This is a genomic window from Gorillibacterium terrae, assembly GCF_051594785.1.
GTDB lineage: Bacteria > Bacillota > Bacilli > Paenibacillales > NBRC-103111 > Gorillibacterium.
The window spans coordinates 285,454-516,139 of the sequence record NZ_JBPPGI010000003.1 but is presented as its reverse complement, the minus strand read 5'-3'; the positions used below and the strand labels follow the sequence as shown (position 1 = coordinate 516,139).

193 protein-coding genes, 1 pseudogene and 3 riboswitches (2 of these 197 running past the window's edge) are annotated in these 230,686 nt (G+C 60.6%); of the genes and pseudogenes, 88 read left to right on the top strand and 106 right to left on the bottom strand.

Features of this window, described 5'->3' with window-relative positions; genetic code table 11:
• Nucleotides 1–587, top strand: partial view of a S8 family peptidase gene (locus ACSEXS_RS14880; RefSeq protein ID WP_438434022.1) — the 3' portion only. Its footprint begins 418 nt before the window's first position; the window shows 587 of its 1,005 coding nt (coding positions 419–1,005); its start codon lies beyond the left edge, outside the window; the stop codon is at nt 585–587.
• Here ACSEXS_RS14880 and ACSEXS_RS14875 read toward each other — a convergent pair.
• Entirely contained in the window at nt 542–961 is a 420-nt protein-coding gene (locus ACSEXS_RS14875) for a YwiB family protein (protein ID WP_438434021.1), read from the bottom strand. The two genes, ACSEXS_RS14880 and ACSEXS_RS14875, sit on opposite strands and share 46 nt — an antisense overlap.
• Nucleotides 962–1,099: 138 nt before the next feature.
• On the bottom strand, nt 1,100–1,432 hold the full coding sequence (locus ACSEXS_RS14870) for a hypothetical protein (protein ID WP_438434020.1): 333 nt from the start codon (nt 1,430–1,432) through the stop codon (nt 1,100–1,102).
• Nucleotides 1,433–1,702: 270 nt separating this feature from the next.
• Between ACSEXS_RS14870 and ACSEXS_RS14865 the strand changes: the two genes are divergently transcribed.
• Complete coding sequence (locus ACSEXS_RS14865) at nt 1,703–3,757, top strand: transglycosylase domain-containing protein (protein WP_438434019.1); 2,055 nt, start codon at nt 1,703–1,705, stop codon at nt 3,755–3,757.
• 144 nt (nt 3,758–3,901) lie between these two features.
• On the opposite strand, the gene ACSEXS_RS14860 is transcribed toward ACSEXS_RS14865, so the two are convergent.
• The gene (locus ACSEXS_RS14860; RefSeq protein WP_438434018.1) at nt 3,902–4,402 is read right to left on the bottom strand and encodes a YwhD family protein; all 501 of its coding nucleotides are present in this window, start codon (nt 4,400–4,402) and stop codon (nt 3,902–3,904) included.
• 232 nt (nt 4,403–4,634) lie between these two features.
• Between ACSEXS_RS14860 and ACSEXS_RS14855 the strand changes: the two genes are divergently transcribed.
• The 3 genes from ACSEXS_RS14855 to ACSEXS_RS14845 all read left to right on the top strand — a co-directional run bounded on the left by ACSEXS_RS14855 (nt 4,635) and on the right by ACSEXS_RS14845 (nt 8,277).
• The gene (locus ACSEXS_RS14855; RefSeq protein WP_438434017.1) at nt 4,635–6,626 is read left to right on the top strand and encodes a M1 family metallopeptidase; all 1,992 of its coding nucleotides are present in this window, start codon (nt 4,635–4,637) and stop codon (nt 6,624–6,626) included.
• Nucleotides 6,627–6,636: 10 nt separating this feature from the next.
• Nucleotides 6,637–7,455 carry a hypothetical protein gene (locus ACSEXS_RS14850; protein WP_438434016.1) on the top strand — a complete coding sequence of 273 codons (819 nt, stop codon included), beginning with the start codon at nt 6,637–6,639 and terminating at the stop codon, nt 7,453–7,455.
• A 214-nt stretch (nt 7,456–7,669) separates the two neighbouring features.
• Nucleotides 7,670–7,803: riboswitch (cyclic di-AMP (ydaO/yuaA leader) on the top strand.
• 3 nt (nt 7,804–7,806) lie between these two features.
• A complete protein-coding gene (locus ACSEXS_RS14845) occupies nt 7,807–8,277 on the top strand; it encodes a C40 family peptidase (protein WP_438434015.1) in 471 nt (156 codons plus the stop codon).
• Between the two features lie 73 nt (nt 8,278–8,350).
• Here the strand turns inward: ACSEXS_RS14845 and ACSEXS_RS14840 are convergent, their stop codons facing one another.
• From ACSEXS_RS14840 to ACSEXS_RS14820, 5 genes are all read right to left on the bottom strand, one after another.
• Nucleotides 8,351–10,264 carry an ABC transporter ATP-binding protein gene (locus tag ACSEXS_RS14840; RefSeq protein ID WP_438434014.1) on the bottom strand — a complete coding sequence of 638 codons (1,914 nt, stop codon included), beginning with the start codon at nt 10,262–10,264 and terminating at the stop codon, nt 8,351–8,353.
• Nucleotides 10,261–12,102: an ABC transporter ATP-binding protein gene (locus ACSEXS_RS14835; RefSeq protein WP_438434013.1), complete on the bottom strand. Its 1,842-nt coding sequence runs from the start codon at nt 12,100–12,102 to the stop codon at nt 10,261–10,263. The genes ACSEXS_RS14840 and ACSEXS_RS14835 overlap by 4 nt, the downstream gene beginning before the upstream one ends.
• Nucleotides 12,103–12,158: 56 nt before the next feature.
• Nucleotides 12,159–13,259, bottom strand: a complete 1,101-nt coding sequence (locus tag ACSEXS_RS14830) for an ArsR/SmtB family transcription factor (RefSeq protein ID WP_438434012.1) — start codon at nt 13,257–13,259, stop codon at nt 12,159–12,161.
• A gap of 144 nt (nt 13,260–13,403) precedes the next feature.
• Nucleotides 13,404–13,973, bottom strand: a complete 570-nt coding sequence (locus ACSEXS_RS14825) for a C40 family peptidase (protein ID WP_438434011.1) — start codon at nt 13,971–13,973, stop codon at nt 13,404–13,406.
• A 170-nt stretch (nt 13,974–14,143) separates the two neighbouring features.
• The gene (locus ACSEXS_RS14820) at nt 14,144–15,061 is read right to left on the bottom strand and encodes a helix-turn-helix domain-containing protein (protein WP_438434010.1); all 918 of its coding nucleotides are present in this window, start codon (nt 15,059–15,061) and stop codon (nt 14,144–14,146) included.
• A 445-nt stretch (nt 15,062–15,506) separates the two neighbouring features.
• Here ACSEXS_RS14820 and ACSEXS_RS14815 point away from each other — a divergent pair, with 445 nt between their 5' ends.
• From ACSEXS_RS14815 to ACSEXS_RS14790, 6 genes are all read left to right on the top strand, one after another.
• Nucleotides 15,507–16,955, top strand: coding sequence for a sensor histidine kinase (locus tag ACSEXS_RS14815; RefSeq protein ID WP_438434009.1), 1,449 nt, complete (start codon nt 15,507–15,509; stop codon nt 16,953–16,955).
• Between the two features lie 171 nt (nt 16,956–17,126).
• A complete protein-coding gene (locus tag ACSEXS_RS14810) occupies nt 17,127–17,942 on the top strand; it encodes a Cof-type HAD-IIB family hydrolase (RefSeq protein WP_438434008.1) in 816 nt (271 codons plus the stop codon).
• A 4-nt stretch (nt 17,943–17,946) separates the two neighbouring features.
• A complete protein-coding gene (locus ACSEXS_RS14805) occupies nt 17,947–18,492 on the top strand; it encodes a glutathione peroxidase (protein ID WP_438434007.1) in 546 nt (181 codons plus the stop codon).
• Between the two features lie 3 nt (nt 18,493–18,495).
• Complete coding sequence (locus tag ACSEXS_RS14800) at nt 18,496–18,831, top strand: MGMT family protein (protein ID WP_438434006.1); 336 nt, start codon at nt 18,496–18,498, stop codon at nt 18,829–18,831.
• On the top strand, nt 18,831–19,133 hold the full coding sequence (locus tag ACSEXS_RS14795; protein ID WP_438434005.1) for a hypothetical protein: 303 nt from the start codon (nt 18,831–18,833) through the stop codon (nt 19,131–19,133). Before ACSEXS_RS14800 ends, ACSEXS_RS14795 begins: the two co-directional genes overlap by 1 nt.
• Nucleotides 19,134–19,652: 519 nt before the next feature.
• Nucleotides 19,653–20,492 carry a hypothetical protein gene (locus tag ACSEXS_RS14790; protein ID WP_438434004.1) on the top strand — a complete coding sequence of 280 codons (840 nt, stop codon included), beginning with the start codon at nt 19,653–19,655 and terminating at the stop codon, nt 20,490–20,492.
• Between the two features lie 194 nt (nt 20,493–20,686).
• Here ACSEXS_RS14790 and ACSEXS_RS14785 read toward each other — a convergent pair whose 3' ends face one another.
• Nucleotides 20,687–21,028: a spore coat protein gene (locus ACSEXS_RS14785; RefSeq protein WP_438434003.1), complete on the bottom strand. Its 342-nt coding sequence runs from the start codon at nt 21,026–21,028 to the stop codon at nt 20,687–20,689.
• Nucleotides 21,029–21,057: 29 nt separating this feature from the next.
• Complete coding sequence (locus tag ACSEXS_RS14780; RefSeq protein ID WP_438434050.1) at nt 21,058–21,300, bottom strand: hypothetical protein; 243 nt, start codon at nt 21,298–21,300, stop codon at nt 21,058–21,060.
• Nucleotides 21,301–21,438: 138 nt separating this feature from the next.
• On the opposite strand from ACSEXS_RS14780, the gene ACSEXS_RS14775 reads away from it, so the two are divergent.
• Nucleotides 21,439–22,671, top strand: a complete 1,233-nt coding sequence (locus ACSEXS_RS14775; RefSeq protein WP_438434002.1) for an NAD(P)/FAD-dependent oxidoreductase — start codon at nt 21,439–21,441, stop codon at nt 22,669–22,671.
• Nucleotides 22,672–22,822: 151 nt separating this feature from the next.
• On the opposite strand, the gene hydG is transcribed toward ACSEXS_RS14775, so the two are convergent.
• Nucleotides 22,823–24,241, bottom strand: a complete 1,419-nt coding sequence (gene hydG / locus ACSEXS_RS14770; protein WP_438434001.1) for a [FeFe] hydrogenase H-cluster radical SAM maturase HydG — start codon at nt 24,239–24,241, stop codon at nt 22,823–22,825.
• A gap of 55 nt (nt 24,242–24,296) precedes the next feature.
• Nucleotides 24,297–24,545, bottom strand: coding sequence for a TM1266 family iron-only hydrogenase system putative regulator (locus ACSEXS_RS14765; protein WP_438434000.1), 249 nt, complete (start codon nt 24,543–24,545; stop codon nt 24,297–24,299).
• A 359-nt stretch (nt 24,546–24,904) separates the two neighbouring features.
• On the opposite strand from ACSEXS_RS14765, the gene ACSEXS_RS14760 reads away from it, so the two are divergent.
• The 4 genes from ACSEXS_RS14760 (at nt 24,905) to ACSEXS_RS14745 (ending at nt 28,082) form a co-directional block, all read left to right on the top strand.
• The gene (locus ACSEXS_RS14760; protein WP_438433999.1) at nt 24,905–26,272 is read left to right on the top strand and encodes a dicarboxylate/amino acid:cation symporter; all 1,368 of its coding nucleotides are present in this window, start codon (nt 24,905–24,907) and stop codon (nt 26,270–26,272) included.
• Between the two features lie 145 nt (nt 26,273–26,417).
• A complete protein-coding gene (locus ACSEXS_RS14755; RefSeq protein WP_438433998.1) occupies nt 26,418–26,774 on the top strand; it encodes a hypothetical protein in 357 nt (118 codons plus the stop codon).
• Nucleotides 26,775–26,903: 129 nt separating this feature from the next.
• A complete protein-coding gene (locus ACSEXS_RS14750) occupies nt 26,904–27,140 on the top strand; it encodes a hypothetical protein (protein ID WP_438433997.1) in 237 nt (78 codons plus the stop codon).
• Nucleotides 27,141–27,293: 153 nt separating this feature from the next.
• Nucleotides 27,294–28,082 (top strand): exodeoxyribonuclease III, encoded by a 789-nt coding sequence (locus ACSEXS_RS14745; RefSeq protein ID WP_438433996.1) that lies wholly within the window; start codon nt 27,294–27,296, stop codon nt 28,080–28,082.
• 261 nt (nt 28,083–28,343) lie between these two features.
• Here the strand turns inward: ACSEXS_RS14745 and ACSEXS_RS14740 are convergent, their stop codons facing one another.
• Complete coding sequence (locus ACSEXS_RS14740) at nt 28,344–29,132, bottom strand: MerR family transcriptional regulator (protein WP_438433995.1); 789 nt, start codon at nt 29,130–29,132, stop codon at nt 28,344–28,346.
• Nucleotides 29,133–29,357: 225 nt separating this feature from the next.
• Here ACSEXS_RS14740 and ACSEXS_RS14735 point away from each other — a divergent pair, with 225 nt between their 5' ends.
• The 4 genes from ACSEXS_RS14735 to ACSEXS_RS14720 all read left to right on the top strand — a co-directional run bounded on the left by ACSEXS_RS14735 (nt 29,358) and on the right by ACSEXS_RS14720 (nt 32,606).
• Nucleotides 29,358–30,416, top strand: coding sequence for an NAD(P)/FAD-dependent oxidoreductase (locus ACSEXS_RS14735; RefSeq protein WP_438433994.1), 1,059 nt, complete (start codon nt 29,358–29,360; stop codon nt 30,414–30,416).
• 139 nt (nt 30,417–30,555) lie between these two features.
• Nucleotides 30,556–30,816 carry a hypothetical protein gene (locus ACSEXS_RS14730; protein WP_438433993.1) on the top strand — a complete coding sequence of 87 codons (261 nt, stop codon included), beginning with the start codon at nt 30,556–30,558 and terminating at the stop codon, nt 30,814–30,816.
• A 238-nt stretch (nt 30,817–31,054) separates the two neighbouring features.
• Nucleotides 31,055–31,642 carry a DUF1349 domain-containing protein gene (locus ACSEXS_RS14725; protein WP_438433992.1) on the top strand — a complete coding sequence of 196 codons (588 nt, stop codon included), beginning with the start codon at nt 31,055–31,057 and terminating at the stop codon, nt 31,640–31,642.
• A 106-nt stretch (nt 31,643–31,748) separates the two neighbouring features.
• On the top strand, nt 31,749–32,606 hold the full coding sequence (locus tag ACSEXS_RS14720) for an AraC family transcriptional regulator (RefSeq protein ID WP_438433991.1): 858 nt from the start codon (nt 31,749–31,751) through the stop codon (nt 32,604–32,606).
• 51 nt (nt 32,607–32,657) lie between these two features.
• Here ACSEXS_RS14720 and ACSEXS_RS14715 read toward each other — a convergent pair whose 3' ends face one another.
• A complete protein-coding gene (locus tag ACSEXS_RS14715; RefSeq protein ID WP_438433990.1) occupies nt 32,658–33,098 on the bottom strand; it encodes a GNAT family N-acetyltransferase in 441 nt (146 codons plus the stop codon).
• Between the two features lie 212 nt (nt 33,099–33,310).
• Here ACSEXS_RS14715 and ACSEXS_RS14710 point away from each other — a divergent pair, with 212 nt between their 5' ends.
• Together ACSEXS_RS14710 and ACSEXS_RS14705 are read left to right on the top strand one after the other, a co-directional pair.
• Nucleotides 33,311–34,615 (top strand): ArnT family glycosyltransferase, encoded by a 1,305-nt coding sequence (locus ACSEXS_RS14710; RefSeq protein ID WP_438433989.1) that lies wholly within the window; start codon nt 33,311–33,313, stop codon nt 34,613–34,615.
• A gap of 178 nt (nt 34,616–34,793) precedes the next feature.
• Nucleotides 34,794–35,393 (top strand): manganese efflux pump, encoded by a 600-nt coding sequence (locus ACSEXS_RS14705; RefSeq protein WP_438433988.1) that lies wholly within the window; start codon nt 34,794–34,796, stop codon nt 35,391–35,393.
• A gap of 3 nt (nt 35,394–35,396) precedes the next feature.
• Here ACSEXS_RS14705 and ACSEXS_RS14700 read toward each other — a convergent pair whose 3' ends face one another.
• Nucleotides 35,397–35,930, bottom strand: coding sequence for a DinB family protein (locus ACSEXS_RS14700; RefSeq protein WP_438433987.1), 534 nt, complete (start codon nt 35,928–35,930; stop codon nt 35,397–35,399).
• Nucleotides 35,931–36,307: 377 nt separating this feature from the next.
• On the opposite strand from ACSEXS_RS14700, the gene ACSEXS_RS14695 reads away from it, so the two are divergent.
• The gene (locus tag ACSEXS_RS14695; RefSeq protein WP_438434049.1) at nt 36,308–36,853 is read left to right on the top strand and encodes a GNAT family N-acetyltransferase; all 546 of its coding nucleotides are present in this window, start codon (nt 36,308–36,310) and stop codon (nt 36,851–36,853) included.
• Nucleotides 36,854–36,968: 115 nt separating this feature from the next.
• Here ACSEXS_RS14695 and ACSEXS_RS14690 read toward each other — a convergent pair whose 3' ends face one another.
• On the bottom strand, nt 36,969–37,841 hold the full coding sequence (locus ACSEXS_RS14690) for a sulfurtransferase (protein ID WP_438433986.1): 873 nt from the start codon (nt 37,839–37,841) through the stop codon (nt 36,969–36,971).
• A gap of 168 nt (nt 37,842–38,009) precedes the next feature.
• On the opposite strand from ACSEXS_RS14690, the gene ACSEXS_RS14685 reads away from it, so the two are divergent.
• Entirely contained in the window at nt 38,010–38,414 is a 405-nt protein-coding gene (locus tag ACSEXS_RS14685) for a bacteriohemerythrin (protein ID WP_438433985.1), read from the top strand.
• Between the two features lie 166 nt (nt 38,415–38,580).
• Here the strand turns inward: ACSEXS_RS14685 and ACSEXS_RS14680 are convergent, their stop codons facing one another.
• The gene (locus ACSEXS_RS14680; RefSeq protein ID WP_438433984.1) at nt 38,581–38,856 is read right to left on the bottom strand and encodes a KGG domain-containing protein; all 276 of its coding nucleotides are present in this window, start codon (nt 38,854–38,856) and stop codon (nt 38,581–38,583) included.
• 171 nt (nt 38,857–39,027) lie between these two features.
• Between ACSEXS_RS14680 and ACSEXS_RS14675 the strand changes: the two genes are divergently transcribed.
• The 5 genes from ACSEXS_RS14675 to ACSEXS_RS14655 all read left to right on the top strand — a co-directional run bounded on the left by ACSEXS_RS14675 (nt 39,028) and on the right by ACSEXS_RS14655 (nt 47,266).
• Complete coding sequence (locus tag ACSEXS_RS14675; RefSeq protein WP_438433983.1) at nt 39,028–39,519, top strand: GNAT family N-acetyltransferase; 492 nt, start codon at nt 39,028–39,030, stop codon at nt 39,517–39,519.
• 62 nt (nt 39,520–39,581) lie between these two features.
• A complete protein-coding gene (locus ACSEXS_RS14670) occupies nt 39,582–41,174 on the top strand; it encodes an SWIM zinc finger family protein (protein ID WP_438433982.1) in 1,593 nt (530 codons plus the stop codon).
• Nucleotides 41,171–44,047 carry a DEAD/DEAH box helicase gene (locus tag ACSEXS_RS14665; RefSeq protein WP_438433981.1) on the top strand — a complete coding sequence of 959 codons (2,877 nt, stop codon included), beginning with the start codon at nt 41,171–41,173 and terminating at the stop codon, nt 44,045–44,047. Before ACSEXS_RS14670 ends, ACSEXS_RS14665 begins: the two co-directional genes overlap by 4 nt.
• 104 nt (nt 44,048–44,151) lie before the next feature.
• On the top strand, nt 44,152–45,906 hold the full coding sequence (locus tag ACSEXS_RS14660; RefSeq protein WP_438433980.1) for a SulP family inorganic anion transporter: 1,755 nt from the start codon (nt 44,152–44,154) through the stop codon (nt 45,904–45,906).
• Between the two features lie 256 nt (nt 45,907–46,162).
• The gene (locus ACSEXS_RS14655; protein ID WP_438434048.1) at nt 46,163–47,266 is read left to right on the top strand and encodes a GGDEF domain-containing protein; all 1,104 of its coding nucleotides are present in this window, start codon (nt 46,163–46,165) and stop codon (nt 47,264–47,266) included.
• Here ACSEXS_RS14655 and rluF read toward each other — a convergent pair.
• Nucleotides 47,263–47,976 carry a 23S rRNA pseudouridine(2604) synthase RluF gene (gene rluF, locus ACSEXS_RS14650; protein ID WP_438433979.1) on the bottom strand — a complete coding sequence of 238 codons (714 nt, stop codon included), beginning with the start codon at nt 47,974–47,976 and terminating at the stop codon, nt 47,263–47,265. The genes ACSEXS_RS14655 and rluF overlap by 4 nt on opposite strands.
• A gap of 191 nt (nt 47,977–48,167) precedes the next feature.
• Between rluF and ACSEXS_RS14645 the strand changes: the two genes are divergently transcribed.
• From ACSEXS_RS14645 to ACSEXS_RS14625, 5 genes are all read left to right on the top strand, one after another.
• Complete coding sequence (locus ACSEXS_RS14645) at nt 48,168–48,338, top strand: DUF1328 family protein (RefSeq protein WP_438433978.1); 171 nt, start codon at nt 48,168–48,170, stop codon at nt 48,336–48,338.
• Between the two features lie 185 nt (nt 48,339–48,523).
• On the top strand, nt 48,524–49,402 hold the full coding sequence (locus ACSEXS_RS14640) for an SDR family oxidoreductase (protein WP_438433977.1): 879 nt from the start codon (nt 48,524–48,526) through the stop codon (nt 49,400–49,402).
• Between the two features lie 273 nt (nt 49,403–49,675).
• On the top strand, nt 49,676–50,731 hold the full coding sequence (locus tag ACSEXS_RS14635) for a fibronectin type III domain-containing protein (protein WP_438433976.1): 1,056 nt from the start codon (nt 49,676–49,678) through the stop codon (nt 50,729–50,731).
• A 44-nt stretch (nt 50,732–50,775) separates the two neighbouring features.
• A complete protein-coding gene (locus ACSEXS_RS14630; protein ID WP_438433975.1) occupies nt 50,776–56,742 on the top strand; it encodes a S8 family serine peptidase in 5,967 nt (1,988 codons plus the stop codon).
• A gap of 12 nt (nt 56,743–56,754) precedes the next feature.
• The gene (locus ACSEXS_RS14625; protein WP_438433974.1) at nt 56,755–57,153 is read left to right on the top strand and encodes a barstar family protein; all 399 of its coding nucleotides are present in this window, start codon (nt 56,755–56,757) and stop codon (nt 57,151–57,153) included.
• A 451-nt stretch (nt 57,154–57,604) separates the two neighbouring features.
• Here ACSEXS_RS14625 and ACSEXS_RS14620 read toward each other — a convergent pair whose 3' ends face one another.
• The gene (locus ACSEXS_RS14620; RefSeq protein WP_438433973.1) at nt 57,605–58,747 is read right to left on the bottom strand and encodes a GNAT family N-acetyltransferase; all 1,143 of its coding nucleotides are present in this window, start codon (nt 58,745–58,747) and stop codon (nt 57,605–57,607) included.
• Nucleotides 58,748–58,915: 168 nt separating this feature from the next.
• Between ACSEXS_RS14620 and ACSEXS_RS14615 the strand changes: the two genes are divergently transcribed.
• Together ACSEXS_RS14615 and ACSEXS_RS14610 are read left to right on the top strand one after the other, a co-directional pair.
• Nucleotides 58,916–61,399, top strand: a complete 2,484-nt coding sequence (locus tag ACSEXS_RS14615) for a S1C family serine protease (RefSeq protein WP_438433972.1) — start codon at nt 58,916–58,918, stop codon at nt 61,397–61,399.
• A gap of 143 nt (nt 61,400–61,542) precedes the next feature.
• Nucleotides 61,543–62,178: a rhomboid family intramembrane serine protease gene (locus ACSEXS_RS14610; RefSeq protein WP_438433971.1), complete on the top strand. Its 636-nt coding sequence runs from the start codon at nt 61,543–61,545 to the stop codon at nt 62,176–62,178.
• A gap of 115 nt (nt 62,179–62,293) precedes the next feature.
• Here ACSEXS_RS14610 and ACSEXS_RS14605 read toward each other — a convergent pair whose 3' ends face one another.
• The 5 genes from ACSEXS_RS14605 to ACSEXS_RS14585 all read right to left on the bottom strand — a co-directional run bounded on the left by ACSEXS_RS14605 (nt 62,294) and on the right by ACSEXS_RS14585 (nt 66,722).
• Nucleotides 62,294–63,106 (bottom strand): MBL fold metallo-hydrolase, encoded by an 813-nt coding sequence (locus ACSEXS_RS14605; RefSeq protein WP_438433970.1) that lies wholly within the window; start codon nt 63,104–63,106, stop codon nt 62,294–62,296.
• The gene (locus ACSEXS_RS14600; protein WP_438433969.1) at nt 63,106–64,110 is read right to left on the bottom strand and encodes a DUF4253 domain-containing protein; all 1,005 of its coding nucleotides are present in this window, start codon (nt 64,108–64,110) and stop codon (nt 63,106–63,108) included. Before ACSEXS_RS14600 ends, ACSEXS_RS14605 begins: the two co-directional genes overlap by 1 nt.
• A 144-nt stretch (nt 64,111–64,254) precedes the next feature.
• Nucleotides 64,255–64,437 carry a FeoB-associated Cys-rich membrane protein gene (locus ACSEXS_RS14595; protein ID WP_438433968.1) on the bottom strand — a complete coding sequence of 61 codons (183 nt, stop codon included), beginning with the start codon at nt 64,435–64,437 and terminating at the stop codon, nt 64,255–64,257.
• Between the two features lie 51 nt (nt 64,438–64,488).
• Complete coding sequence (gene feoB, locus ACSEXS_RS14590) at nt 64,489–66,498, bottom strand: ferrous iron transport protein B (RefSeq protein WP_438433967.1); 2,010 nt, start codon at nt 66,496–66,498, stop codon at nt 64,489–64,491.
• Nucleotides 66,495–66,722 carry a FeoA family protein gene (locus tag ACSEXS_RS14585; RefSeq protein ID WP_438433966.1) on the bottom strand — a complete coding sequence of 76 codons (228 nt, stop codon included), beginning with the start codon at nt 66,720–66,722 and terminating at the stop codon, nt 66,495–66,497. The genes feoB and ACSEXS_RS14585 overlap by 4 nt, the downstream gene beginning before the upstream one ends.
• 265 nt (nt 66,723–66,987) lie before the next feature.
• On the opposite strand from ACSEXS_RS14585, the gene ACSEXS_RS14580 reads away from it, so the two are divergent.
• Nucleotides 66,988–67,182 (top strand): hypothetical protein, encoded by a 195-nt coding sequence (locus ACSEXS_RS14580; protein ID WP_438433965.1) that lies wholly within the window; start codon nt 66,988–66,990, stop codon nt 67,180–67,182.
• A 188-nt stretch (nt 67,183–67,370) separates the two neighbouring features.
• Here ACSEXS_RS14580 and ACSEXS_RS14575 read toward each other — a convergent pair whose 3' ends face one another.
• The gene (locus ACSEXS_RS14575) at nt 67,371–68,411 is read right to left on the bottom strand and encodes an alpha/beta hydrolase (RefSeq protein ID WP_438433964.1); all 1,041 of its coding nucleotides are present in this window, start codon (nt 68,409–68,411) and stop codon (nt 67,371–67,373) included.
• Nucleotides 68,412–68,705: 294 nt separating this feature from the next.
• On the opposite strand from ACSEXS_RS14575, the gene wsfD reads away from it, so the two are divergent.
• Nucleotides 68,706–70,154, top strand: a complete 1,449-nt coding sequence (gene wsfD / locus ACSEXS_RS14570; RefSeq protein WP_438433963.1) for a glycan biosynthesis hexose transferase WsfD — start codon at nt 68,706–68,708, stop codon at nt 70,152–70,154.
• Nucleotides 70,155–70,288: 134 nt separating this feature from the next.
• On the opposite strand, the gene ACSEXS_RS14565 is transcribed toward wsfD, so the two are convergent.
• Nucleotides 70,289–70,510, bottom strand: a complete 222-nt coding sequence (locus ACSEXS_RS14565) for a hypothetical protein (RefSeq protein WP_438433962.1) — start codon at nt 70,508–70,510, stop codon at nt 70,289–70,291.
• 180 nt (nt 70,511–70,690) lie between these two features.
• Between ACSEXS_RS14565 and ACSEXS_RS14560 the strand changes: the two genes are divergently transcribed.
• The 3 genes from ACSEXS_RS14560 to ACSEXS_RS14550 all read left to right on the top strand — a co-directional run bounded on the left by ACSEXS_RS14560 (nt 70,691) and on the right by ACSEXS_RS14550 (nt 73,447).
• Nucleotides 70,691–71,929 (top strand): aminopeptidase, encoded by a 1,239-nt coding sequence (locus ACSEXS_RS14560; protein ID WP_438433961.1) that lies wholly within the window; start codon nt 70,691–70,693, stop codon nt 71,927–71,929.
• Nucleotides 71,930–72,018: 89 nt separating this feature from the next.
• Nucleotides 72,019–72,936: an AraC family transcriptional regulator gene (locus tag ACSEXS_RS14555; RefSeq protein ID WP_438433960.1), complete on the top strand. Its 918-nt coding sequence runs from the start codon at nt 72,019–72,021 to the stop codon at nt 72,934–72,936.
• Between the two features lie 196 nt (nt 72,937–73,132).
• The gene (locus ACSEXS_RS14550) at nt 73,133–73,447 is read left to right on the top strand and encodes a hypothetical protein (RefSeq protein ID WP_438433959.1); all 315 of its coding nucleotides are present in this window, start codon (nt 73,133–73,135) and stop codon (nt 73,445–73,447) included.
• 94 nt (nt 73,448–73,541) lie between these two features.
• Here ACSEXS_RS14550 and ACSEXS_RS14545 read toward each other — a convergent pair whose 3' ends face one another.
• From ACSEXS_RS14545 to pgmB, 7 genes are all read right to left on the bottom strand, one after another.
• Nucleotides 73,542–75,422, bottom strand: coding sequence for a glycoside hydrolase family 13 protein (locus ACSEXS_RS14545; protein WP_438433958.1), 1,881 nt, complete (start codon nt 75,420–75,422; stop codon nt 73,542–73,544).
• Between the two features lie 322 nt (nt 75,423–75,744).
• Nucleotides 75,745–76,665 carry a LacI family DNA-binding transcriptional regulator gene (locus tag ACSEXS_RS14540; RefSeq protein WP_438433957.1) on the bottom strand — a complete coding sequence of 307 codons (921 nt, stop codon included), beginning with the start codon at nt 76,663–76,665 and terminating at the stop codon, nt 75,745–75,747.
• 48 nt (nt 76,666–76,713) lie between these two features.
• Nucleotides 76,714–76,980, bottom strand: coding sequence for a hypothetical protein (locus ACSEXS_RS14535; protein ID WP_438433956.1), 267 nt, complete (start codon nt 76,978–76,980; stop codon nt 76,714–76,716).
• 70 nt (nt 76,981–77,050) lie between these two features.
• Entirely contained in the window at nt 77,051–78,778 is a 1,728-nt protein-coding gene (locus ACSEXS_RS14530) for a glutamine--tRNA ligase/YqeY domain fusion protein (protein ID WP_438433955.1), read from the bottom strand.
• A 132-nt stretch (nt 78,779–78,910) separates the two neighbouring features.
• Nucleotides 78,911–79,411 (bottom strand): LURP-one-related family protein, encoded by a 501-nt coding sequence (locus tag ACSEXS_RS14525; protein WP_438433954.1) that lies wholly within the window; start codon nt 79,409–79,411, stop codon nt 78,911–78,913.
• Between the two features lie 82 nt (nt 79,412–79,493).
• Nucleotides 79,494–79,649, bottom strand: a complete 156-nt coding sequence (locus tag ACSEXS_RS14520; protein ID WP_438433953.1) for a hypothetical protein — start codon at nt 79,647–79,649, stop codon at nt 79,494–79,496.
• Entirely contained in the window at nt 79,646–80,326 is a 681-nt protein-coding gene (gene pgmB / locus ACSEXS_RS14515; RefSeq protein ID WP_438433952.1) for a beta-phosphoglucomutase, read from the bottom strand. Before pgmB ends, ACSEXS_RS14520 begins: the two co-directional genes overlap by 4 nt.
• A gap of 140 nt (nt 80,327–80,466) precedes the next feature.
• Here pgmB and ACSEXS_RS14510 point away from each other — a divergent pair, with 140 nt between their 5' ends.
• Nucleotides 80,467–81,120, top strand: a complete 654-nt coding sequence (locus tag ACSEXS_RS14510; protein WP_438433951.1) for a pentapeptide repeat-containing protein — start codon at nt 80,467–80,469, stop codon at nt 81,118–81,120.
• A 95-nt stretch (nt 81,121–81,215) separates the two neighbouring features.
• Here the strand turns inward: ACSEXS_RS14510 and ACSEXS_RS14505 are convergent, their stop codons facing one another.
• Nucleotides 81,216–81,839, bottom strand: coding sequence for a hypothetical protein (locus tag ACSEXS_RS14505; protein ID WP_438433950.1), 624 nt, complete (start codon nt 81,837–81,839; stop codon nt 81,216–81,218).
• Between the two features lie 157 nt (nt 81,840–81,996).
• Entirely contained in the window at nt 81,997–83,067 is a 1,071-nt protein-coding gene (gene adhP / locus ACSEXS_RS14500) for an alcohol dehydrogenase AdhP (RefSeq protein ID WP_438433949.1), read from the bottom strand.
• Nucleotides 83,068–83,200: 133 nt separating this feature from the next.
• On the opposite strand from adhP, the gene ACSEXS_RS14495 reads away from it, so the two are divergent.
• Entirely contained in the window at nt 83,201–84,364 is a 1,164-nt protein-coding gene (locus tag ACSEXS_RS14495; RefSeq protein ID WP_438433948.1) for an iron-containing alcohol dehydrogenase, read from the top strand.
• A gap of 117 nt (nt 84,365–84,481) precedes the next feature.
• Here ACSEXS_RS14495 and ACSEXS_RS14490 read toward each other — a convergent pair whose 3' ends face one another.
• From ACSEXS_RS14490 to ACSEXS_RS14470, 5 genes are all read right to left on the bottom strand, one after another.
• Nucleotides 84,482–84,949: a hypothetical protein gene (locus ACSEXS_RS14490; protein WP_438433947.1), complete on the bottom strand. Its 468-nt coding sequence runs from the start codon at nt 84,947–84,949 to the stop codon at nt 84,482–84,484.
• A gap of 174 nt (nt 84,950–85,123) precedes the next feature.
• A complete protein-coding gene (locus ACSEXS_RS14485; RefSeq protein ID WP_438433946.1) occupies nt 85,124–85,705 on the bottom strand; it encodes an LOG family protein in 582 nt (193 codons plus the stop codon).
• Between the two features lie 156 nt (nt 85,706–85,861).
• Nucleotides 85,862–86,587 (bottom strand): hypothetical protein, encoded by a 726-nt coding sequence (locus ACSEXS_RS14480; protein ID WP_438433945.1) that lies wholly within the window; start codon nt 86,585–86,587, stop codon nt 85,862–85,864.
• Nucleotides 86,584–86,922, bottom strand: a complete 339-nt coding sequence (locus ACSEXS_RS14475) for a PadR family transcriptional regulator (RefSeq protein WP_438433944.1) — start codon at nt 86,920–86,922, stop codon at nt 86,584–86,586. Before ACSEXS_RS14475 ends, ACSEXS_RS14480 begins: the two co-directional genes overlap by 4 nt.
• Nucleotides 86,923–87,076: 154 nt before the next feature.
• Nucleotides 87,077–87,652, bottom strand: coding sequence for a putative ABC transporter permease (locus ACSEXS_RS14470; RefSeq protein ID WP_438433943.1), 576 nt, complete (start codon nt 87,650–87,652; stop codon nt 87,077–87,079).
• A gap of 163 nt (nt 87,653–87,815) precedes the next feature.
• On the opposite strand from ACSEXS_RS14470, the gene ACSEXS_RS14465 reads away from it, so the two are divergent.
• Nucleotides 87,816–88,985, top strand: coding sequence for a stalk domain-containing protein (locus ACSEXS_RS14465; RefSeq protein WP_438433942.1), 1,170 nt, complete (start codon nt 87,816–87,818; stop codon nt 88,983–88,985).
• Nucleotides 88,986–89,190: 205 nt separating this feature from the next.
• Here ACSEXS_RS14465 and ACSEXS_RS14460 read toward each other — a convergent pair whose 3' ends face one another.
• The 5 genes from ACSEXS_RS14460 to ACSEXS_RS14440 all read right to left on the bottom strand — a co-directional run bounded on the left by ACSEXS_RS14460 (nt 89,191) and on the right by ACSEXS_RS14440 (nt 95,403).
• Nucleotides 89,191–89,526, bottom strand: a complete 336-nt coding sequence (locus tag ACSEXS_RS14460; protein ID WP_438433941.1) for a DUF1801 domain-containing protein — start codon at nt 89,524–89,526, stop codon at nt 89,191–89,193.
• A 156-nt stretch (nt 89,527–89,682) separates the two neighbouring features.
• Nucleotides 89,683–91,563 (bottom strand): ABC transporter ATP-binding protein, encoded by a 1,881-nt coding sequence (locus ACSEXS_RS14455; RefSeq protein ID WP_438433940.1) that lies wholly within the window; start codon nt 91,561–91,563, stop codon nt 89,683–89,685.
• Nucleotides 91,560–93,287: an ABC transporter ATP-binding protein gene (locus ACSEXS_RS14450; RefSeq protein ID WP_438433939.1), complete on the bottom strand. Its 1,728-nt coding sequence runs from the start codon at nt 93,285–93,287 to the stop codon at nt 91,560–91,562. The genes ACSEXS_RS14455 and ACSEXS_RS14450 overlap by 4 nt, the downstream gene beginning before the upstream one ends.
• Complete coding sequence (locus ACSEXS_RS14445) at nt 93,281–93,748, bottom strand: MarR family winged helix-turn-helix transcriptional regulator (protein WP_438433938.1); 468 nt, start codon at nt 93,746–93,748, stop codon at nt 93,281–93,283. The genes ACSEXS_RS14450 and ACSEXS_RS14445 overlap by 7 nt, the downstream gene beginning before the upstream one ends.
• A gap of 362 nt (nt 93,749–94,110) precedes the next feature.
• A complete protein-coding gene (locus tag ACSEXS_RS14440) occupies nt 94,111–95,403 on the bottom strand; it encodes a homocysteine synthase (RefSeq protein ID WP_438433937.1) in 1,293 nt (430 codons plus the stop codon).
• A gap of 289 nt (nt 95,404–95,692) precedes the next feature.
• Here ACSEXS_RS14440 and ACSEXS_RS14435 point away from each other — a divergent pair, with 289 nt between their 5' ends.
• Entirely contained in the window at nt 95,693–98,395 is a 2,703-nt protein-coding gene (locus ACSEXS_RS14435) for a TPM domain-containing protein (RefSeq protein WP_438433936.1), read from the top strand.
• A gap of 88 nt (nt 98,396–98,483) precedes the next feature.
• On the opposite strand, the gene ACSEXS_RS14430 is transcribed toward ACSEXS_RS14435, so the two are convergent.
• Nucleotides 98,484–99,257: a GNAT family N-acetyltransferase gene (locus ACSEXS_RS14430; protein WP_438433935.1), complete on the bottom strand. Its 774-nt coding sequence runs from the start codon at nt 99,255–99,257 to the stop codon at nt 98,484–98,486.
• Between the two features lie 529 nt (nt 99,258–99,786).
• Between ACSEXS_RS14430 and ACSEXS_RS14425 the strand changes: the two genes are divergently transcribed.
• Complete coding sequence (locus ACSEXS_RS14425; RefSeq protein WP_438433934.1) at nt 99,787–102,003, top strand: endo-1,4-beta-xylanase; 2,217 nt, start codon at nt 99,787–99,789, stop codon at nt 102,001–102,003.
• Nucleotides 102,004–102,129: 126 nt separating this feature from the next.
• On the opposite strand, the gene ACSEXS_RS14420 is transcribed toward ACSEXS_RS14425, so the two are convergent.
• The 3 genes from ACSEXS_RS14420 to ACSEXS_RS14410 form a co-directional block, all read right to left on the bottom strand.
• Nucleotides 102,130–103,800: an ABC1 kinase family protein gene (locus ACSEXS_RS14420; RefSeq protein WP_438433933.1), complete on the bottom strand. Its 1,671-nt coding sequence runs from the start codon at nt 103,798–103,800 to the stop codon at nt 102,130–102,132.
• A 1-nt stretch (nt 103,801) separates the two neighbouring features.
• Nucleotides 103,802–104,254 carry a phasin family protein gene (locus ACSEXS_RS14415; protein WP_438433932.1) on the bottom strand — a complete coding sequence of 151 codons (453 nt, stop codon included), beginning with the start codon at nt 104,252–104,254 and terminating at the stop codon, nt 103,802–103,804.
• 88 nt (nt 104,255–104,342) lie between these two features.
• Nucleotides 104,343–104,807, bottom strand: a complete 465-nt coding sequence (locus tag ACSEXS_RS14410) for a hypothetical protein (RefSeq protein WP_438433931.1) — start codon at nt 104,805–104,807, stop codon at nt 104,343–104,345.
• Nucleotides 104,808–104,918: 111 nt separating this feature from the next.
• Between ACSEXS_RS14410 and ACSEXS_RS14405 the strand changes: the two genes are divergently transcribed.
• Complete coding sequence (locus ACSEXS_RS14405; protein WP_438433930.1) at nt 104,919–105,782, top strand: hypothetical protein; 864 nt, start codon at nt 104,919–104,921, stop codon at nt 105,780–105,782.
• On the opposite strand, the gene ACSEXS_RS14400 is transcribed toward ACSEXS_RS14405, so the two are convergent.
• Complete coding sequence (locus tag ACSEXS_RS14400; RefSeq protein ID WP_438433929.1) at nt 105,697–108,186, bottom strand: ATP-dependent DNA helicase; 2,490 nt, start codon at nt 108,184–108,186, stop codon at nt 105,697–105,699. The two genes, ACSEXS_RS14405 and ACSEXS_RS14400, sit on opposite strands and share 86 nt — an antisense overlap.
• 248 nt (nt 108,187–108,434) lie before the next feature.
• On the opposite strand from ACSEXS_RS14400, the gene ACSEXS_RS14395 reads away from it, so the two are divergent.
• Nucleotides 108,435–110,315, top strand: coding sequence for an LTA synthase family protein (locus ACSEXS_RS14395; RefSeq protein ID WP_438433928.1), 1,881 nt, complete (start codon nt 108,435–108,437; stop codon nt 110,313–110,315).
• A gap of 118 nt (nt 110,316–110,433) precedes the next feature.
• Here the strand turns inward: ACSEXS_RS14395 and ACSEXS_RS14390 are convergent, their stop codons facing one another.
• From ACSEXS_RS14390 to ACSEXS_RS14380, 3 genes are all read right to left on the bottom strand, one after another.
• Entirely contained in the window at nt 110,434–111,423 is a 990-nt protein-coding gene (locus ACSEXS_RS14390) for a cellulase family glycosylhydrolase (protein ID WP_438433927.1), read from the bottom strand.
• A 241-nt stretch (nt 111,424–111,664) separates the two neighbouring features.
• On the bottom strand, nt 111,665–114,799 hold the full coding sequence (locus ACSEXS_RS14385; RefSeq protein ID WP_438433926.1) for an efflux RND transporter permease subunit: 3,135 nt from the start codon (nt 114,797–114,799) through the stop codon (nt 111,665–111,667).
• 4 nt (nt 114,800–114,803) lie between these two features.
• Nucleotides 114,804–115,265: a MarR family winged helix-turn-helix transcriptional regulator gene (locus tag ACSEXS_RS14380; protein WP_438433925.1), complete on the bottom strand. Its 462-nt coding sequence runs from the start codon at nt 115,263–115,265 to the stop codon at nt 114,804–114,806.
• Nucleotides 115,266–115,432: 167 nt separating this feature from the next.
• Here ACSEXS_RS14380 and ACSEXS_RS14375 point away from each other — a divergent pair, with 167 nt between their 5' ends.
• Entirely contained in the window at nt 115,433–116,119 is a 687-nt protein-coding gene (locus tag ACSEXS_RS14375) for a hypothetical protein (RefSeq protein ID WP_438433924.1), read from the top strand.
• Nucleotides 116,120–116,404: 285 nt separating this feature from the next.
• On the opposite strand, the gene ACSEXS_RS14370 is transcribed toward ACSEXS_RS14375, so the two are convergent.
• Together ACSEXS_RS14370 and ACSEXS_RS14365 are read right to left on the bottom strand one after the other, a co-directional pair.
• Complete coding sequence (locus ACSEXS_RS14370) at nt 116,405–117,283, bottom strand: hypothetical protein (protein WP_438433923.1); 879 nt, start codon at nt 117,281–117,283, stop codon at nt 116,405–116,407.
• Between the two features lie 26 nt (nt 117,284–117,309).
• Nucleotides 117,310–120,054: a GH36-type glycosyl hydrolase domain-containing protein gene (locus ACSEXS_RS14365; protein ID WP_438433922.1), complete on the bottom strand. Its 2,745-nt coding sequence runs from the start codon at nt 120,052–120,054 to the stop codon at nt 117,310–117,312.
• Nucleotides 120,055–120,287: 233 nt separating this feature from the next.
• Between ACSEXS_RS14365 and ACSEXS_RS14360 the strand changes: the two genes are divergently transcribed.
• The 5 genes from ACSEXS_RS14360 (at nt 120,288) to lepB (ending at nt 124,198) form a co-directional block, all read left to right on the top strand.
• Nucleotides 120,288–121,307 (top strand): LacI family DNA-binding transcriptional regulator, encoded by a 1,020-nt coding sequence (locus tag ACSEXS_RS14360; RefSeq protein WP_438433921.1) that lies wholly within the window; start codon nt 120,288–120,290, stop codon nt 121,305–121,307.
• Nucleotides 121,308–121,659: 352 nt separating this feature from the next.
• Nucleotides 121,660–122,136, top strand: a complete 477-nt coding sequence (locus tag ACSEXS_RS14355) for a hypothetical protein (protein ID WP_438433920.1) — start codon at nt 121,660–121,662, stop codon at nt 122,134–122,136.
• A gap of 55 nt (nt 122,137–122,191) precedes the next feature.
• The gene (locus ACSEXS_RS14350) at nt 122,192–122,962 is read left to right on the top strand and encodes a hypothetical protein (protein ID WP_438433919.1); all 771 of its coding nucleotides are present in this window, start codon (nt 122,192–122,194) and stop codon (nt 122,960–122,962) included.
• Between the two features lie 91 nt (nt 122,963–123,053).
• Nucleotides 123,054–123,605 (top strand): hypothetical protein, encoded by a 552-nt coding sequence (locus ACSEXS_RS14345; protein ID WP_438433918.1) that lies wholly within the window; start codon nt 123,054–123,056, stop codon nt 123,603–123,605.
• Entirely contained in the window at nt 123,602–124,198 is a 597-nt protein-coding gene (gene lepB, locus ACSEXS_RS14340; protein ID WP_438433917.1) for a signal peptidase I, read from the top strand. Before ACSEXS_RS14345 ends, lepB begins: the two co-directional genes overlap by 4 nt.
• A 65-nt stretch (nt 124,199–124,263) precedes the next feature.
• On the opposite strand, the gene ACSEXS_RS14335 is transcribed toward lepB, so the two are convergent.
• Together ACSEXS_RS14335 and ACSEXS_RS14330 are read right to left on the bottom strand one after the other, a co-directional pair.
• The gene (locus ACSEXS_RS14335) at nt 124,264–124,905 is read right to left on the bottom strand and encodes a LuxR C-terminal-related transcriptional regulator (RefSeq protein ID WP_438433916.1); all 642 of its coding nucleotides are present in this window, start codon (nt 124,903–124,905) and stop codon (nt 124,264–124,266) included.
• A gap of 230 nt (nt 124,906–125,135) precedes the next feature.
• Entirely contained in the window at nt 125,136–126,113 is a 978-nt protein-coding gene (locus tag ACSEXS_RS14330) for an aldo/keto reductase (RefSeq protein WP_438433915.1), read from the bottom strand.
• A gap of 224 nt (nt 126,114–126,337) precedes the next feature.
• On the opposite strand from ACSEXS_RS14330, the gene ACSEXS_RS14325 reads away from it, so the two are divergent.
• Nucleotides 126,338–128,524 carry a YhgE/Pip domain-containing protein gene (locus ACSEXS_RS14325; protein WP_438433914.1) on the top strand — a complete coding sequence of 729 codons (2,187 nt, stop codon included), beginning with the start codon at nt 126,338–126,340 and terminating at the stop codon, nt 128,522–128,524.
• Between the two features lie 101 nt (nt 128,525–128,625).
• Nucleotides 128,626–129,600 carry a DUF4850 domain-containing protein gene (locus ACSEXS_RS14320; RefSeq protein WP_438433913.1) on the top strand — a complete coding sequence of 325 codons (975 nt, stop codon included), beginning with the start codon at nt 128,626–128,628 and terminating at the stop codon, nt 129,598–129,600.
• Nucleotides 129,601–129,776: 176 nt separating this feature from the next.
• Here the strand turns inward: ACSEXS_RS14320 and ACSEXS_RS14315 are convergent, their stop codons facing one another.
• The 5 genes from ACSEXS_RS14315 to ACSEXS_RS14295 form a co-directional block, all read right to left on the bottom strand.
• Nucleotides 129,777–134,615 carry a carbohydrate binding domain-containing protein gene (locus ACSEXS_RS14315; protein WP_438433912.1) on the bottom strand — a complete coding sequence of 1,613 codons (4,839 nt, stop codon included), beginning with the start codon at nt 134,613–134,615 and terminating at the stop codon, nt 129,777–129,779.
• A 219-nt stretch (nt 134,616–134,834) separates the two neighbouring features.
• Nucleotides 134,835–136,883: a GTP-binding protein gene (locus ACSEXS_RS14310; RefSeq protein WP_438433911.1), complete on the bottom strand. Its 2,049-nt coding sequence runs from the start codon at nt 136,881–136,883 to the stop codon at nt 134,835–134,837.
• 144 nt (nt 136,884–137,027) lie between these two features.
• On the bottom strand, nt 137,028–137,771 hold the full coding sequence (locus ACSEXS_RS14305; protein WP_438433910.1) for an ABC transporter permease: 744 nt from the start codon (nt 137,769–137,771) through the stop codon (nt 137,028–137,030).
• Between the two features lies 1 nt (nt 137,772).
• Entirely contained in the window at nt 137,773–138,507 is a 735-nt protein-coding gene (locus ACSEXS_RS14300) for an ABC transporter permease (RefSeq protein WP_438433909.1), read from the bottom strand.
• Nucleotides 138,504–139,418: an ABC transporter ATP-binding protein gene (locus ACSEXS_RS14295; RefSeq protein ID WP_438433908.1), complete on the bottom strand. Its 915-nt coding sequence runs from the start codon at nt 139,416–139,418 to the stop codon at nt 138,504–138,506. The genes ACSEXS_RS14300 and ACSEXS_RS14295 overlap by 4 nt, the downstream gene beginning before the upstream one ends.
• Nucleotides 139,419–139,675: 257 nt before the next feature.
• Between ACSEXS_RS14295 and ACSEXS_RS14290 the strand changes: the two genes are divergently transcribed.
• The 5 genes from ACSEXS_RS14290 to ACSEXS_RS14270 all read left to right on the top strand — a co-directional run bounded on the left by ACSEXS_RS14290 (nt 139,676) and on the right by ACSEXS_RS14270 (nt 142,023).
• Nucleotides 139,676–140,161, top strand: a complete 486-nt coding sequence (locus tag ACSEXS_RS14290) for a MerR family transcriptional regulator (RefSeq protein WP_438433907.1) — start codon at nt 139,676–139,678, stop codon at nt 140,159–140,161.
• On the top strand, nt 140,124–140,468 hold the full coding sequence (locus tag ACSEXS_RS14285) for a thioredoxin family protein (RefSeq protein ID WP_438433906.1): 345 nt from the start codon (nt 140,124–140,126) through the stop codon (nt 140,466–140,468). Before ACSEXS_RS14290 ends, ACSEXS_RS14285 begins: the two co-directional genes overlap by 38 nt.
• Nucleotides 140,469–140,706: 238 nt before the next feature.
• A complete protein-coding gene (locus ACSEXS_RS14280) occupies nt 140,707–141,009 on the top strand; it encodes an LSm family protein (protein WP_438433905.1) in 303 nt (100 codons plus the stop codon).
• Between the two features lie 38 nt (nt 141,010–141,047).
• Entirely contained in the window at nt 141,048–141,329 is a 282-nt protein-coding gene (locus ACSEXS_RS14275; protein ID WP_438434047.1) for a transporter, read from the top strand.
• Between the two features lie 97 nt (nt 141,330–141,426).
• On the top strand, nt 141,427–142,023 hold the full coding sequence (locus tag ACSEXS_RS14270; protein ID WP_438433904.1) for an acetylglutamate kinase: 597 nt from the start codon (nt 141,427–141,429) through the stop codon (nt 142,021–142,023).
• Here ACSEXS_RS14270 and ACSEXS_RS14265 read toward each other — a convergent pair.
• The 4 genes and pseudogenes from ACSEXS_RS14265 to ACSEXS_RS14250 form a co-directional block, all read right to left on the bottom strand.
• The gene (locus tag ACSEXS_RS14265) at nt 142,020–143,417 is read right to left on the bottom strand and encodes a sensor histidine kinase (RefSeq protein WP_438433903.1); all 1,398 of its coding nucleotides are present in this window, start codon (nt 143,415–143,417) and stop codon (nt 142,020–142,022) included. The two genes, ACSEXS_RS14270 and ACSEXS_RS14265, sit on opposite strands and share 4 nt — an antisense overlap.
• Nucleotides 143,414–144,118, bottom strand: coding sequence for a response regulator transcription factor (locus tag ACSEXS_RS14260; RefSeq protein WP_438433902.1), 705 nt, complete (start codon nt 144,116–144,118; stop codon nt 143,414–143,416). The genes ACSEXS_RS14265 and ACSEXS_RS14260 overlap by 4 nt, the downstream gene beginning before the upstream one ends.
• 21 nt (nt 144,119–144,139) lie before the next feature.
• On the bottom strand, nt 144,140–144,721 hold the full coding sequence (locus tag ACSEXS_RS14255) for a DUF3900 domain-containing protein (RefSeq protein WP_500796482.1): 582 nt from the start codon (nt 144,719–144,721) through the stop codon (nt 144,140–144,142).
• 147 nt (nt 144,722–144,868) lie between these two features.
• Nucleotides 144,869–145,594: pseudogene (locus ACSEXS_RS14250) on the bottom strand (DUF3900 domain-containing protein); the annotation flags it as partial.
• Nucleotides 145,595–145,707: 113 nt separating this feature from the next.
• On the opposite strand from ACSEXS_RS14250, the gene ACSEXS_RS14245 reads away from it, so the two are divergent.
• The 5 genes from ACSEXS_RS14245 (at nt 145,708) to ACSEXS_RS14225 (ending at nt 150,604) form a co-directional block, all read left to right on the top strand.
• Nucleotides 145,708–147,201 carry an MFS transporter gene (locus tag ACSEXS_RS14245; protein WP_438433901.1) on the top strand — a complete coding sequence of 498 codons (1,494 nt, stop codon included), beginning with the start codon at nt 145,708–145,710 and terminating at the stop codon, nt 147,199–147,201.
• Nucleotides 147,202–147,304: 103 nt separating this feature from the next.
• Entirely contained in the window at nt 147,305–147,820 is a 516-nt protein-coding gene (locus ACSEXS_RS14240) for a YcxB family protein (protein WP_438433900.1), read from the top strand.
• Nucleotides 147,821–147,980: 160 nt separating this feature from the next.
• On the top strand, nt 147,981–148,700 hold the full coding sequence (locus ACSEXS_RS14235; RefSeq protein WP_438434045.1) for a queuosine precursor transporter: 720 nt from the start codon (nt 147,981–147,983) through the stop codon (nt 148,698–148,700).
• Nucleotides 148,701–148,890: 190 nt separating this feature from the next.
• Nucleotides 148,891–149,418 carry an RNA polymerase sigma factor gene (locus ACSEXS_RS14230; RefSeq protein ID WP_438433899.1) on the top strand — a complete coding sequence of 176 codons (528 nt, stop codon included), beginning with the start codon at nt 148,891–148,893 and terminating at the stop codon, nt 149,416–149,418.
• A 103-nt stretch (nt 149,419–149,521) separates the two neighbouring features.
• Entirely contained in the window at nt 149,522–150,604 is a 1,083-nt protein-coding gene (locus ACSEXS_RS14225; RefSeq protein WP_438433898.1) for a hypothetical protein, read from the top strand.
• A 204-nt stretch (nt 150,605–150,808) separates the two neighbouring features.
• Here the strand turns inward: ACSEXS_RS14225 and ACSEXS_RS14220 are convergent, their stop codons facing one another.
• Nucleotides 150,809–152,713: an ABC transporter ATP-binding protein gene (locus ACSEXS_RS14220; RefSeq protein ID WP_438433897.1), complete on the bottom strand. Its 1,905-nt coding sequence runs from the start codon at nt 152,711–152,713 to the stop codon at nt 150,809–150,811.
• Nucleotides 152,697–154,451 carry an ABC transporter ATP-binding protein gene (locus ACSEXS_RS14215; protein ID WP_438433896.1) on the bottom strand — a complete coding sequence of 585 codons (1,755 nt, stop codon included), beginning with the start codon at nt 154,449–154,451 and terminating at the stop codon, nt 152,697–152,699. The genes ACSEXS_RS14220 and ACSEXS_RS14215 overlap by 17 nt, the downstream gene beginning before the upstream one ends.
• 175 nt (nt 154,452–154,626) lie before the next feature.
• On the opposite strand from ACSEXS_RS14215, the gene ACSEXS_RS14210 reads away from it, so the two are divergent.
• Nucleotides 154,627–155,466 carry an alpha/beta fold hydrolase gene (locus tag ACSEXS_RS14210; protein WP_438433895.1) on the top strand — a complete coding sequence of 280 codons (840 nt, stop codon included), beginning with the start codon at nt 154,627–154,629 and terminating at the stop codon, nt 155,464–155,466.
• Between the two features lie 175 nt (nt 155,467–155,641).
• Here the strand turns inward: ACSEXS_RS14210 and ACSEXS_RS14205 are convergent, their stop codons facing one another.
• Nucleotides 155,642–156,139 carry a pyridoxamine 5'-phosphate oxidase family protein gene (locus ACSEXS_RS14205; RefSeq protein ID WP_438433894.1) on the bottom strand — a complete coding sequence of 166 codons (498 nt, stop codon included), beginning with the start codon at nt 156,137–156,139 and terminating at the stop codon, nt 155,642–155,644.
• Nucleotides 156,140–156,600: 461 nt separating this feature from the next.
• On the opposite strand from ACSEXS_RS14205, the gene ACSEXS_RS14200 reads away from it, so the two are divergent.
• On the top strand, nt 156,601–157,209 hold the full coding sequence (locus ACSEXS_RS14200; protein ID WP_438433893.1) for a DUF1062 domain-containing protein: 609 nt from the start codon (nt 156,601–156,603) through the stop codon (nt 157,207–157,209).
• Nucleotides 157,210–157,348: 139 nt separating this feature from the next.
• On the opposite strand, the gene ACSEXS_RS14195 is transcribed toward ACSEXS_RS14200, so the two are convergent.
• Nucleotides 157,349–158,431: an FAD:protein FMN transferase gene (locus ACSEXS_RS14195; protein WP_438433892.1), complete on the bottom strand. Its 1,083-nt coding sequence runs from the start codon at nt 158,429–158,431 to the stop codon at nt 157,349–157,351.
• A 171-nt stretch (nt 158,432–158,602) separates the two neighbouring features.
• Between ACSEXS_RS14195 and ACSEXS_RS14190 the strand changes: the two genes are divergently transcribed.
• The 5 genes from ACSEXS_RS14190 (at nt 158,603) to ACSEXS_RS14170 (ending at nt 162,195) form a co-directional block, all read left to right on the top strand.
• The gene (locus ACSEXS_RS14190; protein WP_438433891.1) at nt 158,603–158,998 is read left to right on the top strand and encodes a NusG domain II-containing protein; all 396 of its coding nucleotides are present in this window, start codon (nt 158,603–158,605) and stop codon (nt 158,996–158,998) included.
• Nucleotides 158,982–159,533 (top strand): Gx transporter family protein, encoded by a 552-nt coding sequence (locus ACSEXS_RS14185; RefSeq protein WP_438433890.1) that lies wholly within the window; start codon nt 158,982–158,984, stop codon nt 159,531–159,533. The genes ACSEXS_RS14190 and ACSEXS_RS14185 overlap by 17 nt, the downstream gene beginning before the upstream one ends.
• A complete protein-coding gene (locus ACSEXS_RS14180) occupies nt 159,530–160,387 on the top strand; it encodes an ATP-binding cassette domain-containing protein (protein ID WP_438433889.1) in 858 nt (285 codons plus the stop codon). Before ACSEXS_RS14185 ends, ACSEXS_RS14180 begins: the two co-directional genes overlap by 4 nt.
• Nucleotides 160,363–161,241 (top strand): ATP-binding cassette domain-containing protein, encoded by an 879-nt coding sequence (locus ACSEXS_RS14175; RefSeq protein ID WP_438433888.1) that lies wholly within the window; start codon nt 160,363–160,365, stop codon nt 161,239–161,241. Before ACSEXS_RS14180 ends, ACSEXS_RS14175 begins: the two co-directional genes overlap by 25 nt.
• A gap of 162 nt (nt 161,242–161,403) precedes the next feature.
• Nucleotides 161,404–162,195, top strand: coding sequence for an energy-coupling factor transporter transmembrane component T family protein (locus ACSEXS_RS14170; RefSeq protein WP_438433887.1), 792 nt, complete (start codon nt 161,404–161,406; stop codon nt 162,193–162,195).
• 96 nt (nt 162,196–162,291) lie between these two features.
• Here the strand turns inward: ACSEXS_RS14170 and ACSEXS_RS14165 are convergent, their stop codons facing one another.
• From ACSEXS_RS14165 to ACSEXS_RS14145, 5 genes are all read right to left on the bottom strand, one after another.
• Complete coding sequence (locus tag ACSEXS_RS14165) at nt 162,292–163,980, bottom strand: 2-isopropylmalate synthase (protein WP_438433886.1); 1,689 nt, start codon at nt 163,978–163,980, stop codon at nt 162,292–162,294.
• 392 nt (nt 163,981–164,372) lie between these two features.
• Nucleotides 164,373–165,380 (bottom strand): polyprenyl synthetase family protein, encoded by a 1,008-nt coding sequence (locus tag ACSEXS_RS14160; RefSeq protein ID WP_438433885.1) that lies wholly within the window; start codon nt 165,378–165,380, stop codon nt 164,373–164,375.
• The gene (locus tag ACSEXS_RS14155; protein ID WP_438433884.1) at nt 165,377–165,838 is read right to left on the bottom strand and encodes a hypothetical protein; all 462 of its coding nucleotides are present in this window, start codon (nt 165,836–165,838) and stop codon (nt 165,377–165,379) included. The genes ACSEXS_RS14160 and ACSEXS_RS14155 overlap by 4 nt, the downstream gene beginning before the upstream one ends.
• Nucleotides 165,839–165,949: 111 nt before the next feature.
• Nucleotides 165,950–167,833 carry an FAD-dependent oxidoreductase gene (locus ACSEXS_RS14150; RefSeq protein WP_438433883.1) on the bottom strand — a complete coding sequence of 628 codons (1,884 nt, stop codon included), beginning with the start codon at nt 167,831–167,833 and terminating at the stop codon, nt 165,950–165,952.
• Between the two features lie 93 nt (nt 167,834–167,926).
• Entirely contained in the window at nt 167,927–168,829 is a 903-nt protein-coding gene (locus ACSEXS_RS14145; protein WP_438433882.1) for an FMN-binding protein, read from the bottom strand.
• Between the two features lie 439 nt (nt 168,830–169,268).
• Between ACSEXS_RS14145 and ACSEXS_RS14140 the strand changes: the two genes are divergently transcribed.
• Both ACSEXS_RS14140 and ACSEXS_RS14135 read left to right on the top strand, forming a co-directional pair.
• A complete protein-coding gene (locus tag ACSEXS_RS14140) occupies nt 169,269–170,228 on the top strand; it encodes a 1,4-dihydroxy-2-naphthoate polyprenyltransferase (protein ID WP_438433881.1) in 960 nt (319 codons plus the stop codon).
• A gap of 378 nt (nt 170,229–170,606) precedes the next feature.
• Nucleotides 170,607–171,137 carry a hypothetical protein gene (locus ACSEXS_RS14135; RefSeq protein WP_438433880.1) on the top strand — a complete coding sequence of 177 codons (531 nt, stop codon included), beginning with the start codon at nt 170,607–170,609 and terminating at the stop codon, nt 171,135–171,137.
• A gap of 112 nt (nt 171,138–171,249) precedes the next feature.
• Here the strand turns inward: ACSEXS_RS14135 and ACSEXS_RS14130 are convergent, their stop codons facing one another.
• The 4 genes from ACSEXS_RS14130 to ACSEXS_RS14115 form a co-directional block, all read right to left on the bottom strand.
• Nucleotides 171,250–171,450 (bottom strand): cold-shock protein, encoded by a 201-nt coding sequence (locus ACSEXS_RS14130; RefSeq protein ID WP_438433879.1) that lies wholly within the window; start codon nt 171,448–171,450, stop codon nt 171,250–171,252.
• A 201-nt stretch (nt 171,451–171,651) separates the two neighbouring features.
• Nucleotides 171,652–172,104 carry a threonine/serine exporter family protein gene (locus ACSEXS_RS14125; protein ID WP_438433878.1) on the bottom strand — a complete coding sequence of 151 codons (453 nt, stop codon included), beginning with the start codon at nt 172,102–172,104 and terminating at the stop codon, nt 171,652–171,654.
• Nucleotides 172,105–172,117: 13 nt separating this feature from the next.
• Entirely contained in the window at nt 172,118–172,810 is a 693-nt protein-coding gene (locus ACSEXS_RS14120; protein WP_438434044.1) for a threonine/serine exporter family protein, read from the bottom strand.
• Between the two features lie 324 nt (nt 172,811–173,134).
• The gene (locus ACSEXS_RS14115) at nt 173,135–174,130 is read right to left on the bottom strand and encodes an aldo/keto reductase (protein WP_438433877.1); all 996 of its coding nucleotides are present in this window, start codon (nt 174,128–174,130) and stop codon (nt 173,135–173,137) included.
• A 134-nt stretch (nt 174,131–174,264) separates the two neighbouring features.
• Between ACSEXS_RS14115 and ACSEXS_RS14110 the strand changes: the two genes are divergently transcribed.
• Nucleotides 174,265–175,116 carry an AraC family transcriptional regulator gene (locus ACSEXS_RS14110; RefSeq protein ID WP_438433876.1) on the top strand — a complete coding sequence of 284 codons (852 nt, stop codon included), beginning with the start codon at nt 174,265–174,267 and terminating at the stop codon, nt 175,114–175,116.
• A gap of 139 nt (nt 175,117–175,255) precedes the next feature.
• Here the strand turns inward: ACSEXS_RS14110 and ACSEXS_RS14105 are convergent, their stop codons facing one another.
• The 11 genes from ACSEXS_RS14105 to ACSEXS_RS14055 form a co-directional block, all read right to left on the bottom strand.
• Entirely contained in the window at nt 175,256–176,920 is a 1,665-nt protein-coding gene (locus ACSEXS_RS14105; RefSeq protein ID WP_438433875.1) for an extracellular solute-binding protein, read from the bottom strand.
• Entirely contained in the window at nt 176,917–178,329 is a 1,413-nt protein-coding gene (locus tag ACSEXS_RS14100) for a response regulator (protein WP_438433874.1), read from the bottom strand. The genes ACSEXS_RS14105 and ACSEXS_RS14100 overlap by 4 nt, the downstream gene beginning before the upstream one ends.
• Nucleotides 178,326–180,071: a sensor histidine kinase gene (locus ACSEXS_RS14095; protein WP_438433873.1), complete on the bottom strand. Its 1,746-nt coding sequence runs from the start codon at nt 180,069–180,071 to the stop codon at nt 178,326–178,328. The genes ACSEXS_RS14100 and ACSEXS_RS14095 overlap by 4 nt, the downstream gene beginning before the upstream one ends.
• Before the next feature lie 145 nt (nt 180,072–180,216).
• Nucleotides 180,217–182,046, bottom strand: coding sequence for a type 2 periplasmic-binding domain-containing protein (locus tag ACSEXS_RS14090; RefSeq protein ID WP_438433872.1), 1,830 nt, complete (start codon nt 182,044–182,046; stop codon nt 180,217–180,219).
• A gap of 200 nt (nt 182,047–182,246) precedes the next feature.
• The gene (locus ACSEXS_RS14085) at nt 182,247–183,140 is read right to left on the bottom strand and encodes a carbohydrate ABC transporter permease (RefSeq protein WP_438433871.1); all 894 of its coding nucleotides are present in this window, start codon (nt 183,138–183,140) and stop codon (nt 182,247–182,249) included.
• Between the two features lie 17 nt (nt 183,141–183,157).
• Nucleotides 183,158–184,117, bottom strand: coding sequence for an ABC transporter permease (locus ACSEXS_RS14080; RefSeq protein WP_438433870.1), 960 nt, complete (start codon nt 184,115–184,117; stop codon nt 183,158–183,160).
• Nucleotides 184,118–184,412: 295 nt separating this feature from the next.
• Nucleotides 184,413–185,225: a transglutaminase-like domain-containing protein gene (locus ACSEXS_RS14075; RefSeq protein ID WP_438433869.1), complete on the bottom strand. Its 813-nt coding sequence runs from the start codon at nt 185,223–185,225 to the stop codon at nt 184,413–184,415.
• A gap of 14 nt (nt 185,226–185,239) precedes the next feature.
• Nucleotides 185,240–185,325: riboswitch (cyclic di-GMP riboswitch) on the bottom strand.
• 189 nt (nt 185,326–185,514) lie between these two features.
• Nucleotides 185,515–186,468: an ABC transporter permease gene (locus ACSEXS_RS14070; RefSeq protein ID WP_438433868.1), complete on the bottom strand. Its 954-nt coding sequence runs from the start codon at nt 186,466–186,468 to the stop codon at nt 185,515–185,517.
• Between the two features lie 2 nt (nt 186,469–186,470).
• Entirely contained in the window at nt 186,471–187,595 is a 1,125-nt protein-coding gene (locus ACSEXS_RS14065; protein ID WP_438433867.1) for an ABC transporter permease, read from the bottom strand.
• The gene (locus ACSEXS_RS14060; protein WP_438433866.1) at nt 187,592–189,115 is read right to left on the bottom strand and encodes an ABC transporter ATP-binding protein; all 1,524 of its coding nucleotides are present in this window, start codon (nt 189,113–189,115) and stop codon (nt 187,592–187,594) included. The genes ACSEXS_RS14065 and ACSEXS_RS14060 overlap by 4 nt, the downstream gene beginning before the upstream one ends.
• Before the next feature lie 245 nt (nt 189,116–189,360).
• Complete coding sequence (locus ACSEXS_RS14055) at nt 189,361–190,464, bottom strand: BMP family lipoprotein (RefSeq protein ID WP_438433865.1); 1,104 nt, start codon at nt 190,462–190,464, stop codon at nt 189,361–189,363.
• 409 nt (nt 190,465–190,873) lie between these two features.
• On the opposite strand from ACSEXS_RS14055, the gene ACSEXS_RS14050 reads away from it, so the two are divergent.
• From ACSEXS_RS14050 to ACSEXS_RS14040, 3 genes are all read left to right on the top strand, one after another.
• On the top strand, nt 190,874–191,836 hold the full coding sequence (locus ACSEXS_RS14050) for an L-lactate dehydrogenase (RefSeq protein ID WP_438433864.1): 963 nt from the start codon (nt 190,874–190,876) through the stop codon (nt 191,834–191,836).
• A 246-nt stretch (nt 191,837–192,082) separates the two neighbouring features.
• On the top strand, nt 192,083–193,021 hold the full coding sequence (locus ACSEXS_RS14045) for a helix-turn-helix transcriptional regulator (RefSeq protein WP_438433863.1): 939 nt from the start codon (nt 192,083–192,085) through the stop codon (nt 193,019–193,021).
• Nucleotides 193,022–193,088: 67 nt separating this feature from the next.
• Nucleotides 193,089–193,655 (top strand): GNAT family N-acetyltransferase, encoded by a 567-nt coding sequence (locus ACSEXS_RS14040; RefSeq protein ID WP_438433862.1) that lies wholly within the window; start codon nt 193,089–193,091, stop codon nt 193,653–193,655.
• A 129-nt stretch (nt 193,656–193,784) separates the two neighbouring features.
• Here the strand turns inward: ACSEXS_RS14040 and ACSEXS_RS14035 are convergent, their stop codons facing one another.
• The 4 genes from ACSEXS_RS14035 to ACSEXS_RS14020 form a co-directional block, all read right to left on the bottom strand.
• The gene (locus ACSEXS_RS14035) at nt 193,785–194,288 is read right to left on the bottom strand and encodes a hypothetical protein (protein WP_438433861.1); all 504 of its coding nucleotides are present in this window, start codon (nt 194,286–194,288) and stop codon (nt 193,785–193,787) included.
• 77 nt (nt 194,289–194,365) lie between these two features.
• Nucleotides 194,366–195,160 (bottom strand): 4'-phosphopantetheinyl transferase superfamily protein, encoded by a 795-nt coding sequence (locus ACSEXS_RS14030; protein WP_438433860.1) that lies wholly within the window; start codon nt 195,158–195,160, stop codon nt 194,366–194,368.
• Between the two features lie 7 nt (nt 195,161–195,167).
• Nucleotides 195,168–198,881, bottom strand: a complete 3,714-nt coding sequence (locus tag ACSEXS_RS14025; protein ID WP_438433859.1) for a non-ribosomal peptide synthetase — start codon at nt 198,879–198,881, stop codon at nt 195,168–195,170.
• Nucleotides 198,882–198,938: 57 nt separating this feature from the next.
• The gene (locus ACSEXS_RS14020) at nt 198,939–200,720 is read right to left on the bottom strand and encodes a methyl-accepting chemotaxis protein (RefSeq protein ID WP_438433858.1); all 1,782 of its coding nucleotides are present in this window, start codon (nt 200,718–200,720) and stop codon (nt 198,939–198,941) included.
• A gap of 87 nt (nt 200,721–200,807) precedes the next feature.
• Nucleotides 200,808–200,893, bottom strand: a riboswitch (cyclic di-GMP riboswitch).
• A gap of 254 nt (nt 200,894–201,147) precedes the next feature.
• On the opposite strand from ACSEXS_RS14020, the gene ACSEXS_RS14015 reads away from it, so the two are divergent.
• Entirely contained in the window at nt 201,148–201,636 is a 489-nt protein-coding gene (locus tag ACSEXS_RS14015) for a glutathione peroxidase (RefSeq protein WP_438433857.1), read from the top strand.
• 91 nt (nt 201,637–201,727) lie between these two features.
• Here ACSEXS_RS14015 and ACSEXS_RS14010 read toward each other — a convergent pair whose 3' ends face one another.
• Nucleotides 201,728–202,678: a hypothetical protein gene (locus tag ACSEXS_RS14010; protein ID WP_438433856.1), complete on the bottom strand. Its 951-nt coding sequence runs from the start codon at nt 202,676–202,678 to the stop codon at nt 201,728–201,730.
• A 123-nt stretch (nt 202,679–202,801) separates the two neighbouring features.
• On the opposite strand from ACSEXS_RS14010, the gene ACSEXS_RS14005 reads away from it, so the two are divergent.
• Nucleotides 202,802–203,044 carry an NHLP leader peptide family RiPP precursor gene (locus ACSEXS_RS14005; RefSeq protein ID WP_438433855.1) on the top strand — a complete coding sequence of 81 codons (243 nt, stop codon included), beginning with the start codon at nt 202,802–202,804 and terminating at the stop codon, nt 203,042–203,044.
• Between the two features lie 8 nt (nt 203,045–203,052).
• Here ACSEXS_RS14005 and ACSEXS_RS14000 read toward each other — a convergent pair whose 3' ends face one another.
• The 3 genes from ACSEXS_RS14000 to ACSEXS_RS13990 all read right to left on the bottom strand — a co-directional run bounded on the left by ACSEXS_RS14000 (nt 203,053) and on the right by ACSEXS_RS13990 (nt 208,688).
• Entirely contained in the window at nt 203,053–204,996 is a 1,944-nt protein-coding gene (locus ACSEXS_RS14000; protein WP_438433854.1) for an ATP-binding protein, read from the bottom strand.
• 231 nt (nt 204,997–205,227) lie between these two features.
• Entirely contained in the window at nt 205,228–206,844 is a 1,617-nt protein-coding gene (locus ACSEXS_RS13995; RefSeq protein WP_438433853.1) for a response regulator, read from the bottom strand.
• Nucleotides 206,841–208,688, bottom strand: coding sequence for a cache domain-containing sensor histidine kinase (locus ACSEXS_RS13990; RefSeq protein ID WP_438433852.1), 1,848 nt, complete (start codon nt 208,686–208,688; stop codon nt 206,841–206,843). Before ACSEXS_RS13990 ends, ACSEXS_RS13995 begins: the two co-directional genes overlap by 4 nt.
• A gap of 136 nt (nt 208,689–208,824) precedes the next feature.
• Here ACSEXS_RS13990 and ACSEXS_RS13985 point away from each other — a divergent pair, with 136 nt between their 5' ends.
• The 3 genes from ACSEXS_RS13985 (at nt 208,825) to ACSEXS_RS13975 (ending at nt 211,973) form a co-directional block, all read left to right on the top strand.
• Nucleotides 208,825–209,712 carry a carbohydrate ABC transporter permease gene (locus tag ACSEXS_RS13985; RefSeq protein WP_438433851.1) on the top strand — a complete coding sequence of 296 codons (888 nt, stop codon included), beginning with the start codon at nt 208,825–208,827 and terminating at the stop codon, nt 209,710–209,712.
• Nucleotides 209,712–210,548 carry a carbohydrate ABC transporter permease gene (locus ACSEXS_RS13980; RefSeq protein WP_438433850.1) on the top strand — a complete coding sequence of 279 codons (837 nt, stop codon included), beginning with the start codon at nt 209,712–209,714 and terminating at the stop codon, nt 210,546–210,548. The genes ACSEXS_RS13985 and ACSEXS_RS13980 overlap by 1 nt, the downstream gene beginning before the upstream one ends.
• Before the next feature lie 114 nt (nt 210,549–210,662).
• Nucleotides 210,663–211,973 (top strand): ABC transporter substrate-binding protein, encoded by a 1,311-nt coding sequence (locus ACSEXS_RS13975; protein ID WP_438433849.1) that lies wholly within the window; start codon nt 210,663–210,665, stop codon nt 211,971–211,973.
• Nucleotides 211,974–212,314: 341 nt separating this feature from the next.
• On the opposite strand, the gene ACSEXS_RS13970 is transcribed toward ACSEXS_RS13975, so the two are convergent.
• The 6 genes from ACSEXS_RS13970 to ACSEXS_RS13945 form a co-directional block, all read right to left on the bottom strand.
• Nucleotides 212,315–214,801 (bottom strand): outer membrane protein assembly factor BamB family protein, encoded by a 2,487-nt coding sequence (locus ACSEXS_RS13970; protein WP_438433848.1) that lies wholly within the window; start codon nt 214,799–214,801, stop codon nt 212,315–212,317.
• A gap of 79 nt (nt 214,802–214,880) precedes the next feature.
• A complete protein-coding gene (locus ACSEXS_RS13965) occupies nt 214,881–215,792 on the bottom strand; it encodes a DMT family transporter (protein WP_438433847.1) in 912 nt (303 codons plus the stop codon).
• Nucleotides 215,793–215,912: 120 nt separating this feature from the next.
• Nucleotides 215,913–217,601 carry a sulfatase-like hydrolase/transferase gene (locus ACSEXS_RS13960; RefSeq protein WP_438433846.1) on the bottom strand — a complete coding sequence of 563 codons (1,689 nt, stop codon included), beginning with the start codon at nt 217,599–217,601 and terminating at the stop codon, nt 215,913–215,915.
• 152 nt (nt 217,602–217,753) lie between these two features.
• Nucleotides 217,754–217,948 (bottom strand): hypothetical protein, encoded by a 195-nt coding sequence (locus ACSEXS_RS13955; RefSeq protein ID WP_438433845.1) that lies wholly within the window; start codon nt 217,946–217,948, stop codon nt 217,754–217,756.
• A gap of 549 nt (nt 217,949–218,497) precedes the next feature.
• Nucleotides 218,498–219,382, bottom strand: a complete 885-nt coding sequence (gene aguB / locus ACSEXS_RS13950; protein ID WP_438433844.1) for an N-carbamoylputrescine amidase — start codon at nt 219,380–219,382, stop codon at nt 218,498–218,500.
• 172 nt (nt 219,383–219,554) lie between these two features.
• Complete coding sequence (locus ACSEXS_RS13945; protein WP_438433843.1) at nt 219,555–220,589, bottom strand: agmatine deiminase family protein; 1,035 nt, start codon at nt 220,587–220,589, stop codon at nt 219,555–219,557.
• A 478-nt stretch (nt 220,590–221,067) separates the two neighbouring features.
• Here ACSEXS_RS13945 and ACSEXS_RS13940 point away from each other — a divergent pair, with 478 nt between their 5' ends.
• The 4 genes from ACSEXS_RS13940 to ACSEXS_RS13925 all read left to right on the top strand — a co-directional run bounded on the left by ACSEXS_RS13940 (nt 221,068) and on the right by ACSEXS_RS13925 (nt 230,127).
• Entirely contained in the window at nt 221,068–222,561 is a 1,494-nt protein-coding gene (locus tag ACSEXS_RS13940) for an RHS repeat domain-containing protein (RefSeq protein ID WP_438433842.1), read from the top strand.
• 24 nt (nt 222,562–222,585) lie between these two features.
• A complete protein-coding gene (locus tag ACSEXS_RS13935; RefSeq protein WP_438433841.1) occupies nt 222,586–228,711 on the top strand; it encodes a polymorphic toxin-type HINT domain-containing protein in 6,126 nt (2,041 codons plus the stop codon).
• Nucleotides 228,683–229,009 (top strand): hypothetical protein, encoded by a 327-nt coding sequence (locus ACSEXS_RS13930; protein ID WP_438433840.1) that lies wholly within the window; start codon nt 228,683–228,685, stop codon nt 229,007–229,009. Before ACSEXS_RS13935 ends, ACSEXS_RS13930 begins: the two co-directional genes overlap by 29 nt.
• Before the next feature lie 371 nt (nt 229,010–229,380).
• Nucleotides 229,381–230,127, top strand: a complete 747-nt coding sequence (locus ACSEXS_RS13925) for a tetratricopeptide repeat protein (protein WP_438433839.1) — start codon at nt 229,381–229,383, stop codon at nt 230,125–230,127.
• A 218-nt stretch (nt 230,128–230,345) separates the two neighbouring features.
• Here the strand turns inward: ACSEXS_RS13925 and ACSEXS_RS13920 are convergent, their stop codons facing one another.
• On the bottom strand, nt 230,346–230,609 hold the full coding sequence (locus tag ACSEXS_RS13920) for a hypothetical protein (RefSeq protein WP_438433838.1): 264 nt from the start codon (nt 230,607–230,609) through the stop codon (nt 230,346–230,348).
• 67 nt (nt 230,610–230,676) lie between these two features.
• Nucleotides 230,677–230,686, bottom strand: partial view of a GNAT family N-acetyltransferase gene (locus tag ACSEXS_RS13915; RefSeq protein ID WP_438433837.1) — the 3' portion only. Its footprint extends 530 nt past the window's final position; the window shows 10 of its 540 coding nt (coding positions 531–540); its start codon lies beyond the right edge, outside the window — the gene reads right to left on this strand; it ends in the stop codon at nt 230,677–230,679.

Here is a 230,686-nt window from a genome sequence, read left to right as displayed (position 1 = left end):
GCATCGAATGGTGCATCCGCAACCAGATGGACATCATCAACATGAGCTTCGGCATGAAAACGCCTCACAAGGCGCTGGAAGAGGCCGTCAAGAACGCCCAGCGCAGCGGCATTGTGGTCGTCGCCTCTTCGGGCAACGAGGGGCGCATCGGCGACATCGATTACCCCGCCCGCTACCGCAGCACGATCGCCGTCGGCGCCACGACGCGGGGCGGCCGGATCGCCCCGTTCAGCAACCGCGGAAGGCAGATCGACATCTACGCGCCGGGAGACAAAGTGATCTCCACCTGGCTTGGAGGCGGCTACCGCGAGCTCAGCGGCACCTCGATGGCCACCTCCCACGTCACCGGCATCATCGCCCTCCTGCTCGCCGAATCGCCAGACTTGACTCCGGCCGCCATCAAGCGGCGGCTTATCCGCAGCACCACGGCGGTCAAGCGGGGCAGCGTCCGCCTCCGGGCCGGGCAAGCGAGCGCGCTGCTCTGTCTGAGGCCGACGGCGCCGCCCGAGCCTGCCGGGCCGAGAAGCGCGGGGACCCGGACTTATTCCGCTTCGTCCAGAAGCCGGATTTCCAAGGCCAGGCGATAATCGCCGGCCGGCTCACCGGCGAGTTGCAGCTCGTAATCCCATTCCACCGTGCCGATCCCTTCATGGAGCCGGACCGAGATGCGGCTCGTGCGCGTGGCAATGGACAGCAATCCCTGGTCGGTCCGGTAATAGCCGGTTCGCAGCTCGCCGACGGCGAAGGCTTGCTCGGATTCCATGTCTCCCTGGCGAACGATGCGAATCTCGTCCGGGCCGATCTTGAGCAGAGTCGAGGTGTTGCCCATGTCCTCCTGCTCCCGGTACCGGTAATATTGATTGCTTCCCTTGACGTAACGGTCGGCCGGATAGGAAAGCCGAATGGTCTCGTCCCCGGTGTCGTTCACCACCGTCAGCAGCACTCGTTGTTTGTTCTCCATGGGCCTCTCCTTCCGATGAGCCTCCGATGCCGGGGGCTTGTCTGTTATATGGGTGACCTTCAAAAAGAAACGGCTGTCCCGGGAGCGCGACCGACGCCGCCGCGGGACAGCCTTTCAAAGCTAGCTTCTCCGGCCGTCCTAGCGGAGATACGTCCTCCGGTTGGGTCCGCCGCTTCCCCGGTACGACGGAGTGCCCGCGCAGCTGATCAGCAGCACGACGGCCGTCGCCAAATGAAGCAGCATGCCGAGAAAGGGAATCCAGGCCAAGCAGGAGGTCACGATCCCGCAGACGCTGCCGAGGCCCCCGGTTCGCTCCTGGTTAGAGACGATCAGGGTGACAATGTGGAAAATCAACATGATTCCCAGGACCGACCAGCCCGAACTGAGCACGATCAGACCGCCCACTATGGGAATTCCCAGGACCAGCTCGATAAGCCCGGTCACGAGCTTCAGGGTTTTTGAAATGGGCATATACCCGCCTCCCGATTCCTCCGAAATCTTCCGGATTTTTCCCCTTCATCATACCATGAAACTTCTTGCCCCACTATAGACCTCCGGCGGGTATCTTCCCCGGCCGCAAGCCGGTCCCGGCGTCCGGTGCGAACGATTCAGCGGAAGAACGCCCGAGAGAATTTTGCGCTTTTCGCCTCTCTCCTGAATAGATGGGCCCAAGCTTTTCCATACTGGTAACAATGCCCACAGGAAGGCTCGGGCGAAAAAGCGGAAGGGAGGCGTAGGGCCATGCGAAGAGGAAAGCGCAAGCCGTTCGGAAATGAATCGGGCTGGTACCGCTGGGCCGTGCGGGTCAAGCGGCTCTTGGCCTTCGCCTTCTCGCTCGGAGCGGTGCTTGCGGCCTGCCTCTTCCTCGCGCTCTTGTACTTGCGCTCCCAGGCGCTTCCGGCCGTCTCCTTCCTTCAAACCTCCATTCTCTACGACGCGAACGGCGTGCCGCTGGATTCGCTGGTGTCGGGGCAGAACCGGCAGCCGGTCGCGCTGTCCGACATCTCGCCTTATCTGGTCAAGGCGACGGTCGACATCGAGGACCGGCGGTTCTTCTCCCATCCCGGCATCGATCCGCGCGGACTCGCCCGGGCCGTCTATACCGATTTGAAGACCATGTCCCGCGAGCAGGGAGCCAGCACCATCACCCAGCAGCTCGCCCGCAACCTCTACCTGAGCCACGACCGGACCTGGGCCCGCAAGGCGAAGGAGGCCGTCTACGCCGTTCAGATGGAGCTGCAGTACGACAAGAAGGAAATTCTCGGCCAATATTTGAATCAGATCTATTTCGGCCATTCCACCTACGGCGTCCAGGCGGCCGCGCGGATGTTCTTCGGCAAGGACGCCAAGGACCTGACTCTGGCGGAGGCCGCGCTCATGGCGGGCGTCCCCAAGGGGCCGCGCTACTACTCGCCTTATCTCAACATGGACAACGCCAAGAGCCGGCAAAAGCTGGTGCTCGCCGCGATGAAGGACGCCGGCGATATCACGGCGGCGGAAGCGGACGAAGCCTACCGCGAGCCGCTCGCCATCGTGCCCTTGGCCGAGGACCGTCAAGCCTCGGTCGCGCCGTATTTCCGCGACTATGTCCGCCGGGTAGTCGAGGACAAGCTGAAGATCAGCGAGCCGCTGTACGATTCCGGCGGCTTGCGGGTCTACACGACACTGGACCGGGCGGCCCAGGAAGCGGCGGAGACGGCAGTCGCCCGGCAGGTGGGGACGACCGGCGAGCTGCAGGCGGCGCTCGTCTCGCTCGACCCGCGCACCGGCTACATCAAGGCGATGGTCGGCGGCAAGAATTACGGCGAGAATCAATACAATCGGGTATTCACCGGCACTCGCCAGCCGGGGTCCTCCTTCAAGCCGGTGGTCTACCTGACGGCGCTTGCGAACGGCTTCTCGCCGCTGACCACCTACATGGACGAACCGACCGACTTCCCTTACGACGACGGCAAGCAGGTCTATCATCCGAACAATTATGACAGCCAGTATACGTACCAGCCGCTCGACATGCGGCAGGCGATCGCCAAGTCGAACAACATCTTCGCCGTCCACACGCTCGTGGACCTCGGTGCGGACAAGGTCATCGAGACGGCCCGCCGCATGGGCATCACGAGCCGGCTCGAGCCCCTGCCGTCGCTCGCGCTCGGCACCTTCCCGGTCAGCCCGTTCGAGATGGCCGCCGCCTTCGGCGCCATCGCCAACGGCGGCTTGCGGCTTGAACCGACCGCGATCCTGCGCATCGAGGACAGCGCCGGACGGGTGCTCTACCGCGCCGAGCCGCAGGAAACCCGGGTCGCCTCCGCCTCCCAGGCTTATGTGCTCACCAGCCTGATGGAAAGCGTCTTCGACGAAGGCGGCACCGGCTACCGGGTGTCCGATCTGATGAAGCGGCCGGCGGCCGGCAAGACCGGCACCACCAACGCCGACGCCTGGATGGTCGGCTTCACGCCGGAGCTGGCCACCGCCGTCTGGATCGGCTACGACAAGGGCCGGACGATCACCTCGGCGGAATCGCATAAGGCGGCCCCGATCTTCGCCGAATATACCGAGAAGGCGCTCGCCGCCGTGCCGCCGAAGCAGTTCGCCGTCCCGGACGGCGTGGTCAGCGTCTATGTCGATTCCAAGACCGGCAAGCTGGCCAACCAGGGCTGCGCCGATTCCCGGCTCGAGGTGTTCGTCAGCGGGACGGAACCGACCGAGTATTGCAGCGCGGCCCCGGGGCTGCCCGCCCCCTCCCCCTCACCGGGCAAGAGCTCCTGGTGGAGCGATTTCAAGCGCTGGTGGAACGATTGAGCATTTTTCCGCCGACACCGGCCTCGGCACGGCAACCCGCTCAACGAGCAAGACCCGGGAAATTCTCGGCTTCCGCCGCGAACCCCGGGTCTTTTTTTGGCGTATCCGCCCGCGGTTAAGCTCGGGCGATGGCCCGCCGTACGCTCAGTCGGCGAGCGCTTGCTTCACGTCCTCGCCGGTGCGCTCCCACCACTGCGGATTCGTGTCGACGAGCGTCCGCTTCAGGGCGGCCTTCTCCTCCCCGTTCAGGTTCTCGACGAGAACCTGCCGCTTCATGGCCCGGTCCATCCGGTTGACATGCTCCGCGAGCACCTTCCAGCCGCGGCGCGCTTCCGGGTCGACCGCCATCTCGCAGGCGGCAAGCCCCGCATAGCGGCCGCCGTCCTCGTCCCGGTCCACCGCCACCCAGACGATGAAGCAGCGGCGTCCGTTCGGCACCTCGCCGCGGTCCGCCACGAATTTGATGCCTTTCTCGACCCGGCTCTTGGCGTGGAGCGCCCCGTTGTCGACGTACGCCTCGCCGCCGTCGACGATCACGGCCGACACGTTGCTCAGATCGATCGAGCCCGCTCCGAAGCCTTTATGGGCGGCTTTGCCGCTCACGATATTGAGGGCCAGCTTTTTATTTGCATTCTGCTCGCTCATGCCATCTCTCCGTTCTAATCCAACCTGAGAATCATTCTCTATTGTAACGGAACCGTCCCGCCCTTTTCCACTCCGACTCCCTCCGTCGGTCCCTTCTCCCCTCTTCTCCGGCCCCATCTCCGGTCTCTTCCGCGCCGAGCGCCGAACTTTCCGCTTGCGAGAAATATTCCCCGCCCCGTCCACATATACATCCGGTATATGGCTGTCCGACGACTCGGGAGGGAAGAAACGAATGAAGCTCCGAATACCGAAACCGCCGCTTGGCAGGTGGCTGTCCGTTGCGCTTGTCCTGGCGCTTGCCGCGGCGCTCGTCTCCGCCTGGCCCCGCGGGGCCGAACCGCATTCCGCCGCCATTCAGGGAACGGCCGCCCGCATCGAACCGGCTCCGCTCGACGCAGGGCCCGCCTCCCCGCCGGTCTATACCGCGCTCAGCCGGCGCCTTGTCGAATACCACATCTCCGTGTCGCTTGAGCCGGAGAAGAAGGAGCTGCACGGCAACCAGACCCTCACCTGGGAGAACCCCGGGAAGAAGCCGGTCCGGGAGGTTTACCTTCACCTGTACCCGAACGCCTTCGAATCGGACAACTCCACCTTCAACAAGGAATCCGGAGGCAAGCTCCGCGAGGACGTGAAGAAGGCCGGAGGAACGGGGGGCATGACGCTTCTGTCCATCCAGACGGAGCAGGGCGACGACCTGTCCCGTCTCACCGAGTACGTTCGGCCGGACGACGGCAACGCAGGCGACCGGACTCTCCTCAAGGTGAGATTGCTGGAGCCGGTTCCGGCGGGCGGCAAGATCACGCTGCGGATGGAGTACAAGGTCAAGCTGCCCGAGGTCTACGCCCGAATGGGTTATTCCGGAGACTTCTATATGGCGGGACAATGGTTTCCCAAGGTGGCGGTGTACGAGCCCGCTGGCACCCGCGGCCGCACCGAGGAAGGGTGGAACCTGCACCAATACCACGGCAATTCGGAATTTTACGCCGACTTCGGCATTTATGACGTCAAGATCCGCGTGCCGGCCGGCTATACCGTCGCCGCCACCGGCTTCCCCACCCGGCCGGCCGCGGAGGACAAATCCGCCAAAACCTACCGTTTCTATGCCGACGACGTCCATGATTTCGCCTGGGCCGCCTCCCCCCGATTCGTCTATCAGGAAGAGAAGTTTTCCGCCCCCGGCGTTCCGGGCGTCAAGATCAAGCTGTACCTCGATCCGGCTCACAAGAACCTGAAGGCCCGCTATTTTCAAGCCGCCAAGAAGGCGCTCACCCGCTACAGCGAGTGGTACGGCGAATACCCGTACTCCACCCTCTCGATCGTCGTGCCGCCGGCGGGCGGCAACGGGGCGGGCGGCATGGAATACCCGACCCTGATCACCGCCTGGGGCGCGGATTCGGCCGACCCCGGGCTCAGCCTGGAGCGGGTCGTCGTTCATGAGGTCGGCCACCAATGGTGGTACGGCATGGTGGCGTCGAACGAATTCGAAGAAGCCTGGCTGGACGAGGGCTTTACCTCCTATGCCGAAGACAAGGTCATGGAGCGGGATTACGGCGAACAGCCGAACCTGGCGGCCGAAGCGACGTACGTGACCGGACCGGAGTCTCTCAGGCAGGCATCCTGGGACTACGGCTCCCATGACGGCTATTCGGACAACGTCTATATCCGCGGCAAGCTGGTTCTCACCGCCATTGAACGGCAGGCCGGCCAGGAAGCGATGAAGAAGGTGATGCGAACGTACTTCGACCGGTTCCGGTTCAAGCATCCCTCCACCGCCGATTTCCAGGCGGTCGTCGAGAGCGTAACGAAGAAGGACTGGTCCGATTTCTTCGAGGCGTACGTCTACGGCAAGCAGATGTCCGATTTCGCCGTGGAGTCCATTCGGGTGCGCGAGCTGAAGCCGGATTCTTCCGCCGGTTCCTTCGAGAGCGCCGTTCTGATCCGCAAGCTGGGCGGCCCCTGGCTCTCCGTTCCCGTGCGCATCCACTTCCGTGACGGCACGAGCCGCGACCTGGTCTGGAATGCCGAGGCCAGTGAGACGGAATACAAGCTGACGGCCGCTTCCCCCGTCGACTGGGTGCTGATCGATCCCGACCGCACGCTCGCTTTGGAGTCGCGGGTGATCAACAACTACCTGAAGGCGGAAGTCAACGCCAAACAGGGGCTCCGGTTCACCGTGAGCCTGCAAACATTAATCGAGGCCCTGATATCCGGGGTCGCCTGGTGAGGTGAGAGCCATGTTCCGACTGCTGAAAAAAGCCTGGTCCGACGCCTGGAGCCAGCCGTTTCTCCTGGTGGCGCTGTTTCTCTACCGGTTCGCCTGGGCGTTCGCCCTCTTCCGCATCGTCAAAAGCCACGTCCTTCCGGTGCTCGCCCGCTATCCCGATGCGGGCGGTCCCGCCGGTCAGTCGCAGCTCTTTGTCCTGGAAGCGCAGTTCCGCCTCGGCAAAACCGACCTGGCCGAAGATTACCTCTACGGCCTGCTGCTCCTTCTCGCCATCCGCATGCTGCTTACGCCGCTGCTCAACGCCGGCGTCTTCTACTCGCTGGTCCACACCCGGCTCAACACCGGCTACCGCTTTTTTAAAGGCATCAAGTCCATGGGGCCGGCCTTCTTCCTCTACTATGTTGCCCAGATGGCGCTCACCCTGGTTCCCCTCATCTGGCTGCTGCCGAAGGTCCACACGCTCGGCGAGCTGAACGCCGTTCTCTCCGATCCCAAAGCCTATCTGCTCTATGCGCTGGCTTACGCCGCCTACGGATATGCCGTTCATCTCCTGTTCCTGCATTTGCAGTTTGGCAAAACCGAAAACCGGCCGTTGCCCGAAACGCTCCTGCGCGCTTTCGCCTCGCTGCTTCCGGCGGCGGGTGCGGCGCTGGTGCTGCTGCTGCTCTCCGGACTGCTGTCCGCGGGCGTGCTGACGGTTACGCTCTGGGATGCCGGACTGTGGACCTTCCTTCTCTATCAGGCCTTTTCCTTCGTCCGCACCTTCCTGTCGCTCTGGGGACTCACCGCCCAGCACGGCGTGTTCCTCGGGCGTGCGGAGAGGGGCTGAGGCCCCTGAAAGCCAAGCTCTGTAAAATAAAAGCGAGACGCCGGAATCCCTTGCGGCGCCTCGCTTTTTTTGCGGGTTATCCCGAATTTTTACCCGTTGGGCAAAACCATGAAACATTTTTTTCGAAAAATAATAATATAGTTGGGAGGAAACAGGCGATTTAAGGCGAATAGATTTTTCTATTGATTTAATCCGGAGCGTCTGGCTGGGTTAAATCGGGAATAAGCCGAATTTCCGTCAAGGAAAACGGGGGAACCGTCTTGGGTGAATTGATCTTGCTTCAGAAGGATCATAGGGAACCTTCAACCGAACCCTTAGCTAACCTCGTAGGCATTGGAAGGGGAAGTTGTCTTGAAGAAGGCTGTTTTGGCATTGCTCGGTTTCGTGTTGTCGCTTGGTCTCTTGTCCGGAAACGCTTTCGCCGATGATTCCGCAAGCAAGCTGGAAGCAAAGGTCAACAAGCTGATCGGGATTGACTACGATTACGGCGGGACCACCACCAAAGGGTTCGATTGTTCCGGTTTCACGCAGTATGTCTTCAAAGCCTTCGATATCTCTCTGGACCGCAGCTCCAGGGACCAGGCGGGGCAAGGCAAAGCCGTGGACAAGGACGACCTGCGCGCCGGCGACCTGGTGTTCTTCAACACCTCCGGAAACGGAATCTCCCATGTCGGCATTTACCTCGGAGACGGAGTATTCGTTCATGCGTCCACCAACAACGGTGTGATCAAGAACAAGCTGAACGAATCGTACTATGCCAAGAGGTATGTCACCGCGCGTCGGATTCTGACGAATGACCAGTACCAGGACATCGCCAGATAAACGAATTCGAAGGCCGCGCTTCAGAGAGCTCCGGGAAAACGGGATGCCCCCCGTTCTCCCGGAGTTTTTCTCTTTACCCGGCCGCCTGCGGGCAGAGCCCGCCGTCCGGGACGGTCTCCGCCGAAGCGGACTCTCCTCCGGACCCGGCGAACTGCAGTGCATAGAGCCGGGCGTACAGCCCGCCCTGGGCGATCAGGGCCTCGTGCGTCCCGCTTTCGGCGATGCTTCCCCGGTCCAGCACGACGATTCGCGAGGCTCCGCGAACCGTCGACAGCCGGTGCGCGATGACCAGCGTCGAGCGGCCGCGCATGAGCGGCAGGAGCGATTCCTGCACCCACTCCTCGGATTCGTTGTCGAGCGCCGAGGTGGCTTCGTCCAGAATGAGCAGCGGCGCTTGCCGCAGGAAGGCGCGGGCGATAGCGAGCCGCTGCCGCTGGCCGCCGGATAGGTTCGAGCCGCTCTCGCTGAGCGGCGTCTCGTAGCCCTCCGGCAGCCGTTCGATGAACGCATCGGCGCCGGCCAGCCGGGCCGCCTCGCGGATGTCTTCGTCGGAGGCTTGCTCCGAGCCGAAGGCGATGTTGTCCCGCACGCTTCCCGTGAACAGATACGGGGATTGGGGCACATACGTCAGCTTGGAGCGAGCCTCCTCCCGCCGGGTCGCGAGCGGAATGCCCGCGACCTCCACCGTGCCGGCATCCGGTTCGTACAGACCGCAGGCGAGCCGGGCCAGCGTCGTCTTGCCGGAGCCGCTCGGTCCCACGACCGCGACGGTCTCCCCGGCGGCCACCGTGAGGTCGAGGCCCCGGAACAGCGGCTCGCCGTCCGCTCCCGGATGGCAGAGCTGCACCCCGCGGAGCGACAGGGCGGGCGGCGCCTCGTTCGGCTCCGGCTCCGGCCGACCCTCCCGCCCGAAGCCGGGGCCTGCCGCCGGGTTCATCCCCGGTTCCATCGGCATCTCCAGCACGCCGAAGACCCGATCAGTGGCCCCGAGCGATTCCTGGACGCTGCCCCAGGTGCGGGACATGTTGACGAAGGGCCACTGCACCCGCCCCATCAGCAGGATGAACGCGAGGAGTCCTCCGGCGGAGGCCTCTCCGCGGATGGCATACCAAGCCATCATGCCGCCGCAGCCGAGCATCACCGAGCCGTTCACCAGGGTGGAGGACTGCCAGAGCAGGCCGTTCATCACGGCGCGCCGCCGCAGCATGACGTTCAGCCGGTTCCGCTCCTGCACGTAGCGGTCGACCAGGGCGTCTTCCATGCCGAACACCCGAACCACCTGCACCCCCTGCAGGATTTCTTGAAGCAATCCCCGAACCTCGGCTTCCTTGCGCAGAATCTCCTGGGCCAGCTTGCGCAGGCGGCCGTCGAAGAATCGGCCGCAGAAGAAGACGAGCGGGCCGGCGAGGAGCGCCACCAGCGCCAGCCAGAAGTTCAGTCGGACGAGATAGACGAACGCCACCAGACACAGCAGCAGGTTGTAGCCCAAATCGAACAGGACGCTGCCGACCAGATTCACGGCGAGTCCGGTGTCCTTGCTGTTGCGGGACACGAGATCGCCGGAGTGCATCCGCTGGATGACTCCGAAGGGAAGCTTCCCGGTTTTGGCATAGAGCTCCCCGGCCAGCGCTCCCGTCATTCGGGTCGCCGCCAGGTTGCGGGCGTAATACTGAGCCATGAAGCCGGCGGTAAGCACCAGGCTGCCGATTCCGCAATACAGCGTCAACTGCCGCAGCGCAGCCATATTGGAGCCGTTGATCGTATCGATGAACCGCTCCTGAATAACGGCTACTCCCACGTCGAAGACCAGATTGCCCGTTAGCAACACAAGCGCAATGCCCAGCAGCAGCTTGCTGCCGCCGGCGTACCGGAGCAGCCGGCGGGCCGCCGCCAGCACCCCTCCCGCCGGCGATCCTGCCCGGCGCTCCTTCCCTGCGGCTGTCGCATCGGACAACCCCGCCGGTTCCGTTACCGCTTCTGCCGTCATTTCCCTACCGCCTCCGTTTCCCTGGCCCCCGAAGCCACGTCATTCCTCAATCCCCGCTCATAGAGCGCCCGATAACGGCCGTTCAAGGCGATCAGCTCCTCGTGGGTTCCCGCTTCCAGCATCCGGCCCTCTTCGATATAGCAGATTCGGTCGGCGTCGCGGATGGTCGACAGACGATGCGCGATCACGACCGTCATCCGGCCTTTCATCAGCCGGGCCAGCGCCGACTGGACCACCTCTTCGCTCTCGCTGTCGAGCGCCGAGGTCGGCTCGTCGAGCAGCAGAAGCCGCGGGTTGCGCACAAACGCGCGGGCGATGGACAGCCTTTGCCGCTCGCCCCCGGAGAGGGTCAGCCCGCGTTCGCCGATGGGCGTGTCGTATTGCTGAGGCGTCCGCATAATGAAGTCGTGGATCGCCGCCTGACGGGCCGCTTCCTCCACTTCCTCGCGGGTTGCCCCCGGCCGCCCCCAGGCGATATTGTCGTACAGCGTCCCGGAGAACAGGTACGGCTCCTGCGGCACGTAAGCCAGCGTCTGCCGCCATTCCTTGGCAGAGATGGACGCAAGCGGCCGGTCCCCCAGCCAGATTTCACCCTCGTCCGGCTCATACGCCCGGAGCAGCAGCTTCATCAGCGTGCTCTTGCCGCCGCCGCTCGGGCCGGCAAAGGCCGTCAGCTTCCCCTCCTCGATGAGGAGCGACACTTGATCGAGCGCCAGCCGGTCGGCCTGATAACGGAAGGAGACCCGCTCCAGCCTCAAGTCGCCTCCCGCCGTTGCCGCGGCCTGGTCCCGGTCCGCCGCTCCGTCTTCCTTCGCTGGGGACGGTTTGGCTGCGGAGCGGGCGGCATCCTCTTCTTCCAGATCGAGCAGCTCAAACATGCGGTTCGCCTGCCCGAGCGACCCCTGAAGCTCCGTCCAGAGGTTCGAAAGCTTCGAGAGCGGATTGGATATCTGCTCGAAGGAAACCAGGAAGGCCGCGAGCGCGCCGACGTCGAGCCGACCCTTGATGACGAGATAGCCTCCGAAGCCGAGCACATACAGAAGACCGACCACGATAACGACGATCGGCATCCGGTACCCCACCGCCTCCAGCTTTAGCACCCGCGCCTGCACCGCTAGGAACGCGTCAAACTTGGCGCGGAACCGCTGCTGCATCCGGTCGAACAGCCCGAAGCTCTTGACCAGCTCCGCCCCTTGAACCGAGTCCTGAACGAAGGCCTGCTGGGCGGCCGCCGCCTTGCCGCGGTCCTCGTACAGCCCTCTCAGCCTGCGGGAGAACGGCAGCATGACGAGCGGGGTGAACAGCGAGATCACCACCGAGCCGAGCGTGAGCGACCAGTCCATCGAGACGAGATACACCAGCACGAAGACGATCTGCAGCAGATTGACCAACAGATCGATCGCCTTGACGTTCAAGCCCTTCTGCGCCTCCGCCGCCGAATCGTTGATCCGGCTGATCAGATCGGCGGAGTGATACCCCTCCAAATCCCGGGTTCGCACCCGCAGCGTTTTGCGCAGTACCTGCGCCTGGAGCTTGGCTGTGGAATCGTATTCCAGACGGGCGGCCAGGTAGGTTCGAACGAAGTTCCCCCCCACATCCAGCACGATCGCCGAGATGCCGATGACGAACGCTCCTCCGAGCAGCGCCGCGCTGTGGCTGGTGGCCGCATTCACGATGCGCCGCAGGGCTTCCGCCAACACGACGGCGGACAGCGAGGTGCAGGCGGCGAACACCCCGAGGATGATGTAAAAGCCCAGATAAGGCCGGCTGAGCCGGAGCATCCGGTTAAGCGTTCCTGCACCGGTTTTTGCGGGCGGCGCGGAATTGGGGACTGCCATGCCGATTCCTCCTTCTTCATCGCACTTGCGGTTGACGGTTCAGACCGGCCGCAAGGTTATTCGTCCAGCAGCACCCGTTCCGCCGTTTGCAGCAGCTCCCTCATCTTGTCCTTGCGCAGGTGATAGTAGAGCCGGTGATCGGCCCGCTGCACTTCGATCAGATCCAAGAAGAACAGGAAGTTGGCATGGTAGGAGACCGCCGCGGAGGTGATGCCGAGGATCTCCGCGATTTCCATGCCGTAATGGGGCCGTTGCAGCAGGAGCGATACGAATTCCAGCCGCCGCTTGTCGGACAAGGCCTTGAAGAACAGTTCCGCCTTCTCCATGGACGCCTTGGTCCCGTAGACCTCCTCATTCCGCAGGCCAAACAGGAGCCAAGCGGTTTCGCAGCCGAAGCTGAGGAAATGGTTGCCGATCTGTTCGCAGAAGCTGACGTGAACCGCGGTCGCCGGTTCCTGCGCGTAAAAGTCGGGGCTCATCTTCTGATAACCCCGGATAAACTTGGCCGGATTGTCCTCGAACTGCTTCCGGAAACGCTCTACGCCGACCTCGGACCAAGTCCGGAAGCGGTCCTTCCAGGGATGAAAGGCCTCCCAATAGAACTGCTCCAGCAGGAGCAGCAGCCGCTGCTTGGCTTCCCGGGGATGAGCCAGGCATTCAAGCAGCGGTTCCCGGGCAGACGCCACGACCTCTTCCGGAGCGAGGCGGCTAACCCGAACCGTCAGATAGGCCAGATCTCCCGATTTGGCGGTCCAATCCGCCCCCTCCACCAGCTCGCTTAAGCGATCGGAATAAACGCCCATCACCATGGCGGAGACGAGCCGTTCCGCCTCCTCCTCCGCCAACGCTTCCAGCAGGTCGAGGGCGGACTCGATCTCCGGCTTGCGCGCCAAAAACTCATATCCGCACAGATCGAGGGACTTATGGAAAAAATCATGGCCGAAAAAGAAGCTTAATTCGCGCTGCGTATGCGGCGACAAACGTTCACGGGCAAAAGCAAAAAATTCAATCTGCAGCGAATCGAGCTGAAGCTTGTAATCCTCCGCCACCTTCCGCATGGTATCCTCGCAGGCCAGCATCCCCATGGCAATGAGCAACTCCAGGGCTTCATGGTACCGGAAGGTAATCTTCTCTTTCAGCATAGCGTTTAAATCCATCGTTGCCTCTCCCTTTGTTGCATTCGTTTAATATTAATAATTATTTATATAACTTTTAATGAATCCTTTATGTTAAAATAACCCACCGCCAGCCTTCTGTCAATGGGTTACTCCCCTCTATTTCCTCTATTTCCTCTATTCCCTTTACCCGGCATAGGCCCGAATCGGGACTCCGCGGGGGTGGGAAGCTTTCAGATACGCTTGGAGCTCCCCCTCATAGAGGGGCTTAAAGGTCCGCTCCCGAGCCAGGTCGACCGGCGTTACCTGACAAGCCGGCTTGTCGGCCACTTTGATTCCGCCCGCTTCCAGCATCCAGGCGACGAACTGGGAGCAAAAGAACGCATCCCGCCGCTCGACCTCCAGCTTGAGCGCCACCGCAAACAGGCCGATCAGGTTGTACTTATACCGGGATGCTTCCCGTTCCATCCGCTCGATCCGTTCCTTCATTTTTCCATAAACCTCGGAGTCTACCTCGCAGGCATAGAGGGAACAAGCCGCTTCCGCAAACAGCTCGCCCTGCAGGTTCTCCCGCACAAATCCTCCGTGAAAGGGATTCCGCGGCTTTTTCCGGCCAAAGCTATACACTTCGCGCAAGTCCGAATCGAAGGCGATCGAGGCATGGTTATGGGCCGCCTTGGTGTACCAGCGAATCATCCGGGTGAACCAGGTTCCTGTATCGGTCAATAAAATATAGACAGTCTTCGTTTGCTCCATGTCGCATCCCCCACTAATTCCTTCCTCTACTATAGGGAAACGGCGGGAAGCCTTGAACCATCCGCAGTCCGGTTTCCTGCTTAGACCAAAGTCGGGGGAATTCCGGCCTGAACGCAAACAAGCCGGCAGCGGCCAATGGCCAATGCCAGCTTGCTTATACGGTTCTTAGGCTAGTCCGTCCAGATTTCGGTCGTCCGGACGCCGAGCTCGGCCGCCACCAGCTCGGAGGTCAGCCGGCGGGGCGTTTGAATCTTGCCGTTGCGCAGCTTGGAGATGGTCGTCATGGACAACCCCGTCAGCCGGGACATTTCCGTCGCCGAAATGCCCTTTTCCATCATGAGCATCTTCAGCCTCACCGACGGGTCTTCCGGCTGCTCCAGGAAATCGAGCCGGTTCACCACGAAGGCGTAACGGACGAGCTTGCCGGAGCCGTTCAGGAACGGTGCGATGCAGCACCTCACCTTTTGAGCCCGGGCACGGAGCTTGCGCGTATGGAGGACCACTTCCTTGGGCTCCCCGGACCGTCCTCGCTTCTTCAAGGCTTCCAGCGTCTCCTGGAGCAGGCTCTGATCCGCAACCGGCAAAAAGTCGAGCACGGACAACCGCGCTTTCTTGCGCAGGGGAGAGGGAGCTTCCTCGGTATGGATGTCGAGGGTCTCGACCGTCAAGCTCGGCAGGAAAGTGCCGGAGGCGAGCACCTGCTCACAGCCTCGAAGCAGCTCGGTTTGCAGCCACTTGGCGTGGCTGGCGTCGCTTGCGAGCAGCAGCACCCGGCTCTCCGGTTCCTCCAAGAGGCTCAGGTGAATCTCGAGCTGAAGCGTTCCGCCCGCGCCAACCGGGAACGCGGTTTCGACGACGACGGGTTCCTTGGCTTTCAAGCGCTCCATCGTCTCCCGGGGGTCGCCGAGAAGATCGTCGAGCTGGAAGTCTCGCACTCCGCCCGGACGCAGCAGCTCATTGCGCTTGCAGCCGAGCAGCTCGGCCAAATAGCGGTTCGCTTGGACGAGTTCCCATTTATCGTTATTCACCCGGCACACGGCGGCAGGTTCCTTCAAGAGCGTGATGAGTTGTTTTGGATCAGACGGCACCGACATACCCCTTTGAACAACAGAATGGACCGACAAGTAATAGGAAGCTTGGCGCACAGGCGCGGCTTCGGCGGAGCTTGATACCGATATAGCTATAGATGTAATGAGTATATAAACAACCGGCCTCCGGCACAATTCGGCCCATGGAGGAAAACGGGAACAAAACCCGAACCGGGTTGCCTCTTGCTAGCCCTATCGATGCGGGAAGCAGGCAAGTTTAAATCGTTAAAGTTTTCCAGACTAACCGCAAAAAATCAGAGAAACCCGTTAAAAAGCATCGAATATAAATTTAGGTATGAAACCGGAAGAAAACGTTCGGAAAAACGAGGAAACATGGCTTTTATCTTACGAAACCGTCTGTCACCCGCATTTAATCAAGCTAATCGCTTCTTTATACTTAGTATAAAAAATAACTGTCTACGAGCAGGAGAAAGGATGTCATCCGGTGGGCTTCATCAAGCCGTTTCTGGTCAACATCAGCATGCTCCTCAGCGTTACATTTCTCGCCTTGCTTATTTATAAACAGGTTTTGCGCCGTTTGCCCCAAGCGGTGCTGAGCGGTTTGGCCGTTCTCTTCGCCGTAGGTCTCGGCTGGCTGTCCATGAAGTTCTCGTTCACGCTGCCATCCGGCTCGATGTTCGATCTGCGGTTTGTTCCGCTGATCGTGCTGACCTTTCTCTTGGCCGATGCTCCGCCGCTCTTGATCCTGGCGGGTGTGGGAATTGGGCTCATGCGCCTTACCTTCGGTCTTGATGTGCGGGCTTGGTCGGGGTTCGTCAACCTGACGATCCTGGGGCTGCTCTGCGCGGCGCTCAGCGTGTATCTGCCGAAGCTCCGCTGGCCCACTGCGGCGAAGTTCCTCGCCGTCATCGTCCTGGTCAATGCCTTCAACGTCCTGAACATCGTCATCTTCGGCGTGATCCCGGCCGATGTCTATCTTCGAACCATCGTTCCTTATCTCTTCCCGTTGAGCGTCGTCCTCAGCATGATCTTCGTGTTCTTGATCTATGTGACGAGGAAGGACCTCTACCATGAGCGCGAAATCTCCCGGACCAATGAAAAGCTGCTGCACACCACCGAGGAATTGCAGGCCATCAAGGAGGAACTGGAGGAGAAGGCCCGCCGCCTGCTCGTACTGTCTCAATACCGAGCCGAATTTCTCGCCGATCTGGCGGCGGAAATCCGCTCGCCGCTGAACAACATCATCATGATCGCCGAAATTCAAAAGAGCGGCGCCGAGGAAGATCAGACGCCCGAAGAGCGTCAGTCTCTCTTCGAGATCGTCTTCGACTCCGGCAAGGAAATCCTCGAGCTGCTCGGGGAAATCCAGGATCTGTCCCAGGTGGAATCAGGCCGCTTGTCGGTGGAGTGCGAGGAGGTCAACCTGACGGAGTTCCCGGAGATTCTGCTGCACAAGAACCTCCGCTTGGCCGAAGCACACGGGCTGGAGTTGAATTTTGCGCTCACCCAGCCGATCCCCCCCATCTTCTATTCCGATGGGATGCGCATGGAGCGGATTGCCGCCAGCCTGGTGTCCACGGCCATCCAGGCCGCTCCCTCCGGCGCGGTCCATGTCGACCTCAGACGGGCAAGAACCGGCGAGATTCCGTTCGAGCACAATCTGCACAATTATAAAGAATGGATCGCCATCGCCGTCAGCTTCGACCGCCCTCCGGCGCGGTGGGAGCCGGACCCGGCGGCAGGACGCCAATCGATCCGGCAGGAAACGCGGTTCGGGTTGACCGTCAGCAACGAGCTCGCCCATCTGCTCTCCGGATTCATTGCTATGGAAGAGTCCGGCGACCGAATCCGCTTCCTCTTCTACCTGCCTAACCGCAGCCGGGAAGCCGAGCTTCCCCTTGGATCGAGGGACAGCGATTCGGCGACGGGCTGACGCGCCTTTGCCCTCCTGGCTTGAGTCCGGCCCATCAAGTGCCTCTCTTCCCTGCGGAATATGCCTGCGGGGAGAGAGGCGCTTTTGGCGAGCGGGCGGCCGTTTCCTTGCGGAATATGCAAAGCTTGATACAATGGTAGGAACAGACGAGAAATGGAGAGAAGCCCGCACATGTACAAACTGATTGCCATCGATATCGACGACACGCTCATCAACGACGACAAGGAAGTGACTCCTGCCACTCAGGAAGCCTTGAAGCAAGCCGTGGAGCGGGGCGTGATCGTGACGCTCGCCACCGGCCGCGCCTACGCCTCCGCCAAGACCATCGCCCGGCAAACCGGCCTGAACGTGCCGATCATTACCTACCAAGGGGCGCTGATCAAGAACCTGATGGACGAACAGGTGCTTCTGGAACGGTTCGTGCCGCGCGAAGCCGCCCACAAGCTGCTGGACTACTGCCTGGAGCATAATCTGCATCTGCAAACCTACATCGACGACAAGCTGTATACCCGCGAGGACAACGACAAGATTCGCGGCTATGTCGAGCTGAACCGGACGCCCTATTACGTCGAGCCGAATTTCCGTTCGCTCATGGACAAGCCTACCCCGAAGCTGCTCATCATCGACGATCCGGCATTCCTCGACGAGCTCGCTCCCGTGCTGCGCGAGCTGCTCGGGCCGGAGGTGCATATCACCAAATCCAAGCCCCACTTCCTGGAGATCATGCACAAGGAGGGTACGAAGGGCCATGCGCTCGCCTTCCTCGCCGCCCACTTCGGCTGCGAGCTCTCCGAGACGATCGGCGTCGGCGATTCCTGGAACGACCGCGAGCTGCTGGAGACGGCCGGACTCGGCGTTGCCATGGGCAACTCGACACCCGCGCTCAAGGAGATTGCCGATTATGTGGCTCCCGGCAACAACGAGGACGGAGTCAAAGCCGTGATCGACCGCTTCATCCTGCACCCCACTACCCCAATGGAGGGATAAACTCATGAGCGTCTACGAATTCAGCGCCCGTAACATCCGCGGCGAAGAAGTAAAGTTGGACCGGTATGCCGGCAAGGTGCTGCTGATCGTCAATACGGCCAGCAAGTGCGGGTTTACTCCGCAGTACGCCGACCTGCAAAAGCTGTACGACCGGTACATGGACCGCGGCTTCGTCATTCTCGGCTTTCCCTGCAACCAGTTCGGCGAACAGGAGCCGGGGACGAACGAGGATGTCCACACCTTCTGCCAGCTCAACTATGGCGTGAGCTTCCCGCTGTTCGAGAAGATTGACGTGAACGGCGAGCGCCGCCATCCGCTGTTCGCTCATCTGACCTCGGCCGCCCCCTTCGAGGGCTTCGACGTCTCCACCCCCTCGGGCAAGATGCTGAATGCGCTGTTCGAGGAAAAGATGCCGGAGAAGCTGGCCGGAGACGACATCAAATGGAACTTCACCAAGTTCCTGATCGACCGCGAAGGCAAGGTTGTCCGCCGGTTTGAATCGCCGGTCGACCCGCTCGATCTGGAGCCGGCGATCGAGCCGCTCCTGTAAGGCATGACTCCGTTCACGCAGCGGGTCGTCGCCGTCATCCGCTCCATCCCGGCGGGCAAGGTCATGACCTATGGCCAAATCGCCGCGGCGGCGGGCAGCCCGCGGGGAGCGAGACAGGTGGTGCGAATCCTGCATTCGATGAGCGCCGCCCACCGGCTTCCCTGGCATCGGGTGGTGAATGCCGAAGGCCGCATCGCCCTGCCCGACCCGGACGCCGCGTATACCCAGGAGATGCTGCTCGCGCGCGACGGCGTGGAGGTCGGCCCGGGCGGCCGGGTCGACCTGGAAACCTACCGGCTGGAAACCGTGTTCCAGCCGGACGAAGGGAGGAACGGCTGATGGCGTTCGGCATTCGCCGGGACGAGCTTACCGCCTGGAAGGAGGCTGTCTCGCGCGGCGAGATCGCCTTCCTGACCCATTACTGGCTCGACCCGCGTTTCCCCGGCTGCAAGACGGTGACCAAGGTCGGCTGCGCCGACCTCTCCCGGCTCTCCGCTTGGTGCGTCAGCCACGGTCTGCCGCCGCGCTACATCCACAACCGGTCGCCGTTCCCGCACTTCGACCTGCTCGGTCCCCGCCAAGCGGAGATTCTCTTGGCGGAGGGCCAGGAGGAGCAGGCCCGGCGGTTCGGACTGGTTTAAAAGAATCCGAACAAGGATGGATAGTCTACCTTGTTCGGATTTTTTTACTGTTCATCCCTCCTATACGAATGCATTTAACTAAATGAATTCGCCCCAAACAGAATCCGTTCTATTCTCATCCTATTAACCGACTTGCATCCTAAATACGTTCACTTCACGAGAAGGAGGATATAACTTACTCCTCAAAAACCGTGACTTAACATTGGGAACCTTACACTTTGCCCTCTGTATCAAGACTCATCTGCCATTTTCAGTTTTCGAAAATTGAGTTTTTGAGTTACTTGAATCAAATTATTATTTTTTACACATCTATTTCAGAAAATTCCGCTTCCATTAAACGAACGATATTGTTAATCCTCCCACATATCCACATAAATAGAAAATTCATGTTAGACCAAGCTAGAGAATAGTAGTATTCTGTTTATTGAAATATATTACATATGAGGTTTTTTTATCTACTAGTAATAATGGAAGGCCCCCTTCAGTTTGGGGGCTTAACCCTTTATGGAGGGAGATATCATGAAGCGGTTGCGTTCCGTCTTTCTTCTCCTTACTCTCTTCCTATTACTCAGTTCGTGTTCAAGGGTTAACAAGAGTCTGACTATCCTGGATTTCTACCCCGGGAAGCCGGAGAGCATTACCTCCATTCAAATTGTCTCCAATCAAGAGAATCGACAAGTCATTCTACGGAAGCAAGATGAAATCAAGAAATGGATCGATGCGGCAAAGTCCATTCCGATTCAAAAAGGTCAGGTTGACGAAAAAACGAGTATGTCCGATCCCGATTACCGGGTGACGTTTCGGGAAGGGACCTCTTATTCAACTTGTTCTTTCAAGTTTAAACGCTCGCGCGGATTATACCAGAACATCACAGGAAGAGGGGGTGAAGATATTTGGTTTACCCCCGATAAAAGCATCTCCGATTTGCTCACGCCATACTTTTCAACGCCAGCTCCCGACCTTGCTCCGGTTGACCCTTCACGCCCGGATGCATCTGTGATTAATCGTTTTACTCAACTGTCGAATGAGAAAAAATTCGATGAAGCTGCGAAACTCCTTATGGGTGGGAAAGAGAATCCGAATTACCGAAGAGGGCCTACTCCAGACAGCTTGTTGAGGGGTAAAACTAACCTGCGAATGTGGGATAAGACGGAAAGCTCCGAAGGCCAATATCAAATGGATGAAAGTGTGCCTTATTGGGACTACCGGACGTTTCTCGTTGAGTATCAAGGAGATTGGAAAGAAAATCCGCGAGATGCCTTACCGATTGATGCTCCACGCTATGAAGTGTATACCCTTGTCCAGTTGACATCCGATCCTGATTCTCCCTGGTTGATCTATAACATTACCGGAGGCTAATCAAAGTGGGCAGACTCGAGTCCGGTACAGTAAGATGAGGCCGCTTCCGTTTGATGATTTCGTATAAATGTATGCACTCCCGCTCCCTTCCGGGGCATAAAAAAACGGGCAGGAGACTTCGCCGTCTCTTGCCCGTTCTTTTCGAATGCGACGCGGGGCGGTTGTCCCTCTGATTCGCGTTCCGGCTTTTTGATTTACATAAAAGCAGGGGGTTGCTGAGCGGCCTGCGAGCCCTGCATCTGAGCAAACTGGAACGCTTGCTGGCCGGATTGTTGGTACTGTTGGATCTGCTTCTGCAGCTCCTGGGCCGGAGCCGGCGAGGAGGCGCTGTACATATTTTGCTGCTGCATGAATTGATATAGCTTACCCTGCAGCGTCAGGGTGCTGTTGAGCAGTTGGGTGAATTCCTGGCGGACGGACTGACAGTTGGATTCCGTCGCGGCGGTCGCATATTCGCGCGTGTTGCGCTTCAGGTTGCACAGGATCGTGTCGAGCCAATCCTTATCTTCCAGGGTTCCCTTGGTTTGTTGTGCCATGTTTGGTTCCTCCTTTCACATAGTGTCGATCAGTGCTGCATTCCCGGCTGTTGGGGAGCGAGCTGCTGATGCTGCTGAAGCAGGTTCATCAGGTTGTTCAGGTGCTGTTCGTGAACCTTCAGCTCGCCCTCGCAAGCCTGTTTAATCGCTTGATTGGACGTGTTCGCGCAAGCTGCCGCGCATTGCTTGAGAAGCAGTTCCTCGTTCGACATGGAGTCGACGATGTATTCCATTTCTTTGCCGGTCAGGGGCTGCATGCCTTGCATGGATATCCCTCCTTTGCCGTAGGATCGCTCTTAAGGTTCCCGGAACGAACCGCATTATGTATGCCCTTCCTGACACTGAATGCCGCATCGCCCGAGGGCCCATACTACCCATACCGACCGATTGAGGCTGGGAGGCTGACGAATTTGAATTTGCACACGGAAAAATCCAATTGGCTCGATACCTTGCCCACACCGCGCGAGTACCCTCCTCTTGCAGAGGATCTGACCTGCGACGTACTCATCGTGGGCGGCGGCGTCTCCGGTTTGTTTGCCGCCATTGAACTGACCAACCGGGGAATGCGGGTGGCGGTCGTGGAGAAACGTAATATCGCCGCAGGAAGCTCGTCCGCCAACACCGGTCTCATCCAGTATGCGAGCGACAAATCTCTCGCGTCCTGCATCCATTCTTTCGGAGAGGAGGCCGGCGTCCGCTTCTATCGCCTGTGCCAGGAAGGCGTGTCGCAGATGAAGCGGATCTCCGATTCGCTGCCGATCGATGCGCAGTTCCGAATCCGCGACAGTCTCTATACCGCCAGCTGCCCGGAGGACGTCGGTCAGCTCCAAGAGGAATACGCCGCGCTCACCCGGTATGGCTTCCCCGTGGAATATCTGGACGAGACCGCAGTCTCCTCCCGCTATTCCTTCCGCAAACCCGCCGCATTGCTCTCCCACGGCGATGCGGAGGCCAACCCTTACCGGCTGGCGCATGGGATGGCCGAGCTGCTGGCGAACCGCGGCATCCGCTTGTTCGAACGGACGAGAATCCGCAGACACGAGGCGGAAAGGGATGCCATTCGCCTGTATACGGACGGGGGATTTCGGATCACCGCCCAGTACGCCATCTTCGCAACCGGCTATGAAACGCAGGAGGTAAGGCGCAATCCCAATGCCCAAATCGTCAGCTCCTATGCGATCGCCACCCAGCCGCTGGAGTCGTTTCCCGGCTGGCCGGGCCGCTGCCTGATCTGGGAGACCGCGCGGCCATACCTCTATCTGCGCACCACGTTCGATAACCGGATCGTCGTGGGAGGCATGGATGAACCGACCGAGAACGCTGAGGAGCGCGACCGGATGCTGCCGACCAAGAAGCAGCGGCTCGTGGCGGAGGTGCAGAAGCTGTTCCCCGAGTTGCCGCCGCTCCGGGCCGAATACGGCTGGGCCGCCGCCTTCGGCCAGACCCATGACGGCCTGCCGCTGATCGGTGCGCAGGAGGGCTTTCCCCGCTGCTTCTTCAGCATGGCCTATGGCGGCAACGGCAGCCTGTATGCGCTGATCGCCGCCCGCATCAACGCCGACCTGATCGAGGGCAAACCGAATCCGGATGCGGACTGGTTTCGCATCGACCGGCCGACGAAAAGCCCGCCGAAGGCGCAATAGGTCAGGGCCGGTGAGGCGAGCAAACCATCCAGCGTAGCTATCGAACGAAACCCAAAAAGCGGCACCTCCCGATAACTCGGGCGGTGCCGCTTTTTCTTGAATCGGATTGCTGTATCCCGAGAGTACCCGGCTGAGCCGGGGGCGTTATCACTTAGAAGCGGAAGTCCCTCTCGCCCGCGGCGATCTTGACCAGGCGCTCCTCGGCGATGCGCCGAACCTTCTCGTTCGGCACATGGCGCATTTCGTCGGCGATGACCTGCTCGCCCTTCGCCTTGGTCTCCGGAGCGGCGTAGTCCTCGAGGTATTCCTTGAGCGTCATCAGCGAGTTCGGTTGGCAGCAGTTGGCGATCTGCCCCGACTTGACCAGGGCCATGAACCGGTCGCCCGTCCGGCCCTCGCGGTAGCAGGCCGTGCAGAAGCTGGGAATGTAGCCGAGCTCGAGCAGCCAGCCCAGGATTTCGTCCAGGGTGCGCGTGTCGCTGACTTCAAATTGGGCGGAGTTGTCCTCTTCCCGTTCCCGTTCCACATAGCCGCCGACGCTGGTGCTCGACCCGCCGCTGATCTGGGAGACGCCGAGCTTCAGGACGCGTTCGCGGGACTTTTGCGATTCCCGGGTAGACACGATCATGCCCGTATACGGGACGGCGATCCGGATGACGGCGACGATCTTGGCGAAGATGTCGTCGGAGATGGCATTGCTGAAGTTGGCCGGGTCGATGTCGTCCGCCGGGCAAATCCGCGGAACGCTGATCGTATGCGGCCCGACGCCCTTCGCCGCCTCGAGGTGCTCGGCATGCATGAGCAGGCCGACAAAGTCGTAGCGGTACAGGTTCAGCCCGAACAGCACGCCGATGCCGACATCGTCGATGCCGCCGTCCATCGCCCGGTCCATGGCCTCCGTATGATAGGCGTAATCATGCTTCGGACCGGTGGGATGCAGCGCTTCGTAGTTCGCTTGGTTGTACGTTTCCTGAAACAGGATGTACGTGCCGATGCCCGCCTCGGCGAGCCTGCGGTAGTTCTCGACGGTGGTCGCCGCGATGTTGACGTTGACCCGGCGGATCGCGCCGTTCTTGTGCTTGATGCCATAGATCGTGTTGATGCTTTCGAGGATGTAGTCGATCGGATTGTTGACGGGGTCCTCCCCCGCTTCCAGCGCCAGCCGCTTGTGACCCATGTCCTGCAGGGCGATGACCTCGCGGGCGATTTCCTCCTGGGTCAGCTTCTTGCGGGCGATGGTTTTGTTCTTGTAGTGATAGGGGCAGTAGACGCAGCCGTTGACGCAGTAATTGGACAGATACAGCGGCGCGAACATGACGATGCGGTTGCCGTACAGCTTGTGCTTGATCTCGCTGGCAAGCGCATAGATCTGCTCGTTCAGGTCGTCCTGGTCGCAATCGAGAAGCACCGCCGCTTCGCGGTGCGACAATCCCTTGCCCTCCCGGGCCCGGTCGATCAGGGACTCAATCAGCGGCCGGTTGCTCTTGTTGGCCGCCGCATAGTCGAGCGTATCGAGGATTTCCCCGTCATGGATAAAATCGGCGGCGTGCTTGGATAAGACATCGTACATGCTGCATTCTCCCTTCCGAATGGACGCTAGCTTGAGGTTTGGGTTCTCCGAGGGGTCAGACGGTCTTGGCGAGGGCCGACTTTACCGTAACGTGGCGTATCTTGCCGATCTTGCCGGTCATGGCGCTGATCTGATCGTTGTCGCCGTCGACGATGAGCGAGATCACGGAGACGCCCCGCTCCCGGTACGGAATTCCCATCCGGCCTACGATCAAGCCGGCGTATTCGTGCAGAATCGCATTCAGCTCTCCCGCCGAAGCCAGGTCCTGGACGACGATGCCGATGACGCCGAGCCGTTTTTCCATCTCCCACCACACCCCCAACAAAATAAAAAGCGCCTTTTCCAGACGGAAAAAGACGCGGATTCTCGAAACGAACCAGCTCGCGGGCAACCGCCGCGCAGCCATTCAAGAAAGGGTCTCTTCCCGCTCAGAAGCTTCTTCACGGTCGGATTACTTGCTCGCAATATGTGAATTCAATCACATGATAGAACGCTTTCTCCCCTCAAACAAGGACATTTGTTACATTTTTATTCGATTCGCAAAAAAACGGAACGGCCCCGACCGGCCACTTACCTCTTTACTAAGGAATCGTACATAGTCGGTCAGCGATCTCCATACATTGTCTTAAACCCAGCAACAAAATGGGAAAGGGAGGGATTGTGGTGGAACAGCTTCACAACAACCTGCTCGACGCGATCCGCACGAACGGCATCAGCTTTATCGCGGCGCTCGCCGTGTTCGCCCTGCTGGCTTGGCTCGCCCGCAAAAGGATCGGTTTCGGCAGCCGTGTCCTGATCGGCCTCGGGCTCGGAGTCATCGCAGGCATCCTGCTGCAAACGGCCGATCTGGAGGCGGCCGGAATCAGCACCTTCGGCAGCATTTACGTCAGTCTGATCCGCATGCTGGTCATTCCGCTCGTCTTCATTCTGGTGCTCAACAGCATCTCCAAGCTGTCCAACCTTGACGCTCTCCGAACGATCGGGGTCAAAACGGTAGCCTGGTTCCTCGGCACCACCGGCGTCGCCTCCGTCATCGGTTTGCTCGTCGCGCTCCTCTTCAAGCCCGGTTCCGGGATCAGCCAATCGGCACCGCAGGGCTTCGAGGCGCGGGAGGTGCCGACCTTCTCCCAAGTCATTCTCGACCTGATCCCGTCCAATCCGGTCCAACAGGCCGCCGACGGCAAGGTCGTCCCGCTGCTGCTGTTCGCGCTGTTCCTCGCCGTCGCCATCGTCAAGCTCGGTTCCCGGCGGCCGGAGACCGTTCGGCCCGTCCGCGAGCTGGTCGAATCGCTCGCCCAGATCCTGCACCAGGTTGTGAAGTTTGTCATTCGCCTGACTCCCTACGGCGTATTCGCCCTCATTACCGGCGTGGCTGCCCGCTACGGCTGGGAGACACTCCGCGACCTCGGCAGCGTGATCGCCGCCTCCTACGTCGCGCTGCTCCTGCACTTCGTGCTCGTCTTCGGCGGCCTCGTCCTTCTGGTGGCGAAGGTCAATCCGCTGCGTTTCTTCCGCAAAATCTACCCGACCCTCGCCGTCGCCTTCACCACCCGCAGCAGCTACGCCACCCTGCCGGTCAACCTGGAGGTCATTACCAAGCGGCTGCATGTCTCCGACCGGGTCGCCAGCTTCGTCGCGCCGCTCGGCGCCTCGATTAACTTCAACGGCTGCGGCGGAGTGTGGCCGGCCATCGTCGCCGTCTTCACCGCCCAGGTCTACGGCGTCTCGCTCACGCTGACCGATTACGTGATCCTCGTGCTGGTCAGCATCGTGTCCTCCATCGGAGTCGCCGGTGTCCCTGGCCCGGCCACCATTTCGACCACCGTCGTCCTCACCGCCCTCGGGCTGCCGCTCGAAGGCATCGCCCTGGTCGCCGGGGTCGAGGCGCTCATCGACATGGGCCGAACCGCCGTCAATGCCACCGGCACCACGGTTACCTCCCTGCTTGTGGCGAATGCCGAAGGCGAATTCGACCGCGACGCGTTCAACGCGGATGAGGAGGAAGCCGACATCCTGGCCGGGCAGGCGTAAACCAACCGTCCGTTTTGAAGCTGGGTATCCCGCCTTACGCCGCGGGGTACCCGGTTTTTTTAGCGTATCCGCCGATTCGCCGATAAGATATACTAGGAGAAAGTGGGGCCATAAACCAATTCTATACAAATAGGAGAACCCTGACGTGAGCTATGAACTGCGCTTAACCTTGCTGTTGATTGCCCTGATTCTTCTCCTGGCCTGCAGCCTTTTTGCGGCAAGACTTCCCGTTTTCCTTCGTAAAGGAATGGCCCTCTTCAGTCTGCTAACCGCATTTATGCTTCTGGGCCGGGCCTATTCGGAAGGGGGCACCTGGCTGCAGATGAAGGAGCACTTGCGGAAGAACCCGGCCGTCGCGGCTTTGATCGGACAGGAGCCGCTGATCCAGGGCGAATCCCGCCAAGGGGAATGGGAAGGGCATCCCGTGACCGTCCAGAGCTTTTCCGTCGGTACGGATTGGTTTGCAGCAGTCGTGAACAAAACCCGTTCGCCCTATTATTAGATTCCCCGCTATCGGGTGAGAGCGGTCTTTCGCGATGAGGGCTTCCAGCTGGTGTTTGAAGCCGCCTTGCGCGAGATCGGCTCCATATCCGGACAATCGACATTTGATCCCCCACATATGGAGTGCAGCGTGACCCTGTCCATTGTCCCTTCCACACCATCAAGCGAGTATGAGGCTTTGCTCCACCGATTTGCGGACGGGATCGCAGCAGAGCCAAACGGTTCAGCGCTTGGGCTTCCTTATCGCATCGACTTCGAGCTGGAGGATCGAACGACGGACCGGCTTCTGGCGCAAGCCCGCAAGGAAACCGGCTCGACCGAGTTCACCTGGCTGAAGAGGGAGCAGCCCGCTCCTGCCGAACGCTGACCTTCAACGAGTTTACCCCTCCCTGCCCCCCTCCCGAGCCGGGACGGACGGTTGATTTTGCCTTCTCATCGGCGGGTACCTTTTAACGGGACCGGTATGGTACACTGATAGAGATTCTATTAATCTCGCAACCGGAAAAGGGGACATGCCGCCTTGAAATTCATATCCTGGAACGTCAACGGCCTGCGCGCCTGCGTCAATAAAGGCTTTCACGATTACTTTGAAGCGGTAGACGCCGATATCTTCTGCCTGCAGGAGACGAAGCTGCAGGACGGGCAGCAGTGCCTCAACCAGAACGGCGACTACCATGAATATTGGAACCACGCCGAGAAAAAGGGCTACTCCGGCACCGCCGTCTTCACCCGGATCAAGCCCCTGTCGGTCCGCTACGGCATCGAGGAAGACTACGAGCCGGAAGGCCGGACGCTGACCTTGGAGTTTCCCGGCTTCTACCTCGTCAACGTCTACACGCCGAACGCCAAACGCGATCTCGCCCGGCTGGAGTATCGGATGGAATGGGAAGACCGGTTCCGCGCCTATCTCCTGGAGCTGGACGCGAAGAAGCCGGTCGTCGTCTGCGGCGACCTGAACGTCGCCCATCAGGAGATCGACCTGAAGAATCCGAAGTCAAACCGCCAGAATGCTGGGTTTACCCCCGAAGAGCGGGGCAAAATGACCGAGCTGCTCGCAGCCGGCTTTACCGATTCCTTCCGCCATCTCTATCCCGACCTCGAAGGAGCCTATTCCTGGTGGTCGTACATGCCGAAGATGCGCGAGCGGAATGTCGGCTGGCGGATCGACTACTTCCTCGTCTCGAACCGCCTCGCCCCGAAGATTGCCGCCGCCGGAATCGACGCGGCGATCCTGGGCAGCGATCACTGCCCGGTCGTCCTCGAGCTGGAGGACGCCGCACTGGCGGAACAACTCCCTTCCTGCCCTTAAGAAAAGCCGGACGGAATTCGTTCGTCCAAGCCCTCCCGCCCTCCTTGCGCTCAAACGAATCGGGCGGGACACCAACCACACCGAAAAGGACCGCGTTTCGCCGCAAGCGAAAACGTGGTCCTTTTCTTCATCTGCGGCTGTTCGCGCTCCAGCTCGATGCCGAGCCCGCCGGGCGCATCGCGGATGAATCCGGCCGCTGCGACATTGCCCCTGGGTCGCCGGCTGCCCGACGGTCGTTCCCCTCGCCATCTACTCGATCGGTTAGCTTTCCCCGGATGAGCCCTCCACTTCAGCCGCCTGCTCCGCGTAAGCCTCGGCTACGGCCCGCAAATAATAAGCAAGCCCGGTCTGCTGGCTCTCCAGCATGCCGCGGTGAAAATCGTCGCGCAGGAAGAACGCCGTCTGCGCGGCAAAGTCCTGCGGGCGGGCCGGGTGCCCTTGCCGAGCCAGGAAGGCGAGATGCTCGCGGACCCGGACGAAGGTCGCTTCCTCGGCCGGTCCCCGGCCGTCGCGCAGCGCCTCGGCCATTCCCTGCAGGAAGCTCTGCGCCTCCCGGGCCTGCTCGTTCATCTCCTCCGGTACGACCGGCTCCTCGGCCAGGTCGAAACCGTAGGCAGCCAGCAGGTGCTCCCGCTGCTCGGCAAGGGCATGCCTCCAGGCTTCCTCGCTTTCGAATCCCTGGAACAATACGTCCTCCGGTTCGGAAATTCCCTGTTCTATCGCCTCCAGAGAGCGGTCCAGCACCGCCGCAATGCGCTCCAGCCGTTCCATGCGTTCCCGGAGCAGCTCCCGCTGCCCCGTCAGGATGTCCCGGCGGTCCGGCTCGCTGGCCAGCAGCTCCTTGATTTCCTCCAGGGGAAAATCCAGCTCCCGGTAGAACAGGATTTGCTGCAGCCGTTCCAGCTCCGCCCGGCCGTAGAGCCGGTAGCCCGCTTCGCTTCTCGCGCCGGGAACGAGCAGCCCGATCCGGTCGTAATGATGAAGCGCCTTGACCGTTACCGGAGCAAACTCGGTGACTTCTTTGACCGTGTAGGTGCGCTTGTCGTTCATTCTCGATTCCTCCTTGCAAATTAAATTACTCCGTCAGCGTACAGCCTCCTGCAAGGGGAGAGTCAAGCGTTTGAAATAGCCGAAAGCCACCCTCGGATGAAGATTTTTTAATGATAACGATTCTCATTATCATTTAACTGTGGTACAATCCCCTTGTTTCCACCGATTCAGAGGAGCCGCCGAGCCCCCTTTTTCCCTATCCCGCACACAAGGAGTGTTGCCTGCATGACAACGGTATTCGATGTGACCATTATCGGGGGCGGCCCGGCCGGGCTGTTCTCTGCCTTTTACAGCGGTCTTCGCGGGATGAGCACGAAGCTCATCGAGTTCCAGCCCTTCCTGGGCGGAAAGGTGAATGTTTACCCCGAGAAGGTGGTCTGGGATGTGGGCGGACTGCCGCCGGTGACGGGCGAGAAGCTGATCGAGCAGTTGATTCAGCAGGGGCTGACCTTCGACCCCGAGGTTGTGCTGGGCGAAAAGGTCACCTCGATCGCCAAGGGGGCCGGCGGCCATTTTGAGCTCCACACCTCCTCGGGACAGGTGCATCTCTCCCGTACGGTGATCCTCGCCATCGGCGGCGGCATCCTGAAGCCGACCCGACTGAATCTGGAAGGAGCCGATCGCTTCGAGGTATCCAACCTTCATTACACGGTCAAGTCGCTCGCCCGGTTCCGGGGTAAAACCGTGCTCATCTCCGGTGGGGGCAATTCCGCGATCGATTGGGCCCGCGAGCTGGAGCCGATCGCTTCCCAGGTCTACCTCGCTTACCGCAAGAAAGAGCTCAAAGGTCATGAAGCGGAAGTCGCCCGGCTTGCGGCAAGCACCGTTCACTGCTTGCTGAATACGGAGATCGAGCGGCTGATCGCCGGTGAAGAAGGCGACGCGATCCGCCGGGTCGCGCTTCGCAATCTGGACGACAACCGGCAGGCCGAGCTGGCCGTCGACGAGGTGGTCGTCTGCCACGGCTACGAGCGGGATAAGGATCTCCTCGCGAACAGCGAAATCCGCATCGCCATGAAGAACGAATACGCCGTGGACGGGACGGCTACGAGCGAGACCTCCGTGCCCGGCATTTTCGCGGCAGGAGACATACTCCATCACGAAGGCAAGCTGCACCTGATCGCCGGCGCCTTCCATGATGCCGCAGGCGCCATCAACCGGGCGAAGCTGTATATCGCCCCCGAAGCGGAGGCTTACGGGATGGTATCCTCGCACAACGAGGTGTTCGAGACGAGAAACCGCGAGCTGAAACGGCGTCTATTCCAAACCGCCGAGCCGATTTAGCGTAAGACGGCGCTTGAAGTACGCCTCTCCCGGGTAAGAAGAAGGTACATTGGCATTTCCCGCCTCTTCGGTTCGTTCGGACTCGTCCGTCCTTGCCGGAAACGCAGGCGGCGTGCCTTGCCAAGGGAGGCGAATCCGTGTGAACACCGTATCCGATTATTTATTCATGCTTTCTCTGCTGCTGATGATCGTCGCCCTGTTCATGAACGGCGTCGGCCGCCGTTCGGGAAACAAGGACTCCGAGATCGAGAATCCCTCGGGAAGCATCACCGACCTGCAATCCGACCGGGGCTACGATCCCGTCAAAGAGCAGGAAAGCAGCCTGTTCGGCAACCTGCGCACCTCTTATCTGTTCTGGCTTTCGCTCGTTGGCCTGTTTGTTTCCATTGCGCTCAGCTAGCGGCAGCCACCCGATCATTCATCCGCGCGGACGGCCGGGGCACCCGCTCCGTTTGTCCGCTTTTTGGCGTGCCTCGCCTCCCCCCCCTTCTCCTTCTCCAAGCCTTCCATTGAAACGCTCCATGGAATGGGTGAAACCTTCCCGGTTTTCCTGTATCTTTAACCCTAGCGGACTTTCCGTCCGGTTTCGCTTCCGTTCGATTCCCATTATCATCTGATAGAGCTTGGAGGAGAAGACTTTGAACTTTAAACCGACTGAGGCCGTTTGGTTGAACCCGCCGCAAACCTGCGTCATCGAAGAGGACCGGGCCACGATCACCACCGACCCCGAAACGGACTTTTGGCAGAGAACGTATTACGGCTTTCAACATGACAATGCCCACCTGCTCTATTGGGCGACGGACGAACCGTATTTTTCGTTCACGGTGAAAGCCGAATTCAACAGCTCGGCTTTGTTTGACCAATGCGGATTGGCGATCTACCAAGACAGCGATCATTGGGCAAAGGCCGGGATCGAATACCATGACCGCGATACCGCCTGGCTCGGCAGCGTGGTGACCAACCGCGGGTATTCCGATTGGGCCACGACGGACATTGGGGCCCGGGTGACGTGCATGTGGTATCGGTTAAGCCGGCGGGGAAGCGATTATTGCTTCGAGCATTCGGCGGACGGCTTACAGTTTAAGCAAATGAGGATCTTCCACTTGTTCGAAGCGGACCGTGAGGTCCGGTTCGGGCTCTTTGCCTGCTCGCCGAGCCGCCATTCGTTTCAGGCCGTCTTTACGGAATTGAGGATGACGGAATGCCTGTGGACAGCCCACCCATAAAGGCCTCCGCCCGGTCATGGCGAGGCCCTAGCCGAAACTGCACCGGTCCGGCAAGGCGGGGCTTCCCCGATCGAAGTATCCTGAAGGCGGGAAAGGAGGAGAGGCAATGGATTTCGTGACCCGAATGAACCAGGCGATCGCCTGCATCGAAGACCAGCTCTGCGGCGAAGTGGATCTGAGCGCAGCCGCCCGAAAAGCGGGCTGCTCGGTCTATCACCTGCAGCGGATGTTTCCCGCTCTGGCGGATGTCTCCTTAACCGAGTACATCCGGCGCAGAAGGCTGACGCTGGCTGCCTTCGAGCTGCAGAATGGCGGAGGGAAGGTCATCGACGTGGCGCTCGCTTACGGCTATGAATCGCCGGAGGCGTTTGCCCGAGCCTTCCAGCAGATGCACGGCACGACGCCGACGGCCGCCCGACGGCCCGGGACTCCGCTGAAGGCGTATCCGCCGATCTCCTTTCACCTTCAGGTTAAGGGAGCGGTTGAGATGAAATATCGGTTGGAGGAGCGCGGCGAGTTCGCCGTCGTGGGCGTCGAGGAAAAGGTAGCACAGGAGGAGGCCTTCTCCCGGGTGCCGGGAATGTGGTCCAACGCAGCGAAGCAGGGACTGTTCGAGCAGCTCTGGGAAATCCGGAGCGAGGAACCGGCCATCCCCGGCATTCTCGGCGTCTGTGCCGAGGGAGAATGGGGAAGTGCGGACGAATTCGCCTACGTGATGGGCATTGTCTCCGGAGAAGAACCGCCCGCCGGCATGGGTAAGCGGCAATTTACGGCCTCCAGCTGGGTCGTCTTTGAGGCCGATCGCGGCTCCGGCGGAATACCCGGCGTGTGGAATCGGTTCTACACCGAATGGCTCCCCGGAGCCGCTTACGGGCTGGCGGATCTGCCCGCGGTCGAATGCTACCTGCCTCCGGAGGAGGATCACGACGAGCTGTGGATTCCGGTCGTAAGCAAACGCGGGTAAGCCGGGATTAACCGGGTAGCCGGAGGGTCCGATTCGATCGGTTCCGGATCGTCAATTCGCTGATTCGACTCCGTCGTGCCCGAGTTCCTTGCGGAACAGCATCTCCAGCGCTTGGTCCGGCAGCAGGAGGCAGCCCGCTTCGCGGTACCCCAGCCGCCGGTAGAAATGCTGGGCATCTTCGTCGGCCTGCGTGGAGGTGAGCACCGACCGATGACCGGCGCGGCGCATCTCCTCCTCCCAGAAGAGGAGCAGGCGTCTGCCCTCGCCCTTACGGCGGTACTCTTCGTCCAGCCACATCATGTTCAGAAACGGCGTGTTGTCCCAAAAATAACCGAATCTCAGCCAGCCGGCGGGCTGGCTGTTTTCGTTGCGCACGATGAGAAATTCTCCGGCTTCCAGCTTGGGCGCGACGAGTTCCGGCAGCACATGCCGGTCTCTTTCCCGCAAGTAGCCGAGGTCGTCCGGACCGGCGTAGTCAAACTGAAGATTCATAGAGGCAGCTCCTTTTTCGCTTGGCATCGACTCCAGTGTAAAGCCGGTTGGACCTGCCTACAACGGAAAAGTCCTTTTTATCCAAACCGCCCCCCGGCTGCTTGGTATGTTGAAATGGGTGAAAATGAACCTTTCCAGCTTGTTTGGTCTCTTATCTTACGGGATAATAGAACGAATTGAGAGAATCGCTGAACGCGATAAGGAGGGTCTTCATGAATTTGCATCCGCCGCTATTCTCGCTTCGAGCGGAGACGAGACGCACCCGGCTGTTCCTGTTCGGGGTCTGCGCCTTCGTTTTCTTGCTGGGGGCCGCCGTCTGCCTGTATTACGGAGACGGGTTCCTGCTCGGAACGTATGCGCAGTTAAACAACGATGACGTCAAATACGTCCGCTCCGCCGAGCTGCTGCTGCAAAAGGGCGTGCTCGCCTATAACAGCGGCGAACAGCCCAGCGTGTTCATCATGCCGGGCCTCCCCCTGCTGCTGGCGCCGTTCCGGTATTTCCTGAACCGGACGGAGGCCGTTATGGCGTTCCGGCTGTTCCAATGCCTGATCCAAGCGGCCTCGGTCTATCTGCTCTTCCTGCTGGGCCGCCAGTTCTTCGGCAGCCGGAGCGGGAAGCTGGCCGCCTTGCTCGGCGCTCTGTACGTTCCCGGCTACTATTCCTCCGGCACCGTTCTGACCGAGACGGTGTTCACCTTCCTGCTGCTCCTGACCACGCTGTTCGCGGTCGGCGCAATCCGTACCAAGCGCATGCCGCTCTACGCAGCCGTGGCGGTGGGCTGGGCGGCGATGACGTACTTCAAGCCGCAGTGTGTGCTGTACCCGGCGATTATCGGGGTCCTGTGGCTGGTTTCCCGCTATTCCTGGCGGGAGATGCTCCGGTACGGCCTGCTCATGGCAACCGTCTTTTGCCTGTTGCTGTCGCCCTGGTGGATTCGCAACGCCGTCACCTTCGACAAGCCGATCCTGCTCACGCAGTCGAGCGGCAATCCGCTCCTGCTCGGCACCTTCATCTATTTCGGCGCGCCTTCGGCCGGCTTCTTCGAGCAGTATCCGCAGTACAAGGACAACCTCGTCAGCGATTTCGATGCCGTGAACAAGGAGACGGCCCTGCGCATCATCCGCTACGGCTTTACCCACCAGCCGCTGCGCTACCTGTCCTGGTATACGGTGGAGAAGACCTGGCTGCTCTTTAAGGAGCCGTTCTATTGGAAGGAAATCCTCGGCCTGCCCAAACTGGCCGTATCAATCGGGCATCAGCTCTACTTCTGGGCCGGTCTGGCCGGAATCGCGCTCGCGCTCGTTCGCCGCAGGGGAAAGGCGCTTCTGCCGCTCTTTCTCACGATCGGTTATTTCATCGGGGTATACCTGCCTTTCGTGACCTTTACCCGGTATGGGTTCCCGCTGATGCCGTTCCTGATTCTGTTCGCCGCCGGCTTCGTCGAAGCGGTCGTCTCCTTCCGGAAGAAAGCGAGAATAGCGGACCCCGCCACAAAGCGGACGACGGCCGCATAGACAAGTAGTCCGCTGGATCAGCGAGCCTAAACCGAACAAACCGCGGAAAGCCCGGCCTAACGGACCTTCCGCGGTTTTGTTTGGCATGTTGCTTGTTTGCAGTCCATCCAGAGCATCGGTCCGCCTGGGCGTTGTGCCGCATACAGTAGTATGACGACATCAGCTGGGGGCGATTCCCATGCATTGGTTTACCATCGCGTTTATCGGCATCGCGGCCAATCTCGACAACCTCGGCATCGGTGTTACCTTCGGGGCAAGATCGACGCGGGTGCCGCCGCTGTCCAACCTTCTGATTGCGCTGCTGTCCATGGCGTCCATCTATCTGGCCATGGCGGCGGGCGGAGCCCTGGCGGTCTACTTTCCCGCTCTCTGGGGCAATCTGCTGGGCGGCGGCATTCTCGTGCTGATCGGCGCGCTGGCGATCCGCTCGTCCCTTCCCGCGAAGGAGGGGCCAAGTCGGGAAAACGGCTTGCGGCAAGCCGATCTCGAAGCGGCGGCCCGAGCCGACAAGGACGGAAACCGGCAAATCTCCTGGAACGAATCGCTGTCGCTTGGGCTCGCTTTATCGGTCAATTGCCTGGCAAGCGGGTTCGGGGCAGGCTTCAGCGGAGCCTCTCCGCTGCTCTGTTCCCTCTCCGTGGGATTGTTCTCGTTCTTGTCCATTGATATCGGTATCCGGCTGGGCGCCCGGATTGCCCGTTCCTGGCTCGGACGCTATTCCGCCCTCATAGGCTGTGTCCTGCTCATCGTGATCGGGATCTACGAGATGATCGTATAATCATCAGTGGTACAGCCCGGAAATGTGCTCTTCGGTCACCGAGAGCAGCTTCGCGAGCAGCACGATCTCCCCGGCATGATAGGCATAATGGGAGGCGACCCGAACCAGGATGGCCCGGATGGTCCTTGTCTCCCCCGCTTGCGCCGGCGGAGTCTGTCCCGGTTTCATCCGGCTCCAATCCTCGGGCCGGTACGGCACCAGCACCTCCCGCTCAAGATCCTCTTCGGTCAGTGCAGCCAGAATCGACTGTGAGCGCTGGCGGACGTCCTTCAACTGCGCGAGCAGCTCCTCGCGGGTAAAGCCCCCGGTGGCGGAAAACTCGGCCGATCTCTCCCGGATCAGCGGCTCTCCGCCGATCGCCGTAACAAAGTGCTGCCGCTCGTTGCCCGCCAGATGCAGGCAGTAGTTGCCGACGCTGTTCACATTCGCGCCCAGCTTCCGCCAAATCTGCTCCGCCGTCAGGAGCGCCAGGCTCTTCTCCATGCTCGTCAAATGGCTGTTCATCACGTCGAGCGCATCCGCCGCCAGATCGATCATCGGAATCTCTCCTTTCGTTCTTCCCCAAGCATACCCCTATCGCGGTGGGTTGGCGACTATTTATGGAAGAAAGACGGGCGGACAATGACATAGTTCTGCATGTTCTGGATCGCGCCGTTATGACTTTCGAAGCCGTTCCGGCGGTTATCGGAATCTTAAAATTTTTAGTAAAGTTAATAAATCATCCTCAACGAGAGGTGCCCTGCTATGATTTGGTTCGTTCACAATTCTGTCAATACTAATTCCAATATTCCAATCGTTTTAATAGGAATTTGTTGAACTAAGCCGAAACCTATTTAAGAGCTTCTGTTAAAATGAGAGTAATGAAAATAATCCTGATTAACGAACGGGGCAGTAATGAAGGGGAAGGTGTCCAAATGAATAAGGCAGAAGAAATCGTAATTTTTCCACTAAAGGATGAATTAGTTGAGGACATCCATAAAACAAATGATTCTTTTAAAGTGTTTGGCAAAGTTGTGCCCCGTTTTCAATCCGGAAAATGGTCTTTTGAAGAGACTCTATTTGATGAAACGAAAGAAATTCGTTTCCCCGATGATACCCTTGATTGGAGCTGCTATATAAATCGGGAAGATAAAGCTTTATTTTTAGCTTATAAGAAAACGAATTGCATTGGGCAAATTAGAATAATCAAGGATTGGAATCGCTTCTGTTATATTGAAAATATCGCTGTCAAAAAAGAATTTAGAGGATCTGGAATCGGTAAGTTGCTCTTAACGGAAGCGGAAGAGTGGGCCAAACAAAGAAACCTGATCGGAATGTCTCTCGAGGCTCAAGATGATAATCTTGGAGCGTGCAGGTTTTATGTGAAACAAGGATTCCTACTGGGCGGAGTTGACACCCTGAAACAGTCCTATAACCCAAATATAGAAACCACGTTGTATTGGTATAAGTTATTTAAGTAACGCCAATTTCAAATCGCCTCCTGTTCCGCAGCCGCCAAGCGCTCCCGTTTCCGCAAAAAAGCCGCAGCGACCGCCCTTTCGGCAGCTCGCTGCGGCTTTCCTCATCCCCGTTCCGTCACGCGCCCGTTCCCTCCAGCTCGCCGTTCGGCTGCTCGCCGGTGGCGATCGGGCTGTCGTCGTACGAAATCCAATCGCTCCAGCTTCCCGGGTAGAGCTTCACATGAGGGAACCCGGCTTCCTTCAGCGCCATTACATTCGGGCAGGCCGTAACCCCCGAACCGCAATAGACGATGATCTCCCGGTCGAGCGGTATGCCAACAAACCGCTCCCGCTGTCCTGCCCGGTCCTTCCATCTTCCCGCAGCGTCCAAACCATCCTTCCAGTAATGGTTGACCGCTCCGGGAATATGGCCGGCAATCGGGTCAATCGGCTCCGTGAGCCCCATATAACGGTCCGGTTCGCGGGAATCGATCAGAACCGTTCCCGGCATCAGCCGCTTCGTCATCACCTCGTCGCGCTCGGCGATCCAGCCCGGCTGCAGGCGCGGCGTAAACTGCTGCGGCTCGCGTTCCGGAATGCGAGTATCCAGCTCATACCCCGCTTCGGCCCAAGCGCCGAATCCGCCGTCCATGACGACGACGTGGCGATGTCCGTAATAACGCAGGAGCCACCACATCCGGCTGGCCATGGCTCCGCCCTGGTCGTCGTACACCACGACGCGGGATTCCGGTCCGATGCCGGCCGCGCCAAACTTCTCTGCCAGCGTCTGCGGGTCGGGCAGCGGGTGGCGTCCTCCATGCCTGTGGGGGCTGATCGGCAGGGAAAGATCTTTCTCTAAATCAAAATAGACAGCCCCCGGCAAGTGTCCGGCTTCATACGCCGCACGACCCGCTTCAGGCTGTCCCATGAGAAACCGGCAATCGACCGGAATCAAATCTATGCACGTTATATGTTCCTTAACCCACTCTATACTGACGGTGGACGTCATAAAAATCCCTCTCTTTGTTCATTTATTCTTATTATAACGGGAAACCCGCTCCCCAGGGAATGGGCAATTTGCAGGACACGCAAAAACCGGCGTTTGTGATCTAACGCACTGCGCCTATCGCGGAAAAATGGCGATAATTGGAGCAACTTGGCAGAATGGCGGTGTGCAATGATCGCTTGGAGAGACGAACTCAATATCGGCGTCGAAACGGTGGACCGGCAGCATCAGGAGCTGGTGCGCAGCCTGAACGAATTTTTGGAAGCCTGCACGCAGCAGAAGGGCAAGGAAAAGGTCGAGGAGACGCTCGAATTCCTCATCGGCTATACCGTCCGGCACTTCCGCGACGAGGAGGAATTGATGAAGGAGTCCCGTTACCCAGTCTATGCCGACCACAAGCGGGAACATGACCAGTTCGTGCAAGAGATTGGCGAATTGCGGCAGCAAATCCGGGATAAGGGCCCTTCCGTTCTGACCACCATCAAACTGAACCGGACCTTGGTCGATTGGCTGATCCGCCATATCCAGAAAAACGACCAGCAATTCGGCGATTTCCTCCGTACCCAGAAGGCTTAACCGCAACATTGCCCCCGAACCCGTACCGACCCAGAGGCTTTCCCCGCGCCGCCCGGCGTCCCGGAAAGCCTCTTTTTTGGCGTGATGGCGCAGGTCCGCTCTTGTCGCCACGTCCGAATCCACCCCGATCGGGCAGCCCTATCTTATTCGCCTAAGCCTTGCCTGTCTAATTCTTGTCCGCCGAGCGGGAATCCGCCCTCGCCTTGCCGCCTTTGCGTCCGATCTCCTGATAATAGCTGCGGTCCCGGGAGTCGGCCGTGGCCTCCCCGCCCTTGCGGCCGATTTCCTGGTAAAAGTCCGTGTTGTGCGTTTCCGCCGTGGCTTCTCCGCCTTTGCGTCCGATTTTTCGGTAATAGCCTTTGCCGTGCAGTCGGGCGGTCGCTTCGCCGCCCAGCCGTCCCGCTTCCTCGCGGGTCATGCGTCTTCCGGGTGTTTGCGCCATTTCCGGTCCCTCCTTGGACGAGCAGGGTAGAGTTCACACCACTTCATACCCCTTTCGCACCCCGTTGAAACGGACCGGCGGTTCCCCTTCTCGCGTTTGACCGGCGAAGCCTCTCTTAGTAGGATGGGATAAGATCGCTCGCCCTATTCCTGCGATGAAGGAAGTGCTGGCATGAATAACTCTGTTTTTCACCTCGCGCCTCTTGGCGAGCGGCAGGCCGAAGAGCTGTGCCGCTGGCGCTATGAGCCGCCTTATGAGCTCTATAATTGGCCCGCTTGGACGGATATGCTGGCCCGCGAAGAAGAATTCGCCGATCCCGAGATTCGTACGTCCCAGTATCGGGCTGTCTTGAATGAAGCCGGGGAGCTCTCCGGGTTCGTTCAGTTCTTCCCGCTCGCAGGCGTGACCCGGCTCGGCCTGGGACTTCGCCCCGACTTGTGCGGCCAAGGTTACGGGGCCAACCTCGCCCGGCTGGCCGCCCGGGAAGCCCGCGCACAGATTCCGGGGAACGAGGTCGACCTGGAAGTGCGCGTCGACAATCCCCGGGCGCGCATAGCCTATGAACGGGCGGGCTTTCGCGTAACCGACCGGTACGAGCGGCCGACTCCCGCCGGAGCGGCTGAATTTTTTTGTATGGTGTTCGCCGGCGCAGGCGATGCGTGAGCAAAACCCTTCCGAATCTGATACAATAAAAGGAATGTCTTTCGCATGACGGAGGAACGTTCATGACACCCGTGAAAATCCCCATAAACCGGATCGAAGCCTTGATCAAAGCCATGGAGGCCCGGCTGGAGCCGGTCATTCTGGCCAGGGGATGGAACTACTACCACCGGGGCCGGGTCGGCGACCTGACTCTGCGCCTCGGCACCCAACTAACCGCAGACGTCCACGGAGCCGAATCCGAGCCCTATACGGTCACCTTCGACCTGGAAAAACCCGAGAACAGCTCCTGCACCTGCCCGTACAAGGGATGGTGCAAGCATATGGCCGCCGCTATCTTCAAGGCATACACGCCGCACGGCCGTCCGGAGCTGCTCTTCGTCAGCCTGCAAAAAGCGGCCGGCTCCAAGCTGAAGACCCGTCAGGCGTCGGATCGCCCCGCCAAACGGCCGCCGCTTGCGGCTCCGGTACCGGGAGGCCTTCCCTCGGACTGGCAGGACCAGTTTGAGCGCCGGTTCAGCGGGTACACGCTCAGCTACCAGCAATCGGTCGAAGGCTTCTACGAGCAGGCGAAGAAAACCCTGCTGCCGCTCGCAGAGGGCTGGGAGCCGGTTCCCGCCGCCTTCTTCCGGCTGCATGTGCTTCTGTTCGTGCTGCGCCGGCTGGACCGGTTTCATCAGGAGAACGGTTCGTCCTTCATGACGTATTATCACGAGACCGCCGCCCGCACCACCGCCGCTCGCTGCCGGTCTGCCTTGGCTGAAGCGGCGGCCCGAATGGAGGCCGCCGAGGCCAAGAAGCGATGCCTCCGACACTGGAACGAGACCATGGAGATGGCGAGGGACGCGCTCGCAGACGGAGAAACCGGCGTTTCCGATCCGCTCGACACCTACCGCATTCTCTGGTGGGAGCTCTTCAGCCGGGCCGAGGACACCGCGGAGGAAGAGCGCAAGCTCGCCGCCCTGCGGTCCGGCCGCGGCCTTTCCCGGCGAGTGCGGGACCTGCTGCTCTTGGCGGAATGCCAATTCCTCATCCTGCGGGGGCAAGATACCGAAGCGATGAATCGGCTGGACGGGCTGGAGGAACGCAGGCCGGGCGATTTCGAAGCGCTGCTCGCCGCCCTTTCCGGACGCCGCGACTGGAGCCGACTGCTCGGCTGGCTGCGCTGGCTGTTGCCCGCCCTCGCCCGGGCGCGCCAGGACGAATTCCATCGCATCTGCACCTTTTGGACGGAAGCGGCCAAGGAGCTGAACGCCCACGACGAATGGGTCGCGGCGATGCGCTCGCTCTTGCCGCGCAGCTATCCCTATTACACCGACTATTTGCTCCGCCACCGCCGTTACCGCGAATGGGTCGATCTGCAATTGACCGTGCGCGTTTCCGCCGAAAGCCTCTATGCGGCCGATTTCCGGCTCGTTCAGGAGTCGGCTCCCGAGCTTTTGCTGCCGCTGTATACCCAAGCGGTGGAGCGGGCGATCGCCGAGAAGAACCGGAACGCTTACAAGGAAGCGGTCCGGCTGCTGAAGCGGCTGCGGGGCTGCTACAAGGAAGCCGGTCAGCTTCACCGCTGGACCGCGTACATTGCGCGGCTGGCCGACAAGCACACCCGCCTGCGCGCTTTCCAGGAGGAGCTAGCGAAAGGAAGCCTGCTGCCATGAGCATCACGGGAAGCACCTATACGGTTTACGCCGAATGGCTGGAGGAGGGAGCCATGTTCCTGTACGGGGCCAACGGGCCGCGGTCCGTCGATCCGCTCGAGCTGAAGGATCATCTCTTCGCCTGGCATGAGCCCTCCTTCTATGGAACCTTCATCGAGACGGCGGAAGCGGGGCACCGCGAAGGCGTCAAGCTGTCCGCTCCCGACGCGCTCGATTTCTTCTGCCGGACGCCGGAGCTCGTCCACGCCGGTATCGTCTACGGCGGCGAAGCGGCCGACTTGAGGCGGCTCGCTCCGCATGCGGAGCAGGCGCTGGCGTCCGGCGCGTTCATGCCGGACTTCGAGCAATGGAAGCACGGGCGGCTCGGCTGGAAGCTGGAGCTGCCCGCCGAGCTGAGGCCGCTCGCCGCCGGCCCCGCCGTGCGCGCCTTCCTGGAGGCGCTGGCCGAGGAGCGGGCCGAGCGCGAGCCGGAGCTCCGCGCCGCGTTGCTGCGGCTCGCCAAGGAACCGGCGCTCGCCCAGGATGCGGCGGCGCTGTGGCTCGACGAGGAGGACTGGCTGACTGCGATCGGCTGGGTCCACGACCCCAGCCCCTTCCGCGTCTGCCTGCAGCTCGTCGAGCCGGACGAAGGCCGCGGCTGGCACCTCGCCGTGGCCCTTCAGGACCGGGAACGGCCGGACCGGCTCGTCCCGGTGAAGGCTTCCGGCGAGCCGGCGGACGGCGGCCCGCTGCCCGAAGCGTGGGCGGAGGCGCCGGAGCGCGTCTCCCGCGAGGTGGAGCGCTGGCTGCGGGTACTGCCGCTCCTTCGCCGGGAAGGCGAACCGGGGCAGCTTGCCCGCGACCTCGACGAAGACCAGGCGTGGGAGCTGCTGAGCCGCGGCGCGCTCCAACTGGCGGAGGCCGGAGCCGCCGTGCTGCTGCCCTCCTGGTGGGAGCGGGTGCGGCGCAACCGCCCGCGCCTGAAGGCGAAGGTGAAATCCTCGGTCGGAGCCGCTCCGGGCCAAGCGATGTTCGGGCTCGACCGCATCCTGAGCTTCGACTGGCGGCTCGCCATCGGCGGCGAGGAGCTGACCGAGGAGGAATTCCGCGGCCTGCTCGAGGAGAAGCGGCGGCTGATCCGGTTCCGCGGCCAGTGGATTCAGCTCGACCCGACCCAGCTCGCGCAGATCCGCGAGGCGATGAAACGGGCCAAGCGCCGCGGCGGCCTCAGCTTCCGCGAGGTGATGGAGATGCACCTGCTCGGGGAGGTTCCCGCCTCCGACCGGGCGCTGGAGCTGGATGACGAAGAGCGGATCATGATGGAGCTGGAGCTGGACGATACGCTCTCCCGGCTCTTCGGGCAGTTGGAGCAGCACGAGAGCATCCCCCTTCTGGAAGAGCCCGCCGGCTTTCACGGTACGCTGCGCCGCTACCAGAAGGAGGGAGTCTCCTGGCTGATGTTCCTGCGGCGGATCGGTCTGGGCGGCTGCCTCGCCGACGACATGGGGCTCGGCAAGACGATCCAGTGGATCTGTTATCTGCTCCGGGTCCAGGAGGAGCAGCTGGCCTTGACCGCAGAAGGCGAAGCGCCGGAAGCGGCGCCCTCCCTGCTCATCTGCCCCACCTCCGTGCTCGGCAATTGGCAGAAGGAGCTGGAGCGCTTCTCGCCGTCGCTCAAGGTGCATCTGCATTACGGCCCGGCGCGCCTGAAGGGCGAAGCCTTTGCGGAGGCGGCGCGGGATGCGGATCTCGTGCTCACCTCGTACACCCTGTCGCATCTGGACGAGGAGGACCTGCGCCGGCTGCATTGGGGGTCCATCTGCCTCGACGAGGCGCAAAACATCAAGAACGCCTACACCAAGCAGGCGTCCTCCATCCGCCGCCTGAGCGGCATGCACCGGATCGCCATGACGGGGACGCCGATCGAGAACCGCCTGACGGAGCTGTGGTCGATTTTCGATTTTCTCAATCCCGGCTATCTCGGCCCGTTGCGGGAATTCACCCACCGCTACGTGAACGCCATCGAGAGGACCGACAACGACGAGCCGCTCGACCGCGTGCAGCGATTGGTTCGTCCCTTCCTGCTGCGCCGGGAGAAGCGCGACCCCGCCATCCGGCTCGATCTGCCGGACAAGAACGAAGCGAAGGTCTATGTGCCGCTCAGCGCCGAGCAGGCCACCCTGTACGAGAATCATATTCAATCCATGTTCGAGCGGATCGAGAAGCTCTCCTCCATGGAGCGGAGGGGGCTCATTCTGTCCTCGCTCACCCGGCTTAAACAGATTTGCGATCACCCGATGCTGCTACCCGGCGAGAGCCACAGTAGCTGGCGGAATCGCTCCAACAAGCTGGACCGGCTCCTGGAGATGGTCCGCGAGCTTCGCTCCGAGGGCGACCGCTGCCTCATTTTCACCCAGTTCGTCGAAGCCGGGCATCTGCTCGAGCGCGCCGTCCGCGAAGGGCTCGGCGAGACCGCGCTGTTCCTGCACGGCGGAACGCCGCGGGCACAGCGCGACGCGATGATCGCCCGCTTCCAGGATGACGGCCTGCCGGAAGCGGAACGGCCGGGCGTGTTCATCCTGTCGCTGCGGGCGGGAGGCATCGGCCTCAACCTGACCGCCGCCAACCATGTGTTCCACTTCGACCGCTGGTGGAACCCGGCCGTTGAGAACCAGGCGACGGACCGGGCCTACCGGATCGGTCAGACCCGGCTCGTGCAGGTGCACAAGTTCGTCACCTTGGGCACGCTGGAGGAGCGAATCGACGAGATGATCGGCCGCAAGCTCGACCTGAGCAGCCGCATCGTCGGAGCGAGCGAGAACTGGATCACCGAGCTGTCCACCGACGACCTGCGCGACCTGTTCCGGCTGCGGCGGGAATGGATCGACGCTTAACCATTTTCATTTTGTATGACAACCGTCACAGTAACGGTCAGGCCCCCCCTTTACGATAAAGAGAATGCATGGCTCACCACACAAAGAACGGGGTCCTGAACCAAATGTTTACACGACCGGATTTGTCGCATTACCTGCATCATGAGCTTCGCAAGGATTTGATTTCCGGCCTGATCGTCGGAATTGTAGCCATTCCCCTGGGAATGGCTTTTGCCATTGCGTCCGGCGTCAAGCCGGAATACGGCATCATCACCACGATCATCGCCGGCATTCTCATCTCGCTTTTCGGCGGCTCGCGCTTCCAGATCGGCGGACCGACCGGCGCCTTCGTGCCGATCCTGCTCGGCATCGTCACCGTCTACGGCTACCGCAACCTGCTCACGGCAGGGCTGCTCGCCGGCCTGATCCTGCTCGCCATGGGCTTCCTCAAGCTGGGCTCGTTGATCCGCTACATCCCCCGGCCCGTAACGATCGGCTTTACCGCAGGCATTGCGGTGACGATCTTCAGCGGCCAAATCGGGAACTTTCTCGGCCTCGCCGGCGTCTCCCGGCACGAGCATTTCCTGCCGACCCTGGCCGACCTGGGCCGTCATCTCGGTACGGTGAACGGCTATTGCGTCCTGACCGCATCCATCTGCCTCGCCTGCCTCATCCTGCTGCCAAAAGGGAAGCGAACGGCGAAAATCCCGCCGTCGATCGTCGGGCTTCTCCTGGCGACGCTCGCCGCGACCTTCCTCTATCCCGGCCAGGTCGCCACCATCGGCTCCGCCTACGGCAGCATCCCGGCGCGGCTGCCTTCCCTGCAGCTCCCGGACCTGAGCTTATCGGCGATCCGCCAGATGATCGGTCCGGCGGTCGTCATCGCCCTGCTCGGTGCGATCGAATCGCTCTTGTCCGCCGTGGTGGCCGACGGAATGGCCGGAACCCGCCACGACAGCAACCGCGAGCTGATCGGCCAAGGCCTCGCCAACCTCGTCGTTCCGCTGTTCGGCGGCATTCCGGCCACCGGCGCCATCGCCCGGACCGCCACCAACATCAGGAGCGGAGCGGCCACCCGCCTATCCGGCGTGATTCACGGCCTGGTCGTGCTCGCCGTACTGCTGGTCCTGGCTCCCTTCGCCTCGCGCATCCCGCTCTCCGCCATGGCGCCGATCCTGATGGTCGTCGCCTGGAACATGAGCGAGCGCAAGGAAGTGGTCCGGGGACTGAAAGCGCGGACCGGCGACTCCCTGGTGCTCGGCGCGACATTCCTCCTTACCGTGTTCACCGACCTGACCACGGCGGTGGAGATCGGACTCGGCGTCGCCGTCCTGCTCTTCCTCAAGCAGATGCGCGACTCGCTGTCCGTCCGGCCCTCCCTTCCGGAGCAGAGCGGTCCCCGCAAGATGCGCAACCTGACGGACGACGACCGCCGTTGCCCGCGCGTGCATATCCTGAGCGTCGACGGGCCGCTCTTCTTCGGCACTGCCGAGGCGCTGGAGGACCCGTTCCGCCAAGCCGAACGGGAAGCCGCCGATTACCTGCTGCTGCGTCTGAACCGGATGACCGTGCTCGACGCCACCGGCGCGGCCAAGCTTGCCGCGCTGATCCGCCGGACGCGGGAAGCCGGACGCCGGGTGGTCGTGGCCGGCCTGCGCAGCCAGCCGGAAGAGGCGCTGGGCAAGACGGACCTGGGCTCGCTGCTGCCCGAGGAGCACCGCTTCTCCCAGACCGGACAGGCGCTGCGCTATATCTTCAACCAACCGGACGGAAGCCTCTGCCGGGGCTGCACGCTCGCTCTGTTCGAGGAATGCCCCTGCCGCCGGCAGGAGACTCCCCTCGGCGATTCCCTGCGCGTAGGCGGAGAGGCGGCTCTATAACGGACAAGCGCAAACAGGCCGGCGGCAGGCGGGAGTTCCCGTTTGCCGCCGGCTTGTTTTACGCTGGCCAACGTTTTTTACGTGAAGCGGTTTCATCCCCGTCTGCAGACGCATGCTCGAATCCAGAATCTTGTCGAAATAGTCAAGGATCTTTTTATTTTCGCAAGAATATTATTTTTAAATCTCAGCATTTTCTTGCTATAATAGGCATAAATGCCTATCCTTTCGACCGAGAGGGGTGCTTGGGGTGAGCGCCATGGATCGAGCGACGATGCGCAAGTGGAACCGCAAAATTCTGAGCGTATACGGGGCTGTCGTGCTGCTGTCGATGCTGTCCGCCTTGCTGCGGGCCTTCGTCTTTCCGCACGCCGACAATAGCTTCCCTTTGGCCAAGCTGCTGCCGTTCTTCCTCTGCGCTCTCCTGCTCGCAGGCACGGAATGGGCCTATCACCGCGGGAGGCATCTGCATCCCGTCCTCATCCTCGCCGTCGGCATCGCCGTTAGCCTGCTCATTATCCCGTTCGATGCCACCCCCGGCAATCCGATCTACTACGCGTACCTTCCCGTTCTGCTCTCGGTGTTCTATTTCCGCAAAACCTATACTCTACTGGCCGCGGGCGGCTCGTCGGTCGCCTTCTCCCTGCTCTATACCTTCCATCCCGCCCTGCGCGGACAGTACCATATCCAGAACCTGATCGGCAACCTGATCGCCTTCTTCGTCGGTCTGACGATCCTGCTGCTCCTGATCGACCGGGTCAAGCAGCTGCTGGAGGATCTGGCGGGCGCGCAGGAAGCCAAGCGGGAGCTGATGGTGCGCAGCATCCTGATGGACAAGCTGGTCAAGACGGACCCGCTCACCGGGCTCTACACCCACACCTCGTTTCACAACTACCTGGAAGAGCTGATCGGCCAGAACAAGCGCATTCCCTTCTCCATCCATCTCGCCGTGCTGGACGTGGACGATTTCAAGAAATTCAACGATACGTACGGCCACCGGCTCGGCGATATCGTGCTGACCGAGGTCTCTCGGCTCATCTTGAAGCGGATCGGCCCCGACGATTTCGCCGCCCGCTGCGGCGGCGAGGAGTTTGCCATCCTGTTCCTGGAGAAAAAACCGGAGCAGGTGCACGCCACCATCGAGAAGATCCGCAAGCGCATCTCGGAAATCTCCATCGCCGGCCATCCCGAGCTCAAAGTCTCGGTCAGCATCGGCCTGCAGGAATACGAGTCTTCGATGACCAAGGACCAATTCTTCAAGGAAGCGGACGATTCCATGTATTTGGCCAAGGAAGCGGGCAAGAACCGGATCGTCTGGCGCTGCCCGCGAAGGCCGGCCCCCTCGTCCCCTCCTGCGCCTTAACGGGCCGGGCCGCGGCGCTCCGCCCGGTATCCCGGCACAAGCCCCTCCACTTCGCCCGGGGTAAGCTGCCGCCACTGCCCCGTCTTGAGGTCGCCGAGCGGGATGTTGATGATCCGCACCCGCTTCAGCCGCCTCACCTGGAAGCCAAAATGAGCGCACATCCGTCGGATTTGCCGATTCAGCCCTTGCGTCAGGATGATCCGGAACGTCCGCTCTCCCGCTTGGGTTACCCGGCAAGGCAGGGTTACGGTTCCGAGGATCGGCACACCCCGGGACATGCCCCGCAGAAATTCGTCGGTGACCGGCTTGTCCACCGTAACGATATACTCCTTTTCATGCCCGTGCTCGACGCGCAGGATCTTGTTCACGATGTCCCCGTCGTTGGTGAGCAGGATGAGGCCCTCCGAGTCCTTGTCCAGCCGGCCGATCGGAAAGATCCGCTCCGGGTAGCCCACGAAGTCGACGATGTTCCCCTTGATGTGTCGCTCCGTTGTGCAGGTGATGCCAACCGGCTTGTTGAGTGCCAGATACACGGTATGCTTCTTCTCGCCGATCGGACGCCCGTCCACCCGAACGTCGTCTCCTGCCTCCGCCTGGCTGCCGAGCTCCGCCCGCTGGCCGTTGATCGTGATCCGGCCTTCCTCCACCCATTTGTCCGCCTCGCGCCGGGAGCAGATGCCCGTCTCGCTGATGAACTTGTTGATCCGCATGCGGTTTCTCCACGCCTTTCTGTTCGCATCCTTCTGTCCTCCTACGATAGCAGATTGTCTGGCCGAGGAAAAGCGGGTCGCCCGCGGGGCCTCCTGATTCAGGCCGATCCCGCCCGGGTAAAAAGGAACCATCACCGACCGGGCCGAGAGCCCGCACCCCAAGCGCCAAGCGCGCAGAAAGGCGGTCTACCATGTTGAAATATCCGCTGTTGTTCCTGATTATCGCGATCATCGCGGGGATTTTCGGATTCGCTGGCATCGTGCATGCCGCCGCCGGAATCGCCAAAGTGCTGTTCGTGCTGTTCCTGATCCTGTTCGTCGCTTCCTTCTTCATGGGACGACGGAGCAAATCGAACGTCTAACCCGCTTGCTGAAAAACCGCAAGCAGAATGAACGGCGAGCCGGGCTAATGGCCCAGGCTCGCTTTTTCTTATTCGACGTTCGCCCCTCTGCCCTCTGCCCTCTGGCAGGAAAGATTGTTTCAGTTCCGCCCCTATGGGCAAAGTAAAGGGTGGACATCCCATTTCCGAAAGGAGCCAATCACACCATGACATCCTCTTCCAGCTCTCAAGGACAAAAGCCGACCATGCCGCCCCAACATCAGGATCGGCAGCCCGGCATCGAAAGCGAAATGCATCCCGAACCGGTCGCGGTTGACCAAGGCTATAAAGGCAGCGGCAAGCTGAAAGGCAAGGTCGCGCTCATCACCGGCGGAGACAGCGGCATCGGCCGCGCCGCCGCCGTCGCCTTCGCCGCGGAAGGCGCCAAGGTCGCCATCTCCTACCTCAACGAGCACGGTGATGCCGAGGAAACGCAGCGGCTCGTGAAGGAACAAGGCGGCGAATGCTTTCTCTACCCCGGCGATATCGGCGACGAGGCCTTCTGCAAGAAGCTCGTGGACGACGTCGTGAAGCAGTTCGGCAGCCTGCATGTACTCGTCAACAACGCGGCGGAGCAGCATCCGCAGAAGAGCATCGCGGACATTACCGCCGAGCAGCTCGAGCGGACCTTCCGCACCAACATCTTCGCCATGTTCTATCTCGTCAAAGCCGCCTTGCCCCATCTGAACAAGGGGGCGTCGATTATCAATACCACCTCGGTCACCGCTTACCAGGGCAGCCCACAGTTGCTCGACTATTCGTCGACCAAGGGAGCCATTTCGGCCTTCACCTACTCCCTCTCCGGCAATCTGGTCGAGCAGGGCATCCGCGTGAACGCCGTTGCCCCGGGCCCGATCTGGACGCCGCTGATCCCGTCGACCTTCGACGAGAAGCGCACCTCGGAACACGGCGCAAGCGTGCCGATGAAGCGCCCCGGCCAGCCGGAAGAGCTGGCTCCCGCCTATGTGTTCCTGGCCTCGGAGGACTCCTCCTACATCACCGGCCAGGTGATCCACATCAACGGCGGCACCGTGGTACACGGGTAAGCCCCGCAAACCGCAGCCGCTTTGAATTTTGAGATGACAAGAACCCCCGCAGCCAAACGGCCGTCTAACTCCCTTAGGAGCGAAGCGATCGTTTGGGCTGGGGGGTTCTTTATTTTATCGGAGGTTGTTCTTTGGTCTGTAAAACTTTCACGCTTTTTAAACATCAAACGCCAATGTTCGACATTAACTCTTATGGACTATCCATTCATTTTTGGTATATGATTCAAGATAAACATTTTCATGTTATTTTATGTTTCATAGAGGAGGAGAAAGATGAAAAAGAGAGTCCTTTTATTCCTGCTATGCATCATGATGATTGCCCCATTCACGGTATCTGCTGCAACAAACTCAAAGACAACTTATACATACGATTCTTCGGGAAGATTAATTCGCCAGGTTATTACCAACCCAGATCAGATTGTACTCTATCGTTATGACAATAAAGGTCGCTTGTTATCGAAGAAGATAGACAGAGCATACCCCTCAACCCCTACCGCTTCCTTAACCAGTTTTGATGCCTACACCTTTAGCGTATCTTGGACCTCTTCATCCGATGATCGCGGCATAGAAGGGTACGAATATATCATAAACCCAAGCGGTAGAACCGGTCTGACATCCCCCAATCAAACCTCTCTCAAAATTGACGGCCTTAATGCCGATACGACCTACACGTTTCAGGTGAGGTCCAAGGATATTGCAGGACGCTACTCCCCCTATAGCACCCTATCGATTAAAACCTGGCCCGCAGACCCTGGAAAGCCCTCCACCCCCTCTTTGACGGTCGGAATTGACGGATCAACTGCCAATCTGTCTTGGACCGCCTCTACCGATACCTATGGAATTAAAGAATACAGCATCCTCCTTGACGGAGTTGAAATTGCTCGCACAGCGAATCGGACTTATTCGATCCCTAACCTTATATGGGAGAGAACCTATTCCGTCAAAGTCCTTGCGATCAATATCCGGGGAGCAGGTTCGGACCCTGCGGTTGGACAAATCTATGCAATTGAACCCGGCAAGATTCTCTATTCCACTAGCCAGACGCTTGTTACATGGAACTCGACCAATGCCCGTATTGTAAAGTATCACGTCAAACTGAGTTGGAGTGCTCCTGAGAACCATATTGGAGGCTATCAACCCTCAACATCCATAGATACCATGATTACAGATAAGTCTATAGAAGCCCCCACTCTTCCATACAACGAGCGTGGATACACGACTGTTAACGGATTAATTGAAGGTCTTGACAGCTCTGGCAACGTCATTGCAACAACAGGCAGCTTTTCCTTCAAGATATACAGTGCAGGAAGTCCAGGAGGCGTGTCCTAAAGTTGTACTTCTCATTTTTTAAATTTATAACAAAGGGTGATCCTATGAAAAAGATCATAAGCCTAATCATGATCCTGGTTCTGCTGACTACAGGATCCATATCCGGACTTGCCGAGTCAAACTCTTCAACCACAAATGGCCCTTCAGCCATAAACATAACCGGATCTGGTGATTCTTCTTCAACCTCTGCGAAGCGCGAGTACATCATCAAATACAAAGATATCACCAAGGGAAAAAGCAGGCTTCGACAGCAGCACATGACCATTCAGGCCAAAGCTGAACCACGGCATCTTCCGTTCGTTACGGTTCAAGCGACCTCTGATGAAGCGGCGGCCCTGGCCAAAGATAGTAATGTAGCGTATATCGAGGAAAACCATCCCATCTTCATGTCCTCGGATGGCATAAGCTATAACTTATCTCAACTCCATGTACCGGAGGCTCAACAAAGTGGAGCCCGAGGAACCGGCGTTAAAGTTGCTGTTTTTGATACCGGCGTGACCACCATATCCGGCCTTTCTATCGTTGGCGGAATTTCTTTTGTAGCCGACGAATCGGAACTTAGCGACCAAAACGGACATGGAACGGCTGTTGCCAGCATTATAGGCGCTCAGAATCCGGTTGATATGACTGGAGTTGCACCGGGAGTCGAATTGTACGCCGTAAAGGTGCTGAATAAGGAAGGACAAGGCAGTTACAGCCAAGTTATCTCCGCTCTTGACTGGGCCATCGACAATAAGATGGACATCATCTCCATGAGCTTTAGCGGGTCGGCTGATTCTCAGCTGCTGCGCGAGGCCGTTGATACCGCTGCTCAAGCGGGGATCCTGCTCGTTGCAGCTAGCGGCAACGGCGGTGGAGAAACTGGGTACCCAGCCAAATACGATTCCGTTCTGTCCGTCAGCGCTACCGATGAACAAAACCGAATCGCTGCTTTTTCCAATCGAGGCAAAATTGACGTGGCCGCACCAGGAAACAATATCCCGGTTCTCGCCTTGGACGGTTCTCTTATCTCGATGAGCGGAACGTCTATGGCGGCCCCTCATGCAGTTGGAATTGCCGCCTTGCTAAAAGAGCGCAATCCCGGTCTATCGGGCCAGGATATGAAGGCTTGGCTGAAGGACACCGCCATTCGTCTTGGGAGAGTGGACCAATACGGTTATGGGCTAGTTGACGCGCAACGTGTTCTTGCTCATGAAGTAGACCCTACGCCGCCAGCTCAAGCTTCCGCGGAGCAATGGTCTACAGCTGCAGCGTTCCTTACCGTTCCCGATGCAGTGTACAATACGGTTTACGACTCAGTATATGGGGCTGTATATGATTCTCCCGACACCCTCCTTTTCAAGATTGCCGGTCAGACACCGGACGCTCAGCAACTGAATGCAATCAAGAACAATAACTTAAAGGTGGATTCCGCCCCCTTTTCCATAGCGGAAAATCAGGAATCGGTGTCCACTTTATCCGGCGGCATCACCTTGCATGACAACGATCTTACCTTGCCGGGACGAAATGGGTTGTCCTTTACCTTGAGCCGTACCTATTGCAGTGACAGCTCTCAACTATACGATTCGGATGTGGAGCCGCTTCTCTTCGGAGCATGGGTGGTTAACTTCACTGCAACCATGTACGATGAACGATCCTTGGACAAACAGGAGGTTTACGTAAATCCTAACTCAATTATCACTGGAAACCTTCAGTATAACGTTCAGAACCTGCCTAATGGTGAATTGAACAACATGATGGATGCTACAAACTACGCAAATTATCTTAATGGACAGGCCGGAAAGACCTGGAGGCTGGGGTGGTCAGGTCCAGATGAATATGGATTCTACACGCGCAAGGTAATTGAATTTCCGCAAAGCATGAACGCTCAGCCCGTACCCGTAAATATCTCGGATTTGTACATGTGGAGAACTCGGGCCATGGATAAAACCGACGAGGAAAAACGTTTCCCCATCGGCAAAGGCTGGTCGTGGGATATTCCCTATATTAAAACCCAACGGGACAAGTCCTATTTAAGCCTTCCTGGCAAGGGAACCTATGAAATTCGCGGTAACAGCCTAGTCGGGTATCCGTGGAAGGACCTGGCTCTACGTTACGACAGTTCAGTAACAGTTGACGGGCGTCAATCCAATATCGCGGTCAACACCTTAACAGGGACGACCTACTACTTTTCATCTGGTAATCTGATCCAAATATCAGACGCCTATCAGAATGCAATCACCTTCCGATATAGCAATGTGGAGCCGTATGGAACGGTCCTTTCCTCCATCACCGATGCCATCAAAAATTCGATAACCATTACGTATTCGACAGATAAGGTTTCCTTGGTAAGCGGAGACCGCACGGTGACCTATTCCAAGTCGAAATATTCGAGAACCAACGGAGTTCCGCCCTACCAACAGCTTGATACGGACGTTCTGGACGCTGTAACGGATGCCCAAGGGCGGACGACCCGCTACTCCTATTCTGCCAAAGATGCCGAGGCCAATATTAAGGATTCCGGTTTTTTTGTTAAAGGAAAGAACCCTTATTTATTGCTGTATAATGTGTCTTATCCTACGCAGGCAAGCACCAGCTATGCTTACGAGCCCCAACCGGTAACCCGCGCTCTCGGTAACGGAGCCACCAACCAATTCTATCGGCTGAGCACTCGATACGACTATGCCAGCGGGCAATATAACCTAAAGCAGTACACCTATAAAGACCCCAATGGCAATGATACGGATATGGGAAAGGTCTATGAGAGCATCGATCACTTCTATGTGAACGTCAACGATAATTTAAAGACCACCGTCTACGATAATAAGAAAACGTTCATCGACGAGGATACTCCTGCAACCTATTACACGAATCAAGTCACAGAAAAGGCAGACAATATCCGAAAACAGACTGTCTATGTCTACGACATGGCCAGGCGTTTGCCGATTCCCAACGATGTAACAACCACCACCTTTGTCGGGGACACAACAGCCTCCACAGTAAGTACATCTACGCGATACGATGATTACGGCAATGTGATTAGCTATACTGACCCGCTTGGGACGTCCACTTATACGACGGACGCGAATCATTTCATTAACTCTGCTACAACACCAGTAAAAGGATTAACTACTCGCTACATGGATATTACCAGAGATAAGAGCGGTCGAGTTATCAAACAAACGACTCGAAAATTTAATGCAACCGGCGCAATCATGGCACAGGTTGAATACTCGAACCCGGACGACTATGGCAACTATAGAATTATCACTCAAAAGGATGACGGACGAGATAACATCCTTACGGTCGAATACGGATCGGAGTACCTAGGAGCTTTTCCAACGGTCCAGAGTATGCAGGTCACTGATGTAAATGGAGCAACTAGCACGATCCGACAAACGGCGAGTTATTACGCGACTTCAGGACTCTTGCGCAGCATTACGGATGCACGGGGACAGACCACGACATACAGCTATGACAAACTGGGCCGAATTACCGCCGCACAATTCCAAGATAATAATAGTCGAACTTGGACCTATCTCGATTCAGCTAACCTGATTTCGTCTAAAGACGAAGCCGGCTACGAAACTTATACCCGCTGGAATCCGCTCGGTTGGAAGATCGAGGAAGGATATAAGGGGATTGTTCCATCCGGAAATATCCTATCCATCAATGGAACGAACTACACTTGGATGAACCAATATGGCTACGACGCTTGGGGAAGAATGAGTTGGAGTCAGGATGCCTTGCAACAAAGGACGTCCTATCTGTACGACTCATGGGGAAGAATAAATACAACCACCACAAATGTAAATAATGCACAAACCAAGATTAGCTATGATGACTTGGCCCTCACTGTTACAACTCAGGATCCCGAGAAAAAGTATAGCCTCATTCAACAACTGGACCCGATGGGCCGGGTCATTGAAACCCGAGAGTCGGGAACCAGCACGAATGAGCGGCATACCTATAGCTATAATTCTCTGGGGAATGTTATTCAACAGATCGATTACCCCAGCACCGCAACCAGTAACAAGACCTTGTACGATTACGATGTGATGGGGCGGCTCATTAGCGTTACACAGCCTGCTATCCCAACAGAAACGACCAGTTATCAATATACTTTGGCAGGAAATTTGAAGAGTGTTTCTTATCCGGATGGGAAGAGCATTCAATATGCATATGATAAGGCCGGAAGGCAAATCAGCCGACAGCAGCCCGGCTCTCCACTGGAAAAATCCTTCTATGACGGCAACGGAAACTTGATTATGGCTATTGACAAAAATGGAACGGAAACCACGTACAATTATGATAACCGTGATCGACTATGGAAACGAATCAGTCCAGATGAAACGGTTACTTATCTGTATGACCCGGCAGGGCGTCGATCGTCCATGTCTGATAATACCGGAACCACCGGCTATGCTTATGTTCCCATTACCGGGCAGTTGATGAGTGTCACCTTCCCTGACCAGAAGAAGCTCAGCTACTCCTACAACAAGCTGGGCCTGAGGGAAAAGACAACTGATCCGTTCGGATATGTTCAGTATATTGGGTATGACAGCCGCAATCGGATAAGTGGAATCGGTCCTGCGTTGAATAATCCAGATATCACCTATTCCTATTATGACAACGACACATTAAGAACGATAAGCCGCCGAAACGGACTGAACAGCCTCTTAACCTATGATGGACCTAGACTTAATGCCTTGACTAATGGTGCAGTAGGTAACTATACGTATAATTACGACGGCAATAGCAATATCACCGGAATCAGCGAAAACGGAACATCGTCAAGCTACAGCTATGACGGGGTAAATCGCATCAAAGGCAGCTCGCTGAACGGCGAAACGTATTTTTATGACAATCGTGGCAACCGCTCCTCTTTGGATAGCAGCCTGGCATCGGCCATTAAGGGTGCCGACTATGAATATGATAGTCAGGATCGGCTTAAGAAGGCAGTTACCGAAGATGGTAAAACCGTCACGTACGCCTATAACGGGGACGGCCTACTCGTAAGCCGAACGGAGAATGGAGTAACCAAGCGTTACTATTACGATGGCAGCGTGATCGTAGCTGAAGGAAACGTAAGCGGAAGTACAGTGAGCTTTGGTGCCCGTTATTTGTATGGAGCTGAAGGGTTATCTATGATGCAAACAGCAGGCGGGGCTTCGTACTACTACCTGAAGAATGGCCATGGAGATGTCACGGCGTTAACGAATAGTGGCGGTACAGTGGTCAACAAGTATGCTTACGATCTCTGGGGTAACCCGCAGACGACGCAGGAGACCGTGGCGAACCCGTTCCGTTATTCGGGAGAATATTGGGATGCGAGTACCAATCTGCAGTATCTGCGGGCGCGTTGGTACGATCCGAGCATGGGAAGGTTTCTTTCTGAGGATACGTATGAAGGGCAAATTGATAATCCGCTGAGCTTGAATTTGTATACGTATGTGGAGAATAATCCGTTGACTCGGATTGATCCTAGTGGGCATCTGTTCATGGTTGATGATCAGTCGGGACACCAGAGCGAAGTGTTTATGCCAGAAGGAGGGGGCGGTGGAGGAGGATACAAAGCTCCTTCTACAACGGAACCTCCCGTTACAAGGTTTACCAAAATCACAAACTCTATAAGGGGCTTTTTTAATCGCATTTTCCGTGGTGCAAGTAGAGCTACTGAGGGCGCAGGTAATACTATAGCTTCAAGAAATCTAGGTGACTTGCCGAATAATGTAGAAGCCTCTTATAATCAATACAATAAATCCGGCTGGAAAGGAAATATCGCAGGGCAAACCAAAGGAACAAAGGCAGGAGGAACATATGAAAATAGTAACGGTGCTCTTCCGAAAACAGACTCGGCAGGAAATCCTATAACCTATAGGGAATTTGATGTAAATAACAAGGTGACGGGGCAAACCCGCGATGCAGAGAGATTTGTTGTTGGTTCAGATGGGTCAGTTTATTATACTGATAGTCACTACGGGGATATATCAAGTCCAACTGGTTTGCCGAGTTTCGTTAAACTAAAATAGGGGTACGTATCCATGGGAAACCAATTAATTTGTATTTCAAGCACTCAAATGGTCAATAAAAAAAAAGATTTATGTAATGATACTTCAATGTATGTCGCCGAGATAGACGGAAAAAAGGTTCAAGTGCTACATGACTATTTGAAAACCATGTCGGAAGTGTTTCATTTCCCATTTCCTTCGCGCAGCTTAGATAGTTACTATGATTGGATGAAGGATTTAGATTGGCTTGATAAGAATGGCTATGTGTTAATTGTAAATAATTTTAATTCATTTTTAAGTCAGGATTTAGCGACAAGGGAATTGGTTATTGAGGGTTTTGAAAAAATTATTCTTCCATTTTGGCAGGAAAACGTGATGAAAGAAGTTGTGGAAGGACAGGCCAAATTGTTTATTGTTTATTTGGTGGACTGATTCATACGCTCGTAACCTTGACTGGCTAAAAACCTTTCAAGGTTCCTTTTTTAGAGGGGATGACAAATTAACTAACTATTCGCCAATAATGCATCTAACCCATGTAATACCCGCATAAAGATTTCTCGAAATCGATTCTCTTTGGTCAAGGTTTTAATGAATCGGCCTATGACGAACTGCCGACTTCAATAATAAATACCTATCCTAGAAAATCGGCACCTTGATCCAAATCATCTTTCCGGATAAAAACATTCAAGTGGAATAGATATAAACCGCTTATGGATTTGATCACGGTCAGCACATTCCTCAAATATCAACAAACATGCAATTGGCTGATGTCAATCTTTTGCCGCGCCAACAAGCCGCCGGTGTGGGGGAATTTTCCCTCAGCGGCGGCTTGTACTTTCTTGGCATCTTGCTTCATCCGATCCTACCATTCGGAAGGTATCCTTTACACATAGTTCAACCCTTTCTCATAAGGCAACGGCACGGGCAGCAGTCCGGCCAGCTCGCGGCGGAAATCGGCGTCGAGCGAGGACATGCCGTCCGGGTCGAAGAACAGCGACACCAGCTCTTCGCCGCTGATCTCGGCCGTTCGGCCGCCCAGGTACAGGGTAGCTCCGCCCTCGGGCAGCCCTCTCAGGCTAAAGTCAATGGCATAGTGCGCCTGCGTCTCCATGAGGTACGGCATGAGCTGGCCGACGAGCCGCTCGGGGTTCAGGATCTTCACCGTGTGACGGTCCGCCTCCGGCTTCACCTCTTCCGACAGCGGCCGCAGCGCCGCCGCCAGCTCCCGGTCGTGCCACGGCAGCGGGACCGTCAGCCGGGCGAGGCCGAAGCGGCCCACGGATTCGGCGATGAGCATGCTAGCCGCGTCCGGATCGCCGCCCCATTCGATGAGGCGGGCCGGCTTAGCTCGGTCGGCGGGGTCATGCGGCACGCCGATCACGGCAAAGGCCAGCGGCAGCCCGCCGCGCTCGGCGAGCACCACCCGGTGGCTCAAACCGAGGATGCTCGCCCAGGCCTTCGCCTCAAGCAGCACCGCCAGCTCGGCGAGCGAGGCATCGTGCCGCACCCGCCGGGCCGAGGCCAACCGGTGGAGGTGAAACCAATCCTCCGCCGCCAGTTCCCGGCAGGCCGCGCCGTCCGGGCAGACGCCGCCTTCTCCGATGGAGGCGGGCGTCAGCTCGAACAGGTCGGAGCGGCCGTAAGGGTGACACCCCGCCCGGCGGTACAGGCCGCGCCCGCCGGAGACGAGCAGCAGCGCCGCGCCCGCCCGGTCGGCGTGGGCGATGACCTTCTCCAGCAGGGACGACGCATAGTTTCGTCCCCGGTATTCCTCGGCGGTGCAGACCGACCCAAGCTGCATGGCGTGGACGGACGCCGAGCCCAGCTTCACCACGGTGGGCACGAGGCCCATGAACGCCGCCAGCCGGCCGTCCTCGAATACGCCGTAGGACTGGCCGAGCTCCGGCGAGAAGACCTGCGGAAAGGCCGTCCCCATCGAGCTTTGCTCCGGGGACCGGAAGGTTCGGTTCGACAGGCGAACCGCCTCGTCCCGCTCTTCCCGGCCGATGATGCGAATTTCTGCCATGGAGCCTCACTCCCTTTTATCCGTCGTTTGCCGCTATTATAGCATGCCGAAGCAGGGCTTGGCCCGCTCTCCTCCCGGAAAGGGCGGAGTCCGGATCAATTGGGAAGGAATTCCTGTATTGGATGTGGAATAGATACGGATCGCTAATCAGAGAGGAAGTTTTCATCCATGTCCGTTGTCCGTTACCAGCTTCGCAAGCTGGCGCTCCTGCTGGCTTCCGCTGCGCTTCTCTTCGCTTTCCCTCTCTCCCCCGCGGCGTATGCCGATGCATCCGCTCCCTACGGGGTCTCGTCGAGCCTCGCGCCGGTGATCGGCAAAGTCTCGCCGTCCGTCGTGGCCATCATCGGCAAACCGTCCGTTACGGAGGACGGTGCGACCGCAAGCCGATACGACCTCATCCACGGCACCGGCGTTGTCGTCCGGCCAAACGGCTCCATCCTGACCAATGCGCATGTGGTCAAAGACATGAAGACCTTAACCGTTGTCACCTACGAAGGCAAATCCTATCCCGCGACGGTGACCCACTACGACGAGGAAAGCGATCTGGCGCTGGTCAAAATCAACGAAACCAACCTGACGGCGGCGGTTTTTGCCAATCCGGCGGATATCCACGTCGGCGACAGCGTCATCGCCATCGGCACGCCGATCAGCTTCGCCCTGCGGAATTCCGTGACCACCGGCATCGTCAGCGGCATGGACCGCACGGTCAATTCGAAGTATCAGCTCCTGCAGACCGACGCCGCGATCAATCCCGGCAACAGCGGCGGCCCCCTGCTCAACCTGAACGGGGAAGTCATCGGCATCAACACGCTCAAATACACGGACGTCGGGGTGGACAGCCTCGGCTTCGCCATTCCGGCGGATACCGTCCAATATGTGCTGAACCAGTTCTTCGCCTACGGCAAGGTCAAGCACCCGACGCTCGGACTCGAGCTGGAGGAAAGCTGGGAGGCGGTCGTCGGCCTGCCCACGCAGCAAGCCCTGACCGTCTCCTATGTGGAGCCGGACTCCTCCGCCGCCAAAGCCGGTATTGTCGAGGGAGACGGACTGCTCTCCCTGGACGGCAAACCGGCGGACACGCTCGTCGGCGTGAATGAGCTGCTCAAGCAGTACCTCCCCGGCCAAAGCGTTACGCTGCAGCTCCAACGGGGCAAAACGGTCAGCGAGAAGACCGTCACCCTGGGAGAAGACGACAACGGCACCTCCTGGAGCGCCGGAACGGACAGCCCCTCGCTCGATTCCGACGCCGGCAAGACCCGAATCGGCGACAGCCAGAACGGCTGGTCGATGAAGTACCCCTCCGGGCTCGTGCTGCTGAACGATTACCGGACCGACGACGGCGTTACCTTCAGCGATGCCAAAGGCGAGTACCTGATCGACATCAGCGTCGCCAAGCAGCAGAGCTCGGACATGTCGGAGGGCGCGCTGCTTCGCAAGCTGTCCTCGGCGTCGCAGTACGGAACCGTCTATGAGCGCAAGTACGTAGCGGATGCCGCCTATCCCTACGCCCTCCTCGTCGGCAAGCCGCTGGAAGGCGCCTACTACCAGGCCCGGGCTTATCGGAAGGAGGACAAAATCTATTTCGTCACCCTCTACGTGGATGCCGGAGATACGACGGCAAGCCGGACCAAGCTGGGCAGCTATGTCGAGCTGCTGGGCAGCTTCAAACCGGTCTTCGACCGCACCGATTCGGCCCTGAAGGACATCGGCAAAGCCGCCAAGACCCAGTTGGTCGCCAGCGATTACGGAATCTCCTTCGACATTCCCTCCGACTGGTCGGAAACGCCGCTCCCGGGCAAGCTCTATTATTCGAACAGCGACGACAGCAAAAGCCTGACCGTTACGGTCAGCTCTGCCGCTTCCGGAGATACGGCCGCAGCTTGGGCGAAACGCGAGGAGGACCGCTTCAAGCAAAGCTACGCCGCCAAGTATCGGACCGTGTCGGGCGTGACCGAGGCCAAGCTTGGGGGGAGTTCCGCTCTCGCCGAGACCTTTGCCTCGACCATGGGCGACAAGTGGACCGTGGACCAGCGCTACTACCTCCTGAAGGACAAATACAAGTACCTGCTCTCCTTCACCTACCCGAAGGAAGCCGCCACGGAAATGACTGCGCTGGTAAAAGACTTGGCCGCGACGGTGAAGGTAGACAAGGAGCTCATGAGCGCCTCCGTCGGCCAGATCCTGGACGAGGACGACCTGCTCGACCCGGCGCGTACCATGACCTATGCCAATACCAAGTACGGGTACAGCCTCAAGGTTCCGGAGCTGTGGTGGACCGACCTGTCCGGCAAGGCCAAGGATGCCAAGACCGTTCAGTTCTCCTTCACCGGCGGCGGCTTCCGCGTGGAAGCGCGGCCCGACACCAAGTGGGCCGACGCGGTCAAGACCGAGGACAGCGAGCAGCGCAAAGCGAAGAACGCGGATTCCGATTACGCATATGCGTCGTCCAAGATCACGCTGTTTGGGGCGGAGGCGCGGAAATACACCGCATCCGGTAAATCGAAGGGCATTCCTTACGGAATGACCGAATACGTCTTCGCCAAGCAGGGAACCGCCTTCGTGGTCAAGCTGACGATGAACGACGCCGTGCGCACGCCGGAGAACGAGAAGCGGCTGGCGGACCTCTTCGCCTCGCTCCGGCTTACCCGCTGACCCGGATATCTGGATTGCCGGAAAAGGATGCCAAGGAAGCAGGACCCCGCAGCAGTTTGACATCGCCCGCCAGAATCGGTACCTTGGAGATATCTTATGGTTAGCAAGGCCGCATCCCGACGCAGGCAAAGGAGTCCGAACCCATGCAATTCATCCGTTATGAAAGCTTCCGGCAGTACCTCAAGCTGTACCCGATCACTTCTCTCTTGATCGCGGCCAATGTGGTGATGTTCATCGTCCTGACCTTTTACGGCTCGTCCACCTCGGTGCCGACTCTGCTTCACTTCGGCGCGATGTACAAGCTGGACGCCGCTTCCGCCGCCTCGCTCGGCCTCCCGGCCGCACCGGCGATCTGGCGCTTCTTCGCCGCCGTCTTCCTGCACAGCGGACCGTATCACCTGCTGTTCAACATGTTCAACCTGCTCGTCTTCGCCCCGCCGCTGGAACGGACGATCGGGTCGCTCCGCTACCTGTTCTTCTATGTGCTGGCCGGGGTATGCGGCAACCTCGCCTCGTACCTGCTGCACGGGGACATCTTCTTCGGCGTCGGCGCATCGGGCGCCATCTACGGCATCTATGCCGCTTACCTGTACATGAGCTTCTTCGGCGCCCGCCGGCTCGACCCGAGCTCGAAGCAGACCGTCATCACGATTGTCGCCATCGGCGTGGTCTACTCCATCGCCGTTCCCGGCATCGACATCTACGCCCACCTGGGCGGCTTGATCGGCGGCTTCCTGCTCATGGCGCTGCTGGCGCGGCGGCCGCACCGGAATGCCTGAACTTAGCGTCCGCCTTATAGAAAAACCCTCCCGAGGCAACCGAAGTCACTGATAAAATCGCCGCTTTCATGCGGATCAGTGGTTTCGGTAACCGGGAGGGTTTTTCTGTTTGTCGTCAGGGTTCGGTCCGGGCGGCGGCAGCCTCGGCCCGAAGCGGGATTTGCATGCCCCTCTCCGTGAGCTGGACGTGCTCCGGCAGCGGGTACGCCTGCCGCACATCCACGCCGTGGGACATGTGGGTGAAATAAAGCCGGCGCGGCCGGATCTCCTCCGCCAGGGCAAGCGCCTCTGTCATGTCATAGACCGACCGCGTGTGAAAGTCGAATTCTTCCTTGTAATAGCTCGTCCCGATGACGAGGAGGTCCAGCTCGGTCATAAACGCCTTTTCCTCCGGCCCGAGGTTGATCGAATCGGGGCAGTAGACGAAGGCGAATCCGGGCTTGTCGAACCGGTAGGCGTAGGCGTATCCGTTCTTGCCGTGGCAAACCTTCTTCGTGCGGATGACCCATTCCCCGAATCGGACGCCATTATCCGCCTCCTGATACGTTAGCTGCCTTTCCAGCCAGGGATACCGGTCGCGGACCTGGACGAGCACCTCTTGAGGCGCGTACAAGAGCCCGCGCTCTCCGGTCCACCGGCAGCAGTCGGCCCATTCGGGCAAGCCGGCCATGTGGTCGAAGTGGGCATGCGTCAGGAGAGCGACGGGCATGCTCCGCTTGCCGAGCGCCTCCATCTGGGCCGCCCAGTCCGGGCCGATGTCGATCCACAGCCCGCCTGCCGCCGTCTCCAGATAAGCGGCCGAGCGTAAACGGCGGTTGCGTCCGGTATCCCGGGCCTCCGCGCAGACAGCGCACTCGCAGTAGACCCGCGGGACGCCCATGGAGTCCCCGTTGCCGAGAATGTGCAGGCGATCGGTCATGCCTTCCATCAGTCCCACCACAGATGAAGGTCGCGATGGTCCTTCAGGTAGTCGGTCAGATGCTCCAACGACCCGACGCCTTGATCGACGAGGTCGGGACAGAAGGCGTACAGCTCCTCCGCGAACGCCTGAACGTCGGACGGCTGCTTCTTCAGCTCAAAGCCGACCGAATCGGTCTGGGCGGCGTAGATGCGAAGGCCGTAGCGCCGGTCCAGCTCCTTCAGCTTGGTGACGATGTCTTCGGTCGACAGGTCGTAGTTGGCGGCATCCGTCTGGGCCAGGCGGAGGATATCGAAGGGCGTCTCGCCGCGGGCGATCACGACCTCGACGCCCTGGACTCCCTCCTCCTGGGACCGGGTTGTCCCGATAAACGCCACGAGCTCCCCGTCCAGCCGCTCCTGCAGCGCATCCACCCAGCCGCGGGCGGATTCCTCGTCGGCCAGCACCGATTGCGCTTGGGGGAACTTGCGCCGACCGAAGTCGAAGGTCATGTAGGGGCGAGGCGGCGTGCCGGCCAGCTTCTCCAGCGCCCTTCCCGCTTCCCACAGGGAATGAATGCGGTCCTGACCCAGCACTTCTTCCGGATTGACATAGACGGGAAGCGGAGACGGCGCATCCAGCTCCTCTTCGAACTCTTCGGCGCGCCCGGAGTCGATGCCCGCCTCGGAGGAGGCGGCCGCGACCGGCTCCGTCACAGGAGATTCCGCCGCTTGCGCTTCCGGCTCGAACGCCGGCTCAACCGGATCGGCCGCTTCGTCGGCAGCCGGTCCCTTCGGCTCCGGCTCCGCTCCGGCCTCGGGCACATACAGCTCCTTGCTTGCGCTGAGCCGGGCCATTTCCGATTCCTGGTCCGATTCCGCGCTCAGGTTCGGCGTCCACCGGACCGGAACGATCGGCTGCTTGCCCTGCGGCGCCGGAGGCGTTTTCTTTTTCTTCCTCGATTTTTTCTTGCGCGTCTGATTTGTGATGAGAATATACACCAAGGCCAGTGCCACTCCCAAGAGCAACCACATGCGTCATTCACTCCCCGTTTCTCGATAAGCCTGGTCGTTTGTTCACTTTTTCCATTATAGCATAGCCCCAAAAGCCAAACGACAAAAAAACCGCGCAGCGGGCCTCCCGGGGAAGGTCCGACACGCGGCAAAGCTTTGCTTCCATTACGGCTTAGAGGGGCGTAACGGGGTATGAGAAGAAGGCGTGCTGCAGCTGGATGCCGAGGGGCAGCTGTCGCCCAGCGAACAGCCGGAGCATTTGCCTTCCTTGCTCTTAATGACATGACGGCGAATCGTCCAGCCGGCATAGCCAAAGACGGCGACGCCAAATACGATGCTGAATACCATGAGGATTCCCTTCCTTTCCCGTCCGGCCCTTGAGCCGGAGCGGCTAACGAATCAACCTAACCCGAGCAGCTTGCCGCCCTGATAGATCACGAGCGAAATGAGGTATGCGGTGGCCAAGGGATAGAGGACGGAGAACCAGGTCCATTTGACGGAATTCACTTCTTTGCGAATGATGCCGACCGTAGCCATGCAGGGAATGTACAGCAGGATGAACGACATGAAGCTAAGCGCTTGAAGCGCGGTGAAATGGCCCATCAGCACACCGCCGAGTCCGGAATCGGATACGGAGTAGATGATCGTCATCGTGGAGACGACGACTTCCTTGGCGGCAAAGCCGGTGATGAGCGAGGCTCCCGATTGCCACGTGCCGAAACCGAGCGGATGGAACAAGGGAGCGATGACGCCGCCGATCATGGCGAGGAAGCTGTCGTCCATCGGGACGTCGATTCCGCCGGGGCCGGTGTACGAGAGCAGCCAGATCAGGATCGAGCCGGCGAAGATGAACGTACCGGCTTTGCGCAGGAAGCCCTTGCCCTTCTCCCAGGTGCTGCGGCCGAGCGTCTGCCACTGCGGAATCCGGTAAGGCGGCAGTTCGACAACGAACATCGAGCCGCCCTCCTGCTTGAGGATCGTCGACGAGAACACTTTGGCCAGGACGAGCGCCACGACGATGCCGAGCAGGTAAAGGGAGAAGATGACCAGGCTCTGCTGGCCGGCAAAGAACGCTCCGGCGAACAGCACATAGACCGGCAGACGGGCCGAGCAGGACATGAGCGGCGTGAGCAGAATGGTCAGGAGCCGCTCGTTCGGCCGCTCGATGGAGCGGGCCGCCATGACGCCGGGAACGTTGCAGCCGAAGCCGATGATCATCGGAATGAAGGCTTTGCCGTTCAGGCCGATGCCTTCCATCAGCTTATCCATGACCGTCGCAATCCGGGCCATATAGCCCGAATCCTCGACGAAGGAGATGATCAGGAACAGGATGAAGATCTGCGGAACGAAGACGATGACGCCGCCCACGCCGGCGATGATGCCGTCGAGAATGCAGGCCCGGATGAAGGCGGTGGCGTTCACCTGATCGAGGAAGGCCGTCGTCCAATCGGTCAGCGGTCCGGAGATAAAACCGTCCAGCAGGTCGGACAAGGGATTGCCCAGCCATTCGAAGGTCAGCCGGAAGGTCAGGAACATGAAGAACAGGAAGATCGGAATCCCCAGGAACTTGTTGGTGACGATCCGGTCGATCCGGTCGGAAAAGGTCAGCTCGCTCGTTTTGGTGCGGGTGACCGCCTGGTCGAGAATGCCCGCGATCACTTCGGCCCGGCGTTGCCGAATGGCTTGGGGCAATAATTGAATGCCGGTCTTTTGAGCCGAGCCCTGCTCGGTTTTGCGGTACAAGTCCTGGAGCCAGTCTTTATCGACGTACTTTTCCAGATACGCTTGCACGACTTCGTTGCCCTCGAAGAACTGAATGGCCAGCCAGCGTTTGTTGGCCTCGAGCCCCTCGGGCAGCTTATGCCCCAGAACGTCGATGGCGTCCTCGATTTTGTAACCGTAATCGATCTTGAACGGAAAGGCCGGTTCGCTGTCCTCGCCCATCACCCGGTGGAGCAGCTCCTCCACGCCTTTGCCTGTCCGGGCGACGACCGGCGAAACGGGAACGCCGAGCAGCGAGCCCAGCTTATTGATATCGATATTCATTCCCTGTTGACTGGCGACGTCGACCATATTCAGGCCGATCACCATCGGTTTGCCGAACTCCAGCAGCTGGATCGACAGGTTGAGGTTTCGTTCCAATTGGGAGGCGTCCACAACGTTCAGAATCAGGTTGAACGATTCATGAAGCAGGAAGTTGGCCGTGACTCCTTCGTCTTTGGACAGGGGGTTGACAGAATAAATGCCGGGGAGATCGATGAGGTAGCCCTGCTTGTTCTTGAGCAGGCCGACCTTCTTCTCGATGGTCACTCCGGTCCAGTTGCCGACATATTCGTAAGAGCCGGTCAGAATATTGAAGAGGGAGCTTTTCCCCGTATTCGGGTTCCCGGCGAGCGCAATCTGCATCATGCCGCTTCCACCCAAATCTGCGCCGCTTCTCTCTTGCGGATGGCGATTCGTTGACCGCAGGCTTCAATGGTATAAGGGCCTCCGAACGGCAGCGTCTTCTTGATCTGAACGACGGTGCCTTCCATTATTCCCAGGTCGATCAGCCGGCGGCGTACCAGACGGTTCATCTCGGAAAGGCTGGTAATACGGACTCTATCGCCCACGGAAATCTGAGTTAAGTTCATCGCCATCATCCTCTTTGCTGCAGAATGGGTATTGATAATGATTATCATTGGCCTAATTATATAACAGAAAATCCGGGTTTGAAACGATTTTTTTGCCTTTTTCTGTTACAATCGCATGGACAAATTGTGTTTTTTTCATGAAACCTTCATTAACTTGTGATTTAATTCACTTTCATTTCGGAAAAGCTCTCCATTCTCCCTGATTCAACCGCTTACAAAACGGGTAAATGGAAGTCTACGTCTATTTTGAGGAGGTACCGCGAAGATGGACAAGCCCTTTGAAGAGTTGTCGCGTCGGAAGCCAGCCACTCCGCAACCGGACGGCCGCTTGAGGAATTTCGTCGAGGAGGTCAGCGGCACGGCATCCAGCCGCCACGCCTTCCTGGAACCCCGAAGCGGCAAGAACCGCCTGATCGATGAACAGAACAAGCTGATCGACAAACAGAATTTGCGCAAATGAGCCGACCGTTCCGATGATAAAAGGAGCTGTCCCCGGGCATCCGAGATGACCCGAGGCAGCTCCTTTGCGTTATGGGCGGGAAGTACGGATTGCTCCATGCCAAACGTCCGGCGGATTGCCGCCCTATCCTCTCCCGCTATCCAAGACCCTATCTCCTGCCACTGGTCGCCATGGGCTTGCCCCGCGTCTTAGACCTCCAACAGCTTGGGCGCCCGCGCCTGATTGGTTTGATGGACGCTGTCATAGAGGAACTTGATCGCCCGGTTCATATATTCCTGCTGGTGATATTTATAGATGAACTCGTGCTGCCCGTCGGGAATGAGCCACAGCTCGGTGCCGGGATAACCCTTCTGCTCCTCATAGAAGGCCTCGACGCTTGCAACCGGGGCGACCTTGTCCTGCTCCCCGTGGACGAGGAAGAGCGGCATGGCGTACTTGGTGCTCCTCACCTGCTGGATGGGCACCTGCTTCAGGCTGTACCCCGTGTAGAGCGGCGACAGCAGGTTCAGCATGAACAGGGACGGCACCCGGGGCAGGCGGGTAATCCGCTGCTTGATATTCTGATAGACGGCGTTGGAATCGAGGATGAAGGTGCTGTCCAGGATCATTCCGTTGATATCGTCCGGGTCCTGCAAAGCCGTCTGCAGCGCCGTACCGGCTCCCATGGAGAAGCCCCAGATATAAATCTGATCGTCTCCCAGCTCCTTCGCCAAACGGACGGCGCCCCCCAGCTCGGAGGATTCCTGGATGCCTCCGGTCACGTAGTGCTCCGGGCGGACGAAGCTGTAATCGAACATGAGCACGTTAAAACCGTTCTGATGAAGCGCATTGGCGATCTGGTACAGCGGAATCCACGGCTCCTCGCGGTTGCCGCCGTATCCGTGCGAGAGGATCACGGTGTTCCGCGAAGCCCCCGGGATATACCAGCCGTCCACCCGAGTCTTGCCGTTGACGCTGGGAAATTCGACATCGCTGTAGGGGAGGCCGATGGCCTGCCAGGGGTTGGAGCTTAGACCCGGCACCGGCGGCTTCTGCAGCCGGTACAGAATGTAAGCATAGAAGCCGATCATCGCACCGGATGCGAGAATCGCGACGGTGAGCAGGAGAGAGAGCAGCAGCCTCCAACGCCGGAGCAGCCAAGTGGGGCGGCGAAGGGCGGGCGCCTCCATGAATGCGCTTCCATCCATCGGTGCCGGGAAAACGCTGAACGTGATTTCCGGTGTGCTCATGTCTCTCATCCTTTCTCTTGCCGGTCCCGTGTCTTCCCTGCTGCTCGCGCTATCCGGGACCTCGGTCGGACAAACCCGGGACGAATCGCCCGGTAAATTATCTGAATATTCTAAAGCTTACTTCCATTGTAGTAGGTTTTGTCGAATTTGTGGTTAACGCCGATTTACGATTCCATTACAATTCGATTACATGCCAAAAGGGCTCCGCCCGCATCCCGCGGGGTATAGATACGGCGGGATTGGGAAAAGTGGGAAGGGTACGGCCGAATTCACCGCCGAGAGAGGTTGCCGCCCATGAGACTTTTTTCCCGTTCCTTCCGGTTCTGCTCCGAGCATGCCGTCGCTCTCGCTGCGCTGGCGGCCTGTGCCCTCCTGCTCCTACCCGCGCCCGTGATTGGGATTGCCGACAACGGCGATTTCGCCCGTGTCATGGGTGCGGGGGGCCTGGAATACGCCGACCGGGCCGAGCCTTGGAACGACCGCTATTTCCGCTACAGCCACCATCAATACGCCTACGGCCGCTTCGGTACGGGCGGCTACGGCTCGTCGCAGCTGCCCCTCCTGTTCGCGGCCGGAAGCCTGTCCCGGCTGTTTGCCGGACGCTTCGACATCCGGCTGCTGTCCATGCTCTACGCCCTGCTCTTGGCCGCCGCGCTGTATACGCTCATGAAGGCCGCCAAGACCGGCTCCCGCTGGGTCAACGGCCTGCTCGCCGCGGCGCTCGCTCTGGTCTTCCTGGACATCGGCTACCTGGCGTATTTCAACTCGCTCTACGGCGAGCCTGCCGCCATGATCTTCTTCCTCCTTACGGCGGCGCTGGGGCTGAGAGCCGCCCGGGCGGAGGACGGCTCGCCGCGGCCGCTCCTCCGGTTCTATGCGGCGGCAGCCGCGCTTGCCTGCGCCAAGCTGCAGTACGCGCCGATCGGCCTCGCCTTCGCCCTCTTCGGGCTGCGCCTGCGTCAGGCGAGTCCGGCCCGGCCGTGGCGGCGGACCGCCGCGGCGGGTGCGGCGGCGCTGTTCCTGCTATCCGCGGGGATGGTCGCCGCCGCGCCTTCCGGCCTCAAGGAGATCAACCTGTACCAGACGGTATTCTACGGCGTCCTGAAGGATTCACCGACGCCCGGAAGCGACCTGACGGCACTCGGCTTGAAGAAGGAGCTGGCGGTGCTGGCGGGCACCAACTATTTTCAGAAGGATGTGCCCATTCCGAAGAATGACCCGCGGCTCACCGAGGGCTTGTATCCGAACATCAGCCACCTCGATATCCTCCGCTTCTACGCGGCCCGTCCCGGGCGGCTCGTGCAGAAGCTGGAGCGGGCTGCCGCGAACGGCATGTACATCCGCCCCTATTACCTGGGCAACTACGAGAAGGCGGTCGGCCAGCCGCCCGGCGCCCTCGCGCATCGCTTCAGCGCTTGGAGCGAATTCAAGCGCGCGGTCCTGCCGCACCGGCTTACCGTCGTCCTGCTCGTGTTCGCGGCTTATCTCGGGCTCGCCGCTTCCGCGCTTCTCCGTCCGGCCGATGCCGCCGCGAAGCGCAGCGCCGAAATGCATCTCGGCATCGCCGCCGCAGGGGGCCTTGCCTTCCTCGTTCCCATCCTGGGCGACGGGGAAGCGGATCTGGCGAAGCATCTCTTCCTGTTCAACGTCTGCTTCGACTGGATGGCCGTCTATGCCGGCGTTCTTCTCTTCGTGCGGCTCGGCGCATTCGCCCGCAGGCTTCACGCGCGAATGCTCGGCTGAGTGCCGAATCCCCCCTATGAACGCGCACGGCAAAAAACCGCTTCTCCCCGTCCGTCTTCACGAACGCGGAAAGCGGTTTCGATTTTTTCTTCCCATGCGTATGGCCGGGTCTCGCCGCCCTGTCGGGGAGAAGATCAGACCTCCGTCGGGTGTTCGGCCGACTTACGGTCGCGGTACTCCTTCCGGCCGAATCCGGCGTCTTCCGCCGCATCGCCCTCACGCGCCAGTCCGCCGGCCGCCAGAAAGTCCAGGAACAAAAACGCGTTTTCGAGCTCGTCGAGCTTTTTCTCCAATTGATCCATCTTGCTGTCCAGCGAGGAAAAATCCACGTGCAGGTTCTCATAGGTCACAGACATGGCCAGTCGCTCCTTCCGGTCGTTCCCCGATTCTGCTAGAAGGATTCGCAGGGAGCTTCCGGTTTTGGGGGGCAGCCGGTCCAAAAATCGGACAGCCTCCGTTTGACACAGCCCCAAGGCGGGCGGTATAACGGGAACAGATTGCCTTACGGCAAATCCACCTAAGGAAGGAATGCCAACATGAACCGAGAAACCTTCAAACGCAACCTGGAGCATTACGCGGAGCTCGCCGTCCGCGTGGGCATCAACCTGCAGCCCGGCCAGACGCTGGTCGTGAACGCCCCGATTACGGCGGACGAATTCGTCCGCGTCCTCGCCGCAAAAGCCTACGAGGCGGGAGCGGGGAATGTCCATGTGGAATGGACCGACGAACGCCTGACGGCTTTGAAATACCGCGTCGCCCCCGAGGAGGCGCTCACCCGTGTGCCGACGTGGAAACCGGCCGGCATGGTCGAGTTCGCGCTGGAGGGTGCGGCCTTCATGACGGTCAAGGGCACCGATCCGGATCTCTTCGCGGGAATCGACCCGGCCCGCATCGCCAAGGCGAGCAAAGCCCTCGCCGAGGCGAACCGCGAATACAGCGGGTATACCCGGGCCAGCATCGTCAGCTGGCTGGTGGTCACGGCTCCGAACGAAGGATGGGCCTCCAAGATCTTCACGGACGTTTCCCCCGAGGAAGCGGTAGACAAGCTGTGGGAGCAGATTTTCCGGCTCACCCGCTCCGATCGGGAGAACCCGGTGGAGGCCTGGCGGGAGCACATCGAGAAGCTCGGGCGCTGGGCTTCCCATCTGAATGCCAAGCAGTACCGCCGCCTGCATTTCAAAGCGCCGGGAACGGAGCTGGCCGTCGGGCTGCCGGAGGGCCATAAGTGGATATCGGCCGGCGAGAAGAACGCCAAGGGCATTCCCTTCGTCGCCAACATCCCGACCGAGGAGGTCTTCTCCGCCCCCTCCCGCGACGATGTCTCCGGCTATGTGACGAGCACCAAGCCGCTCAACTACAACGGCGCGCGCATCGAGAACTTCACCCTGACCTTCGAGGGAGGCCGAATCACGGAGGTGAAGGCCGAGACCGGCGAGGATGTGCTCCGCGCGCTCATCGCCACCGATGAGGGAGCTTGCCGGCTCGGCGAAGTGGCGCTTGTGCCGCACGAGTCGCCCGTATCGCAGTCGGGGCTGGTGTTCTTCAATACGCTTTACGACGAGAACGCCTCCTGCCACCTGGCGATCGGCGCCTCCTATCCGACCTGCGCGGAAGAAGGAACCGGCTTGTCGCGCGACGAGTTAAAGAAGCGGGGCTTCAACCAGAGCCTGGTGCATACGGACTTCATGATCGGCTCGGCGGAGATGGATATCGACGGCGAGACGGCGGACGGCTCGCGCGAGCCGATTTTCCGGTCCGGGGCCTGGGTGATCTGACCCGAACGGCGCGAAGCCGCCGAACCGCAAAAAACGTCAAGAGAACATACGTTTTCCCTGCTATTCTAGGTAAGGAAGGAGGGCGACGGATGAACGAATACGCCGAGTGCATCCAGAAGGTCGTCGACTACATTGAGGAGAAGGCGGACGCGGAGCCCGACACGCAGCTGAGCCTTACGGAGCTTGCGGCCGTTGCGGGGTTCTCCGAGTTCCATTTCCACCGCATCTTCCTGTTCATGGTCGGCGACACGGTAATGGAGTATGTGCGCAAGCGCAAGCTTGCCCGGGCGGCTCTGCGCGTCTCGCACACGAACGACCGCCTGCTCGACATCGCCCTGGACTGCGGCTTCGGCACGCAGGAAACGTTCATTCGCGCCTTTCGCAAGCTCTTCGGCATGACCCCCGGCAGCTACCGGAAGAAGCGGGTCGACACGCCAATCTACCCCCGCGCCGAGGTTGTGAAGAAGAGAACCAATCCATACCTGGGAGGAATCCGCATGGACTACCGGATTGAAGACAAACCGGCATTTCAAGTACTCGCTTACCCGCTCGCCACGACTAACGTCGACGGCCAGAACAAATCCGACATCCCCGCCTTCTGGCAGAAGTACATCCGGGAGGGCTTGGGCAAGGTGCTGCATGAAGCAACCGGTTCCTGGGACGAATACGGCATCTGCACCGACTCCGACATGCTGACCGGAGCGTTCACCTACCTGATCGGCATGGAGGCCAAGGAGGGCGTCAAAGCTCCGGAAGGCACGGTTCTCCGAACCTTCCCCGCGACGACGTATGCGGTGTTCACCACTCCCAAGGTCAAGCGGGAGCAGTTTACCGATTCCATCCAGCAGACGTGGAACGCGATTTACGAGGAATGGTTCCCGCACTCCGACTACGAGTATTCCGGTATCGGAGCCGATTATGAATATTACGACCAGCGCAGCGGCGACGAATACGACAACGGGCTGGTGCAGATGGAGATTTACATTCCGGTAAAAAAGAAGGGCTGAGGGGCCCCCGGCTCCGGTTCTCCTCCTTCGGCCGTTCAACAAAAGGAAGGCGCGGATGGCCGGGCACGAACCGGGTTCGGCCCGACTCCGCCGCTTTCATGGAATAGACCCGCCCCCTAGCAGAACTTCTGCTCCGGCGGGTCTTCTGTTATAGTTGGAGCGAAGTGTACTTTTCCAGGAAGGAAGGAATTCAGCCATGAGTTCGATCTTTCGCGGTTTGGCGGCTCTCGCCGCCGTCGCCGGTTTGCTGCTCGGGATTTACCGGGGTTTTCTGGACGACGGCCTGCATCTCGGGGCCGCGCTGCTCGTCTGGTTCTCCTGGGCGGTCGGCGCTCTCCTGTTCCTCGCCGTCTCCGTTATCCTCGATCAGTTGGAGGAAGCCCTCCAGCATCTTCGCCTTCTCACCCGCGACAGCCGAGTTCAAGCGGAACTGCGGCCCAACCTGGGAAATTCCAAAGCCAAGCTCGATGCCTTGAAGGACTACAAAGTAACCGTTAAAGACGACGTCTGAAACGCAAACAAAGACCTCTCCGCTGCCTGGATAAGCAGGCCGGAGAGGTCTTTTGGCAGAGCTGCCGTCGATTCGATTGGGCCCTTCATATCTGCTAGTCGGCCCGGTAAAACAGGCGGAAGCCGAACGGCTCCAGCCGCAGCGTCGAGCCAAGCTTCACGGTATCGCCGCTCTCCAGGTCGAGAACCTGCGCGCCCGCCAGCTCGCCGTCCAAGGCCAGGGCGGCTTCGGCATCGGCCGGGTGCAGCGCCACATACAGCGCACCCGCTTCATCCTGCTTGCGGTACAGCACCGCATTGCTCGCATCGTCGACCGCGAGCCATTCCAGGTCGACCGCCCGGAACGCGGAATACTCGCTCCGGAGCCGAATGAGCCGCTGCAGGAAGGCGAACAGCTTCCGGTCCTGCCGCTCCGACTCCCAAGGCATGCACTGGCGGTTGTGCTGCTCGTCGCCGCCGAGCCCGATCTCCCCGCCGTAATAAATGCTCGGGGTTCCCGCAAACGTCAGCTGGAAGAGGTAGGCCTGCTTCACCCGCCGCACATCGTCGCCGCACAGATGAAGAATCCGGGCGGTGTCGTGGCTGTCCAGCAGGGTGAACAGGTTCGGCGTCACGTTCTTCGGGAACGAGACCAACAGTTGATTGACCGCGCAGACGAATTCCGATGCCCCGTACGCTTCGAGGCCCGGCCTCCCGACACCGAAATAGCGGGTGGCCGGCGAGGTGAATTCATAATTCATCACCGAATCGAATTGATCGCCGCCGAGCCAAGGCAGAGAATTGTACCAATTCTCCCCGAGCAGGAACAGCTCCGGCTTGAGCGCCTTGACCCGCTTGCGGAATTCCCGCCAGAAGTCGTGCGACACCTCGTTGGCAACGTCCAGCCGCCAGCCGTCGATGTCATACTCCCGAATCCAGTATTCCGCCGCGCCGATCAGATAGTCCCGTACCGCCGGATTGCCGGTGTTCCACTTCGGCATTCTCTCGGTGTAGGCGAAGGTCCAGAAATTCAGATGCTCGCCGAAGTAGTTCAGCTCGCCCTCTTCGGGCTCTCTCCAGACCGGCTGCTCCGGATCGAGGATATGGAAATACGAGAAATACGGGGAGGCCTTGCCGTTCTTCAGCACATCCTGCCAGAAGGGGTGCTCGGAGCCGCAATGATTGAACACGGCGTCCAGCATCACCCGAATTCCCCGCCGGTGCGCCTCCTGCACCAGCCGGCGAAATTGGTCGTTATCGCCGAACGCCGGGTCGATGCGCAGATAATCGCGGATGTCGTACTTGTGCGAGCTGGGCGAATCGAACAGCGGCGTAAAGTAAATCCCGGTCGCTCCGAACTCGCGGATGTAATCCAGCTTCTCGATAATGCCCGCAAGGTTGCCGCCGAACTTGAGGTCGGCTCCGTCTCTCGCCTCGCTGCCCCACGCCGGAAACTCCGAATCGGCTTCCTCTTTCCCGCGCCGGAAACGGTCGGGGAAGATCTGATACCAGACCGTGTCCTTCACCCAGTCCGGGGCCCGGAACAGGTCTTCGTCGGCGATGAACGGGTAGTTGTAATAGTTCGTATAATCCCGAAGCGCCGCCGGCAAATCTCCGGAACCAAGGGTCTCGGCAGAGAAGCCGCCGGACAGCGGCACGAATTCGTGGCAGCCGGCGAAGACCGTCTCGCGGCCGTCCTCCAGCAGGAAGGCATACTTGAAGCGCCGCCAGGAGAAGCCCGTCACCTCGGCAAACCAGCAGTCATGATACTGCGTCGTGTATTCCTTCTTCATCGGAAGGCACGTGCCGGAATCCACGGCAAACTCGTACACCTGCGGATTCGCGGCAGAAGGCCGCCAATTGAACGGGTCGACGGCGAGCAGCGTCATTCGGTGAATGTCGTTCTTCCGCGTCTTGACACGGAGGTGCAGGGTGTCTTCATTGAAGGCGTAGGAATAGGCGCTCTTCGTTTCGTGAACAAACGAGGACAAGTCCATAGGCAATCATCGCTCCATTCGAGGGGATCGGAAAGCTGCTGTGAAGAGTTAACTTATGCGCTTAAGTTAATCTCACTATAGCGCCTCCGTTTCACCGTTGTCAAGAAACAAACAGGGCGGTTAGCGGCGGTGCCCGCTCGAGCGCTGCCATAAACAAAAAAGCCGCCCGAAGGCGGCTTGATCCGACAGTCGCCCGTTGGGGCTCAGTCGAGTTGAACCGACTCTTCGTCGGCTTGAGCAGGCGTATGGGCAGGCAGAGCCCAACGAACGCGGGCAAAAAAGGGCGCTCTTTCCACGACGCTGCCTGCATCTGCCCGGCCGGTTACTTCCCGAGCCAGACCGGCGCGATCCGGATGGTCTGCGGTTCCTCGTCTCCGGGCTCCAGGGCCAGCAGGCCGCGCATGATCCGGATCGCTTCTCCGGCCTTGGCGCCGCTTGCGATCAGCACCCGGCGGGTATCCGGGTGCAGCAGGGAAGCGTCGTCCTGGCCGACAACCACCGTGAGCCGTTCCCGAGGGAACCGGCTCTCCGCCTGCAGCCCCAGCACCTCGCCGACGACGATTCCGCGCATTCCCTGGCGGGAAGCGAGAAACTCGTCCAGCCCTCCGCCCGGCCGGTTAATGAAGAGGTGCTCCGGCGGGACATGCCTTCGGGCGCTTGCATAGATGCTGTCGCTGGAGTAATCCTCCATCACCACGAAGGTCCCTTCGGGAGAACCCGCCTCCTGCGCGAACAGCGCCTCGTAGTCGCCCGTTACCTCGTAGAACAAGGGATCGCCCAGATGCCCGTCGATGATGATCAGGGGGCAGAAGAAGCGATGGGTGGTCTCTCTCAGCGCGGCCGTATCGAGATCGAGGATGAAGGCGGCGTCGAAGGAACGCCGCTGACCGATCTGGATGTCCTCGTTGAGGTTGGAGGTCGAGAGCAGCACCGTATCGTATCCGATGCGGTATAGGCCGGCCTGCAGCGCGTCGATCAGCTCATAGTATTGGCAGAGCTTGCTCGGCAGGTTAACCCGGCCGAGGTTGACGATCACGCCGACGAGCCGGCTCTTCTTGTTCGCAAGCGTCTTCGCCGTCATGTCCGGCACATACCGGAGCCGGCGGGCCGCCTCGAATACCTTCAGCCGGGTCTCGTGGCTGATCTTCTCTTTCTCGGAATAATTGAGCACATAGGACACCGTTGCGGAGGAAACCCCCGCTTCAAGGGCGATGTCCTTCATGGTCACTTTCTTGCCGTCCATAATTCCTCCCGGCGCTCCGCCGCTTCGCTTGGCGGAACGCCTGACGCTTTACTTGCGGCTTGAGCCCAAGCCGAACACGAACAGGCCGCCGATTCCGGTGAACAGGCCGAGAAACACGAGCAGCAGGCCGATAGTCTGCAGGGCATCGGACGAGCTCTGCATGGCGATATCCGCCTGCAGCAGGCCGATCCCCGCCACCCCGAAGAAAATGGCCGTGATGAGGGCCTTGCCGGTGTCGGCCCCTACATCAAAGAGCTTTACCCAGCCGAGGCCAACCGCGACCACCACAAAGGCGATGAAAATGATTCCGATCATGGCTATCCTCCCCTCCGGCTGCGAGATGCCCCGCCCGGCAAACGGCGGGCGGGGCATTCATCAAACCAGTTTATTTGATTTCGAACGAGCTCTTCAGGGATACCGTGCGGTTAAACACGATGCGCCCCGGAGCGGTATCCTTTGGATCGACATTGAAATAGCCGTGGCGGAACAGCTGGAACTTGTCGTTCGGCTGAACGTCCTTCAGCCCCGGCTCGACGAACCCGTGCAGGACCGTCAAGGAATCCTTGTTGATCTTCTCCAGGAAGGACCGGTCTTCGCCGGCGGCTCCGCCCGTATATTCGTCCGAGTCTTCCGCCAGGTCGGCGGCTTCCTCGTTCGCCTTTTCCAGCGCGGCGTCGTCCTTCAGGATCGGCTCATACAGCCGGAATTCGGCGGGAATCGCATGTGACGCCTCCACCCAATGGATCGTTCCCTTGACCTTGCGGCCGTTGAAACCGTTGCCGCTCTTCGTCTCGGGGTCATAGGTGCAGTGCAGCTCGACGACGTTGCCGTCGGCGTCTTTGACCGCTTCCACGCATTTGACGAAGTATGCGCCTTTGAGCCGCACCTCGTTGCCCGGGAACAGCCGGTAATACTTGGCCGGCGGGTTCTCCATGAAATCCTCGCGCTCGATGTAAATCTCGCGGGAGAAGGGAACCTGCCGCGTGCCCATGTCCGGGTTCTCGGCATTGTTCTCGATCTCGAACCATTCCGTCTCGCCTTCCGGGTAGTTGGTGATGACCACCTTGAGCGGGTCGAGCACGGCCATCGTCCGGGGCGCCTTCAGCTTGAGGTCCTCGCGGATAAAGAACTCCAGGTAGCGTTCGTCGACAACGCTGTAGCTCTTCGCCACGCCGATCTCGCGGCAGAAATTGCGGATGGCTTCCGGCGTGTAGCCCTTGCGCCGGAGTCCGGCGATGGTGGGCATGCGCGGATCGTCCCAGCCGTCTACCACGCCCGCGTCGACGAGAGCTCTCAGCTTGCGTTTGCTCATCACGGTGTTGGTCAGGTTCAGACGGGCGAATTCGTACTGATGCGGCGTATTCTCCATTTCGCACTCGCGCACCACCCAGTCGTACAGCGGCCGATGGTCTTCGTATTCCAGGCTGCACAGGGAATGCGTGACTCCCTCCACCGCGTCGCCCAAGGGGTGGGAATAATCGTACATCGGATAGACGCACCAGGCGTCTCCCGTCTGATGGTGATTGGCGTGCTTGATGCGGTAGATGACCGGATCGCGCAGGTTGATGTTGGGGGACGCCATGTCGATCTTCGCCCGCAGCACCTTCTCGCCGTCCTTGAACTCGCCGGCGCGCATCCGCTTGAACAGATCGAGGTTCTCCTCGACGCTGCGGTCGCGGTAGGGGCTGTTCTTGCCCGGTTCCTTCAGCGTGCCGCGCGTGGCGCGAATTTCCTCGGCGGTCTGGTCGTCGACATAGGCTTTGCCCCGCTCGATCAGGAGCAGCGCCTTCTCGTAATTCATCTCGAAGTAGTCCGAGGCAAAGTGCAGGTTGTCCCACTCAAACCCGAGCCACTTGATGTCGTTCAAGATGCCGTCGACGTATTCCGTATCTTCCTTGACCGGATTGGTGTCGTCAAAGCGCAGGTTGGTCTTGCCGCCGAACTCGTCGGCCAGCTCGAAATTCAGGCAGATCGCCTTGGCGTGGCCGATGTGCAGGTAGCCGTTCGGCTCCGGAGGAAAGCGCGTGACGATCGTCGTCTCGCGGCCGGAATTCAAATCGTCGAGGACGATGCTTTTGATAAAATTCGAGGAGGTTGGTTTTTCCGTTTCCATATGACCCAGCCCTTTCGGTAGTATCCCGCGAGGCCCGGTGGCGGCCCTCGGTTCTGTATCTCCTTATAGTACACAATTTCGCGGAAAAATATAAGGAGCGCCGGGCATTTTTGCAAGAGTTTGAGAAAACCCTCAGGTGGCCGCGCTGCTCGACGCAGAATCGCGCTTCTGAATGGCGTGAACCCCCATGATGACAGCGACCAGCTCGTAGTCGTTCAGCTTCATCGCCGTATTGGCCAGCCGGAACGCCCCGGAGGAAAAGAAGCCGCTGATCTTCTCGAAATGGGCCACCCGCTCCCCGCGCTCGTCGAAAATCTCGTATTCTCTGGAAAACAACGGCGAGCGAATCTCATAGATTCCCCGGTGAAGCGCGTCGTATTCGTAGCGCTTGCTGCCGAGGCTGAAGCGGGAGCGGAGGTTGCCGAGCTCGACCTCGCCGGGCGAGCTGACGACCCATCGGCGGGAAAAGAACGGGAACTTCCCCATGCAGACCAGCCGGTCGCTGCCGTCGTAAACCTCCAGGGACGAGGTGAAGGCACTTTTAAGATCGAGCCGTCCGGCCGGCGCGCCTGCCTCGTTCTGAATCTCGGTTATGCCGGCGCTGAAGAAATTATCGCGAAAAATCAGAGCCATTGCTTTCTCTCCTCCAATTGCTGTTCTTTGCAGCCGGTTCTTGTGCGTTACGGCTATCGGCGGAATGTATCAATGGGACTTACTACGGGGATGAGGACCCGAGGGTTACCGAAATCGGTTCGCCGAGCCGGATGCGGTCCGGGGCCACCCGGCAACCGCAGGCCGCCGGGGTTACACCGGAAGCGGCTGCCCGCGCAAGCGCGTCGGCAAAGGCGGGGACGACCTCGCGGTAATTCATCGCGTCCAGCTGCCCTTCTCCCGGAAGCGGCGCGATAGCTCCGCCCGGTTCAGCTCCGCCGTGGTCGCCGGGTTCCAATCCGCCTCCCGCAGGAACGGCGCCGTGCCGACGCCGACGGCGAACATCGGCGTCGCCAGGATCGCGGCGAGCCCGGCCTCCCCGTCCTCGATCGCGGCGCACTGCGCCGGATCGGCGTCTAGCTTCCGCGCCGCCGCCAGGAACAGATCGGGCGCAGGCTTCGCCGCCGCGGCCCGCGGATCGGCCACCGCGTCGAAATACGCGGCGAGGCCCAGGCGGTCCAGCACGAAGTCCGCGTTCGAGCTGGAGGACGCGAGACCGATGCGGCAGCCCGCCTCGCGCAGCTCGCGGAGGAAGCCGGGAATGCCCGGCAGCGCGTCCTGCGGGCCGAGCGCCTCAATGAGCTCCTGGTAATAGCGGTTCTTCCGCGCGCCCAGTTCCTCCGCCTCCCGCTCCGTGAGTTCAAGCCCCGCCTTGGCGGCAATGGCGCGGACGATCCGGGAGCGGTGGATGCCCTTGAAGGAATCGTTCTCTTCGTCGGTCACCGTCGTCCCCAGCTCGGCGGCGAGACGCCGGTTGGCCCGGTTGTAGAGCTCGTTGGTATCGGCCACGACCCCGTCGAGGTCGAAGATCACAGCGGTCAGGTTATCGGGTTGCAAGGGTTCTCCCTTCCTTCTGTCCAAGAGTCTGTGCTAGTATTGTACCAGTCCCAGGAAATCGCCGCCAAACGGGAGGGACGAAATCGCTCCCCTTCGCGCAAGGATGGGCGACGCGCATGGGCAAGGAGGAACCTCAAATCATGGCGAAAGTTCAGCAACCCGAAGCTCCCAAGCTTCTTCCCGAGCCGGACATCGGCTCTCTGGCGCAGCTCGCGGCTGGCGTTGACCCCGAGCTGTACAACGTCCTGATCGAGAACGAGCAGCTCGAGCAGGTAGAGATTGTAAAACCGGTGTTCTCCAAGGTGTTGTTCCGCAATGTGAAGCTCGATCAAGTAACCTTCGCCAAGGCCGACCTGACCGACGTCGTGTTCGAGAACTGCGACCTGTCCAATGTCCATTTTCCCCAGAGCAGCTTCGGCCGGGTCGCCTTCCGCAACAGCAAGCTGGTAGGGCTCGATCTGACGGAAGCGTTCGTCGGCAATACCGCCTTTGAAGAGTGCCAGGCCGGCTTCAGCAGCTTCGAGGACGTCAAGCTCAAGCAGGTCCGCTTTGAACGGACGTCGCTCGCGAGTTCCAACTTCTACGGCACGGCGTTCACCCACGTTCAGTTTCGCGAATGCGACCTCAGCGACATCGACTTCTCCCAGACTCCGCTTAAGGGACTCGACATCAGCACCTGCACCTATAAGAACCTGCAGGTCTCGCCGCAGAGCCTCGCCGGATGCGAGGTGTCCCCCGAGCAGGCCGTCGGCTTCGCCTCGTTGCTTGGGCTGATCGTGAAGGAGCCGAAATAACCGATATCCAATGGGAAAGAAAGAGTCATCGCGCCTCCCGGTTTCTTGACGGAGGCGCGATGACTCTTTCGGTTTTGGCGCGGCGGGCTTCGGCATTAATCGATCATGTTGATCTTCCATATGCCGTCGGCATTCGGTTTGAGAACGTACATCATCTTAACGTCCTCGACGTCGCCGGTTGCCGTGTTAGCCCGTTGTCCCAAGACGGTGATGAGTTTCTCTCCATAAGAAGACGTAAGGACCGTCCCCTCGATGCCGGTAAACCGGTACCGGTACGTTTCCCCATACAGTCCCATCATCCCGTCCGCCAGCTGCTCGTTCACAAACCCTGCCCGAAAGCCCTTCTCGTCATGCCCGACTAAAGCGTCAAGGTTGGCGCGCAGAGCAGCGATCAGGGCGGAATCGTCCAAACCATCGCGGTACGAATCGAAATCGATCGCCAGGCCGGGTTCAAAGCCGGCCGACGACGGCGCGGTCTGCACCGGCGAAGCCGCATTGACCGGAGATGCCGCAGTGACAGGCGTTGCTGCGGCAGACGGAGCCTTCGCTATTGCCGCAGACACAGCCGCGGCGGGAGAAGATCCGGCTGACGGAGACGCCGCGATGGTAGAGGTTGCCACGACAGGCAGAGACACCGCCTGCGATTGGTGCTTGCCCCCGCAGGCCGATAGAAGAGCGGCTATCCCCAAGATCATCATGAACGGTGTCGAGCGATTCATGCTACCCCATCCTCTCGTCTTCTACAAAAAAGACGAAGGAGCGGGCCAAACGTTGCATACGTTTGCGTCAAGCCGTTCCACGGACTCCGCAGAAACCGGTCCTTCCCCGATGCCACTAAACGATTTGGCCGACCAGCGCCGATCCGATCCTATGCCCTTACCCGCGCCCCCCGGTCTGGGCGCCGCCCGCACCAGCGGCCTCGGCTTCCCGGCCGACTCCGTAATCCATGACCACACGGCCCTGGATGTCGCCCTTCGTCATCTCGTCGAAGATCTCGTTGATCTCATCGAGACGGCGGGGAATAATCGTCGCCTTCACCTTGCCTTCGGCGGCAAATTGCAGCGCCTCCTCCAAATCCTTGCGCGTGCCGACGATGGAGCCGATGATCCGCGTGCCGTCCAGCACGGTGTTGAAGATCGGAACTTCCATTTTCTCCGGCGGCAGGCCGACCAGCACCAGCGTACCGCCCCGCTTGAGCGAACGGTAAGCGCTCTCGAACGCCTTGCTCGTGACCGCGGTAACGATGCTCACTTGAACGCCGCCGATCCGCTCCTTGATCCACTGCTCCGGGTCCACCTTCGTCGGATTGACTGTCAGATCCGCACCGAGGTCGATCGCCAGCTCCAGCTTCTCGGCATGGGTATCGACCGCAACCACATTCAGCCCCATGGCCTTGGCATATTGCACCGCCAGATGGCCCAGGCCGCCGATGCCCACAACCGACACCCACTGGCCGGGACGCGCTTCCGACACCTTAAGCGCCTTGTACGTCGTCACCCCGGCGCAGAACAGCGGCGCTGCCTCCATGAAGCCGAGGTTGTCGGGAATCTTCACCACGTAATCCGCCGCCGCAACGCAGTATTCCGCGTAGCTTCCATCCACGGAATAGCCGGCATTTTGCTGCTCGGGGCACAGGGTCTCCCGCCCGCTCAAGCAGTATTCGCAGTGGCCGCAGGCGGAATACAGCCAGGGAATGCCGACGCGGTCGCCTTTCTTCAGGTGTCTAACGCCTTCTCCCAGCTCTTCGACGGTGCCTACGCCTTCGTGGCCCGGAATGAGCGGCAGCTTCGGCTTGACCGGCCAATCGCCGTTGGCGGCGTGCAGATCGGTATGACAGACGCCGCAGGCGTGAATGCGAACCAGCACCTCGTTCAGTCCCGGGTGCGGTCGCTCGACTTCTTCCATCCTCAATTTTTCTCCAAAGGTGCGTGTAACGGCTGCCCTCATGCTGCGATCCGACTCCTTTGTCCGTTATGGTTTTGGGCCTGCCTTCTGGTACAATGGAGGCATTGGGGGAACCCGTTGAGACGCCCGGCGTGTCTCGCGGCCTCATTCTCCATTACGAACCAGGAGGCTAGTTATGAATCGTTTTAGTTTTTACAATCCGACCCGGCTTTATTTCGGCAAAGGAACACTGGACAAGCTGAAGGGCGAGCTTGCCCATCGCGGCAAGAACATCCTGCTGGTGTACGGCGGCGGCAGCATCAAGCGAAACGGCGTCTACGACGGCATCACTGCCGTCTTTCGGGAGCTGGGCGTCACGGCGCACGAGCTGTCCGGCGTCGAGCCCAACCCCCGCCTGTCGACCGTCCGCGAGGGAGTCGAGCTCTGCAAGCGGGAGCGGATCGACTTCATCCTGGCGGCCGGCGGCGGCAGCGTCATCGACTGCGTCAAAGCGATCGCAGCGGGCGCATGCTATGACGGAGATGCCTGGGATCTCATCACCTTCAAGGCCCCCGTTAAAGCGGCCCTGCCCTTCGGCACGGTGCTGACGCTGGCGGCGACCGGCTCGGAGATGAACACCAGCTCGGTCATCACGAACTGGGAGACGCAGGAGAAGCTCGGCTGGGGCAGCCCGTTCGTCTATCCGCAGTTCTCGATTCTCGATCCCGAATTTACCTACTCCGTTCCTCGCGATCAGACGATCTACGGCATGGTCGACATCATGTCGCACGTGTTCGAATCGTACTTCAACCATACCGCCAACACGCCGGTCCAGGACGGCTTCTGCGAGACGCTGCTGCGCACGGTCATCGAGACGGCGCCCAAGCTGCTGGAGCAGCTCGACCGCTTCGAGCACCGCGAAACGATCCTCTACTGCGGCACGATGGCGCTGAACGGCATGGTGTCGATGGGACTCACCGGCGACTGGGCGACGCACAACATCGAGCATGCGGTCAGCGCCGTGCACGACATTCCCCACGGCGGCGGGCTGGCGATCCTGTTCCCGAGCTGGATGGAGCATGTCCTCGACGAGGGTCCGGCCAAGTTCCGCCGGTTCGCCGTGAACGTGTTCGGCATCGATCCGGCGGGCAAGTCCGACCGCGAGATCGGCCTGGAGGGCATTCAGGCCCTGCGCGCATTCTGGACGAGCATCGGCGCGCCGGCGCGTCTGGCCGATTACGGCATCGACGACAGCACGGTGGAGACGATGGCCGACAAGGCGATGGCCGGCGGTCCCTTCGGCAACTTCAAGAAGCTCGACCGCGAGGATGTGCTGGCGATCTACCGCCGCTCGCTGTAAAGCTATACGCTAGCCGCGGCCCGTCCCGCTTCCCCACAACGAAAGATCGCCCTCCGTTAGGCTGGACTGCCGAGCGGTCGGGCGATCTTTTTTGGCAGGCGGTTGTATCGGTGATCTTCAGTCTTCGTCCGAAAAGTAGGACTTCAAGCTGGCAAAGAGGGAATCCTTGGGGCGTGACCATAAGCGATACGCTTTTTTTCCGCCGTTTCGGCTGAAATCGCCTCCGTTGCTGATTTCCAAAGTCACCATTCGCTCTCTTCCGTGATCCGTGTAAGTCAGAATCATCGTCATGGCCTTTGTGGTATTAATCACGTTCCGTTCTCCCAGCAGCCGCATGGCACGCACATCGCGAAACCTCTCATAGAACTCCGAAATGCCCTCCCGATCCCTGATATAAATGTCCCGGGTTTTAAATTCCCCACCTCCAATTAGGGTCCCATAGAAAATCGTTTGAACTTTATCCTCCGGCGGAAGAAACCGGTCGGCCGCATAAGGGTACTTGTACCAAACAACCCCGCCCGCAAGAAGCAGCGCCAGGCAAACCAGAGTGAGGTGATAGCCTGTTCTCGATTCCTTCTGTCGCATCCCGATAGCCCCCTTAAATTTGTCGCCTCCGCGACCATACGCTTTCCTTTCCATTAACGTTTTTCCTTCCATAAGGTTGAAGGGGAGCCGCACGAATTTTTTCCGCTCGGGACAAAAAAAGCAGCCCGTGAGGGCCGCTGGGGTTGCAATGAACAAGGAAGTTGGCGAGGTTCTTTAAGTTTGTTGTTCGGTGAGATACGTCTTGACGGAAGGGGCGGTGTAGGTCGAGAATTGCCTCAACATTCCCTCCGGGGTGTCGTCGGTTATGAGCATCGCCCGGTATTTGGGCTGCAAGAATTGATTCCGCTCCATAGCGTCAAACATCGATACAAGCGGATCAAAGTATCCACCGACATTCAACAATCCGCAGGGCTTCTGATGCAGCCCCAACTGGCCCCAGGTAAAGATTTCGAAATATTCTTCCAACGTTCCGGGCCCGCCCGGAAGAGCCATAAAGCCGTCTGCCAATTCGGCCATCTTGGCTTTGCGCTCATGCATGGAATCGACCATGATAAGTTCGGTTAAACCTTTGTGCGCGATCTCGCGATTCTGAAGAAACCGGGGGAGCACGCCAATCGCCCGCCCGCCTTGTTCCAGCACGGCATCGGCAACCGCTCCCATCAACCCGACATTGGCCCCGCCGTAGATGAGGGTGATTTGGCGTTGGACAAGCTCCTGCCCCAAGGTAATGGCGGCTTCTTTATAGATGGAGGAAGCTCCTTCACTGGAGCCGCAAAATACAGCAATGGAGTTCATGCTCCGTCACCCCGCTTCGTTTCACTGGCGGCGTAGCGCGCCTGAAGCTTCTGCTTGTGCGCGACGAGAATATCCTCCAGCGAGATATCGTATTGATTGGCGATCACAATGAGATTCCCCCATACATCGCCGAGCTCTTCGGTCAAATTAAACCATCTACTTGAACCAGGCGGGGAAAGCGTGGCGCAGCAGCTCGCGGAACTCCGCCCGGGTGAGCGGCTCGGCCGTATCGCTGATCGTGCGGGTGACGTGTCCGACGGGCAGCGAGCCGATGGCCAGGCGGCCGACCGCCACCGCGCCGAAGGTCAAGCCGCCGACGGCAACGGCCCCGGCCGCTACCGCGCCGGTCGCGACGGCTCCGAGGCCGAGCGCCAGGCCGAGGGCGATTGCACCCACGGCGGCAAGCCCGGCGGAAACCGCGCCAACGGCGATCACCCCGGCGGACAGCGCCCCGCAAGCGACGATGCCGAACGCGATATCGCCGACGGCGAAGACGCCTTTGGCTACGGCGGGAGCGGCATACGGCCGGAACAGGCCGTAGCCCCAGCGGCGCAGCTTGATGTGGACGAGCGGCATTCCGAACAAGCTCCGCTCGCTGCGGTATTCGAAATATGGGCGGACGGCCGTAAGCTCGCGGGTCAGCTCCCGCATCCGCTCCGCCAAGTCGTCCGTGCTCCTGCCCGCCGCCAGATTATCGGTGAAATCGCGGGCGACCTCCTCCGGCGTCCCCATTTCGCCGAGCGCCTTATCGATCCCCACCCGCTCCGACCGCTCCAGAATGGACGCCGTCAAGTCGCGGCGAATTCTCTCCCTCGTTCCCTCGTTCACGCGGAGCCGGTTTATCACTCTTGTCACATACTCTTCCACACGCAGCGGAATCATCGTTCTCCCCCCAAAACGAGCTTGATCGCCTGCATAAACTGATCCAGATCCTCCATCAGTTCCCTCTGACGCTCCTGGCCGGCTGCGGTGATCCGGTAATACTTCCTCGGTACGCCGCGCTTCTCGCTTTCCTTCTCCCAATAGCTGCTGATATACCCGCCGTCCTCCAGCCGGTACAGCACCGGATACAGCGTTCCTTCCTTCATCCGGAAAAAGCTTCCGCTCCGCCCGTCCAGCTCGCTGATCAATTGATACCCGTACATATCGGCGCCGGCCAGCAGGTGAAGCACCAGAATTTCCACGACGCCCTTCTTCAATTGGCTCGAATCGTTCATATTCACCTCTGCGACGCTCAATACTTTGTAATGCTAAATATATAGTAATCCGGCTTCCAATCCCTGTCAACCGGCAATTGCCTTCGCGGAACGCGAAAAAGGGCCCGCCTTCCGGCAGCCCCTTCGTTTGTATGTCATATTGTGTCGAAAAAAATCACACCGGACTTCCCTCCGGCAAGGGTTCTTCTCCCCCGATCCCCGGCTCGCTCGATTCGGCATTCCTCACCGCAGGCATCCGGCGTTTCATCGAAGCGGCCGCCAGCTCGAACGCCATCAGGGCGGCCACCCAGGGAGCCGCCGCATCCCAACCCGGCGACAGCGCCGCATACCAGGCTCGCACCAACGGATGCAGACCGTACAGGCAGCCGAGCGACAGCGGAATCCAGCAGAGCGAGAAGGCCAGGCAGACATACCCCCCGATGCTGCCCCGCATCCCGCTGTAATCCCAGTACCTCCGCCCGAAGCCCTTATGCAGCAGGAGCCCGCTCGCAAACTCGATGCCGGTCGGAATCACGACGCTCAGGAAGACCATAACCGGCAGCGCGGCCCCTTGCGCCCAGACCGCCGCCAATACGGTCATGGCCAAGCCGTACATCGGCTTCAAGGGAGTGAACAGAAACCCTTCCTTCCAGAATACGCCCGCGGCTACCCGGCTGTAGACATTCTCCAGCAGCCAGCCCCCGAAGCCATATACCGCATAATAAAACAGCCATTCGGCCCATTGTCCCACGCGAGGGCCCCCTTCCATCCTTTTGGATGTAGTATGGGCCCATTTCCCGGTTCTATGCGGACAGGCCAAATCGTCTATTGAACGAATGGGCGATTCAGGGTACGCTTAGGAAAATCTTTCTTCCTGTCCGCAGGAAGCATTCGGAACCCAGGAGGCTGATTCGATGAAGAAAGCAATGTACCCGCTATTGATCGCCGCAGGGCTTGGCGTCTGCACCCTGGCCGCCGCGCCTTTCGCCGAGGCCGCAAAGCTCGGAATGACCGTGCAGGGCAAGGCGGTTTCCTTTACGTATGGACAACCCTACACCGATCAGGGCCGCAGCCTCTTCCCCCTGCGGGACTTGCTGGTCGCGCTGGGCGTCCCGAACTCCGGCATTCAGTATGCCGCCGCCACCAAGACGGTTACCTTCAAGAGCGGAAGCGATACGGTCCGCCTGAGCGTCGGCAGCAAAGCCTTGTACAAGAACGGCGCGGTGTTCCGCACGCTCGACGTTCCCGCCCAGGAAAAGGCCGGCCGCGTCTATCTGCCGGCCCGGGCCGTAGCCGAAGCGCTTGGCTATTCCGTCGGCTACGATGCCGCTACCGGAACCGTCCGCCTGGCCAAGGCGGCGGCAAGCGAGTTAACCTCCGAGCGCGTCAAAGCCCTGGTGCATGCCGCCTATGGGAAGAAAGAAGCCGGCCTAAGCTCGTCCGACCGGGCGACGCTTCAACAGCTTCTGAACGCGAATGCGGACAAACGAAGCGAGCTCATGCTGGGTCTCTACGACACGGAAAATTCCGAAGCGGCGGTCAATCGGGAGCTACTGTCCTTCATCGGCGAATTCCTGAAGGGCGACCTCGCTCCGTTCGCCGATTACAGCCTCGCCCATCCCGACGATACCGCTGCGGGGTACCAAGCGGCGAAGCTGCTGACGGACGCCGATACCCGCCAGACCGTACCGCTGTTGAAGAAGCTGCTGCTTGGCAATACGAACGAGGGCGTCCGCTATACCGTCGCCTACGCGCTCTACCAACTGGGCACTCCCGAAGCGTTCGACGCTCTGCTGCAAGGGCTCGCTCAGGAAAAGGACCCTTCTGTGCTCGGCAATGCAGCTGCGGCCGCCGTCCAGGTCGCCGGAGCGGATACGGCCAAGATCGCGCAATTCCTGCCGCTCTATGCCAACTTAAGCGCGGACCAACGGCTTGCGATCAAGGACACGATGTGGTACGCGATCAGCCAGGATGCCAAGCTGAAGGCCGCCTGGACCAAGGTGCTTGCGGACAAGCTGCAGAACGGCACCGCCGAGGAGAAGGCCGCCGCCGCGGCACTGTCCCAAGACTTGGGGATCAAGTAACCGGCGGTTAAGCTTCGGCTGACAGGGGAGGTCTGCTCCCTCTAAAGGAACCCACAACGAAAAAGCTGCCTCCTTCGCCGATGAATTCGACGGGAGGCAGCTTTTTTCCTATAAGATCGTGTACTCGCCACAGGGCGACCGATTGGGCCTCCTCCCTTGGACTTGGGAATGCCGGGGGGGACGCTTGTCCTTTGAGCCAATTCCGCTACAGGGTACGGGAAGCTTGCTTCAAAAGCCCGGACAGGAGAGCGAGGTCCGGAATGTCGTTTTCCTTCAGTTTTATCCACTTCCGTTCGGCAGGGCCTTCGAATCCTTTGGGAAAATCGATGCCGTTTGCATTCATGATCATGAACGAGACGGCGTCCTTGGAGGGCGAAATGACCGCTGCATAATGGCCATTTTTCAGAAAATGCGGTTTCTTGTACTGAATGCGTTCTTCGGCTTCCGGGATCGTCTCCTGTACCATGGCCCGCAGGGATAAGCCCAGCTCAGCCTGCCATTTGGGCAGCTTCTCGAGGTAGTCCGTCACTTCCGAATTCACTTCTGTTGCTCCTTCCCATTTGGAGATGCAAGTGTCCTGCATATGGAAAATACCACACCGGGAATAGGGCTGTCGAGGGCGATCGAACTCCTCTCCTGAACGGCAAAAAAGCTGCGGCCCTCTGCAAAGGGTCGCAGCTTCTTCGGTTTACTAGCTTTATACCGCGTCCGGCTCGGCGGTCCGGCTCGAGAACTGGCTGTTGTACAGGTCGGCGTAGAAGCCGCCCTGCTGCATCAATTCCTCGTGCGAGCCCTTCTCGATCACGTCGCCGTGGTTCATGACCAGAATCAGATCGGCGTTCTTGATGGTGGACAACCGGTGAGCGATGACGAAGCTCGTGCGGCCTTCCATCAGCCGGTTCATCGCCGCCTGGATGTGCACCTCGGTCCGGGTGTCGACGCTGCTCGTCGCTTCGTCGAGGATCAGAATGGCCGGATCGGCCAGAATGGCGCGGGCGATCGTCAATAGCTGCTTCTGGCCCTGCGAGATGTTCGACGCTTCCTCGTTCAGCACGGTATTGTAGCCTTCGGGCAGCGTGCGGATGAAGTGGTCGGCGTGAGCCGCCTTCGCCGCGCGAACGACATCGGCTTCGGAGGCGCCTTCGCGGCCGTAGGCGATGTTGTCCTGGATCGTGCCGTTAAACAGCCACGTATCCTGCAGCACCATCCCGAACAGGCTGCGCAGGTCGCCGCGCTTTAGCTCGCGGATGTCCTTGCCGTCCACCGTGATTCGGCCGTCGCCGATCTCGTAGAAGCGCATGAGCAGGTTGACGAGCGTCGTCTTGCCGGCACCGGTCGGTCCGACGATGGCGATGGTCTGTCCCTGCGACACGTCGATGTTCATGTCGCTGATGAGCGTCTGGCCGTCCTTGTAGCCGAAACGGACATGCTCGAATTTCACATTGCCCTGCGGGTTGGCAAGCGGCTTGGCGTTTTCCGGCTCGGTCGATTCCTCTTCCTCGTCCAGCACCTCGAAGACCCGTTCCGCGGAAGCGACGGTCGATTGCAGGATGTTGGCGATATTCGCCGTCTGGACGATCGGCTGCGTGAACTGACGGGAGTATTGAATGAAGGCCTGAATATCGCCGACGGTGATGCGGCCGTGGGTCACGAACAAGCCCCCGACCACGCAGACCAGCACATAGCCGATGTTATTGACGAAGCCGAGTACCGGGAAGATGAGGCCGGAGATAAACTGCGCTTTCCAGCCCGCGTTATACAGCCGGTCGTTGACTTCGTGGAATTTCTCCCGCGACTCCTGCTCGCGGCCGAAAGCCTTGACGATGTTGTGGCCGGTGTACATTTCCTCGACATGGCCGTTCAATTCGCCGAGCTCGCGCTGCTGGTCCTTGAAATACTGCTGCGACTTGGAGGCGATCGTCTTGGCGACGTACGCGGAGGCCGGCAGCGTGACGAACGCGATCAGCGTCATCCACGGACTGATGGTAAGCATCATCACGATGATTCCGATCAAGGTAAAGACCGAGGTGATGAGCTGCGTCAAGCTCTGCTGCAGGGTGCCTGCGATGTTGTCGATATCGTTGGTCACCCGGCTGAGGATTTCTCCGTGCGTCCGGGCATCGAAATACTTCAGCGGCAGGCGGTTGAGCTTCTCGTTAACCTCTTCGCGAAGGTTGTAAACGACGTTCTGCGAGACGCCCGCCATGACGTATTGAGTGATGTACATGAATAAAGAGCTGAGCACATACAGACCGATCAACCAAAAGATGATGTGCGAAATGTACGTAAAGTCGACTTTTGCCCCGGGAACTCCCTGGAGCTTGGCCATCAGGCCTTCAAACAGCTTGGTCGTCGCCTTGCCCATCACCTTCGGGCTGACGATGGTGAACACGGTGCTCAGAATCGCCATGGCGAAAACCGTCAGCAGCTTGGCCTGCTGGGGCCGCAGGTAGCGGACCAGCCGTTTCATCGTTCCTTTAAAGTCCTTGGCCTTCTCCACAGGTCTGCCCATGGGAGGCCCGCCGTGGCCGCCGCCGGGACCGCGGCGCGGTCTTTGCTTAGCCTGTTCTTCGCTCATGCGATCTCCTCCTCGGACAGCTGCGAGGATACGATTTCCCGGTAAACCTCACAGGTGCTCATGAGTTCCTTATGCGTTCCGATCCCGGCAACCTCGCCTTCGTCGAGCACGATGATGCGGTCGGCATCCATGACGGTGCTGACGCGCTGGGCGACGATCAGCACGGTGGCTTCCGCCGTCTCGCCCTTCAGAGCCTGTCGAAGCTTGGCATCGGTCTTGAAGTCGAGGGCGGAGAAGCTGTCGTCGAAGATGTAGATCTCCGGCTTGCGGACCAGCGCCCGAGCGATCGACAGCCGCTGCTTTTGGCCGCCGGACACGTTGGTCCCGCCCTGGGAAATGACGGATTCGTAGCCGTCCTTCATCTCGGAGATAAATTCGGCGGCTTGGGCCACTTCCGCCGCGTGCCGGATTTCCTCGTCGGTAGCATCTTCTTTGCCGTAGCGGATATTCTCGGCGATGGTTCCGGTGAAGAGAACCGCCTTTTGCGGAACGTAGCCGATCTTGGCGCGCAGCGTCTCCTGGTTCATCTCGCGGATGTCCACACCGTCGATCTTCACGCTGCCGCTCGCCACATCGTAGAAGCGCGGAATCAGGTTGACGATCGTCGACTTCCCGGAGCCGGTGCCGCCGATGATTGCCGTCGTCTCGCCGGGTCCCGCCGAGAACGAAATGTTCCGCACAGCCGGCTGCTCTGCCCCCGGAAAGCTGAAGGTAACGTCTTGAAATTCCACATACCCTTTTTGAGCCGTTTCCTCGGCAGGCTGAACCGGGTCCTTGATGTCGCTCGTCGTGTCCAGGACTTCATTGATGCGGATGGCCGAGGCCGAAGCGCGGGGAAGCATGACGAACATCATGGAAACCATGATCAGCGAGAACATGATCTGCATGACGTACTGCAGGAACGCCATCAGGCTGCCGACCTGCATATTGCCTTCATCGATGCGAATGCCGCCGAACCAGATGATGGCGACGGTCGTGAAGTTCATGACGATCATCATGATCGGCATCATGAACGCCATGATCTTGTTGACCTTGATGGCGGTCTGCGTCAGGTCGGCATTCGCTTCCCGGAAGCGGACCTTCTCATGCGCCGTGCGGTTGAACGCCCGGATGACGCGGATACCGGTCAGCTCTTCGCGGACAACCAGGTTGATCTTGTCGATCTTCTTCTGCATCGCCTTGAAATAAGGCATGGCGGTTCCGGCGATGGCGTAGATCGCCACGGCCAAGATCGGAACGACGACGACAATGATCCAGGACAGCGTTCTGTCCTTGTTCAGGGCCATGATGATGCCGCCGATGCACATCATCGGAGCGCTGATCATCATCCGCATGATCATGATGGTGATGTTCTGGATCTGCGTGATGTCGTTGGTGGTGCGGGTGATCAGCGAAGCGGTGCCGATCTTGTCGAATTCCCGCAAGGAGTAGTTCTCCACTCGGCCGAATACCTTATTGCGCAGGTCCCGGCCGAAGCCGACCCCGACCTTGGCCGACAGGAAGTTCGACCCGATGGCGCAAGCCATGCTGACTAATGCAATGACCAGCATGTAAGCCCCGATTCTCCAGATGTAGGGGTTGTCGCTGTGCACGATCCCTTTGTCGACGATGTCGGACATCAGCGTCGGCAGGTACAGCTCGGCGAGCGACTGCATCAGGATCAGGATCAGGACAACCGCGATCGGAGTCGAATAGGGCTTAAGATGTTTGAATAATTTTAACAACGTGCCTCATCTCCACTCTGTTCGTTTGCCTCTTTAAGATTATCCCGCAGTTGCATAAACAACCTGCGGAGCAAAGCCTGTTCTTCGACTGTAAAGTTCCGGAAGCACTCCTGTTCCACCTCGTGCAGAGCCTCCACCATGCGATCGGCCATCTCATGTCCCTTCTCGGTCAAATAGACCCGCGTTACCCGCTGGTCGATCGAATCGGGACGGCGCTCGATGACGCCGTTATTCTCCAGCCGCTTCAGCATCACGGTGATCGTCGCCGGCTTGATCTTCATGTGCAGCGAGAGCTCCTTCTGGCTGAGCCCTTCGCGGTGCCGCTTCAGAATGAACAGCACGGGATGCTGGCCGGGATAAAGGCCGATTTTTTCCAGATGGGAATGTATCCGCATGAAGTGCAGACGGATCGTCTGGGAGAACAGGTGATAGAGCGTGTCGCGTTGCTCCCCGTCAATCAATTCAGCACCTCCTTGATGCTCCAATTTAGTTAGCCGACTAAACGTTCTTCATCATAGCATCATCTATTTTATCCGTCAACTGCTTTTTCTACTAAGAAGTGTCCGCTTTTCTTTCCGGTAAAGCCGTTTATTCCTTTTACGGCTAAATCAATATGTAAGCGATTTCCTGCTATTTTAATCAGTCGGCTAATTAAACTTTCCCCCGTACAACTTTTAAGATTTCCTGAAAGCCGACGGCAAAAAACCGGCACGAACGGGTGCCGGTTTTCGAACTTGGGTTGCGGTTGCGAACTTGGGTTGCGGTTGCGAACATTGATTGTTATTTTTGTTGGCTTGACTGTTTTATCTTGGCTTGCCGTTTATCAGCGCTGGCTCGCTTCGATCGCCTGCCCCAGGTCGAACAGGATGTCGTCGATGTTCTCCGTCCCGATGGACAGCCGGACGAGCCCCGCCGTAACGCCCGTCGACGCCTGCTCCTCTTCGTTCAACTGCTGATGGGTGGTGCTCGCCGGGTGGATGATGAGCGACTTGGAATCGCCTACGTTGGCAAGATGGGAGAAGAGCTTCACCGATTCGATCAGCTTCTTGCCGGCCGCGACTCCGCCCTTGATCTCGAAGGTCAGAATCGCCCCCTGTCCCTTCGGCAGGTATTTCTTCGCCAGCTCGTAGGAGGGGTGGGACGGCAGTCCGGCGTAGCTCACGGACTCTACCGATTCATGCTCCTCCAGGTATCGGGCGACCTTAAGGGCGTTCTCGCTGTGCCGCTCCATCCGCAGGTGGAGGGTCTCCAGCCCCTGCAGCAGGAGGAACGAGTTGAAGGGGGATATCGAAGCGCCCAGATCGCGAAGCCCTTGGACCCGGGCTTTAATGATGTAAGCGAGCGGACCGACCGCTTCCGTATAGACCACCCCGTGATAGCTGGCATCCGGCTCGGTCAGGCCGGGATACTTGTCGCTCGCCTTCCAGTCGAACTTGCCGCTGTCCACAATCACCCCGCCGATCGAGGTGCCGTGGCCGCCGATGAACTTGGTGGCCGAGTGGACGACGATATCGGCGCCGTGCTCGATCGGGCGGAGCAGGTACGGACTCGGGAAGGTGTTGTCGACGATCAATGGCACGCCGTTCTCATGGGCGATCTTCGCCACCGCCTCGATATCCAGCACGTCGCCCTTCGGGTTGCCGATGGTTTCCGCATACAGCGCTTTGGTCTTCCCGGTGATCGCCGCGCGGAAGTTCTCCGGGTCGGAGGCATCCACGAACTTGACCGTGATTCCCAGCTTGGCGAGCGTCGTCGAGAACAAATTGTAGGTTCCCCCGTACAGGCTCGTGGAGGAGACGATCTCATCCCCCGCCCCGGCGATGTTGAACAGGGCCAGCGAGATGGCCGCCTGGCCGGATGCGGTGGCGAGCGCCCCGACCCCGCCTTCGAGCGCCGCGACGCGCTTTTCGAACACATCGGTCGTCGGATTCATCAAGCGGGTGTAAATGTTGCCGAATTCCTTCAGCCCGAACAGGTTGGCCGCATGCTCCGTGCTGTCGAATACATAGGAAGTCGTCTGGTACAGCGGTACGGCTCTCGAATGGGTGACGGGGTCCGGTTCCTGTCCGGCATGCACGGCGAGCGTTTCCGGCTGAAGCTGTCTTTCCTGGGTCATCGGTCATTCCTCCAATGGGATAATGGGATGGACAAAAACGGCTTAGCTTAATACCCGAGTATTCCTATGAGATTTATAAAAACATCATACTTAATCTTGCGATGGCCGTCAACTCTATTTTCCGTTAACGCGTCATAGCGGCACATAATTGCATTTCCTCTACCTTTGCATAGGCGCAGGCATTCTGTCAATTCCTCTTCACAATCGCCCCTCTTCTTTCCATGATTCTCCTGTATACTGGTAGATGCATTGCCATGTATCGCCATCATCCCGGGAGGAGCCTAACTAATTGAAGAGACCGATCGCTATCCTTCTGTTTCTCGTCCTCGTCTGCCTGTGTCTTCAGCCTGCTTCCGCCGCCGCTTATCTGCCCGAAAACCTGGGGCGGGTCCAGGATCGAGGCGGCTTGTTTACCGCCGAAGAGAAGAAAATGCTCCGGGAGAACGCTGCCGGAGAAACCGATACCCGCTTCTACATTCTCACCCTCACGGAACTGAACGGCTCGGACCCCGCCGCTTATGCGACCTCCGTCTATCGAAAGTGGAAGCTGTCCGCGGCCGATATTCTTCTTGTCATATCGGTCAAGGAGCACCGCGTGGAGATGAACTTTCACAATGCCGCCCTGCAGCGTAAGCTGGATAGCCTGCCGGAGGACTATGACGGCGACGGCAACTTCGATGAGAGCAAGATCACCGAGGTCGTCGACAAGCATTTCATCCCCTTGGCCAAAAAAGGCGACTTCGCCGCAGCGAGCCGGGAGCTGATGAAGGCCGTCTACCGAATCGGCGCCGGGTCGGCCAGCCCGAAGCCCGCTGCCGCCCAGCCGGCGCCTGTCAAGCCGACGGCAAAGCCGAGCGCCAAGCCGAGCGCCAAGCCGACCGTGGCGCCGACGGCAGCGGCCTCCCCGACGGCAGCGGCGACCGCGCCGGCTCCGACCAAGAATTCCGCTGCCCAGCCGGTCGGAGCTTCCGGCGCCAAGGCCTTGCATAGCCTTGCCAATAAAGCGGAGCGAGCGCTCGCGGCGGTCCTTCTCTGCGCCCTGCTCCTCGCGGCCGTCGGTTGGCCGACCCGCCGGCTCATCCGGGGCTTCCTGCTCAAGCGAAAGCTGAGCGCGGCCCAAAACCGGCTGGCCTCGCAGATGGGCCAGCTCTCCCAGGCGCTCACGGACCTCTCCCCGTTTACCTCCATGAGCCAGGGCAAGACCTCCCGCTCGGCTTCCGATATGGAAAAGCGGATCAGCGCCTTGCTCATTCAGGCCGAGGAGCTTCATCGAGTCCTGGAAACCGGCCAAGCCGTCTTCGTGATGAAAACCGGTACGCTCGCCGCCCGGCTCCAGGAGGGCTTGACTCCTGCCGAGGAAATCGGCAAGCAGGCGGAAGCGGAAGCCGGACGCGTCCGCCAACTCGTCGAGACCGACCGCATGATCGCTCCCTTCATCGAACGGCTGAAGGAGACCGTCCGGGATGCGGAGCGGGTATTGGAGGAGGCCGTGCGGCGGGTCGGCGCTCCGCTTCCGCTCTTCTCCGGCGAATGGGAATCGCTGAAATCCTTGACACGGCTCGCGGACGATACCGACGAGTTCGATCCCGTCTCTGCGCGCGAATCGGCGGAAGGCGCGGACCGAACCGGCACCCGGCTTATCGGCCAGCTGCAGAGCCTGATCGAATATGCGGACCATCGCGATCAGTATCTCGCGCTGGCAGCTGCCTGCCGCGATCAGGTTAAGACCATTGTCGACGACCATCGGCTTCACGCCATCTCCGGCGATCCTTACGCCAAGATTAAGGAAAGCGATCGGAAGATCGATCGGTTGACTGCCGAGCTTAAGCTGGGGCATCTGCCGGAATCCGAACGCCTGTGGTCGGATTCGCAGACTTTATTGAAGGAAGCCGTCGCCGATATCGAACGGATAGCTCGGCTCAGGCTCGATAACCGAGAGCTGGCGGCGAAGCTGGAAGCCCGCATTCGTGCTCTGGAGGCGGCCGAAGAAAACCTGGCGAACGAATTTGAGCGGATCTCGGCGGCTTACACCCCCTCGCTGTGGAAGAACGACCGCTCTTCGTTTGAGGCGGAAGGCAAGCGTCTGGACGACGGCAAGCGGAAGCTTGCGGAAGGGAACCGGCTGACGGCGGACGATTGCCAGCAATTTGAGAAGGCGGAGCGGGTATTCGGCGAAGTCGAAAACGGGTTCGCCGAGGTGGACGAGGCCTTTCAAAAGCTGTCGAGCAAAATTCGCGCCTGGGACGAGTCCTATGAGCGGCTCCCTCGGCAATTCGCCGAAGATGCCGCGCTGTATGCGGATACGAACCGTTACGCGCAGAAGGAGGAATTGGTGCTCGACCTGCACGAGGCGATCACAGCCACGGCGAACCGAGCGGAGCAAGAAGCCCGGGAGCTGTCCGCCCTTCAAGGCAGCCTTCCTTGTCCGCTCAAGGAATGGGAGGAGCTTGGTGACCATTACCGGGAGACGGTGCAGGATTATCGAAATAGGGTGATGGAGCTCGGACGGCTGAAGCAAGAGGTGGCCGGTACGCTTAAACGGTTGACCGGCCGGTTTCAGGCGGCCGTTTCCGGCGCGGAAGGGTTCTTTCACAAGCGTCAATTGAAGAAGTCTTTTGGCATGACGGAGGATCTGGTCTTGGACTGTCTTAAGAGCGGGTATTACCCGGATGCCTATCCCCATCTGCAAGCGATGGAAGAGATGATCGCTGCCATCGAGCAGGCGAACATGGAACGGATGCGCACCGAGAACGCCCAGCGGATTCTGGCCGCGCAGGAGCGGGCTAACCAGATTCGCATCGAACAGACGGTTCGGGTCAAGCAGGAGCGCCCTTTTTGGGGTGCACCTTCCCGCCCCGTCCCGCCGCCCCGCCCCCGATCGGGCGGCAGCCCGCCCGCACCGCCGTCCGGCTCCTCGTCCGGCGGCTCCAGCTGGGGAAGCTCGGGCGGCAATTCCTCCGGAGGCAACTCTTCCGGCGGCTCCAATTGGTAACGCAAGACCCCTCTCGACGCGGACGCTGCTCCGCTCCCGAGAGGGGCCTTCTTGTGTTGCCAGGTCTTCCGCGTGGTTGGCGGGGGAGCTAGGCCCGCCGGTTCATGCCGGCGACGAACTCGGCGCTCTTCGCCGTCATCTCCACCCAGGCCGGGCGGAAGCCGCTCTTGATCGCATTGCGGACCGAGCGGATATTGGACCAAGCGGCGCAATAGAAGGGAACCTTGCCCCGTTCGAGGACCGCGAGCGCCAGCGCGCTGGTTACGGCGGAGGCAATGCCTTTTCGCCGGTAGTCCGGCAGGACGTCCACCCCGATCTGCCACATCGTCTCGCAATCGGCCGAGCAACCGGCCAGGCCGACGAGCCGCCCTTCGTCGTAAGCCCCAACTCCCAATACGTCCAAATGCCGGCGATCCTTGCACAGCGCGTTGCTCCATTCGGCCGTATAGAGGTCGGTGAAATCGGCAGGTCCCAGCAGCCGGAGTTCATATTCGCACGGAATCGGCTTCAGCACATTCAGGTCCGGCAGGAAATACTCCGCCATGAAGCAGATCCGCATTCCTCTGTGTTGAAGCTCATCGTTCAGCACGTGCAGGTTCGGCGTCTCAAAGCAGTGCTCGATGGCGTACGTGCCGATGTACGCCTTCACCGGCTCTACGATTTCGGGTGAGACGGACGCCACGATATTCGAACCGTACGAGATCAGGTTGCAGTAGAAGGGCAATTCCAAGTATTTGCGGGCGTTCGGGTTCGCCTTGGAGACTACGATCTGGTTTTCGCTTAGGCGGAAGTCCTCCGCCCGGCAGTTTGCATCGATCGCGGATTGCTCCATGGCGAGGGCAAGCAGCTCGTGGTTGGTCACAGTCGTTCCTCCTACCGCCGGATCGGCTTGTGTGGGTCTTATATTAATTCAAGTCCGGGTTTTGTTCGATGCTTCATTGTATCACGTCTGGCGGATAAGATTCAGTCCGTTTTCTTCTAAGCGCCTCGGTTCGATTCAAAGAAGGCTGCCTCTGACGAACGGCTGAAAGGTCCGTGACTTTCGTCAAGCATGTCCATGCCGTTTGGCTGCCGCAACCCCTACCCCCTACCTATGGACAATTCAAAACCGATCGAACTAATATGGTATATGTTAGCAATTATGTAATACAAAGGAGGAATCTCCCATGTGATTCCCACTCTCTTTCTTCCGAACGATGAGGCGAGGTGCGGACATTCGCAAGGCCAAGGGTTCTTCTCTTTATTGTAAGCGTTATCAATCGCCTTCTGGCGGAGCTGACTCCCCCGCGCTCCATGCCTAAGCCAACCGTACAAAGGCATTCTCACCTGACGGCTCGCTCGTCCGGGCCGATAAGTCCTCCTGTTCATCCAACTTTGAAAGGAGAATTTCCATGTCAACCGTTGTCTCTTCTTTCCTTCGCCGCTGGCGCAAGCCCCTGCTCACGGCGCTCGCGGTTCTGCTGGCCATTCCCCTCCTGCATGCACCCGCCGCCCGGGCCGCCAACACGACCCTCTTAACGACCAATTTTGAGAACGGCACCGTCCAGGGCTGGGCCGCCCGAGGCGGCGTCGAGACGCTGAGCGTGCTGCCTGCCGCCGCCCACAGCGGCTCTTACGGGCTGAGCGTAGACGGGAGAACCAATACCTGGCACGGTCCCACGCTCGACCTGACCGCTCTCGTCACCGCCGGACAGACTTACGTGCTGTCGGGCTGGGTCAAGCTGCCCGCCGGGTCATCGAGCGCCAGCGTAACCATGAGCCTGCAGCGGACCCTCGCCGACGAAACGGTCTCTTACGAGAACCTCGCCTCAGCCACCGTCTCCTCTGGCGGCTGGACCCAGCTGAAGGCGGAATATAAGCTGCGGGAGGCCGCCAGCCTGTCGGTGTATGTCGAAGTACCCGGCAGCGCCACCCAGCCCCTCTACCTCGACGATTTTGTGCTGGAACAAAAGCCCGACGGCGGACCGATCGTCATCGAGACCTCCATTCCCTCTCTGAAGGATGTATTTGCGAACAGCTTCCTCATCGGCGCCGCGTTTGACAACGGCGAGCTTGCATCCGAGCCGGACCGTCAGCTCCTCGCGAAGCATTTCAACAGCTTGACTCCCGGCAATGTGCTAAAGTGGGACAGCACCGAGCCGCAGGAAAACACCTTCTCGTTCACCCGAGCCGACGCCGCCGTCCAATTTGCCGTACAGAACGGCCAGACGGTCCGCGGCCATACCCTGGTCTGGCACAACCAGACCCCGAACTGGGTGTTCTATGACGCGAACGGAGCCCTCGTCAGCAAGAGCGTGCTGTATGCCCGCATGGAAAATCATATCAAAACCGTGGTCGGCCGTTACAAAGGCGTCATCTCCGCTTGGGATGTCGTCAACGAGGTCATTGATGCTTCCCAGCCGGACGGCCTGCGCCGGAGCCTGTGGTATCAGATTGCAGGCGAGGAGTACATCGAGAAGGCGTTCCAGTATGCGCATGAAGCGGATCCGAACGCCAAGCTGTTCATCAACGATTACAACACCCATGAATCGGCCAAGAGCCAGGCGCTCTACAACCTGATCGTTCGCTTGCAGGCAAAAGGCGTTCCGGTCAGCGGCGTCGGCCATCAGACGCACATCCGCAACGACTGGCCGTCGATGTCGGAAATCGAAAGCTCCATCGTCAAGTTCGCCGCCCTCGGCCTGGAGCAGCACATCACGGAGCTGGACGTCGACATCTACCCGGACTCCAACCTCAGCTACGACAGCTTGCCGGCCGCCGACGCGGCCAAGCAGGCGGAACGCTACAAGCAGCTGTTTGAAATTCTGCTGCGCCACAAGGATCAGGTGAAAAGCGTGACCTTCTGGGGCAAGGACGACGGCAACAGCTGGCTGCGCACCTTCCCGGTGACCCGCTACAATTGGCCGCTGCTGTTCGACGAACGGCTGCAATCGAAGCCCGCTTACCGGTCGGTTATCAGCCTGATCAGCGCCAGCCCGAGCCCGTCGGCTACGCCGACTCCGACTCCGACGCCGACGGCTACCGCAACCCCGACGCCCACGGCAACGGCCACCCCGACCCCAACGCCCACTGCCACCACTACGCCAACGCCGACGAACACGCCGAGCGGCACGCCGACTCCGACCCCAACCGGAACGGCTACTCCCTCTCCGTCCTCGGGACCGAGCACGCTCGTGCTGCAATACCGCACGCCGGATCAGAGCGTTAGCGACAACCAGATCAAGCCGCACTTCAATCTGCGGAACACCGGCACGACCGCCGTCGACCTGAAGAACGTCAAGCTGCGCTACTACTTTACCAAGGACAGCAGCGCCTCGCTGAACGCCTGGGTCGATTACGCCGCCATCGGCACCGGCCTGGTGAAGACCGCCTTCCTTGCCGCGTCCGCTCCCGGAGCCGACAGCATTCTGGAGGTCACCTTCACCGGCGGTACGATCCCGGCCGGCGGGCAGACCGGCGAAATCCAGCTGCGGATCGCCAAGGCCGACTGGTCCAACTTCAACGAGGCGGACGATTATTCCCATGACGCGACCAAAACCGCTTATGCCGATTGGTCCAAAGCCACCGTCTTCCTGAACGGATCGCTCGTTTGGGGCACCCAGCCCTGAGCCCAGCGCGCGCAGCCGGGTCAAATAACCAAAACGGACAGCTCCGCCAAGGAGACTGTCCGTTTTTCATGGGAGGGAAGCGGACCGCATCGGGCATCGCTTCCAGTTAAGACGCCTATCCGGCCGTTAGAAGCGGCCCGACTTGAAGATCGAGTACAGCAACCACAGCAGCATGAGACCCGCGATCAGCGAGCCGATCTCCATCACCGGAAAATGCAGGATGTAGCTGGCCTTGTCGCCGAGCGAGGAGGCGATCATCAGCCCGACCAGCACGATGCTGAAGGACAGCAGCACAATGCTGATCGTGATCCGGTTGCTGACCTGGTCCAGCTTGCGCAGCAGCACCTCAAGATCGGGGATGCCGATGTCCATTCTCAGCCGGCCGGTGCGGATCAGCCGGGAGATCTGCTTCAGCTCTCCCGGCAGCTGCAGGGCGTAACGGCCGGCATCGGCCGCGGCTTTCCAAGCCCGCTTGCTCACCGCCGACGGATGAAACCGCTCCTTCAGCAGCTTTCGCCCGAACGGCTCGGCCAAACCGATGATGCTGAGACTCGGATCGATGCTCGCCGCCACGCCTTCCATGGTCAGAAGCGTCTTGCCGAGCAGCGTCAGATCGGAGGGAATCCGAATGCCGTGCCGATTGGCCACCTGGAACAGATCGCCGAGCGCTTCGCCCAGACTGACCTCGGCAAACGGAATTTCGTAATATTTTTCCCGCAGCCGGTCCATCTCCCGCTGGAGCAGCGCCATGTCGGCGTCCTCGCCGACCATGCCGAGCGCGAGCACCGCCCGCACCAGCCCTTCGCTGTCGCCTTTCATCATGGCGATGAGGAACGAGATCAGGTGGTAGCGCATCTCTTCGTTCAGACGGCCGACCATGCCGAAATCGAGGAAGACCAGCCTCCCACCCGGCAGCAGCATCAGGTTGCCGGGATGCGGATCGGCATGAAAGAACCCATCGGTAAAAATCTGCTTCAGCATCGCATTCACGAAGCGCTCGCCGATGCGTTCGTCGCGGAATCGTTCCTTATCCCGCTCGTTGGCGTGATTCAGCTTGAGGCCGTCGATGTATTCCATCGTCAGCACCCGGGCCGTCGTGAGCGACCAGTAAATCTTCGGCACCACCACCTCGCGGGAGGAGGCGAACTGCCGGGCAATCGTATCCGTGTTGCGGCCCTCATGCGAATAATCCAACTCTTCCAGCATGGACCGGGTCAGTTCTTCCAGGAGCTCGCCGACGCGGTTCCGCGCCGCCCAGGCGATCCGCCGCTCGGCGATTTCCACCAGCTCGGCGAGAATCTCCAGATCGAGGCGGACGATATCGCCCACCGCCGGACGCTGCACCTTCACCGCTACCCGCTCGCCCGTGAACAACCGCGCCTCGTGAACCTGGCCGATCGAGGCCGCCGCGAGCGGCTCCTCGCGAAACTCGCGGTAACTGTCGGCAAGCGGCCGTCCCAGCTCACGCTCGAGGATGGCCCGCACCTCCTCCATCGGGAAGGGCGGCACCTCGTCCTGCAGCTTCTCCAGCTCGCGGATGACCTCGGGCGGGAACAAATCCTGGCGGGTGCTGGAGAGCTGCCCCAGCTTCACGAAGGCCGGGCCCAGCTCCTCCAGCACCAGCCGGACGCGCTCGCCCAGCGTCTTCGACTGGGCATCCGGCCCCTTCCACCATCTCCGGGGGAGGGAGAGAAGCTGGAACAGCCCCATCTCCTCCACCAGGTACCCGAAGCCGTGCCGGACCAGGGCGGCGATGATCTCCCGGTACCGCTTGGTGTGACGGAGCTTGATCGCCATCTTACGGGAGCGTGGGGTCTTTCAGCTCTCCCGATGCCGAGGCGGGTGCATCTACTCCATGAGCCGCGGCATCCCCCCGAGCCGCTGCCGTCTCGTTCGGCAGGATTTCGCCGCCGGATGCCATGATCGGGTCGACCGGAGCCTCCGGAGCGACAGGTGCCTGGCGCTCGGCCGCTTCCAATGCGGCAATTCTCGTTTCCAGCCGCCGCAGGTCCTGACGGGTGGCAATATCCAGCTCGGCCAGCACCTTGGCCACCTGCTCGCGCACCATGCCCTTGATCTCGTCCCGCTGTTCCTCGCCCTTCTTCATCAGTTGGTTCACGAAGTCCCGGGACTCGCTCTTGCCGAGCTCGCCCTTCGCTACCAGCTCGTCGGCAAACTGCTCGATCTTCTCTTTGCTCGCCACCGCGAGCCCAAGACCGAGTTGAACCGCCTTTTTCAGCAAATCGCTCATGGACGCTTCCTCCTCCAGCAGGGTAATGGTCTTATGGAATTCCTTACCTCTTCGGACGGCCGGCTAACCACGCCTTGCATTTCTTCCCCTATACCATACCCTTTTCGGCGGAAAAAGGCGAGCCTCTCCCCCCGCGTTCGCCCTCGGAGCCGAAGTCCGGAAGCCCCGCATCCACGACGGCCGACCGGGCCAGGTCATAATCGACGGTCAGCGCGAGCTCCGGGCGGTCTGCCGGATGTCCGAAGAGGACCAGCCGATGCCGGTCCACCCAGAGCGGCAGCCGCTCGGCTCCGGTGAATACCGCCCGGATGCCGTAGCGGTTCTGCAGATACGCGGAAGCCGCCGCCTGCGCCGATGCGGGAATGTCCGTCGGGCCGGCTGCGCTCGCCGGATCGGCTGCGCCCGTCGGATTGGCTGCTGCGCTTATTGGGTCGACTGCTACGCTCGCCGAACCGGCTGCGCCCGTTGGGTCGGCTGCTGCGCCCGTCGGATCGGCCGCGCCTGCCGGACTATTCGGGTCTCTTGAACCCGGCGGATTGGAAATCCCCATCATTTTAGGATCCCTCCGGATCTCCCGATTCGAATTCGCTTGTCCTTATTGTGAATCCGAAGCGGGCGGCAAATACTAACCACCATCCATTGAAATGGAAAAGGGGGAATCGGGATGACCGAGCAGGCCCGGAAGGTGACGGAGGAGGAATGCTGGCGGATGGCCGGGCTCGCGTTCCGGCATCGCCTGGCCGACCGGCCATCCGAGCGGCTGCCGGGCTGGCGGACGATCCGGCTCGAGGGCGGGCTGCACGATCCGGCGAGCGGATTCGATGCCGCCTGCTTCGCCCATGCCGGCCGGCGCTGCCTCGTCGTCGCCTACCGGGGAACCGGCGAACCCGGCGGCTTCGGCGCGTGGCTGTCGTGGCTTACGGATCTGGCGACGGACGTGTCGCAGATCGCCGTCCCGGAAGGACTGGCGCGGGCCATCCGCGCCGGGGTTCCCTTGCCGCCCCCGCCTCCTGCCGGGGCGGTGCCGGGAGGCCAGTTCGGGCAGGCCGCCGAGCTCGCCCGCCGGGTAACCGAGCTATACCCGGCGTGGACGGTTACGGCGACGGGCTTCTCGCTCGGCGGAGCGCTGGCCGCCTATGCCGCAGCCGCCCACGGGCTGGAGGCCGTGGCCTACGCCGCGCCGGGCGGCTTCGGGCCGCCGGGCGAAGCCGCCCGACGGGAGGGCGGCAAGGAAGCGGCAGGCCGCATCCGTTGCTTCCTCCATCCGTGCGACGCGCTCGGCACCGGCCCCTTCGGCGAATACGTCCGGCGGATCGGCGAAGTCTATTACCTGGAGGCGGCTTATTCCGAGGCCAACCGCCCCTATGAAGGGCATCCTTGGCTCCGCCTCCGGGATTCAATCTTCGGCGATCCGCCGCTTCATTCGCTGGAGCGGTTCCGGTTCACTCCGGAGGGAGGGCTTGCCGGGCATCTGGTGCCGGGCCCTCCCAAGGAGGCAGCGGCTCCCGCTCCGTCAGGGTCCGAATAGGCTGCCATTCCTCCGGCAGCAGACGGCGATAGGGCAGCCGCGCGAACCGGTCGTCCACCAGGAGCAGCGTTCCGCGGTCCGTCTCGGTGCGGATCAGCCTGCCTGCGGCCTGCAGCACCTTGGTCATGCCCGGATAGACATAAGCGTAGTCGAAGCCGTTGCGACCGGTCCGCTCGTAATAGTCCCGCAGCAGGTCGCGGTCGGGGCCGAGCTGGGGCAGTCCGACGCCGATGACGGCCACGCCGGTCAGCCGGTCCCCGGCGAGGTCCACCGCTTCGCCGAAGGCGCCGCCCATCACGGCGAACCCGGCCAGCGGTTCGCCGGTATCCTGCTGAAATTCGCGCAGGAAGTCCGCCCGGTCGCCGTCCGTCATGCCACCGCTCTGAACGAGCAGCCGGGCCGGCGGATTCAGCGTGCGCACCGGCTCGAGCACCCCGTTCAGGTATTCGTAGGAGGGGAAGAAGAACAGGTAGCGGCCCGGTCGGGCGCGGAGCAACTCGTCGAGCCGCCGCGCCACCTCGCCGAGCGTTCGAGTCCGGTCGCGGTAGCGGGTAGAGCAGGGCAGCAGGAACACGTCGAGCTGCTCCCGCGAGAACGGCGACGCCAGGCTGATCCGGTAGTCGTCCTCCTCGCCGCCGAGCAGCTCGCGGTAGAAGCCGAGCGGAACCAGCGTAGCGGAGAAGCAGACGGTCGAACGGAAGCCGCCGGTAACCCGGCGCAGGGAGAGGGATGGGTCGAGGCAATCCAGGCGGAGAACCAGCTCCCCGTCCACCTCGCGCAGACGGGTGACATAGCGGTCGTCATACTCCTCCAAGATCCTCAAGAAATGCTTCGCCTGAAAATAGAGGTCCAACAGCCGCTCGCCGAGCTCAGCCTGGTCCACCTCTTGTCCGTCCGCTTGTCCGTCCGCTTGTCCGTCCGCTTGTCCGTCCGCTTGTCGGTCCGCCTGTCCATCTGCCAGACCGTCGGCCCGTTCCGCTCCCCGGCGGCGGTCGGCCCGGAGGGCCAGCTCCGCTTCCGCCGCCGGGATCAGCTCCCGAAGGATATCCGCCAGCTCAGACGGGGCGGCGGCGTAGATCGGGAATCCCTTCCCGCCGTCTGCGGCTTCCTTCCGCAGCCGGATGAAGACCCGGTTCGCCTGTCCCGCCGCAGCCGCGAGCTCCGGCCGCGCTCGCTTCATCCCCCGGCTCACCGTCAGACAGGCCCGCTTGGACAGCTCGGCGGAGAACATCTCCCGGCCGCGGTCCGCCAGGTTATGGGCTTCGTCGACCAAGAGGGCGGTGCGCCGCCGCTCCTCCTCCCACAGCCGCTTAAGGGACACGCGGGGATCGAAGATATAATGATAGTCGCCGATCACCGCATCGGCGGCGTAGGCCGCTTCGAGCGAAAGCTCGAACGGGCAGAGCCGATGCTTGCGGGCGTAAGCTTCGACCGTCTCCCGGCCGATCCGGCGTTCGGCCGACAGCAGGTCGAAGAGCCCGTCGTTCAGCCGGTCGTAGAAGCCGTCTGCATAGGGGCAGCTCTCCGGACGGCAGTCCACCGTCTCCCGGAAGCAGATCTTCTCCTTTGCGGTCAGCGTGACCGAGCGGAGCCGCAGGTCTCCGCGCTCCTCGAGCAGCCGGATCGCCGCTTCGGCGGCCTCCTGCGTCGTCGTCCGGGCCGTCAGGTAGACGAGCCGCCGGAGGCGGCCTTCTCCCATGGCCTTCAAGGTTGGAAACAGCGTGGATACGGTCTTGCCGGTGCCGGTCGGAGCCCTGGCGAACAACCGCCGCCCGTCCCGCTGGGCGGCGTAGACGGCGGCCGCCAGCTCGCGCTGCCCCTTGCGGTAGCCCGCAAACGGGAAGGCCAGCTTGCGCAGGCTCTCGTCACGCTCTTTCAAGTGGTTGTCTTGAAGCCGGGCATAGGGGGCATAGACGAGAACGAGCCCGTCCACGAACCGCTCGAGCTCCTCCAGGCTCGGCGTCCGCAGGAAGCGGCGCTCCTCGCCGTTTCCGGTCTGAACATAGGTCAACTGCACGTCGATCCGCTCCAGCGCCTCGGCCCGGGTTAACATCCAGGCGTAGCAATAGGCCTGCGCCCAATGCACGGGGATGCCGTCGCCGGGCAGCAGTGCGAGATCGGCGGAGGTCGATTTGATCTCGTCGACGGTGACCCGTTCCCGGTCCGGGCCCGGTTGAAGCAGGCCGTCGCAGCGTCCCTCGAGCACGTAGCACTCTTCTCCGCTCTTGATCTCCGCCCGCAAAGCTACCTCGCGGCGGTCCTCTTCCCCGTAGCGGCTCTGCACCAAGCGGTGAATCCGGCTTCCCTCCTGAAGGGAATCGGCGCCGCCGAAATCCGAGCCCAGACTCCCCGAGCGGTATACGTATTCGACCAAAGCGCGCACCGACCAGGTTCGCTCTGCCATGCCTTTTTCCCCTGCCTTGTCCGGACCGCCGCACCCTCTGTGCAAAGGGAACGTACGTTTCCGTTGGTAGGTGAAGTATAGCACGAAAGCCCGCCGATTCCCAGCTTTGCCGACCGGGGAAAGCCTGCGGAAAGTTCGCTTATAATTTCCTTTATTTGCATATAAGGAGGCCAATTCCCTTTGACACAGCCTGTCCCAGCGGACATAATGGGAATGATGTCTTTCCGAAAGGAGCTGGACAAAAAATCGTGTCCTTCTTACCGAAAGTTCGCGGGCTGCTCTTTAAGCCGTTTATTTTCTTCTCTCTCATTCTTCTACTCAAAAGCTATCTCGCCTGGTCGGTGCTCTTCGACAGCGGCTCTACCTTTAATATTATGTTCACGGAGATGCCGTTCATCTGGATTCTCTTCTGCCTGGTCGAATGGTTCGCTGCGAAGCGGAAGCTGCCGATTTACCTGGGCATCAACCTGGCCGTGACGGCGCTGTTCTTCACCGTGGTCATGTACTACAAATATTACGGCGTCATCGCCACCTACCACGCGCTGGAGCAGGTCAACCAGGTCACCGCGGTCAAGAACAGCGTGTTCTCGCTCTTGCAGCCGTACTACCTGCTGCTGTTCAGCGACGTGGTGCTGATCGCCTTCTATCTCTTTTTTGGCAAAAAGGCGGCCGTCTGGAAGAGTCATGCGGCCCGCAAGGAGCGCAAGAGCGTCGTCACCGCCCTGTTCGCGCTCTCGCTGTTCCTGTGTCTGTTTAACGTCCTGCCCAACCGGGCCAGCATGAGCGAGCTGAAGAAGGCCGAGCAGATGGGCATCATCGGTTATGAAGCCTACACCCTGCTCGCCGACGAGGAAAAGCAGCAGCCGGTCGCAGCCAGCGAAATCACCCAGGAGCGGATCGACGGATTGAAGGGCGTGACGGCTCCCGCCGTTTCGCAGTATTGGCAGGCGGCCAAGGGCCGCAATGTGATCGTCATCCAGATGGAATCGCTGCAGAATTTCCTCATCAACCTGAAGGTGGACGGCCAGGAGGTCACACCGAACCTGAACAAGCTCGTCCGCGAGAATTTCTACTTCAACCGGTTTTACCAGCAGGTGGGACAGGGCAATACCTCGGATGCCGAATACGTGGTCAACACGTCGCTCTACATTCCCCGCCGGGGCGCAGCGACCATGTCCTACGTCGACCATGATCTGCCGAGCCTGCCCAAGCTGCTGAAGGCCCAGGGCTACGATACCGCCACCTTCCATACCAACGTGGTGGAATTCTGGAACCGGAACGCCTTGTACGCCGCCGTCGGCTTTGACCGCTATTACGACCAATCGTTCTTCGGAACGGAGGGGACGGTGTTCTTCGGGCCGAAGGATGAAATCCTCTACGCCAAAACCAGCGAGGAGCTGGCGAAGATGCAGGCGGCGGGCAAGCCGTTCTATGCCCAGCTCGTCTCGATGACGGCCCATCATCCGTTCACGACGCCGGCCGAGCTGGACCGGATCACCCTGCCGGAGAAATACCGGGACAATTTCGTTGGGGATTACCTGCGCGCCCAAAGCTACGCTGATTACGCCCTTGGCCAGTTCCTGGAGGAGCTGAAGGAGAAGGGGTTGTACGACAACAGCCTGATCGTCATCTACGGCGACCATGTGGGCCTGCCGATCTATTCGTTGGAAAAGCAGGAGAAGGAGCTCATCGACGGGCTGCTCGGCCGCGAATACAGCTACGCCGACATGTTCAACGTGCCGCTCATCCTCTCCGCCCCGGGCATTACCTCTCCGGCCGTGTTCAGCCAGATGGGCGGCCAGGTGGATGTGCTGCCGACGATCGCCAACCTGATGGGCGCCTCGCTCGACAACCAGATCCACTTCGGACAGGACCTGCTCAACCAGACCCAGAACCTGCTGCCGGAACGGTATTACCTGCCGACCGGCTCTCTGCTCGGCGAGAACGCGCTGTTCATTCCCGGCAGCGGCTTCGAGGACGGAACGCAGTACCCGCTGGCCGATGGCGTCATTCACGGCAGCGGCGTCACCCGCAGCGAATACGACCGGGCGCTGGAGCTGCTGAACCTCTCGGACAGCTACGTGACCCAACTGCCGATACGGGACGGCGTTTCCGCGAAAGGCGAGTGATCAAGGAGCCGGACACGCTAACGTTCCCGGTTTAGGCCCGGCTTCCTTATTCGAAAACGGCTCCGCGACGAATCGACGTCGGGAGTCGTTTTTGGTTTGGTCGGATAATTGTCGGCCGTCAGTAGACGGTCGCTTTCTTCGACGTGGCCTTAATGCCGTTCGTGCCGTTCACGACATTGTTGCCCCAGGTCGTGAGCGTCTTCCAATCGCCGGAGCTGGCCAGATCGAGCCAAGCGTTCGAGCTGTCGTTGCCCGTCCAGGACCAGGCCATATAGCCGACGCCCTTCCAGGTGGCTTGGTTCATGATCTCCTGATAGTCGACCTTGCAGCCGAGGTTATTGCTGCCATTGTTGTAGTTATAACCGAACTCGCCTACCGTGAGCGCGAGGCCGAGCTGTTGGATGTTCCACATTTCGTTGCCGATCCGGCTCGTATCGTTCCAGGAGCCGTACATATGAATCGAGAACATAACGTTATGGCTCGGATCATAATTCAGCAGGGTCTGGCCGTAGGCCTTGATCGGGGAGGAATTCTGCCCCCAGCCGGAGCCGTCGATCATAATCGTATTGGGTATTCCCGCGTTGCGGAGGGTCGAGATGGCCGTCTTATACGCGCTGGCCCACGCAGCGTCGGTCAGATCGCTGCCGCCCCACTCGTTGGCGATGTTGACGATCACGTACTTTTGGTTGTTGACGAGAATCGTCTTGATCGCGGAGCTGGCGAAATACTTCGCCATGTCGTTCAGCCGGTTCGCGTCGTTGCTGCCGGTGACGTCGTGAAGCTCGACCACGGCCACCAGCTTCAGCGCCTTGCAGCGGTCGATGATCTGCTGCAGCCGAGCCGCGGTTCCGCTCGTCTGCCAGACGATGCGGACCGTGTTCGCTCCGGTCGCGGCGATAGCGGTGAGGGCGTCATAGGCCTGCGTATCGTACCAAGCATGTGGATTGTTGACTCCGCGCATAACAAACGTGTTTCCGTTGGCATCCTTAAGCGCGGAACCGCTTACATAAAACCCCGAAGCGGCATCGGCTTTCGGCAGGGTCCATCCAAAGGAAAAGGCAAGCAGCAAAGCGCAAACAACCAGAAGCCATTTTTTGTTCGATTTCATTCCTTATCCCTCTCCTCGCTCAAATTTTGTGAAGCTAACAATTATCAAAATGTTATTTATTTTCACCTCCAAACTTGCTAACTTCTTGAAAACAACTTTATTATACGTTAGCGTTTGCATTTTGTAAATAATTAGGTTTTTTAGGTATACTTGGTGGACCTATTCACGCCAAAACAAAAAAGGTCCGTCCTCCAAACGGGAGAACGGACCTTACAGGTGAGGGCGAGAGCTGCCGAAACGCTTACCGTTCCGTGCGCTTCTTCATCAGCGGCCACCAGTTGGCCGGACCGAAGGTGCGGACCATGACCGGAATGAACAGCGGCAGCATGATGAAGGCGTACAGCACGAGACCGGTGAGCACCACCGTGGCGATCTGCAGGATCGACAGCACCCCGGAGGGGAGCATCGCGGCGAAGGTGCCGCCGAGAATGACCACGGCCGACATGATGACCGAGCCCATGTTCTTCATCGCCTCGAGAATCGCGTCCTCCTCGGACAGCTCGGGGTACTCCTTGAACCGGGCCATGAGGAAGATGCTGTAATCGACGCCGAGGGCGATCAGCATGGTAAAGGCGAAGAACGTGACGGCCCAACTGATGCCCGAGTAATCGAGAATCCGGGTGAAGATGACCTCGGCGATCGCCATGGAGGTAAAGTACGTGAGCAGAAGCGACAGCAGGATATACGCCGGAATAATCAGCGAGCGGAACAGCAGGATCAGGATGATGGCCACGCCGATCAGCATGAACACCACCGTGCGCGTGTAGTCGCCGTTCGAGATTTCCTTCAGGTCGTGGTTCATGCTGGATACGCCGCCCACGGCATATTCGGCGTTCGCCAGGTCAGTGCCCTTCACGGCCCGGCCCATGGCTTCCTTGACCCCTTCGGTCTGCTTCATCGTCTTCACGTCATAGGGGTTGCCCTCATAAATCACGTCGAAGCGGACAATCTTGCCGTCGGGAGACAGGTAGGTGTCGAGCGCCTTCTGGAAATCGGCGTTCTTCAGCGCCTGATCCGGCGCATACCAGCCCGCGAGCTGCTTGTTGGAGGACAGAGACAAAGCCTTCATGTAATCCTGCGCCGACTTGATACCGTCGGTTACCTGGTTAAGACCGCTCACGCTCTGGTCGAGCCCGTCGGTCAGCTTCGAGAGCTGGCCGCCCAGATCGGAGAAGCCTTGGGCAAACTGCTTCTGCCCGGCGCTCAGCTTGTCGATGCCGCCGGTCAGCTCCGGCAGCTTATCGACCACCTGGCCCTGGCCGTTCGCCGCCTGGGCCATGCCCTGCTGCAGCTGGCCGATCCCGGCCGCGAGCTGCGCGAGCCCGTCGGCGAGCTGCTTCTGGCCGCCCGCCGCTTGGGCGAGCCCGGCGTTGGCCTGGCCGAGGCCGCTCTTGACCGAGCCGAGCTGGGTGTTCAATTGGGTCAGGCCCTGACCCAATTGAGCCGCGCCGCTCTGCAGCTGGGCGACCGCCGCCTGCGTCTGCAGGTAGGTGGCGTCCGCCTTCAGCTCGGGGTACTTGACCCCGAGTCCGGTCAAGCCTTGGCCGACGCCGGTGAGGCCGTCGGCCAGCTTGCCGGCTTCGGCCGCCACCTTGGCGTAAGCGCCGGAAATCTGGCCGAGGCCGGACTCCAGCTTCTTGTAATTCGTCAGCAGCGTCTGGCTGCCCGACGCGAGCTGGTCGGCGCTCGCCTTGACCTTCTTCATCGCGGCATTCAGCTCGGAAGCGCCCATCGAGCCGTCCTTCAGGCCCTGCTCGATCCGCTTCAGCCCGTCGCCGAGCTGAACGACGCCAGTCTTCAGGGCTTCGGTGCCGCTGACCAATTGAGTCGCGCCGTTCGCCGCTTCCTTCAGCTTCGGCTCATTTTCCTTCAGCGACTTCCCGGCTTCCTGGAGGCCGGAAGAGATCTTCGTCAGACCCTCCGCCCCCTGGCCGAGGCCGCTCTGCACTTGGCTTGCCTGATCGGCAACCTGGAGGTCGGAGACCACCGAGCCGGTCGGCCGGGTGGCGCTGCGCACGGTCTTGACGCCGTCGGCCTTCAGCAGCTCGCGGGTGATCTGTTCGACCTGGGCCAACCCTTCGGCGCTGCGGAGCGAATGATCCGCCTTCAGCACGACGGTGCCGGGCAGCGATTCGCCCGGACCGAAGCTATCGGAGATCAGGTCGAAGGCTTTGACCGATTTGTATTTGCTGCCCACTTCATCGAGCGAATTGAATGACTGCGCGCCGGTGTAGAAGGCCAGGAACGGGACGGTCACCGCCGCCACGAGCAGGAGGGCGATCAGCGGACGCTTCAGGGAGAAGCGGCCGACCGTGCCCCACAGGCGGCTCTGGCTGTGGGTGATGCCGCCCTTCGAGGGCCAGAACACCTTCGGCCCGAGCAGCGACAGCAGGATCGGCACGAAGGTGACGAGCGTGAGCAGCAGCACGCCGACGCCGACGGCTACGGCCACCGCCGAGCGGTAGAGCGAAAACTCGGAGAAGCCGATGGTGATGAAGCCGGTCAGCACGGCCGCGCCCGACACGAGCACGGTCTTGCCGGCCGTCCGGTAGGTGGCGAGAACGGCATCGGTTTTGCTCAGCCCCGCCGCCAGCTCTTCCTTAAAGCGGTTGATGAGCAGGATGCAGTAGTCCGTGCCGATCCCGAACATGACGGCCACCATGAAGATTTGGGTGAAGGTGGAGATGGGGAAGCCCGCCCGGTCGACCAGGATGGCGACCACCGATTGGGCGGCGACATAGCTCAGCCCGACGGAGACGAGGGGGATGAACGGCGTGATCACCGAGCGGAACACGGCGAACAGGATGACGAGGATCAAGACCACGGTGATGCCTTCGGTCTTTTTCAGGCCGTCCTGCGAGCTTTCCACGACGTCCTCGGTGATGATCCAGTTGCCGGTGTAATAATGATCGACCTTGCTGCCGCTTACCGCATCATAGAGCGCGTCGCGCGTCTCAGCCGCCGTCCGGTCTCCGAACCCGACGTTCAGCAGCACGAGCACGGTCTTGCCGTCCTGGGACAGCATTTCCTTTTCCAGTTCCTTGGTGTCAAAATGCGTGGTCACCGACAAGATGCCAAGCGAGTCCTGCTCGGCCTTCAGCTTGTCGACGGTCGCTTTGATGTCGGACAGGTCGGAAGAAGACAGCTTGTTGTCGGAATGGAACACGAGGACCGTGCTCTCTCCTTTTTCCTGGCTGTCCTTGTTCATCTCGGCCTGCAGATCGGCGGCCTGCTTGAACGAATAGCCGTCGGGAACGGTGATCTGCCCCTTCTCTCGCACCAGGCCTTCCATGCCCGGAGCGGTCAGAGCCAGCGCGGCCACCGCAGCGATCCAGACGGCGAGAACCGCCCATTTGAACCTCAGTATCGCCTTCATCTCTTTACTCTCTCCCCTCGTCCGTTTCCTTCAGCAGCCTCGCCAGCTTCTCGAAGGGCTGGATAAACTGCTCCGCCTCTCCGTCTTCAAATTCATTCAGATAATCGCCGAGAATTTTCTCCAGTTCGGCGCTCACTTCCGCTGCCAGCCGTTCGCCTTCTGCCGTCAAATGCAGCCGGGTGACGCGGCGGTCGCGGTCATCCTCCTGCCTGCGGAGCAGTCCCTTGGCCTCCAGCCGGGCAACGATTGCGGTGATCGAGCTTTTCCCTACGCAAAAAACACCCGCCAGCTCGGTCGAAGTCGTCATCCGGTCAGGCTTCGCCTTGATAAATTGCAGAATCGAATATTGGTCCTGGGTTAGAAAATCGGGCATGGTGACCCGCATCAGCGCGCCAACCCGGCGGTTGATCATAAAGCTGGCCGAGGTGTAGCGGTTGATCAGGTCCTTCAACTGTTCCGCTCTCATGAGTACCTCCTCCCCTGGGATGGAATGAAAAAGCAGACAAGTGGTTCGTCAAACGAATAGTTCACGAAACGAACTATATCAGCATGCTGCGGCGTTGTCAAATTGGATCGGCCCGCCTCCGTCTGCTACAATGCAAAGTAAATCCTTGCCGAAAGAAGGTCGCCATCATGACGTCCCATTCATCCGAACCTCGCAAGCAGGAGGAGGCCCTCCTGAAAGAGATTGCCGCCGTTTGCGAAACGGCCATAGAGCAAAAATCCATTCCCGATTCCTTGCCCCGGCAAGTCCGGCAATACGCGCTCCTCGTCCGTTCTCTTCTCGACGGCTGCGCAGCCGAACTTCGAGCCTTCGTCCAAGCCTCGAGCAAGGACGCCGGCGTCGCTCCCGCGTCCGGAGATATCCCGGTGCGCTACCCGATCGCTTCCGATGCCCCCGCGCTCCTGCGGGCCGTCCGCACCGATTTCCCCGGTCTGACCGAACGCCATCCGGAGCTGCTTCGGCTGTTCATGGACAACCAGCCGTTCCTGGACGGCGACTCCTGGCTGTCTCTAGTCGACCGGCTTGCTTCGGGCGAGGAACCGCCCGCACTCGCTCCGCGCACCGGTGGCGGGCTGGTCCGGCTCTCGCTCATGACGTATCACGGGGAGGAGATCAGCTTCGCCTCCGACTCGTCCACAGACACGGCGGTCCGCTCGGCCACCGGCGCAACCGGTACGTCCGCGGCCGCCTGGACCGGGATTAACCTGGCGGCGAACGACAGCGACCTGCTCGTCGCGCTGCTCACCGTCCACGACGGGCTGGGGGCGCTGCTCGATGCGGCAGCGGCGGCAGTCGGAAGCGGTCGGCACGAGTGAAGATCAGCGGGAGGATGGCTGAGATCGTCCCGGTTTGCGAGCAGCGCGAGGATGGCTGAGATCGTCCCGGTTTTGCGAGCAGCAGGAGAATGGCTGAGATCGTCCCGGTTTTGCGAGCAGCAGGAGAATGGCTAAGATCGTCCCGGTTTTGCGAGCAGCGTGAAGATACCAAAAGGCGGCGCCCGGTCAACGGACGCCGCCTTTTTTCTTCGTTTGTTTCATCGTTCGCGGATTTCTCTAAGCCGCTCCCCGACGGACTTTGACTTTGCCGACCGTCTCGGAGCGTTAGTCCGCAGAGAATTCGTACGTCCGCGTCCAGCTCTTCTCTTCGCCGGGCTGCAGCCGTATGCGGACGAACGCCTCCGGCGAGACGACGCCAGCGTGGCCCCAGAAGGCCAGCCGTTCGACCGGAAAGTCGCCCGACTCCCGCACGTAGGCGCCGGTCGGCCGATGGCGGAGCTCCCACGTGAAGCGATGCTCGCGCTCAGGCGCCGGCAGCTTCGAGTAGAACTCCCCGGCCGGCCGCTCCGTCCAGGTGAGTTCATTTCCCCGGACCGCAAGCGGGGCGGTCAGGACTGGATCGGTCTCCAGCAGGCGGACCGGATCGCCCAGCGTCAGCACATAGTCCGGGCCAATCGCATGCGCACCGATCCGGAGGAAATTGTGGACGTATTCCTCCGTGTCAATCGCTTTCGCGCCGATGTTGGTCAGCCGGTAAGCGATCCGAAGACGGCTCCCCTCCAGGGTGAGGGTCTTCTCCAGACGACAGGCGTAGCCGTTCTCTTCCTCCGGCTGAACGGTGAAGCGGCGGCTCACGGCATCGCCTTCCGTTTCGATGCGGTACGGGCGAAGCGGATACGCCCGCATGAAATCGTAAGGACCGTCATCCGGCCGCTGCAGCCGGCCGATGCCGATCTTGGTGAACCAACCGCCGGGCGCCGTGTCGTACCCCGGCGGCCCCTCGATGCCGAACTCGTTGCACAATCCGATGCCGCCGCTGCCCTGTCCGGGCTGCTCGCTCTCGACCGAGCAGTACGTAAGCCCCGACCGGCGTGCGGTCACCTGGGTGACCAGGCCGCTCCAGTCGAACCGCGTTCCTCTATAGTCCTCGCCCGGTTCGGCGATCCGAACCTCAAGCTCCTCGTTTTGCAGAAAGTAAGCCATGGCTAACTCCTTTTTTTCCTTCCATCTTACCGCCGGGTCAGCTCAACCTCAAGCGCGACGGCTGCATCCGCCGGTTCTCCGGCAATTCGGGCGCGCTCCAGAACCGCTCCGTCTTGTTCCGGGCGGAAGGGAACGCTCTCGCCGTTCAGACGAATGGCCCCGATGCGGTATTCTCCATAATCCAACCCCTGCGCATTGCGGTAGACGACATCCAGCTTCCGCCCGGCGAACAGCGCCTTCACGGAGGCCAAGCCGTCCGTTCCGAACTCGCCGCGCGTCAGCTTGGGTGCAAGCGCCAGGTCGCCCAAGCTTCCTTTGACGCCGAAGACCTCCGTGAGCACCGTGAGCAGAAGCCAGCTGGCGGAGCCGGTGAGGAAATGGTACATGCCCCGGCCCTTCTCGTTGATATACTCCGGAACGCCCGGATAGATTCGGCTCTGCTCGAACCGGCTCGCCAGCGCGTAGACCGATTCCAGCACCTTGCGGCCTTCCCTCACGAAGCCGCGCTTGTACAGGGCATTGCCGTACATGACCGTCATGTGGCTGAACATAGCGCCGTTCTCCTTGTGGCCGAAGGCGAAGCCGAACGCCCGCCCGAGGTTCTGCTGAATGCCGCCGAAACGGCTGTTCAAGCGGTAGCCGATCTTCGGGTCGAGTAGATAGCGGTCGACGGCGCGAACCATCTTCGCGACCTGCTCCTCCGTTGCCGTGCCGCCCATGATCGGGAACACCTGACCGGTGAGGGTCATGCGGACTCCGTTCGGATGATCGCCCTCGACCCGTTCGCCGTCGTTGTTGTAATAGCCGTTGAACCATTCCTCGCCGTCCTGCGAGCTTATCCATTCCCGCTTGCGCAGATGCTCCGTCAGCCATTCCGCCTTCGCGGTGAGGTCGGCCATCAGCTTGTCGGCGGCAACGGCGGCCCGGCGGCCGGACACCCGGCCCGGCGCCGCGTCGTAGAAGCGCTCAAGACGGGCCCGGCGGTCGTCCACGGACTCATACCGGACCGGTTCCCCCAGCGTGTCGATCAGAAGAAGCAGCTCCTCGGCGAGCTCGACCGTGTCCGATCCCTTGCGGTCGCGCAGGGCCCGGACCAGGTCGGCCAGCTCCCTCAGGTTGCTCGCATAGAACGCGGTGAAGGCGACGCTCTCGCCCTTGTCGGCGGCCATGTCCATGCCGTCGTTCCAGTCCGCTCCTTCCAGGCGGATGTTTCCGTGCGCCCCGGCGTGGAAGAAGGGAACAAGGTTCTGCAGCAGCAGGTGCTCCAGCACCGTGCCGCGGTAGACTTCACCCGCCTCGGTGCGCAGGAGGCTGCCCGCCTCCGGCGTCCAGCCGGGCACCGTCGCCGCGCAGCGCCGCAGGAAGCGGTCCTGGAAGTAGACCTGCCGCTCCAGCAGGAAATCCAGATCGCCGCTCTGGTCAAGGTACAGCCGGGCGGTGAGCAGCGGCCACGCGCCGTGGTCCATCCAGACGCGGGGAATGTTGTTGCGGTCGGCGACGAACTCGCCCGGCTTCGAGCCGATGATCGTCGCGTTGCTGCCGTCGATGCGGACGCCGGCGAAGTTGTTCAGCAGGAGGCTGCGGACTTCCTCCGGCTCCGTGACGAGCAGCGCCAGGCAGTCCTGCCACAGGTCGCGCCAGCCGCGACCGCCGCGGCCGTAGTCGTGGTGCGGCAGGAAGGAATTGCCGAACAGGCGGCGCAGCACCGGCTGCAGCGTCACCCATTTCATCCAGCGGTCGAAGTCGCGGTCGCCGGAATGGAACTCGACGCTGCCGACCTTGTCGGCCCAGTAGGCCTTGGTCGCAGCCAGGTGTCGGTCGAACGTTTCGGCCGACGCATAGTCGCGCACGAGCCGCTCTGCGTCGATCCGGTCCGGGGCGATGGCCAGGACCAGCAGATACGTCCTCGATTCGCCGGGAGCGAGCGCCGCCTCGCGGAAGCGGAGGCCGCCCAGGGCCTCATGGCCTTCGAATTCTTCACCGGCCCGGGCCGCCGGACCGAGATTCCGCACGACGGCTTCCGGCCAGTCCAGGCTGCCGGCTTCGCCGGCAAAGCCTTCGACTTCCGGGAACAGACCGACCGGAGCGGTTCCGTCGGCCTCGGCTCCCAGCACGGCGTAGGCGGTGCGGTTCACGCGGTGGCCCCGCTCGTCGAAGGACAACGAGGGTTGCATCTCCACGCCGTTCGTCAGGGTGTAGACCCGGTTGAGCAGCGACGTCACGTGGCGGTGGTCGCGCAGGTTATCCGCCGAGCGGCCATACAGCGGGACAGCGGCCGTAGGAACGAGCTTAAGCGGGGCCGTTCCCCCGTTGGTCAGCTTGATCCGGATCAGCTCGACCTTATCCCCCGCCGCCGGAACGACGTTGGTCACCTCGGCGCGCAGGCCGGAGGCCCGGTGGAGGCGGCTCGTCTTGTGCCAGAGCAGGCCCGCCGTCAGCACCGTTGCATCCTCGTCCGGGGTACCGAGCGCCGCCTGCTGGGCGGCGGAGCGTCCGACCGCCGACCAGGCTCCGAACCCCTCGAGCCGCACCCAGAAATTGCGGCCCCAAGCGGTCTCATGCAGGTCCTCGACCGACATCGGCGGCGTCAGAAATTCGTTCTGTCCCGCCTTCACATCGCCGCTGTTCGTCGGCGTCACGACCGACATCATGCCCGCCTCGTTCACCAGCGGAAAATACAGGTATCGGCTCTTCTCCGGCGATTCCAGCTCGAAATCGCCGGCGTCGCCCAGAAACCGCCATCCGGCCGTCTTGTTCATCGTCTCGTTCATCGCTTTCACTGCCTTTCCGTATCCGGCGTATTTACCATCGCCTCTCTTTAGGCGAAACCGGTTTCGTTAGGTTTATTATTGCGGATACGGAACGGTTTGTAAAGCGAAGATTCCGACGCTTCCAATTAAGCGATTGGTTATTTGCCCAAGCTGCGCTATAATTTGGCTAACTGCTGCCCGCCCCGCCATTCCTCCTTCCTCGGCGCGGACGCGGGCGAAACGAGGAACGAGCCGTGAATATCAAGAAAATCGCCCAGCTGGCCGGCGTCTCCGTGTCGACGGTCTCCAAGATTATCAACGATTATCCGGAAATCTCCGAGGATACGAAGGAACGCGTCCGCAAGATCATGGCCGAGACGGGCTACATTCCCTCGAACTCGGCCAAGACATTGGCAACCAAGACCTCCCATCTGATCGGCGTCATCTTCGCCGGAAAGCTGAATATCGACATGACCCACCCCTTTTTCATCGAGGTGGTAAACGCCTTCAAGAAGCAGATGGGCATCCTTGGCTACGATCTATTGTTCTTCTCCAATGAGAAATTTCAGGGCCGGGGCGACTATCCGGCCCGCTGCCGCCACTTTCACGTGGACGGCTGCATTCTCCTTTCCGGCGAAGAGCTGGAACCGGCGATCCGCGAGCTCGATGAGAGCGAGATCCCCTGCGTCGGCGTCGACCTGACCCTGACCGGACCGAATTCCGCCCATATCAACTCGGACAACTTCGTCATGGCCGAGCTGGTGGCGAACCACCTAGCCGGTCTCGGCTACCGGGAATTCGGCTACCTGGGGAGCACCGAAACCTCGGAGATGTCCCGGGACCGGGAGACCGGCTTCCGCCAAGCGCTGGCGAAGCGCGGCTTCGCTGTCCGGGAGGACTGGTTCATCCACGCCGGCAGCTTCTATGAGGAAGCCGGTTATGCCGCCATGCGGCGTTTGTTGGACAGCGGCGGCCCGCGGCCCCGCGCCGTCTGGGCAGCCTCGGACGAGCTGGCCTTCGGCGCGCACCGCGCTCTCGGGGAGAGCGGCCTGCGCATTCCCGAGGACATCGCGCTCGTCGGCTGCGACGACATCGAGGCGAGCCGCTATATCCGGCCGGCGCTCACCACGATCCGCCAGGACAAGGAAACGATCGGCAAGCTCGCGGCGCTCCTGCTGTTCGATCTCATCAACCGCCAAGGCGGCTTGCCCGCCGTCCAGGTCAAGCCCGAACTGATCGTCCGGCAATCCTGCGGAGCGGCAAACCGTCCCTGATCGCCGCCCCTGATCGCCGCTTCTCCCCTCGCCCCTAAGTCTGCCTTTACTCGGCTCACCCGGTTTCCTGCGCGGAAACCGGGTTTTTTGCGCCCAATCTCCCTCTTTCGTCTACCTTCATCCCCCTCTTTCGGTTTTTCACCCCCTCTTGGCAGAGCCTTTTTGATCCCCCGCTCCGCCTGCCGGTTCGGTTCTTTCGAGCGGTGCAGTTGCCTTTGGAAGAAGCCAAGATTGTTCTCTATAGAGAACGAAATAGTACACTTACGGGGGAAGCAAGGTCCATGCCTCCGTTCTATACTGAGAACAAGCGATTCGAATCCCGGCAGCATTCGCCGGAAGGGAGCGATGGGGATTGAACAAGACCAAACGCCGCCTCTGCGGACTCGCCATGACCGCCACCCTCGCGTTCGGAGCGCACACCGCACTTGCCGACACCTCCGCCTTCGACCGAATGCTGGACTGGTACGCCAAGCAGACCCTTGACGCGTCGGAGGCCCTCCGAACGAAGGCCGATGCCCGCCTCGCCGGCGGACAAGCTGCCGTCGCTTTCTACCGGAACGCTGTCGTCCTCCCGCTCGCGGAAGGAGCCGTCAAAGCAACCGGTTGGGCCAGCGGCCGGCAAGCCAAGCTTGCCATCGAGAGCCGCGAAGCCGGATACGAAGCACAGCTGCAGAAGGCCCGCCTGAAATGGAGCGGAACCCGCAACCTCCCGGGAGAAGCCGACCGCCTCTTCGCACGCTTCACCGAAGAACGAAAGGCCGAATTCGATCAAGACCTGGAACAGGCGCTCGGGGAATTGCTCGACGCCAGGACCGCCGAAGCTCCGTAAGCATCACCGAATTCCCGTTATTCAAAATTCACCCATAAAAAAGGAGAGATCGTTCATGAAAGCTCTGAAAACGAAAATCGCCGCAGGTGTTATCGCCACCACCCTGATCGCCGGAACCGGCTCCGTCTTCGCCGCCACCGATGCAGGCGCACAGTTCAAGGCCTGGTACGTCGGAACGTTCAACAGCACGACCGCCAAGATGAGCGCCAAGCTTACCGCCGATTACGCACCCAAGGTTGTCGATCACGGCGTCAAGGTTGCCGCTCTCGCCGTCGATTCCAAGACGAGCATCTCGGATAACGCAGCCGATCAGAGCAAGAACGCCTTGCTGACGATCAACCAGGCCAAGAACACCTACAACAGCCAACTGAGCGACGCCAAGTCCTCCCTCCTGGTGAAGGTCCCGAACGACTTCGCGGCGTATACGAACGGAATCAACGCCCAGGTTGACAAGACGGCCGCCGCCACCCTCACCGCCGACCAGCTCATCATCAAGACGGCAACCGACTTCCAAGGAGCCGCCAGCCTGTTCGAAGTGAAGAAGAATACCGCCGCTTACAAGAAATCCTCCACCGAGGACCTGGCCAAGAACATCGCCGATGCCAAGGATGCCATCAAGACCCTGATCGCTCAAAAATCCGCCGAATCGGATAAAGCGATCCGCGATCACATCGACGCCAAGATCGCCGAGCTGGAAGCGGCCATCGCCCAATACGCCGCCGACCAAGTCGCGGCCCAGAACGCCAAGGTCAACGACGCCGCCGCAGCCGGTACCCAGGACGCCCTGAACGCCCTCGACGCGCTCGCAGCCGGCATCAACAAGTAAATCGAACGCTCGCCGGGACATTCCTGCCGGAGGCCGCCTGGGCCTCCGGCTTTTCCCCCACCTGCGATCCGAACCAAGGAGGACTTCCGCCATGAGATCATCCCGCAAGCTTGAATCGTCGACCCCTTCGAAGCGGGCGAAACGGCTCGCCGTCAGCGTCCTATGCCTCGGCGCCGCAGCAGCCCTGTCGGTCGGAGTCTCGTACGCCGACGTCGACCTGTTCGGCAAGGTCGACGCCTGGGCGACGTCCAAAGGCCAAGCCGCGGTAGCCGGCTTGCAGAGCTCGCTGCAAACGGAGACCGAGAAGCAGAAGGCCGAGCTGCAACAGCGCTTGTCCGACAAGCTGCAAAGCGAGGAAAAGGCGCTCGCCGAGTTTGCGGAACAGCAGAAGGCAGCCGCCCGGCAGGCGCTGCAGGCGCATGTCGACGAGCTGGTGGCCGGCAAGACCTTCGTGACGGATGCCGACCGGCAGCAGATCGCCGACAAGCTGAATCAGATCGTCCAAAGCGCCGAGTCCGCCATGGACCGGCTGGGCGACAGCTATGCGCCGCCGGTGCTGACGTACGAAGCCCCTGCGGCAGCGGCTGAGCCCTCGACGGTCGGGGAAGCCGTCTATGGCGAAGCGGGAGAACCGCGCCCATGACGGACCTGGTACGTCATGAGACGGATGGCCCGGCGCCCGTATCGGCCGGCCCCGAGCCGGCCGCCCGCAGCGGCAAAGCCGAGCTCTGGGGCTGGGTTCGCTTCCTCGTCGCGCTCGGGATCGCCGTGTTTCTCATCACCCACGTGATCGGCTTCAGCCGGGTTTCCGGCCATTCCATGGAGCCGTCCTTGCACAGCCGCGACTTCCTGTTCGTCAACAAGGCCGCCCGCTATTACCGCTCGCCGAAGACTGGCGATGTCGCGGTCATTCACAGCGGAGCGCTCGGCTACGATATCGTCAAGCGTATCGTCGGGCTGCCCGGCGAACGGGTCGCCATTGCGAACGGAGCCGTATATGTCGACGGAACGCCGCTCGCGGAAATTTCCGTGATGGGCGAGCCGGAAGACCTGCCGGAGCAGACGGTGCCGGACGGCTTCGTCTTCGTACTGGGGGACAACCGAACTCCCGGCGAGAGCCTCGACAGCCGGAGCCCCGAGCTCGGCTGGGTGCCGCTTCGGGAGATTCGGGGCTATGCCGTATGGAGCCTCTTTCCCTGGGGCTCGATCGCCCATCCTCTTCCCACGGACAAATAGCCCCGGCGCGATGGCCGGGGCTGGGTGTGGCGAGGAAATTTTCTGTGGACTTGCGGCACAAGCTCCTACAAGAGGGCTCCTGCGGAAGAAGCTTGCTGCTGGGAATGGAAATACAGCGCCGCCTTGGTCCGGTCGGAGAGATTGAGCTTGCCCAATATCTGGCTGACGTGCTTCTTGACCGTATATTCGGTCACAAAGAGCCGGGATGCGATCTCCTTGTTGGTCAAGCCCAAACTTAGCATTTCCAGCACTTCCTGCTCCTTCGGAGTCAGTTGGTGCTCATTCTCGGGCTGGCGGTCCAAGAGCCGCGCCTCGAGCATCTCGAAATCGTAGTATTTGCGGCCCCTGCCGATCATGCGGACGGCGAAGATCAATTCCTCGGGCAGCGCTTCCTTCAGCACGACGCCTTCCACGCCGAGCTGCAGCGCCTGCTGAAGCTCGAACGGCTTCATGGAGGAGGTCAGGTAGACAAACCGGCATTCCGCACCGGCCTTCTTCAACTGGCCGATGACATCGAGCCCGCTCTCCTGATTGATCCGGTTGTTCATGATGCAGACATCGGGCCGTTCACTGCCGATGAGAGCCAAGGTTTCATTGCGGTCTGCGGATTCTCCGCATACCTCGATGTCGGATTCTCCCGACAGGATGGAGGTAATTCCGCGGCGGACCAACTGATAGGGATCCACGACAATGACGCGAACCGGCATGATTCGGGGCGCTCCTCTCTGTTCAATGGGACCTTGTTTTTCCTTATCGGGAGACTCTCCTCCAAAGGAACGATGAACAAGGACCTACTAACAAAGTATACCGATGTTTCCACATTCCAGCAATGACCTATCGATCGTTTTTTCTCTGCCCGGTTTCGTTTGGAAGCGGCAATCCGCCGCCGTCCGTCCGAAGCCTTTTTGGCGTCTCCGCTGCAAAAGCTTTCGATGCCTCAGGACACCCGGTCTCCGCGGGCGCTGAGGTAAAGCCGGTACCAATCCTCGCGAGTCAGCTGTTCGGACACCTGCGCCGCGCCTTGGCACGCTTCGATCCGCTTCGGGTTGGCGCTGCCGATCACGGGCTGGATCATCGCCGGGTGGCGCATCAGCCAGCCCAGCACGACGGCGTCCGGGGTCGTCCCGAACCGCTCCGCCAGCCCGTTCACCAGCCGCACGGTCCGCTCGGCCGCTTCGTCGCCCGGCTCGATCGGCTTGCCGCTGTATTTGCCCTGCTCCAGCGGCCCCCAGGCCTGGAGCTGAACGCCCTCCGTCCGGCAGTATTCCACGATGCCTTCGCCGAAATGGACCCCAAGCCCCTTTTGCTGGTTAACCCAAACGTCCTGGTTGACGAAATCGAGATGCCCGAGCCCCATCTGCAGTTGGTTGACGACAAGCGGCTGCGAGATCGCGCGCTGAATGAACCGCATCTGGGCCGTTCCCATGTTGGACACGCCGAAATGGCGCACCTTGCCCGCGCTCGACAGCTCCGTAAAGGCTTCCGCAATTTCATCCGGCTCCAGAAGCGGGTCGGGGCGATGCAGGAGCAGCACGTCCAGGTAGTCGGTGCGCAGCCGCTTCAGAGTGCCCTCCACCGAGTCCAGGATATGCCGGCGGGAAAAGTTGAAATGGCCCGGCGTCCCTTCTTCTTCCAGGATAATCCCGCATTTGGACTGAAGCACGATCCGCTCGCGGGTACCGGGATGCTCGGCCAGCCATTCCCCGAAGACCTCCTCCGACTTGGTCCGGCAATAAATATCCGCATGGTCGAACATCGTGATTCCGGCGGCCAGCGCCGCTTCCACCGCCCCGGCGGCCCGCTTGCGGTCCTCGTTCGTCACCGGGCTCCAGTCCCAGTTGGTGGCCAGTCCCATGCATCCGAGCACCAACCGGCTGTCCGAGATTCCCCGACTTTGCAACGGCATAACCTTCATCCTGCGATTCCTCCCTGTGCTGAATCGTTTGCGGCTCACCGTACCGGGAAGCCGTCATGCTTGTAATCGCTATCACGAATGGCGCTTTTTCCTTCTCCTATTGTAACAAACCCGCATCCGCCCTCGCCACCGACCGCCCTTGCCGTTCCCCTCCATGCCCCCCGCATGGAAATCGGCCGATTATGGAAAAATGAAGCGTACGCCTTACCATCCGGGAGGTCCGCATGCGCCGCATTTTCGCCATCTATCGCAACGACTTGAAAAATTTGGCCAGCAGCCCCGCCGCCATTGTCGTGCTCATCGGGCTGGCGCTCTTGCCTTCGCTCTATGCCTGGTTCAACATCGAAGCCTCCTGGGACCCCTACGGCAACACCAAGGGGATTCAGGTCGCGGTGGTAAATCAAGACGAGGGCTCCACGGTGCTGGATCAGCCGGTGAAGCTGGGCGATGAGATTGTCGCTTCGCTCAAAGAAAATACGAGCATCGGCTGGATCTTCACCACGGAAGCGAAAGCCCTGTCCGCCGTCCGCCACGGAGACGCCTATGCCTGCCTGATCATTCCGCCGGAATTCTCCCGCGACATCGCCTCCGTGCTGACCAAGGACCCTGTAAAAGCGGAGATTCTCTACTACGTCAATGAAAAGATCAACGCCGTCGCTCCCAAGATCACCTCCAAGGGAGCGAGCAGCGTGGTGGAAACCGTCAGCGCGACCTTCGTCAAGACGGCCAGCGAGACGCTGTTCCAGGCGTTCAACGCGCTCGGCGTCGAGCTGACGCGGGAGCTTCCCGTGATCGAGAAGACGCGGGACCTCGTCTTCCGGCTGGAGGCCATGCTGCCCGAGCTCGACGACGCCGTGAATACGGCGGGCGACGACCTGAATCGGGCGGACCGGGTCGTCGGCACGGCCCGGCAGGCGCTGCCCCTGGCCGAGGATGTGCTGACCGGCGGGCAGGCGTTCGCCGCCGACGCGGCCAAGGTGCTCGACCGCAGCCGGCAGGTGCTGGCGGCGGCGAGCCCCTATATCGGCCAGGATCTCGAAGAGGCAGCCCAAGCGGCCGAGGCGGCGAGGAATCTGGCCGGGCTGCTCGCGGCCGAAGCGCAGGCGCCGTCGGACGAAGCGAAGGAACGGATCGACGCGGCGCTCACGGCGGCCGCCGGGCGGCTGGACAACGCCGCCGCCCTGGCGGGAGGCGTTCGCGATTGGCTGGGCGGGCTCGCCCGCTTCAGCACCGCCGGCTCCTCCGCCGGAGGCGGCGGGGGGTTCGGGACCGAGCAGGCCGCGCTGGACCGCCTGAGCGCCAGGCTGCGGGACGGAGCCGCGCTCGTGCGGACGATCCAGGAGAGCCGCAAAGCGGGCGAAGCCGTCAAAGCCGAGGTCCGCGACAAGCTGGCGGCCATCGCCGACGAGGCGGTCAAGGTCAGCCGCGATTTGGCGGACCGCTACGACAGCGTGCTCGTGCCGAAGGTGAGCGCCGCCTTCGACCGGGCCGACCGGATGGCGGCGGAAACCCGGCAGCTGCTTGACCAGGCCGTGGCGGCGCTGCCGGATGTCCGCAAGCTGTTGGCGGACGCGGCGTCCGGCGTCGCCTTCGGCACGAAGGAGCTGACCGCCGTGCGCCAGGATCTGCCGGGCGCGGAAGCCAAGCTGCGCTCGGTCGCCGACCGCATCCGCGCGTTCGAGGAGAAGGGCGACATCCAGACGATCATCGACCTCCTGGTGAATAACTTCGAGAAGAAGAGCGAGTTCTTCGCGCATCCCGTCTCGCTCGTCGAGAACAAGCTGTACCCGATTCCCAATTACGGGTCGGCGATGTCGCCGTTTTTTACCACCCTGTCGCTCTGGGTCGGGGCCCTTCTGCTCGTGTCCCTGCTCTCCGTCGAGGTCAAGGACTGCCCGGGCGGCTGCCGCGCCTTCGAGGTTTATTTCGGCCGCTACGCCATCTTCCTGCAGGTTGCGCTGTTTCAGGCCTTGTTTGTCACGCTGGGCGACATTTTCCTGTTGAAGGCCTATGTGCTGAACCGCCTGTGGTTCGTGCTGTTCGGCCTGCTGCTGAGCGCCGTCTTCATGTTGATTGTTTATACCCTGGTGTCGGTGTTCGGCAATGTCGGCAAAGCGATCGCCATCGTCCTGCTCGTTCTGCAGCTTGCCGGCTCGGGCGGGACCTTCCCGATTCAGGTGACGCCGCCGTTCTTCCAGGCGATCTATCCGTTCCTGCCCTTTACCTACGGGATCAGCATGATGCGGGAGGCGGTCGGCGGCATCCTCTGGGATCTGGTCTGGCGCGATCTCCTGTGGATGGCGGGCTACGCCGGGATTACGCTGATCCTGGGCCTCGCCCTGAAGAAACCGATCAACCGGGCCTCCGCCGGGTTCGTCCGCTCGGTCAAACGCAGCAAGCTGATCCATTAACTGGAGCGAGCGAACGTTGTGGAAGTGGAACTTCTCCGCTTCGGCCTCCGTCTATTGGGTTAAATACCCAAAAACGCGTTCAGGAAGGATCGGTCCCCCTCATGAAGCTCCCCTTACGATTGCTGCCGCTCGTTCTTGTTCTCCTGCTTGCCGCCGGCTGCTCGACTTCCGCCAAGCCCGCCGCCATCGGCACCGCTTATCCCACCGCCGTCCAATCGGATCAGCCGGACGAAGGGGCCGGGGCTGCGGTTTCTCCGACGGCTTCGGCCGGGGTCGTTCCGACTACCGAAGGTTCCGCTTCGGCAGCCCCCTCTCCGGCAGAGGCTGGCGCCACGTCCTCTCCGGGAGCCTCGGCCACGCCTGGCCAGGCCGCTTCCGCTTCCCCGGTTGCGGGAGCGGCGTCTCCTTCCGGCGCTCCTCTTCGCTCCTGTGGAGAGGTCGCGCTGGAAAAGGACGGAGCCTCCGCTTCCCTGCCGCTGTATTGTGTGCGCGGAAGCTACGGCTTGGATCAGCCGAACCCCGACTCCGCGCCGCCTTCGCCGCTGCGCGTGTCCGGGTATGCCCTTCCCGCCACTGTCGGCAAGCTGGCGGGCTACTGGCTGAGCTACGGCGGTCCCGAGCCCGCCCGGGGTCTCCTGATTCTCGCCCCCGATGGCTGGGTGGCCCGCGATGCGGCCGTCGGCGCGAACGGGTCCAGCGCCATCCGGATGGAGGACCCGTCCGATCCGGATCAATACGTTCGCTACTACGACACCGGCGGCTGTGTCGGCTGTGCGATCAGCGAGGCAGGCGCCTACTTTCCCGGACTGAGCGATTGGGCCGAGAAGCAGGGCTTTCCGCCCGGCCAATCGCCCGCCTTTCTCAAGCGGGCCCAACTTGGAGACCGCCTCGTCTCGTACAGCCTCAAAGCGCCCGGCCCCGGACGCGAAATCAACGGCGTCGCCTGGGCGAAGCTGGATGCGGACGATGCGGGCTTCCGCTTGCTGGAGGCGGGGCTTCCGGGTTCGCGGCATGATGAGGCGTCGGCGATCCTCCATTTCTTCGTCTCCCAGAACCCGGCCTCGCCTGAGTCTTGACAAACCGAAAGACGCTTCCAACGCCACTTCCCCTGGAAAGTGGACATCGGAAGCGTCTTTTTGTTGCTTCTCGGGGAGGTCCCCCAAGCGAAACCTGCGCTTAGAGGAGCCTGCCCTGTTGGCGAAAGGCTACCTTGGTGGCAAAACGATCATGCCGTTTCATCGGAAGTGATCCTTTAATCAAGCGCCTCCTGCAAGACGACATCCCGGATGTAAATAGCCTGGCTTCCGACCGGACTTCCTTCCACCTTGCCCATCAGGAAGTTGAGCTGGCCTGCCGCCGTCTCCGCGGTAAAGGTTGCGGTGAAGGTCTGCTCCTCACCCGCCTTCAAACTAAACGTTTGCCCGATGGCCTTCCCTGCCGCGTACTCGACCAGGATCGGGCGGTCTACCGAGGAAGCCGCTTTGAAAGAGAGCCGGTAGGTTTTACCGGGAGCGAGGGGAATTCCCGTTTGCTTGAGCTGAACCGACCATGACTCATTCCCCAATCCGGTCAGAGCGAGCTGCGCCCCGGCCGATCCGTAAGAGATGGCGGCCAATTCCTTCCACTCCGACCAAAACTCCCAGTCTTTGGAGGCCCGCGTCAGCTGTCCGTTGCGGATAAGATTGCCGTCCGCCTCGTTCAGAAGGAGCTTATAGGCCGCGTCCTTGTAGCCGTTCGCCGTAACTTTGATCTCGTATGTGCCGGACCCGGTGAAGTTTTCCTTTTTCAACACCAGCTTGCCGTTCTCGAAATAGACGGCGTCCGTCACCGAACCATCGACATAGACCGCCGATACGGCCGCCTTCCAGGCTTCGTCCTGGGCGTAATCCAGTCCGATGTCGGTTCCCGCTACCGCCTGCGCGGCATTCGCGGAAAGCGCCGGGGGGGTAAGCAGCGTGATGGGAAGCTCGGGAACCTGCGCCAGCCGGACATTGTCGATCCAGAGCGTATAAGGATCGGTTCGGGAATCGGTATTCGGATCGCGTCCGAGTCCCAGTAGGAATTTATAGGTGCCCTCTGTGCTTACCTCGAGATAAGTCCGATAGGTTTTCCATTCCGTTCCCGCTTCGACGGTTTGAATGGCCGTTTGAACCTGGTCGCTCGCAGAGAGCTGCGCATAGACCGGGCGAGCCACTTCCGATTTTAGGTCAAACTGGACGAGGTAATAGCCCTTCGGCAGGTCGAGTCCGTTCTGATACAGCTGAATATGCCACCATTGCCATCCCACCTGCTTGATTTGGGCTTCCAGCACCCCATTTGCCACCTGAACATCGGCCAGCCCCGCCCATTGCTCATAGTTGCCTTGGTTGTGGATTTTCCAAGGCAGCGGGTCCGTCTCGGAGCTTCCGAGTGCCGTTGTGCCGGTAAAGCTGCCATCCGTCAGCAGATTCGGGCCCAGTGGAGTGAAGCGAACGTTATCGAGCGTCACGGTATGCGGAATCGTCAGGGCCGCGTCGGCCGAATCCTGCCCGTAGCCAAAGATCAGACGATAATCGCCCGCCGGAACCTGAACCTGCCAATCGAACGACTTCAGCTCGGTCCCCAACTCAAAGGTTTGGAGCGGCAGGCTCGACGTTCCGTTCCGCCCTTGCAGCTCTACCCGCACCTTGCGGTCGACGCTGGAGCCGAGGTCGAAATGCAGCCGGTACATCCCTGCCTTCACCGCATCGAGGTCCTGGTAAAACTGAATATTCCACCATGCCTGGCCGCCGTCCGTCACCTTGGCCTTCGCCAGTCCGTCCGCCACAGAGAATTCGGCCGATCCGGACTGACCGCTTGAGGCATGGTTGTATACCGTCCAGCCGCCCAGATCGTGATCGAACGTGCCATTTGCCAACAGGCTGTCGCCGATCTCCGTCCATTCCGCCGGCATGCTGACGTTGATCAGCTTCAGATCGTCCAGCGTGAGCGTTCCGGCCGCTCCGCCGAGGAGCAGGCGCAGGCTTCCGCCGGCGGCGGCTCCCTGAGGCAGCTTCAGCTCGACTTGATGCTCCGCCATGGCCGTAGTCAGCGCCACCGGCGCTTCCGCGTAGACCGTCCCGCCGCTCGCATCGGTAAGCCGGACTTGCAGCTCCCTCGGCGCGGAGGCTTTCCCGCGGAAAGTCAGCCGATAGTCTCCCTTGCCGGCGAGCCTCAGTCCCGGCTGAACCAGAACGGCGTCTTCCGCCCGGGACGCCCCCTCGGGAATCGATGCCGCAAATTCGCGCACAACCGGGTCCACCGAAGCGATTGCTCCAACCACGGCCGATTCAAAGGTCCAGTAGGTCATCCGGTCGATTCGTCCCAGATCGAACGAGCCGTTATAGAGCAGATTGCCGTCCTTCAGCGGCGTCTTCGGCTCCTGCTCCTTATACGGGTCGACCGGCGTCGTCTCCTCGATCCGCACGTTGCCGATCCAGACCGGATTGGCGTTCAGCCCCATGCTCAGCTCCAGACGGGCGAGGCGGTCGGTGTCGGGCAGCATTTGGAAGGTGTATTCGTACGATTGCAGCTCGTTTTTCAGCGGTACGGAGCCGCTGTAGTAGTCGGAGTAGCCTCGGCTTGGCCCGCCGCCTACCTTGAAGGCCATACTGCGGGAGGCCGACGACTTGGCATCGAAGGTCAGCTTGTAATAGCGGCCCTTCGCGGCCGTGAAGTTCTGAATCAGCTGAATGGCGTAGGTTGCCGAGCCGGGATTGTCGATCGACACCTTGGCGAACGGCTTGCCGTCCAGATCGACCTTCTCCACCTCGGCCTTGCCGCCGAATTCCGACATGGTCACCAGATTCCAACGTTCCGGGTCGGTGACGTCGTAAGTGACCAGCGGATCGGGAAGGGACGTCACCTTCTGGAAGCCCTTGGCGTAATCGGCGTCATAGAGGTAGTTGCCGTCCTCCGTCGGCAGCTTCGCATTCTCCGGAAGCGGCTCCGCGGAGACGACGGGCTCGACCGCAGCGGGATAGCCGCTCTCCGACCGATAGACGCGGACGTAATCGACTTCCATCTGGGCCGGAAGCTCATCATCCGAGGGCAGCAGGTTGGACACGTAGTTGCCGCCGACGGCGAGGTTCAGGATCAGATAGAACGGCTGGTCGAACGGTGCCGGGAAAGCGTACTTGGCCGGCTGCCCGTCGCCGATGCTGTACCAGTTGGTCTGCGTGGAGAAGAGCTGATCGTCCACGTACCAGCGAATGGCGTTCGGCTCCCATTCGACGGCGTAGGTGTGGAAATCGGCGATGGATTCGCCCTCGGGGAAGGCATAGGCCCCTCCCGCCGATTTGTTGTTCGGCCAGGGCTGGCCGTAATGGATGGTGCCCTGAACCTCCTGCGGACTCTGTCCGCGCGCCTCCATGATGTCCAGCTCGCCGGATGAAGCCCAACCCCCATACGGGCTGTTCTTCGGCATCATCCAGAACGCGGGCCACAGCCCTTGGCCGACCGGAAGCTTCATTCTCGCTTCAAAGCGGCCGTAGGTTTGGGAAAACGTCTGCTCGGTATAAAGGCGCGAGGACGTATACGGCTTGCCCTCGTAAGCCTCGTTCTTGGCGGTGATGATCAGCTTGCCGTCCTCTACCTTGGCATTCTCCTGGCGGTAGTATTCCTTCTCGTTGTTCCCCCAGTCGGTCAGGCCGTATTGCGAGCCGGTCCCTTCCTGGAAGCCCCACTTCGACGCATCCACCTGGTTGCCGTCGAATTCGTCGCTCCAAGCCAGTGTCCATTTGTCGACGGGCGTGGAGGTCGGCGAAGCCGAGGGGGTAGCCGTAGCCGACGAGGTAGGCGTCGGGGTGGCCGTGTCCGAAGACGTCGGCGTAGAGGTCGGCGTCGGGGTAACGGTAGCCGACGAGGTAGGCGTCGCCGTCGGCGTGGAAGCGGGCGGAGGCGTCGCAGCGGCCGTGGCCGTCGGCCTGGGCGTGACCGCCGCGGCATAGCCCTGCTCCTTCTTCTCCCCGTTGATGGTAGCCGAGGCGCCGGTGACCTTAAGGCTCTGGGCGCTGCCGGTCAGGGTGACCGCCGCGCCGTCTCCGACGGTGACCTCGCCGAAGGCGCCGGTCAGTTGGACGACGGCGTCATCCGCGATCGCGACGCGGGGGAAGGCGATTCCCTTTACGTTCTCGCTGACCAGCACCGCGCCGGAGCGGACGGTGGCGGCGGCGACCGTCGTCGTGCCGGAGGCAACGACGCGAACCCTGCCGCCCTCCTTGTTCACCACCGTCTCGCCGAGGGTGGAGTCGGTCAGCCGCACGCTGTGCTCGCCGCCGCCGTTGACGAAGGTCTTGCCCTTCACGCTCACCTTCTCCAGGGTGACGGTTCCCTCGCCGATGCCGGGCGCGAGGTAGAGGTTGCCCTGAATCGACATATTCTTCAAGTTGGCATCATCCCGGTTGACGACGACGCTGTTGGCAGCGCTTCCAGTTGCGGCCGCGCTGGCCTGAACCAACCTGTCGGCCATCCGGTCCAGAATGACGGCGAATTGGCCGCGCGTCAGAGCGCCGTTCGGCTGAAAGCGGCCGCCGCTGCCCTTCACATAGCCGAGCCGGTCAAATTCCAGCACGGCGGCGCGGGCGTAGCCCTGAATGGCCGCGTCATCCGAATACGCGGTCTTGGCGGATTCTGCCGGGTGCGAAGAGCCGCCGCCAAGCTGGAAGGCCTTGTACAGAACGGCGACCGCCTCCTGGCGGGTGACGTTCTGATTCGGACGGAAGGTGCCGTCCGGATAGCCTTGGAGCAACCCGGCGGTGCGAAGACCGGCCAGCTCGGCGGCATACCATGCCGCCGCCGGAACGTCCGGGTAAGCGGTTGTTCCGTTCGTCGGGTAGCCGAAGAGCCGCTCCAGCAGGACGGCAAACTCCGCCCGGCTGAGCGCTTGATCCGGCCTCAGGCTTCCGTCCGGATAGCCCTTGAGCAGTCCGGCTTGCTGCCACTTAGCGATGGCCGCGGCTACATAATGTCCGCCGGCCGCCTCACCGGCCGCAGCCGCAGCCGCCGGAACCGGCGTGAGCGGCGAGACGAGAAGAAGCAAAGTGAGGAGCAGAGGAACGATGCGTTTTGGCAAAGCTGTCAACCTCCTTTGAATTGGGCACAATCCTATCAATAAAGCGAAAGCGGTTTCGCTTAAGAGTCTATCAGGGCTCTTCCCCCTCGGCTAGGCCCCTTTTTTTGGAACAGGGATGATTTTTTCGGATTTTTGCAATCGCTTTCATTGGAACGCATAAAAGAAGACAGGCTCCGCCAAAAGCGGCCTGTCTTCGACGTGCGTAGGGATCAAGCGCTATTAGGATAACGCGCTGCGGGCGGCGAGGATGTATTTCGCCTGGTCCAGCGGGTTCACGCCGCGTCGCGGCCGCTCGGCGCGGACCTCCGGCGGGCATTCGCGATACCCGGCAAAGGTGCTCGACCAGATGCCCCTGCCCTTGGTCAGCGAGCCGATCCGCGCCGGAAACTCCAGCGACGTGGCGAGCGGCACGGTTCCCGCAATCTCCATCCGCTCGCCCGTGAGCTCGGGAGCGGTGAACTCGCCGCGCATCGTCATCAGCTCGTTCATCAGCTTGCCGCCGAATTCCTCCGGCACCGAGAGGCGGAAGCGGAGCATCGGCTCCAGGAGCCGAACGCCGGTCGCAGCCAGGCCGTTCATGATGCCCATCGGCGTCGCCACGACGAAATCCAGCGGATGCGTATGCCAGACGTGATGCTCTCCCTCCAGCAGCGTCACCGACAGATCGGTGACCTCCCAGCCGAAGAGCCCTTGCTGCAGGGCTTCCGGCACGCGGCGCTCCACCTCGTTCTGATAGCTTTCGGCCAAGCGGTCGACCTTGGCCAACGAGCGGTAAACCAGCCCGCTGCCGCGTACGCCCGGCTCGATCCAAAACCGCAGGATCGCCCAGCAGGGCTTCGGCATCGTGTAGGCGATGAACCCCTCGCCCGCCTGCGCCGGCGTTTCTTTGTAGATCACGGAGGGCGGTCCGAAAGTGACATCAAGCCCGAACCGGTCCTTGACCAGCTCGGTCAGCACCTCCACCTGAATCGGCCCCATGACGCTGAGCTGCAGCTCGCGGCTCTCCTTCTGCCATTCAAGCCCGAGCAGCGGGTCCTCGTCGGCCAGCTCCTGAAAGGCCGCCACCACAGCCATGTAGTCCGACTCCGACGGCCAGAGGACCTGTACCGTGAGCAGCGGCACGGCGAGAGGCTTCCCGGCCGGCCAGGCGGCGGGCGGCGCTCCCAGCACATCGCCGATGCGTGCCCGGGCGAGGCCGTACACCGCAGCGATGTCGCCGGCCGCAAGCACGCCGAGGTCCTCCGCCTTTCGCCCCTCGATCCGGCGGATCTGGGTCACCTTCTCGGCGAGTTCGCGGCTCGCGTTCCAGACGCTGTCCCGGTTGCGGAGCATACCCTCATACAGCCGGACGTAAGCGATTCGCCCCATGGCCGGGTCCTTCTCCAGCTTGAACACCACCCCCGACAACGGCGCTTCGGGGTCGCCGCTGGGGGCCGGGAGCAGGGCGAGGAGCGCATCCATGAGCTCCCGTACGCCGAGACCGCGGGCAGATGCGCCGAACAGCACCGGCACCAGCGCCCGGCGGCGAACCAGGCCGGGCAGGCGGGCGATCAACTCGTCCTCCGTCAGCCCCCCATCCTCCAGGTAAGCCAGCATCAGCTCCTCGTCCGCCTCGGCCGCCGCTTCGTCCAAGAGGGAGCGGTATTCCGTCCGCTTCTCGGCCCCTCCGGCGGGAACTCCCTCGCCGTCCTCCGCGCGCCATAAGCCGGAGAGCAGCGGCTCCGCGCCGGAGAACGCGCCCTCCGAGCCGCAAGGAGCCTGCAGCGGCGCGGCGTTCGCCCCGAGCAGCCGGCGGATCTGCGAGAGCGTCCGCTTGGCGTCGGCGCCGATCCGGTCCATTTTGTTCACGTAGATCAGCGTCGGAAGCCCGCGTTCGCGCAGGGCGTCCCAGATGACCTCCGTCTGCGCCTGCACCCCTTCCACCGCCGAGACGATGAGAACGGCCCCGTCCATCACGGAGAGCGACCGTTCCACCTCGGCGAGAAAATCGACATGCCCCGGCGTGTCGATCAGGTTGATCTCCGCCCCCCGCCAAGGAAGCCGCGTCACGGCCGCCCGGACGGAGATGCCTCGGGTCCGCTCTACCTCCAGGAAATCGGTCTGGGCCGTGCCGGAGTCGACGCTGCCCGGCGTGCGGATTCGCCCGCTCCGGTAGAGCATCTGCTCCGTCGTGGTTGTCTTGCCCGCGTCGACGTGGGCGAAGATGCCCACGTTGCGCAAATCCGCCGCAGGCGTTGCGCCTCCGGCGGTGAAGGAACCGTTCTTCATGCTTATCTCCCGTCCTGTCCAAAAGCGTTGTCGCTCTATTGTACCGGATCGGCGGGAGGCGAGTCCATGGCACCATGCCGCCTTAATTTGGGCGGCATGGCGTCATCTTTCGGCTCCGGCTGCGAGGAAGGCCGGGAGCTGCGATTACATTTCCTTGCGCCGGAAGTAAGCGAGACCGCCGGCCAGCAAGAGGCAGCTGCCGCCGAGGATGACGACGAGCACGGTGGACAGGCCGAGCTGGAGCGCGGCAAACTCCTCGGAGCCGCCGGAGCGGGGCATCATCGCGAGAAACGGCTGAGCCCACGGGTACCAAGGGCTCACGTCCTTGGAGTTCACGACCAGGATATTGGGGATCGTGAACACGACGTTGACGGCGAGCGGCCCGGCAAAGCTGCTCCAGCCCACGGATACGGCCAGCTGCAGCGCCGCAATCGGCAGCGCCCCCAGCAAGCCGCCGGCCGTGCTTGCCAGCAGCGTGCTCCAGGGAACCGCCGCTAGGGGAAGGCCGCGCAGTGCGCCCGCTCCCAGATAAGCGGCGAGGAACAGCAGCTGCATGGCGGCGATGAGTCCGAGGGCGAGCGTCAGCTTGGCCAGATAGACGGCCGACCGGCCGACGGGCAGCGCGAGGAGCTGCTTCCAGCCGCCGTCGAGATGCTCGCTTCGACAGACGGAGGCGGCGAAGATGCCGGTGAACAGCGGCAGGAAGAACAGGCCCTGCCCCGTGGCCGAGTTGACCAGGAGCTCCCGCCATCGCTCGCTTTCCGGCAGACTGAAGTCCAGACTCCCCAGCAGAACGCTGGCGAGGGGCGCGAGCAAGATCAACCCGAAGATCAGCGGTTTCCCCAGCTTCAGCCACTCCGAACGGAGAACGCGAAGATAACCGGCCATGTCAATCCACATCCTTTCGCTGAAAATGCATTCGGCCGATGAGGTAAAGCACACCTCCGGCGATCACTCCCGAATAGACCGGCACGAGCGGATCGCCCGACCGGTTCTGCAGGAGCGGCCACTTCCAGATCACCCAGTCCGGCAGCAGCATGCCGTACATGCCAGCCACGCAGCCGAGGATGCCGATGCTGAGCGGGATCGCCTGGTTCTTGCAGGCGACGGACAGGCCGTATTGCAGCGCCAGGCAGGCGAGCCCGGCCGGCAGCGGGTAGAACGAGGTTCGGGCGAGCAGGGCAAGCGGCGGCTGCCAGCCGAAGCCGAGCAGCCCGCCGGTGAGCCAGATCCCGGCGAACAGCAGGACGCAGGAAACGGCCAGTAAGCCGGTCAGCACCATCAGCTTCGAGGCAAAGACGCTCGACCGGCGAACCGGCAGAGCGAGCGTCTGCTTCCAGGCCCGGGTCTGATGCTCCGTCCCCGCAAGCTGAGACGCCAGCAGCGTCATGCCGAGCAGAAGAGCGAGGTAGCTGAGGTAAAGGGTGCTCTCGATCAACCCTTCCCAGAGTCTTCCGGCGTAGAGCTTCGTCAAATAATCGTAGCGCAGGCCGAAGTTGAGCGCCGTCAGACCGACGACGCCGACCGGACCCAGAATGGCCAGCGGAACCGCCATGGCCCGCTTCAGCTTGAGGACATCCGCCGCGACGAGGCGACGGAGCATGCCTTTCGTCGTCCGGCTCACAGGCTGTCGCCTCCTCCCACCAGGTCCAGGAACGTGTCCTCCAGCGACCGGCGGATGTCTTCGACGCGGTAGATCGAATGCCCGCCTCCGACCAGTCCCGCAACGAGGCGGGCCACCTGCGGGTCGGGCAGGGAGGGGAGCAGAAGCGCCCCCTCCTTCAAGTCCGCCTCCGTCCCCTGGCGGGCCAGGGTCAGGCGAGCCGCTTCGGGGTCGCTCACCGCCAGCCGAATCTGACCGGCCGCCCGCTGCTGCAGCTTGCCGATCTCGTCCTGGAAGATCAGCCGCCCTTGGCGGATGATGCCGACGCGGTTCGCCATATGCTCGATCTCGCTCAGCAGATGGCTGGAGATGAGCACCGTGACGCCATATTGCTGCGGCATGCTGAGGATCAGCTCACGAATTTCCTGGATGCCCGCCGGGTCCAGCCCGTTCGTCGGCTCGTCCAGGATCAGCAGCTCGGGGCTGCCGAGAAGCGCCGCCGCGAGGCCCAGTCGCTGCTTCATGCCGAGCGAGAAGCCCTTGACCGGCCGGCGGTCTTCACCGGTCAGCCGGACGATGCGGAGCACCTCGTCGATCCGCGACTTCGGCACCTCCAGAATGCGGCGGATCGTCTCCAGGTTCTCCCTGGCCGTCAAATGGCCGTAATACGACGGATACTCCACCAGCGAGCCGACCCGCCGCAAAATCTCCAGCCGATTGGCAGCAAGCGGCTTGCCGAATACGTGGACCCCGCCCGCCGTCGGGCGGATCAGCCCGAGCAGCATCCGGATCGTGGTCGTCTTGCCGGCCCCGTTCGGGCCGAGAAAGCCGTAAATGTCTCCCCGCTTCAGACTCAAGCTGACCCCGTCGACGGCGGTCCGGTTCTTGTAGCGCTTGGTGAGCTGCCGGGTCTCCAATACAATGTCGTTCATGGCGCATGGCCTCCCTTGTCTGTACGTGTTGCTCTTTTTTCCGGTACGCTGTCGTCCTTACCGGTCCACGCTTTCCAGTGTACGGGAGCCAGGTTAAAGCCCGGGAGCGGCCAGGTTAAAATCCGGTTAAAAATCCTCGCCACGGCCCTTGACCCTCACACCGGTGTCAGGGTTTATACTAAGAATAAGCGGCGGAAGGAACGCAAAGCCAGCCGGGTCCACCCGAGCCTGGCCAACGCCGCAAGGAGGGATGCGCCGTGAAAATCGGCGAGCTGTCCGCGCTGACCGGCGCAAGCGTCCGGTCACTGCGGCATTACGAAGCCAAGGGATTGATCGCGTCCGAGCGCACCCCCGCCGGCTACCGGGAGTATTCGCCTCTGGTCGCCGATGCGGTCCGCAGCATTCGGCTGTACCTCGATCTCGGCCTCACGACCGACCAGATCGCCGGCATCCTGACCTGTGTGCTGAGGAACAAGGAAGCCTTTTGCGCCGAAGTCGTACCGCTGTATGAGAGCAAGCTGGCGGAGATCGAGCGCGAGATCGGGCAGTTGACCCGCATCAAGGACAATTTGCGGGAGCGGATGGCGGCTATCCGGGCCGAACAGGCGGCGGCCCAACCGCAGGCGCTACCGCCGGAGGAGCCGTCGGAGGAGCCGTCGGAGGAGCCGTCGGAGAAAGAGGAAGCGAAGAAAGGGGACGGGGACGATGGTCCGCGAAGTGAAGTCGAAGGAGAGCTTTTATGAGGAAATGGCCGGGAACCGGCTGGCCCTGGTCGAATACGGAGCAGCCTGGTGCCCGCCCTGCCGGGTACTCGCGCCGATTCTGGAGGAACTGGATCGGGAGGAAGGAAGCCGTGTCCGCGTGCTTCAGGTGGATTGCGACGATCATCCGGAGCTGGCCGGAGAGGCGGGAGTCATGAGCATGCCGACGGTCATTCTCTATCGCGACGGCCAGCCGACGGAGAAGCTCGTCGGGCTCCGGCCGAAGGCGGTATATGCCACACTGATTAACCGGTACGCGGAAAGTGCCGGAGCCGGGGAAGCGAATTGATTCGAAGATCCCCCGGGCCTGCGAAAGGCCTGGCGGTTTAACCGAAAGGGGGATGCATGGCATCGGAGCAGCCGAATTGCCTCGCCCCCATACCAACAAAGAGCGGTTCGGGACCTGTATGTCCGGAACCGCTCTTTCGTGCGCCAAAAATCACGGCAAGCTTCCTCCGCACCACTCCTGGGCATCTGCATATGGTGGAGAAGGGAATGTCATTTTGAAGGAAACGGAGGGTGAACTTATGAGCATGCCAATGACGGGAACCGCCGAATACACGCTGTATCAAGCGAATCCCGAGGCCGCGAAAGGCATGAAAGGGATGCGCGAGCATTTGCACGGGGTATGCAAGCAGTACGTGAATCATACGGTTCGGGTTGAAACCATGGACGGCGACGTCTTCGAGGGAATCTTGATGGGAGCCGATCGCGGGGTTCTCTATTTGAAGCAGCCCGGAGCGAACGCAATGAACCGATTTAATCCGTACAGCGACGCGATCCTGGCTTTGGTGCTTTTCGAATTGTTGGTCATTACCCTGTTAATTTAATTCTTCGAACCGGAAAAGGAGTGATTGCCGTGGCATTCATGCCGCCCCAAGGCCCTCAGGGCCTTCAGCAAGGACCGACCTCTCCGCCTCCCGCCACCATTCCGCAGCAGCCTGCGGCGGCGGCGTTCGCCGTCGACCCGGGAGCCATCTCGCGCTGCCTCTTCCGCTATACCTACATTTGGACGCGCGGCGGATTCAACTTTTGGTTCTTCCCGACCTTCGTCGGCCGAACCTCCGTCTCGGGCTTCCGCTGGACCGGAAGAACGTGGGTCTTCTCCGGACTCTCGCTGAATTCGATCGTGTCGTTTACTTGCGTCTGATTGAGCCGGCCGCCCTTCCGTTCCAATCCTTCGAAACGCTGTCTGCGCGGGACGAACGGAAGGGCGGCTCAGCTACGGAAAGGAGGCCCTGCCTTCCATGTATTCCGGCGGTTACCCGGTGATGTACCGGAAGCTTCCCCCGAGCGGATGGTCGCCCGCCATGGTGGAGCTCAACCAGAAGCTGCGTTCCCTCTGGTCGCAGCACGTGTACTGGACGCGGCTCGCCGTCAATAGCCTGATCGGACAATATGCCGATCAGCAGGCAGCGCTGGCGCGCCTGCTTCGCAATCCGAAGGATTTCGCCGCCGTGCTGAAGCCGCTCTATGGAGAAGAGGCGGCGAGCACCTTCGATCAACTGCTCACCGCCCATCTGTCCATCGCGGCCGAGCTGGTCAAAGCCTTGCGCGACGGAGATCAGGACAAGGCCAAAGACGCCAACCGGCGCTGGTACGCCAATGCCGACGAGATTGCGGCGTTCCTCGCCCGAATCAATCCCTATTGGTCCAAGGCCGAATGGAAAGCCATGATGGACCAGCATCTTCAGCTCCTGACCCAAGAGATTACCTCTCGCCTTGCGGGAAATTACACCGCGAGCGTGGCGCTCGGCGATCCGATCGAACAACAGGCGCTGGGTATGGCGGACGTCATGACCCGCGGAATCGTTCTGCAATTTCCCGCCATGTTCCATCTTTAATCGGGCAGGCCCGCCCGGGGGAGGCGGCGGATGCGGACAGCGGTACCGTCAGGAGCGCTGATCGTCTCGGAGACCATCCCCATCTCGCGGAGCATCAGCTCGACGATGGCGAGCCCGAGCCCCGCCCCCTTGCGCTCGGATGCGGACGCCATTCCCGGCCCCTTGTCCCGCACCTCGACGTATTCGTCCGGGGCTCCTCCGGGACCGACCGCTTCCGAGACGAGCGCAATGCCCGCATAGCGGCCTTCGCCGGCGTGCCGCACCGTATTTTGCAGCAGATTGTCCAGCACCCGCGAGAACAGCGCCGGGTCGGCTTGCCAGGTAATCGGCCGGTCGGGGGTGGACACGGTAAGCTCCATCCCGTTCTGCTCCAAGACCGGGTACCATTCGGCGGCATGCGACCGCAGCAGGCGGCCGAGCTCGACCGACTCCGGCTTGACCGGGTATTTTCCGGCGGCCAGCAGCGAATAGGACAAGAGATCGTCCAGCAGCCGGGCGATCTCCTCGGCTTTGGCGTCCATGAGCCGAAGGGACTGCCGTCCCTTGTCCGACAAGCCCTCCCCCTTCAGCGAGAACGCATGGCTGCGCAGAACGGTAAGCGGCGTCCGCAGGTCGTGCGAGAGGCTGGCGATCAGCTCCCGGCGCAGCGCCTCCTCCGCGGCCTCCCGCTCCCGCCCGGCCGCCAGCTCGGCGACCATCGAATTGAACGCGAACTCCAGCCGGCCGATCTCATCCTCTCGGCTGATCGCCACAGGCCGGGGAATTCCCCCCGCGGCGGCCTCGGGCGCCATCGCCTGCTCCAAGCGGACAAGCCGGCCCCGCAGCCGGAAGAAGAACCAGGTCGAGACGAAGAAGAAAGCGGCCAGCATCAGCAGCAACAGGCCGATGAACGCCCGCGTCTCGTAGACCGGTGTCTGACCGACGCCGAGCAGCCGAAGCGGCACCTGGAGCACCATGAAGCCCGAGTGCTCGTTCTTGCCGATAAACGCGACAATGGTAAAGGGGTCGGCATCGTAGCCTTCCTTCATGAACCGGATCGCATCCTCCGCCGACCATCGGGCCGGAAGGCCGGGCTGAGCCGGCAGCGCAAGCCGGGTGCCCCCTTCGCCGTCCACCCAGAACAGCGAAGCCTCCGGGTAACGGCCCTTAAGCTCGCGCAGCCGGTTGTCGACGGCACCTACGGACGCTCCCGCGAGAGCAGCGGCCTGCGCATGCCAATCGGCGGTCAGCTTCGACCGGCTTTGATAAATTTGCGGAATCTCCGGAGCGAGCGCATGCCCGGGCAGGGAAGTCAGCAAAGCGGCGGCCGGAATGAGCAGCGGCCAGAGCAGGAAGGCCATGAAGAGGATCATCAGATAGCGGAAGAGCAGCGTCTTGCGCCACTTGGTCTTCATGCCCGCACCCGGTAGCCGATCCCGCGGATCGTCTCGATGATCTCCGGCTGGCCCGGGTCCTGCTCCAGCTTCTCGCGCAGGTAGCGGATATGCACCATCAGCGTCTTGTCGCCGTCGAGAAAGGGCTCCTGCCAGACGGCCTCGTAGAGCTGCTCCTTGGTCAGGATGCGGCCCCGATGCCGCAGGAAGTATTGAAAGATCTGGTGCTGCTTGCCGGTGAGCCGAATTTCCTCGCCGGTCCGGGCGTCGACGATGCGCTCGGCCTCGCCGTAGACGAGCAGATGGCCGAGCGACAGTGCTTCTTCCTCCAGCCGTCCGAAGCGGCGCAAGAGCACTTCAATGCGCGCAGACAGCTCGTCCGGGTGAAACGGCTTCGTCAGATAGTCGTCGGCGAACTCCAGCCCGGCCAGCTTGTCCTCAATCGCCGTCCGCGCCGACAGCATCAGAACAGGCAGATCGGGCCGCGCTTCCTTGATCCGCTTGCCGAGCGTGAAGCCGTCCAAGCCGGGAAGCATCACGTCGAGAAGGACCAGGTCGCAGGCCGCCCGGCCGGCTTCCGCCGCGAGATACTCCTCCGGCCGAACGGACAGCTTGCCGCCGTCGGTCAGCCAGTCCACCTCGTAGCCCCGGCCGGTCAAATGCTCCTTCACCCAGCCGCCGATCTGGCGGTCATCCTCGACATAGACGATGCGTTTGCCCATCCGCCGTTCCTCCTCGCTGTTTTATTCCCAAGGCAGCCGGTCGGCCCGGCTCGGCTGGTCGTCCATTCGATCTTCGGCCTCCGCACCGCCCGGCGGGTTCTCTTCCGGACGTCCACCCGCCGGAGCACCCGCTTGCGCACGTTCCGCCCGGTCCCGCCAGCGCTCTTCCCGCTCGGCCACCGTGCGCCGGTCGGCCTCCTCGGCCATGCGGGCGACCACATCCTCGAACGGCTCCGGCGCGAGCAGCTCGACCGGCGAGATGCCTTTGTCGAAGCGGAAGACATCCCCTTCGATCAGCACAACATAGCGGCCGTTCAGCCGGGCGATGTGGACGCTCTTGCCGTACTCCTCCACCTTCGCGCGGATGTTTACGGCGTCCAGCTTGAAATTCATCTCATATTCCGGCTGCGTCTCGGCGATCCGCTGGGCCGCTTCCGCCACCTGGTCGTGGCTCCAGCGCTGCTGCAGCTCGCGCTTGTCGCCCGCGGCCCAGATTTCCAGCCGCTCCTCCTCGCGCCGCCTGGCCTGAACGGCGGGGCTGGCTTGAACCCGCGCCGGAGCTTCGTCGGCTTCACCCGCGAAGGGGTCGACGCCGGCCCGCAGCGGGTCCGCATCGGCGGCCTCCGCCCACGGAGGCGAGTCCTCCCCGGCTTCCCCGGGACTATGCGGGACAGGCGACTCCGGGACGTCGCCCGCAGGCAGCGCCTCGCTCCCCGCCGCCTCCTCCGCCGCTTCCGGCGCGTAACCGGCCTCGCCGCCGCCCCGCCACTTCGCGTCCATGTACTCCTGAACCATGTCCAGCATTTGCTCGGTGACGATGGCGGGCTTGGATTTTTCGTAGGCGACGTATTTCAGGAAATCTTCGAAATACCGGGCGTGCGAAGCCTGGTGGATCTTCAGCTCCTCTTCCTCCAGCATTCCCGGCTCCGGCATATAAGGATATTGGATCGACTTGATGCTGCGGGCGCTGATCGCCATCTCCACCTGGGAGACGAGGCTCTTCTCGTCGGCGATCCGGGCAATCTTCGGTTCGAAATCGCATTTCAGCACGAACACGAACGGCTCGTCGAAGTATTTGGTCAGCTTGGCCGATGCCACGATGAACGCGCCGCCGCGCACGGCGCTCGTATTCAGGTAGGTTCGGATCAGGTCATCGCTCACCGCCTGAAAGTCCTCGCGGGTGGACGCCTCGCGCAGCCGGCGGAACAGGTTGTAGTTGGGGTTCGAGGTGAGCTCGTGCCCCGGCTCGACGAAGAAGCGGCCGATCTTGGTCGGCGCTTGCTCGGTCTTCGGATTGCGCTCCGCCTTGCGCTTCAGAATCCGCTCCAGCTCGCCGTGAAGGAATTCCTTCAGCTCGCTCGATTCATAGCTTTCCCGGTGCAGCGTCTGATAATGGCGGTATGTTTTCGCCGCTTCCGGCTCTTCGCTTTCGCTCTGGATGACAAAAAAGGACAGGTACTGCATTGAAATGTCCATGAATTTCTCCTTCTGCCCGGCGGGTCATTTTGACGAATTGGGCCATGCTACGAAAATAACTTTACCCCCCTCGCGGGCAGACTGTCAAAGACATGCGGAAAGGAGGACGCGGCGTGGAAAAGACGGCGGACCCGGTGAAGGGCCGGGCGGCGGGCGGACCGGCTGCGCCTGAGAGGGGGCGGCATACCAGGTTCGGGAGGGAGTCGGGTGTCGGGTCGGGGAGTGAGCCAGATCCCGATACCCGGTCCGGGAGGGAGACTGAAGCGGCCTCGATCGACGAGGACAAGCTGCTCGCGGTCATGCGCTTCACGCTGATGATCTCCGTCCTGAACGGCTCCGTGTTCAACCTGGTGCTGCCCGAGATCGCCCGCGAATTCCGCCTGCCGCCCTCGCAGGTCAGCTGGATGGCGAGCGGCTACATGCTGGTCTACGCCGTCGGCTCGGTGGTCTACGGCAAGCTCGCCGACCGGTACCGGTTGAAGGGGCTGCTCACCTTCGGCCTGCTGTTCTTCGCCGCGGGCTCGTCCCTGGGCGCTTTCGCCCGCGGCTTCGGCATGATCGTCGCGGCCCGCGTGCTGCAGGCGGCGGGCTCATCCGTCGTCCCGGCGGCGGCCATGCTCGTTCCGGTGCGCTGGTTCCCGCCGGAGCGGCGCGGCCGGGCGCTCGCCTCCAACGCGGTCGGCATCGCCCTCGGCAACGCCGCCGGTCCCGTTGCGGCGGCGCTGATCGCCGGACCGGCCGGCTGGCGCTGGCTGTTCCCGCTCGCGCTCCTCGGCCTCGCCGCGCTGCCGTTCCTGAGACGGCTGCTCGCCGCCGAGCCCGCGCGAAGCGGTCCCCGCACGGATTGGCTCGGCGCAGCGCTCCTCACTGGCGCGGCAGCCTGCCTGCTGCTCGCCGTGACCCGCTCCGCCTGGCCGCTCGCTGCGCTAGGGGCCGCTCTCGCCGCGCTGTTCGTCCTCCGCATCCGCACGGCCAGCGCTCCGTTCGTCGACCCCGCGCTCTTCGCGGCCCGCCGCTACTCGCTCGGCCTCGCCGTCGCCTTTGCCGCCAATGCCGTCGGCTTCTCGCTGCCGTTCCTCATGCCGCAGCTGCTGGCCAAGGTCAACGGGCTGTCCTCGGCCCGCGTCGGCTGGGTCATGCTGCCGGGCGCGCTCGCCTCCGTGCTGCTTGGCCGCCGCGGCGGGCGCTTCGCCGACCGGCACGGCAACGCTGCCTTGCTGCGGCTGGCCGCTTCCCTGCAGGCGGCCTGCTGCCTGCTGCTGTCCACCTTCGCCGGAGCCTCGTCCGTCGCAACCGGCGCCATCTACGCCATCGGCTACCTCGGCCAGACGCTGATGCTGGTCGCCCTGTCCGGCACCGTGGCCGCGGCCCTGCCGCCGGAGCAGGCCGGGGTCGGGATGGGGTTGTTCTCGATGCTCAACTTCCTCTCCTCGGCCGCCACCGCCACGCTGATCGGCAAGCTGCTCGACCGGCAGCCGAGCCGGGCGCTCAATCCGTTCCAGACGAATCCGGCGGCTTACGGCTTCAGCAACCTTTTGGCCGGAGAACTCGCCGTCATCGCCCTGATCGTAATGGCCTACCGCTTCATCGGCCGGCCCAAACCTTAGCCTAGTTAATTCATGGATCGACACCCTGCCGACACTTGCCCGGAGGCGGGCCGGGCCCTTATACTGACCTATAATCCTGTCCGTCAGAAAGGTCGGTTGATTCATGATCCCTCCGGTAACCGAAATCCGCACGAAGCTGAACCGCGAAGAATTGAAGGCGTTCACCAAGCACAGCCTATGGACGAAGAGATCGCAAAAGTCTTACCTGATCATGGTTCTGATATCGCTGTTTTGCCTGGTCGGGGCGTTCATGGGGGAATATCGGCTCCTGGCCGCTCCGCTCATCTTCCTGATTTTCTTCGGAGCGATCTATTTTAAGTTCGTTCGGGGAGCGGACAAGAAGCCCTTCCAGGAAATCTCCAACTTCTACCGGCTCGAGCCCGAGCAGTTCTTCAATGAAGCGAGCGCCGCAGGCAAGCAAAGCACCGTCGCCTTCCGTTGGGAGCAGGTTCACCGGATCGACGAGACCCCTACGCACTTCTATGTCTATCAGCACACCAATGCGGCCCACGTGCTTCCCAAGCGTGACTTTCCCGACGGCACCGCAGCGCTGTGGAGCGACTATCTCAGCACTCAGTTGAAGGGGAAATACGACCGCTTCGGCGTACGAAAAAAGTAAGCCGCGCCGCCTTCCCGACGACTCCGGAAGGTCCCTGCCGAAAAATAACGGTTTCCACATGCCCTAGGTTCTGCTATTCTGACTTACGTCCGGCTCCGTAAGGCCGGTCCGCGGTTCGGAACCATCCCGCGTCACCAAAACTAGGGAGGAAATCGCCATGCTGTTCAATTTTTTCTGGGGTCTTCTGTTCGTCGCAATCAATTTTGGCTTGTGGCTGCTCGCTTACCGGCTGTTCGGCAAGACCGGGTTGTATGCCTGGATCGGCTTTGCCACCGTGCTCGCCAACATTCAGGTCGCCAAGACCATCCCGATGCTCGGGCTCGTCATGACGCTGGGCAACACCATCTACACCACGATCTACATGTGTACCGACCTGCTCAATGAGAAGTACGGCTCGAAGGATGCCAAAAAGGCGGTCTGGTTCGGCTTCTTCAGCCTCATCGCTTCGACCGTCATGATGCAGATGGCGCTGTATTTCGTGCCCGCGTCCGAGGATTTTGCCCAACAGCCGCTCGAGGCCCTGTTCGGCTTCCTGCCCCGGGTAGCGGCCGCCAGCCTGGTCGCCTACTTCTGCAGCCAGTTCCTCGACGTGCGCATCTACAGCCGCCTCAAGCGGCATTTTTCCCGGTACAACCAGCTTTGGATCCGCACCAACGGCAGCACCGTGTTCAGCCAGATGGTCGATTCGCTGATCTTCTGCACCATCGCCTTCGCGGGCGAGTATTCGTTCGGTGTCTGGCTGCAGATTCTCGTCACCACCTACCTGTTCAAATTTGTCATCTCGGTCGCTTCCACGCCGGTGATGTACCTCGCCCGGAGTTTTTCGTTTCCGGAATCCGACCCGGCGGCGGAGCCCGCATCCGGCGTCAATCCCGACTAACCCCCCCGCTGATCAAACGGCCATCTGGCGACCGGATCGGCCCTTCTGGAAAACCGGAGCTAACGGACTCTGTCCGCGGCCCCGGTTTTTTTGCGCTGCCTTCTGCAGGTAATAGGGAGAGTAGGGGAACCTTTTTCCCGATTGTGACGATATAGAGGTGAATGGCCATTCAGAAAGGAGCAGCAAGCCGTTGGAGCACGAACAATTGGAAGCATTGGTGCGCGAGCACGGAAAAGCCGTCTACGGCTTCTGCCTGCGGCTCGCGGGAAAGCAAACGGATGCGGACGATCTGTACCAGGAGACGTTCGTGAAGGCGGTAGAGCTGAACCGGGAGCTTGACGGCGGGCGCAACCCGAAGGCGTTCCTGCTGTCCGTCGCCGTCGGGCTCCACCGCAACCGCCGCCGCAAGGCCGCTTGGCGGCAGCGGATCGCGCCGGTCGGAGAATTCGTCGAGGAAGCCGCTGCCGCCCGCGACGAAACCGCTTCTCCGGAGGAGGCGCTGCTTCTCCGGGAGCGGCGGAACCGACTCCTGGGCGCCGCCGAGCGGCTCGACGAGCGGCTGAGGATTCCCCTGTACCTCCACTACACGGCCGACCTGTCCGTCGAGGAAATCGCGGCGCTCCTCCGCATTCCTCAAGGAACGGTGAAGAGCCGGCTGCATAAAGCGCGCAAGCGAATCAAATCCCTGCTGGAGGCGGATCCCCTTGAACCCTTCTAACGACCCTTTTGAAGAACGACTGAGACAAGCCCTCCGCCCCTCTTCCGAACCGGCGGAGGAGCTGAACCGGCGAACGATTATCAGGATGAAGGAGAGAATGCCCTTGAAACCCGCACGCAAACGCAAACGTTCGGTGGCGCTGATCGCCGCCGCCATCACCCTCGCCTTGTCCGCCACGGCCCTCGGAGCCGCCCGTTTGCTCGACGCGACGCAAGTGGCCGAGCAGGCCGGCGACTCCTCCCTGGCCAAGGCCTTTGCCGGCGAAGACGCGGTGAAGGTGAACCAATCCGCCGAATCGGGCGGCTTCCGGTTCACCCTGCACGGCCTCGTGTCGGGGCGCAGCCTGAGCAGCTTCGCCCGCGAGGAGGCGGCCGGACTCCAGGCTGACCGGACCTACGCGGTCGTCTCTATCGCCCGGACGGACGGCAAGCCGATGCCCGCCACCTCGGACGACGATTACGGCAAGACCCCGTTCTTCGTCTCCCCGCTCATTCGGGGCGAGAAGCCCTGGCAGGTGAACATCGCCTCCATGAAGGGAGCCTACCACGAGTTCGTCCAGGACGGCGTGCAATACCGGCTGATCGAATGCGACGGCATCGAGCCCTTCGCCGACAAGGGATTGTATCTCGCCGTGAACAGCGGCACGTTCTATGACAAGAAAGCCTTTGTCTTCGATGAGAAGACTGGCGAGATCGCGCTGAGTCCGGATTATTCGAAAGCGCATGCCCTGTTCCCGCTGCCGGTCGATCCGGCCAAGGCCGATCCGGCGAAAGCGCAGGCGTATTTGAAAGAACTGCTAAAGGAGCCCGCTAACGAGAATTCTCCGTCGCCCACAGCCACGGCTCCATCCGAGGCCGACAAGAAGCTGGATGAGGCATGGCGGAAGGATTTGGAGAAGGGAACCGTTATCCCCGATTCCGTCAAGGAAATGACCCTCGGCGAGGACGGCATGCTTCACTATGACTACAAAGGGCAAACCAGCACCTCGGTCGCCCCCTATGTCCTGTTTAAGGACGGCCAGACAGGGGATTCCGAGTTTATGCAAATAAGCGGCAGCCCCGAGGACGGCGAATACCTGGCGATGCGGTTTCATCGGGACGAGAAGGGCATCATCACCGGGCGGATAATCCGGTTCCACAGCGATCACGGCATCACGCCTCCGGCTGAGTCCGAGACTTCCCAGTAGCCGGGGCAGAATGCGGGGTCGGTGTCTCGCAGGCTTAAGCTGAACCCGCCTTGCTCGTTCCCTATGCTCCGTGCGATACCTTATATCTTCCTGCTGCAAGCCTAAACCGCAAGCAAAAGGCGCCTCTGAGGGCGCCTTTTTCGTCTTAAATAGGAACGATGCCAAACCATCGGGTTCGGAGCCAAGCCTGCCCGCCGGTCCCCGTCAGCCCTCGCTTCCAGCTGCCGCCGTCCGCTTGCTGAACTGGCTGCGGTACAGGTCCGAGTAGAATCCCCGCTTCGCCAGCAGCTCGCGGTGGCTGCCCTGCTCGACCAGCCGGCCCTCATCCAGCACGAGGATGCGGTCGGCGTTCTGGATCGTGCCGAGCCGGTGGGCGATGACCACGCTCGTGCGTCCCTCCATGAGCCGGCCCAGCGCCTCCTGGATGCGCACCTCCGTGACCGTGTCGATGCTGCTCGTGGCCTCGTCGAGAATGAGGATCGCCGGGTCGGCGAGGATGGCCCGGGCGATGGACAACAGCTGCTTCTGCCCCTGGCTGATGCCGCTGCCGTCGGCGTTCAGCAGGGTGTCGTACCCCTGCGGCAGACGGGCGATGAAGCCGTGCGCCCCTGCGGTTCGGGCCGCCTGTTCCACCTCCCCGTCGGTTGCCGTCAGCTTGCCGTAGCGGATGTTGTCCCGCACGGTCCCCTGGAACAGAAAAGCGTCCTGGAGGACAAAGCCCATGCTCTGCCGAAGGCTTCGCCGCTTGACGGTCCGCGTGTCCCGCCCGTCGAGGGTGATCGCCCCCGCGCTCGGGTCATAGAACCGCGACAGGAGCTGGACGACTGTGGTCTTGCCCGCCCCTGTCGGGCCGACCAGCGCCACCGTCTCCCCGGGCCGGGCTTCGAAGGTGATGCCTTCCAGCGTCGTCCGGCCGGCCTCGTAGGCGAACGAGACGTCCTCAAAGCGGATCGCTCCGCGAACCTGGGCGAGCTCGCCCGCCTCTGCCTCGTCGTCTTCCTCCTCGGGCTCCTCCAGCACCTCGAAGACCCGCTCCGCCCCGGCCACCGCGGACAGGAAGGTGTTGAACTGGTTGGCCAGGTCGTTCAGCGGCCGGGTGAACTGGCGGGCGTATTCGGCGAATGTCAGGATGACGCCCACCGTGATGGCACCGCGCAGCGCCAGCGCGCCGCCCACTCCGGCGATCAGCGCGAAGCTGACGTTGTTCAGCATGTTCATCAGCTTCGGAATGAACCCGGAATAGGTCTGCGCGTAATAGGCCGCATGGCGCAGCCGTTCGTTCTTGACGGCAAAGTCGGCCAGCACCCGCTCCTCCCGGGCGAAGGTCTTGACGATTCGCTGGCCGGACAGCGTCTCCTCGACGAAGCCGTTCAGATCGCCGATGCTCTTCTGCTGCTCCTTGAACAGCGGGCCCGTTCGGGAGGTAATCCACTTCATGCCGAGGAACATGACCGGCACGATGACGAGCGTCACAAGCGTGAGCAGCGGACTCAGCCAGAGCATCAGCGCCAGCATGCCGACGAAGGTCAGCACACTGGACAGAATCTGGATGAACGAGGTGCCGAGCGTCTGGCTGACGTTCTCGATGTCGTTGGTGAGCCGGCTCATCAGCTCGCCGTGCCGCCGCTTGGCAAAGTAGGAGATCGGCAGCCGGTGCAGCTTGGCGAACAGATCGCGGCGCAGCGTGAACACCGTCTCCTGGGAGATGCCGATCATCCAATAGCTCTGCAGCCAACCTGAAGCGAGCTGGAGCGCGTAGACTCCGAGGAGCGCCATCAGCAGACGAATCAAGCCCTCTGCACTTTTCCCCGCCGTAAAATGGTCGACCGTCCGCCCCAGCAGGTAGGGCGCGAAGAGGCTCGCCGCGGAATTGACCAGCACGAGTGCCAGGATGGCGATCAGCAGCCGGCGGTGCACGGCCAGATACGCCCAAATCTTGCGCAGGGTGGCGGCGCTGTTGTTGGGGCGCTGCTTCGGGCGTCCGCCGCCCGCTCCGCGCGGACCGCCCGGACTGCCCGGACCACCTGAACCGCCCGGTCCACCCGGTCCGCCGGATCTGCCCAGTCCGCCTCCGGTCTGCGACCCCCCCGGTCTATTCGCTGAACTCATGGGCCGTCGCCTCCCTTCCGCCGAATTGCGATTCGACGATCTTGCGGTACAGCGGGGAGGTTTCCAGCAATTCCTCGTGGCTCCCCTGGGCGGTCAGCCGCCCGTCTTCCAGGATCAGAATGAGGTCCGCCTCCATCGCCGTGCTGATCTTCTGGGTGATCAGCAGCGTGGTGCAATCGTAGCCTTCCAGCGCCTGGAGCAGCCGCGCCTCCGTCTTCAGGTCGAGCGCGCTCGTGCTGTCGTCGAGCAGGAGCAGCCGCGGACGGCGGATCAGCGCCCGCGCAATCGACAGCCGCTGCTTCTGCCCGCCCGACAGGTTTACGCCGTTCTGTCCGACGAGCGTCTCGTACTGCTCGGGCTGGCGCATGATCGTATCGTGAATCTGTGCGTCGCGGGCCGCCGCGGCCAGCTCCTCCGCCGTCGCCTCCGGCTTGCCCCACAGAAGGTTCTCGCGGATCGATCCCGAGAACAGCTGCACCTCCTGCGGCACATAGCCGATCTGGGCAAGCAGGTCCGATGCGTCCAGCCGGGCAATGTCCGTCCCGTCAAAGCGGATGCGGCCTTCCTGCTGCTCGTAGAGCTTCGGAATCAGCTGCATGAGTGTCGTCTTACCCGATCCGGTCGCCCCAAGGATTGCCGCCGTCTGGCCGGCCTGCACCGAGAAGCTAACGCCGGCGAGCGCCGGCTCAGCTTGGCCGGGATAGGCGAACGAGACATTCTCAAACGCGAGGGAGGCGGCTCCTTCCTTGCGCGGCTCGATCGGCGACAGGCGATCCATGCCCCGCGCGCTGCGGTCTTCGGGCATCGCCAGCACCTCGCGGAGCCGGCCCCACGATGCCCGCGCCCGGGAGGCGCTGGATAGAATCCAGGAGAGCATGCCGAAGGCGCCGGTAATCCGCGCCGCGTAATTGACCACGGCGACGATGTCGCCGACGTTCGCGCGGCCCGCCCCGACCTCGCGGCTGCCGAACCAGAGAATGAACAGGATGCACAGGTTCATGACGAACAGCAGCACCGGAATGGTGAGCTCCATCCAGCGGCTCGCGGTGACGGTAACCGCCTTCAACTCGCCGCTCGTGTCCGTAAACCGGTCGACTTCATGCTTGGACCTCACCAGGGCGCGAATCCAGCGCATACCGGTCAGGTTCTCGCGCATCACCCCGTTGGTCCGGTCCAGCTTCTCCTGGACGCTCTTGAACAGACCGAAGCCTTTGCGGATGACGACGATCATGGCGGCGACCAAGAGCGGCGTGACCAGGATCAGCGCGAACGAGACGCGGAATTCCAGCGTCAGGGCGAGCGTCAGGCCGCCGATCATCATCAGCGGCGCCCGCAGCATGACCCGAAGGGCCATAAAGACGATGTTCTGCACCTGCGACACGTCGTTCGTGATCCGCGTGATGAGCGTCGAGGCCGGGAACCGGCCGAATTCGGCGTAAGACGCCCGCTCCAAGCGTTCCATGAGGCTTCCTCTCAGGTCCGCGCCGACTCCCTGGCTGACCCGCGAGGCGTAGAAGGAATTAATAATCCCCGAGAGGAACCCGACGAGCGAGATGGTAAGCATGAGCGCCCCGTAGCGGACGACGGCCTCCATCTCACGGGGAACGATCCCCTGGTTGATAATCCGTCCCATCAGCATGGGCGACCACAGCTCCACGGCCAGCTCGGCCAGCATCAGCACCAAGGCGACGGCGGCCGCCTTGCGGTAAGGTTTAATAAACGATGGCAGGGTACGCACTCTACGACCTCCGCTTCACTGAAATCAACTTCAAATGTCAAAATCCTCCGATGGGAGCTATTATAGCACAGCAATTAGTTGCGTGAGCAACCAAATTTGCACAGCCCGCAACTTTTGCTTGAGGAAGGCAAACCCGGGTGAAATAATGGAGAAAATCGGTAAAGGATGTGACTGGATGCGTCGCCATTTCCTCGCACGCGAAGAAGGATTCTCCCAGCATATTCTCGAATGGGAGCCCGCTGTCCCGACTGAAAAGCTGCCTCTGCTATGCGTTCACGGCAATCTGTCCAACGCAAAATGGTTCGAGTGGATCGGCGAGGAGCTTGCCTCCGGGCGCAATAGCCCGGCCAGAAGGGTGTTGGCTCCGGACCTGCGGGGACGAGGAGACAGCGGCCTTCCGGCTGAGGGTTGTTCCCTGCGCCATATGGCTTCGGATATCGATGCGGTGCTGGAGCACTTCGGCTTGGAAGCCGTCCATGTCCTTGCCTATTCGCGGGGACTGGCCTATGCTCTGGAATTTGCCCGGCGGCACCCCGGCCGAATCTCGGGCCTCGTGGTCGGCGATTATCCTCCGGTCCACCGGCCGCTGCCGGAGTCCTGGGCGAAGGAGAATGAAGCGGCTTGGACGGACTTCCCGTCCTGGGAGGCGGTTTATGCGGCCGATGTCGGCCTCTACTCCTCAAGGGAGGAGTTCGAGCGGCAGAAGGAACGAGCCTATCGGGTATCCGAGAACGGCCGCTCCATCCGCAAGCGGTACGACAGGGAACTGCCGCGCCGCCTGCAACAGGATTCCGAGAATGTCGAGCTCGCTCCCGCGCTTGCGGCCGTTCAGGGTCCGCTGCTGGTGCTGAAAGGGGAAGACGAGCTGGGGTCGGCCCTCTCCGAGCCGGAACGGGCCGTCTACGAGCCCTATCATCCCGCCTGGATTCGAGTCCGGGGAGCCGGCCATAATGTAGTCGACCCCCTTCCCCAGGTCCGGGACGCGTTGTGTGCCTTCTTCTCGGAACTCGATTAGCCTTGAACAGACGAGCACCGATGCGGGCTGAATTTCCTTAGAAGGCCTTTCATGTGGTCAAAAAAGCGCCGCCCCCCCCCATCAGGCCCTTACGCGGGCAAAAAGCCTCCTTCTCCGGCCAGAACGCGCGGGGGAATGGAGGCTTTTTCGAGCGGATTGGGAATCCGATTCCTTCTTACAGCTTGACGGTCGAGTTGAGGTTGACGTCCTCTTTGCCCTTGCCGGTCAGCTTGTGGAAGAACCGCTGGGCCATCTTGCTGATGCTGCCGGTCTCCCAGTATTCAACCGTGTCGGGCTCCACCTTGATCAGGACGAGGTTGGGGTCTTCCGGGGTCGTGTCGAGAAATTTGGCATAAGCCGCGTTCCAGAACTCCTTAACCTTCTCCGGACTGGTCACCAGCTCGGCGCGGCCGCGTACGGACACGTACGATTTGCCGACATAGGATACGTTGACTTCCGGATTGTCCTTCAGCTCGTCGTACTTGTTCGTGTCCTTTTTGGTCAGGAACCACAGGTCCCCGTCGAATTCTACTTCCTGCGTCTTCATCGGACGTGAAACCAAGCCCTCGCTCGTCACCGTCGTGAGCATGGCGGTATCGATGCCTTTAATCAGGTGCCGAACGGTCTCGATGGCCTCGTGATGGTCCTGATGGTCAACCGGTTTATTGGACATCTGTTCTCACCTCATTCAAATTGTCGGTTTATGCTTTCTCCGCTACTTTACCCAAAATCTGCTTCGGCTAACCCGGCTGCTACCTCCCGGTGGGGACCGACGGAGAAATCGGCTATATGAAAACCGTCCCTGTTCCCGCGCCTGCATCCGGGATAAACTGAGCGCTAGGAGAACAAGAAAGGTGGCCTTCCTTTGCCGAAGTTCCTGTAATGGTTATTCAACCGAATCGCGCATCGCGCCCGAGCCAACCCCTCACCGAGAGCTTGACGGGTGACGTATGCCCATTCACGGCGAGCGCCGTCCGCAAGCGGACGACGCCTGTCCGATTAACCATTACGGGGAAACACGGATCAAAGCCATGCCTCGGGCTCTTTCTATAAGTAGAACCCTCCGAAGCCAGCACGTTCTCCTTGGACTGGCTCGCCGTCGTTCCCCCGTTATACCCGGGAGGAACGGATACCATGTCAACCTTAAAGCAACCCGCTCGCGGCTGCCGCTGCGAGATTATTCCTACAGATACGCCCCGCGTGCTCACCCGCTGCCGCCGCTGCAAGCGGAGCACGGAGTTTTACTGCTCGGAGAACTTCCGCATGAACGCCCAGCAGAAGACGCTCGACGTCTGGCTGATCTACCGCTGTACCCGCTGCGACAGCACCTGGAACCGCGAGATCGTCTCCCGATTGCATACGGACGCCCTCGACAACGAGCTGAGGAAACAGTTCGCCGCGAACGACCGCGAGACTGCCTGGCGCTATGCCTTCGAGATCGACCGGCTCCGCCGCCTTACGGACGGAGTCCAGACCGGTATCCCTTACCGCTTGGAGCTGGACCATTCTCTGCCGGAAGCCGGCCTTTTCTCCCTCGTTCTCGCTTGCGCCCACCCGTTCGAGCTTCGACTGGGCAAAGTGCTGGCCGAGCTGCTCGGGGTATCCCGCAGCGAGCTGGAGCGGTGGGCCGAAGCCGGACGGCTCCGGTTCGATGACCCCCGGCTCACGCTGCGCAGCAAGCTGACGGCGGAGGTCCGAGTCGCCGTGGACCGCGGCGAGCCTCGGCTGCCGGACGGCCGCTGACCGCGGCGAGCCTCGGTTGCCGGACGGCCGCTGACCGAGCGCCCGCCCCGGCCAACGCAAGCTGCACGCCCCATTGCAACGCAAACAGGCTGTTCCCCATCCGCTCGGATAAGGGAACAGCCTGTTCGATTGAGCGGAGTTATTCGCCCGCCAGTGTAAATTCGGAATCCATCATCTCCAGCTTGCCCTTCAATTCCTTGCTCACATAGACCTTATGGTCCTTGGTGATGAAGATCGCTTCGACGTCGGGGCGGGAGTCGACGTAGTCGAGTCCCTTTTCCAGGCCGTAAGCGAAGACCAGGTTGTCGAGCCCTTCGCCCGTCATCGCTCCGTCGGTGATGATCGTCACGCTGGCCAGCTCGTTCTGTACCGGTGCGCCGGTCGAGCTATCCATGATGTGGTGGTACCGGACGCCGTTCTCGATGAAGAACCGTTCGTAGATGCCCGAGGCGACGATCGCCTTCGGGCCCGTCTTGATCGTCCCAATCGTGTTGCCGCGCGATTTATCCGGATTCTGGATGCCGATGTTCCACTCGCTTCCGTCCGGCTTCACCCCGACCGTCAGCAGGTTGCCGCCCATGTCGACGATGGCGCTGTCGAAGCCCTTCCCTTTCAAGTAATCGGCGATCAGGTCGGCGGCGTAGCCCTTGCCGGTACCGCCGATGTCGAGGGACATGCCCGGGCGCTTCAGGAACACCGTATGCTTGGCCTCGTCCAGAACGACATCCCGGTAGCCGACGAGCGCCTTCGCCTTGGCAATCGCAGCATCATCGGGCTTGTGTTCGCCCCCCTTGCCGATGGCCCAGAGGTCGACGAGCGGACCGACCGTCAGATCGAAGACGCCGCTCGACTTCTGCGAATCGGTCAGCGCCGCCTTGACGGCCGTAAACGCCTGGGGCGACACCTCCACCGGCTCCCGGCCGGCCTTCGCGTTGACCTTGGCGATGTCGCTGTCGGCGTTTTCCCGATTCAGCCAGCGGTCGACGTTATTCAGAATGTCCCCGATTTCCGTAAAGTTGTCCTTCGTCACCTTGGCATCGTAGACCTTCACCGTGACGACCGTGTCAAAAATGTAATACGTCTCACTCACCGGCAGCTGCGGAGACGACGATGCGCCCGCCTGGGGCGACGCTCCATTCGAGCTTTTGCTGCATCCGCTTGCGGCGAGACTCAGGATCAGAATCAACAGCACGGGCCATTTCCCGCTGAATTTAGTAGCCATATCGGCCCTCCTGCCCCAGCGCTCCTCCAGGGAGCATTTCTTTTTTCCTTCTCATTATGGTAGGATGAAAGCAAATGGTCAAATTTAAAGTTGTGACAATTTTAATAGGCGGGTCCCGTTCCCCATCGTCAAGCCCGGGAGCGGCGGCGCGCCCTTTTCGGAGTGACTGCCATGCTTAAGCTGTTCAAAAAAGCCGACCTCATCCTTCTCGCCGCGGTCCTGCTGATCGCTTCCATTATCATGGTTCCCCTCCTGCAAAAAAATGACGCTTCGGCGAACGGAAAGCTGTTCGCCCGGATCACCGTGGACGGCAAACCGTACAAAACCGTCGAGCTCGGCCCCAAGGAGCAGGAGCTGGAGATTCGCACCTCCTACGGCTACAACCTGCTCAAGCTGCACGACAAGGGCATCCAGATGATCGACGCAGACTGCCCCGACAAGCTCTGCCTGACGTTTGGCAACGTCAAAGCCGTCGGCCAGACGATTGTCTGCCTGCCGCACCGGCTGATGGTCGAAGTGGTGAGCGATGCGGGCGGAGGAGGCGGTCTCGATGGCGTTGCGTCCTGACGGAAGCCGCGAGGAGCTGAAGAGAGCGGCGATGGTGGCGATCCTGGCCTCGGTCGCCGTCGTGCTCGGCATCGTCGAGTCGTTCATCCCCTTCGCCATCGCCGTCCCGGGGGCCAAGCTCGGGCTCGGCAACATCATGGTGCTGACCTGCCTGTACTACTTCAAGGGGCGCGACGCGGTCGCCCTCATCGTCTTGAAGACGCTGCTCACCTCGTTCATCCTCGGAACCTTCTCGACGTTCCTGTTCAGCTTCTTCGGCTCGATGGCGAGCTTCCTGGTCATGTTTGCGCTGCTTCGGGTGCGCAAGGACTTCTTCAGCCTGGCCGCTATCAGCATCATGGGCGGCATCGCCCACAACCTCGGCCAGCTCGCCGCGGCGGCGCTCGTGCTCGGCACGACGTCCATCTTCTTCTACCTGCCGCTGCTGCTGGTCTCCGGCGTGGTGACCGGCTTCTTCATCGGCGTGGCCGCCACCTACCTGATCGGCTCGCTGGACAAGCTCGGCCTCTTGCAGCCGGCGGGAGGTGTCCGATGAACGCAACCCCTACCGAACCACCGATGATCCAAGTGGACAACCTGAGCTGCGCCCATGAGCCGGGCGGTCCCGACTTCCTGAGCGACATCTCGTTCTCCGTGTATCCGGGCGAATGGGTGAGCCTCGTCGGGGCCAACGGCACCGGCAAGTCCAGCCTCGTCAAGCGGCTGAACGGCCTGCTTCCGGCGAGCGGCGGGCGCATCGCCGTCGACGGGATCGAACTCGCCGACTCCACGCTCGGCGACATCCGCGAACGGATCGGCATGGTCTTCGCCAATCCGGACAATCAGTTCGTCGGCCTGAACGTCGCCGACGACATCGTCTTCGGGCTGGAGAACCGCTGCCTGGACCGGACGGAGATGGCGGCCCGCCTCGCGCGTTACGCGGCGATGCTGGGCATTGAGGCCTTCCTGGACCGCCATCCGGCAGAGCTGTCCGGCGGACAGAAGCAGCGGGTCGCCCTCGCGGCGGTGCTGGCGCTGGAGCCGAAGGTTCTCATTCTGGACGAGGCGACGTCCATGCTGGACGAGCAGGCCAAGCAGGAGATCCTCGCCCAGCTCCGGCAGATGCGGGAGACCGGCCGCTATACCCTGATCTCGGTCACCCACGACACCGATGAGATCCTCGCCACCGACCGGATGCTGGCACTGGCGGACGGCGGCCTGGTGGCGGACGGCAAGCCGCGCGAGCTCTTGGCCGATCCCGCCCTGCTGGAGCAGCTTCGGCTCCGCCCCTCCTTCGCGATGGAGCTGGCCGCCGCCCTCCGCGAGCGGGGAATCGCCGTTCCCCCGCGCCTGAACGAAAGCGAATTGATGGAGGCGCTGACCCAGTGGCACTCACCTTCGAACAAGTAACCTACACCTATAAGGGCGGAGGCGGACGCCAGACGGGGCTAAACGGCCTCGACCTGACACTCGCCGAAGGCCGGTTCATCGCGGTGCTCGGCGCCTCCGGCTCCGGCAAATCCACCCTGCTGCAGCACTTTAACGGCATCCTGCTGCCCGACGCCGGGCGGATAAGGGTGCTCGATTTCGTGCTGGAGCCGGGCCAGTCCGGCAAAGGGCTCAAGCCGCTGCGCCGGCAGGTCGGCCTCGTGTTCCAATTCCCCGAGCAGCAGCTGTTCGCCGAGACGGTCGAGAAGGACCTGATGTACGGTCCGCTCAATTTCGGCGCGGGCGAGCGGGAAGCCCGGGAAGCGGCGCACCGGGCGGCAGCGGCGCTGGGGCTCGGCGAAGAGCTGCTCGGCCGCAGCCCCTTCCACCTGAGCGGCGGCCAGATGCGCAAGGCGGCCATCGCCACCGTGCTGGCCTCCGACCCGGAGGTGTTGGTGCTGGACGAGCCGGCCGCCACGCTCGATCAGGCGAGCCGCGACGAGCTGCTCGGGCTGCTCGCGGGGTTGTGCCGCGAGCGGGGCAAGACGGTCATCCTCGTCACTCACCGGCTGGAGGAGGTCCTGCCTTACGCCGAGGAGTATGTGCTGCTCGCCGAGGGCCGGACGCTCTTCCACGGCGCTCCGCACGAGCTGCTCGCGAATGCCGGCCTGATGGACCGAGCCGGAATCGTCACGCCCCCGGCGGTCCGCTTCCTGCAGGAATTCGCCGAGCGCTTCGGCGTGCCGTTCCCCGAGGGCCCGTACCCGACCGGGCGGCTGGCGGCTTATATCGCCGAGGCGCTCGAAGCACAGGCCGGAAAGCCCTCCCCCCAGTGAGGACCGAAAGCGCCCTTCTGCCGGCCGCAGCGCATCAGTCGGCTTCGGGCAAGCGCGCCGGTTGATGCGAGATCTCGCGGGGACGCGGGAATTCCCGCCACCGAAATTCCCGCGTCCGCTTCGCAGCCTTTGCCAGTTATCCCCGTCGAAAGGAGCTTCCGCATGGCCAATCGCATGATCATGGGCAAATACATTGAGACCGGCTCCCGGATTCACCGGCTGGACCCCCGGGCGAAGACGCTGGCCATGCTGCTCTATATGGCGGCGGTCTTCCTCGTCCGGTCCACGGCCGAGCTGGTCTTGCTCGGCGTCTTCTCGCTGGCGATCATGGCCATGACCCGGATTTCCTTCCGGACCTATCTCCGCTCGCTCCGGCCGCTGATCTTCCTCATGGTGTTCATCTTCCTGTTTCATGTGCTGTTCGATACCGGTGGGTCATGGGCCGTCAACCTCGGTCCGGTCAAGCTCTATTCCGGCGGCCTGCAAAAGGGCTTCCTCTCCGTCGCCCGCATGGTGCTGTTCGTCGCCTACACGGCCGTGCTGACCCTGACCACCCCGCCCCTGCTGCTGACGCAGGCGCTGGAAAGCCTGATGAAGCCGCTGGCCTTCCTCCGCATCTCGCCGCGCAAGGTGACGCTGATGCTGACGACTGCGCTGCGCTTCATTCCGACGGTCTTCGAGGAGGCGCAGAAGATCCTCCGCGCCCAGGCCTCGCGCGGCATGGACCTGGCCGATCAGAACCTGCTGCAAAAGGCGCGTCTCCTGATCTCGCTCTTGGTTCCGGTGACGGCCCAGGCGATCCGGCGCGCCGCCGAGCTCGTCGACTCGATGGAAGCGCGGGGCTATCGCCTGCATCATCCGCGCTCCCGCTTTCACGAGCTGCACTGGGGCCGGGGCGATACCCTGCTGATCGCGGCTACCTTGGCCGTCGTGCTGCTCACGGTTTGGATCTGAGCGGCAACCGGACGCCGCCGCCAATCGTAACGAAAGAAGGCACACCGCATTCCGAACGGACCGGAATGCGGTGTGCCTTTTCTTTTTTACCGGCGTTTACCCGCGCGGGCCCGCGGTTCCCAACCGATTGACGGCGACGGCGAGCGCCTGCACCGAAGCGTTCATAATGTCCTTGTCGATTCCCGCTCCCCAATAATACCGGCCTTCCTGAACGATGCCGATACAGGCGACGGCCTGGGCCGCCGAGCTTTTGCCGAGCGAGTATTCCTCGTATACCTCCAGATGAAAGTCCAACGCCGCGTATGCCTTCAAGGCCTGGCACACTGCGTCCAGACTTCCGTCCCCCTGGCCCTCGATGTCGATCGGGTCGCCGCCGCCCGCCTGCACGGTCACGAAGGCGATATGTCCCGGACCGCGGCCCAAGCGGTAATCGAGCACTTGGAACCGGGGATGATAGGCCAGGTATTCGCGCTCGAAGACCGCATAGATCTCCTCGGACGAAAGCTCCTTCTGGCGGGTATCCGATTCCCCTTTCACGCAGTAGCCGAGCTCTTCCTTCATGCGGTAAGGCAGCTTGATGCCATAAGCCTGGTCGAGCACGTACCCGATACCGCCCTTGCCCGATTGGCTGTTGATGCGGATCACGTCCGTTTCATAGCTTCGGCCCAGATCGGCCGGATCGACCGGAAGATAGGGAACGTCCCATTTGTCCCCAGCCGCTTGTCCGCGGGCCTGCATGCCCTTGGCGATGGCGTCCTGATGCGAGCCGGAGAAGGCCGTGAAGACGAACTTGCCCGAATAGGGCTGCCGTTCATGCACGGTCATCCTCGTCACCCGTTCAAAGGTCTCGCAGATGGACGGCATATCGGAAAAGGTCAATTTCGGATCGACGCCGTGCGAATACAGATTCATCGCCAAGGTGACGAGATCGACATTGCCGGTTCGCTCGCCGTTGCCGAATAAGGTTCCCTCCACCCGCTCGGCGCCGGCCAGGATGCCGAATTCGGCATCGGACACCCCGCTGCCGCGGTCGTTGTGCGGATGGATGGACAAAACGAGGCTGTCGCGGTCGATCAGATGCTTGCTGAAGTACTCTACCTGGGCCGCGAACACATGCGGCATGGCATTTTCCACGGTGGTCGGGATGTTGATGATCGCCTTGCGGTCCGGGGTCGGTTTCCAGATCTCCAGGACGCTGTTGCAGATCTCCAGAGCGTAGTCCACTTCCGTGCCCGGAAAGCTTTCCGGACTGTACTGGAAGTAGAACTCTCCTTTCGTCCGTTCCGCGTATTGCTTGACCCACTTGGCCCCGTCTACCGCGATCTGCTTCACTTCTTCCCGGGATTTTTGGAAGACGAGCCGGCGCTGAGCCTCCGAGGTGGAATTGTACAGATGTACGATCGCTTTGGGAGCGCCTTCCAGCGCTTCGAAAGTCCGGCGGATGATATGCTCGCGGGCTTGCGTAAGCACCTGGATGGTAACATCCTCCGGGATCATCCGCTTCTCGATCAAGGTGCGCAGGAACGCAAATTCCGTATCCGATGCCGCAGGAAACGCCACCTCGATCTCTTTGAAGCCAATGTCCAGCAAGAGCTGGAACAACTCCAGCTTCTCCGAGAGGTTCATCGGAACGGGCAGCGCCTGGTTGCCGTCCCTTAGATCGACGCTGCACCAGGCGGGCGCCTGGTCGATCGCGTCCTTCTTCACCCAATCGCAGGTATGGACGGGCGGCAAAAAGTATTTTTTCTCATATTTCTGATAATTAAAGCGATTCCTTGAACTCATGAAGCACCCTCCTCTCGAAAATAAAAAAGGCCTCTCGTCTTAAGCTATTCGCTCAGAGACGAAAGACCTTATGCTTCCGCGGTACCACTCCGAATTTATGGCCGTTCTTCGGCCATACCCTCATCGGCTGCAGGCGAAGGCCTGCACCCAAGCCCTTGTAACGGAGGGCGTTCCGTTCTCGGCTGCGAACCAACGCATGCTTGCGTTGGACTTGACCGAGTCTGCTCCCAGGCGAGTTCCCCGTCTGTCGGTTGCTGCTTCGCATCGTCCAGCAGCTTTCTGAAACCGGTCAACGGGTACTGCTCCTTCTCCCAGCATATTCCGATGTGGATTTTACTTAGAATAGCACGCCGAGCGGAATCTTTCCAGTGGCAAAACGCCCAAGCCCCCCTCTACTCCGTGAAATACTTCAGCAGAATCTCGAGATCGGCAACCGCCGGATGCGGCGCCAGCCGCTTGAGCATGCGCTTCGCCTTGCGGGCGTAATCGCGGCTCATCGCGAGCGACCGCTCGACGGCTCCGCAGGCGGCAATCTCCCGCGTCACGCGGGCGAACTCCTCCTCCGGCGAATCCGGGCCGAGGGCGCGGATCGCTGCGGCGAGAGCGGGCCCCCCGTCTTCCAGCGCATACAGCACGGGCAGCGTGACGTTGCCGTTCCGCAGATCGGAGCCCGCCGGCTTGCCGATCTCCGCCGTGGTCTCGCTGTAGTCGAGAACGTCGTCGCGGATCTGAAACGCCATGCCGAGCGCCTCGCCGAAGGCGTAGAGCTGCTTGCAGACGGTCTTGTCCGCCCGGCTCAGCTCGGCGCCGATGCGGAAGCAGTTGGCCATCAGGACCGCCGTCTTGTTGCGGGATTTCTCCAGGTAGTCGGCCAGCGGCACCTCGTAGCGGAAGCGGCTGCCGAGCTGTTGGTATTCCCCCATGCAGAGCTGCATCAAGAGCGAGGCGACCTCCGCCAGCCGGGGCTTGTCCCCGGAGCCGAGCCGGACCTCTTCTTCCGTTGGCTCACGCTCCCCTTCCATGGCCCATTCCAAGGCGCGGGCCATCATGTAAGCGGCGATATGCGCTGCCGGAGCGACGCCAACGGTCCGCTGAAGCGTTGGAATCCCGCGGCGCAGGTCGGAATTGTCGATGATGTCGTCATGAATCAAAGAGGCCATGTGGAGATATTCGAGAAGAAGAGCGGCTTTCTGAACATGGATCGGGTCGGGCTCCGGCCCGAACCGTCCGCCAACCAGAACCATCATCGGCCGGAGGCGCTTGCCTCCCGCCTCCACGAGCCGGGTGACGCTCTCGCCGATCCAGGGATAGGCCCGGAGATCCGGGTCGGACTCCGCGATGGCAATCAAGTCTCGGTTGAGGGGCGCCAGATCGATGCGGAGGGCTTCGTGAAGCTTCATTGCGGCCTCCTTGTGCGGGAAACTTCTTCCTGACCGCGGGACAGATAGCGACGGAAGCCGGCAAACAGCTCGTCTGCCGCCTCGTCTGCGGTTCCCCCTGCCGCGAGATGGATCTGAATCGTCTTATGAACCGGCGTCAAGTAAGCCAGCAGCTCGCCTTCTCCGTTCTGCACCAGCCAGCGCAGGTAGACCCCAAACAGGTAGTCCCCGCCGAGCAGGCTGCGCGTCCGCTCTTCGCCGCTTTGCCGGTCCAGCTCTTGATGGCTCGCCAGACCTGCACGGAGAAGCAGATAACCGCCGAGAATGGCGATTCTGCGTTTACGGGACAGCCGCTCCTTCTCCAAGATCGCAGCCAGCTCCGGCAGCCGGGTATCCTCCGTCTTTAACCGAATGCCCGTGGCCGGGTCGATCAGCTTGTCCACCCGGGTGAATGCATCCGTTATCCATTTACCGTCCATGTTATCCATTCCTTCCCGAACAGGCTACATACAGGAAGGAGAGAGTCCCCCTCGCCCCCGAACGATCGGGCAGCAAGGAGCCTCTCTCCTGAACGTAAGCCTGTTGGTGGATTAATCCGCGTACAGGTAGTAGCGCTTGACGAACGGAATCCGCCGGATGGCGCGCTTGAGGCGCGGATAGACGTAATAATCCAGGCCCAGCGTGCTGCCGGAACCGCCGATCAGGGCGATGGCCGAGAAGATGTACCAGAGCATTTCCGGCGGAGCCATACCCGATACCCAGATCATGACGCCCATAGCGATCGTGACAATCGCAGCCGGAGCCGTGAACAGGCCGAGGATAAGCAGCACACCGCAGATCAGCTCAGCGCCGACCATGCCGAATTGGAACCACTTGGCGAGAACGGTATAGCCGCCGTCGTTGGTGTAGAAGAACAGGTTCATCGACCAGTCGACGATCTTGTGAATCCAGCCCCATACCGGAAGGGCCGACAGGGCATCCGACGTAGCCTGGGACGCTGCTGCCACCGCATCTGCTCCCACAATATCCGCACCGGCTTTCGTTGCGTCGGCGAGAGAAGCGCCGACCGTTCCGTCCTTGGGCAAGGCGGCTGCCGGAATCAGGAAGATCTTGTTCGGATCCTCGATGACCTTATCGAGCTTCTCCCAGCCTTCCTGGAACCATTTCACGCCGACAAAAATCCGCAGCGGAACGAGCCAGAAGTTCGGAGAGCGCTTGGAGAAGTGGCCGCCGAGGAAGCTGCGGCGATTATTGACATGGAAAATTTCATGCAGGAGATACGTGTACACCTTGTTGAAGCCAAGCACCTGTGCCAGGTACAGCATGTTGATCGCATGCTTGGACAGCATGGCCATGAATCCGGTCAGCTTGAACATCATGTTCGGCAGGCCGACGTTGGCGACGCCGTACCGGCTGCCGATGCTGACCATCATGCCGTGGAAGACCGGCTTGTAGGATTTCTTCTCCTTGCCGAGGAATTCCGAAGCGATGTTATAAGCGATGACAGGAGCTGCGTTCTCGGCGTTCTCGACCATCTGCGGAACCGGAGCTTTCGAGCCTTCCGGAATGTAGAAGATGTTGTCGCCGACGACATAAACTTCCGGATGCTCCGGAACCTGCAGTTTGTCGTTGGTCAGGATCCGCTTGCGGCCCTTCTGCTCGACATCGAGGCTACCCGCCAGATCGGAGCCCTCTACGCCGGCTGTCCAGATGACCGTCTTCGAGGTGATCTCCTGGTTGCCGAGTTGAACTCCGTTCTCGGTAACGCCGGTGATCTTGGACCCGGTGATAATATTGACGCCCAGCTTCCGCAGATGCTTTTCGGCTTTCTTGATCAGGGATTCCGGGAGAATTGGCAAAATTTTATCCACCATATCGACGACGTAGAGGTTGACCTCCGAACGCTCGATATGATGCTCGCGGCAGAGATCCTGGACGTATTCGGCCAGCTCGCCGATCATTTCCACACCGGTGAAACCGGCGCCGACGACGACGAAGGTGAGCATATCCTTGCGCTTCGCCGCGTTCCGTTCCTTCACGGCCTCGCGGAACATATGAAGAATCTGTTCCTTGAGCCGAACGGCGTCGTCAAAGGACCAGAGGGAGAAGGCATGCTCTTCCGCTCCGGAAATGCCGAAATAGGTGGGCTTGCTGCCCGTACCGACTACCAGGTAGTCGTAAGAATAAGCCTTGGCTTCCCCATGCAGCTTGCGGGAATCGAAATCGATATGACCGATTTCGTCTTGCACGACATCGACATTTTTGAAACCGGCAAAAACCTTCTTCAGGTCAACCTTGATGGCGTCCTCATCCGTACGGCCGGCGGCGACTTCATGAAGCTCTGTCAGAAGGGTATGATAAGGGTTTCTGTCGATGAGGGTAATCCGTACATCTTGCTTTTTCAACAGCTTGCCGAGTTTCTTGGCCGTTAGGACACCGCCGTAACCGCCGCCCAAAACCACGATCTGTTTCATACGATACACCTCACGATAGATTCAGACTGGATGATGTGAACCCGCGGCCCGAAATAACGCGTTCCGCGGGTTCATTGCTACCCTGATGCTAACTTATTTTGCTTGGTCGAGCGCCTTCTTGGCGAGCTCGGCGAAGCCTCCTACGTGAATCGATACGCCGGAGATGGCGTCGGTCTTGCCTTCGTTGTTGACGGCGATGGCCGTCGGGTCCTGCTTCTCGATCAGGAACTGCTCGGCCTTGTAAGCCTGCTCGTGCCATTCGGAGGAAGCGCCGCCCTTCTTCATGCCGTACTCGCCGCTCTTCGAACGGGTCTTCTTGTCCGTGCCGCCATCCTTGTGGATGCCGTTCCATTCGGCAGCGAGGATCTTGCCGTTCAGGACCGTAATCGTCACGGTGTCTTTCCAGCCGCTTTCCTTGTCAAAGTCGGCGGATTCGGCTTTGTAGGTGCCGTCCTTGTACGTTCCGGCTTGAACCGGACCTGCGTCAAGGGCCTTCTGGGCCAGCGTAGCCAGGCCGCTGACGTGGACGGATACGCCGGAGATGGCGTCCGACTTGCCTTCGGCGTTAACCGTGATGGCCTTCGGATCCTGCTTCTCGATCAGGAACTGCTCGGCCTTTTCGGCCTGCTCGTGCCATTCGGCGGAAGCGCCGCCGGCTTTCATGCCGTAGCGGCCGTCTTTGGAGTATTCCTTCTTGTCGATGCCGCCTTCTTTGTTGACGCCGGTCCAGTCGACGGAAACGATCTTGCCGCCTTCGACCTTAAGGCCGACAACTTCCTTCCAACCGGTCTTGGCGTCGAAGTCGTCGCCTTGGGCGTAGTACACGCCGTCTGCGTATTGACCGGCCGGAGCCGCGGAACCGCTCGGTGCGGTGGATGCCGAAGGCGACGTGGATGCCGAAGGGCTGGCCGATTCGCCGGACTTGCTGCTTCCGCAGCCCGCTGCCAGAACGGCGGTAAGCGAAAGGGACAATACAATTGCTGCTGCTTTCTTCATTACAAATTTCCTCCCCTTTTTGGTTCGTGTAATCCTGTGATACATTTCACACGCAGTTGATTATATCAGCACTTGGCACAAAAACATAGTGATTTTTGTTACTTTGTGTGACTTCTCTCCTCCGCTGACTTCCAAATCTCCATAATGGACGGTGGGAAAGGGAATTTCCGGCGGGAAGAGCCCGGTCCTCACCCCTATATTACCCAACTTTCCGCATGTGAGTGGGATAAACCAAAAAAAATTTGAATTCTTTGGACAAATTGACCAAGAAAACAAAGCGCGTTAAGCCAAATGCCCTTATTCATTATGACAGATTTCGTTGTGAAAACAAGAATCATTTTCATTTTTGTGGACAAATATTTTCAAACCCGCTATCATCGCAGGGAGGGGGCTGCGCGGGCGCGGCCTCCCGATTCTTTTGGAACAGGCAGGTGCCCCCGTGAAGCTTAAAAGCCTTTTTAAATTGGTGGAAATTCAGACGAAAGTGGCCAGCGTCATTCCGTTTGCCTTCGGAACCCTCTATGCTTATTACCGCTTCGGGGAATTCCGCCCGCTGCCGTTCGCGCTCATGCTAATTTCGCTGCTCGCCTTCGATATGGCCACGACGGCGATCAATAATTATATGGACTTCAAAAAGGCCGTTAAAACAAACGGCTACGGCTATGAGAGCCACAACGCCATCGTCTCTCACAAGCTGAGCGAGCGGTCGGTCGTGACCGTCATCGCATCGCTTCTGGCCGTCGCAGCGGCTTCCGGCATCGTTCTGGTGCTGAACAGCGACATTCTGGTCCTCGCCCTCGGCGGCCTGTCCTTCCTGGTCGGCATCCTCTATTCCTATGGGCCGCTGCCGATATCGCGCATGCCGCTCGGCGAGCTGTTCTCGGGGGTGTTCATGGGCTTCCTGCTTCTGTTCATCACCATCTTCATCCAGACGAACGACGGACAGCTCGCCGCGGTCGACCTCTCTTCGCTCGGCGAAGGACTGGTCAGCCTCCGGCTTAATCTGGTGGAGATCCTCGCCGTCTGCTTCGTCTCCGCTCCTATGGTCGCCGGGATCGCCAACATCATGCTGGCGAACAACATCTGCGACATGGAAGACGATCTGGAGAACCGCCGCTATACGCTTCCGCAGTACATCGGCAAACGGAACTCGCTGCTCCTGTTTCGAATCATCTACTACGTTTCGTATGTCGATGTCATCGCCCTGGCACTGCTCGGTGTTCCCGTCTACCTGCTCCTCCTCATCGTCGCCACGATCATTCCGCTCAACCGCAACCTTCGGGCGTTCGACCGGCAGCAGCTCAAGGCCGTCACCTTCGGCCTCTCGGTGAAGACGTTCCTGATCCTGTCGGCGTCGCGTCTCTTGGTGCTGGCGCTCGCCATTCTCATCGGACGGTAGCGTCGGGAGCCCGCCCGTTCCCGTGCGCCCTGACCCGGCACAACCTCGGATACTCCCTTGGTTTTCCCTTTATTTGTGTTAGTCCCCCTGCATAGCAAGCGGAATCATTTTCTGGGATTATCACGACAAAAGACCTACATATTCCAGTTTTAGTTATCATATATAATAAGTTTGCAACACCCTTCATCGAGAGAAAAAAGAGGAAATAATCCCAACCAGAAAGGGGTGGGAGTTATCGCGCATAATGTGAATTTTTTTACATAATTCGACGTACACACCGCTGTGTTGAATCCACCTCACCCTGCCTTCGGGCTTTTGGATGAGCAGCCCCGCCTTGCCACGAAATCTCGCCGCCCCCGGCCATAAGGTTGTGTTCCCATGAAATTCGACAGCAGACTACCGGTTGCCTGTCTCCTCCTCGCCCTTCTTCTCTTATCGGCATGCTCGACTGAATCCAAAACCGATTCGAAGAACGCTTCGTACACCGATAACAAATTCGGTTTTCAATTGACCTATCCGCAGAGCTGGCCCTCCGACGTCCATGAATGGAAGGAGCCGACGGCAACCCAGGAGGCTTCCCCTGACAGCGGAATCATCCTCTACGTGGACGGAAATCGGGAGGACAACCTATACATCTTTGGTCAGTTAGGAACCCTCTCCGTTCCGGTCGTCGATCAGCAGGAAACGGAGCCATTCAAGACCGACAGCGGGCTCACCGGCACTCTCTCCACCTCGACCCAGAACGGAAGGGTGGAGCAGACCTTGATTCTGGACGGTGCGGCTCTCACCGAGCAAGCGTATGCCGGACGCTCGCTCGGGGCCCATATTTCCGTTGGGGAGAAGGCCTTCAAGCAGCACAAGGATGAGCTCTTGAGCGTACTCGCAAGCATTAGCATCAAAAAGGACTAGCGGCAAAAATAGCCTCCCCGGTCGGCCCGGGAGAGGCTATTTTCGTGCTGTGGGTATAAAAGAACCGCTCCGGCTGGACAGCCGGAGCGGTTCTTATCACGTCGTTAGCCGATTACAGCTTTACAACGTTTTCGGCCTGCGGGCCGCGGTTGCCTTGAACCACGTTGAATTCCACGTGCTGGCCTTCGTCGAGGGACTTGAAGCCTTCGCCCTGAATAGCGGAGAAGTGTACGAATACGTCGTTGCCGCCTTCTACTTCGATGAAGCCGTAGCCTTTTTCTGCGTTAAACCATTTTACCGTTCCTTGTTGCATGGGGAATTACCTCCAAAAGGGTTATTTAACATGGAGCTTTTTATTTCTCACATAAGGGACTTACGTAAAAATAAAAAATTCACACATTCCAAAAGGTTTCATTACCAGATGAGAACCCTTTGAAATGCATGAATTCAGGCTTCATTTGTTAACGGTCTCAGGATAGCACATCCGCCGGGGGAACGCAAGCGGCCCCCCGGTTCACTCGGCCCGCTCGGCGGAAACCCGCTTCAGCTTCGGGCCTTTGAAGAACACATTGGTCACCTCGGAGAAGATCAGGCCGATGGCGATCGCCCCGGAGATCAGGAACGCGCGGGCGGCGGATTGCATCGCCAGGCTGTAGTTGCCTTCGACGAACAGACGCATCGCGTCGTACGCCAGGCCGCCGGGAACGAGCGGAATGATGCCCGAGACGCTGAAGACGATGATCGGCGTCTTGAACAGGCGCGCGAAAACTTGACTCAACAGCGCGATGAAGAAGGACGCCGCGAGGGTGGAGACGACGAGGACGGCCCCGACGTCGGACAGACTGATGTAGAGCGCCCAGCCCAGCATGCCGATGAAGCCGCACTGGACGAGCGTCTTGGGAGGTACGTTGAACAGGATGCCGAAGGCCGCCGAGGCCACGTAGCTGGTAATAAGCTGAACAAGCAAGGCCTGCGCCTCCTTACAGGAATGAGAATACCATGGCGATGCCGGTGCCGATCGCGAAGGCCGTCAGGAAGGCCTCCGCGCCCTTGGACAAGCCGGACACGAGATGGCCGGCCATCAGGTCCCGGACCGCATTGGTGATGAGCAGGCCGGGAACCAGCGGCATGACGGAGCCGACGATGATCTTGTCGATCTGCTGGCCAAAGCCGGTATGGACGGACAGCATGGCGATCAGGCCGATGAGAAAAGCGGCGAGCAGCTCGGAGAAGAACTTGATCGGCACGACCCGGTGCACGTTTACCGCGGCAACATAGCCGATGCCGCCCGCCACCGTCGCCGGCAGGAAATCCGCCCAGATGCCCTGGAACATCATCAGGAAGCAGCCGCTGGAGACGGCGGCACCGAGGTATTGCAGCCACGGCGAATAGGTGACCCGGCTGGCCTCGACCTCCTTCAGCCGTTCATAGACGACGGCCAAGCTCAGCTTGCCCTCGGCGGCCTGCCGCGAGATGGCGTTGACCTGGGTGACCTTGCGCAGGTCCGTCGAGCGGACGGAGATGCGCGCCATCTTGGTCGGCTCGTCCCCCCTGCGCGAGAACCAGATTCCCGTAGGAGTCACGTAGCTCTGGGCCGCCTCGGACCCGAAGGCGGCGGCCATCCGCGTCATGGTATCCTCCACCCGATAGGTTTCCGCTCCGTTCTGGAGCATCAGCTTGCCCGCAAGCAGGCAAACCTCCACGATTCGGTCGTTCCCCCGGTCCGGATTTCCGGGTTGTTCTTCTGTCGTCAACACTGCCGCACCTGCCAATTGTTAAGGTTACCATGCGTAAAACCATTGCCATTATACCATGCCGCCCCCCGCCTTCCAACCGGCGGTAAGCGGTTACTATTTTAATGAAGAAAGACAGAGCCCTTGCATCGTCCAAGCCAAAGAGCCCGCCTCCCGGCAGGATTTGGCTCCTGGCCGTTCGGCGGGCGATTTCCCCGTGTGAGGCTTTGGTTCGCTTCGCGTCTTCCGCGGCCGGAAAGACGTTTATCCCTGCAGAATCGTCTCGATGCGGTCGAGCTCGTCCCGGGTAAAGTCGGGCGCGGCCACGGCCGCTACGGCGTCTTCGATCTGGCTGATCTTACTTGCGCCGATCAGGGCGGAGGTCAGGCGGCCGCCGCGCAGAATCCAGGAGATCGCCATCTGCGACAGCTTCTGTCCGCGCTCTGCGGCGAACTCGTTCAAGCGCCGCACCTTCTCCATCTTCTCGTCGGTCAGCGACTCCGGACGCAGGAAGACGCTCGCTCCCGCAGCGCGGGAATCCGCCGGAATCTCCTTCAGGTAGCGGTCGGTCAGCATGCCCTGCTCCAAGGGCGAGAAGGCGATGCTGCCGATGCCCTCCTGCTCCAGCGCATCCAGCCAGCCCTCCTGCTCGGCCCTGCGGTCCAGCATGGAGTAGCGGAACTGGTGGATCAAGCAGGGGGTGCCGAGCTCCTTCAGAATCTTGGACGCCTGCACCGTCTGCTCGGCGGAATAGTTGGAGATGCCGATATAGAGCGCCTTGCCCTGGCGAACGAGGAGGTCGAGCGCCGCCATCGTCTCTTCGAGCGGCGTGTCAGGGTCCGGCCGGTGGTGATAGAAGATGTCGACATAGTCGAGTCCCATCCGCTTCAGGCTTGCGTCCAAGCTGGAGACGAGGTATTTCTTCGAGCCCCACTCACCGTAAGGCCCCGGCCACATGTAGTAGCCGGCTTTGGTCGAGATCACCATTTCGTCGCGGTAGCTGCGGAAATCATGGTCCAGAATCCGGCCGAAATTCTCTTCGGCGGAGCCGGCGGGCGGTCCGTAGTTGTTGGCGAGGTCAAAGTGGGTGATGCCGAGGTCGAAGGCGCGCCGCACCATTTCGCGTCCCCGTTCATATGGATCGATGCCGCCAAAGTTATGCCACAAGCCAAGCGAGACCGCGGGCAGCTTGAGGCCGCTTTTGCCGCTGCGGTTGTATTTCATCGTTTCGTATCGACCTTGTGCAGCCAAATGTGCCATTTCATTTCTCTCCTTTTGGTGGCGCCGGATGGAATGCGCATTCATTATACCTTCCCCCTGTGGCAAAAGGCATATCCTCATGTCCGCTCTTTATTGTATAATGTCACTAAACCCTTTTAAGGTGGCGCTCGGAAATGGAACATTACTGCACGGTCCTGCCTCGGCAGAAGCAGACTCCCGTCGATCTCCAATTCTATTACTGCGGCTCGGAGAAGGCCGCCCCCGGCGGCTCGTGGGGCCCGGCGGTAAAGGATCACTATAAAATCTTCTACATCAACAGCGGCCAGGGGACGTTCCGCTTCCGGGGCAAGGCCTATTCGCTGCGCGCGGGCGACGGCTTCCTGGTCTGCCCGGGAGTCGTGTTCTCTTACGAGGCGGACCTCGAGGAGCCCTGGGTGCAATCGTGGATCGCCTTTCACGGCGAGGACACGGAGGCTTACCTGGCCATGACCGGCTTGTCCGCCGAGAATCCGATCCTGCACACGGGAGAGGCGAGCGGCCTCGGGGAGAGCTTCCGGCGGGTGCGCGAGGCCGATTACCCGGGGGACAGCCGCGATCTGCGGATTACCGCCGCCTTTCTCCAGCTCATGGCCGACATTCTCGACGAAGCGAACGGGGAACGCACCTGCGCCCGCCCGTCGGAAAACCGGCGCAAGACCTATGTCATGCGGGCGATGGAATACGTGGACGTCAATTACTCCCGGGGCGTCACCGTGGAGGAGCTGGCGGCTGCCCTCAACCTCACCCGCAAGTACCTGTCGCGGCTGTTCAAGGAGGAGACCGGCGTCTCTCCCCAGCAGTATCTGCTGAAATACCGGCTCGGCAAAGCCGCCGAGCTCCTGAGCACGACCCTCCTGTCGGTCAAGGAGATCTCCTTCTCCGTCGGTTACAAGGACCCGCTGCTGTTCTCCCGGATGTTCAAGCAGCTCTACCGCTTATCGCCGCGCCAATACCGCGAGGTCAACCGGCTTCCGGTGCAGGCGTAAACGGGGAGAAACGATACGAGTGGGATTGGAGCTCCTTATCCAAATCCCCAAAGAGAAAAACCTCTTATTCCACCGGGCTGTGGAATAAGAGGTTTCCTTTTTGCCGCGCTATGGATGATTCTCGCGCTCTCCGGGCCCGTCATGAGCCTCCCACCGCCGCCCGGACCTCTTCGGTAATCCGGTCTCCGCCGTTTCGCTTCCACTCCTGCACGAACCGGTCGAATTCACTGAGCGGAGTGTCGCCGACGATCACCTTCAGAAAGGTTTCGCTTTCCAGCTTCTGAAGCTCCTTCCACCTGCCCGGCATCGATTTCGTCACCCCGGAAAAGACGCTCTTTACCTTCACGCTCGGGGTCGAGGCGAGGACCCCCACGCCGTACCGGTACGAATTGACCGCCTTCCAGCCCTCCAAATCCTTCTTCGGCTGCTCCAGCTCCCGGTTCCATCGCTCGTAGAGCAGACGGGTTTCCGGCCGCAACAGCGCCGGGTCGATCTTACCGTGCAGTGCCTGCTGGAGATCGGCATAGTTGCGCTCGATTCCCTCCGAATAATCGATCAGCAGGTCGAAGGGATAGTACGCCCGCGGCTGAATGCCGGTCTGGGCGGCAAAGTCGTCCAAGCTGCGAACCGCCTCGTTCGGGTCCTCCCTTCGCTCCAGCCGGGTGAAGGCGTTGACCAGCTTGACCGCGGCCTCCGGATGGGCGTAGCCCTTGCGGACGACGAGAAACCGGTCCGTCGGAGGGGCCAAGTGGATCACGAACCGCCCCTCGGCGTTCAGCGGCGCGGCGTAAGCCCGCCACTCCGCCGTCGTATTCGAGCGCACCGCTTCGAACAAGGGAAAATACGGCATCCACCAGGGACCGAAGAAGATTCCGGTCTTGTTGGCCACGATCGGCTCCTGGGTTTCCTTGTACAGGGGGAAATTCGGGTCGATCAGGCCGCGCTTGTACCAGTCTGCGAGTCGGGCCAGCGCTTCCTTGGTCTCCGGCTCCGTGGAGCCGTAGACGATCTCGCCGCGCGCATTGCGAATCCAGTTGCCGGGATAAGCGCCGAAGGCGTTGAAGACCGAATCGAAGCCGTTGATATGCGGCTTCTGCCCATAGACGATGTTCCGGTAGCCGCTGATGCCGACGGTATCCCGCTTGCCGTTCCCGTCGGGATCGCGCTCCACGAACGCCTGAGCGATCTTCTCGATGTCGTCGAGCGTGCGGGGCGGACTCAGCTCCAGCCGGTTCAGCCAATCCTCGCGAATCCAGAGCAGGGTGGCCGAATCGGCCTGCAGCGCCACATTCGGCAGACCGTACAGCTTGCCGTCGCGGGACGCGTCCGTCAAGACCTCGTTCCCGGTCGACCGGTACATCTCTTTGATCAGCGCCGAACCATATTTCTCGAACACGTCCGTCAGGTCTTCGATCAGATCGGCCTGGATGAGGCGCTCCAGTTGCTCGCGGTCGACGACCATCGCGTCCGGCAGATCGCTGCTGTCAAGCGCCATCTGCACCCGCTGAAAATAAGCCTCGTCCCCCTTCGCTTCCCAGTAGTGGACGACCTTGATGTTGGTCAGGCCCTCCAGGTAGCGGCTGACCGGGTTGTTGTCGTTGCTGTCTCCCGTCGTGAGCCGGGAATCGGGAATCTTGAAGCCGATGCGGATCGTGACGGGCGAGGCCAGCCTGCCGTAGGCGTCCGGCTCGGCCGGTACCGCAGAGACGGTCGGCCGGACCGGCTCCGCAGGCGCAGCGCTCTCGCGGCAGGCGGCCGCGGCCAGGGCCAGGAGGAGCAGGGCGGCCAGCTTGCGCATCTTCATGCCCGCCCGCCCCCCTCGCTGCGATATTCGCTCGGCAGCCGGCCGATCCGATCGCGGAACAGCCGGCTGAAATAGCGCTCATCCTCGAAGCCCGAACGGCTGGACACTTCCCAGACTGGCAGCTCGGTCTCCAGGAGCAGCCGCTTGGCTTGGTCGAGCCGCATGTTCCGCAGGCTTTCGCCGAAGGGAATCCCGGCGAAGCGGGCATAACACTGGCTGAAATAGCCCCGGCTCATGCCGACGGCCGCCGCCACCTCGCTCTGGTTGATCTTCTGTCCCGCGTTCGCCTGCATGTAGCGGACCGCCCGGAACAGGCAGCCCATCACCTCGCGGGAGAAGCCGAGCTCCAGCATGCGCCGGGCAGCCAAGTCGGCGAAGCGGCGCAGCCAGCCTTTCCAAGCGTGCAGGCTGCGGCAGGCCGGAAGGGCCTCCTCAAGCGAAGCCCGCTCCTCTTCCTGCGGCAGGAAGGCCTCCCATTCCTGAAGCAGCCGCTGGCTGAACGCCAGGACGCGCGAATAATGCGGCCTCCCCTCGCGCAGCCGATCCAACAGCCGGTCCCATTCGGACGGCGAGAGGGCCCAGGCGAGGTCCAGCGCCTTCTCCAGCGCCTCTTCCTCCGAGTCCCGCACGGATTCTGTCCGGACGGCTGCCGAGCGCAGCTCCCCATAGGACAGCTGGACCAAGGGAAGCTGCCCTTCGGGGTGGTAGAAGACCGCCTGCCGCAGCTTGCCGGCGCATTCCCTCTCCAGCTCTGCGAGCGGTGCCTCCCGAACGTCGGACAGCAGGACGGCAAGCCACGCCCCGCCGAGCTTGTCCTGGATGTCCCGCCGGACCTCTTCGAGGCAAAGGCGCTGCTGCACCGGGGACACCCACAGCTCGCCCAGCTCGGCGGGCGGATGGGTCTTGGTCAGTTGGAGCGAAATCAACCGCTCTGCGCTAAGCTCCGGCTGCAGCGGCAGATAGACGATCGCCTTATCGGCGGTCAAGCGGCCGCCTTCTCCGTTCGGCCCGCCGCCGCGGAGGCTTTGCTCCCATTTCAGCCGGGCGACGAGGCGGCCGATGGTCGCGTCGGTGTTTTCCATATCGAGCAGGGTTTTGACAATATAATCGACCGCCCCCAGGCGCAGCGCCTCCTGCACGTACTCAAACTCATGGTGGCAGGTCAGCACCACCGAATGAATCCGCGGGTACAGCCGGCGGACATGGCCGATCAGCTCAAAGCCGGACATGCCCGGCATGGAAATGTCCACGAAGAGCAGGTCGATGTCCTGCGTCTCGATCAGCTTGAGCGCCTCTTTGCCGTCGCCCGCCTCCCCCACCATCACGACGCCGAAGGCCGCCCAATCGATCATCGACATGAAGCCCTTGCGCACCAGGCGCTCGTCATCCACGACTGCCGCTCGTATCATTCAAGGTCCTCCTTTCGCTTGCGGGGAATGAGAATGCTCACGGTCGTGCCCTGCTCCGGCCGGCTGTCGATGGAAAGCGTCATGTCCGAGCCGAAATACGTGTGGAGCATACGGGAGACGTACGGGAACCCGATGCCGAGCCCCTTCTTCTCCCCGGACGAACCGGATAGGAGCTGCGCGACTTCCTCCTCGGTCATCCCCGCTCCGTTGTCGCTCACGCGGATCAGTATGCGGCGGTCCCCCTGCTTGGTGATGCGAATCTCCACTTTCCCGTTGTCGCTTCGGCCGTGGTAGATCGAATTCTCGACCAACGGCTGCAGCAGGAACCGGGGAACCGCAGCCGATCGCACGTCTTCGTCGGCCTCCACCTGAAAATCGAATTCGTAATCGTAGCGGATGCGCTGAAGCTCCATGTAGTTGCGGATGGCCTCGATCTCTTCCTCGATGGTGACGATCAGGCTGTGCTTGCCCAGGTTGTAGTGCAGCACCTTGACGAGCAGGGTGACGAGGCGGTCGATGTCCTTCTGCCCGTTCATCCGCGCCAGCCACTGAACCGTGTTGAGCGTATTGTGCAGAAAATGGGGATTGATCTGGCTGAGCAGCTTTTCCACCTCGAATTGGCTCTTCTGCTTCTCGTTGCGGGCCACGTCCTGGATCAGCTCGTTGACCTGCTCCTTCATCTGTTGGAAGTTGTTCAGCACGAAGTCGAACTCCTCCACATGGGTGAGGGCGACGGGAGCGGTTACATTCTCGGCCATGCGGTTGATCTCCAGGTTCAGCTTGCGCAGGGGCGCATAGACGCGCCGCCAGACGAGCCCGCCGAGGAAGGCGGCGAACAGCAGGGTGAACAGCGCCAGCACGGCCACCTTGGCCACCCAGTCGTAAATCTCGCGGTTGAACACGGACTTCTTGACGACCGCGACGAGCTGCCAGCCCTGCGGGCTCGTATAGCGGAACAGGTGGTAGCCCTCCAGCGCCTCGTGCGCGCGCGAGGAAGGAAGCGCCGCAGCCTGGGTCACGCGCCGGGGGAGCTCGCCTTCGATCACGTGAACGCTGCCGCCGTCCTGGCCGATAAGCAGGTGCTGCAGCTTCATCCCGTAGCCGTCCTGGTCGAAGACGCGGCGAAGCAGGCTGTAGCTCGTCTCCAGATAGATGTAGAGCGCGTGACCGGACACCTGGACGGCCCGGCGCTCGGACAGCACCAGGTTATCTCCGACCGAATACATCGTCGGATGCGGGCCGAAGTAATCCGCTCCGTTGTAATGCATGAAGCGGGGAAGCTTCGCGAAGTCAAAATCGCTGCGGGCGCTCAGGCTGGTGAACAGCACCGGGTCCTCGCTGTCCGGCGCCAGGTAAGCCGTCAGCCCGATATAGGGATTCGTGAAGTTCACGAGGTTGATTTTCTCGGTAATGGAGGTCATCAGCTGGGCTTTGCGGTAGATCTGCCGTTCCTGCAGAAAAGCGGACATTTCCTCTACGATTTGCCCGTCCAGGGCGAACTGCTTGGAAGCGTAGTCCAGGTTGTCGAACGCGTTCTCCAGCCGGAACGCCTGCTGCTCAAGACCGGCATTGATACCGCTTGCAATCTTGCCCGAGAGGATTGAATAGATCGACGAATACGCAACCACCCCGACGACGATCAGGGGGAGCAGCGCCGCCGCGAGCAAGTAGAGGATCAACAGTTTCCGCAAGGACTTGACGCGCGGACGGGACGAGCCCTTGGTCATGCGGCTTCCGGCCATTCTCTTCTCTCCCTTGAAGTCCTGCCATCTCTCCTCCCAGAATACCACATCCGCACCGGGCGGAGGATGGGTAAACGGATGCAGGGGGACCAGACCCAGACGGCGGCTGCCGTCCGGCCTGCCCCCCCGGACCGTGCTATGCGGATTACTTCACGCTCTTGCGGGCTTCGAACAGCTCCTGGGCCTTCTTGATCGAGAAGTCCAGCACTTCGCCGTAGCCGAGCCCGTTTACCTTGTCATGCATTTCCTTGTTCAGCTTATCGAACTCGGCTTGATTCTTGGCGAAGACCATCTTCCAGGACATCTGTTGGATGACCGTGCCGATCTGCTTGTTCTTCTGCTCCAGCGTTTTGTCCATCATGAGCGGCTCTTTGCCGGTGAAGCCTTGCGGCGCGACGGCGAGCAGGTTGTTCTTCTCGAAGTATTCCTTCGGCGTCAGCACGCCCATCTTCTCTCTCCACGAGCTCTCCAGCTTGCTCGGATTGCGCTCCAGCGTCGTCTTCCACAGGTTGTGGTCGAACGGCTCACCGGTCTCGGGATTGATCATCGCCGGGACGACGAAGGAGAAGTTCATTTGGTTCGAGCCGTAGTAGTAATCGCCGCCGCCGTATTCCTCCGGAATCTTCGTGTTCTGCTGATCGGTGAACGCCTTCCAGCCGAAGTCGGTGACGACCGGCTTCCCGTTCGCGTCGATATCCCAGGTCAACCCCTTCGGTCCGTTCGGAACGGCGGTGCCGCTGCCGGCCGACAGCATGGCGCCCTCCGGCGTGTACATCCAGTTGAGGAACTCCATGATCCGGGCCGGGTCCTTCGCCTTGGCGCCGATGGCGATGATGCCGTTGCCGCCGTAGACGTTGAAGCCGGTCGAGTACATCAGCTCGTTCTTGAACGGAACGAGCGCGAAGCCCTTGCCCTCCGCCGTCCGCTCCGGCGTGTTGTAGTTCGCCGCCCCGAGCCACGGGAACCAGGAGAACAGCACGCGGCCGTCCTTGTACTTGGCGACGACATCGTCGAACTTCTGCGTCAGGGAATCCGGATCGAGCAGGCCCTGTTGGTTGGCGTCAAAGTACAGCTTGAGCGATTTCATGTACCAGCTGTCTTCGGCCAGGAAGTCGTAGTACTTCTCTTCGTCCGCCTTCACGTAGACGGCGGTATCGGCAATTTCGTCATACCCGAGCATATTGGCGAACTGCTTGGCGAGGGTCATCTTGTAGTTGCCGTCCCAGTCCGACCACAGCGAGAAAGCATAGGTCTTCTTGCCTTGGCTGGTCTTCGGCTCCAGCTCCTGCATCTTCTTCAGCACCGGCAGGTAATCCTCGATGGAATTGATCTCGGGAGCGCCTACCTGCTGATAGAGGTCCCAGCGCAGGTCCGGTCCCCAGGTCATGTCCTTGCCCTCGGAGGGGCCGGTCGGGTTGGTCGCGACGTTGTTGCCGATGCCGTAGACGGCCGAGCCGCCGCCGAACGCCACCTTGGCCTTCTCGATCGCCTTCGGGAACGTCTTGGCGATGTCCGCGCCGTACTTGTCGAGCAGGCCGTCCTTCGTCCAGTCGAGCAGCAGGTTGCCCTTGATGGCGTTCGGGTAGTGGTTCTTGTCATCGCCGAACACGATGATGTCGCCCATGTTGCCCGAGGCCATCATGGCCGAGATCTTGTTGTCTCCGCCCGTCAGGTTCGAGGCCACAATGTCCAGCTCGATGTTGAACTTGTCCTTGATGACCTTGGCGAACCAGCCGGTTTGCGGTCCGGCATAGTTGGCCGTGGTGGAGAAGACCGTCAGCTTCAGCGGCTTGGTGTGGTCGAGCCCGCCGGCGTTCTCCGTGCCGGGCGCGGCGCTCGCCGCCCCGGCGCTTGCCGAAGCGGTCGGCTTGGCGGACGGGGATTCCGCCGATTTCTTATCCCCCTTCGAGCATGCGGCCATGACAGTCACCATCATCATCGCCAGCAGCAGCAGGGCTATTCGTTTCACTCGCATCGCTCTTTGCCTCCCATGAGTTTAGGTAGATGAATGTCTTGCTATGGACCCACTCCGCCAGAGAGCGGAGAGAAACCCCCGAGCTAAAACGTTGGCCGACTGAACAATGCGGAAGCGTGCGGAATCGGACCAAATTAGACCAGATTGGATCGGGCCGGATCAGGGAGCCTCCCTTGTGCAACCGCATGCAAGGCGGACCGTCAGCCCTTCACGGCGCCGATCATGATGCCCTTGACGAAGAACCGCTGGAAGAACGGATAGACGATCAGAATCGGCAGCACGACGATCATCGTGACGGTCATGCGGACGGATGTCGGGGTCTGCATGTTCGAGATGCTGGCGGCCATGTCGGGCGAGCTGCGGATGAGCGCCGCGAGCGAGCTCGATTCGTTTAGGTAGCGCCACAGCAGGAATTGCAGCGTGAAGAATTTCGTATCCGTCATCAGGAACGCGGTATCGACGAAGGAGTTCCACTGATTGACCGCAGAGAAGATCGTGATCGTGGCCAGAATCGGGGTTATCAGCGGCACGATGATGCTCCAGAAGGACCGCAGGTACCCCGCTCCGTCCATGGCCGCCGATTCCTCCAGGGAAGGCGGAATGGCCTCGATAAACGTTTTTACCAAGATGATGTTAAACGGCGAGATGATCGTCGGCAGAATATAGGCCAGGTAATTGTTGGTGAGATGCAGGTTGTTCATCGTGATGTACCAGGGAATCAGCCCGGCGCTGAAATACATCGTGACGACGATGAAGCGGTACCAAATCGGCCGTCCCCACATGTCCTTCTTGGTGAACAGGTAGCCGAGAAAAGCCGATGCCCCGACCGTCAGCAGCGTGCCGCAGACCGTCCGGTACAACGACACCGCCGCCGCATGGCTGAGCCCGCTGATCCGGAGTACCTTGGCGTAGTTGCCGAAGTGGATGCCGCGCGGATAGAACTTGATGTCGCCCGCCGCAGACAGGTCGTTCGCGCTGATCGTGTTGATGAACAGGTAGTAGAACGGATACAGGCAGCTCAAGGTGAACAGGCCGAACAGCAGATAGAGGCACGCCTGAAACGCCAGTTCGCCGGCCGAAGGTTTTTTGCGCATATAGGTCCTCTCCTTCCTCAGATGATCGACTCGCCGCGGACGGCTTTGGACAACGTGTTGGCCGCGAACAAGAGGAAGACGCTGACCAGCGATTTCAGCATGCTGACCGCCGTGGCGAACGGGAAGTTATTGGCGAAGGCGATGTTGTAGACGTACAGGTCGAGCACTTCGATCGTGTCCTTGTTCATCGCGTTCTGGAAGGCGAAATATTGCTCCATCCCGTTGTTGACGAAATTGCCGATCGACAGAAGCAGCAGAACGAAGAACGTCGGCATGAGTCCCGGCACGGTGATGTGCCAGATCTTGCGGAACCGCCCGGCTCCGTCGGTCTCCGCCGCCTCGTACAGGTCCTGGTCGATCCCGGCGATGGCGGCCAGGTAGAGGATGGCGCCCCAGCCGAGCGACTTCCACCAGTACCAGACGATCATCTTCAGCCACATGTGGGAATCCGACGCGAGGAAGTTGTAGCCCTCCGGCACAAGCTTGAACTGGGCGAGAATCGCGGTGACCACCCCGTTGTCGACGGAGAACAGGGAGAATGCGAGCGCGTAGACGAGAATCCAACTGATGAAGTTCGGAATGGTCGTCAGCGTTTGCACCAGCTTGCGGTACCAGCCGGTGCGGATCTCGGTCAACAGGATGGCGAAGACCACCGGAAATACCGAGGTAACCAGGCCGAGAAAGCTCATCGCGACCGTGTTCTTCAGCACGCGCAGCACTTCCGCCGTCTGGGTCGGATTGGCGACGATGGACTTGAACCACTGCATCCCGACATACGGCGTGTCCTTGAGCGGAATGCCGGGAATGTAGTCATAGAAGGCATAGATCCAGCCGCTGATCGGCAGGTAATAGAAGATGAACGTAATCGCCAGAAAAGGCAGGGCCATCAGGAACAGTTTGTATTTGTTCGCGAGCTTTGGCCGCGTCCGTTGCGCCGGCATCGCCGGCTGCACCGCCCCATCCGTTGGCAGCTCCATAGTAAGTTCTCCCATCCCCTCGGAAAATGTTAACGCTATCATTTTACCTTGTGATCGCCCGCCTCCGGGTGAGAAGACGGGCACCGGTTGAGGGAGAACGGTTATCGGCTATCGGACCGTTTTCGCAGCCGATCGAACCGTTTTCGCACCTCGGAAGGCGCACCCTGCGGCCGAATAACGCAAAAAAGGCGGAACCCAAGCCTCCCCCGTTAAGGGTTGCCTCAAGTTCCGCCCTCGGCTTGACCAGCATGCAGCCGATTGACATTGACGATAGCCGGTTCGGCTCTTCTGCCGCTTAATACACTTTGCTCATCTTGTATTTGTCCGCCGCCTTGGCGAAGTCCTTGCCCGCGGATGCGCTGCTTTTGCCGGCGTCTACCGTCGTATCCACAGTCACCCATTCGCCGTTCAGATAGACCTCGTTCCAAGCGTGGTACTGCTTCACATAGGCGCTTGTTCCCATGACCAGCTTGGCCGGAATTCCCTGGCTGCGCAGCATGGCCGCATAGAGCGACGCGTAATCGTAGCAAATGCCCTTGCCGGTGTTCAGGGTCTGCTCCGGATTCGGCAGGTATTCCGTTCCGACGGAAGCGGCGAGGGCGTTGTCGTACTTGATTTTCTTGATGATATAGCTATAAATGGCCTTCGCCTTGGCTTCCTCGGTCTTGGCCCCCTGGGTCAGCTCGGCGGCCAGCTTGGACGCTTGGCCGTTCGGCTGCCAGCGGACGTTCTGAACGGAATTCAGAAACACCGCCTGGGCATCGTCGAGCTTGACGCGAACCGTATCCTTCTTGACCAGCCGGTACTTGGTTCCGTCGGCCTGCTCCAGCAGCGAAACCTCATAATCGCCGTTGCCGAGCTGCAGAGGGAAGGCTTGTCCCGAGCCGGTCAGCGTGTAGGTGTAGACCGCTCCCTGCTTGGCGATCATCAGCTTCGTCTTCGTTCCGGTCTTGACGTCATAGCGGATCGCGATGAGGCCGCGGTTGACGGCCTCCTTGTTGAGCCAGGAGGCCTCCGAAGCCGCCGAAGCGGTACCGGGAACGGCCAGGTTCAGCGGCACAGCGGAGGCGAATACGGCGAGGATGACGGCGAGCAGCCATTTTTTCATCAAAAAAAGCCCCTTTCGGCAACTGGCTGCCATCCGTCTAAGACGGGAAGGCCCTGTAGTTTTGCGTCCCTGCCTTTCGGCAGGTTTGCCCTTATCGTGAAGCTTGTCGGTTTATCTTTCTCTCAAAAACGGGATTGATAGTTTCATAGTATCACATATTCCCGGACTGGCAACAGGGTTTGACAAAGAGATCGAAAAAGAAACACCTCAAACCAAAAAATGCTCCGCAGGGAGCCGGTCGAACGGCCCATACGGAGCATTAACGGTTTCGTTTCTAAGGACTTTCGACTCAGCGCTTGCCGGAGTCGAACGGCTCCCCGGAAGCCTTCGGCGCTTGCGACGACTTGGAGAACAAGACGAGCGCGAGCAGCGTAATCACGTACGGGAATACCTTCAGGATGACCGACGGAATCACTTGGAACTGCGGGATAACCTGCGAGACGTTGGCGACCGTGCTGGCGAAGCCGAAGAAGAAGGTCGCGCCGAGCACGCCGAACGGCTTCCACTGGCCGAAGATCAGCGCGGCCAATGCCAGGAAGCCGAGGCCGGCTACGCTGCCGTTGAACTCGCCGGAGTACGTGGAGATGATGATCGCCCCGCCGAGGCCGGCAAAGCCGCCCGAGATCATGACGCCCAGGTAGCGCATCCGACGGACGCTGATGCCGGCGGCTTCCGCCGCATGCGGATGCTCGCCGCAGGAGCGCAGGCGCAGGCCGAGCCGGGTCTTGTACAGGACGAATGCGCTCAGGATCAGCACGAGCAGGATGAACCAGGTCGTCATGTACGTGTTCGTGAAGAACAGCGGCCCGAGGATCGGAATCTTGTGCAGGTACGGCACATCGAACGATTTGAATGCCTGAACGATGCGAATGTTGCCGCTGCCCGTAATGTTCCGCGCGAGGAAGATGGTAAGCGAGCTCGCCACCATATTGATCGCCGTGCCGGAGATGACCTGATTGGCGCTTAGGTTAATGCTCGCGAACGCGTGCAAGAGCGAGAACAGAACGCCAATGACGAACGCGGCCGCGAGGCCCACCCAGAGGGTCCAGGCGGCACCGGGGTATTGGGCCTGGAGCTTGTTGATCGTGAAGGCTCCGGCGAAGGAACCGATGATCATCAGGCCCTCCAGGCCGATATTGACGACGCCGCTTCGTTCGCTGAACAGCGCGCCGAGCGCCGTAATGAGCAGCGGGATGGTGAAGACAATCGCATACGGGAAAATATTTTCAATTATTCCCCACATGATTATTCACCCACCCTTCCCACTTGTTTGACTTCTTCGGCCGGTCCCTCCAGCTTATCGGGTGGCGGCGGCGTTCCTGGCTTGGTCGCCTTATCGGCGCGGCGGCGGTTCAGGCGGGCGATAAGCTTCTCGAACAGGATGCTCGTCGCCGCGAAGTAGATGATGATCGCGATGATCGTGTCGGCGATCTCCGGCGGAATGTCGGTCATGGCGTTCATGAAGCCGCGGCCGGAATACAGGATGCCGAAGAAGATCGACGAGAGCAGCACGCCCACGGGAGCGCTCGCGCCGAGCAGAGCCACGGCGATGCCGTCGAAGCCTTGCGACGGCAGCAGTCCGATCTGAATATTCGCAGCGTTCCCGGCGAATTGGGTCAGACCGCCAAGTCCCGCGAGGCCCCCCGAGATCAGCATCGAGGTGATGATGCCGCGGTTGACGGCGATCCCGGCGTATTCGGCGGCGTCGCGGTTGAAGCCGACGGCCTTGAGCTCATAGCCGAGCGTCGTCTTGTTGATGATGAAGCCGATGACGAGGACGGCGACGATCGCCAGGACCAGGCCCCAGTTCACATACGATCCGTTGAACAGATCGGAGAGGAACGGCGACTTCAGCGTCGCCTTGTCCGGCAAGAGCCGCGACTCGGTCTCCAGGGACGTTCCCTTGAAGTGGGCCGGGATTTCGTAATAGACGACCCAGTAGCAGATCCAGTTCATCATGATCGTGGACACAACCTCATGCACGTTGAACCGCGCCTTGAGCAGCCCCGGGATGAACGCCCACAGCGCCCCGCCGATGAAGGCGGCCAGCGTCATGGTCACGAGCAGCAGGGGACGCGGCATATCGAAGCTGAGGCCGACGGCGGTGGCGCAGAAGGCGCCGAACAGCATCTGGCCGGGAGCCCCGATGTTGAACAGCCCGGTCCGGAAGGAGAAGGCGAGCGACAAGCCGGTGAAGATCAGCGGCGTAGCGGTCGCCAGCGTATTGCCGATGCGTTCGGGGTTCTTGAGCCCGCCGGAAATCAGGAACCGGTATCCCTCGAAGGGATCGTGACCGGTAACGGCCATGAGGATCGCGCCGGCCAGGAGGCCGAGCACGATGGCCAGCAGGGAGACTATCGCTTTTCTCATGCTCCTTCACCCCTCTGCACGCCGGCCATCATGAGCCCGATCTCGTTCTCATTGGTCTCGGCGGCGGCGACTTCTCCGACCAACTGGCCGTGATTCAACACGGCGATCCGGTCGGATACGTTCAGAATTTCGTCCAGCTCCAGCGAGACGAGCAGGACGGCCTTGCCCTTGTCCCGCTGCTCGATCAGCCGCTTGTGGATATATTCGATCGAACCGACGTCGAGTCCCCGGGTCGGCTGGACGGCGATCAGCAGGTTCGGATCGAGCTCGATCTCGCGGCCGATGATCGCCTTCTGCTGGTTGCCTCCCGATAAGGACCGCACGACGGAGACGGCCCCTTGACCGGAACGCACGTCGAAGCTCTTCAGAATCTTGTCCGCGTAGCTGCGAATCGCCGAGCGGCGGAGAATGCCGCGCTTTGCGAACGGCTGCTTGTTGTAGACCTCCAGCACCATGTTCTCTTCCAGCGTATAATCCAGGACGAGACCGCGCCGCTGCCGATCCTCGGGGATATGGCCAATACCCTCATAAATCCGCTCGCGGATGCTCAGCTTGGAGATGTCTTTGCCGTTATAGGAGATCGTGCCGGATTCGGCCTTGCGAAGTCCGGTAATCGCTTCCACCAGCTCCGATTGGCCGTTGCCTTCGACCCCGGCGACACCGACGATCTCGCCCGCGCGGACCTCCAGCGAGAAATCGGAGAGCGCGAGCACCTTCTTGTTGTTGCGCACGTTGAGGTTATCCAGCTTAAGCACGACCTCACCCGGTACGGCAGGCTTCTTCGGTACCTTGAAGGTGACGTTGCGGCCGACCATCATCTCCGCCATCGCCTGCTCGTTCGTGGACGCCACTTCCACCGTGCCGATCGTCTTGCCGCGACGGATAACGGTGCAGCGGTCTGCTACCGCTTTGATCTCTTTAAGCTTATGGGTGATGACGATGATCGACTTGCCTTCCTGGATCAGGTTCTTCATGATCTTCATCAGCTCGTCGATTTCCTGCGGCGTCAGGACGGCCGTCGGTTCGTCAAAGATGAGGATTTCGGCATTGCGGTACAGCATCTTCAAAATTTCCACCCGTTGCTGCATGCCAACGGAGATATTTTCGATCTTGGCGTAAGGGTCTACGTTCAGTCCGTATTGCTTGGACAAGGCTTCAATCCGCTTGGCCGCCGTCTTCAGGTCGAGAACCGGGCCCTTGCGAAGCTCGGAGCCGAGAACGATGTTCTCCGTCACCGTAAAATTGCCGACCAGCTTGAAATGCTGATGCACCATCCCGATGCCGAGGTCATTGGCGACATTCGGATTGGCAATGCGGGTCTCCTTGCCATGCACCTTGATGTGCCCGCGGTCCGGCTGGTACATGCCGAACAGAATGCTCATGAGCGTTGACTTGCCCGCGCCGTTCTCGCCGAGCAGCGCATGAATTTCCCCCTGCTCAAGCTGCAGGGTGATGTCGTCGTTGGCGACAACGCCGGGGAATTCCTTGCGGATGTTGATCATTTCCACTACATATCCCATAGAAGGCTTCTCCTTTGGAAGAAGGATAAAGGTAACATGGCGGCTCGCGGTGATGGGCAACCGGCAAGCCGGACGATCGGTAAAAACGGCCGAGCTGCCCGTGGACAAATGTCCTGGACAGCACAGCCCGTCCTGTCTTACGCTGAGCCCGGAAGGCTAAAAAAAGACGGAGGGCTTCCGTCTTTTTTAGCAATTCCGTTATCGTGCAGTTCCCCTCCCCCTGCCGGGAGAGGAGAACGATTGGCTTACTTGATCAGGCTGCCCTGCTCGGCGGCAACCTTGATGTCGCCGGATTTGATCTTGGCCGTAACTTCCTTGGCCTTGGCGACTGCATCGTCGGTCAGGTTCGGGTTTTCGTTCGGGATGCCTACGCCGTCGTTGGTGGCGTCGAAGGTCAACGTCTGTCCGCCCGGGAACTTGCCGTCGAGCTCATTCTTGACGATGTCGAAGGTGGCTTGGTCGATCTTCTTCATGGCGGAGGTCAGAATGATCGACTTGGAGCCGTCGCCGTATTTGCCGTCGGCATATTGGTCGACGTCAACGCCGACGATCCAAGCTTCCTTGCCTTTTTCTGCGCGGTTCTTGGCTTCCTGAATGGCGCCTACGCCTACGCCGCCGGCTGCGGTGAAGATGAACTTGACGCCGCGGTCAAACATCTGGGCAGCCAGCTGGCCGCCTGCCGCGGAGTTGTCGAAGGAGCCCTGGTAGACCACGTTTTCCGGTTTCAGCGAGATCTTGGTGCCATAGTTGTCGTTAGCGTACTTCAAGCCCTGCTGGAAGCCCCAGTTGTACTTCTGAACGGCCGGGATTTCCATGCCGCCGATGAAGCCGGCTTCCCCTTCCTTGACCTGAACCGCAGCAGCCACGCCGGCGATGAAGCCGGATTGCTGTTCCGCGAAGAAGACGGCGACGGAGTTGGGCTTAACCACGTCGGCTGCGCCCTTCTCGCCGGAGTTCGGAGCGGCGTCGATGATGACGAACTTGCCATCAGCGTACTTGTCCTGTGCCTTGAAGACGGCGGAGGAGAACTTGAAGCCCGGCGTTACGATAAATTTATAGCCGGCGTCGTAGAGGTTGCCGATTTCCTTGGAGTATTCGGCTTCCGTGGTGCCGTTCGGCTTGATGTACTTGTCGGAAATGCCGAGTTCCTTCTTCGCCTTCTCGATGCCTTCCCAGGTGCCTTGGTTAAAAGACTTGTCGTCGATCGTACCCGAGTCGGTGACCATCCCCACTTTAAGGTCGGATTTCGCACCGCCATTGTCGCTGCTGCCTTCGTCCTTCTTGCCGCAACCTGCAACGAGCGTCAACATCAAAGCGAGAATCGTTACTGCGAGTAAGCCTTTTTTCATACGCCAATGCCCCCGATTAAGTGTATTGTGTGAAGCAAACTCATACCTCTCTACTATATTCCGAAAAAAATGCTTTTTCAATAGAAAAATTGTTTTTTTGTCATATATTCTCCCATCATCCTTCCGAGAATCCTATCGTTAGAACGTCCGACTGTTCGAATCATTCGTCTTTTCAAGCTTTTGACAGTATTCCCCGCCGTCCATTTCCTATGCGTCCGGTTTTTCCCAAACGACTTTTTTCCGTTAATGCAAAAAAGCCGGCAAGCCGGCCTTTTCTCGGTCCGCATTTTTCCCGGCGGTTGAAAACCGATCAATTCTTTTTTTCACACAGGCCTGCTTTTGTTTTCACCAAAACCATGCTATCATCATGTTATGATTACTGACATCTCTGCTGCGAAGGAGTGTATAAATGGCAAGCACGGTTCGCAAGGTCGCGATCATTGGCATGGGCTACGTGGGGTCCAGCTGCGCCTATTCCCTCATTAACCAGTCCATCTGCGACGAGATTATGCTGATCGACCGGAATCAGGACCGGGCCTACGCCCAGGCCCTGGACTTGTCGCACTGCATGGATTTCATCCATTCCCGCACGAAGATTTACACCGGCAGCTATGAGCAATGCGGGGATTTCGATATCGTGATTCTCTGCGCCGGTCCCAATCCGAAGGAAGGCCAGACCCGGCTGGATGTGCTGGACGCCGCCATCGGGGTCGCCTCCGGCATCGTCGCCAAGGTCATGGAGAGCGGCTTCTCCGGCATCTTCCTGATCGCCAGCAACCCCGTCGACGTCATTACGTACTATGTCCGCAAACTGTCCGGCCTGCCGCGCAGCCGGGTGCTCGGCACCGGCACCTCGATCGACTCCTCGCGGCTCAAGACACTGCTCTCCGAATACTTATCCGTCGACCCGCGGAGCGTGAACGGTTACGTGCTCGGCGAGCACGGGGAGTCGCAATTCCCGGCCTGGTCGCATGTCACCATCGGCGGCAAGCCGCTGCTCGATATCCTGGAGCAGCATCCCCAGCGCTTCGGCCACATGAACCTGGAAGAGATCGCCTACAAGACGCGCAACGCCGGATGGGAGATCTTCCATCGGAAAGGCTCGACGCATTACGGCATCGGCAACGCCCTCGCCCATATCACCCGCTCGATCTTGAACGACGATCATCGGGTCATCGCCGTCTCCGCCATCCTGGAAGGCGAATACGGGCAGGACGAGGTATGCGTCGGGGTGCCGGCCATCATCACCCGGCAGGGAGTGAAGGAGATCGTCGAGCTGCGGCTGCCCGAGAAGGAGCAGAATCAGTTCGCCGCCTCCTGCGAGATCATCCGCGCCAGCATCGCCACGGTCGCGGAGAATGCCAGCGGCTGACCCGCAACCTTAGCGGGGCGCGGTTGCCTACCGATTTCGATCGCAGATGGCGGTGTCCATCGAAGAAATCCGGTCCGGGGGCACGCGCGATTGGAAAAGACGATCCGAATGCGAACCGATGATTTTGTTCAGCGGCCTCCCGCCTCTCTGCGGGAGGTTTTTTACTGCGCGGATAAGGCCGATCCGCTATACTGGACACACCTGAGCGGCCTGAGCCGCCAAACAGAGAAGGATGCGGAACACGCTATGAAAATCGACCGACTGCTCGGCATCGTGCTGACGCTCCTCGACCGGGACACCGTCACGGCGCGCGAGCTCGCCGCCAAATTTGAGGTGTCCGCCCGCACCATCGGCCGCGACATCGAGACCCTGGCGATGGCCGGAATTCCGGTCGGGTCCATGTACGGGACGGCCGGAGGCTATTATCTGATGGACGGATACAAGCTCAATCGGCATTATCTGACCGAAGACGATTACCGGTCCATCCTGACCGCGCTCGGCGGAATGAGCTCCGCCGGAGCGGCCCTGGGCGGCGCGCAGTCCGTGCTGGCCAAGATGCGGGCGCTGGCGCCGCCAGCCGTTCAGGGAAGCGCGCCGATTCAGCTTCACTTCGGAGCTGCGGCGGAAGGGGAAGCGGTGAAAGCCGCCATCCGCTTCCTGGAGGCGGCGGTCGGCAGCCGGACGCCGGTCTCGTTCGTCTACACGAATGCCGCGGGCCGCAGCTCGCGGCGGGAGGCGGAGCCCCTTCTCCTGACCTGCCGCTGGTATGCCTGGTATCTGTTCGGCTTCTGCCGCGACAAGCAGGACTACCGGCTGTTCCGCTTGTCCCGGATGCGCGGGCTCGCGGGTGCTCCCGGCCCGTTCAGCCGGGAGCACCCGCCCGCCGATGAATTGCTCGCCGCGCAGGTGGATACCCGCCGCTATATCCGCATTGTTGCGAAGAGCTCGCCCGAGTGGCGGGTGGCGCTCGAAGAAGCCTTTCCGCTGGCAGGCTTTGACGAGACCCCTGCCGGAGAACTACTCTTGAACTTCTCCGTGCCGGACGACGAGCGGGGCTGGTTTGGCACGCTCCTGTCCTTCGGAACGAGTGTCACGGTGCTGGAACCGCCGTCGCTGCGGGAACGCCTGGCCGAGCATGCCCGGCAGCTCGTTCGGCATTACGAATCCGAGGGCGGCGGGCAATGACGACAGACAGGTGTCGGAGATGCTCGGGTATGCTGGAGGTATTCCAACCCGAAAGGATGACTGCTCCATGCCCGCCGCTTCCGCCTCCCCTTATTCCCAATGTCCTGTCTACGAAACGCAAAGCTTCCGGCTTCGCTTGGTCGAGCCGGACGATGCCGAGGCCCTGCTCGCCTGCTACTCCGACCCCGCCGTTCGCCCTCTCTTCAATTCCGACAATTGCCATCATTCCTTCGTCTGTTCCACGCGGGCGGACATGCGGCACATCATCGACATGTGGCTGAGCGAATACCGGCAGGAACACTATGTCCGTTTCAGTCTGATCGACAAGAGCACCGGGGAGGCCGCCGGAACGCTGGAATGCTTCGCCTGGCCGCAGCCGATCGAATCCGTGGGAAAGCTCGGGTTGCTGCGGCTGGACCTGGCCTCCCGGCTGGAGACGGCCGAGGCGCTGCGCGAGCTCGTGCAGCTGGTGGACAGCCGGCTGTTCGACCTGTTCGGGGTGAACGGCATGCTGACCAAAGCCGTACCGGAAGCGACGGAGCGCATCGCCGTTCTGACGGACGAGGGATATCGGCCGGATTCCAGCGGGGCTCTGCCCTACCCCCATTACTACCTCAAGCTGCTGCCCCGCTGAACGCAGGACGCGGAAGGCCTTAAGCCTCTCTCCGCCGGGTAAGCTCTTCCACATGCAAAGACCCCTCGTGCTTCCGTCCCAACACGGAACACGGGGGGTCTTGTTTGGCGATATCCGTTTCTTTACCCCTTACGATTCCTTCCGGCGTACCAGCATAAACGCCAGTCCGCCCAGAATAAGCGCCACCGCGATGAAGGGCTGACCCATGATGGTCCGGTTGAACAGCGCCTCGACGGTGAAGACCGAGAAGAACAGCAGAGAGATCACGGTGAGGATGTTGATCGGAATCAGCAGCCACTTGTTCCGCCCGCCGAACCAGTAGAACTCGGCGAGGCCGACGGCCGGAGCGAGGATAAAGCCCGGCCAGGTGCTTCCCCAGTCCCCCGTCAGCATGGAAACCTGGCAGACGAGGCCGACCGTCAGCAGAATGCCGCCCGGGATGAGCAGCCCCGTTCCCCGCCGCTTGGTCATGGAGAAATACATCCAATGAAAGAACAAGCCCAGCGGAATGATGAAGATGGTCGCCCAGAATGTGCCAAAGATAGAAGCCGAGCTGAGTTCTCCGCCTTTGTTGAGAATCAAATAAGCGCCGACCAAAATCAAAACCGGACCGATGATGGTACGTTTGTTCATGGGATTCCCTCCTGCGTTCCTGGTGCTTCTTGGTCTTAAGATTACCAGTTCGGCCGGACGGCGTCATCCATCTTAAGTCAAGAAAAGAAACTGGACCAAAGGCCAGGCACCTTGCGGAAGACGCTGCCTGCGGAGAACCGCTTGCCGGCCTCCCGGGGCTTGCGCGGAGCCGGCTTCGGCAGAGTCAGCCACTCCGGAGCTTCGCAGCTTTGCGCTCCGCAGACCGCCAGCGAGTAGCCGCCCTCCAGCGCATGGTGGGCCATCCGGGGGGTGTGCCCGCCGCCGGAGCCGATCCATGCGGGAACACTGAGCGAGCCCGCCGGGGAATCGGGGCCTTCGCCGCCCGGGCGGCTGCCGGAAAAGTCCAGCTCGCGCAGGCTGGCTTCTCCGATGCTGCCGCCGGTGTATTTGAGATAGGCCTCCTTGAGTGTCCAAAAACGGAAAAACATCGCCCGGCGCTCTTCGTCTGTTCCGGCGTCCCGCCAAGCCCGGCGTTCCCCGGGAGACAGGCATTCCGGGATCATCTCCTCCATGACCGGGCGGACCCTCTCCACGTCGACGCCGATCGGGCCGTCCGGACAGATGGCGACGACGACCAGCCCGGAGGAATGGGAGACGGAGAAGTCTCCCTTCCAGTCGGAGGCGTTCAGGCAAGGCTTGCCCCCCGGGCGTCGGACCAGCTCTCCCTCCGTGTGATAGCGGAAGCGGATAAGCGATTTGGCCAGGGTGAAGCCGACGAGCGACGCCGCCAGCTCCTGCTTGCTGCCGAACAGCCGCAGCGCCTTGATTTCCCGTTCCGACATCAGCGCGAGAAGCCCCTCGCTTTCCCACGTCCAATTCTCCAGAGATACCGCAACCAGACTAGCGCTCATGGGCGGCTTATGCCTCCTTTGGGAAGTAGCCGATTTTAACGGCATAGTCGATCAAGCGGGCGACATACGCCCGATCCGGCTTGGCGCAGGCGTCGGCTCCCCCCGGAAGCCGGGAGACCGTCTGCGGACAGGCGTAGCGCCAAGGCAGTTCCTTCGCTCCGTCTCCTTCGAGATGAACCATCGCCAGCTCCAGGCCCGCACGGTCCTTTTCTTCATCGGGCTGCAGCAGCCAGTTCTCGTATGCGTCCTTCTCCATCCACTCGATGGCGTATCCATGCTCGCGGAACAGCTCGACGAGCTGTTCGTAGGAAACGGCCCGCGGGTTGCAGATGTGGAACAGGCGGCCGGCGTTGTCCGGCTGGAGCGCCAGCTCGACGATGGACCATCCGGCGTAGTCGATCGGCGTCAGGTCGACCTCCCAGCGGACGCGGGGAGCCCGGCCGAGAAGCAGCATCGCCTTCAGCATGCGGTAGAAGGCATTGCCGTCGACGTTGCGCTGGAACCGGCCGGTGGCGGAATCGCAGCAGAGGTTGCCGACGCGGTAGACCGTCGCCGGAACGCGGCCCGTCTCGCCGGCGCGGACCACGAGCTTCTCCGCCTCCAGCTTGCTCTGCGTGTAGACGTTATCCACGGCGGCGGTATAATCGTAGCCTTCGGCCGAGGCGAAGGATTTCCATTGTCCCGCCAGGGCCAGCTCCTCGGGAATGCCCATCGTCGAGATGAAGTGGAACCTTATGCCCTCGCGCGTTGCCGCCAAGTCCAAGAGACGCCGGGTGCTGTCGACGTTGGCGCGGGCGAAGTGATCCTGGCTGCCGAAGTGGCGAACCTCCGCGCCGCAGTGAAGGATCAGATCGAGGCTTGCGGTCAGCCGATCCCGCACCGCCTCGTTGAGTCCGAGTCCCTCGGCCTCCAGATCGCCTTCCACGACCGTCACCCGGCCGTCCATCCGTTCCCTTGCTTCCGCGCCGAAGTAGTCTTCCATGCGCTCGGCAAGCCGCTCGTAAGCGGAGGCGGCCCCCTGCTTGCGCACCAGGCAGGTGACGGTCGGCTCGGGACGCTTCAGCAGCTCGCAGAGCAGCTGCGAGCCGAGGTAGCCGGTCGCGCCGGTCAGGAACACATGCGGCCGGACGAGGGCGGGAAGCGGCGCGGGCTCCGGTCCGAAGCGGGCCGGATATTCGCCGAGCTCCCCGATGTCCTCCGACGCGGCGTCCGCCTGGGAGGCAGGCGCTTCCTGCGTCAGCGAAGCGATCCGCTCCGCCATGGCCTCGACCGTCGGGTTCGCGTAGAAGTCGGCGATTTTGAGCTGGGGAAACTTCGGCTTCAGCAGCACGAGGGTTTCCAGGATCTTCAACGAGTACCCGCCCGAGGCGAAGAAATCGTCCCGGATTCCGAGGTTCTTCCGTCCAAGCGCCTGCGCCCACGCCTCGGCGATCTCCCGTTCCAGCGGCGTACGGGGCGCGACATAGCCGTCGCCCACCGGCTCGTCTTCGCCGGGGCCGAGCTCGGCAAGCGCCTTGCGGTCCACCTTGCGGTTCGGCGACAAGGGGAATTCGTCCAGCTGGCGGAAATGCTTCGGAATCATGTAGGAGGGCAATTTCTGCGCCAGGTAATCGACCAGTTCCCCGCGCGAGGCCGTTTTGCCGGAACGCAGCGTATAGAAGGCCGTCAGCATCTTCGTGCCGTCCGTATCGGCCATCGGCACCACGGCGCAATCGTCGATGGCGTCGTGCTTCACGAACTGATTCTCAATCTCGCCGACTTCGATCCGGAAGCCGCGGATCTTCACCTGGTTGTCCCGCCGTCCGGCGTATTCCACCTCTCCGTCGGCGGCAAACCGGGCCAAATCCCCGGTCCGGTAAAACCGCTTCCCCGAAGACGGATCAAACGGATCGGGGATGAACGCTTCCCGGGTCTTCTCCGGCTGGTTCAGGTAGCCGATGCCGACGCCCGGCGACTCGATGATCAGCTCGCCGATCACCCCGGGCGGGCAAAGGCGGTTGTGCTCATTGACGATGTACACCCGGTAATTGGCCAGCGGTCGGCCGATCGGAACAACCGCCACATGCTCGGGCAGCGGATAATCCACCGTGTGGGTAGTGGTGACCGATGTGCATTCGGTAGGCCCGTACACGTTGACGATGGCGGTGCTGAGGCCCATCTTTTGCTGGAACAGCCGCACCGATTGGCCTTGAAGGGCTTCCCCGCCGAGCAGCAGGTGCTTCACGGTGCTGTAGCGGTCCGCCGCCTCTTGGGGAAGATGGGCGGCCAGCCGGCTGAAGAACACCGGAGGCAGGATGCCGATCTGGGTCGCCTGGGCCCCGGCAATCGCCGCGGTGAAGGATTCCACCGAGAAGCGCTCTTCGTCTTCAAGCAGGTGCAGATGCGAACCGAGCAGCAAAGCGCCGAACAAGTCGAAGACCGAGGCGTCGAAGCTGAAAGTGGAATACTGGGCGATGATGTCCGTCTCGTTCCAGCCGAGCAGCCGGCGGATGCCCGCCACCAGATTGACCACGGCGCGGTGGGGAATCATCGCGCCCTTCGGCGTGCCGGTCGAGCCGGAGGTATAGATGAGATAAGCGATGGATTCCGCCTGGGCCAGCTCCTGCGGATAGTCGGGATGCTGCTCCGAGCCTGCCTCTTCCGGATTCAGGATGCGCAGCTCTAGCCGCTGGCTCTCGGCAAGCTGCTCCATCCGCTTCGCCAGCCCCGGACTGGCGATGGCATAGCGGGCCCCCGTGTCCTTGATGATGTACGCGTTGCGGTCGGCCGGGTGGGTCGGATCGACCGGCACATACGAGCCTCCGGCCTTGAGGATGCCGAAGAGGGAGACGACCGACGCGATGCTCCGCTCCATATAGAGGACCACCGGCTCGCCCGGAAGCAGGCCCTCGCGAAGCAGGTAGGCGGCCAGTTGGTCGGATTCGTCGTTGAGTTCCCGGTAGGTGCGGAAATCCCCGCCGCAGGACAAGGCTATTTTATTGGCGAAGCGGCAGGCGGTGTCCCGGAACCAGGAGACGACGGTGCGCCGCTCGGCAACCGGTTCTGCGGTAGCGTTCAACCGGGAGTAGGCCCCTCCGTCCTGGGGAGAGAGAATATCCACGGCCGCGATCACCTGTGCGGGGTCCGCCCAGCCCGCCTGGGCCAGCCTCTTCAGGTAGCGGAGGTTGCGCTCCATCGTCGCCTTCGAGAACCGCTCGGGGGAATAAGCGGCGGTCAGCGTCCAGCCGCCGTGCCCGCGGTCGAGCCACAGCCGGATGCCGTCCTCGCCGGGCAGTCCGGCCGTTCCATACAGCATGGCGTACCCCGGATTGGGCGCAGCCTGCGTCTTGGCCGCGCCAATCCCGACTTCCAGCTCGCCCAGCCCGGTCTGAACCTGGCGGAACAGCCCTTCGAAGGTCATTTCCTTCTCCCAGGCGAGGCGCAGGGGAGCGTATCCGCCGTCCTCCGTCTGAAGGCCGATCAGGAGATCGGACTCCAGCGTCATCCGCTGCAAAAACCCGAAATACAGCGCCAGCACTCCCCCAAGCAGTTCTCGGCCATTCCACTGAGCCAAGCCGGCGAACTCCTTGTCTTCTGCTTCAATCCGAATCGATACCTCCGCCGTTCGGGACCCCGCCGGCCGGCGCGGATAATCGGCAGGCAGCGACAACTGGGGCAGTCCGGCCAGCTCCGGCAACCAACCGGCTTGTTTATCTTCTCTATGCGTCAGTATAGCTTTCATTTCCGCATCCATCCTTCGTTAGTAGTGATCATCATGTCCCAAATCGGAGGCGCCGCCCTAGACAGCCAGGTCTTTGATCAAGCCCTTGAGCTGATCGGAGATCTGATTGAGATGGTCGGCCGAATCGACGATGCGGTTAAACGCGGTGCGCTGATCGACCGCGCGGTTTCTCATGTCGACGGACAGGGAAGCATTCTGCTCGGCAAGGCCGGACAATTGCTTGAAGGAGTAGGAAATCTGCTCGGTTTCCGCAACCATCTGCTCGGTCGCGGCGGAGACTTCCTGGGCTTGTGTGGTCACCTGGTCGGTGGCGGCGAGAATTTCGTTGAAGAGCGAGCCGGTTTCCTTGACGATCTCGATGCCGGTCTCGACGTTCTGCTCGCCTTCAACGATCGACTGCACGGCCATATGGGTCTCCCGGCGGATGTGCCCGACCAGCTCGACGATCCGTTCCGCCGAGTTCTTCGATTCCTCGGAGAGCTTCTTGACTTCGTTCGCCACGACGGCGAAGCCCCTGCCGTTCTCCCCGGCCCGCGCGGCTTCGATGCTGGCGTTCAGGGACAAGAGGCTCGTCTGGGAGGCGATCTGAGTAATCACTTGGACGATCTCGCCGATTTCCTCGGAGCGCCGCTGCAGCTGCTCCATCAGCTCCACCGAGCCCTTGACCGAATCGTGGATGGAGTTCATCTGCTCGATGACCCGTTCGACGTTGCGGTTGCCCTTCTCCGATTGAAGCATCATTCGGGTGGAGGTCTCCGACAGCTCGGCCGTATTGCCGGCGATGGTCTGAACGCCCATGGCGATCTCCTCGAGCGACGTTGCGCTCTCGCCGATGGCGATACTCTGCTGGCCGATCCGTTCCGACATCAGCTCGATGTGGCCCGTGATCTCGCCGGTGCTCTGGCTGCCTTCCTCAACGGTGGCGAACAGCTGCTCCGACTGGTCCGCCGATTGGATCGACACGCCCTTGATCGTCGTCACCAGCGTTCCGATCTGCTCGACCGTCCGGTTAAAGCTGGCGTTGACTTGGCCCAGCTCGTCGGGGCTTTCCTTCAGCCGGACGAAGAAGTCTCCCTTGCTGAAGCGCTCGAGCGCCCGCATGAGGTCCTGCACCGGAGCGAAGGTGCGGCGGTTGGTGAGGTACTGAAGGATTAGGACCACCAGCAGGGTCACGGCCAAAGCCACGGTCGTCTTGGTCAGCAACTCCTTCTTTCCGGCAAGGACGAGGCTGGCGTCGACATCCATACCGATGTAAGCGTACACCTCTCCCTGTTTATCCAGATAAGGAGTCAGGACCGTCAGCCACGAGCCGAAGTCATCCTTATAAATCTTGGTGAAGCTGAGGTGCTTGGTTTTCTTCATCGAGACAACCCCGTCGGCATGGATCTTGGGCTGCTCATAGTAATCTCCCAATTTCAGGTTGGCGTCTTTGAAGGCGGTGAGGAGCGAGGTTGGGAAGGCAATCATCGAGGTCTGGTTGGAATTCTTCAATTCCGCTCCAAAAATATAGCCTTGAGCGATGTTCGGGTGGGTAGCGGACAACTGGTCGAAGTGTTCCGTCAGTTTTTTTTGTATCGGTGATTCCGGGTCCAGATTGGCTTTGGCCTGCGCGACGTCGTCGGCGGAGATGGTCTTGGCGAATGCTTCCATCGTCTTCTGCGACTCGGCGCGGAGCTGCTTCATCATCAAATTACTTTCCAGGTGATAGCTGTAAAAGATGAGGATGAGACCGGTCAAAAAGATATAAAGACTGGTCAGCAGCATGTTCCTTCCGGCTATCGTTTTCTTGCGGGTCTTCCTCGTTTGCAGATTCTTGTCTAAACTTCCCGATTTCCCCATGTTTAAGCTCCTTCAGTGGCAATATAAAATAAAAAAGGCAAACGATGGGCTTAAATAGCCATAGTTCACCAATTTGCGGGAATAAAAGCTTGCAACTGGCTGACATTTCCTATACGGAAGTAGTCCCTATAGCTTTGCGTCACTACCTTTCGATAGTTTTGCCGAGTATTCAGTTGGAAGATTCGATCTGGGTCTTCCGGTTAAGGTGAAAATAATCCTGCATGGACTAACTTACCACGTTTTTCCTTCCGCGACTAGTCCCCCTGCCATTTTTTCCACAAATGGCCTCTTGCATCGTCAGGGATCAATCTGCTGTATCCGGGCCCATAGTCCCACGAGCCCTTCAGTTGACGCCTCCATATAAATTGTATACAATATAATTAAACAAAATAGTTCGATACACCAACCCAATGGAGGCGCGAGAACCATGAGCCTGTACGAGTATGAGGTCAAGACGATTCGCGGCGAGACGACGACGCTGGCTCCCTACCGGGGGCAGGCGCTCCTGATCGTCAATACCGCCACCAAGTGCGGCTTTGCCCCTCAATTCAAGGGACTGGAGCGGCTTTATCAGGAGTACAAGGACCGCGGCTTCGCCGTACTCGGTTTTCCCAGCTCGCAGTTCCTTGGCCAGGAGCTGGACGAGGACAGCCGGATCGCCGAGGCCTGCGAGCTGAATCATGGAGTAACCTTCCCCCTGTTCGCCAAGATTGACGTCAAGGGTCCGGAGGCCCATCCGCTGTTTCGTCACCTGACGCAAGAGGCTCCGGGCTTGTTCGGCTCGCGCACCATCAAATGGAACTTCACCAAGTTCCTGATCGACCGGGACGGCCGCGTCGTTCGCCGCTTCGCTCCCAAGGATACACCCGACAAGATCGAGGCCTCCGTCCGCAAGCTGCTTGCCGACCGGTCGTGATTTTACAGGACGATTCTGCACACTTCGCCTTTCCGTGACCTCGAACAAAAAGAGACCGTTCTCCCCTTTCGGAGAGCGGTCTCTTTGCGCGTTAATCCGGCTTCGTCTGCGAAGCCTGGCTGAGCCAGTAGTGCAGCCCGCCCCGTTCCAACTGCCGCTTCGCCGCGGCGATCTCCGCAGCGCCTTCCCGCAGGTTGGCGAGGAGGGATTCGTGGAAGGCCTGCAAGTGGCTGAGCCGCAGTCCGCGGTAGGCTTCCGGCTCATAGAGCCGCTCGGCTGCCGCACTGTAGGTGCCCAGCCCCTCGTCGATATAGAGAAAGTCCCGAACCCGCTCCTCCTGGACCGGCGAGTCCGAAGGCCATCCGGCCGCCGAGCGGTAGTGGGAGAGCAGGCTGTTGTAGCTGCCTTCGGCAAGATCAGAGGCCCAATCGGCCCAATCGTCGGCCATTTGCAAGGCGACGAGCGCCCCTTCCACCAGGCGGGACACCCGGGGGATATTCTCCTCCTGGTCGGCGAGCAGCAGCGCCGCCGTGCTGCACAGCTTGAGGGGAGCGGATTTGCCGGCGAGCCGCAGCGGATCGGCGGCGAAGAAGTCTGCTTCCGCCTCCGTCGCCACGCTCAGGGCCCATTCGGCGATATAAGCTCGGTAATGGTCCCAGAACGGGGAATCCCCCGGGAACAGCCGAGAATACGCCCGGTGGAACTCGCCGTGGCACAGGTTGGCAAGCGGCAGAGCCCGGCAGGCGTTCGGATCGGCGGTATCCATGATATCGTCCTGGATAAAGAAGTACAGCATGAGGAAGATATTCCCGACCGCCATCTCCCGGCAGGTTTCTTCGTCCAGCCCGCACTGCTCCCGGAGCCAATAGGGCAGCAGGTAGCAGATGCGGTTCTTGCCGCCTTCCTCGGTCCCGGTGGGATTGGCCTTGTGCAGATAGGCGTATCCCTGACCGCGTAGCGCCTCGGGAAAGGCTCCCATTCGCCTGCGGCTCTCTTCATAGGCAGATCGAACCTCAGGTATAAAGGCTTGTATCCGATCCATAGGGTCGGTTCCCCCTCAAGAAAACCATTTTTACTTGGTTTACAAATATTTTCCTCGATTATCCAGGGAAAACATGCTATATTTCAGTAAGAAACGCCAAATTTTGTTGAAAGGGTGATTCCAATGTCAACCGAAGTCGCATTGCAATCGCAAGTGATCCAAAGGGCTTGGAAAGATCCGGATTTTAAAACGAAGCTGCTGTCCGATCCCAAGGCCGCTATTCAAGAAGCCCTCGGCATCTCGCTTCCGGGGCACTTGAAGCTTAAGGCAGTGGAAGAATCCGCCGACGAGATGGTTCTCGTCCTCCCGCCCAGCCCAGCAGCCGTTATGAAAACGAAGGTAACCCCGCAAGCCGTTTGGCCTTAATTCGAGTATCACTTACGTTTATCCGCATCGGGAACAGGGGAAGGATTCGGAGCCTTTGGAAGCCGGATCAGCGCCTCTGTTCCTTTTCCTTTTTGGCTCCTAAAGTGGATCGTTCCTCTCATCGCCTCTATAATCCGAAAGGTCACCATAAGACCGAGCCCCGTCCCCTTGGTCTTGTTGGAGAAATACGGTTCTCCGAGCCGAGCGATTTCCTCTTCCCCCATGCCTTCCCCGTTATCCTTGATGCTGATCAGAATATCATCGCCGCTCGAACGGGCAGTAATCTCGACCGTGCCCTCTTCTTTGAAGGCTTCAATACTATTTTTGACGATATTGACGATCGCCTGCTTGAATTTGGGCGGATTCCCCCGAGTATTTAGTATATTCGGAATGGTAATGCTGAGCCGGCCTCCCTGGAGGTGGGCGAGCGGCTGAAGGATGCTTTCCACTTGTTCAAATTCGGCGGCGAGATTGAGCGTAACCTCATCCTCAATGCCGGGTTTGGCGAAGGTCAGAAAGTCGGTGATGATATTGGCCGCCCGGTCAAGCTCATTGAGCGCCAACTTGACATAGGTCTTATCGGTTGCGCTAGAATACTTTCCATCGAGCAGTTGGAGAAATCCCCTTGTCACCTGCAAGGGATTGCGCACCTCATGAGCGACCGAAGCCGCCAGTTCGCTGATGATATCCATCTTCTCGGAGCGCTGGAGCTGATTGTTGAACAGCTCCAACTCCTTGGAATATTTGACGAGTTGACGGTAGCTGAGTGCGACCGTTCTGCCGACGATTATTACCAAGGCAACGACAAATCCGAGCATGCCCCATTTCCAATAATGGATGACATAGTGATTATCCGATACGTAATACCACACCATTTCAGCTAACCCAATCAACGCAAACAACATAAAGCCAACCGTGAAGATGATCGCGTCCTTGAAGCCCTTGAAGACGTAAGTGATGGAACTGATCAACAGCAGCACAAACTGGACAATGATGATCAAGCCAAACAGTTGCGCTGTGAAAAGCAGATAAAGGTGTGCAAGTGCGCTAACTTTAAAGAAATCCATAAGACCGCTGATCAACACGCATAAGGCGGAATAAAATATTTGGAACCATCGGAAGTATCTAATCAAGGAGAACTTCCCCGGACCAAAGACATTTTCGAAAAAAACCGTAAGCATCAGTAAGCCTATCGCCAAAGAGGCATCGAAGGTAAACGAAAGGATTCTCCCCATCGGTTGGTTGGTAAAAGCGAGAAGAGGCAAGGACAGAATAAGTCCGCTCGTGCAAAGTAAAATAAAGCCCAACGGGAGCCAGATTTTACGGTATTGCTTACCTTGTAAGACGCCGCAAATCAGCGCTGCCAGCGCGAGAAATAATAGCCCTCCGCCAATCATGTTGTTAAGCAGGTTGTTGGGGACCTGCTTACTGGCTACTTCCGCGTAATCTCTCAACTCGATAGGCTCGGCGATGCCGAGCTTGGAGAAGGACTCTGCGGTCTCCAGCCATATCTTCAGGGTCTTCCCGGAATAATCGGGATAGAGGGGCAAAGCGATCTGGTTCAGGTTATACAGATAATCTCGGTTAGATTCGAAGATTACCTTCTCATCAACGTACATCTTGATCTTCAAAGCAAAGATTTTATCAAAATCAAGGATGGCGACTCGCCCATTGAGGTCGGGAAGTTTGAGTTGAACCCAAGCTGCCGTGTATCCGCTGGGCCGCGCGGGCGGAGCTTCACCCTGTTTGATTGAAATCCATCCGGGGTCGTTCTCGTTCGGAATCAGCGTTGGATCGTTTCCGGTGGATGTTTCCCATTTGATCTGCCAGTCGTAGATTCGGTCGCCCGAATGGGCGGAAGACGCATAGCCCAGGGAAGCCAGGCCCCGCGTACCCAAGAGGATAAGCAAGAGGAACAAAATCGGCAAGGTAATCCAACGCTTTTTACTCATGTGTTCACTCCGTCATTATATTCCTGAATGTCCTATTTTTTGTAACAACGCTAGTATAACACACTCCTCACATCCCGAATGGATAATTTTTATCGATCACCATGACTTGAGGCCATGGTTTTTTGTATTTACGGTGGGTCGACCTTTGACGAAAAATGAAAAAACATGCGCCGCCCGGCTTTCCCGTGACGGTGCATGTCGGTTTTCCTGACTTCGGTTTTCTTCCGGCCGTCAAGGATGCCCCCCGAGATCGCTTCGGCGATACTCGCCGGGAGTCTTTCCCGCCAGCTTCTTGAACACCTTGCTGAAGTATTTCTCATCCGGGTAGCCGACCATCTCGGCAATCTGGGCGATCCGCAGGTGGGGATTCTGCAGCAGCAGCTTCGCCTTGCCGATGCGAATCCGGCCGAGGCAGTCCGACAAGTTCTCGCCGAACTCCTGCTTGAACCGCCGCGAGATGTATTCGCGGCTCAGGTGGAAATGCTCGGCGATCTCCTGCAGGCTCAGCTCGCGCGAGTAGTTCTCCTCCAGGTAGCGGGCGATCTCCCGCATGCTGCCCTTCTCCCGCTGGCCCCTCTCCCGTTCGAACAGAAGCTGCGTCAGCGATTCCGTCAGCTCCCGGCTCCATTCGGCCAGCGACAGGCGTCCATCGGCGTCGAGCGGAATCGGCCGGGCCGCTTCCTCCGGGTCCGCATCCTCCGTTCTTCCGCCGCTGTCCCGATCCCGGCCGAGCCGCCGAAGGAGAAGCCGCCACTCCGCCCGCCACCGCTCGACCTGCTCCAGGGTGACGCAGGGCAGCGCATCGACGGCGGCGATCCAGCCGTTCACGGCCTTCGCCAGCTCCTCCCGGCTGCCGCTCAGCAGCGCCAGCCGGAAGCTCTCCTCGTGCTCGGCAAGCCGCAGCTCCCCGGGCGCGCAGGGCAGCTCCTCGCCGGTGTGAATCCACTGGTTCTTCTCCTTCATGTTGCGGCCGAGGAGCGCCCGGCGCGCTCCCTTGAACGATTCCGCCGCTCCGGCGGGAAACGCGGCTGCGCCGCCGATGCCCACGTCCAGGCGGCTGCCCAGCGTCCGCTCGATGCCGTCGTTGATTTCCCGCATGAGGCCCGGCAGTTCCTCCGTTCTCGCCCAGGCGATCACCAGCGCCTCCCGGTCGCTGTTCCAATGGCGGCAGGCGATGCCGCGGTTGCCCCGCCGCAGGAATTCGTTGCAGATGTTGGTCAGGCTGAAGAAGAGCAGGTCGCGGTTATCTTGGAACCGCCTCGTGATCGTTTCCGCCGCCGAATCCAGGCTGACCAGCGCCACCCGGCATTCGCCGGTCACACCGGGCCCGAATTCATCGGCGAGCCGCTCGTCCAGGGCCGCCGGAACCTCCGGCGGATCGGCGATGAGCCCCGACATTACCTTGTCCCAATACACGGGCTTAAGCTGGTTGATCTCCATGCTTCGCTTCTGGTTGATCCGCCGCTCGGCGTCGGCCTCGTGCCAGCTTTTGACCGCTTTGGCGAGCGCCTCGGCTAGCTGGACCGGATCGACCGGCTTGAGCAGATAATCCCGGCCGCCGTATTTCATCGTGCTGCGGACCAGCTCGAAATCGGTGTGCCCGCTGACGACGATCTTCTGCGTCTGCGGATGGGTCCGCTGCGCGTGCTCCAGCAGCTTGACGCCGTCCTGGACCGGCATGCGCATGTCGGTGATGAGAATCTCCGGCCGCACCCGCTCCATCAGCTCGGCGGCGGCGAGCCCGTTGTCGGCTTCGAACAGCTCGGTGATCCCGAGCGCCTCCCAATCGGCCAAGAGCCGGATCGCTTCCCGGACATGCCGTTCGTCGTCCACGATCAGCGCTTTCATCGTTCGTCCTCCTCCTCCGCCTGCAGCGGTATCGTCAGCGTGACGGCAAAGCCCCGCCCCCGCCCGGACTCCAGCGCAAGTCCCGCGCTGTCGCCGTAGTAAAGCCGCAGCCGCATCGCCACATTGTACAAGCCGATGTGGCCGTTCCCGGACTCGCCCTCGGAAAGAGGCAGGGCCGGGGTGCGCAAACGTTCGCTCAAGCGGGCGAACTCCTCCGCCGGCATCCCCAGTCCGTCGTCCTCCACCTCGATGACGAGGCGCCCGTCCTCCGTATACCGCGAGGAGAGCCGAAGCAGGCCGGTTCCGCCCTGCGGCTCGAATCCGTGCTTGAAGTAATTTTCCACCAGCGGCTGGATCAGCATCTTCGGCACCGGAACGCTCAGCGTTGCCGGGTCGATGCGGTAGTCGACGCGAACCCGTTCGTCGAACCGCTGCCGCTGCAGCTCCAGATAAGCCTTCACATGCTCCACCTCCGCCGCGAGCGGCACCAGCGTCTCCTCGGTGTTCATGCTGTAGCGCATCATCCGGGCCATGGCCGAGACGAGCGAATAGACCTTGGGCGCATCCGCCTGCAGCGCCAGCGTTCCGATGGATTGCAGCGCGTTGTTCAAAAAATGCGGATTGACCTGCGCCTGCATCGCCTTCAGCTGATTGGTCTTGTTCGCCAGCTCCAGCTTGTATTCGCGGTTGATCAGGTCGTTGATGGTCTCCGTCATGGTGTTGAAGCGCCGGGCCAGGATGCTGATCTCGTCCTTGCCCTGGACGGGGACCGTCTCGTTGAAATGGCCGCTCTGCATCCGGCTGATCTGCCGGGTGAGCCGTTTGATCGGCTTGGTGAACGACACGGAGATGAACAGCGTGGCGACCACCACCATGATCAGGCTGGCGGCGATGATGAAGGTATTGATTGTGTTGATCGTGCGAGCGTTCTCGTACAGGTAAGAGTAGGGGAGCCGCTTGATGATGATCCAGTTCATGTAATTCGTCTTCAGGGTATCGTAGAGAATGATGCCGGAAAAGCGCTCGTCTTTCCAGGTGAAATTGCCGCTTTCCCGCCCCGACGAGAGGACCCGGTCCATCCAGGGCGCATGGCTGGCCTGCCCGTTCGGCCCCTCGGGGGCGTTTTCGGTGCTGATCAGGTTTTTGCCGGGGTCGATCAGGTAGAGCTCTTCCTCGGAGGAAGGCGTCAGCTCCTGGCACATTTGGTTCAGCTCGGTCGCCTTGACGTCCAGGCTCAGGTACGCGATCACTTCGTCGCTGGGCGTCCGGATAACGGGACGGCGCAGGGTGAAGACATTTTCCTCGGGGATGCTGCGGCTGAAGTCGAGCCCGTAATGGCGGCTGAGGTGGGTGGCTTCGACGAAGGGAACGGAATCGGCGGCATGGCTTTCCGGCCAGGAGACAACGCTTTCAGCCCCGCTGCGAAAAAATCCCCGCGACAAGAGGTACGAGAACTTGTCCTCTCCGGCGAACTGTAGATGAATCTGGTGAATCCCTTTCATGGTCTGGTACATATTGAGCAGATGGGAGTAGAGGGCCATCCGGTTGGTGAGGTCAAATTCGGCCGGATCGGCGGCGGCTTGGCCTTTCTCGATCAGCGCGTACAGCGAGCTGGAGGAATTGAGCGAATTGTAGACGGTGAGCGAGATGCGGTTCAACGAGTTCATGTAGGAGAGGATGTTGTTCTTGCCCAGAGACAGCAGGCTCTGGTTCTCGGCAACCGCCCGTTCGGTGACGGCCCGCTTGATGTAGGAGCTCGACAGCGCCATGGAGATGGCGATGGGAATGATGGTGGCGGCAAGCAGCAGCGACATCAGCTTGCGGCGGATGCTGGTCGTGAACATGGGCGTTCCTCCCCGTCCGGTGGGCAGGTCAATATATTCCACCAAACCCATCATATCCGTCGGTGTTCAAATTGACAACGCCCCTTTATAGTTAGGCTTGCATCCCAGTTCTATCGATTGGAAAGGAGCCAACGCCATGAAAGCATCCAAACGGGCGAGCGAATGGGCGCAGCAGACGGTCTTTGTCGGACCCGGCCTCGCGGCCTTCGCGCTCATCGTGCTCATCCCCTTCCTGCTCGGCTTCTACTATTCCTTCACCGAGTGGAACGGCCTCGATCTCGACAAGGCCAAGTGGATCGGAATGGATAATTTCGAGAGGATCTTTCGGAGGGACGACAATTTCTGGATGTCCTTCCGCTTTACGCTGAAGTTCACCGTGCTGACGGTGATCGGCGCCAACCTGCTCGCCTTCGTGCTGGCGCTCCTGCTGACCGGCGCCATGAGGGCTCGGAATATCCTACGCACGATCTTCTTTCTCCCGAACGTGATCGGCGGCATCCTGCTCGGGTACATCTGGCAGTTCATCTTCACCAAGGGATTTAAGACCGTCGGCGAGTGGACCGGCTGGTCCCTGTTTCAGCTCTCCTGGCTGGGCACGCCGCAGACCGGCTTCTGGGGCCTCGTCATCGTCTTCATCTGGCAGACTGCCGGCTATATGATGGTGATCTACATCGCGGCCATCGTCGGAGTACCCAAGGATCTGATCGAGGCTGCCAAGATCGACGGAGCGAGCCCTTTCCAGATCATCCGCCGGGTGATGCTGCCGCTGGTCGTACCGGCCATCACGATCTGCCTGTTCCTGACCACCTCGAACGCCTTCAAGATGTTCGATCTCAACCTGTCGCTGACCAAAGGCGGACCGGGCACCTCAACCCAGTCGCTCGCGTACAACATCTACGCCGAAGCGCTGGTCAACAACCGCTACGGGCTCGGCACGGCCAAGGCGCTGCTGTTCTTCCTGGTCATCTCGCTCATCTCGGTTACCCAGGTCTGGCTGACCAAGCGCAAGGAGGTGGAGGCGTAATGCAGACCCGTGCCCAGCGCATCCGCGGCGGGATCGTCCAGACGCTGACGATTCTGCTGGCCCTGCTGTTCCTGACGCCGTTCTACTTCGTCCTGGTCAACTCGGTCAAGTCGCTCGGGGAGATCATGGTGGACGCCGCCTCCTTCCCGGCAAAGACCCTGTTCACCAACTATTCCAAGGTGTGGGACATCATTCGTTTTCCCAAGGTGCTCGGCAATTCGGTCCTCATCACGTTCGTCAGCGTTGCAGGCATCGTGCTGCTAAGCTCCATGACGGCGTACCGGCTCGTCCGAAGACCGACCCTGTTCAACCGCATCCTGTTCACCGCCTTCATCTCGGCCATGATCATTCCGTTCCAGTCGATCATGCTCCAGCTCGTGCGGGTCACGAGCCTGCTGGAGCTAAGAGGCAACCTGCCCGGCATCGTCGTCTGCTACCTCGGCTTCGGCATGTCGCTGTCCGTCTTCCTGTTCCACGGCTTCATCAAGACGGTCCCCCTCGAGATCGAGGAGGCGGCGGTGGTCGACGGCTGCTCGCCCTACGGCGTCTTCGTCCGGATCGTCTTCCCGCTGCTGAAGCCGATCGTGATGACCGTGGTGATCCTGAACAGCCTCTGGATCTGGAACGATTACCTGCTGCCGGTGCTGATCATCGGCTCGAACAAGGACCTCACGACGATCCCGCTCGCCGTCACCCGCTTCTTCGGGCAATTCACCAAGCAGTGGGACCTGGCACTCGCGGGGCTGACCATGAGCGTCGCGCCGGTCATCGCCATCTTCATCCTGCTGCAAAAGTATATCGTCGAAGGCATCGTCGCCGGTTCGCTGAAGGGCTGACGGGTTAGATCAATAAATTGCACCAAAGAGGTCAAAAACGTCGGTTCCCGCCTGTGCAAACGTTTTCTATAATGAGAAAGCAAGGAAAAACAGACATTTCAGGGAGGTTAAGGAATGAAGCGTTTAACGCGTTTGTCCATCCTGCTTATGGCTCTGACCCTCAGCGCCGCCGCCTTCGCCGGCTGCAGCAAGAAGAATACGGACGACAAGTCCGCCGCTCCTTCGGAAAGTGCAACATCCTCCGCCGAAGCGACCAAAGCGCCCGCCAAGAAGAACGTCACGATCAAGGTGTTCCAGTTTAAGGTCGAGATCGCCGATGCCCTGACCAAGATGGCCGCCGATTACGAGAAGGAAACCGGCGTCAAGGTCGATGTCGAAACCCACGGCGGCGGCGAGGACTACAACGCCCTGCTGAAGGCGCAGATCGCCTCCGGGGACGAGCCGGAAATTTTCAACTCCGAAGGCTTCGCCGCCTTGAAGGCTTATTACGACCGGGCCACCGACCTGTCGGGCGAAGCGTGGGCCAAGGACGTCATCCCGGCCGCTGCCGCTCCCGCTCAAGTCGAGGGCAAGCTGCTCGGCATGCCGATGAACATTGAAGGCTACGGCATCATCTACAACAAGGACATGTTCGCCAAGGCGGGCATCACCGAGCTGCCGAAGACGCTGACCGAGCTGAAGGCAGTCTGCGAGAAGCTGAAGGCCGCCGGCATCACCCCGTTCTCGACGACCAACGAATGGTGGTCGATCGGCCAGCATACGATCAATATCGGACTCGCGGAACAGCCCGACCCGGTCAAGTTCATCGAGGACACGAAAGCGGGCACGGCTTCCTTCAAGGGCAACGAAGTGTTCAACAACTGGATCAACTACGTCGATCTGGTGTTCGGCAACAGCCAGTCCGATAAGCTGACCACCGACTACGCCACGCAGGTCGCCTACTTCGCCACCGGCAAGGCAGCGATGATTCAGCAGGGCAACTGGATTCAAGGCGACGTCGACAAGGTCGCCAAGCTGAACCTCGGCGTGCTGCCGGTTCCGATCGACGACTCCGGCAAGGCCCGCATCTACACCGGCCCGGCCAACTTCTGGATCGTGAACAGCAAGTCCGAGCATCCGGACGAAGCCAAGGCATTCCTGAACTGGATGGTCACCTCCGAGACGGGCAAGAAATACCTGACCCACGAGTTCAAGTTCATCCCGGCGCTCAGCTCGATCAAGGCCACCGCCGACGACATCGGCCAGATCGGAGCCGCCGTATCCGAGCAGGCGGCAACCGCGGGCGGCTGGCATTGGGGCCGCTACCCGGACGGCGTCATCCAGTCCTGGGGCGCTTCGATGCAGGAGTACGAGGGCAAGCAGATCGACAAGGATAAGCTGTTCGAGAAGTTTGACAAGGGCGTTCAGGATATCGTCAAGAAATAAGCGCAAGCCTGAATAGGAAAGCTCCCCCTCCGCTGTCGGTCGCAGCGAAGGGGGAGCTTTTTCTGTCGAGGCGGCGATAAGTTACGGTCGCTGGCCGCGAGCGGCTATAGGGTTTAGGGTGGAGCGGACGGCGGACCCTACGGAACGGAGCCGTACGGAGCGCGAACGGCTGTCCGGTGAGGCGGACCCTACGGAACGGGGCCGTACGGAGCGCGTCCGGCTGTCCGGTGAAGCGGGCCTAAACGGGAGCGCGTCCGGCTGATCCGCTTCGAAGCGGCCTAAACGGGAGCGCGTCCGGCTGTCCGGTGAGGCGGGCCGTAGCGAAAACGCGACTGCCCGCCTCACTTCTCTTCCGGCAAGCGCAGCTTATGGAAGCCGCCGTTGGAGCTGCCGATGTAGAGCCAGCCGTCCGACCCCTCGTTCAGCAGGCCGCTCATGCTGACGGCTTCGCGCAGGTCGGGGTAAGCTTCCTGAAGATCGGCGAGCCGGTACAGGGGCCTGCCGGTGGACTTGTCGAGGACGAGCACGTCGGGTCCATAGGGCAAGACCAACCGGTTCCCCCGGACGAGAATCCGCGTAACCGCGTAGTAGAAGTCATCGGGGTTGCCCACGCCCGGGTTGGTCGGCGCTTGCCAGAGCAGCCGCCCGCTGGCCAGATCCACCGCCGCAGGCAGACCGTCCAGCATCAAGTAGAGCGTTCCGCCGTCGACGGTTCCGGCCGAGGCGCGGCCCGGCAGCGTCCAGGCGGTCTTGCCGGTCAGGGGATTGTACAGCCGGGTGGAGGCCGGCTGATCCGCTTCGAAGCGGCCCGTGACATAGTCCTGCAGATTGGCTTGGATCAGCCAATGGGTGTCGTCGATCGCTGTGATAACCTCTCGGTTGGTTAACGTATAGCGGGCCTTCACCTGGCCGGTCCGCTTGTTCAGCAGCACCTTCTCCCGGCCGAGGCGATACCAGCCGTCGGCGGACGCCTTCGGCTCGAGCGGCCGCACCGGGGCCGCCGGGAATTGATAGGGCGACGCTTCCTCGCCCGACCCATCGCGCTTTCCGACCTCCGTATCCGCATGCCAGACAGTCTTTCCCGTCGACGGCGCCAATGCCGTCAGCCCGCCGTTCGCGTCCGCCGCGATCAGCACCGGATCGCTCAGGCTGCCGGCCGCGGGCTCCAGGGCCTCGGTGAGCTCCCGGCTCCATTTGGCGTTGCCGGAAACGGAATCGTAGGCCGTCATCCGGCCCGGCTTCGGGTTGTCGCCTTTTTCCGGTCCGTGGTACAGCAGAATCGTCCCTTCGGCGGCGGCCATCCAATCCATGGTCTCCCCTTCCGGCTTGACCAGATCCCAGACGACCTTGCCATCGGCCATTCGGATGCGGCGCACGTGCTGCTCGTAGATTTTCTTCTCCTTGCTGTAGCGGGTCAGCACGGTCACGTATCGCCCATCCGGATCGAGGGCGAACTGGAGCGCATCGTAGCCGGCGTCGATCTGCCAGAGCTTCTTCCCGGTCTTCTGGTGAAGCGCATAGAGGTTGCTGTTGGTATGAAACCCGCTGAAGCCGCCGTCGTCTCCGTTGATCAGCAGGATGCCGTTCGCCGCTCCGACCAGATAGGCATAATCCAGCTCATTGCGGCTGGTCCAGGCCGTCTCCCCGGCCCGAGACGGAACGATCGGGAGACGGCGGAGCTCATAGGTGAAGTCGTACGGCCTCTGGATCGGGGAAATCTCGGCCATGGCCGCATTCGTCAGCGGCAGGGTCCAATTCCAGCGGGCGAGGCGGCCGTCCGGGCCCAAGGTGACGGTAAATCCCGCCTCCTGGCCTTCGTACCGCCAGACTTTGCCGAGCCGCTGCGGGCTCTGGGTATCCAGCTCCAGGTTGGCCGAGACCTCCTCGCGGCCGGGCGTCCCCAGATAGCGGCGGACCTGATCCGCCGGCATTCCCGGGGTTAGCGCCGCTTCGGTGAAGGCGCGTTCCCGGCTCGCCGCCATCCCGCCTATTCCCGGCGAGGCAGACGCTTCGGCCGGCTCGCCCCAGCGGGCGAACAAGCCGCCGGCGAGCGGCGCAGACGAGGCGACATCGGCCTGCCGCACCCAGAGCAGCAGCGGGCGGTTGAGCTGATTGCCGGTATATCCCGCTGCCGGCGGAACGATGACCGCCCGCCAGCCCTGCCAGCTCAGCGTGGAGTCCAGGCTGTCCGCCGCAAGGCTGCTGCTTGGGGTGCCGCCAAAGGGGGTATCCCCCGTTCGGTCCGCTAACGACCAGGAGGACGAGCTGCCGGGATAGAGGTACAGCTTCGCATCCGGCTTCAGCGTGAGCCGAAGCGCCTGCCGCTCTTCCGATATCGCGTCGGCCCCTTTCGTCCCATACCAGAGCGGCGTCCAGGCGGGGCCGCTTCCGTCGTCCACCTCCAACCATTCGCCCGCCCGTTTCACGACCCGGAAGCGTACCCCCTCCCCGCCGTAAAAGGATGCGGCGGCGTCCTTCCACACGCCTGATTGAAGCGGTTTGTTGTAAAAGGCGCTGAACGCATGGGACACCCACTCGCTGCCGACCGGAAATTCGGACGCGGTCACCGGGGCGGGACCGAGAACAGCGGAAGAGGATGCACCCGAAGAAGGAGCGCCGGATGCGGAAGAGAGCGATTCCAGCCAAGCGGAAGGGGGAGAAGCTGCCCCTGCGGCAGGCACGGGAGAGAAGGAAGCGGATACCAGAGAACCTGAAGAGTCGGGGAAGGAGAACTTGGGTACGGACGTACAGCTCGTGAGCGGAAGAACCGCTGCGAGCAAGAGGGCCAGACGGCGGTGGCCGTCGGATTCGGGTAGCCTGCCAAACATGAAAAAACCTCGCTTTCCTGCCATGGGCTTCCACAGAGTAGACGCGCAGGAGAATCGCGAGGTTGCAAAGGCTCCGAGCTCATGGAGCGGGCTCCGCCCGTTTCTTTTTCGGCTTGCGCCGAAAGCGGGCGGGCAGCGGAATCTGGTTGACTTGGACGATGCTCGCGAGAATGACGGCGAGCCCGATTATCGTCGTCGCGTTGATGGTTTCCCGCAAGAACAGCACACCCCACAGGATGCCGAAGATCGGCACCAGGAAGGTGACGCTGATCGTCTTCACGGGCCCGATCCGGTCCATCAGCCGGTAGTAGATGAGATAGGCGAGCGCCGTACAGATCAGCGACAGCCCGAGCAGCGAGTAGACCACCCGGCTTGGGGGCAGGCGGTGCGGCCAGTCGTAGAGCGCAAACGGCAGGAGCAGCAGAGCCGCGCCCACCTGCTGGCCCATCGCCACCTCCAGCGGCGGCACGCCGCGGAAAGCGCGGACGGCGTACAGGCTGCCGAATCCGTAAGCGAGCGCGGCGAGCAGCGAGAACAGGATCGCCAGCCCGTTCTGCGGCGTCAGCGCCACCGGGCTCCAGCCGACGAGCACGGCGACGCCGGCGAGCCCCATGACGAGGCCGACCGTTCGGCTTCGTCCGAGGCGTTCGCGCGTCCAGACCCCGACCACGACGGCCGTGAACAGCGGCGTGGTTGCATTGAGGATGGCGGCGAGGGAAGCGTTCAGATGCAGCTCCGCCGAGCAGATGAGCGCGAACGGAAGGGCGGCGTTCAGCCCGCCCAGGATCAGGTAGGCGAGCCACCGCTTATGCAGAGCGGGAACCCGCCGCCGCGCCGCGGCGTAGAGCAGGAGCGCCGCCCCGGCCGCAGCCACCCGGAACTCGGTCGTCACGAACGGACCGAGGACCGGCGAAGCGATTCGCATGAACAGAAAGGACGCTCCCCACATCGAGGCCAACAGAAACAACAGCGCGGTATCCTGACGCTGCATACCGGACTTCCTCCTCTTGACGCAGGCTTGGCCCGTTTGGTTATCGGGACTCCCGGCCGCGCCGCTTTCATCGGGTAATCACCGGCGAAGGCCGGTCCCTATCCCGCTCGTCACGACAAGCTATTCGTCGACGTCGACCTCGCCCCAATACTCGCCGGCCCACGTGACGATCTTGTACCATTTGGTTCCCACCCAGCGCTGGGTGACGTTGACGTTCTGGCTGCCGACGGTGAGCACCGGCTTTAAGCTGCTGTCCGGCTCCTTGAACAGCGGGGTCTTGGTCTTCGTCTTGATCAGCCCCCACAGCTCCAGAATCGGCTGGTCGGGCTTGATCCAGCCGCTCTTGCCCTCGTACTCGATCTTGTACCAGCCCTCGTCCGGCTTGCTCTCCTTGGAGGTAACCGCCGACTTCTCGGGAATGCTCACGCCGAGCGGGCTCGTCGTGTCGGCCGTGGCGTAGAGCTCCGCCGGCTTCGTGAGCACGACCTTCTCGCCGAAGTCTTCCTTCTTCTCCGGCAGCGTGGCAACGTAATCGAGCGAAGCCTGGAAGCGCGCCAGCACGTCGTCGTACTTGGCCTTGTAGGTGCTTTCCTCGACCGGCTTGCTCTCTCCGGTGGACAGGTCCATGGCCGTTTTCTTGATCGGGTTATACAGCGTCCCTTCGTCGATGAAGCTGCCTTCGTCGGCGAACGCCCCGCGGATCGGGATGGTGTGGGACTGGCCCTTGGTGAGGTCATAGCCCAGGAAGGCCGCGTCAGCCGGGGTGTCGCCCATCAGACTGAGCAGCGTCGGCAGCATATCCAGGTGGCCGCCGTAGATCGGGTCATCCTTCGCTTCGATGCCCGGTCCGTGGATGATGAACGGGACCCGCAGCGCGTCGGCCAGGGTGTACTCATGCCCGACGATCTCCTTCAGCGCGGCCTTCTCGGCATCCTCGACCATTTTCATCTGAATGCCGGTATGATCGCCGTAGAGCACGAGGATCGTGTTATCCCACAGGCCGTCCCGCTTCAGCCGGTCGAACAGATGCCCGAGCGCCGTGTCGGTATAGCGGGTCGCCTGCAGGTAGTCTCCGGCCAGGTTGTCCTGGTACAGCTCGGAGAGCTTCAGCTCGCGGAACTTTTCCGGCAGGTGGAACGGATGGTGGCTGGACATGCTGATGAACTGGGCGTAGAACGGCTTGCCCGCCTTGGCATATTCGTCGACGGCGTCCATTCCCTTGTCGTAAAGGATATCGTCCGAGGAGCCGAAGGCAATGAAATCGTCGGTTCCGAAGTAATCCTTGTCCAAAAACTGATCAAAACCGAGCGCGGAGTAAAACTCCTTGCGGTTGTAGAACATGGCGTTGTTGGTGTGCATGGTGATGGTGGAATAGCCCTTGTTCCGCACGATCCGGGCAAGCGAGGGAAATTCCTTCATCGGATCAGTGAAGGCGATCACCTGGGGCGGCTTGACCGGATGCAGGGAGGTGTTGAACATGAACTCGGCATCGACGGTATTGCCCGCTCCGTTTTGCAGGTAGAAGTTCGGATAGGTCAGCGATTCCTTCATCAGTTTATTGAGATTCGGGGTGATTTCCTGCCCCTCGATGGTCTTCCCGAGAACAAAGGACTGGAAGGATTCCAGTTGGATGGCGATGATATTGGGCGTGGCTTTGTTCTGCTTGTCTTTTATTTCTTCCGCGTTGATCGGCGGTTGCTCCGAACTCTTCGAATCTAGCAGCCCCCGCACGGGAGACAGCGCGAAAGCGCTCCCGATTAAGGCCGCGCCAATCAGTATGACGGCAAGCAATAGTCCTCTTCTTCTCATGATGTCCTCCACTTTCCCGGGTATGAGCCAAACTTCCTTCCGATACGAACGGAGATCGTATTCTTACTGATTCTAGCACAAAAAAGCCGGTTCGGGTGGGCATTTGCCGAACGGGCTTGTGGCAATTGTATGCAGGGCGGCGGGTAATCGTCTTACTGAAATTGGTCGGGTTCGTCCACGTACCATTGGGTCAGCCCGCATTGGGAGCAGACGAAGGGAAGGATGGGGCTGCTGCCTTTGAGGGTAAGGTGATGGACCGGCTCCTTGGAGACCAGGAATTTCCCCGCAATCCCCAAAACAACGGAACGTGTCAAGGGGATCTGGCATGCCGGACAATGATGCTCCATTATCGGATTCCTCCTAATCTATGAGCGGAGACCTTCTATGAGCGGAGAGCGTAATAAGTGCCTTCGGTTAATCAACAAGCCTTATTTCTTTCTGGCAAGACGATAAAGGATAACCGCGATCGCAACGAGGAAAAAAACGCTTAACATTATTCCCGGAAGCCTCAAAAGCGTATTGACCCCATAATCTGTCAGTTCGTCCGCCCCCCTTATCTCACTCCAAGCCCATCGGCTTATCGCAGATATGCCTATATTTTCTTGTTATTCCCATATGAGCTTACGCCGAAATCGAAGTGAAATCAATATATATAGACTGAACTTAACCTTTACGCCTACGCCGTTGGAATGTCATTCCGAACGCTGTTGATCCCAGATTTCCGGAATGAACTTTTTAAGGAGGAAATCCGGGATCAAAGGCGAGCGCTCCGCTTCTTCACGACCTTCCACTTCTTCGGCTTTCTTTTGTTCAGTCTATATAGCAGATAATATTACGGAAAAAAGCCGGGTCCCAGAGGCCCGGCTTTTAAGGGAAAATTCGTCTTTGCCGCAAAGTCAGGATCGCTTAACCGGCGTGGACCCGTCGTAGGTGGCGAGGATGCCGTACAGGTCGGGCCTGCGGTCGCGGAAGATGCCCCATTCGAGGCGGCCCACTTCCAGAGCGTCCAGGTCGAATTCGGCGGTCAGCACCGTCTCTTCGTCGCGGCCCGCTTCGGCGATCTTGGCTCCCGTCGGCCCGGCGATGAAGGATGAGCCGTAGAAGGTGATCGAGGAATCCTCATCGGATTCGACGCCGATCCGGTTCGAAGCGATGACGGGAATCAGGTTGGCGGCGGCATGGCCGCGCATGCACATCTGCCAGTGGTCCTTGGAATCGATCGCGCCGTCCTGCGGCTCCGAGCCGATCGCGGTCGGGTAGAACAGCAGCTCGGCGCCCATCAGCGTCAGACAGCGGGCGGTCTCCGGGTACCACTGGTCCCAGCAGACGCCGATGCCGATCTTGGCGTACCGGGTATTCCATACCTTAAAGCCGGTATCGCCCGGGTTGAAATAGAACTTCTCCTCGTAGCCCGGACCGTCCGGGATGTGGCTCTTGCGGTAGGTGCCCAGCACCTCGCCGTCGGCGTCGATGACCGCGAGCGAATTGTAGCGGGCGTAATTCTTCTTCTCATAGAAGCTGATCGGCAGCACGACCTTCAGCTCGCGGGCCAAGGCGCGGAAATGGTTCACCGCACGGTTGTGTTCCAGCTCGGTGGCGTAGCTGTAATAGTCCGCCTTCTCTTTCTGGCAGAAGTAGGGCGTCTCGAACAGCTCCTGCAAGAGGATAATCTGCGCCCCGTCGGCGGCGGCCTTGCGGACGAGGACCTCCGCCTTGGCGATGTTGGCTTCGATGTCGCCGGTGCAGCTCATCTGGGTGGCGGCGACTTTGACGTTTCTCATGGCTTCGAGCCTCCTGTCGGATAAAGGTGGAACAGACGCGGGGCTTCCCCGCGTCGCAGAAATAACAGGGCGGCTGGCTGCTTCGCCTCCTTGCGGAAGATCGAAACCGCATGGGCCTCTCCCCGGCCCGCTCCGGCGCGAAACAGACACTCGCGAGGATCGCAGCGCTCGCTTACGCCCGGGCGGCGGGCATCTGCTGCGTGGTGCAGTGGACGTTGCCGCCCTCGCGGATGACGGCCATGCCGTTCACCGTGCGGATGCGGCGGTCCGGGAAGATCTCCTGCAGCGTGCGGACGGCGATCCGGTCGGTTTCTTCGGCGGCTCCGCCGAAGACCGGCAGGATGATGCCGCCGTTGACGAAATAGAAATTGAGGTAGCTCAGCGTCAGCCGGTTTCCTTCATGCTCGGCATAAGGCGGCTGTGGCAGCTTGACGAGGTCGAGCTTCCGGCCGGCCGCATCCACGGCGTCTTCCAGAATGCGCAGGTTCTCCTGCGCAATCGCGTAGTTCTCGTCCGCCGGGTCGTCGCAGACCTGGAGGATCACCCGGCCGGGGGCGGCGAAGCAGGCGGCGTTGTCGACGTGGCCATCGGTCTCGTCTCCCGCTAGCCCCCGCGCAAGCCAAATGACGCGGGTAATGCCGAGGTGCCGGGCAAGCTGCTCCTCGATCTCGGCGCGGCTGAGCTCGGGGTTGCGGTTCGGATTCAGCAGGCACTCCTCGGTCGTGAGCAGGGTGCCCTCGCCGTCCACATGGAAGGAGCCGCCTTCCATGACGAGCGGCGCATCGAACCGTCGGATGCCGTAATGCTCCAGAATCTGCGGAGCTACTTGGTCGTCGAGGTCCCAAGGCGCGTACTTGCCGCCCCAGGCGTTGAACTTCCAGTTGATGCCGGCGCGTTCCCCGTCCGCCGACGTGACGAACGTCGGCCCGTTGTCGCGCAGCCAAGCGTCGTTGTGCTCGATCGGCAGCAAGTCCACCGCCGGTGTGTCCGCAAAGACCGCCCGGACCTTTTCCAGGTCGGACGGATTCACGATCACCGTCACCGGCTCAAACTCGGCGATGGCACGGATCAGCTCGGCATAGCCGCCGCAGACGTCGGGATAGGTCTCGGGGTAACACATGGAGGCCTGAATCGGCCAGGAGATCAAAGTTCGCTCATGCGGCGCCCATTCGGGCGGCATGGAATAAGTCAAGTCTCTCGGGTACATGGCTTCCCTCGCATACTAACAGAATCGGGCCGCGGCCTCCGGGCGAACCGGGCAAGGCCGGACCCCTACCATCATACCCGAAATGGCCCCGGCCCACAATTCGCGTTCCCGCTCTTTCCGGTTATTCTGACGTCCTGCGACTCATTTCCTCCTCCCAGGTATGGTTCATTGTTCCTATTCTGGGTAATCGTACTCAGGGACCGAGCCATTATTCCGGTTTCTGCCGTTTTGCGCTCTTCGTTTTGGCGTTCTTCGTTTTCGCTTTTCTTCGTTTTTCCCCAGCATGAGCCATTCACCATGAGCCTTCCTGCGCAATACCCCCTTTACCATCATGACCTGCATCCGCTCCGCCTTCTGCTGGACCCTGCCTCTCTGTGCATCACAGCATTTCCGAATCCCTTTTTACGCCCCTATAGGGCCGCTCGACCGATTGCTTATTTGCCATGCCGTTTACCCCATTCGAAAAGGAGGAACACGCTTGAACAAAAGAAAAGCTACCCTTGTCGCGGCCTGCCTGGCCGCCGCCTCCCTCACGCTGGCCCAGCCCTTCGCCGAGGCCTCCGTGCATGGAGGGATTTCGTCTGCCGAGTCGACCTCGGCCCCGCCGGATGAGTCCGCCGCACCTGCCAGTCCGGCACCGACGGAATCGGCTCCGGCATCCGCGAGCCCAACTCCCGCCGCAACGACTTTGCCATCGCCCGAACCAAGCAGCACCGTTTCTCCCGCCCCCCTGCCCGACTCAGGACCGAACTCCCCCATTCCGGGCGTTACGGAGGGACTGGAGATTCCTCCGCTACTGCTGACGAGCCCGGACAATAACGACACGCGGGACACAGCCACCTTAGTCCAACCGGGAACCCAATGGAATGCCAGCTTAGAAAGTACGACAGACCTGGATTATTACACGTTCACTGCCTCCGTTTCCGGAACGGTGACGGGCAAGCTATCGGCCGTCTATCCGGCCAGCTCATTTCTTGGCATGGAAGTTGTCGATACTTCCGGACTTCCCGTTCCTTTTCGCATAGTCGGCTATCAGCTCGACTTCCCGGTCGAAGCCCAAAAGACGTATTACATAAAGCTCTATGCTAAATCTCCGCTCCAGCAGGCCGTTCCGTACGGTATGGAACTAAGTGAGATTGTTCAGGACAACAATGAGACGCAAAGCACCGCAACCATTCTCCAGCCGAAAACGAGAGTGAACGCTACCCTGGAGGTTGCCGGAGACGTGGATTACTACTCGTTCTCTCCTTCCGCATCCGGTATCTTGACTGCGAAGCTGTCGGCCCCCTATCCGGCCATTCTCTCGCTCGCCGCCGAATATACCGACGCGTCCGGTCAGCCCGTCCCCGTTCGCGTAAACGGAGCGCAAGTGGAAATCTACGTCGAAGCCAACACGACTTACTATTTTAAGCTGTATGCACAATCTCCACTCCAACAAGGCCTGTTGTATAGCCTCGATCTAAGTGCGGTTTATCCCGACAGCCATGAGTTCGACGATACTCCCGCGGCAGCCGTCGATATGCAGTTGGGCATTCCCTATCTCGCCAACCTCTGGAAAAGCGGCGATGTCGACGTCTTCCGGTTCAAAGCGCCGGTTACGGGCACCATCCCGATCGAATGGACCGTCCCGGAGGGAAAATCGTACCGGCTCCGCGTTCAGGACGAAAACGGCCATCTCCTCGCCGAGCGGCTGGAATCCAGCGCCGGACAAGCCAAGCTGCTGCTGGCGGTAACGGCGAACCAAACGTACCTGTTTTTCATAGACGGGATCTCCGGCTCGTTTGGCGAGCTTCCGTATACGCTCCGCCTGTTGAATCCGAACGAGACGAAGCGCTTGGAGTATCACTACAATGCCGCAGGCCGCCTGGAATCCATCACCGTGCTTCCCTCCGGAGAAACCTACATGGAGTTCCAATACGATGCCAACGGGAACCTGATCCACACCAAGAAATATTTCATTCTCAGCCTTTAATTCCGCGACCGGGAGGAATATCCGTTGAAAAAATACCTGTGGATTCTGTGCATCGTGGCCTTAATTTTTTCCGGCTTCAGCGGCATCGCCGATGAATCCAACATCGCCTCCGCTTCGGATGGACGCCTCGTCTCGTCTGACCGTTCGGCCGGAAGCGGAGGAGCTTCCGCCGCCCCAGAGCCTCTTCCCGCCGCAGAGGAGATCTTCGTATCCTCCTCCGCCGAAGGAAAGTCTGCGGCTGGCTCGCCGTCTGAATCTTACTCCGTTCAGCAGCTTGCGGCCGCCCTTCCTTCCGCCTCTGCAGCCATACAGCAAATTGCGGTCTACTATTACCCTTCCCTGCTCGACGTGCTCCCCGAGCCGGCCCGGATAGCCGCAGCGAATCGGTCGATTCAGGAGATTAATCAGTTGATCGGTAAGCTGGATCGGCAGGAAAAGGAGTTCCTTTCCCACTACGTCCCCGCCGCCTTGGAGCTGTATGATTACTATGAACAGCCGAAGGCTTATCTCAGCAAGCATCCGGCCAGCGACGCCAAGGCGGACAAAGAGCGGGAAGCAAAAGCCCGCGACTTGAGCCGGGAGCTCGCCTCCTACCGGGTTCAGTCTCCTACGCCGACGCCCTCGGGCATGGCCGGGCAAGCCGTCGCCGGCAAGATCGTAACACTGGCGGAACCGAGCGCAAGTCCCAGTGCAACCCCAAGCCCGACGCCGGTCACAAGCGGCAATCCCAGTCCGTCCCCAAGCGCCACACCGAACCCTTATGTCGTAAATCCGTTCAAGAATGAATATCGCTATCAGGTCGATACCGACGACCTCGTGGACCCGCTCTACCGGACCGCGAACCAGAAGAACGTCGATTTGTCCCTCGACGGCAAGCCGGGCCTGGATTTGTCCTTCGAGCGGCGGTACAACTCGCTGCAGAGCACCGTGCTGAATCCCGAATACACCACGCAGGTGGACGCCAATGGGACTTATCTGCAAATCAAGGGCAACACGACCACTCCCGTTAAGCCGGAAAATCTCAAGGGCTTCATCGCGACCGGATGGCAGTTGAACCTGCCCAGCCTGGAACGGGATACCATTCAAGCGGAATTGGTCAACTGGCATAAGCCAACAACAGGTACCAACAACTATGAAGACGGCTATTCCTTAAAGCAGCTTAGCTCTCCTTATGAAAAGGCGCAGTTCACCCTGGAGGACGGCAGCCAGTATGAGTTCCGCAACGGCGTCCTTTATCAGGAACCGTATGCCAATGTCGTCTACAGCAAGCAGGGATCGGAGTATAGCCTGACGGTCGACGATCAGATTACCTACATATTCAACGAGAAGGGGGAAATCCTCCGCAAGGAGAACGACCTCGGCGACAAGATCGTCTTCTCGTACAACCGGAATCCCGCTCTCGGCCATTTGAACATCACGGTGACCGATTCGTACGGACGGACAGTGACCATTCGGCGCAATACGGAGTCGGTGATCACCGGTCTCAAGGCGGAGGGCTCCGCCGGTGTCATTAAGGATATCACCTATGAGTCGGCCAAGGTGTCCACCCCCGTCACCTCCCGCAAATGGAAGGACTATGTCTACAAGACTTCGACGGAAACGGTGACGTATTGGCAGCTAAATAAGGTCATGGATCGCACCCAGCCGCAGAGCCCTTTTGAAGTGGAAGGCTATCAGTATTACCCGATCGATTCATCCCGGCTCGCCGACTTCAACTTCAAGACCGACGGCATGAATTACTTTGCCAATGCTGCGGGAGAGCCCGCTGAAGATTCAGATGGGTGGAGTTGGAAGGCTGACGGAAAGTTGATTGAGTTGGAAGAGGTGGAATTGGCACGGCTTGAGATGTACGCCGAGGTTCCTTATCTGCTGCTGAAGACCATCTCCTTCTTCAATGGGCTTGAAGTGCAGTTCAACTACCAAACCTATAACCCTTCATGGTCGGCTACTATTAACGGAGCCATTTCCGCCCGTGAAGTCGCCCGCAACACGACACGACTTTACCAAGACCCGTTTGCCACCCAACATATTTCTTACCATGCGGTCGAACGGGTGGATCACCGCTATACCGAGAACGGCCAAGTCAAGCTGCAATCGGACTATTACGACCTTCTTCACTTGGACCATGGGCACATCTACTACGAATACTGGAAAGGCGGCAAGGCCAACAATCCCCGTCTGAGACAATCTTCCCGGTTCGGCGATCAGCAGACGATCCGAACCCGCACTCCGGGTCCGAGCGGCACAGAGACGGCGACTTATGCCTATTACGCGATTAACGGGAAGGAATTCCTCCAGACGTTTGCCTGGAAGGAAGTCGGCGGCAGCAACACGTTTACCCTTTCCCAAGACGGAACGGAGTACAAGAACCGCAAGTATCTTGTCGAGGCGTATGAGTACGATCCCGGCAAGACCAAGCCGAAGGCGGTGCATGTCTATGCCGACGATATACCCGACTATTCGGCGGCGATCTACTCGACCGCGCTTCAGGTCTCCAACATCCAGCATCCCCTGCTTCCGGCCGGTAACGGGCGGATTACCCGAACCTTGCAGTATAACGCCTACGGGCAAACGATCTCCGAGACGGACGCCCTCGGCAATGTGACGAGCTACCGGTATGAAGGACCGGGCCGCCGGATCAGCGAGATGACCGTAACCGCGCAGGACGGCTCTTCCGTTGTCCGGGAAGCCTATGCTTACTTTGCGGATACCGATCCCGAACCGCTGAAGCGCAAGCTGTTGTCGCAGACGGTCCGCACCGAGCAGTACCCGAATCCGGAGAATCCGGCGGAAACCCTGACCCAGACCGACACCACCGCCTATTTGGCATACGATGCGAGCAGACAGCCGACCCGCATCCGCGAGTCGGGCGCGGGCAACCCTTACGGAACGGCGCCCACAGCGACGGAGCGCGAGCTCGTCTATACGCCGTACGGCCAAGTTGAGCGGGAGACCACTTTCGCCGCCCTCGCGGAAGGCGAAGCTCCGGCCGGGCTCGTCCTGACGCATGAGTACGAGCCCGGCGGCCTGCTCCATAAGACGCTCTACCCTGACGGGTCCGCGGAGGAATTCGCATACGACGGCCGCGACCGGACCGTTCGCCATACGTACGCCGCCGTGGGCGCTCCGGCCCGCACCACCACGGTGTCCTATGACGATTCGACCCGCAAGGTTGCGGTAACCCTGCCGGACGGAGAGCTTCAGGAGAGCTTTTATACTCCCTATGGCTTGGAGATTCGCAGCCAGCAGACGGCGGGCGGCGCGACCCGGGTACTCACCGTCCAAGAGACCGCGAACGGCCGTCTGGCCACCCGAACACTGCCTTACGGGGAACCGCAGCTTGCGACAACCTATGAGTACGATTCGCTGTCCCGCGTCAACCGCAAGATCGACAGCTTGGGGCAGGCGACGACTTACTATTACGCCGATTCCGCTGAAAAAGCGGGCGCGGATGGGTTCGCCTATCAGCAGCACACGATGAAGGTAGTCAGCCCGGACGGCAGCGAGGAGTTCTCGTTCTTTGACCCGTATGGCCGGCTCATGAAGACCGTCGCCCAGACCTCGACGGGCAACAAGATCAAGACCTCGGAGTTCGCTTACACCTCCATGGGCCAAATGACCAAGCAAGACGTCATCAGCGGGCAAGAGCGGCAGACGAACCTCTACGCCTACGATCCCTCCCACCGCCTGGTCTATCTGCAGGACGCGGAGGGACAGCCCTACCGGTTCGTCTATAACCGGTTCGACCAATGGATCGAACGGTACGTGGATTCCGTGCGGGATCGGACGAACACCTACAACGAGGTCGGCTGGTTGACCGCCGATACCGATGCGGCGGGAGCCAAGACCGTTTTCCGCTACCGCAACAACGGACTGTTGGAATCGCGGACGGACCGGGCGGGCCAGAAGGCCACGTATGCCTACACCCCCTACAACGAGGAACAACGGGTGACCTACCGGAACAGCACCGGGCAAGAGCTCTACTGGAACGAAACCGCCTATGACCCGACAACGCGCTTGGTCACGGCGGAAACGACCAGCGAGGGCGAGGATATCGCCTACCAGTACGACGGCTGGAAGCGCAAGACCGGTCAGACCGTAGCAGGCCGCACCTATCAGCTTACCTATGATGCCTATGATCGGCTCGCTTCGCTGACTTATCCGGATCAAGCGGCAGCCCAGTATACCTACGATTCCCTCGGCCGCATGAAGACCGTCACGTATCCCGGAATGGACACGGTCACCTACGATTACACGGTCGGTCCGAACGAGAACCGCTACCTCATTCATTACGGCGACGATCTGGTCCAGGAAACGGTGCGGGACGGCCTGGAGGAACTGGTCTCCGTCGAGCACCGGCGGGAGAACGACGTGCTCTGGGCGGAATCGTACCAGCAGGACGGCTTCGGCAACATCAGCGAAATCCAGAACGGCGACACCACGTACACGTTTGCCTACGACCGCCTGAACCGGATCAAGCAGGAAACCCGTCCGGCCGGAGACTGGAAATACGAATACGACCCCAAGGGCAACCGGTTCGCCATGGAAATGCCGGCAACGATTCTGGACGGAGGACTATTGAGCGGAGGGCTGCTGGATGACGTCTCCGTCGATGTCTCCCTCCTGACGGGGGAACGCCAGTACACCTTCAATGCCCGCAACCAGCTGGCCTCACTCGCGCACACGGCCATCGTGCTTCCCTCCACCGCTTCTTACACGTATTACGGAGACGGCACGAGAGCTTCCAAGAAGGTCAATGGCCTCACGACGAAGTTCATCTATGTAAACGGTCAGTTGGTGGAAGAGCTCGATGCGTCGGGCCACCCCATGGCCACCACCGTCTACGGAAACGAAGCCTTGTACCGCAAGGACCGGCTGACCGGGCTGTCGGGGTATTATTTTACCAATGGGCACACGGACGTCGTATCCCTGCGCAGCGACAACGGCACCCCGCTCAATCAGTACACGTACGACATCTGGGGCAAGCTGCAAACGAAGCTGGAGACGATGTCCAATCCCTTCAAGTTCACGGGCGAGTACTACGACAACGAATCTGGTCTCTACTACCTCAGCGCCCGCTACTACGATCCGGAGCTCGGCCGCTTCATCGGGGAAGACGCCAACCTGGGTCAAGTCGACAACCCGCTCAGCCTGAACCTGTACACCTACGTCGAGAACAACCCGCTCGCCTACCAGGACCCGACCGGCGAGGCTGCGGAAACGGTGCTCGATGCGGCCAGTACGGCTTACAGCGCCTATGAATTCTACGAAGACCCCAGTTGGGAGAACGCGCTGTATCTCGCTTGGGATGCGACCGCCCTGGTGGTTCCCTTCGTCCCGGGCTCGTACGTCAGTAAGGCGACGAAGCTGTTCGGCAAATCCTCGAAGCTCTCGAAGCTCTTCGGCAAGTCCAAAAAGGCGTCGAAGGCCAAGAAGGCGATCAATGCCTGCAATTGCTTTACCGCCGGGACCGAAGTGCAGACCGACGAAGGGGAAAAGCCTATCGAGGACATCGAGGTCGGGGATCAGGTGCTGGCGAAGGATGACCAATCCGGCGAGGTGGGGTATAAGGAAGTTACGGCCACCTTCCATCATGAGACGGACGAGATTTATCAAATCCATGTCGGCGAGGAAACGATCGAATCGACGTACAACCATCCCTTCTGGGTGAAGGACAAGGGTTGGACATTCGTCAAGGATCTTAAAGTCGGAGACTTGCTTGTTCAGAGTGATGGGAATACACTCCAGATAGACAGCATTGAACCGGTACAGAAACAGGCAACGGTTTACAACATGACCGTGGACGATTTCCACACGTACTTCGTCAGTGACCTTGGGATTTGGGTTCATAATACGAGTTGTACTTATGGTCCTAAATATAATGAGGCAACCTCAGACCAATGGTATAAAGGTACTTTCGGAGACGTAACTGAAACAATGGATTATCATTTAAGAAAACATGGCAAGGGAAGAACGCCGGAAGAATTCACTAAAGATGCGATGGACTTCTTCAAAGCAAATAAACATCTAGCAGAAGAAGTAACACTTTCAACGGGTGCAAAGGGATACAAGATACAAACAGGTACGGGAAAAAATAAAGTAGGAGGATATTGGACTGCTGATGGAAAACTCGTCACATATTGGGACTAAATTAAAGAAGCTTCAAGAATTTTATGTATTATTGAGCATAACCCCATTTCCAGAAGCCCCTGAAAATGATGACGTATATGACGCTTATAGTGAATTGGTTGAATATGATGGCCATGTTGCAGGACTAGCGTCATCTGCACTGAGAGGAAATCGAATAGATAAACATCTTGTATTCAAAAATCATAAACTAGATGCGTTTATCGAAGAAATTGAAGCAGATAACGAATCAGAGGTAAAATCTATAAAGAACTATAAGAATTTACTTGATTCAATTGTTACTATATTGCAAGAATTTTAAAGTGCTAAAACCTTGAGGGATTAGTCCTCAAGGTTTTCACACGCAATTTATGCTTAAACTTTCCGTTTCAAAATAAAGTTGTACTTGATTTTGCACTCAGATATGGCTTTTGGAATGGTGTGGAGGAACTTACGAGCATCTTTGATAATTCTTTCATAATCATGCTTGTATTACACCCAGACCCATTAAACTATTTTTATACCGAGTTTTCTCAGTACAATTGGTACATGACCTTGGGGTGTCCTCAAGGTCTTTCTTGTGTTTCTACCAATGCCGAGGATATGAGCGCGTCTACGTCAATGTCAAACGAATTGCATCGGATGGGACGATAATATACCTTGAAGGTGAACTATGGAAAGTGAGGCTAATTGATGGATAAAGAAGACCTACTTGATAGCGGTGAGAAGTTTTTTGAAAATGGCGACTACCAAAGCGCTTTGCTTGTATTTGACGAAGCAAATACGCTCGAGGAAACCGATTTTCTGCAAAACTACATAGGATGCTGCTACCTAGAGCTGAATCAACATCTCGAAGCCATTAAAGTCTTTATCAGGATCATGAACACCAATACTACTTGGGAACGTCCTGTGATGAACCTAGCAAGGGTGTTTTTTGAACTGGGCGGAGAGAAGGAAGCGTTTCGCCTTCTAAGAAGAGCAAGACTTCTTTGTCCAACCAGCGAAGATGTCTATTTTTACTCGGGTGTGTTTTATATGAAACTGCACAAATACAAGTCAGCCATCGGCTCCTTTAAAAAGTCCCTTGATTTAAACGATACTGAATCAGATACTCATTTAAATTTGGGTTTGTGTTATGCAAGAACCAAAAGGCATCATGAAGCGATGGATGAGTTTAAAAAAGCCTATCAATTAGAACCTTCCTGTAAGGACGCCCTCTTCAATGCTGCCCTCACGCATATGCACTTGAAAGAATACGAAATGGCATTTTTATTATTTCAAAAACTTCAAAATCTGAATTTTGACGAGGATTTAACGTTGGACATGATCCAATGTTTGCTTAAATTAAAAAGATTGGATGAAGCTTATCATTATTGGAGCCAACTTCCTGCAGAGCACCCCGAAAAATCAAAATTGGAAAGCGAAATTAAGAATGGTTAATGAATGTACTTGCACAAAAGAGTATAGGGATACGAGCGGCCGTCTTCCCCTGATCTGGTGTACTGAATTTCTCATTAATTGCGAAGTTTCCAACACAATGGTTCCGAAGCGGGTGGAGAATACAAAATAGAAGACCTTAAAGCGAATGGCCTCAAGGTCTTCCTTCTGCGACGCCGGGCGGTCAAGTCCGCCGTTCCCTCCAGGAAGGGCGCCCGGGATTAGAACAGCACCCTCAGAATAGCGTGCAGGATAACGAACTCGACGACCAGTACGATGACGCAGCCCAGGAAGAAGAACGACAGCTTCGCCTCGGAAAACCGATCCTTCCAATACCGGCCCCGAAACAAAGAGAACAGATCCGGCGTAAGCGAGTATTCGACCGCCTCCCGGAAATCCTCGCGGCTGGGGAAGAATACCCGAAACAAGTACCGATACACCGGAATGTTAACGATCAGCAGGACCAAGCCAAGCCCAATTTCCATTCGAACCCTCTCCTTGATTAAGAACGATAGCGAATTAAACGAATCCCAAACCAATCGGTTGCAAAAATCAGAAGTCC

Bases quoted from the DNA above. Each gene is read 5' to 3' on its own strand.
- ACSEXS_RS14875 (WP_438434021.1), bottom strand. From the start codon at position 961: ATGGAGAACAAACAACGAGTGCTGCTGACGGTGGTGAACGACACCGGG.
- ACSEXS_RS14870 (WP_438434020.1), bottom strand. From the start codon at position 1,432: ATGCCCATTTCAAAAACCCTGAAGCTCGTGACCGGGCTTATCGAGCTG.
- ACSEXS_RS14865 (WP_438434019.1), top strand. From the start codon at position 1,703: ATGCGAAGAGGAAAGCGCAAGCCGTTCGGAAATGAATCGGGCTGGTAC.
- ACSEXS_RS14860 (WP_438434018.1), bottom strand. From the start codon at position 4,402: ATGAGCGAGCAGAATGCAAATAAAAAGCTGGCCCTCAATATCGTGAGC.
- ACSEXS_RS14855 (WP_438434017.1), top strand. From the start codon at position 4,635: ATGAAGCTCCGAATACCGAAACCGCCGCTTGGCAGGTGGCTGTCCGTT.
- ACSEXS_RS14850 (WP_438434016.1), top strand. From the start codon at position 6,637: ATGTTCCGACTGCTGAAAAAAGCCTGGTCCGACGCCTGGAGCCAGCCG.
- ACSEXS_RS14840 (WP_438434014.1), bottom strand. From the start codon at position 10,264: ATGACGGCAGAAGCGGTAACGGAACCGGCGGGGTTGTCCGATGCGACA.
- ACSEXS_RS14835 (WP_438434013.1), bottom strand. From the start codon at position 12,102: ATGGCAGTCCCCAATTCCGCGCCGCCCGCAAAAACCGGTGCAGGAACG.
- ACSEXS_RS14830 (WP_438434012.1), bottom strand. From the start codon at position 13,259: ATGGATTTAAACGCTATGCTGAAAGAGAAGATTACCTTCCGGTACCAT.
- ACSEXS_RS14825 (WP_438434011.1), bottom strand. From the start codon at position 13,973: ATGGAGCAAACGAAGACTGTCTATATTTTATTGACCGATACAGGAACC.
- ACSEXS_RS14810 (WP_438434008.1), top strand. From the start codon at position 17,127: ATGTACAAACTGATTGCCATCGATATCGACGACACGCTCATCAACGAC.
- ACSEXS_RS14805 (WP_438434007.1), top strand. From the start codon at position 17,947: ATGAGCGTCTACGAATTCAGCGCCCGTAACATCCGCGGCGAAGAAGTA.
- ACSEXS_RS14800 (WP_438434006.1), top strand. From the start codon at position 18,496: ATGACTCCGTTCACGCAGCGGGTCGTCGCCGTCATCCGCTCCATCCCG.
- ACSEXS_RS14795 (WP_438434005.1), top strand. From the start codon at position 18,831: ATGGCGTTCGGCATTCGCCGGGACGAGCTTACCGCCTGGAAGGAGGCT.
- ACSEXS_RS14790 (WP_438434004.1), top strand. From the start codon at position 19,653: ATGAAGCGGTTGCGTTCCGTCTTTCTTCTCCTTACTCTCTTCCTATTA.
- ACSEXS_RS14785 (WP_438434003.1), bottom strand. From the start codon at position 21,028: ATGGCACAACAAACCAAGGGAACCCTGGAAGATAAGGATTGGCTCGAC.
- hydG (WP_438434001.1), bottom strand. From the start codon at position 24,241: ATGTACGATGTCTTATCCAAGCACGCCGCCGATTTTATCCATGACGGG.
- ACSEXS_RS14765 (WP_438434000.1), bottom strand. From the start codon at position 24,545: ATGGAAAAACGGCTCGGCGTCATCGGCATCGTCGTCCAGGACCTGGCT.
- ACSEXS_RS14740 (WP_438433995.1), bottom strand. From the start codon at position 29,132: ATGAACGACAAGCGCACCTACACGGTCAAAGAAGTCACCGAGTTTGCT.
- ACSEXS_RS14735 (WP_438433994.1), top strand. From the start codon at position 29,358: ATGACAACGGTATTCGATGTGACCATTATCGGGGGCGGCCCGGCCGGG.
- ACSEXS_RS14720 (WP_438433991.1), top strand. From the start codon at position 31,749: ATGGATTTCGTGACCCGAATGAACCAGGCGATCGCCTGCATCGAAGAC.
- ACSEXS_RS14715 (WP_438433990.1), bottom strand. From the start codon at position 33,098: ATGAATCTTCAGTTTGACTACGCCGGTCCGGACGACCTCGGCTACTTG.
- ACSEXS_RS14710 (WP_438433989.1), top strand. From the start codon at position 33,311: ATGAATTTGCATCCGCCGCTATTCTCGCTTCGAGCGGAGACGAGACGC.
- ACSEXS_RS14705 (WP_438433988.1), top strand. From the start codon at position 34,794: ATGCATTGGTTTACCATCGCGTTTATCGGCATCGCGGCCAATCTCGAC.
- ACSEXS_RS14700 (WP_438433987.1), bottom strand. From the start codon at position 35,930: ATGATCGATCTGGCGGCGGATGCGCTCGACGTGATGAACAGCCATTTG.
- ACSEXS_RS14695 (WP_438434049.1), top strand. From the start codon at position 36,308: ATGAATAAGGCAGAAGAAATCGTAATTTTTCCACTAAAGGATGAATTA.
- ACSEXS_RS14690 (WP_438433986.1), bottom strand. From the start codon at position 37,841: ATGACGTCCACCGTCAGTATAGAGTGGGTTAAGGAACATATAACGTGC.
- ACSEXS_RS14685 (WP_438433985.1), top strand. From the start codon at position 38,010: ATGATCGCTTGGAGAGACGAACTCAATATCGGCGTCGAAACGGTGGAC.
- ACSEXS_RS14680 (WP_438433984.1), bottom strand. From the start codon at position 38,856: ATGGCGCAAACACCCGGAAGACGCATGACCCGCGAGGAAGCGGGACGG.
- ACSEXS_RS14675 (WP_438433983.1), top strand. From the start codon at position 39,028: ATGAATAACTCTGTTTTTCACCTCGCGCCTCTTGGCGAGCGGCAGGCC.
- ACSEXS_RS14670 (WP_438433982.1), top strand. From the start codon at position 39,582: ATGACACCCGTGAAAATCCCCATAAACCGGATCGAAGCCTTGATCAAA.
- ACSEXS_RS14665 (WP_438433981.1), top strand. From the start codon at position 41,171: ATGAGCATCACGGGAAGCACCTATACGGTTTACGCCGAATGGCTGGAG.
- ACSEXS_RS14660 (WP_438433980.1), top strand. From the start codon at position 44,152: ATGTTTACACGACCGGATTTGTCGCATTACCTGCATCATGAGCTTCGC.
- ACSEXS_RS14655 (WP_438434048.1), top strand. From the start codon at position 46,163: ATGGATCGAGCGACGATGCGCAAGTGGAACCGCAAAATTCTGAGCGTA.
- rluF (WP_438433979.1), bottom strand. From the start codon at position 47,976: ATGCGGATCAACAAGTTCATCAGCGAGACGGGCATCTGCTCCCGGCGC.
- ACSEXS_RS14645 (WP_438433978.1), top strand. From the start codon at position 48,168: ATGTTGAAATATCCGCTGTTGTTCCTGATTATCGCGATCATCGCGGGG.
- ACSEXS_RS14640 (WP_438433977.1), top strand. From the start codon at position 48,524: ATGACATCCTCTTCCAGCTCTCAAGGACAAAAGCCGACCATGCCGCCC.
- ACSEXS_RS14635 (WP_438433976.1), top strand. From the start codon at position 49,676: ATGAAAAAGAGAGTCCTTTTATTCCTGCTATGCATCATGATGATTGCC.
- ACSEXS_RS14630 (WP_438433975.1), top strand. From the start codon at position 50,776: ATGAAAAAGATCATAAGCCTAATCATGATCCTGGTTCTGCTGACTACA.
- ACSEXS_RS14625 (WP_438433974.1), top strand. From the start codon at position 56,755: ATGGGAAACCAATTAATTTGTATTTCAAGCACTCAAATGGTCAATAAA.
- ACSEXS_RS14620 (WP_438433973.1), bottom strand. From the start codon at position 58,747: ATGGCAGAAATTCGCATCATCGGCCGGGAAGAGCGGGACGAGGCGGTT.
- ACSEXS_RS14615 (WP_438433972.1), top strand. From the start codon at position 58,916: ATGTCCGTTGTCCGTTACCAGCTTCGCAAGCTGGCGCTCCTGCTGGCT.
- ACSEXS_RS14610 (WP_438433971.1), top strand. From the start codon at position 61,543: ATGCAATTCATCCGTTATGAAAGCTTCCGGCAGTACCTCAAGCTGTAC.
- ACSEXS_RS14605 (WP_438433970.1), bottom strand. From the start codon at position 63,106: ATGGAAGGCATGACCGATCGCCTGCACATTCTCGGCAACGGGGACTCC.
- ACSEXS_RS14600 (WP_438433969.1), bottom strand. From the start codon at position 64,110: ATGTGGTTGCTCTTGGGAGTGGCACTGGCCTTGGTGTATATTCTCATC.
- ACSEXS_RS14595 (WP_438433968.1), bottom strand. From the start codon at position 64,437: ATGGTATTCAGCATCGTATTTGGCGTCGCCGTCTTTGGCTATGCCGGC.
- feoB (WP_438433967.1), bottom strand. From the start codon at position 66,498: ATGATGCAGATTGCGCTCGCCGGGAACCCGAATACGGGGAAAAGCTCC.
- ACSEXS_RS14585 (WP_438433966.1), bottom strand. From the start codon at position 66,722: ATGAACTTAACTCAGATTTCCGTGGGCGATAGAGTCCGTATTACCAGC.
- ACSEXS_RS14580 (WP_438433965.1), top strand. From the start codon at position 66,988: ATGGACAAGCCCTTTGAAGAGTTGTCGCGTCGGAAGCCAGCCACTCCG.
- ACSEXS_RS14575 (WP_438433964.1), bottom strand. From the start codon at position 68,411: ATGAGCACACCGGAAATCACGTTCAGCGTTTTCCCGGCACCGATGGAT.
- wsfD (WP_438433963.1), top strand. From the start codon at position 68,706: ATGAGACTTTTTTCCCGTTCCTTCCGGTTCTGCTCCGAGCATGCCGTC.
- ACSEXS_RS14565 (WP_438433962.1), bottom strand. From the start codon at position 70,510: ATGTCTGTGACCTATGAGAACCTGCACGTGGATTTTTCCTCGCTGGAC.
- ACSEXS_RS14560 (WP_438433961.1), top strand. From the start codon at position 70,691: ATGAACCGAGAAACCTTCAAACGCAACCTGGAGCATTACGCGGAGCTC.
- ACSEXS_RS14555 (WP_438433960.1), top strand. From the start codon at position 72,019: ATGAACGAATACGCCGAGTGCATCCAGAAGGTCGTCGACTACATTGAG.
- ACSEXS_RS14550 (WP_438433959.1), top strand. From the start codon at position 73,133: ATGAGTTCGATCTTTCGCGGTTTGGCGGCTCTCGCCGCCGTCGCCGGT.
- ACSEXS_RS14545 (WP_438433958.1), bottom strand. From the start codon at position 75,422: ATGGACTTGTCCTCGTTTGTTCACGAAACGAAGAGCGCCTATTCCTAC.
- ACSEXS_RS14540 (WP_438433957.1), bottom strand. From the start codon at position 76,665: ATGGACGGCAAGAAAGTGACCATGAAGGACATCGCCCTTGAAGCGGGG.
- ACSEXS_RS14535 (WP_438433956.1), bottom strand. From the start codon at position 76,980: ATGATCGGAATCATTTTCATCGCCTTTGTGGTGGTCGCGGTTGGCCTC.
- ACSEXS_RS14530 (WP_438433955.1), bottom strand. From the start codon at position 78,778: ATGGAAACGGAAAAACCAACCTCCTCGAATTTTATCAAAAGCATCGTC.
- ACSEXS_RS14525 (WP_438433954.1), bottom strand. From the start codon at position 79,411: ATGGCTCTGATTTTTCGCGATAATTTCTTCAGCGCCGGCATAACCGAG.
- ACSEXS_RS14520 (WP_438433953.1), bottom strand. From the start codon at position 79,649: ATGAATTACCGCGAGGTCGTCCCCGCCTTTGCCGACGCGCTTGCGCGG.
- ACSEXS_RS14510 (WP_438433951.1), top strand. From the start codon at position 80,467: ATGGCGAAAGTTCAGCAACCCGAAGCTCCCAAGCTTCTTCCCGAGCCG.
- ACSEXS_RS14505 (WP_438433950.1), bottom strand. From the start codon at position 81,839: ATGAATCGCTCGACACCGTTCATGATGATCTTGGGGATAGCCGCTCTT.
- adhP (WP_438433949.1), bottom strand. From the start codon at position 83,067: ATGAGGGCAGCCGTTACACGCACCTTTGGAGAAAAATTGAGGATGGAA.
- ACSEXS_RS14495 (WP_438433948.1), top strand. From the start codon at position 83,201: ATGAATCGTTTTAGTTTTTACAATCCGACCCGGCTTTATTTCGGCAAA.
- ACSEXS_RS14490 (WP_438433947.1), bottom strand. From the start codon at position 84,949: ATGCGACAGAAGGAATCGAGAACAGGCTATCACCTCACTCTGGTTTGC.
- ACSEXS_RS14485 (WP_438433946.1), bottom strand. From the start codon at position 85,705: ATGAACTCCATTGCTGTATTTTGCGGCTCCAGTGAAGGAGCTTCCTCC.
- ACSEXS_RS14480 (WP_438433945.1), bottom strand. From the start codon at position 86,587: ATGATTCCGCTGCGTGTGGAAGAGTATGTGACAAGAGTGATAAACCGG.
- ACSEXS_RS14475 (WP_438433944.1), bottom strand. From the start codon at position 86,922: ATGAACGATTCGAGCCAATTGAAGAAGGGCGTCGTGGAAATTCTGGTG.
- ACSEXS_RS14465 (WP_438433942.1), top strand. From the start codon at position 87,816: ATGAAGAAAGCAATGTACCCGCTATTGATCGCCGCAGGGCTTGGCGTC.
- ACSEXS_RS14455 (WP_438433940.1), bottom strand. From the start codon at position 91,563: ATGAGCGAAGAACAGGCTAAGCAAAGACCGCGCCGCGGTCCCGGCGGC.
- ACSEXS_RS14440 (WP_438433937.1), bottom strand. From the start codon at position 95,403: ATGACCCAGGAAAGACAGCTTCAGCCGGAAACGCTCGCCGTGCATGCC.
- ACSEXS_RS14425 (WP_438433934.1), top strand. From the start codon at position 99,787: ATGTCAACCGTTGTCTCTTCTTTCCTTCGCCGCTGGCGCAAGCCCCTG.
- ACSEXS_RS14420 (WP_438433933.1), bottom strand. From the start codon at position 103,800: ATGGCGATCAAGCTCCGTCACACCAAGCGGTACCGGGAGATCATCGCC.
- ACSEXS_RS14415 (WP_438433932.1), bottom strand. From the start codon at position 104,254: ATGAGCGATTTGCTGAAAAAGGCGGTTCAACTCGGTCTTGGGCTCGCG.
- ACSEXS_RS14410 (WP_438433931.1), bottom strand. From the start codon at position 104,807: ATGATGGGGATTTCCAATCCGCCGGGTTCAAGAGACCCGAATAGTCCG.
- ACSEXS_RS14405 (WP_438433930.1), top strand. From the start codon at position 104,919: ATGACCGAGCAGGCCCGGAAGGTGACGGAGGAGGAATGCTGGCGGATG.
- ACSEXS_RS14400 (WP_438433929.1), bottom strand. From the start codon at position 108,186: ATGGCAGAGCGAACCTGGTCGGTGCGCGCTTTGGTCGAATACGTATAC.
- ACSEXS_RS14390 (WP_438433927.1), bottom strand. From the start codon at position 111,423: ATGAAATCGAACAAAAAATGGCTTCTGGTTGTTTGCGCTTTGCTGCTT.
- ACSEXS_RS14385 (WP_438433926.1), bottom strand. From the start codon at position 114,799: ATGAAGGCGATACTGAGGTTCAAATGGGCGGTTCTCGCCGTCTGGATC.
- ACSEXS_RS14380 (WP_438433925.1), bottom strand. From the start codon at position 115,265: ATGAGAGCGGAACAGTTGAAGGACCTGATCAACCGCTACACCTCGGCC.
- ACSEXS_RS14375 (WP_438433924.1), top strand. From the start codon at position 115,433: ATGACGTCCCATTCATCCGAACCTCGCAAGCAGGAGGAGGCCCTCCTG.
- ACSEXS_RS14370 (WP_438433923.1), bottom strand. From the start codon at position 117,283: ATGGCTTACTTTCTGCAAAACGAGGAGCTTGAGGTTCGGATCGCCGAA.
- ACSEXS_RS14365 (WP_438433922.1), bottom strand. From the start codon at position 120,054: ATGAACGAGACGATGAACAAGACGGCCGGATGGCGGTTTCTGGGCGAC.
- ACSEXS_RS14350 (WP_438433919.1), top strand. From the start codon at position 122,192: ATGAAAGCTCTGAAAACGAAAATCGCCGCAGGTGTTATCGCCACCACC.
- ACSEXS_RS14345 (WP_438433918.1), top strand. From the start codon at position 123,054: ATGAGATCATCCCGCAAGCTTGAATCGTCGACCCCTTCGAAGCGGGCG.
- lepB (WP_438433917.1), top strand. From the start codon at position 123,602: ATGACGGACCTGGTACGTCATGAGACGGATGGCCCGGCGCCCGTATCG.
- ACSEXS_RS14335 (WP_438433916.1), bottom strand. From the start codon at position 124,905: ATGCCGGTTCGCGTCATTGTCGTGGATCCCTATCAGTTGGTCCGCCGC.
- ACSEXS_RS14330 (WP_438433915.1), bottom strand. From the start codon at position 126,113: ATGAAGGTTATGCCGTTGCAAAGTCGGGGAATCTCGGACAGCCGGTTG.
- ACSEXS_RS14325 (WP_438433914.1), top strand. From the start codon at position 126,338: ATGCGCCGCATTTTCGCCATCTATCGCAACGACTTGAAAAATTTGGCC.
- ACSEXS_RS14320 (WP_438433913.1), top strand. From the start codon at position 128,626: ATGAAGCTCCCCTTACGATTGCTGCCGCTCGTTCTTGTTCTCCTGCTT.
- ACSEXS_RS14310 (WP_438433911.1), bottom strand. From the start codon at position 136,883: ATGAAGAACGGTTCCTTCACCGCCGGAGGCGCAACGCCTGCGGCGGAT.
- ACSEXS_RS14305 (WP_438433910.1), bottom strand. From the start codon at position 137,771: ATGGCCGGTTATCTTCGCGTTCTCCGTTCGGAGTGGCTGAAGCTGGGG.
- ACSEXS_RS14295 (WP_438433908.1), bottom strand. From the start codon at position 139,418: ATGAACGACATTGTATTGGAGACCCGGCAGCTCACCAAGCGCTACAAG.
- ACSEXS_RS14285 (WP_438433906.1), top strand. From the start codon at position 140,124: ATGGTCCGCGAAGTGAAGTCGAAGGAGAGCTTTTATGAGGAAATGGCC.
- ACSEXS_RS14280 (WP_438433905.1), top strand. From the start codon at position 140,707: ATGAGCATGCCAATGACGGGAACCGCCGAATACACGCTGTATCAAGCG.
- ACSEXS_RS14275 (WP_438434047.1), top strand. From the start codon at position 141,048: ATGCCGCCCCAAGGCCCTCAGGGCCTTCAGCAAGGACCGACCTCTCCG.
- ACSEXS_RS14270 (WP_438433904.1), top strand. From the start codon at position 141,427: ATGTATTCCGGCGGTTACCCGGTGATGTACCGGAAGCTTCCCCCGAGC.
- ACSEXS_RS14265 (WP_438433903.1), bottom strand. From the start codon at position 143,417: ATGAAGACCAAGTGGCGCAAGACGCTGCTCTTCCGCTATCTGATGATC.
- ACSEXS_RS14260 (WP_438433902.1), bottom strand. From the start codon at position 144,118: ATGGGCAAACGCATCGTCTATGTCGAGGATGACCGCCAGATCGGCGGC.
- ACSEXS_RS14240 (WP_438433900.1), top strand. From the start codon at position 147,305: ATGATCCCTCCGGTAACCGAAATCCGCACGAAGCTGAACCGCGAAGAA.
- ACSEXS_RS14220 (WP_438433897.1), bottom strand. From the start codon at position 152,713: ATGAGTTCAGCGAATAGACCGGGGGGGTCGCAGACCGGAGGCGGACTG.
- ACSEXS_RS14210 (WP_438433895.1), top strand. From the start codon at position 154,627: ATGCGTCGCCATTTCCTCGCACGCGAAGAAGGATTCTCCCAGCATATT.
- ACSEXS_RS14205 (WP_438433894.1), bottom strand. From the start codon at position 156,139: ATGTCCAATAAACCGGTTGACCATCAGGACCATCACGAGGCCATCGAG.
- ACSEXS_RS14200 (WP_438433893.1), top strand. From the start codon at position 156,601: ATGTCAACCTTAAAGCAACCCGCTCGCGGCTGCCGCTGCGAGATTATT.
- ACSEXS_RS14195 (WP_438433892.1), bottom strand. From the start codon at position 158,431: ATGGCTACTAAATTCAGCGGGAAATGGCCCGTGCTGTTGATTCTGATC.
- ACSEXS_RS14190 (WP_438433891.1), top strand. From the start codon at position 158,603: ATGCTTAAGCTGTTCAAAAAAGCCGACCTCATCCTTCTCGCCGCGGTC.
- ACSEXS_RS14185 (WP_438433890.1), top strand. From the start codon at position 158,982: ATGGCGTTGCGTCCTGACGGAAGCCGCGAGGAGCTGAAGAGAGCGGCG.
- ACSEXS_RS14180 (WP_438433889.1), top strand. From the start codon at position 159,530: ATGAACGCAACCCCTACCGAACCACCGATGATCCAAGTGGACAACCTG.
- ACSEXS_RS14170 (WP_438433887.1), top strand. From the start codon at position 161,404: ATGGCCAATCGCATGATCATGGGCAAATACATTGAGACCGGCTCCCGG.
- ACSEXS_RS14165 (WP_438433886.1), bottom strand. From the start codon at position 163,980: ATGAGTTCAAGGAATCGCTTTAATTATCAGAAATATGAGAAAAAATAC.
- ACSEXS_RS14160 (WP_438433885.1), bottom strand. From the start codon at position 165,380: ATGAAGCTTCACGAAGCCCTCCGCATCGATCTGGCGCCCCTCAACCGA.
- ACSEXS_RS14155 (WP_438433884.1), bottom strand. From the start codon at position 165,838: ATGGACGGTAAATGGATAACGGATGCATTCACCCGGGTGGACAAGCTG.
- ACSEXS_RS14150 (WP_438433883.1), bottom strand. From the start codon at position 167,833: ATGAAACAGATCGTGGTTTTGGGCGGCGGTTACGGCGGTGTCCTAACG.
- ACSEXS_RS14145 (WP_438433882.1), bottom strand. From the start codon at position 168,829: ATGAAGAAAGCAGCAGCAATTGTATTGTCCCTTTCGCTTACCGCCGTT.
- ACSEXS_RS14135 (WP_438433880.1), top strand. From the start codon at position 170,607: ATGAAATTCGACAGCAGACTACCGGTTGCCTGTCTCCTCCTCGCCCTT.
- ACSEXS_RS14130 (WP_438433879.1), bottom strand. From the start codon at position 171,450: ATGCAACAAGGAACGGTAAAATGGTTTAACGCAGAAAAAGGCTACGGC.
- ACSEXS_RS14120 (WP_438434044.1), bottom strand. From the start codon at position 172,810: ATGCTCCAGAACGGAGCGGAAACCTATCGGGTGGAGGATACCATGACG.
- ACSEXS_RS14115 (WP_438433877.1), bottom strand. From the start codon at position 174,130: ATGGCACATTTGGCTGCACAAGGTCGATACGAAACGATGAAATACAAC.
- ACSEXS_RS14110 (WP_438433876.1), top strand. From the start codon at position 174,265: ATGGAACATTACTGCACGGTCCTGCCTCGGCAGAAGCAGACTCCCGTC.
- ACSEXS_RS14105 (WP_438433875.1), bottom strand. From the start codon at position 176,920: ATGAAGATGCGCAAGCTGGCCGCCCTGCTCCTCCTGGCCCTGGCCGCG.
- ACSEXS_RS14100 (WP_438433874.1), bottom strand. From the start codon at position 178,329: ATGATACGAGCGGCAGTCGTGGATGACGAGCGCCTGGTGCGCAAGGGC.
- ACSEXS_RS14095 (WP_438433873.1), bottom strand. From the start codon at position 180,071: ATGGCCGGAAGCCGCATGACCAAGGGCTCGTCCCGTCCGCGCGTCAAG.
- ACSEXS_RS14090 (WP_438433872.1), bottom strand. From the start codon at position 182,046: ATGCGAGTGAAACGAATAGCCCTGCTGCTGCTGGCGATGATGATGGTG.
- ACSEXS_RS14085 (WP_438433871.1), bottom strand. From the start codon at position 183,140: ATGCGCAAAAAACCTTCGGCCGGCGAACTGGCGTTTCAGGCGTGCCTC.
- ACSEXS_RS14080 (WP_438433870.1), bottom strand. From the start codon at position 184,117: ATGGAGCTGCCAACGGATGGGGCGGTGCAGCCGGCGATGCCGGCGCAA.
- ACSEXS_RS14075 (WP_438433869.1), bottom strand. From the start codon at position 185,225: ATGAAAAAATGGCTGCTCGCCGTCATCCTCGCCGTATTCGCCTCCGCT.
- ACSEXS_RS14070 (WP_438433868.1), bottom strand. From the start codon at position 186,468: ATGTGGGGAATAATTGAAAATATTTTCCCGTATGCGATTGTCTTCACC.
- ACSEXS_RS14065 (WP_438433867.1), bottom strand. From the start codon at position 187,595: ATGAGAAAAGCGATAGTCTCCCTGCTGGCCATCGTGCTCGGCCTCCTG.
- ACSEXS_RS14060 (WP_438433866.1), bottom strand. From the start codon at position 189,115: ATGGGATATGTAGTGGAAATGATCAACATCCGCAAGGAATTCCCCGGC.
- ACSEXS_RS14055 (WP_438433865.1), bottom strand. From the start codon at position 190,464: ATGAAAAAAGGCTTACTCGCAGTAACGATTCTCGCTTTGATGTTGACG.
- ACSEXS_RS14050 (WP_438433864.1), top strand. From the start codon at position 190,874: ATGGCAAGCACGGTTCGCAAGGTCGCGATCATTGGCATGGGCTACGTG.
- ACSEXS_RS14045 (WP_438433863.1), top strand. From the start codon at position 192,083: ATGAAAATCGACCGACTGCTCGGCATCGTGCTGACGCTCCTCGACCGG.
- ACSEXS_RS14040 (WP_438433862.1), top strand. From the start codon at position 193,089: ATGCCCGCCGCTTCCGCCTCCCCTTATTCCCAATGTCCTGTCTACGAA.
- ACSEXS_RS14035 (WP_438433861.1), bottom strand. From the start codon at position 194,288: ATGAACAAACGTACCATCATCGGTCCGGTTTTGATTTTGGTCGGCGCT.
- ACSEXS_RS14030 (WP_438433860.1), bottom strand. From the start codon at position 195,160: ATGAGCGCTAGTCTGGTTGCGGTATCTCTGGAGAATTGGACGTGGGAA.
- ACSEXS_RS14025 (WP_438433859.1), bottom strand. From the start codon at position 198,881: ATGAAAGCTATACTGACGCATAGAGAAGATAAACAAGCCGGTTGGTTG.
- ACSEXS_RS14020 (WP_438433858.1), bottom strand. From the start codon at position 200,720: ATGGGGAAATCGGGAAGTTTAGACAAGAATCTGCAAACGAGGAAGACC.
- ACSEXS_RS14015 (WP_438433857.1), top strand. From the start codon at position 201,148: ATGAGCCTGTACGAGTATGAGGTCAAGACGATTCGCGGCGAGACGACG.
- ACSEXS_RS14010 (WP_438433856.1), bottom strand. From the start codon at position 202,678: ATGGATCGGATACAAGCCTTTATACCTGAGGTTCGATCTGCCTATGAA.
- ACSEXS_RS14005 (WP_438433855.1), top strand. From the start codon at position 202,802: ATGTCAACCGAAGTCGCATTGCAATCGCAAGTGATCCAAAGGGCTTGG.
- ACSEXS_RS14000 (WP_438433854.1), bottom strand. From the start codon at position 204,996: ATGAGTAAAAAGCGTTGGATTACCTTGCCGATTTTGTTCCTCTTGCTT.
- ACSEXS_RS13995 (WP_438433853.1), bottom strand. From the start codon at position 206,844: ATGAAAGCGCTGATCGTGGACGACGAACGGCATGTCCGGGAAGCGATC.
- ACSEXS_RS13990 (WP_438433852.1), bottom strand. From the start codon at position 208,688: ATGTTCACGACCAGCATCCGCCGCAAGCTGATGTCGCTGCTGCTTGCC.
- ACSEXS_RS13985 (WP_438433851.1), top strand. From the start codon at position 208,825: ATGAAAGCATCCAAACGGGCGAGCGAATGGGCGCAGCAGACGGTCTTT.
- ACSEXS_RS13980 (WP_438433850.1), top strand. From the start codon at position 209,712: ATGCAGACCCGTGCCCAGCGCATCCGCGGCGGGATCGTCCAGACGCTG.
- ACSEXS_RS13975 (WP_438433849.1), top strand. From the start codon at position 210,663: ATGAAGCGTTTAACGCGTTTGTCCATCCTGCTTATGGCTCTGACCCTC.
- ACSEXS_RS13970 (WP_438433848.1), bottom strand. From the start codon at position 214,801: ATGTTTGGCAGGCTACCCGAATCCGACGGCCACCGCCGTCTGGCCCTC.
- ACSEXS_RS13965 (WP_438433847.1), bottom strand. From the start codon at position 215,792: ATGCAGCGTCAGGATACCGCGCTGTTGTTTCTGTTGGCCTCGATGTGG.
- ACSEXS_RS13960 (WP_438433846.1), bottom strand. From the start codon at position 217,601: ATGAGAAGAAGAGGACTATTGCTTGCCGTCATACTGATTGGCGCGGCC.
- ACSEXS_RS13955 (WP_438433845.1), bottom strand. From the start codon at position 217,948: ATGGAGCATCATTGTCCGGCATGCCAGATCCCCTTGACACGTTCCGTT.
- aguB (WP_438433844.1), bottom strand. From the start codon at position 219,382: ATGAGAAACGTCAAAGTCGCCGCCACCCAGATGAGCTGCACCGGCGAC.
- ACSEXS_RS13945 (WP_438433843.1), bottom strand. From the start codon at position 220,589: ATGTACCCGAGAGACTTGACTTATTCCATGCCGCCCGAATGGGCGCCG.
- ACSEXS_RS13930 (WP_438433840.1), top strand. From the start codon at position 228,683: ATGGAAAACTCGTCACATATTGGGACTAAATTAAAGAAGCTTCAAGAA.
- ACSEXS_RS13925 (WP_438433839.1), top strand. From the start codon at position 229,381: ATGGATAAAGAAGACCTACTTGATAGCGGTGAGAAGTTTTTTGAAAAT.
- ACSEXS_RS13920 (WP_438433838.1), bottom strand. From the start codon at position 230,609: ATGGAAATTGGGCTTGGCTTGGTCCTGCTGATCGTTAACATTCCGGTG.